The organism is Nocardia sp. CDC159, assembly GCF_023740735.1.
GTDB classification, from domain to species: domain Bacteria; phylum Actinomycetota; class Actinomycetes; order Mycobacteriales; family Mycobacteriaceae; genus Nocardia; species Nocardia pulmonis.
This window is the reverse complement of sequence record NZ_JAMRXH010000003.1, coordinates 1-230,193: the sequence shown is the minus strand read 5'-3', so window position 1 is coordinate 230,193 and position 230,193 is coordinate 1. Positions and strand designations below refer to the sequence as shown.

Genomic DNA, 230,193 nt, shown 5'->3' with positions numbered 1-230,193 from the left:
CGCAAGATCTCGGTCGAGGAGTGGCGCAAGGGCGTGGAGTCGGGACAGATCACCGAGGTCTTCGGCTGCGGCACCGCGGCGGTGATCATCCCGGTCGCCTCGGTCCGCTCGGCCGAGGGCGAATTCACCATCGGAAACGGCGAACCGGGCGAGGTGACGATGGCGCTGCGCGATACGTTGACCGGTATTCAGCGCGGCACCTTCGCCGACATTCACAACTGGATGCGCGAGCTGGCGTGAGTCGTCAGCCTGGCATCAGCATGTGCCACTGTTCGAGGGTCTGCGGGCGCAGTACGTAATTGTTCCCGCGGACCGCGGACAGCGCCGCGCTGGGCTCCTGGGAATACCAGTGGCCCGGATAAACGATCGGATCGCCCGGTAGGTCGGCGAGATAGCGCAGGCTGCGGAACATCTCGTCGGAATCGCCGCCCGGGAAATCGGTGCGGCCACAGCCGTCGATGAACAGTGTGTCCCCGGCCACGAGGCGACCGTCGAACAGGAAGCACTGGCTGCCGGGGGTATGGCCGGGCGTGAGCAGCAATTCGATCTCCAGCCCGCCGACGCTCACCTTGTCGCCGTGCTCGTGCCCGGTCAGCTCGCTGGGCGCGATGCCGGTGACATTGGCGATCCAGGGCAATTCCAGCTGCTGCACATGCACCGGCACCTGGGTCCGGTCCAGCAGTTCACGCACCCCGCGCAGGGTGAAACCGAGCATCGATCCGCCGACGTGGTCGGGGTGGTGGTGGGTGGCCAGCACACCGGCCACCCGCATTCCGTCCGCCGCGGCGAGATCGACCAGATCGCCCGCCGCGTACGCCGGGTCCACGACCACGCAGTCGCCGGTCTCGCGATCACCGATCAGATACGCGAAATTGCGCATCTGGGTCGCGATCGGATCACCGATCGCCCAATCCCGGCCGGACAGCAGCTGACGAAAATACACGCGGTCGGATGACATGCGTTCCACCCTATTGCTCGCTGGCGAATTTCGCGCATCCCGGCGCACTGTGAACCTTCACTGCGCGCGCGGGCATTCCTTCGGACACGGCCGCCGATTTTGCGAATTGCCCAGTTCGACCGTGCTCGGCGCGAATCCACCTGCGGCGCAGTGAATCAGTGCAGCACAGTGCTGATCTCGTCGGCCGCCTCGGGGCCGTAGGCGGCGCGGATACGTTCGAGGGCCGCGTCGCGGTCCAGCGTCCACTCCTGCGGACCGTCGGTCTCCAGCACGAGCACGGCCACCAGCGAACCCAGCTGCGCGGACCGCTCGAGGCTCAGTCCGGCCGTGTGCCCGGTGAGGAATCCGGCCCGGAACGCGTCGCCGATGCCGGTCGGATCGACCTTCGAGGTCTCCGGTACCACCTCGACATTGATCTCGGTGCCGTCCCGGTCGGTGATCTGCACGCCCTTCGGGCCCAGGGTGGTGATCCGGATGCCGACGAGCCCATCGATATCGTCGAGGCTCAGCCCGGCCTTCTGCCGCAGCAGGCCCAGTTCGTACTCGTTGGTGAACAGATACGTCGCACCGTCGATCAGCTGCCGCGCCTGCTCGCCGTCGAGGCGGGCCAGCTGCTGGGAGGGGTCGGCGGCGAACGGGATGCCCAGCTCCCGGCACTCCGCGGTGTGGCGCAGCATCGCGTCCGGATCGTCCGCGCCGATCAGCACCAGTTCCAGCGCACGGCCGCGGGCCACCTCGGCGATGGAGATGTCGCGGGCCTCGCTCATCGCGCCCGGGTAGAAGGCGGCGATCTGGGCCATGTCGTCGTCGGTGGTGCAGATGAACCGGGCGGTGTGCGCCTTCTGCGAGACGTGCACCGCCGAGCAGTCCACGCCGTGCTTCTCCAGCCACTCCCGGTACTCGCCGAAGTCCGGGCCGACCGCGCCCAGCAGCAGCGGGGAGCGGCCGAGCAGGCCCATGGCGTAGGTGATGTTGCCCGCCACGCCGCCGCGGCGGATCGACAGATCGTCGACGAGGAAGCTCAGCGATACGTGCTCGAGCTGGTCCGCCAGCAGTGCCTCGGAGAACTTGCCCGGGAAGTGCATGAGGTTGTCGGTCGCGATGGAACCGGACACGGCGATCGTCACTGGGGGTCCTTTGTGGTGCGCTGGGCGGTCGTCGGTAACGTACACCGTCCAGCGGCGATCTCACCAGACCAAGGTGCTGGGGGTCTCACCCGACGGTTTCCGTTGTGCCGCAGGGAATCTGGGCCCCGGGCAGACGTCAGCGCGGAACCTCGGAGCAGGATCCGCGCTGACGGGTTCGTCCGATATGGGTTAGTTGAAGCTGTCGCCGCAGGCGCAGGAGCCGGTGGCGTTGGGGTTGTCGATGGTGAACCCCTGCTTCTCGATGGTGTCGACGAAGTCGATCGAGGCGCCCTGCACGTAAGGGGCGCTCATCCGGTCGACGGTCAGCGTGACGCCACCGAAATCGGCCGTAAGATCGCCGTCCAGGGTGCGATCGTCGAAGAAGAGCTGGTAGCGCAGACCGGCGCAGCCGCCGGGCTGCACGGCGATCCGCAGCGCCAGATCGTCACGACCCTCCTGATCGAGCAGCGCCTTCGCCTTCGAGGCGGCGGCCTCGGTCAGAGTCACACCGTGGGTGGCGGTCTCGTTCTGCACAGTCATGAACTCTCCTAGGGACCTGTGTTACCCGTGAAACGGCTCGCGCAATGTCAACGCCACTTCGCGGGTGGCTATTTCCAATCTTGCCACTCGAATCGTCCGAGTGGGAGCGTCGACCCCCCTGGAGTGGCCGTCGGGCAGGTCGTGCCGACCGTCCGGGCCGAACCGGATTTCCCGGTTGATCTGCTATCGAATAGCCTGGTCGGCGTGAAGTTCCTCCGCCGCGGCGATGCCAGCACCACTGACGACCTCGCCGACGAGACCTCGGCCGCCACGAGCGACGATTCCGACGGCGGCTCGGCCACCTCCAACCGGTCGGCCGCCACCGCCGGTAAGGGCAGGCCCACCCCCAAGCGGCGCGATGCGCAGGGCCGCAGGCGCGGCCCGGTCGCGCCCGCGCCGATGACGGCCAAGGAGGCCCGGGCGCGCCGCAAGGCCGCGCGCGGCACCCGCGCGGAGCGCAAGGCGGCCGCCGCCGAGCGCCGCCGCGATGCCGCCGACCGCCGCCAGCGCATGCTCGCCGGTGAGGACAAGTACCTGCTGCCGCGCGATCGCGGTCCGGTGCGCGCCTACGTCCGCGACCTGGTGGACGCGCGGCGCAATCTGGTGGGCCTGTTCATGCCGCTGGCGCTGCTGATGATCATGACCATGTTCCTGGCCCCGGTCGTGCAGGGCTACGTCACCCTCGGCATGACGGTGATGTTCGTCTTCATGCTCGGCGAGGGCGTGCTGCTCGGCCGCACCATCAACCGGCGGGTGCGCGAACGCTTCCCGGAGCACACCGACCGGCCGTTCTCGCTGGGGTGGTACGCGTTCGTGCGCGCCTCGCAGATTCGGCGGATGCGGGCGCCGAAGCCGCGCGTCAATCCTGGTGACGCTGTGTAATTGGCCTCCGCTTCGCTCCGGCGTGTTCGCGGCCCTCATGTCTCGTCGCTGCGCGGTCGAGACTCGCGCTTCGCGCATGCGCTGTGTTCGATGGCCGCTCCTTCGTCGCGGCGTGTTCGCGGCCCTCATGTCTCGTCGCTGCGCGGTCGAGACTCGCGCTTCGCGCATGCGCTTCGACCGCGCAGCGACGAGACGGCCGCGAACGGTCGCTCGTAAGACTCGCTCCGGACCGGGTTGGGTGGGGCGGACGTCGACATCGTTTGGTGCTCGGTCAGCCGTGTTCGTGCACGGACTGTTCGCGCATGGAGATGATGGCGCGCAGTTCGGCGTCGACGCGGTCGGCGTCGCGGTCGGTTACGTCGGTCCAGCCGAGCAGGGGCAGGGTGAGGTTGTGGCGGAGGAACAGGGAGGGGGCGGCCAGGGCGGTGATCATGGCCGCCGCGGCGGCGAGGAGAAGTAGCGATGCGATCATGGCAGTAAGTTTTCGCTCATCCAGTTGCTGCCACCAGTGGCGGGAATGTCATTGTTCGTAAAGATTCGGCCAAGTACACTCGGGGCATGCTCTCGAAGGTCGCGGTCGTGCTCAACGAACGGCTCGCCGTGTTCGAATTCGGTGTCGTCTGTGAGGTATTCGGGCTCGACCGCGGTGACGACGGGCTGCCCGTCTTCGATTTCCGGGTCTGCGGGGCCGAGCCCGGCAAGCCGCTGCACTCGTCCTCGCCCGGGGTTTCGGTGACTCCCGAATACGGCCTGGACCAACTGCTCGACGCCGACCTGGTGGCCATTCCCGCCTTTCCGGTCGACGATTCGGAGCGGATCGATCCGCGGGTCGTCGACGCCGTGCGCGAGGCGGCGGCGGCCGGGGCGACCGTGCTGACGGTGTGCTCGGGCGCGTTCCTGGCGGGGGCCGCGGGGCTGCTGGACGGGCGCAAGTGCACCACGCACTGGCGCTATGTGGACAAGCTGGCCGAGATGTATCCGGCCGCGACCGTCGATCCGGACGTGCTGTTCGTCGACGAGGGTTCGCTCATCACCAGCGCGGGCACCGCGGCCGGTATCGATGCCTGCCTGCATCTGGTGCGCCGCGAGCTGGGCAGCGCGGTCGCCAACAAGATCGCTCGGCGGATGGTCGTGCCCCCCCAGCGCGACGGCGGGCAGCGCCAGTTCATCGAACAGCCCGTCCCCGAATGCAATTCCGACAGCCTGCGCAGCACCCTCGAGTGGATGAGCGAACATCTGGACTTCCCGCATTCGGTGGAGGACCTCGCCGCCCGCTCGGCCATGTCCACCCGCACCTTCGCCCGCCGCTTCGTCGCCGAGACCGGCACCACGCCCGTCAAATGGCTCACCAACCAGCGCGTCCTGCTGGCCAAACATCTGCTCGAGGGCACCGCCCTCGACCTGGAAACCATCGCGGGCCGCTGCGGCTTCGGTTCCGGTGCGCTCCTGCGCCACCACTTCCAGCGACTGGTCGGCATCGCGCCGACCGAATACCGCCGCCGCTTCGGTCAGCTCGGTCCGGTACCGGTCGCGCCGTGAGGAGGAAGGGATGCTGGCCTCGGCCACGGGCACGTGTCGCCGACCCCTGGCACGGTGTCCCGATATCCGGGGTGAGGTTGGTACCGTGCTGGCGTGTTGAACGATGCTGCGAGCGGGCGGGCACTGGTACTCGGTGGGATCCGATCGGGAAAGTCGGCCTTCGCCGAGGAGCTGGCCGGGCGAGCGGGGGTCGTGCGGTATATCGCGACGGCCGCGGTGGATCCGAAGGACGCGGATTTCACCGAACGCGTTGCCGCGCATCGGGTTCGGCGCCCCGGGCAGTGGACGGTCGTGGAGGGCGATCCGGTGGCGGCGCTGGCCGAGCCGGTGCGCATGACGCTGGTCGACGACCTCGGAACCTGGCTGACCGGCCGAATCGACGCGCGAGCGGCATGGGAGGCGCCCCGGGGCACGGTCGCCGAGGACATCGATGCGCTGGTGTCCGCCGTCCGCGACTACCCGCGGGGTCTGGTGCTGGTGAGCCCGGAGGTCGGCCTGGGTGTGGTGCCCGCGACGCGGTCGGGACGGCTGTTCGCCGATGAGATCGGCGAGCTGAACCAGCGGCTGGCCGCGGTGTGTGACGAGGTGTACCTCGTGGTGGCGGGGGTGGCGACGCGGATCAAGCCGGGCGTCGAGGCCGGGCGCGGCACGGGTGCGGAAACCGCCGCGGTGCTGGGCGGTGGGGCGGCGCTGGGGGCGTCGGTCGCGGGCGGTGTCGGGGTGGATCCGGCCGTCGGATCGACGCCAGGTGGTGAGAAGGCAACGGCCGCAAGTACTTCCGGTGGGTCGCCGCGCCGTGCGGGTGCCACGGGCGCCGATCCGACGGCCGCGGGCGGCCATGCGGAAGGCGGAGCCGGGGTTGCCGGTGCGGGGGTGTCGGAGACCGGTGCGGCGGTATCGGCGGCCGGGGGCGTGGAAGACGCGACTGCTGGTTCCGGCGCAGGCATACCGCCGGTCGATGGGGCCGAAGGTGTGGTCGGGGGAGCCGCTACGGGCATCTCGGCTGCCGGTGGCGCGGAAAGCGCTGGCGTAGGGGCTGATTCGACGGCCGCGAATGGTGCGTCGTCGTGGATTGCGCGCGGTGGGGGGAGTTTCGATGTGCCGCCGGTTTTCGCGACCGTGCGGGCGCCGGATGCGCTGGTGCGGGCGGAGGCCGAGGCGCGGCAGCTGCGGCTGACCAAGCCGGTGGGGGCGCTGGGACGGCTCGAGGTGCTGGGGAATTGGATCGCGGCCTGTCAGGGGGCGTGTCCGCCCCGGCAATTCGAGCGGGCGCGAGTGGTGGTGTTCGCGGGCGATCATGGCGTTGCGCGACAGGGGGTTTCGGCGTACCCGAGTGAGGTGACGGCGCAGATGGTCGCCAACTTCCGCGCGGGTGGGGCCGCGGTGAATGTGCTGGCGCGGCTGGCTGGGGCCAGTGTGCGGGTGGTGGATATCGCGGTCGACGGTGATACCGATCCGGCGGTGTCCGACTACAAGATTCGGCGCTCGAGCGGTTCGATCGACCGGGAGGACGCGCTCACCGACCAGCAGGTCAACGCGGCGCTGGCCGCGGGGCGGGCGATCGCCGACGAGGAGATCGACGGCGGGGCCGATCTGTTGATCGCGGGCGATATGGGCATCGGGAACACCACGCCCGCAACGGTTCTCATCGCCTCGCTCACCGATACCGAGCCGGTGCTGGCGGTGGGCCGCGGCACCGGCGTCGACGACGCGGGCTGGATGCGCAAGACCGCGGCGGTGCGCGATGCCATGTGGCGGGCCCGGCCGCATCTGAAGGATCCGGTCGCCCTGCTGCGCGTCGCCGCGGGCGCGGACCTGGCCGCCGCCGCGGGCTATCTGGCGCAGGCCGCCGCCCGCCGCACCCCGGTCGTCCTCGACGGCGTGGTGATCACCGCGGCGGCCCTGGTGGCCGAGATGCTCGCCCCCGGCGCCAAGGACTGGTGGATCGCCGGTCATCGCTCCACCGAGCCCGCCCACCAGATGGCCCTCACCAAACTCGGCCTGCAGCCGCTGCTCGACCTCGATATGCGCCTGGGCGAGGGTTCGGGGGCATTGACCGCCCTGCCGATCCTGCGTGCCGCCGTCGAAACATTGAGCGCGATGGCCACCTTCGACGAGGCCGGGGTGAGCACGGCCGAGGCGCCGAGGGCGGTCGCTCCCTGACCGCGCGCACGCGATTCGATCCGGCCGCCGGTCCGGGATGGTGTTGCCGGTGAACGCGGTGCGGCTGGCGTTCTCGTGGTTGACCGTGCTGCCGGTGCGGGGACCCGCCGCGGTCGATCGCGTGGTCGCGGGCCGGGCGATCGCGTTCGCGCCGCTCGTCGGCGTGGCCCTCGGATTGGGCGCGACGGCGTTGATGAGGGTATTCGTCGCGGCCGGAACGAGTTTCGTGCTGGCCGGACTCTTGGTCGTCGGGGCGCTGGCACTGGTGACCCGGGGGATGCATCTGGACGGGCTGGCCGACACCGCCGACGGGCTGGGCTGTTACGGTCCGCCGGAGCGGGCCCGGGAGATCATGAAGAGCGGCGGGGTCGGTCCGTTCGCGGTCGCGGCCCTGGTCTTCGCCATTGGCGTGCAGGCGTTTTCGTACGCGGCGCTGGCCGAGTGCGGCCGGTGGTGGGCGATCGCGCTGGCGGTTGCGGTGGGCCGGGTCGCGGTGGTGCCCGCGTGCCGGGGTGCGGCGGCCGCGCCGGGGGCCGGATTCGGGGCGCTGGTGGCCGATACCCAGGGGCGAGCCACGGCCGCCGCCTGGCCGGTGATCGCCGCGTCGGCGGGACTTTTCGTGGTTCCCGGGCGGTGGTGGCTGGGCGCGGTGGCCGTCGGCGCGGCGCTGGTCGTCGCGAAACTCGTCGTCCGCCATTGTGTTCGCCGGTTCGAGGGCATCAGCGGGGACGTGCTCGGCGCCGCCGTCGAGATCGCGGTCGCGGTGACGGCGGCGGTGTTGTCGCTGCGCTGTTAGTTCCGGTCCGAGCGCGGCCGGGTGAGGGTGAAGCTGTCGACGGCCTTCAGTTCGCTGGTGGGGCCGACCAGGGCGTAATAGGTGACCGCGATGGTGGTATTCCCGCCGGGGTGGCCCGGATCGACATCGAAGGAGCAGAACCCGTAGGGATGTTCGGCATCCTTGACCGCCGACCAGGGGGCCTGCTCGAGGACATAGACGGGAGTCTTCTTCCCCGTCGCGGGGTCGGCGTCGCCGACGGCGGTGATGACGCGGCACTGCTGTCCGGGGAAGAACAGCTGGTTGGACGGAGCCGAGGTCCCGCCCCCGCCGATGACCAGGTGCACCGTCCCCTTGCTGGTATCGATCACATCGGTGCGGGTGTCGACCGGCCTGGGTGTGAGGGTCTCGGTGCCGAGGGTGCCGCGCACGGGATGCGAACGCTCGTAGTGATGTTCGTGCCCGCAGAGCACCAGATCGACCTCGTACCGGTCGAACAGCGGCAGCCACTCCTCGCGGATGGCCCGGTCGGCCCCGTTGAACCGGTCGGCCGAGGAGATGGCGGTCTGATGCATGAACACCACTATCCAGTCGATATCGCGATCGGCCCGCGCGTCGGCCAATTCGGTCTCCAGCCAACGCTTCTGGGCACCGCCGGAGTAGCCGCGCACATAGCTGTCGCCGCCGTCCTGATAGCAGATGTCGTCATTGGCCAGCGCGATCACCCGCATCCCACCGACGGTGAAGGAGTACCACAGCCCGCGTGCCAGCTCCTCGCCGCGATTGTCGGGGACGGTGAAGTACGTCTGGAACGCCTCGTACCCGATCTCGCCGTTCCCCCGTTCGTTCTCGTGATTGCCGGGCACGGGCATCCAGGGGCGATAGCGCGCCGAGCGAGAATTGCTGGCCCACCAGTCGTTCCAGGTGCGCACCCGGTCGGTGGCCAGATTGGCATAGCAGAGGTCGCCGTTGACGAGATTGAACAGCGGATTCAGCCGCTCGACCCCAGCGGTGACGTCACCGGCGAACGGGGAGCCGAGGTTGTCGTTGACGTACCTGCCGTTGTCGAGCCTGCCGAGCGTGGGCGTGCCCTGATCGCCGAAGCTGGTGAACCGGAACGCCGCCCGCCCCTTCGGCGCGGTGCGAAGGGTGCCCAGCTCCGGCGGGGCCCCGTCGTGACCGGCGGAGTAGACGTAGTCGGTATCGGGCGCGAGCCCCGTGAGCCGGGCGTGATGAGCCTGAATCTCCAGGCCCGACTTGGTATCCCGATAGGTCCGGGTGCGCGCCCGCACGACGGTGCCGAAACCGTCCGCGGCCGTCCCGAACCGCACCTTCGGATCGCTCACCGACCCGACCGTATGCCAGGACACCACCGCCTCCCGCGCGGCATCGGCCCCGAACTGCAGATGCAGCCCCGAAACTCGCGGCGCCGCAACCCGATCCGGTCCGACCAGCAATTCCGCCGACCGAGGCCAGTAGTCGATCCCGCCCTCGTCCTCCCGCAGCACCGCACTCGTCCCGGCCCCCACGGCCAGCCCGGCCAGCGCCGCCGCCCCGGATGCCCCGAACAGCCACCGCCTGCTGACGCCCCGCGACGGTTCCGCGTCCCTCTCGGTCCCCTCATGCTCGGTCATGGCCACAGCTAACCCGCAGTCGGTGCTCGAATCGCCACGACACGACCAACGGGAGGTGAACCGGGGAATCGGGAGGGACCGCCGGTGGTCGGTCCCCTACAGGCGCACCGGGTAGGTCGGCTCCTGGATATCGGGCTTGATGCGGTTCTCGACGAAGATGCCGTGCCAGATCATGAAGACCAGCAGGGTCCACAGGCGGCGGCTGTGGTCGAGAATGCCTTCGCGGTGCTGGTCGAGCATCAGCTTGATCGCCGTCTTGTCCAGCAGGTGGTCGGTCTGGGAGTCGGCGATCTGGGCGGCGGCCCAGTCGTAGAGTTCCGGGCCGCGCAGCCAATGCCGCAGCGGGACCGGGAAGCCCAGCTTGGGGCGGTGCAGGACGTGCGGGGGGACGATCGTCTCGAGCGCCTTGCGCAGGGCGTACTTGGTGGTGTCCTTGGTGATCTTCTGGTCGAACGGGATCTGCTCGGCGACGGCGAAGACCTCCGGATCCAGGAACGGCACCCGCAGCTCGAGGGAGTTGGCCATGGTCATCTTGTCGGCCTTGACCAGGATGTCGCCGCGCAACCAGGTGAACAGGTCCAGATGCTGCATGCGCGCGACCGGGTCCCAGCCTCGCGAACGGGCGTAGATCGGGGCGGTGACGTCCTGATGCGTCCACTCCGGCCGGAAATCGCGCAGCACGGCGCGCAACTGGGCGTCGTTGAAGCTGCGGGCGTTGCCGTAGTAGCGCTCCTCGAGCGTCAGCGAACCCCGATGCAGCAGACTCTTGCCCCGCGTGCCCTCCGGAATCCGCTCCGACAGCCGGCCCGCGAGCCTGCGCACCCCGCGCGGCAGGTATTCGAAGGGCTTGAGCGACAACGGCTCCCGATAGATCGTGTACCCGCCGAACAGCTCGTCGGAGCCCTCGCCCGACAGCACCACCTTGACGTGTTTACGGGCCTCCTTGGCCACGAAGTACAGCGGCACCAGCGCCGGGTCGGCCACGGGATCGTCCAGATACCAGACGATCTCGGGAATCGCGTTGGCGAAGTCCTCCGGGCTCACCACCCGGATGTAATGCTTGGCCCCGATCGCCGCGGCGGTCTCGGCGGCCACATCGGCCTCCGAGTAGCCCTCCCGCTCGAAGGCCGAGGTGAAGGTCAGCAGGTTCGGATTGTGCCGAATCGCCAGCGCCGCAATGGCCGTGGAGTCGATGCCGCCGGACAGGAACGAGCCGACGGTCACATCGGCGCGCATATGCTTGGCGACCGAATCCTCGAGCACCTCGGCGATCTCGCGGTACCGCTTGTCCTCGCCACCCGCCGCGAACGGACGCACCCGAAACCGTGGTTCGAAATACCGCTTGGGCCTGGGCTGCTCACCCGGCGACAGCGTCGCATAGCAGCCGGACTCCAGCCGCCGGATGTTCGCGTGCAGCGATTCCGGCTCCGGTACGTACTGCAGCACCGTGTAGTGCTCCAGCGCCCGCACGTCCAGCTCGTCCGAAAGCCCCAGCGCCGGAAGCAGTTCCAGCAGGCTCTTCTTCTCACTCGCATACGCGGTGCCGTTCGGCCCGGTGGCCAGGAACAGCGGTTTGATGCCGAACGGATCGCGGGCGATCACCATCTGCTTGGTCTCGCTGTCCCAGATGGCGAAGGCGAACATGCCGCGCAGCCGGGCGAACGCCTCGGTGCCCCAGAAGTGGTAGGCCGCGACGATCGACTCGCCGTCGCCCTCGGTGTGGAACCGCGCCCTGTGCTCGGCGGTGAGTTGCTCACGCAACTCGAGGTAGTTGTAGATCTCACCGTTGAACGCCAGCGCATAACGCTCGGGATTCTCCGGCGGCCCCCAGAACAGCGGCTGGTGTGAATGCTCGATATCGATGATCGACAGCCGGTTGAAGCCGAGAATGACGTGGTCGTCGTGCCAGGTGCCGCGCTCGTCGGGGCCGCGATGACGGCCACACTGCAGGGCGTCGTAGACCTGTTGTACGACGTCGTCGGTCGCCACATCGGCTGTCAGAAATCCGAGCAGTCCACACACTGCGGAGAGAACCTCGTTTCCGAATCGGGGGAGTCGGGTGAAACCCGGTCTCCGAGTATGCCGTAGGCGCGGGATTCCCGCTGGGCCCGGTGTGTCGAAATCGACCCGGTCACAACACAGCACCCGGTTTGGTCTACGCTGCGTAGTACTCGGGAACTCCCGGGGCGGATCGTGCGTTGCACCCGTCCGCCCGCGAGTGCCCCGAACGTGCTGAATATGCGCCGCCCGCAGGTCGGGCGGCGCCGAGTCGGATAGACGACCAGGAAGGCGTTGAGCGTGGCGCACAAGGCGAGCGAAGCGATAGGGGCACGACCCGGCGGAGGCGCGACCTCCGGCCGGGGCCGCATCCTTCGGCGGGCCGGGCTGGCGGTGTCCATGGGGATCACCGTGCTGCTCGTCTCGGGCTGCTCGATCGACAATCCCGTGCTTCGATTCGGCTGGCCCACGGGTGTGACCCCGCAGGCGACCAAGATGCGGGAACTGTGGACGTGGTCGGTCGTCGCCGCCCTGATCGTGGGCGTGCTGGTGTGGGGCCTGACCTTCTGGACGGTCGCCTTCCACCGCAAGAAGCCCAACTCCCCGGAGTTCCCCCGCCAGACCGGCTACAACGTGCCGCTGGAGCTGACCTACACGGCGATTCCGTTCGTGATCATCGCGGTGCTGTTCTACTTCACCGTGGTCGTGCAGAACTACGTGCACGAGAAGAGCGCCAACCCGGACGTTGTCGTCGACGTGACCGCCTTCCAGTGGAACTGGAAGTTCGGCTACCAGAAGGCCGTGCTGGCCGGTGGCCAGGTCTACGACGGTGTCGACCACACCCGCCAGGGTCTCGACCAGCGGATCATCGAGGAGTACAAGGAGCGCAAGTCGCCCAGCGGCCATCCGCAGCCGGGTCCGGTGCACGGCAAGCCCGCCAACGACATCACCTACCTGAACTACGACAAGGTCGAGACCATCGGCTCCAGCACCGAGATCCCGGTCCTGGTGCTGCCGACCAACAAGGTGATCGAGTTCCAGCTGGCCGCGGCCGATGTGATCCACTCCTTCTGGGTGCCGGAGTTCCTGTTCAAGCGGGACGTCATGCCGAACCCGAAGGAGAACCACTCCGACAACACCTTCCAGATCACCAAGATCGAGCGGGAGGGCGCCTTCGTCGGTCGCTGCGCGGAGATGTGCGGTACCTTCCACTCGATGATGAACTTCGAGGTCCGCGCGGTCACGCCGGAGAAGTTCGAGCGGTACCTGCAGGCCCGCGAGGCCGGGAAGACCAACGCCGAGGCGCTGGCGAGCATCGGCGAGTCCCCGGTGGCGGTCACCACCCACCCGTTCGATACCGAGCGCACCGCCCGCGGCGCGACCGTCGCCGAGAGCAAGTGAGGACTGAACTGACATGAAGGTCGAAGCACGCATCTTCGAGCTGCTCACGGTGTTCTTCATCATCGTGGCGGTCGTCTACGCCTTCTTCACCGCCCAGTCGCGCACCGGCGTCGAATGGGCCGGTACCACCGCGATCGTGCTGACCGCGGGCCTGACCCTGATCGTGGGCACCTACTTCCGCTTCGTGGCGCGCCGCCTCGATCTGCGCCCGGAGGACTACGAGGATGCCGAGATCGTGGACGGTGCCGGTGACCTGGGCTTCTTCTCGCCCGGCAGCTTCTGGCCCATCCTGATCGCCGCGTCCGGTTCGGTCACGGCCATCGGCTTCGCGTTCTTCCAGCTGTGGCTGATCGCGATCGGCGTGATCTGCATCCTGATCACCGTCGGCGGGCTGGTGTTCGAGTACCACCTGGGGCCCGAGAAGCACTGATCCGCTGCGCCGCCACGAATGGCGCATGACGAAGAACGCCCGGTCGTCTCCGACCGGGCGTTCTTCGTCGATTCAGAGGCCGTGCGTGCCGCGCGCGGGCGCCGCGGCCAGGGTCGTCTCGATTCGGTCGAGCTTGGTCTCGATGCGCTCGAGGTCCTCCGCGTCGACTCGGAACAGCCAATGCTTCGCGCCGAGCAGCAGGATCGCCTGGAAGACGAGCTGCAGCCACTCGCTCTGCCAGTTCTCCAATGTGCTGGTCAGGAAATCGGGCCAGTAGCCGGACCACTCGAAGGCCTGCCCGTGCGACTGCTGCGTGTTGCGGTACTCGATCAGCTGGGCGAAGAACTGGCCGATCCACGACCCCACGAACAGAAGGAGCAGCACGTAGACCGCTCCCCATCGCCGAATATGGGACATGCGGCAGCGATACCCCGGCTATCGAGGGCCAATCCGCGCCGGGGACTTCGCTAGTCGGTCGTGTGATACAGCCGGGCCCGTTCGGCGCGACAGATGTCGTCGATGCCGGAGTCGATGTCGCGCAGCAGCTCCGGGCTGCCGGACTTGGCCGAATAGGTGCCGGTGGGTCGGAGGCGGCAGGTGAAGGAGATGAAGCCGTGGTCCTCGCTGGACTGCTCGTGCAGATAGGGGGAGCGCACGCCGTAGGTGAGGGCGGAGATGACCGTGAACGCGCCGTTGCGCTCGCGATGCTCGGTCAGCAGGTCGTGCAGCTGGTGGAAGACCGCGGTGTAGGTCGACAGCGGGGCGAACACCGCGACGCGGTAGGCCGGACCGCGCTCGGAGGAGGTGATCACCGTATCGGCGAGATATTCCGCATCGCGCAGGGTCAGCACCTTCGGTGCGAACATCAGCGCACCGGCGGCGGCGTTGCGGACCGGCATACCGGCCGGGCCCTTGGCCGCGGAGGCGATGGCGCCCAGCGATTTGCGGGCCCGGGCGCCGAGCTCGCGACGGGCGCGCAGCGACGGGGTGGCCGCGGTCGGATGCAGGCTCGACCACTGGCCGAAGCGCACGGTGCCCAGCTGGATATTGCCGGTGCCGACCGGCCGCGAGACCCGCAGCGGCGCGGTGTCGACCCAGCGGCCGACCTGGAGCATGGCGTCGCCGGGCCGCACGATCTCGGCGAGCGAATGTTCGACGAAGGTGTCGAAGTCCAGGAACCGGTGCGCGTCGGAGGTCAGCCAGGTGTGGTCCTTGTCGACCTCGACGGCCTCGAGGGTGAGCGCGGTGATGATGCCCGCGCGGCCGCCGCTGCCGAGGATGCGGCGGAACCGGTCGGCGTGGTGGTTGCGCCCGCAGGTGCCGAATCGGCCCTCGGGGTCCACGTATTCGAGCGAGACGACATTGTCGCTGAACATGCCGTAGCGGTGCGAGGCGCCGCTGAGCCCGCCCACGGCCGCGAAGCCGCCCGCGGTGATCTCGCGGTGGTCGCCCACGATCGGCAGGCCCAGCTTGTGCGCGGCCAGGGTGCGATCGATATCGGACAGGCGGGCGCCCGCCTGCACGCGGACCAGCCGGGCGTCGGCGTCGACGGCCTGCACCCGGTTCATCCGCCGCAGCGACAGCACGACGCGTCGATCGGGCGGACCGAGTTCGTCCTCGGTGGGTTCACCGCCGTAGACGGTCAGTGGTTGCGGCCGTGAATCGCGAACTGTACGAACGACATCCGCGGTGTCGCGGGGTAGATATTCCTCCGGCAGTGCGGCCAGCGTCGTGCTCATGGCCCCACAGCTAACCACACCCGCGGCGCTTCGTCTGCCCCTGGCGTAGCGGCTTGGTGACGGCCGTGGTGAAGGGGCGTCGGTGGCGTGAAAGCGCCACGTTTCGGATCGGTGTGGTCGGTCGCTCAGGCGTGGATATTCGCATGCGACAGCCAGGTTCGGGCCGCGGCCGCCGTGCGGAGCCGGATGATTCGGACGTCGGGGTGATTTCGGGCGAGCTGTTCGGTGCGGGCGCGGCGATAGCCGTGCCGGGCCCAGGCCCAGCGGATCGGATGTTCGGGCGAGAGCCAGTCGCGGAAGGATTCGCGGTTGCCGTTCCACAGTTCCGCGCGGAGCAGGGCGCGGGTGACCGAACGGCGGATCACCCGCTGCATCACCGTGCGCCGCGGCAGATCCAGCCAGACGACGGTGTCGGCGCGGTCCCAGAGCCGATCGCCGAGCAGGGAGTGGTACTGGTCCTCGGTGACCCAGTGCGGACCGGTGCTGAAGCGTTCGACGTCGGATTCGAACTCGGGACGCCTGGTCCAGCCTGGGCCGTGGTGCAGGGCGTCGAGTTCGTGATACGGCAGGCCGAGGCGGCGCGCCAATGCCCTTGCCATGGTGGTCTTTCCGGCACCCGAAATGCCGGATACCAGGATCCGTTGCACCGGGCCGAGCCTAGTGCCCGGGCGGCGCGGTGTGACATGCGGCGGAGTCCTTGTGGTGAGCGCGGCGCGCGGGGTTAGCTGAGGATATGAGCACGGTTCTCGTGACCGGGGGCACCGGAGCCCTCGGCAAGCGGATAGTCGAGCGGCTGCGGGTGCGGGGCCACGAGGTGCGGGTGCTGTCCCGCCGCGAGGGCGCCGGAACGCATGTGGGGGATCTGGCCACCGGTGAGGGGGTGCGGGCGGCCGCGCAGGGCGCGGAGCTGATGGTGCACGCGGCCTCGGACTTCCGGCGCTCCGGCAAACCCGATGTGGCGCAGACCCGCAATCTGCTGACGGTCGCCGGTGACGTGCGGCAACTGCTGTACGTGTCGATCGTGGGCATCGATCGGATTCCGCTGCGGTACTACCGCAACAAGCTCGCCTGCGAGGAGCTGATCTCCGGAAGCCCGGTGCCGCATACCATCCTGCGCGCCACCCAGTTTCACGATCTGGTCGCCACCGCCCTGCGGGCGGCCGAGCGGCTGCCGATCGCGCCGCTGCCGACGGACTTCCGGTTCCAGCCGGTCGCCACCGAGGACGTCGCCCTGCGGGTCGCCGATCTCGTCGAGGACGATCCGCGGGGCCGCGCACCGGATTTCGGCGGCCCCGAGGTCCTGACGCTGGCCGAGCTGGCCGAGACCTGGCGTCGGCATCGCGGCCGCCCCCGCCGCATCGTGCGAATCCCGTTGCCGGGCAAGGTCGCCCACGGCTATCGCACCGGCGCCAACCTCTGTCCCGAGCATCCCGACGGGGTGCAGACCTGGGCCGAATATGTCGCCGGAGATCCGGAGGCCTCCTACCGGCTGCGTGGGTAGCCGTTCAGGTCGCGGTCGCCTCGCTCGGCGCGCCCTGGCCCGTCAGGACGCGGTCGCCTCGATGTCCGCGCCGGGGGTGAGTGCGAGTTTGCCGTGCCGCTCGGGTAGTTCGATATGGACCGCGAGCGGGCCGCGGGCGGGGCGGTCGGATTCGGTCGGGAACCAGATGCGGTCGGTCCGGGCCAGGATCAGCAGGCCGTCGTGGTCGCCGACCGGGGCGAAGTCCGGGAGCTGCGGCGGGAAGGGCGGCAGGTCGAAGGTTTCGGCGAGGGTGCGTACCGCGGCGGGGACGTCGGGCACGCCGATGCCCACCTCGCTGATCGACAGCAGCCGTGGCGTGCTCCCGTCCCCGCCGGTACGGTCCGTATCGGCTTGGCGGGCAATGAGTTCCAGGACGATGCCCTCCGGGCCGTGGAAGTAGAGCGAGCGCGACAGCCACCCCTCGGGACCGTCGATCAGCTCCGATCCGTTCGCCCGGATGAGCTCGACCCGCTCGCGCAGCCAGGCGAGGGCGGTGTCGAGATCGCCCGGGGTGATGCCGAAGGCGAGGTGATGCACCCCGGCGAACGCCTCGTCCCGAGTGATGATCAATCGGCTCGTGCCGATGTCGACGCGCAGCCGGTCGGCCGACTGCTCGGTCGGAAGTCGCAGCACATCGCGGTAGAAGTCGGCCTGTGCCCGCAGGTCCGTCGCGGTGAGGGCTACTTCACGAATTCTCATCGGTTCCTCCATATCGTCGGTCCCGACGGTAGAACCTGAAGTCCACTCGAGGTCAAGTGCGGGTCGTCGTCGATCCGAGATCTTTTTCGTGCCAACGCCTTTCGCTATTGCGCCGCCTGGGGGAGGCGAGGAGGATGGCCGGAAAGATGACCGAGGGGAGCAGTGTCGTGAGGGTCGGGGTCGACAGTGCGTGGAGGGCAATTCCGGGGCCGGAGGGTGGTGGGCCCGCCGATATCGCTGCCGCGGGCGGGCTGCACAACTATCAGCTGACGCTGCACGACGAGTACGGGCCGGTGGTGCGATTCGTCCTGCCCGGTACGGCTCGGGCGGTGTCGATCGCCGATCCGGTGCTGCTCGAGCCGGTCGCCAGGATCGATGCGCGGCCGCAGCGGTTGTTCGAATTCCTTGCCCCACTGCAGGAGTCGGGCAATCTGCAGACCATGACCGCCGCCGAACACGCACCGTGGCGGCGGGTGCTGCTGTCGGTGCTGGCCGGACGGCAGTCGCACGAGGCGCATTTCAAGCAGTTCGTGGCGCTGACCCGGGAGCTGGCCGACCGGTGGGCCGCCGCCGGCGGCCCGATCGGGTTGCAGCACGATCTCAGTGCGCTGTCGCTGCGAATGATCTGCGCCTATGCGCTGGGCTCGGATTGGCGATCGGAGCGGGCGGCGCGGGTGGTGGCGGCGTTCCAGGAGGTGCTGGGGGAGTATCTGGGGCGGCTGTACGAGCCCGACGGTGGTGACGAGGCGCGCGCCGAGGCGGCCCTGGCATATCTGCGGGCGACCGTCGACGAGGTCCTGGCCGCGCACGCGACCGAGGCGCCGGAATCGGTCGACCGCAGCGACCTCATCGCCGCGCTGGCGGCCGCGGGCCAACCGGCCGCGCGGATTCGCGACACGGTGCTGATGACGATGCTCGCCGCCCATCACACCACCGGTGTGGCGGTCTCGTGGACCCTCTATCTGCTCGCCCGCCACCCCGCGATCGCCGACCGGGTCGCCGAGGAGGTGCGCGCGGTGCTCCGGGACCGGGACGCGCCCGCCTACGGCGACCTCAAACGCCTGCGCTATTTGCGGATGGTGCTGCAGGAGACGATGCGGCTGTATCCACCCGGCCCCTACGGCGCCCGGGAGGCGACCGAGGACATGACCATCGGCGGCCATCCGATCCCGGTCGGGACCACCATCTTCCTGCCGTTCCGCGCCGTGCACATGAACCCCGAATACTGGCCCGCCCCCGCCGAATTCGACCCCGAACGCTTCGCCCCGGAACGAATCGCCGAACGCCACCGCTTCGCCTACCTGCCCTTCGGCCTCGGCCCGCGCGGCTGCGAGGGCGCGGCCCTGGCCATGGTCGAGGCGCAGCTGGTGCTGGCGATGCTGATCCGGCGCTTCCGATTCGAACTCGTCGCCGGACACGAGGTCACACCCGTCGAGCGTTTCGTGCTGTGGGCGGCCGAGGACATCCGCGTGCACCTCAGACCGCGCGGTTAGCGACCTCCATCGGCACATTCTGCCGAATTCGCCCGGTTCGTAAGCGCGGGACGCTTAGGGTGGGTGCACTCGTCGCTGGGATTTGCTGTGCTGTTCGTTCTGTCTCGCCTGCTGGGGCGCCTCGAGCCGTTGCTCGGTTGGCTGACTCCGATCGTGGTGATCTCCTTCGTGTTCGCGACCAGCTGGCCGCTGATGGCGCTGGCCGAGCCCGCGGACAGCGAACTGGTGCGACCGGCGAACTACTGGTGGTTCTTCGTGGTCACCGCCGCCACCGTGGGCTACGGCGATTTCTTCCCGAAGACCGGCCTCGGCCACGTCGTCGGCGCGTACGTGATCATCGGCGGCATCGTCGCCCTCACCACCGTATTCACCCGGCTGGTGAGCACACTGTCGGAGGCGAAAGGCCGAATCGTGCAGGGAACCATCACCGTCCGCGCCACCGGGCACACGGTGCTCCTCGGCTATCTCCCCGGCCGCACCGAACGCCTCGTCACCGACCTGTTGGCCGACGGCTGCCCGCGCCTGGTGCTGTGCGCCTGGTCCGACACTCCCACCCACCCGATGCCCGACCGCACCGTCGATTTCGTGCGCGGCGACCTGACCGACGAGGCCACCCTCCGCCGCGCCGGAGTCCATCGCGCGGCCGTCGTCCTGGTCGACGCCCGCGACGACAACGAGGCCCTGGCCCTGGCCACCATCGTCGACCACCTCAACCCCAACGCCCACACCGTGGTCACCCTGCGCGATCTGGACCGCACCACCCTGCTCCACTACGTGGACCCGAAAATCCGCTGCGTCCAATGGCATTCCCCCCGCATGATCACCGAGGAGATGACCTCCCCCGGCATCACCGAGGTCTACACCGACCTCATGACCCACGGCGGCGCGGACACCTATTCGGTGACGATCCCGGACTCGATCGGCCCACTGACGATGGAACAGTGCCAGATCACCCTGGGCCGCCACCACGGCATCACGGTCCTCGCCATCCGCACCGCCGACGGGTTGACCGTAAACCCCGGCTGGGCAACGGAACTCGAGGCGGGGACGGTGCTGTACTACATCGGGCCTCGCCGACTGACATCCGACGAACTGCGTCGGGCGTTCTAGCGGCCTCGGCTTTCGGCCGCTTTGCGGATCAGTTCGCGGGCCCCCGCGCCGGTGACCGATTGTTTGACGAGGATGTCGAAGGCTCGACCGTAAAGGGCGATTTCCCGCGGTTGGGTGATGGTGAGCTCGGCCGTGACGTTCTCGACCATGACCCGCTTGTCGTCGAAGATCATGAAGTTCTGCATCGGCACCCGGTATTGCGCTGTATCCGAGACGATTCCGAGAAGTACTCGCGGCATGCCCACCACAGCATGCAGCCGATCCAGCTGGCCGAGCATCACCTGGTCATTGCCTACCGTCGTCCGCAAGGCCTGCTCGGCTACGACGAAATGAAAACGATGGTTTCGTCGGTAGAGAATCTGCTGTCTTTCCAACCTCTTGGCCACACCCGCGTCCAGATCGTTCGGAACTCCTTGGAACTCGATGACGCTGCGCAGGACACCCTCCGCGTATTCGGCGGTCTGAAGCAGCCCCGGTACCAACGTCGGATGATAGACGCGCAGGTACTCCGTCTCCGATTCCAGCTTGATCGAAGCCTGCTGACGCCTTCTCGTTCCTGTCCCGAGTATCCGCCGCCACTCCAGATAGGCGGCTTCGATATTGCGGGCGGTGGCTATGAGGTCCGGCAGCTGTCGCTCGGCGCCGGTCAGCGAGCACCAGGCCCTGATATCGTCCTCCGTCGGCTTGGTCTTTCCGTATTCGATTTTCGAGACCTTGGTTTGATGCCACCCGGCCCGCCGCGCCAGCTCGGTGCCCGAGAGGCCCGCGTCCAGACGAAGCTCCCGGAGACGCCCTCCGAGAGCCTCCCTCTCCTGGTGAACCGAGCCGGTCACCGCTCGCGGTATTCCGGCAACGGAACTGCGATGGCCCAGACCCGATTCTTCACGGCACGGACGTAGTCGACGATCCTGGGATCGACCGTGACCGCCCCTCCGGTCCAGCGCCCGACCTCTCCCGGTTCGAACAGAGTGAAGGCCACGACCTCGTCGTCGAATATCCACCAATCGTCGACGGTCAGCTCGTCCGGATCGATCAGATGGCGTGCGAGATAACGGATTTCCTCCCCGGCCTCCATGTTCAAGCGGGCAACGTGCTTCGCGTATCGGGTGTAGTCGTTGTGTGGCTCGGTGACCACCCTCGCTCGCTTGACGGCCACGCCCCTGGACGTCGTCTCCCGCACCAGGTTCAACCAGGGCTGGAACCACTCGTAGTCGTCGGGGCTGTTCGCGAGGAAGCGCTGAAGCGGTGGGTAGTCGTCGGGATAGTAGTTATCCCTCACCTCGAGGTGGAAGGCCTCCCTCTTCGCCGCGCGAAATAGATCGTCAAACGAGTTGCCCTGCGCCAGAAGCATGTCCGTGGAAAGTCCTTTCCATCTTGGGGACCTCGACGCACGCCTCGTCCGGATAAATGTCCATCCGATCGAGTGCTTCGAGGTCGGTGACCGGTGTGCCGGACAGGACGAAGGTTCCGCGCCCGCTATCGGCGAGAGGAGCGCCGATGTACGTATCCGGCTGAAGGAAGCCGAGCAGGAGATGCGGTATCTCGATGGATTCCGGTGTGTTCGTCTTCCATCCCTGAACGATGTAGGTGTTTCTGTCGGTGGCATACAGCGAGGGACACCCGCCGCCTTCGGTGCCGCCCTTGCCCAAGAACAGTAACCACATGATCGGAGCCTCCTGTCGAAGGGTTCATGCGCACTCATGCTTGCGCTCATCCGATGGTCTCGCAGTCACATGCCTTCTGTGCACTGATTATGGGAAACAAGCATATTGGAGCATGAGCATGGACTCTCGATGAATCGCTTCGTAGCGTCACATGGCATCAGATCCGCGACGGCAGTGACGGGAGCTGGAGATGTGCAGGTGGGCGAGACTTTTTGTGTTCGACGGCGGTGTGCTGGAGCTCTTCGACTACGGCGATGAACCCGACGAGGACAGCGGTCCTGGAGTCTATCTCGAACTGTTCGTCCCGAGCGGGTCGGTGTCCAGGTGCCTCCCAGTCGGCCCGGAGGAGCAGGACGACGAGGACGAGGTGGCGGCGTCGTGATCGATTTCGACTGGCACACAGGAATTCTCATTGTGCTCTGCCTGTCGCTGTCGATCTTCGTCCTCGCGACATTCCTTCCTCGTCGTCCCTCGAATACGAGAACCGGAACTGCACTCGGCCGCGGCTCACGCCGTGGTGCCGAGCGATTGTGTGATCCGGTCGGCGGTGGCGCGGACCGCGGCGCCCATGGTTTCGAGTTCGGTTGCCGACAGGTGGGTGTCGGGGCAGGCGACGATGGTGGCGGTGACGGTGGTGGGGGTGGTGGTGAAGATGGGGGCGGCGACCGTGACCACCGCGTTGTCGGGGCCGAGTTCGGTGGGGAGGTAGTCGATGGTGATCAGGTCGGCGATGAGGGCGTTGAGGCGGTGGCGGAGGGGGTCGGTGACGGGGGAATCGCGCAGGGACGCCAGGGCTTCGAGCATGGGGGCGGAATCGTCGGCCAGGCGCTCGACCGAGTAGCCGCGGGTGCGGATGGCGTCGAGGACGGTCAGCAGGCGGTCGCGGTGGGTGGGGTCGGCGGTCGCTAGCCAGGCGGCGCGATCGGATTCCGGTGCCCAGGCGATGAACTCGCGGGCGACCGGGGGTGCGAGGGGGAGGCGGCGGCCCGGACGGATCCAGGGGACCGAGGGGGTGCCGAGCACCTCGGTGATGAGGATGGAGTCGGCGTCGCGCTCGGCGAGGAAGACCGGAACCCGCAGGCGGGCGGTGAGTTCGCGCATGGGTTCCTGGGCGAGGCGGCGCAGCGGGAACGCGGCCTCGGCCCGGCGGGCGACCGTGAGCAGGCCTAGGCCCAGGCCGTAGTTGCCGCCCGCGTCCCGGATCGTCCAGCCGTCGGCGCTCAGCTGGGTCAGCACCGCGTGGGCGGTGGCCCGGGACATGCCGGTCTCGCGGACGATCCGCGCGAGGGACAGGTGCTCGGCTGGGCGGCGGGAGAGCAGCTCGATCACCTGCACCACGCGGTGGGTGGGCGGGGATGCGGGGGCGGTGCCGGAACCCATTTCTGAAACAGGTTCTTGACCGGCGCGGCGCGGGCGGCCTATCGTCGGTGTCACAATATCGAACGATAGCGTCGAATATTCGACATTGCAAGCGGGCGGGTGAGTTGTGCGGACGGGATACGAGCTGTCGCATCTGGCGGCCCTGGAGGCCGAGTCGGTGCACATCTTCCGGGAGGTGGCGGCGACCTTCGAACGGCCGGTGCTGCTGTTCTCCGGGGGTAAGGATTCGGCGGTGATGCTGGAGCTGGCGCGCAAGGCGTTCTGGCCCGCGCCGCTGCCGTTCCCGCTGCTGCACATCGACACCGGGCACAACTTCGACGAGGTGATCAAGTTCCGCGATCGCACGGCGGCGCGACTGGGGGCCCGGCTGCTGGTGGGGCGGGTGCAGGACGATATCGACGCCGGACGGGTCGTGGAGCGCGCGGGGGAGGGTCGCAATCGCCTGCAGACCACCACATTGCTGCGCGTGATCGGCGAGCAACGCTTCGACGCCGTATTCGGTGGCGCGCGGCGCGACGAGGAGAAGGCGCGGGCCAAGGAACGGGTGTTCAGCTTCCGCGACGAGTTCGGCGCGTGGGAGCCGCGGGCGCAGCGACCGGAGATCTGGAATCTCTACAACGGCAGACACCGTGCGGGCGAACACATCCGGGTCTTCCCGCTGTCGAACTGGACCGAGCTGGACATCTGGGAGTACATCGATCGCGAGGCCGTGGACCTGCCGTCGCTGTACTACGCGCACCGGCGGCGGGTGGTACGCCGAGACGGAATGCTGTTGGCCGCCAACGGCTTTCTGGAAGCCCGGCCCGATGAGCAGACCTTCGAGACCACGGTGCGCTTCCGCACGGTCGGCGATGCCACCTGCACCGGCTGCATCGAGAGCGAGGCCGCCGATCCGGCCGCCGTCATCGCCGAGACCGCCGTCACCCGGCTGACCGAACGCGGTGCGACCCGCGCCGACGACCGAATATCGGAGTCCGGCATGGAGGACCGCAAGCGAGAGGGCTACTTCTGATGAGCCGCAACCTGTTACGGCTGGCCACGGCGGGCAGCGTCGACGACGGCAAGTCCACCCTGATCGGGCGGATGCTCTACGACTCCAAGAATCTGTTCGCCGATCAGCTGACCGCCATCGAGCGCGCCAGCGTTCGACGCGGCGACGGGGCAACGGACCTGGCGCTGGTGACCGACGGCCTGCGGGCCGAGCGGGAACAGGGCATCACCATCGATGTGGCCTATCGCTACTTCGCCACGCCGCGACGCAAATTCGTCATCGCCGACACCCCCGGGCATGTGCAGTACACCCGCAATATGGTCACCGGTGCCTCGACGGCGGATCTGGCGCTGATCCTCGTCGATGCCCGCAAGGGTGTGATCGAGCAGACCCGCCGCCACGCCTTCCTGGCCACGCTGCTGGGGGTGCCGCATCTGGTGGTGTGCGTGAACAAGATGGACCTGGTCGGCTGGTCGCGGCAGCGCTTCGACGAGATTCGCGCCGAATTCGCGGATTTCGCGGCCAAGTTGACCGTCGGCGATCTGAGCTTCGTCCCGGTGTCGGCGCTGCTCGGCGACAATGTGGTCGAGCACTCGCCGCGGCTGGCGTGGTTCCCGGGACCGCCGCTGCTGCGTCACCTCGAGGATGTGCACATCGCCTCGGACCGCAATCTGATCGATGCCCGCCTGCCGGTGCAGTACGTGATTCGGTCCGACGGCCATCGCGCCTACGCCGGGACCGTCGCGGGCGGCATCTTCAAACCGGGCGACGAGGTGGTGGTGCTGCCCGCGGGCCGCACCAGCCGGGTGCGCCGGGTGTGGGGGCCGGGCGGGACCACGGTGGAGGAGGCGTTCACCGGCATGGCGGTCTCGCTGACCCTCGCCGACGAGATCGATGTGGGGCGCGGAGACATGTTGGCCCGCCCGGGAAATCGGCCGCGTCTGGACCGGGAGCTGGACGCCATGGTGTGCTGGTTCGCCGACGACGCGGTGTTGCACCCGGGCGGGGAGTACACCATTCGCACGGCCGCGCAGGCCACCTCGGTGCGGGTGCTGGGGCTGGACTATCGCCTGGACGTGAACACCCTGCATCGCGAGGTGGGCGCACAAAGCTTGGCGCTCAACGACATTGCCCGAGTGACGTTGCGCAGTCGCAGGCCGCTGATGTTCGACCCGTACCGCGACAACCGGCGCACCGGCAGCTTCATCCTCATCGACGACGTCACCAATCAGACCGTGGCCGCCGGAATGATCCTGGCGCGGGACACCGGCCGCGACCGCGAGGTCGTCTGGCACGGCTCCTCGGTCGGACGGGCCGGGCGCGCGCATAACGGGGCGACGGTGTGGCTGACCGGGCTGTCGGGCTCCGGAAAGTCCACAATCGCAGCGGAATTGGAGCGTCAGCTGGTGGCCGAGGGGCGTCCGGCATATCTGCTCGACGGCGACAATCTGCGACATGGCCTCAATGCCGACCTCGGCTTCGGTGACGACGATCGGCGCGAGAACATCCGGCGGGTGGCCGAGGTGGCGGCCCTGTTCGCCGATGCCGGTGTGGTGGCGATCGTCTCGTTGATCAGCCCGTTCGCGGCGCAGCGCGAGCAGGCGCGCACCATCCACGACGGCCGGGCGCTGCCGTTTCGCGAGGTGTTCGTGGACACCCCGCTCGAGGTGTGCGAACGCCGCGACCCCAAGGGCCTCTACGCCCGCGCCCGGGCCGGAAGATTACCGCAGTTCACCGGCATCGACTCGCCGTACGAGCGGCCCGAGCGGCCGGATCTGGTCGTGACCACCGACGGCGGCACACCCGCCGAGATCGCGGCCCGCATCCGCCGGGAACTCAACCTCTAGACATCTGGGACATTCATGCAGATACCAGCAGCACCGCTGACCGAACCCTTCGTGGCCGCGATCGCCGAGGCCGAGAAGCTCATCGCCACAGCGGATTTCATTACCGACGAGCACGATCTGGCCGAGGGCTACGACTATCTGGCGGGCAGCGTGCAGGCCGTGCTGCACCTGTCGCGAGCGCACGGTACGAGCCACCCGTACTTCGTGACCTCGACCGGCCCGTACACCAAGATGGGCCTGGACAACCCGGACACCCTCTACTACCACGCCAATATCGAGCCGGGCGCGGAGTACCTGGTCACCGGCACGCGCGGCAGTACGGTGGATCTGAGTTTCCAGGTCCTGAAGGGCGATTACACGGCCACCGACGTGCCCAACGGTGACGACGCCTTCGACGATCGGCGGCTGCGCATCGCCGCCGACGGCGGCTATCGGTTGCGCTTCGGTCCACCCAAGGACGATCCCGGCCCAAACTATTTCGTCCTGGGCGAGGGGGCGTCGATGCTCGCGGTGCGCGAGGTTTACGGCGACTGGGCCCGAGAACGCAAGGGCAGCATCCGAATCGAGCGCGTGGACACGATCGGCACCGCGCCCGCCGAACCGGATGTCGAGCAGCTGCGCAAGCGCTACCGCGCGGCCGGGCGGATGCTGGTGCAGCGCATCCACACGTGGTTCAACTTCCCCCGGTGGTTCTACCTGGATCTGCCGGTCAACACCCTGACCGAGCCGCGGCCGACCCCGGGTGGGCTGAGCACGCAGTACTCCTCGGTCGGTCACTTCGATCTGGCGGAGGATCAGGCACTGGTGATCACCGTGCCGAAATCCGATGCGCCGTATCAGGGTTTCCAGCTCGGCAGCCGCTGGTACATCTCGCTGGACTACGTCAACCACCAGACCAGCCTGAACAGCGCCCAGGCGCAGGTGGATCCGGACGGCATGATCCGGATGGTGGTGTCGGCCCGCGATCCGGGCATTGTCAACTGGATCGAGACGACCGGGCGGCGGCGCGGCATCCTCCAGTTCCGTTGGCAGCGCACCGATCGCGCGATGACGGCCGCGGACGGGCCGACCATCGCCGTCGTTGCATTCGACGAGATCGCGGGCCAGCTGCCCCACTACGAGAGCAATCGAATCGATGAAAGCGGGTGGCGGGCAAGGATAGCCGAGCGACAGCGCGCCTTCGCGGAGAGGATGCTGGCATGAGAGAGGACACAGTATGAGTCTGCTCGCGGACAAGGTGGTCGTCGTCAGTGGCGTCGGGCCCGGGCTGGGGCGGTCGATCTGCACGCAGGCGGCGGCCGCGGGGGCGAAGGTGGTGCTGGCCGCGCGCACCGAATCGCGATTGCGCGAGGTGGCCGCCGAAATCGAGGCCGCGGGCGGGCAGACCCTGAGCGTGCCCACCGACATCACCGACGATGCCGCGGTCGAGAACCTGCTCGCGCGTACGGTGGAGACCTTCGGCCGCGTCGACGCCCTGGTGAACAACGCCTTCTCGGTGCCGTCGATGAAGTCGTTGGAGCACACCAACTTCCAGCAGATCCGCGACAGCCTGGACCTGACCGTACTGGGCGGGCTGCGCATGACCAAGGCCTTCACCGATGAGCTCGCCAAGGCCAAAGGCGCGGTGGTGATGATCAATTCGGCCGCCATCCGGCACTCCGAACCCCGTTACGGCAGCTACAAACTGTCCAAGGCCGCCCTGCTGGCCATGTCGCAGACACTGGCGACCGAGCTGGGGAAGAGGGGAATTCGGGTCAACAGCGTCGCCCCCGGCTACATCTGGAGCGATCAGCTGAAGTGGTACTTCGGCAAGGTCGCCGAGAAGTACGGCACCACCGTCGACCAGGTCTATCGACAGACCGCCGCCCGCTCGGACCTCGAGCGTCTGCCCGAACCCGACGAAATCGCCCGCGCCGTGGTGTTTCTGGCCTCCGACTGGGCCAGCGCCGTCACCGGCCAGACCCTCGACGTGAACTGCGGCGAGTACCACGCATAGGAATCAGCAATGACCGTACGCACCGATGTGGGCACCATCGAGGATCTGCACGCCTCGGCGACGAAGGCCTGCGGCCACACCGATTTCGGCCCCGACGACTATCTCGAGGCGCTGGGGGTGCTGCTCGAATCCTATCGACGCGACGCCGATCTGACCGAGCTCGGCTCCAAGATGAACCGCTACTTCCTGCGCGGCGCGCTGGTGGCGCGGGCGCTGAGCGAGGCGTCCTGGCGGGCGCATCCGCAGTACGCGCAAACCCCGGTTGCCCGGCCCATCTTCGTGACCGGCCTGCCGCGCACCGGCACCACCGCCCTGCACCGCCTGCTGGCCGCCGATCCGCGGCACCAGGCCCTCGAGATGTGGCTCACCGAATTCCCGCAGCCCCGTCCGCCGCGCGACACCTGGGCCGACAATCCGATCTATCAGCGCATCGATGCCGGGTTCGCGCAGCACCATATCGAGAATCCGGAGTTCATGGGATTGCATTTCATGAACGCGGCCGAGGTGGAGGAGTGCTGGCAGCTGCTGCGGCAGACGGTGAAATCGGTCTCCTACGAATGCCTTTCGTACCTGCCGACGTATTCGCGGTGGCTGCGGGAACAGGACTGGACCGATGCCTATGCCCGCCACCGCCGGAACCTGCAGCTGATCGGGCTCGGCGACGACCGCCGCTGGATTCTGAAGAACCCCAGCCACCTGTTCGCCCTCGACGCGCTCATGGCCGTTTATCCGGATGCGCTGGTGATCCAGACCCACCGTGATCCGGCGACAGTGCTCGCCTCGGTGTGCAGCCTGTCCGAGCATGCCGCGCGCGGATGGTCGAATACGTTCTCCGGCACGGTGATCGGGCAGACCCAGCTCGAACTGTGGTCGCGGGGGCTGCGCGAATTCACCGCGGCGCGCAGGCGCTACGATCGCGCGCAGTTCCTCGATGTCGACTTCGCGGATCTGCGCGCGGATCCGCTGGGTACCGTCGAGGCCATCTATCGGGCATTCGGAATCGAGTTCACCCCCGAGGCGCGGGCGGCGATGGTCGCACTCGACGAGGAGAGCCGCATGGGGGATCGCAAACCCGTGCACCGGTACGCACTCGACGACTACGGGCTGACCGAAGCACAGGTCGAGGAGTACTTCCGGGCGGTGTGACAGTGCCGCGGAGCCGTGGTGGGTGTCGGCTGGAACGTGGGATGCTCATGCCATGACGCATTTCGCCGACTTCGAGGCGCTGCGGGGCGCGGTGGGGACCGAGATCGGGGTCAGCGGATGGCTGACCGTCGATCAGGACCGAATCGACAGGTTCGCCGATGCCACCGACGACCATCAGTGGATCCATGTCGATTCGGAGCAGGCCGCGCGGGGGCCGTTCGGGTGCACCATCGCGCACGGCTTCCTCACCCTCTCGCTGATGGTGCCGTTGGTGAACGAGGCCACCTCGGTGGGCGGCATTCGGATGGGAATCAACTACGGGTTCAACAAGGTTCGCTTCATCACACCGGTGCCGGCGGGCGGGCGCATCCGCGCCCGCGTCATCCTCGACTCGGTCGACGACATTCCCGGCGGGGCGCAGGCGATCCGCACCGTCACCATCGAGCTGGACGGTGCGGACAAGCCCGCCTGCGTCGCGGAAAGCATTGTGCGGTACCTGATCTAACGCGGACCGAACGGCAGCGCCGATGACGGCGCCTGATCGGGTGTCAGCGTCGCCACCACCCGGATGCCCGCGGCGACGAAATCGCCCTGGGCCCGCTGGATGTGGTCGGACGAGGTGACCAGGACGGCGTTGACCGCGCCGATCGCGCGCATCAGCAGCGCGGAGTACTGCGCGTTCTGCACGGTGGACGCGGCGCGGTCCTCGATGTGCACGCGGGCGGGGGAGATGCCACGGGCGGTGAACCAATCCGCCATGGCCCGCGCCTCGGTGACGCCGTTCTCCGGATTGCCGCCGGTGACGATGATCGGGGTCTCGGGGCACAGCAGCGCCTGCACGTAGCCGGCGTAGAGGCGTTCGAGCAGTTCGGGCCGCATGGTGCCGTCGGATTGCAGGCCGTAGCCCAGCACCACGATGGCGGTGTCGGGGCCCAGGCCCGCGGTCAGCGGCAGACCGGGCAGGGTGAAGCCGGGCGGCAGCAGCGGAGTCTCGGCGCGCGCCGCTGGCGTGGTCATGACGAGTGCACCGGCCGTAAGCGCCAGTGCGGCAGCGGCTTTGCCGAGCAATGCGAGGGGACGGATCTGCTCGAACATCGGACCTCCCGAGGCGGCCGCGCCGGAACCACCGGCGCGGCGGTCAGCACATCGGGATCATGATCGCCGGAACCGGACGGCCCCACCGGGGATTTCGCAACCGACCCCTATGGGTCACGTCGCGGGTATCAGCCGCAGAATCGGGATCTGCCGGTCGGTCTTGTCCGCGTAGCGGCGATAGCGCGGCTGCTCGGCCGTGATCCGCTCCCAGGCCGTCGCGCGCTCGTCCCCCTCGAGCTGTTCGACCCGCACCCGGAACGTCGTCCCCCCGACCTCGGCCCACACCTGATCCGGATGCGCGGCGATATTGTGATACCAGGCCGGATGCTCGCGCGCCCCACCCACCGAGGCCACGATCAACCAGCCCTTCTCCTCCGGGAACCGGGTCAGCGGAACCCGCCGTCGCCGACCGGACTTCGCCCCGACCGTGGTCAGATACAGCAGATCCATCCCCATGAACCGATCCCGGCGCAGCCGGTGATACCGCTCCATGACCCGCGTGACGACCCGGACGACCGCGCTGGGCAACGGCTCACCGCGCCCCCGCGAACCCGCCGGAACCTTGTCGAAGCCCATGGCACCGCTCCTCGCTCGGCCTGCTACCTCGATTCTAGAAACTCGGCGGTGAACGTAGGTGCGAAGCGCGATGTCGATGATTCATGACGGTTCGAGGGCTGATAGCAGTTCGTACATCGACGATGAGGGGTTGTCGTGCGGAATGGTGGAGCCGTTGCGTGTGTGACGTTCCGCGAGCACGGCCGCTCGCCGCGCCGCCACCGCGCGTAACGGCATATAGATGGCTGCCTCGATATGCTTCCCGTCGCGCCCGTCGCGCCTGCGGCTGTCCCTTTCCGCGCTGGCGGTGTCGATAAACGCATTGTGTTCCCGGTGATGCAGGATCAGCCATAGTTCGAAACAGGGGTTCGATACCGCCAAGCCGATGCCGTGCGCACGGGCCAACTGCACCGCATCCCGAAGATGGGGATGGTGTTGGGGCCATTCGACATCGAAGACGCACCAGCACTCGTCGATCTCACTGTCCTGCAGCCGGGTCACCGCGCGCCGGACGAGTGTCAGTGGTGCTCCCTGCTCCGGATCGAGCTCGATCCGGATCGAGGTGTTGGCGCGGACGGCGGGCAAGTTCTTCACCGCCCGCAGATAGTCGTGCTCGGTGTTGATTCCCTCGCAGAAGATGACCATCGTCCGAAGTTCCGCGCGGACCGCTGTCGGTCGTGCAAGGGGACGTGGCTTCCGGCGTCGAGCCGCCATGGGATCAGGCGATGAAGCCGAGAGCCTGCAGCAATTCCGCTCGATCGATGTCGGGTAGCGCACCGAAGCGCCCATGCAGATAGGCGTTTTCGAGATTCTGAGATTTGCGGACGCGCTCGCCCGCGAACTCGGCCAATGCGCCGAGTCTCGTCGCGCCGTTGTCATGCTTCTCGGTGAACCACACCTCATCCCGGTTGAGATGGTTGAGCAGGCTGGTGTCGTGCGTGGTGAAGATCAATTGTGCCCCCCGTGGATTCGTGGTCGGATCGTGAAAGAGATGGAGTAGCTGGGCAGACAGCGTGGGGTGAAGACTTGCGTCGATCTCGTCGAGCAACAGGATCGATCCGGAGTGGCACGTGCCGAGCAAGAGGCCGATGAGCTGGTACCAGTTGCGGGTGCCTGCTGATTCCGCCGCGAAATCCAGGGGGGCGGCTTCAGCGGATGATCGATGAACCAACCGCGGAAGGATCTCGCCCGCCGGGGATTCGCTGTAGTCGACCACGAACTCCACGTCTTCGATCCCGAGATCCGCCAGGCGGAGCAGCGCCAGTGCCTGGTTGCGGGTGCGCTCGAATTCGGCACGCTCGGAGTCGGTCGGGGCGAAACCTTCCGAGTTTCGTTCCAGTTGCAGTACATGGCGACCGAACCAGGAGTCGGTGTCCCAATCCGGCTCCTTCGCGCCGGGGAAGATGCGAGTCACGCCACGGGTACGCAGGTCGAGCAGGGCAGTGGCAAAGTCGGAAACTACGGGTTCCTCGAAGCGCCGTGCAGCAGAGAGGGCGAGGGTTTGATCGGTAAGCAACTGCCTCGTTCCGGACAGGTCGCCGAGCCCACGTTGCAGGACGAGGTGCAGACCCTCGCGCTCGAACAGCCGACGACGCTTCTTCTCCGGATAGTGAAACAACCCTTCGTAGTGAATCCGTGCCGAGTCGAGCTCCACTACATACTCGTATCGCACCCCGGCTATCAGCATCTCGACCGAGAACTGACTCGTGCGGCGTGGCCCGTCGCCGAATGCGAAGCGATCCAAGGCAATCGACTCGCTCCAGAACTGGACGGACGAGCGAACCGCGTCGCTGATCCACCGCAGCGCCGCGAGCACGTTCGACTTGCCGGACGCGTTCGGCCCGTAGATGCCCGCGACAGTCAACAGACTCTCGCCCAGCATCGAAGCCTCTCGCGCCGCGTCGCGATCCCGGTCGATGGCAACCATCGACAGCTCGACCGGTTCCAGGATGGACCGGAAGTTCGAGACCTCGAAGCGGATCAGCACCCGCTCATCTTACGTTCTGGAAGGTCTCATCTCTGCAATCAAAACGCCAACTTTGTCGAAAGATGACAATTTCGGGCCTCTGTTGGCGGTTTGGTTGCTTGTTCGCCCGGCGGTCAGTCCGTGCCGAGCTGATTGCTCACCGTCACCCAGCGATCCAGCAGCGTCGAGGCCGCGCCGCTGTCGACGGCGTGGGCGGCGCGCTCCAGTGCGGCGGCCAGGGCGTCGTGCAGGTCCTGGTCGGCGGTTTCGGGGGTGAGGTCGCAGGCGGCGAGGGCGGCGGCGGAATTGAGCAGGACCGCGTCGCGGACGGGGCCGGGGGCGCCGCCGAGCATATTGCGGGCGATCACGGCGTTGGTCTCGGCCTCGCCGCCGCGCAGGGCCTCGGGCTGGACTCGTTCGATACCCAGGCGGGTGGGGTCGATCGTGGTGTGGGTGAGGTGGCCGCCGGTGACGACCCAGACCTCGGTGGTGTCGGCGGTGGTGATCTCGTCCAGGCCGTCGTTGCCGCGCACCACCAGGGCGTTGGCGCCGCGCTCGGCGAAGGCGCCCGCGATGACGGGCAGCAGATTGGCGAAGGCGCAGCCGATCAGGCCCGCGCGCGGCTGGGCCGGATTGGTCAGCGGGCCCAGCACGTTGAAGACGGTCGGGATGCCGATATCGCGGCGCGCGGCACCGGCGTAGCGCAGCGCCGGGTGGAACAGCGGGGCGAAGCAGAAACCGATCCCCACCTCGGTCACGCACTGGGCGACGGCCTTGGGGCCCAGGGCGATTCGCACGCCCAGCGCCTCCAGCACGTCCGCGCCCCCGCTCTTGGACGACGCGGCGCGGTTGCCGTGTTTGACCACCGGCACACCGGCCGCGGCCACCACGATCGAGGACATGGTCGAGATGTTGACCGTGCCCGAGCGGTCACCGCCGGTGCCGACGATATCGACCGCGGCCACATCCAGCGACACCCGCTTCGCATGCGAGAGCATGCCCTGGGCCAGGCCGGACAGCTCGGTCGCGGTGGGGCCCTTCATCTTCATGGCCACGCCGAAGGCGGCGATCTGGGCGGGGGTGGCGTTGTCGGAGAAGATCTCGTCGATGGCCCAGGCCGCCTCCTCCGTGGTCAGATCGACCCCGTCGGTGAGGGCGCCGAGAATCCCGGGCCAGCTGCGCGCGCTCATGACTGCCATCTCCTGTCACTGTGGATCCGATGTAGCAGCCTAGTGCGGCGGGGCAACTTCTTTGGCCTCCGGCTGCAAAGCGTCCCAGCCGAGGGCGACGCCGTCGTGGCGTTGGGCCAGGCCCGCCATGCGGGAGCGCTCCTGTGCGCAGTGCAGGGCGTCGAGCAGTTGCACTCGGCGCAGGATCAATTCGACGGTCGGGCCGTCGGATTCGGTGGCCGCGGGGGAGTAGCCCTCCTGGGCCGCGAGGGCGATCGCGGATTCCACCCGGTCGGCGGGCAGGCGGAGGTGGTGGCGCAGGACGGCGGGGGCGTCGGGGGTCCATAGCTCGGCGCGGGCCAGGGCGGTGGAGGCGGCCTCGGCGTCGTCGAAGCTGGCGGCGACCACGATCAGGTCCGGACGGTCCGGGTCCAGTTCCGCGGCGTCGCCGCGCCCGATCAGACGCTGCCACACCGACCGCAGTCCCATTCCAACTCCTTCGTCGTCGGGACCCGGTGAGACCGGGTCGTCGGACCCGGCCCGACCGTGTCCGAAAAAATTTTCGCGATCCGGGAACCGGGGGCCCCGAACATCCGACTTCAACAATAGAAACCCCGCCTACACCCGTTCGAACTGCGCGTTCGCGTGACACGCCGGTACCCCGCCCAGACCCGGTCTCGCCGTGCGGATTCCGACACGGAACGTGAAGATTCGCACCCGGGTACGCCTGTCGTACTACGACGAGTCATACTTACCGGCGTGACGACCGCAGTAGGGACCCCAGGATCGGCCATTACTCAGCGTGTGCACTCGCTGAACCGGCCCAACATGGTCAGCGTCGGAACCATCATCTGGCTGTCGAGCGAGCTGATGTTCTTCGCCGGCCTCTTCGCCATGTACTTCGTCGCCCGCGCGCAGGCGCACGGCAACTGGCCGCCGGAGCCGACCGAGCTGAACATGTATCTGGCCGTGCCGGTCACGACGGTGCTCATCCTGAGCTCGTTCACCTGCCAGATGGGCGTGTTCGCGGCGGAGAAGGGCGACGTGTTCGGCCTGCGGCGCTGGTACGTGGTCACCTTCCTGATGGGCCTGTTCTTCGTGCTCGGCCAGGCGTACGAGTACCACAACCTCTACAACGAGGGCACCACGATCTCGAGCAGCATCTACGGCTCGGTGTTCTACATCACCACCGGCTTCCACGGCCTGCACGTCATCGGTGGTCTCATCGCATTCGTCTTCCTGCTGGTCCGCACCACGGTCAGCAAGTTCACCCCGGCGCAGGCCACGGCGGCGATCGTCGTCTCCTACTACTGGCACTTCGTCGACATCGTGTGGATCGGGCTGTTCGCCACGATCTACTTCGTCCGCTGAAAGCAGGACCAGCAGCCCCGGTTCCGTCTACTCCAAAAGGGACACAGATGAGTTCATCTCCCCCGTCAGCGCCGGACCCCACCAGCCCCGGGGTCGCCAGCGCCACGAGCGACCTGGCCACCAAGACCCGCAAGCAGCGCCGGATGCGCCGCAAGCTCGCGGGCGGCCTGGTACTGCTGATGGGCCTCGTGGGAGCCGGCTTCGCGGCCGCGGCACTGACCCCGAACGCGCAGGTCGCCACGGCGAACGAGGACCAGTCCGCGCTGATCCGCGAGGGCAAGCAGCTCTACGACACCTCCTGCATCACCTGTCACGGCGCCAATCTGCAGGGCGTTCAGGACCGCGGACCCAGCCTGATCGGCGTCGGCGAGGCGGCCGTCTACTTCCAGGTCTCCTCCGGCCGCATGCCGGCCGCGGCCAACGGCGCGCAGATCGTGCGCAAGGAGCCGAAGTTCGACGAGCGCATGACCGATGCCCTGGGCGCCTACATCGCGGCGAACGGCGGTGGTCCCACCGTCGTGCGCGACGCCGACGGCAAGATCGCGCAGGAGTCGCTGATCAAGAACGCCGACCTCGGTCGCGGCGGTGAGCTGTTCCGGATGAACTGCGCGTCGTGTCACAACTTCACCGGTCGCGGTGGCGCCCTGTCCTCGGGCAAGTTCGCCCCGCCGCTGACCCCCGCGAGCGAACAGCAGATCTACACCGCGATGCTGACCGGTCCGCAGAACATGCCGAAGTTCTCCGACCGCCAGCTGACGCCGGAGGAGAAGCGCGACATCGTCGCCTACATCAAGGACCGCACCGAGTCCTACCCCGAGGGCGGTTACGGCCTCGGCGGCTTCGGTCCCGCGACCGAGGGCCTGGCCATCTGGGTCGTCGGCATCGTGATCCTGGTCGGCTCGGCGATGTGGATTGGATCTCGCTCATGAGTGGACAGGAGCCAAAGGACATGGGTCGCCCCGTTGACCCCCACGCGAAAGCAAACCCGACCGACGACGAGCTCGATGCGATGTCGCGGGACGAGCTGGTCAAGCTCGGTACCGAACTCGACGGCGTCGACGTCGCCTACCGCGCCCCGCGCTGGCCGGTGCCGGGCACGCGCGCGGAGAAGCGGGCCGAGCGGCAGGTGGCGCTGTGGTTCGTGATCTCCACGCTGTCCGGCCTGGGCCTGATCGGGGTGTTCCTGTTCTGGCCGTGGGAGTACAAGAGCCGCCATGAGGAGGGCGCGGGCCTCTACTCGCTGACCACGCCGCTCTACGGCATCCTGCTCGGCGTCGCGGTGCTGGCCATCGGCATCGCCGCGGTGATCATCCGCAAGAAGTTCATCCCTGCCGAGATCTCCATCCAGGACCGCCACGACGGCAAGTCCGATGAGGTCAACCGGCGCACGCTGGTCGCCGAGCTGTCCGACGCGCTGGACACCTCCACGCTGGGCCGCCGCAAGCTCATCACCCGCACCGCGGGCCTGGGCGCGGGCGTGCTGGGCATCGGCGCGCTGTTCATGTTCGTCGGCGGTCTGGTGAAGAACCCGTGGGCCAAGGGCGACAAGTCCGAGCTGTGGGTCTCGGGCTGGACCCCGGACTACCCGGGCCAGACCATCTACCTGCGCAAGGACACCGGTCGTCCGGAGGACATCGTGCTGGTACGGCCGGAGGATCTGGACGCGGGCGGCATGGAGACGGTCTTCCCGTGGAAGGAAGAGTGGCGCGGCAACGAGCACGAGACGCTCGAGTCGCTGCGCGGTATCCGCAATGCCGTCATGTTGATCCGCCTGCGCACCGAGGACGCGCAGAAGGCGATCAAGCGCAAGGGCCAGGAGAGCTTCAACTACGGCGACTACTTCGCCTACTCGAAGATCTGCACCCATCTGGGCTGCCCGACCTCGCTGTACGAGCAGCAGACCAACCGGATCCTGTGCCCCTGCCACCAGTCGCAGTTCTCGGCGACCGAGTGGGGTAAGCCGGTCTTCGGTCCCGCCGCCCGCGCCCTGCCGCAGCTGCCGATCACCGTCAACACCGAGGGCTACCTGGTCGCCAACGGCGACTTCATCGAGCCGCTCGGCCCGGCTTACTGGGAGCGTCGTTCATGAGTCCTTCGAAAGCGGCCGCACAGGCCAATGAAATGGATGAGCGCTACCACATGGCCGCGTTCGTCAAGCGGTCGATCAACAAGGTCTTCCCGACCCACTGGTCGTTCCTGCTCGGCGAGATCGCGCTGTACGCGTTCATCATCCTGATCCTGTCGGGTATCTACCTGACCCTGTTCTTCGATCCGTCGATGAGCGAGGTCGTCTACAACGGCGCGTATCAGCCGCTGCGCGGTGTGACCATGTCGCGGGCGTACGAGACGGCGCTGAACATCTCCTTCGAGGTGCGTGGCGGTCTGTTCGTGCGCCAGGTGCATCACTGGGCGGCGCTGCTGTTCGCGGCGTCGATCATCGTGCATCTGTTCCGGATCTTCTTCACCGGCGCGTTCCGGCGTCCGCGCGAGGCGAACTGGGTGATCGGTTCGCTGTTGCTGATCCTGGCGATGTTCGAGGGCTTCTTCGGTTACTCGCTGCCCGACGACCTGCTGTCGGGTACGGGTCTGCGCGCCGCGTTCGGCGGTATCACGATGTCGATCCCGCTGATCGGCACCTGGATGCACTGGCTGATCTTCGGCGGCGACTTCCCGGGCACGATCATCATTCCGCGCCTGTTCATCGCGCACGTGCTGCTGTTCCCGGGCATCATGCTGGCGCTGGTGGCGGCGCATGTCGCGCTGGTGTGGTACCAGAAGCACACCCAGTTCCCCGGCCCCGGCCGCAAGGAGACCAACGTCGTCGGTGCGCGCATCGTGCCGGTGTTCGCCGCCGATCAGGGTGCGTTCTTCATGTTCACCCTCGGCGTGGTCGCCATCATGGGTGGTGTGCTGCAGATCAACCCGATCTGGAACCTGGGTCCCTACAACCCCTCTCAGGTGTCGGCGGGTTCGCAGCCGGACTTCTACATGATGTGGACCGACGGCATGGCGCGTCTCATGCCGCCGTGGGAGCTGTACCTCGGTCGCTACACCGTTCCGGCGGTGTTCTGGGTGGCGCTGATCATGGGCCTGGTGTTCACCGTGCTGATCGCCTACCCGTGGATCGAGAAGAAGCTGACCGGCGACGACGCGCACCACAATCTGCTGCAGCGGCCGCGTGACGTGCCGGTGCGCACGGCGATCGGTGCGATGGCCATCGCGTTCTATCTGGTGCTGACGCTGGCGTGTGTCAACGACATCATCGCGCTGAAGTTCGATGTCTCGCTGAACGCGACGACCTGGTTCTTCCGGATCGCGCTGCTGGTCGCCCCGCCGATCGCCTACTTCCTGGCGTACCGGATGTGTCTGGGGCTGCAGCGGTCCGACCGCGCGGTGCTCGAGCACGGCATCGAGACCGGTGTGATCAAGCGTCTGCCGCACGGTGAGTACATCGAGGTGCACCAGCCGCTGGGTCCGGTCGACGAGCACGGTCACCCGATCCCGCTGGAGTACCAGGGCGCCCCGGTGCCGAAGAAGATGAACAAGCTCGGCTGGGCCGGTAAGCCGGGCCTCGGCTCGCTGACCCGCCCGGATCCGGCCGATCAGGCCGAGGCGCTGGTGGCGTACGAGCACGAGCAGGAGCGCAAGCAGCTCGCCGTCCTGGCGGATTACCAGGAGCGCACCAACGGCGACGGCGGCAAGCACGGCCACTGAGCCCCGCTGGCGGCGTCACAACAGAAGCGAAGGCCCCGAGTCGGATTCGACTCGGGGCCTTCGCTTCGCTCAGGCGATTGGGTGGGGGCGCTCAGTCAGTTGGTTTGGGGGGCGCTCAGGCGATGGTTGGGGGGTCGCTTGGTTCCCTGATGGGGATTCGCTCACTCCCCGATGGAGAAACCGGCCTCCAGGTCGGCGCGGGAGTACGACTTGAAGGCGATGTGGGTGTCGGTGCGCAGGACGCCCGGAGTCTTGTTGACGCGGCCGGTGACCACCTCGGCGATCTGTTCGTGGTCTCGCACGCGCACGATGGCGATCAGATCCACGTCGCCCGCGCACGAATACACCTCGGCCACGCCCTCGAGATCGGCCAGCGCCTGTGCGGTCTCGGGGATGCGGGCGGCCTCGGCGTGGATCAAAACGATCGCGGTAATCATGGGGTGAGTCTATTGGGCGGGGTGGTGGTTCGACGCCGAGGATCGGGATCAGGTGCTGGTGAGGCGCTCGTAGTCGAGTCCGCCCGCGCGGGCGGCGGATTCGGCGCGGTCGACCCAGGCCAGCCAGGGGCCCGCGCCGAGGCGGGGCTCGTGGTAGCCGTCGGTGGTGCGGACGATTCGGGTGCCGGGCTGGTCGAGCCAGCGGACGATGACGGCGGTTTCCTCCGGCGGGGCGCCGCGCAGTGGGGGATGGCAGGCGTCGGGGTCCACCAGGGCGTCGGGCTGGTCGTCGCCGTCCAAGCGGGTGGGGATGACGGTTTCGGCGGAGGCGACCAGGGATTCGACGACCGGCATGGGCGCGGTGCCGCGGGTGGCGACGCCCGCGGCGGCCAGGCGGCCGTAGCGCACGACCGCGAATTCCCACCCACCGGCGCCGTCGGGGCGGGCGGCGATCAGTTCGGCGATGCGGGCCAGGGCGGCCAGGCGCTGGGTGCGGCGCAGGGCGCGCACCACCGTGACCGTGCGATCGCGCAGGCGGGCGGCGGCCTCGAAGTTCTCGGCGGCGGCGTAAGTCTCGATGCGGTCGCGCATGGTTCGCAGCGCGGCGTCGGCGCGGCCGGTGAACAGATCGCGCACGGCCCGCGGGGCCGCCGCGTAGTCGTCGATGTCCAGTAGCTCTCCCGCGGCGCTCGCCGGGCAGCCGCCGACGGCCGCGGGCGGGCAGTCCGCGCCGTGGCGGCCGTGTCGGGGAATGCGGGTGGTGCACGTGCGCAGGCCGCAGTATTCGGCGACGACGGCGGCGAGTTCGGTGGCGTCGGCGCGGGAATGGAAGGGGCCCAGGGCATCGCGGGTCGGGGTGCGGCTGACGGCGAAGCGGGGGAACGGTTCGTCGGTGAGGACGAGCCACCAGGCGCGTTTCGGAAATTTCGAGCGGCGGTTGTAGGGCGGGGTGTGCGCGACGAGCAGCCGCAGCTCCCGCACACCCGCCTCCAGACCGTGCGCGCAGGGGACGTGGTCGACCCGCGTCGCCAGCGCCACCATTTCCCGCATCCGGGTGCGGGTTTCGGAGCCGGTGAAGTAGTTGCGCACGCGGCGGCGCAGATTCACGGCCGTCCCTATATATAGGACCTCGTCCGAGGGGCCGCGGAACAGGTACACGCCGGGGCAGGTCGGCAGGTCGGCGGCCAGGAAGCGTTTGGAGCGTTGGCGTCTGCTCACCTCGGGCAGGTAGTCCACGAGTTCGGTGAGACTGTGCACGCCCTGATTGCCGACCCGTTCGATCAGCGCGTGCAGCACGTCGACGGTGGCGCGGGCGTCGTCGAGGGCGCGGTGGGTGGGCATGGTCCGGGCGCCGAGCAGCCGCGCCAGCGCCGACAGGCGTACGGTCGGCGTCTCGTCGCGGGGCAGGATGCGCCGGGCCAGTTGTACGGTGCACAGCACCTGGAATGCGGGCCAGGCGGTTTCGCACTGCGCGGCGGCGGCCTTCAGGAAGCCCATGTCGAAACGGGCGTTGTGGGCGACCAGCACCGTGCCCGAGGCGAATTCGATGAATCCGGGCAACACCGCCTCGATGCGCGGGGCGTCGCGCACCATCGCGGTGGTGATGCCGGTGATCTGCACGACCTGCGGTGGGATGGGACAGCCCGGATCGACCAGCGTGGCGAATTCGCCGAGCACCTCGCCCCCGCGCACCTTGACCGCGCCGATCTCGGTGATGGCGTCCGCATCGGGGCTGGCACCGGTGGTTTCCAGGTCGACGACGACGAAGGTGGTGTCGTACAGCGGGGTGTCGAGCTCGTCGAAGGCCAGCTGGGCCGCCGCGGTTTGGGGCACGGCGTGCAGCGTAGGGCGGGGGTACGACAAGTTACGGCCGTGGCGGTAACGGCTGTGCCGGGCCGGATTACACCCGAATGTGGCTGAGGTCACATTGATTCGGTTTATGAATCAATCAGGGGGATTGCGAGCCCGGCGGCCTGCCGGTGTGGCCGAGGGGCTTGCCGATCCGGGCCCATTCGTTAACCGCAGCGAAACTGATCGGTCGCTTCCGGGGTCGAAGGCTCTCGTCTACGTGCTGATTCCCCATTTAGTCAGAGCTTAAACCGACCGGGTGGAGCTCCGATTGACGTGATCAAGACTAACCGCAAAAGCCCTGGTCGAGCGCCTTCGTTATCTGTTCGTGATTGGTGTGATATATCTCGCACGACACGACGGTTGGAAAAGTTGACCAACCCCCTAACGCATGCTCGCCGCTTTACAACCCACCGTTATGGGTTCGTAATCTTGTCGAGACCTCACGGAGTCCGACGCACCACCGGGTGCGGCGTCGTGGGGCAGATGAGGAGTACCGCATCATGGCGATCAAGCGACAGGTCCTGGGGCTGCATCGCAACGCCCACCGGGCCGTTGCGGCGGGAGCCGTTGGAGCCGCCACCCTCAGCGCTTTGCTGCTGCCCGCCGCGCCCGCTTCGGCGGCGCCGGTCACCGTTCCGGGCGTCGGAAGCTTCGACGTGCCGGATCAGATTCTGGCTCAGATCCCGCCGGGGGCGATCCCGGCCAACATTCTCCCGCCGGGCGTCGAGATTCCGGGCGTGACCTCCGGTCCGGCCGCCCCGCAGCTGGAGACCGTCGGTCAGCGCGCGGTCGACGCCGCGATGAGCAAGCTCGGCGCGCCCTACGTGTACGGCGCCGCGGGCCCGAACGCCTTCGACTGCTCGGGTCTGGTGAAGTGGTCCTACGAGCAGGCCGGGCTGGAGCTGCCGCGCACCAGCTACGAGCAGCTGTCCGCGGGCGCGCCGGTGTCGATCGACGATCTGCAGCCCGGCGATGTCGTGTCGTTCTACGGCGGCAGCCATTCCGGGCTGTACGTGGGCGACGGTAATGTCATCCATGCCTCGACCGCTGGCAAGCCGGTGGCTATCGCGGCCATGTCCTCGATGCCGATCGCGGGAGCCCGCCGCTACTGAAAATTTCGGTCATACGGGACGGCGGTCGTGATCATTTTGTGGCCTGCTGGACACAGACGGTCGCCGTTCCGTAACCTGATCGAGACCTTCAGGAGTACCCAGCTCGGACACCGCGGAAACGGGGCACGGCAGGCAGTGACAGCTCAGCGTCGCATCGACAGAACCAGACGCCTGATCGGCGGATCGTTGGCCGTGGGCGTCCTGATGTTCGGGGGCCCGGTCGGCGGCGTCGGCGCCGAGCCGGTGGCCGTGCCGAACAGCGCGAGCGACGCGGTGCAGAAACTGATCGACCTGTCCCACCAGTCCGAGCAGCTCAATCAGCAGGCCCTCGCCGCGCAGGAAGATCTCGACGCCAAACAGGCCGTGGCCCGCGACGCCGATGCCAAGCTTGCCGCCGCCACCGCGGCCGTCGACGCCGCGCAGGCCGAGATCCGCAAATATCAACCGGCCGTGGACCGTACGGCCGTCGCCGCCTATCAGGGCGCGCGTACCAATCGGTTGTTCTCGGTACTGGTGAGCGATTCCCCGCAGCAGCTGCTGGATCAGATGTCCACCCTGGACGTGCTGGCCACCCAGACCCAGGATCAGCTGGCGCAGTACAAGAAGGCCACCGACGCCGCCACCACGGCGCAGACCTCCGCCCGCACCGCCGACGACGCGGCCCGCGCGGCCTCGCAGAAGGCCGATCAGGTGCGCGCGGAGTTGGAACGCAAGCGCGCCGATCTGCAGGGCTCGATCGCTCAGGTCATCCAGGCGTGGGGCTCGCTGTCGGCGGGCGATAAGGCTTCATTGGCCGGTGCGCTCTTTCCGCCCGGCTTCGATCGCGATACTCTGCTGCGCGGGCTGGTCCCGGGCAGTGGGACCAGTGCACTGGCGGCCGGGCTGACCCGAGTCGGCGATCCCTATGTGTGGGGTGCGACCGGTCCGGATCAGTTCGACTGTTCGGGCTTGGTGCAGTGGGCATTTCGGAAGGTCGGCATCGATCTGCCGCGCACCAGCCAAGCCCAGTCGGCGGTGGGTACACCGGTCGACAAGAACGATTTACAACCCGGAGATGTGGTCTTCTTCTACTCCGACGCTTCGCATGTGGGAATCTATGCGGGCAACGGCCTGATCCTGCACGCCTCGACCTTCGGTATCCCGGTCCAGGTGGCTCCGATGGGCTCGACCCCGTACCACTCGGCGCGTCGCTATTGGATCGGTATGCCGTAACACAACCGAGGTGAGGATGAACGCGCTGGAGCGGGTCCGGACTTGGTTGACGGCACGGCGGCGTTTCGAATTCGTCGCCACCGTCGCCACGGTGATCGCATTGACCGCCATCACCGGTGCATTGGTGTTGCTACCGAAGTCGGCGCTGCCCAAGGTGCGGCCCGAACCGGCGGCCGCGCAGTTCGCGGCGCCGCTGCTACCCGCCGATCCGCAGCTGGCGGAGGTGCGGCGGATCATGGAGTCCTACGGCCCCGTTGTCGCTCAGCAGGTTTCGGGTGAGGAGGGGCAGCTGTCGGTGGTGTTCGGGCATCCGTATCAGCGCGGGGATGTGGATATCCTCGCGCGGGAAATCGGCCCGTCCATCGACTCGGTCACCGCGCTGTGGGGGCGGGACTGGTCGCGGGCGGCCGTGGTCGCGGTGACGTCGTCGGCCGCGGAATTCGCGGCGCTCACCCATGCGACCGGCCCGGTGTCGAGCGAGGTGGCCGCGGCCTCGGTATCGGATCCGTTCCTGCCAGGTTCCCGGCCCACGGGTCAGCGGGTGGTCTTCGCCGCAGACGCGGGCCGCCGTCTGGGCACCGACGGCCTGCGCGATACGTTGCGCCACGAGCTCACCCACATCGCCGCCCGCGCGCGGACCATGGACGGCTCCCCCCAGTGGGTCCTCGAGGGCTTCGCCGAATACTCCGCCCACCGCGGCGAACAGATCGGCTTCGCCCAACTGGCCCCCACCCTCACCGCCCGCGCCCGCGCCGGAGTCCTGCCCACCGACCTCCCCGCCGACGCCGACTTCGCCCCCACCCCCGGCAACAACGCCGCCCTCGCCTACGAACAGGCCTGGTCCGCCAACGCCTTCACCGCCCACCAATTCGGCGAACCCCGCCTGGTTGATCTCTACCACCGCCTCGCCACCGGCCCCCAAGACCAACCAGCCGTAGACGACGCCCTCCAGGACACCCTGGGAATCGGCCACTCCACCTTCATCTCCCGCTGGCGAGACTGGATCAGAGACCGCACCGACTGACCCTTGTCCGGACTCCGTCCGGACAAGGGAATCGAGCTGGGCCACCCCGGGAAGGGATCGAGCGGGGCCGCGCCGGGAAGGGATCCAGCGGGGCCGCGCCGCGCCGCTCCTCGCATTCCTGGCCTCGGCGCGCAGCGCCGAGGCCAGGGCCATCAGGACCTTGGGGCGCAAGCGGTTTCAAGGCGGTGTGGGGCGGGAATGGGGTGCCGGTGGGGCGGCAATAGACTCTGCGCATGGCGCGCACCCTGCTGGTTACCAACGACTTTCCGCCGCGGCCGGGGGGGATTCAGTCGTATCTGCATTCGCTGGCCGTGCGGTTGCCCGCGAATGAGTTGGTGGTGTATGCGCCGCGGTGGCGGGGGGACAGCCATTTGAAATTCGATGCCGAGCAGCCGTTTCAGGTGGTGCGGCATCCGACGACGCTGATGGTGCCGACGCCGCTGGTGTGGCGGCGGGCGGCGAAGTTGTTACGGGACGAGCGGTGCGACACCGTGTGGTTCGGGGCGGCGGCGCCGCTGGCGCTGCTGTCGCCGCTGCTGCGGGGGGCGGGGGCCGAGCGGATCGTGGCGAGTACGCACGGGCACGAGGTCGGCTGGTCGATGCTGCCCGCGGCGCGGCAGGCGCTGCGGGTGATCGGCGATCACACCGATGCGGTCACCTACGTCAGCAAATACACCCGCAGGCGATTCGCGGCCGCCTTCGGACCGCAGGCGGGGCTGGAGTATCTGCCGCCCGGCGTCGATACCGAGGTGTTCCGTCCCGATCCGGCGGCGCGCGCCGAACTGCGCGCCCGCTACGGGCTGGGGGAGCGGCCGACCGTGCTGTGCCTGTCCCGGCTGGTCCCGCGCAAGGGCCAGGACATGCTCATCCTGGCCATGCCCGAGATCCGCAAGCGCGTCCCCGGCGCGGTCCTGGTGATCGCGGGCAGCGGGCCCTACGAGGACAAGCTGCGCGGCCTGGCCGCCGCCCTCGACCTGGCCGACGACGTGATCTTCACCGGCCGCGTCCCCGCCGCCGAACTGGCCGCCCACCACACCATCGCCGATGTCTTCGCCATGCCCTGCCGCACCCGCGGCGCCGGACTGGACGTCGAGGGCCTGGGCATCGTGTTCCTCGAGGCCTCCGCCACCGGCGTCCCGGTGGTCGCGGGCAACTCCGGCGGCGCACCGGAGACCGTGCGGGAGGGCCGCACCGGCACCGTCGTCGACGGCCGCTCCCAGCAGCAGCTCACCGATGCCATCGTCACCCTGCTGTCCGATCCGGACACCGCCGCGGCCATGGGCGCCGCGGGCCGGGACTGGGTGAGCGAGCACTGGCGCTGGGATGTGCTCGCCGCCCGCCTGCGCGAACTGCTCGACGGAACTGTGCGATCGAGCCACGGCGGCGTCTCGAGCTAGGCTCGGGCGCATGAGTTCGATCCAGGTTGCCGACCAGACGTTCGTCGCCGCCCCGGGCAGTGCCGTCGCGGCGGTGCTGGCCGATCGCGACAGCTGGCGGCGCTGGTGGCCGGATCTGGCGCTCGAGGTTCGAGAAGACCGGGCCGAGAAGGGAATTCGCTGGACCGTCGCGGGCCCGCTGACCGGCACCATGGAGGTATGGCTCGAGCCCAGCCTGGACGGGGTGATCCTGCACTACTTCCTGCACGCCGAACCATGGAACGCCGCGCGCCTGACGCCCCGGGCGCTGCTGGCCGCCAATCGGCAGCGGCGGGTGGCCGGTAAGCGGATGTCGTTCGAGGTGAAGGCGCGCCTCGAGGCCGGGCGACCGGCGGGCGTCAGCCCCGTGCCCGTGCCCTAGTTCCGGCACTCGCCGGAAACCGTTGTCTCGCAGCCGGAAAGGAAACGCTTCCCGCCATGGCCGACCGGACCCAGAGGTCGATCATCATCGACGCCCCGTCGGATCGGGTGATGGCCGTCATCGCCGACCTGGAGTCGTACCCGGAGTGGGTGTCGGCCGCGCGCTCGGTGGAGGTGCTCGACAAATTCCCCGACGGCCGGGCCCGCACGGCGCGCTTCATCCTGGACGCCGGGGTGGTCAAGGACACCTACGTGCTGTCCTACACCTGGCGTCCCGACGGCAAGGCCGTCACCTGGCAGCTGGTCAGCGGTGATTTACAGAAGGCGCAGGACGGCACCTACGAGCTGTTCGACCAGCCCGACGGCACCACCCAGGTGAGCTACGAACTGACCGTCGACCTGACGATCCCGATGATCGGCATGTTCAAGCGCAAGGCCGAGAAGGTCATCACCGACACGGCCCTCAAGGAACTCAAGAAACGGGTCGAAGGCTGACGCGTCTGGAGCTGTTCATAGGCAAGGGCGGGGTGGGTAAGACGACCCTGGCCTGCGCCACGGCCATGTCCTACGCCCGCTCCGGACAACGAGTGCTGATCGCCTCGATGGATCAGGCCCACTCCCTCGGCGACGCCCTCGGCTTCCGCTTCCCGCACGATGCGGGCACCGTCCCCGGAATCACCTCGGTGCGGCCGGGACTCGACGTGATCGAGATCGATTCCCTTGCGCTGCTGGAGGATCGCTTCCGCGAGGCCGTGCGGATGTTCGCCGGTGCGGGCCACGAGCACGGGATCGACCTGGCCGCCCTGGACCCGGCCGAGCTGACCGGACTGCCCGGCGTCCAGGAACTGCTGATGCTCACCGAGATCGCCGATTTCGCCGACGAGGACGACTGGGACGTCCTCGTCGTGGACTGCCCGCCCTCGGCGGATATGTTGCGCATCATCACCGCCCCGGACACCCTGCTGGGCTATCTGGACCGGATCTGGCCCGCGCACTCCCGCGCGCTGAGCCTGGCCGGACCGGATCTGCGCCGGGCGGTGCTGGCCACCACCGTCGAACGGATCGCCGCGGCCGTGCGGTCGGTGCGCGACCTGCTCGCCGATCCCGAGCGCACCAGCGCACATCTGATCACCGGACCCGAGCGGGTGGCCGTCGCCGAATCCGCCCGGGTGCGTTCGGCCGCGGCGCTGCTCGGGCTGCGCCTGGCCGATGTGCTGGTGAACAAGGTGCTGCCCCCGGTCCCAGAGGGCGACGGCGCGCACCCCGCGCTGCGCTGGTATCTCGATCGCCGCGCCGAACAGCTCGAGGTCGTCGCCGACCTGCGCCGCCGCCTGCCCGATGTGCCGGTCCTGGTCGCCCCGCACAGCGGCCCGGAGCCGATCGGTCCCGACGCGCTGGATGCCCTGGCGCGCCTGGTGGATTCGCGCGGTAACCGGGTAGTACCCGAGGCAGACCCTATGCTTGGCGACGAAACGAGCGTACGTCTGGAATCGGGCACCGGCCTGCACTCGGTGTTCACCCTGTCGATGCGGCTACCCGTGGTCGACCCGGCGACGCTGCGACTGGGACGAGTGGAGGACGATTTGATCGTGGGAGCGGACGGGGTCCGGCGCCGCCTGCCGCTGGCACCGGTGTTGCGGCGATGCACGGTCGATGGCGCCGAACTCGACGGCGAACGGCTGGTCGTGCGCTTCCGCCCCGATCCGGAGGTGTGGCCGCGATGACCTCCACCGACTCCGACCCGCACGAGGACCACTTCGCCGAATTCGCCGAGGAGCTGCGGCTGCTTGCCGAGGCCGTGCTGGAACGGGTCGAACCGGTGCTGCGCCGGGCGGCCGCCGAGGGCCGCACCGACTGGGAGAGCTGCAGCTGGTGCCCGGTGTGCGCGGCGGCCGCGCTGGTCCGCGGCGAACATCACGACGTGGTGGCCGCGATCGCCGAGAACGGCACCGCCATCGTCACCGTGCTGCGCGAGGCGCTGGCCGGGGTTCCGGTCGATCCGGTGATGCCGCCCGAATTCGATCATGATGCGCCCCAAGACAATTCGCCGGAGACCAGCGGCGACGAGGTGCGCTCGGGTGATGCGGATGATGTGCCCGCCGAGCCCGATGGCACGATGGGCCGAGTGTCCGACGCCTCCGACAACTCCGCCGCCGCGGGCCGCCGCGGCGCATCGAATCGCGCCGGTGGTAAGCCCTCACTCGGTGCGACGCTGCTCGGCGCCCTGGCCGGGCGGGCCGCGACCGCCCCGGCCCGTGATTCCCGGCCGGAACCGAACGGTCAGCGACCGGGCGAGCACATACGTAAGGATCGATCGAGCGGCCGCTCGGGATACGTCCCGATTCCGGTGCAGATCAACCGATGACGACGCGGATCGGGCGGGAGGCCCCGCTGACCGTCGGAATCGATGTGGGCGGCACCAATATTCGCGCGTCGGTGGTCGACGGCGCGGGTGAGGTGCTCGACACCGTGCAGGCGCCCACCCCGCATTCCGAGCAGGCGCTCGAGGACGGTCTCGAGCGCGCGGTGCGTGAGCTGTGCGCCCGCCACGAGATCGGCGCGGTCGGGCTGGCGGTGGCCGGATTCGTCGACGAGACGCGGTCCTCGGTGCGGTTCGCCCCGCACCTGCCGTGGGAGGACACCCCGGTCGCGCTGCGGCTGGGCGAGCGGCTGCGGCTGCCGGTGATCCTGGAACACGACGCCAATGCCGCGATGTGGGCGGAGTACCGCTTCGGCGCGGCGGCCGGTGCGCGCAACGGCGTGCTGGTCGCGATCGGCACCGGCATCGGCGCGGCGCTGCTGGTCGGCGGCGAGCTGTACCGCGGAAGCTACGGTGTGGCGCCCGAACTGGGACATCTGCAGGTGGTGCCGCACGGCCGCGCCTGCCCGTGCGGCAAACGCGGCTGCTGGGAACGCTATTGCAGCGGAACGGCTCTGGTCGACACGGCCATCGAGATGTTGGCCACCGATCCGGTGCGCTCGACCATCCTCGCGCGCGAGGTGTTTCGCGATCCGGGCTCGCTGACCGGTCGGCGGGTGGCCGGGGCGGCCCAGGACGGCGACGAGGTCGCGCTGCGGGTGATGGCCGATTTCGCTCGCTGGCTGGGGCTCGGGTTGGCGTTCGTGAGCGATATCTTCGATCCGGATCTGATCGTGATCGCGGGCGGGGTGAGCTCCTCGGCGGCACTGTTCCTCGACGAGGCGCGCGAGCACTACGCGTCCGCGATCACCGGGGCGCGGCATCGGCCGCTGGCCCGCATCCGCACCACGCAACTGGGCGAGGCGGCCGGGATGATCGGCGCGGCGGAGCTGGCGCGAGCGGCGTTGGCGCCGGAGCGATCCGAGGGCCGACGCGACGGCGAGGCCGCGCCGGGCCGCCGGGCGACGGCGGGGGCGCGGCGTCCGGCGAAGGCCGCGGCGAGCCCGGACGGCAAGGCGGGTGCGCGCCGCTGACGGGTGTGTTCCGTGGCCGGTGTGAAATCCATGTGCGGGATTGGTCACAACTCGGTAGCAGCGGTAAAGTCGGCAACGGACGGTGGTGCCCGCGCAAAGAGGCCGGTCCCGGGAATCTCACAGGGGAAAGGACGCGATGTTCTACTGGCTGCTGAAGTACGTGCTGGTCGGACCCTTCATGCATCTCTACAACCGACCCAAGGTCGAAGGGGTGGAGAACATCCCGGCCGAGGGCGCAGCCATCCTCGCCGGTAACCACCTCTCGTTCACCGACTGGTTGTTCACCCCCCTGATGAGTCCGCGCCGAATCACCTACCTGGCCAAGGCCGAATACTTCACCACCCCGGGCCTCAAGGGTCGGCTGCAGAAGTTCTTCTTCTCCGGCACCGGGCAGTACCCGATCGATCGCAGCGGCGCCTCGGCCGCCGAGGACGCCCTCGAGACCGCGCGCAAGCTGCTGAAGGAGGGCCGCCTGGTCGGGCTGTACCCGGAGGGCACCCGCTCGCCCGACGGCCGGTTGTACAAGGGCAAGACCGGTGTCGCGCGCCTCGCGCTGGAGACCGGGGTTCCGGTGATCCCGGTGGCGCTGATCGGCACCTACGAGGTCTGCCCGCCCGGCCCGTTCCGCTGGCGTCGCCAGCAGGTCACGGTGAAATTCGGTAAGCCCATCGACTTCTCGCGCTACGAGGGCATGGGCGGCAACCGCTTCGTCGAGCGCGCCGTCACCGACGAGATCATGTACGAGCTCATGCGGATGTCGGGCCAGGAGTACGTCGACGTCTACGCCGCGAGCCTGAAGAAGGGCGTCCCCGCCGGCGCCCGCCCCGATGCCGAGCGCATTCCGGAGACGATCGCGAGCTGAGGTTTCCTGGACGCTGTGGCTCCGCCGGTCCGTCTACCGGCCGGCAGAGCCACAGGTTCGCACCTTTTCCAGGCCCTCGCACCCTTTACGGGCGTCCACAAGGGGTGCGAAGACACGGAAAGGGTGCGGCTGTTAGGTGCTCTGCCGGCCGGTAGGTTGGGTCGGTTGGGCTAGGACGCTTGGCGGCGTCGGTATGCTTCGATGGCCTCGAACTTGGCCAGGTTGTGCCGGGCGTCGGCGAGCGCGTCGTGGGCGTCGGCCGGCACGGGGGGAAGTGGTGGGCGGCCGGACATTTCCCAGTACTGACGCAGTTCGTTGGTGTAGCGCGGCATGGCGGTCGGCAGGTCGACCATCGAACCCCACAGCTGGCACAGCGCCACATGGTCGTAAGCGCCCACCCAGGCCCACAGCTCCGGCTCCACGCTCTGCCGCGGCAGGAAGAAGCGATACAGCTCGTCGCGGATCTGGTCGCGGCCGCGCCACAGCGGTGAGGCGGGGGAGGGGAGTTTGGGCAGGACATTGCGCCGCACCCACGGGCCCGCCTTGTCGGCATCGAATTCCGTTGAGACCGCGTAGTATTCTCGCCCGTCCTCGCAGACCACACCGATCGAGACCAGGTCGATGACCGTCCCGTCCTCGATGAATTCGCAGTCGTAAAAATATCGAAGCGCGATCGTTCTACTCCTCGTGTGCGGTCGGTCCGGTGGGCGGCACCGGCAACGGTCGATTCGAGCCTACGGACCACCTGACCTGGCCCGGCGCGCCGCCCCCAGACATCCGGGTACCCCATCCTCGGCTACGGTCATTATTCTGATCTGGTGAACTGGACCGTCGACGTACCGATCGACCGCCTGCCGGAACTGCCTCCGTTGCCCGCCGAGCTGCGTCGGCGCCTCGACGATGCCCTGTCCCGCCCGGCCTTACAGCAGCCGTCCTGGGATCCCGATCTGGCCGCCAAGATGCGCACCGTGCTGGAGAGCGTGCCGCCGATCTGCGTGCCCGCCGAGGTGGAGGAACTGCGCGAGCGCCTCGCCGAGGTGGCTCGGGGCGAGGCCTTCCTCATGCAGGGCGGCGATTGCGCGGAAACCTTCGCCGACAACACCGAACCGCATATCCGCGGCAATATCCGTACCCTGCTGCAGATGGCGGTCGTGCTCACCTACGGCGCCAGCCTGCCGGTGGTGAAGGTGGCCCGCATCGCCGGTCAGTACGCCAAACCGCGCTCGGCCGATACCGATGCCCTCGGCCTGAAGTCCTACCGCGGCGACATGATCAATTCCCTGGTCGCGGATGCCCAAGTGCGCGAACACGATCCATCGCGACTGGTCCGCGCCTACGCCAACGCCAGCGCCGCGATGAATCTGGTGCGCGCGCTGACCGGCGCGGGCATGGCCGACCTGCACAAGGTGCACGACTGGAACCGCGACTTCGTCGCCCGCTCCCCGGCCGGTGCCCGCTACGAGCAGATGGCCGAGGAGATCGACCGCGGCCTGGCGTTCATGAACGCCTGCCGCGTGCAGGACCCCAGCCTGCAGGCCGCCAAGATCTACGCCAGCCACGAGGCGCTGGTCCTCGACTACGAGCGGGCCATGCTGCGGCTGGCCGAGAACGCCGCGGGCGATCCGGTGCTCTACGACCTGTCGGCGCACTTTCTGTGGATCGGCGAGCGCACCCGCCAGCTCGACGGCGCGCACGTCGCCCTCGCCGAGCTGCTGGCCAATCCGATCGGCCTCAAGATCGGCCCGTCCACCACGCCCGAGCTCGCCGTGGAATACGTCGAGCGGCTGGACCCCAACAACGAACCGGGCCGCCTCACGCTGGTGGCGCGCATGGGCAACAACAAGGTTCGCGACGTGCTGCCGCCGATCATCGAGAAGGTCCAGGCCACCGGGCATCAGGTGATCTGGCAGTGCGACCCCATGCACGGCAACACCCACGAGTCCTCCACCGGCTACAAGACCCGCCACTTCGACCGCATCGTCGACGAGGTGCAGGGCTTCTTCGAGGTGCATCACGCGCTGGGCACCCATCCGGGCGGTCTGCACATCGAGCTGACCGGCGAGGATGTCACCGAATGCCTCGGCGGGGCCCAGGACATCTCCGATCTGGACCTCGAGGACCGCTACGAGACGGCCTGCGATCCGCGCCTGAACACCCAGCAGTCGCTGGAGCTGGCGTTCCTGGTCGCCGAGATGCTGCGGTGACGGGCGACGCGTGAACGTCGTCTTTCGCGGAGGCGGAACCCGCCGGGTCGGCCCGGCGGACCGCACGATCCTTCGGTTGCTGCGCGATCGCGACCGCGACGGAATCCCGTCGGAGGTCGTGCTGCGCGACGGCAGCCGCCTGCTGATCTTCAACATCTCCTGGGGCTACGATCCGGCGGCCGTATCGGCGCAGGTCACCACGAATATCAGCCCGGCGGTGGGTGGTGCGCCCGTGGACGTGTTCAGCACGTCCGCGGTGGTGGCGATCAACGATCCGGAGACGGGTGCGCCGCTGCTCGCGGTGGCCTAGCGGCGTATGGGCATAGTAAAAAGTTTGCTGAAGGATTGCTGATTCTGGTCACCTGAACTAGATTCGTTCGTGTCCCGTTCTTTACGCAATGGGCACCATGCGGGACCAGTTCTGGGAGGCCTGATGAAAAGGGTATCGGTAGCCGGGGAATTGCGAGTGGCTCCCGAACGGCGCGCGACGCCGTTGGCGCGACATGAGTTCGAGCAGGACGGCGTGCCGGTGTCGGTGGTGATCGAACGCCCCGAGGTCGACCTGGCCGGTATCGCCTGGCGCTGTCGCGTCAAGGTGCTGCGCGGTCCGGGCCGGCTCGAGCAGTCGCAGGTCGTCGGCGCGAGCGCCAGCGCGGTGCTGCGGCAGGCGCTCGAGCTCTGCTCGTCGCGACTGGGAATCAGCGAGGCCGAATTGCTGGGCGGCGCCAGCGTGGGGCTGGCGGCCGGTTAGAACGGCAGCACCGTCAGCGTGACGGTCGCGCCCGGCTCGACGGACGATCCGGCGAACGGGGTCTGCACCCGGACGGTGCCGTGATCGCCCGCGAAGACGCTGTTCAACACCACCTTCAGCCCCATGCCCTCCAACTGGGCGCGGGCGGAGTCGGCGGTCATGCCGGTGACGTCGGGGATCTTCACGGCATCGGAGACGATCAGCGCGATATTTCCGCCGGACAGCACGCTCTGGCCCGCGGCCGGATCGGTGCCGATCACCTGACCGGTCTTGATCTTCGAATCGAACTCGGTTCTGGTGTCGCCCACGGTGAATCCCGCCTTCTGCAGCGCGGCGGTCGCCTCCTCGACGGTCTTGCCGCGCACATCGGGCACCTTCACCGGCTGAGACCCCTTGCTGCGCACCACCTTCACCGAGGCCCCCGTGGGCAGGACGGTGCCGGGTTTCGGATCCAGTTGCGCCACCGTGCCCTTGGGAGCGGTATTGGCCGTCTCGCCGCCGTCGACCGGGCGCAGACCCGCGTCGCGGATGAGTTGCTCGACGGTCTTCACGTCCTGGCCGGGCTGGAACTGCGGCACCTGCGGTTTGCCGCTGGACACCAGGATCGCCACGGTCGAACCCTTCACGACCCGCGTGCCCGCGGGCGGATCGGTGCCCACCACGCCCCCGACCGGAATGATGTCGGAGGCACGGTTGCGCACCGTGGTGTCGAATCCGGCATTCCGCAGGGCCGTGGTGGCCTGGGGGGCATCCATTCCGGCGATCGGTGGCACCGCCGAATAGCGCGCCACCCCGAGGTACCAGCCGCCGATGCCCAGCAGGAGCGCCAGGGCCACCACGATGCCCGTCCAGATCAGCACGCGACGGCGCGAGCGACCGCGATCGTCACCGGCGTAGGCCGGGCGCTGCGGCGGGGGCGGGGGTTCGGCGATCGCGGTGCGGCCGTTGGACTCCGGGAGATGTTGCGTCGCGGTCAGCACCCGGGTCGGCTGGGGCATGGGCGGGCGCTGTTCGGGTAGTCGCGTGGTCGCGTCGGGCGTGGCGACCGGTGGGGCCGGGCGCGGCGGCGGGGCCGGGGTGGCGGGAACGGCGCGATAGCGGGTCGACAGATGTTCGGCCGATTCCTTCGGCGCGGGCACGCGGTAATCGGGTAGTCGCAGTTCAGCGGCGACGCGGCGCAGTTCGGCGGCCATCTCGTCGGCGTCGGCGAAGCGGTGCGCGGGCTCGCGCGCGGTGGCGCGGGCGACCAGTTCGTCGAATTGCGGCGGCACCCCGGCGATGAGGCGGCCGGGACTGGGCACATCCTTCTCCACCCGCTGATAGGCGATCGACAACGAGTTGTCGCCGGTGAACGGGGTTCGGCCGGTGAGCATTTCGAAGATGAGGATGCCGAAGGAGTAGACGTCGCTGCGCTCATCGGCGGTGCCGTCGGTGACCTGCTCGGGCGAGAGGTAGTGGGCGGTGCCGAGGATGACGCTGGCCGAGGTCATATTCGATCCGGCGACCGCGCGGACCAGGCCGAAGTCGGCGATCTTCACCTCGCCCGAATCGGAGATGAGCACATTCTCCGGCTTGATGTCGCGATGGATCAGCCCCGCGCGATGGGCGACGCCGATCGCGTCGAGCACCGGCTCGGCGACCGCACGGACCGCGTGCGGGGGCATCGGGCCGCGTTCGCGCAGCAGTTCGCGCAGCGTGCCGCCCTCGACCAGTTCCATGATCAGGAACGGGTAGTCGCCGTCGATACCCTGGTCGTAGACCGCGACCAGGGATGGATGCTTGAGCTTGGCCACCGAGCGGGCCTCGAATTCGAACCGCGTCAGGAATTGCGGATCTCCGGCGAACTTCGGATCCATCACCTTGATGGCGACCGGCCGGTCCAGTCTGGTGTCGACCCCCCGAAACACCATCGACATACCGCCCCGCGCGATCGGCGCGTCGATGCGGTAGCGCCCGTCCAGCATCTGGCCGATCAACTGCTGTCCTCCGACTTTCACAAAGCTCTCACCTCTCGCTTCGGGTGCGACAAGCGGATGCCGCCCCCGTGGCGGCTCACCCGATGGTATCGGCCGAATCGGTCAGGGTGTCTCACGACGGGCCCGGCGCGACCTACTACCGTTATGGACGTGAGTGCATTTCCATGCAGCGACGATGTTCTTCCGGAAGCGGTGACCCTGCTCCCGCTCCCGGATGTGGCCGAACAGCTCGGCATCCCCGTGACCAGGGTCCATCAGATGCTGCGCGATCATCAGCTCCTCGCGGTCCGCCGCGATGGCATAGCCGGGGTACCCAAGGATTTCTTCGACTCCACCGGAGCCGTGGTCAAACCCCTCCCCGGCCTGATCACTGTGATGCGCGACGCAAAGTACACCGACGAAGAAATCCTGGAGTGGATCTACACCGAGGACGAAACGCTGCCGGGCCGCCCGGTGGACGCCATCCACGGCCCCCTCGCCAGGGAGGTGCTGCGCAGGGCTGCTGCGGATCCGTTCTAACCCCTCGCTTCGCTCGGGGAATCGGTAAGGAGCCTCGGGGAGTCGGGAAGGAACCGCAGGGGATCGGGCACGGCCGGGGAGTCGGGAAGCAACCGTAGGGGATCGGGCACGGCCGGGGAGTCGGGAAGCAACCGTAGGGGATCGGGCACGGCCGGGGAGTCGGGAATGGCCGCCCTGCGGGGATCCGCCGTTCCCCGGCGCGGGGGCTGGAGTTTCTACTTGTTCCCCGTCGTGACGGCCCCCAGGCCGGAGCGACGGGGACTGCGCGCCCCCGCGAACTCCCTCGCGGCCACCCACAATCGCCGGTGGCCCGGTACCACCGCGCGGCGATCGAACACCGCGTACCCCGAGTGCTCGATCTCGTGCAGGATTTCCCCGTAGAGGAGCGCCGCGGTGCGGATGGCCGGGCGGACCCGGGGGTGCAGGAGGTCGATGCCCGGGACCGCGGTGCGGTAGAGGTCGCGGTTGAGGGCGATCAGGTGAGCCAGGGCGCGGCGGAGGCGGGGATCGGTGTGGGCGGTGCGGTGGCAGTGGTGGAGGAGGGGCTCGTCGACGCCGAAGGCGGTGAGGGCCTCGGTGGGGAGGTAGATGCGGTCGCGGTCGAGGTCTTCGGCGATGTCGCGCAGGAAGTTCGTCAGTTGGAAGGCCTCGCCGAGGGCGGCGGCCGCGGGTTCGGCGGTGGGGATGGGGACCACCGTCCCCAGGACCGGGAGTAGTTGCAGGCCGATGGCGGCGGCGGAGCCTCGCATGTACTCGCGCAGTTCGGACATGGTGGCGTAGCGGTTGCGGAACAGCGGGGAGCCGGGGACGTCCATGCGCATGGCGTCGAGGAAGGTGCGGAAGTGTTCGCGCGCGATCTCGTAGCGCAGGATGGTGTCGCTCACCGCGAACAGCACCGGATCGTCCGGCTCGCCCGGATCTCCGGCGACCAGTCGCTCGTCCAGGTCCTTCTCGATCCGATCCAGTTGCGCCGCAGCGTCTTCGGCCTGCCCGTCCACGATGTCGTCCACCGTGCGGGCGAAGGCGTACAGCGCGTGCATGGCCCGGCGGCGTTCGGGGGAGAGCAGCCGGGCCGCGAGGAAGTAGGTGCGGCCGTGGGCAGCGGCGATTCGTGCGCAGCGCCGATAGGCCGCCGGCTCGCCACCCGCGTCGGCACGATTCATTGCTTGGGTTTGTCGGCGCGTAGCCGCAGCGGATCCACCGTGCGCAGCGAGACCGCCGCCAGCACCGCGACGCAGGTGGCCGCCGCGACATGCCAGAAGTTGTACAACCCGATCGATCCGCCGGGCTGGAACACCAGCATCAACCATGTACACAGCCCCACCAGCACCATGAGCGTGGGCGTCGACAGCGCGAAGCCCGCCGCCAGTGCCAGCGGCCACGAGTAGTACCAGGGCAGCGCGGCCGGGGACAGGATGACGATCGCGACGAAGGCGATCAGGATGCCCAGCACCGCCTCGCGCTCGCTGTGCTTGAACCGCCACCACGTCCACACCAGGATCGCCACCAGCGCCAGCGCGCACAGCGCCCGGGTCACCGGCAGCACCGTCTCGAAGCGCAGCGGCGTCACCCAGGTGACCGCGTAGGCCAGCACGGTCGGCAGCGACAGCCAGTTGATGATCTTCTTCGAGCCCGACAGCGCCGTGAGCCAGCCGATGCCGACCCCCGCGGTCGCCGAGGCGGCGGCGAAGACGGCCGCGAACACGGCCAGCCCCAGCCCGCCGATCTTGAAGAACGTCCACAGCGGATGCGGCAGCGGGCCCTCGTTCTTCGCGGCCCGGCGCTCGCGTTCGTGAATCATCCAGATCCACACCAGGAATGGCAGCGCCACGCCCGCGGTCGCCTTGATGGCCACCCCGATCGCGATCACCACGATCCCGGCCACATGCCGATGCTCGAGTACCAGCGCGATGCCCGCGGCCATGAGCCCGACCATCAGCATCTCGTTGTGCACGCCGCCGATCAGATGGATCAGCACCAGTGGATTGAGGACCGCCAGCCACAGCGCGATCGTCGGCTTACCGCCCAGATGTTTGGTCAGATGCGGAATGGCCCACATCATCAGCGCCAGACCCGGCAGCATGACCAGCCGCATGGCGATCGTCCCGGCCACCACGTTGTCGTGGGTCACGGTGGTGATCACCCGCCCGAGCAGCAGGAAGATCGGCCCGTACGGCGCGGTGGTGTCGAGCCAGACCCGGCTCACATTGTCCAGCAGCACACCCGACTGCAGCCCCTGCACCGGGCTCACCCGGTACGGGTCGAAGCCGTCGCGCAGCAGCGTGCCCTGCGCCAGATAGGAGTAGACGTCCTGGCTGAACATCGGCACCGCGAACAGCAGCGGGAAGATCCAGATGCCCACGATCGCCCGCAGCTCGTTGAGCGTGACGGTGCCCGCGTGCCCGCCGGTCCCGATCGTGATGCGCCCCAACCGGACCCACGCCAGGATCATGGCCAGCACGCCCAGCCAGACGACGATCGTCGCGAGCGCGTACCCGTGGCCGAACCGCAGCCAGGACAGGTGCGCCTGCTCGAGCAGCGGATCGCTGCGGCGCACCGCGCCCGCCCCGAGACCGCCGAAGGTGATCATCAGCGCGCCCCAGAAGCCGAGCAGGGCGGCATGCCCCTCGGGGCTGCGCAGGAAATCGCCGACGCGGGTGCGCCAGCTCTGGGTGTGCGATACCGTCGCGGGGCCCAGGGGCAGCGACTCGGGGGTCACCGTGGGGGCCGCGGTGGCGGTATCCGGTTCGGGGGTCGGCATAGGTCGTCGTTTCCCCCCGGAAAGTCGGTGCGGTCTCCCGACCGCGATTGATAGGTCGCCGGACAGTTTAGTAGTCCGCCGGGAACATTAGCGCGCCGGTTCGTCCGGGGAGCGTTCCGGTGGGCCGCGGGTCGCCGGTGATGCGCTGGGCGGCCAGCTTTCCCGACAGCAGCGTAGTCGGTACGCCGACGCCGGGTGTGGTGCCGCAGCCCGCCAGCACGACATTGGCGGCGGCGAGCGGCAGATTACGGGTGCGGAAGGGACCGGTCTGGCCGAACAGGTGCGCCGCCGAGAACGGTGTGCCCGCCAGCATGCCCCGGTCCCGCCATGTTCGAGGGGTGTCCAGGTGGTCGACGGTGAAACGCGCGGCGATCCCCCGATAACCGCGCGCCTCGAGCACCGCGAGCAGTTCGCGCAGATACGCCGGTCCGAGCCGAACCCAATCCAGCGGCGCCGCATCGAGATTCGGACAGGGGGCCAGCAGCGACAGGGGTTCGTGACGGCCGTCGGCACGGTCGACGAACAGCCCGGGATCGGTGAGCGCCGGGCGGGTGAGCAGTAGCGACGGATCGCTCATCAACCGGCCGCGACGGCCCGCGATCTCGGCGAACGTGCGATCCCAGGCGGCACCGAAGTCGATGGTGTGATGCGCCTGGACCGGCCAGGCGGCGGCCACCTCGGCCGGAATCGTGCCGTGCGCGACGACCGCCGAGGGGGCCGCGCGCAGCCGTCGCGGACGGACGCCGAAGCGCTCCAGCGCGCCGAGGTCGGCGGTGAGGACGACGGCATCGCAGTCGAAGGCCCGCCCGTCGGCGCAGCGCACCCGCCGCGCCCGGCCGCCGGTGTAGTCGATGCCGGTCGCCTCGGTGTTCAGCTCGAGCCGCCCGCCCGCGGCGACGAGGGCGCGGGCGAGGGTCGCGGTGACCTCGCGCATGCCGCCCTCGGGGAAGTACACGCCCAGTGAGGTGTCCATATGCGGAATGGCCCCGTACACCGCCAGCGCCTGTGCGGGGGCCAAACCCGCGAACAGCGCCTGGAAGGAGAACAGCCGCGCGAGCCTCGGCTCGCGCAGGAGGCGGCCCACCTTCGGCCCGAGGCGGCCGAATGCGCCCAGCCGCACCAGATCCGCCAGCGCCGCGCGCTTGGCCGGGATGCGGACCATATCCAGCGGCGAATCGAAGTTGGTGTCCATGAACTCGTCGAAGGCGGCTTCGTAGATGCGCCCCAACCACTTTCGCAGCTCGCGATAGCGCCCCGCCGCGGCGGGACCGCAGGCGCGCTCGACCTCCGCGGCCATTCGCTCGGGATCGGAGAACACCGCGATCGTGGAGCCGTCGGCGAAGCGGGCGCGGTAGCCGGGGTCGAGACGGCGGATGCGCAGGCCCTGGGTCCGCGCGTCGGTGCCGACCGCTCCCAACGCCTCGTCGATCAGATCGGGCACGGTGAGAATCGTCGCGCCGCAGTCGATTTCGTAGTCCGGTCCGCGATACACCCCTACTCGCCCGCCTGGGTGATCCGCGCGCTCGAGCACCGTCACGGCTCGTCCCGCCCCGGTCAGATGCAGTGCCGCCGACAGTCCGGCGAGACCCGCGCCGACCACGATGATGCGATCCGTCGGTCCGGCAACAGTTTTCATGACTCGACGGCTCCTATGCGGTCGGTGCCGAGTGGTTGGCCGGTGAGGTGCCGGCCCGTCCCGACGCGATAACGCGCGTCGGCCGGTGCACAGCGCGCCCGCCCCGGCGATGCGCCGCGCCGCCGCGATGCCGTCTCCCGTGACGCGGGCCCGGCCCGTGACCGGCTCGGGCGTCGTTCATGCGACGCGGGCGGTCGCCGCGACGGCCATGGCGTGCAGTCGACGCTTGGCCGGCTCGGCCGCCGAACTGCCCTCCAGGGCGGCCAGCCCGCGCTCGGTCAGATCGGTGATCCGCCGCTCGACCTCCGCGACCGCGCCCAGTTCGGTGATGACCGCGCGCAGCCCGGCCACCTCGTCCGTGCTGAGGTCGGTGCCGAGGCTGCTGCGAATCAGCTTGGCCGCGGTCGGATCGCTCGCGTCGGCCAGGCGCAGGGCCTCGGCGATCAGCACCGTGCGCTTGCCCTCGCGCAGATCGTCACCGGAGGGCTTGCCGGTGACCGCCGGATCGCCGAAGACGCCGAGCAGATCGTCGCGCAGCTGGAAGGCGATGCCGATGTCGGTGCCGAATTCGCGGTAGGCGGCGATGAGTTCCGCGTCCGCGTCGGCCAGCGCCGCGCCCAGGTGCAGCGGCCGCTCGATGGTGTAGGCGGCGGTCTTGTAGCGGTTGATGCGCAGCGCGGCCTCGACCGAATCGTCCGCGCCCGCCTCGCCGTGGATGTCGAGCAACTGCCCGCCCAGCACCTCGGTCCGCATGGCCGCCCAGACCGGGGCGAATCGGGCATATGCGGCGGGGTTCAGGCCCGCGGCCGCGACCATGTCGTCGGCCCAGGCCAGCGCCAGATCGCCGATCAGGATGGCGACGCTGGTCCCGAAATGCGCCGAATCGCCGCCCCAGCCGCGCTCGCGATGGCGGCGCTCGAAATCGACGTGCACCGTGGGGAATCCGCGCCGGGTGCGGGAGGAGTCGATGATGTCGTCGTGCACCAGCGCGCACGCCTGCACGAGCTCCAGCGCCGAGCACGCCTGCAGCACGGCGACGGCCTCGGGGCCGTCCGGATCGCCGCCCGCGCCCAGCCAGCCGGTCCAGGCGAAGGCCGGGCGGGTGCGCTTGCCGCCGCGCAGCACGAAATCCCGCAGCGCGTCGGCGGCGGTGACGAAGACCGGTCCGAGCTCGTCGACGAGTTCGCGGCGCGTGTCGAAGAATTCGGTCAGCGCGTCCCGCACCGCCGTGACGAGCGTCACGGTGTCCGTCGGTGCCGGACGTGTCGCACTACCCCGGCCTGCGGACAACGCGAACCTCCCAAGGTGACTCGGCCCATCGGGCACGCGAATGTGCCCGCTGAAACGATACTGCCGTAACCGACCGACCGAACCGCCGCCCGCCCGCCGGCAGGCCCGAGGCCGGGGGTCGTGCCGGGCCGCCAATTACACTGAACCGGTGAGTTCTGACAACGTACGGGGCCTGCCGAGCGCCGGTCGCCCCGCCCGGACGCCGCAGGTTTCCGGAACTCCGTCCGTCGTGGACGCGCTGCGCAGGCGCGCGGATGGGACCATCCCGTTCTCGGTGGAGTTCAATCCACCGCGCGATGCCGCGGCCGAGGCCCGATTGTGGCGCGCCGCACGCGAATTCGAGCGCATGCATCCGGCGTTCGTATCGATGACCTACGGCGCGGGCGGCTCCACCCGCGACCGCACGGCGCGGGTGACCGGACAGCTCGCCCGCGAGACCACGCTGCTGACTGTGGCCCACCTCACCGCCGTCGAGCAGAGCGTGGCCGAACTGCGCTCGATCATGGGTACCTACGCCGATTCCGGTATTCGCAACCTGCTGGTGCTGCGCGGCGATCCGCCCGGCGATCCGCTGGGGGAGTGGCGCAAACATCCCGAGGGCCTGGAATACGCCGAGGAACTGGTGCGGATGGTGCGCGGGCTCGGCGATTTCCACGTCGGCGTGGCGTCGTTCCCGCAGGGGCATCACCGCTCGCCCGACCTCGACCACGACACCCGCTATCTGTGCGCGAAACTGCGTGCGGGAGCGGAATATTCGATCACCCAGATGTTCTTCGACGTGGACCACTATCTGCGGTTGCGCGACCGGGTGGTGGCGTGCGATCCGGTCGAGGGCGCCAAGCCGATCATCCCGGAGCTGATGCCGATCACCTCGCTGCGCACGGTGGAGCGGGCCGAGGAGCTGTCGGGGCGGCCGCTGCCCGCGCCGCTGCTGGAGCGGCTGCATCGGGCGGCGGGCAACGATCCGGAGCGCAATCGCGAGGCGGTGCGGGCGGTCGGCATCGAGATCGCCACCGAGATCGGCCAGCGGCTGATCGATGAGGGCGCCCCGTGCCTGCACTTCATCACGCTCAATTTCGCCAAGGCCACCAGCGAGGTGCTGACCAACCTCGGCTATACGGTGTCCGCGGCCCCGGTCAGCGCCTGACTTCGGCGTTTCGTGCCGCGGTAGCGGCTTTTCGACGACCGGCCGGGGTAGCGTCACGTCGTCGCTGACGTCGAATGCCTCCGACGAGGAGAATGCCGATGGCCGTAACGCTTTCGCTCGTTCGTCTCGCCGCGGTCGTGGCCGGTGCGGCCGTGCTCACCGGAGCCTGGACCGGTCCCACCGCGGCCGCCGAACCCGATCCGGCCGCCGCCATCGCCCGGGCCGACCGGGCTTCGGTATCGCCCGACGTCTTCGCCGACTACGACGATTCGATGCAGCGGTTGCAGCGGCTGGGGTTGCAGCCGTTCCTGTGGCCGTCCATCTCGCCGATGTGCAGCGATTTCGATCCCGATTACGGCGGCATAGCGCCAGCCGTGGCGGGGGCGATTCCCGGACCGTGGCCCAAGCACACCATCGCGATTCCGGGGCTGGAGCTGTCGGGGGTCAAGGCCGGGCAGACCCTGTTCGCCTTCGTGCCGTTCGGCCTGTGGCCCGACGGCCCCGACACCTCGGGTATGCAGCTGGCCTGGCTCAACGTCAGTACGGGCAAGAGCGGTTTCGTCCCGATGGGCCCCCTGTCGGACCTGGTCAGAGTTCTGGTTCCACCCGAGGTCCCCGCATCCGCCCGGCCCCTGGCGGAATTGATCGTGCGCAACCTCATCACCCGGATGTTGCCCTTCGGCGGGGTGCGGGTGGCCCCGGTCGACACCGGCTCGGGGACCGTGCTGGCGGTGATGTTCGGCACCGTCCGCAATGGAGTGAAGACCTGTTTCTTCCTGCCGACGGTCGGGATCGTCAGCGTGCCGTGATCAACCCGCGCGTGCGGCGAGGGGGCGGCCCTTCCAGGTGAGTTGGCCCGCGCGGTGCAGGCGGTGGGAGCGGATGGACAGGCGCAGGTAGGCGGCGATCGACAGGGGATGGCCAAGGGCGGCAAGGAGATCGGCGGGAGCGGGCAGGCCGCCGGACTCCAGGGAGCGGGCGAGCAGGCGCGCGGTGACGGCGGCGGCGTAGCCCGCGAGGCCGATTCGGCGCAGGGCGCCGCGGCCGAGGAGTGCGGCCAGGGGCGGGGTCCAGTAGGCGAGGGCGGCGGTCGCGCCGACGGCCGCGCCCGCGGCGGCGGAGCCGTAGGCCGACCACAGCCAGCGGGTGTAGCCCGCGTCGAGATCCGCTGCGCTGCGGTACATCCGGGTACTCGCCACCTTTCCCGCGGCGACCAGTACGCTGCGGCGGCCCGCGCGGCGCAGCGCACGCGCCAGCGCGAGATCCTCGGTGACGTCCTCGGCCACCGCGACGTGGCCGCCCACCGCCCGGTAGGCCGCCGCATCGAAGGCCAGGAACTGCCCGCACGACACCGCCGTCGAGGGCCGCAGGCTGTGGTTGGTCAGGCGCACCGGCAGCGTCGTGGCCCACGACCAGCACAGCAGCGGCTGCACGATCGCCTCGGCCACCGATTCGGCCCGCTGATACGGCCACGGCGTCACCAGCGCCGCACCCGAGCGGCGCAGCTCGTCGACCGCCGCCGCGATCGCGCCCGGACCCAGACGCACATCGGCGTCCAGGAAGATCAACACTCCCCGCGGCGACTCCGAACCCGCTGTGACACCGGCGATCTCGGCCAACCGGGCGCAGGCCGCCGACTTACCGGTCCAGCCCGGCGCGGGTGCGGCCTCGGCGGTGATCACGGTGAACCGATCGTCACCCTCGACCGCCGCCACCGCGGCCTGATGCGTCCCGTCCTCCGATTGATCGTCCAGAATCAGCACCCGCATCCGCGGCACACCGCGCTGCGCCCGCAGATCCCCGATCAACGCGGGCAGCCGTTCGGCTTCGTCGCGCGCGGGCACACACACGGTCACCGGCTCGATCACCGAGGTTGCCACGGCCCCCAACTGCCGCACGGTCAACCGATTGAACGCCGCCACGACACACCCCGCCCCCGACACCACCGCGGCGGCGGCCACCACACCCCGAGCCGTAACCGTATCCATGCGAAGTCCAGCCTCCCACACCCAGTTACCGCCTGTCGCCCCCGACGCTACCGCGCCACCGAAGCCCTCAACACCCACGTTCCATCGCCCGCTCCCCGCCCGGCCACTCTCCCGTACCACTGCCCCAGGCCTGCTTTCGTTCCTTTGCCCGGGCGTGCTCGCGTTTCTGTGCTTCGGGCGCCCTCTAGTTCCCTGACCCCGGTGCCCCTCGTTCCCTTGGCCTAGCGCCCTCTCCCACTGTGCTCCGGGCGAGCTCTTGTTCTCTTGCTCCGGGCGAGCTCATGTTCCCCAGCCACGGGCATTCTCTTGTTCTCTTACTCTGGGTGCGCTCTTTTCTGTTGCCGCGGGCGTGCTCTTGCTCCCTCGGCCCCGGGCGCGCTCTCGTTCCATGCCGCGGGCATCCTCCTGTTCCCTTGCCCCGGCGCGCCAGCGCCGGGGCAAGGGCGAGGGGCCAGCGCCGGGGCAAGCGCGAGGGCGTCAGCCGTGGTCGCGGGTCCAGGGTGGGGCGGGGTTGCGGCTCATGTAGGCCAGCACGGCTACCAGGGCGGCGACCGCCAGCGTGATACCGCCGACGATGCCTGCCCAGCCCGCGAACGAGCGGGTGTTGGGGTCGGCGTAGCTGACCTCGGCGCGGACGGGGGTGACCTCGCCGGGCGGGAGCTTCCAGGAGACGATCGAATCGCCCTCGCGGGTGCCGTTGGTGGTGGATACGCGGGCGGGGAAGGCGACGGTGAACTGCACGTCCGAGCCCTGGGGCGGAACGGTTTTCAGGTCGACGCGACCCTTCAGGGCGACCCGATCACCGGAGCGGGTGAACTGCAGATTGAACATGCCCTGGGTCTGATCCGACAGCCCGCTCAGCTGCTGCACCTCGCCGAAGGTGAGATCGTCGAAGTACACCTGGCTGCCCACGTAACCGTCCTGGGCGTACGGCTCCACGCGCACCTTGGCCACCAGCGACTCCGGCGCCTTCAGCACCGGCCCCTTGTCCTTGTCGTTGGCCGGTACCGCGGCGGCCACGATCCGGCCCGACACGCGATCGTTGGACGACACCCCCATCGACACCTGCACCCGCAGGCACCCGGCCAGCAGCGGCAGCAGCAATGCCGCCAAAAAGGCGATGGACCAGGCGCGATGGCGGTTGCGACGCGGTGCCCTCGAATGGCTCACGTCGGTTGTCGATGGCGTCGGACTCGGCTGCACGGCTCACATCGTGCCATGACACGCCGAGCGAAGCCGCACGCGACGGGCCCGTCGGCCGATCCACGCCAGCGACGGGATACCGAGCACGCCGAGACCGACGAATCCGTAACCCGCGGAGGCGGGCAGGCCGAGGAATACGGCATGGGCGAACGTCGAACCGAGCCAGGTCCACAGGAACACCGCGACCGGTACGACCGGCGACGCGCCGCGGGCGGGCTGGGCATGCTCGAGCAGGTGCAGCAGCACGGCCATCAGCGACGCCACCGCGAGCCAGCCCAGGAAATTGGTATACGGAATCTCCGAGATCCCCGGCAGCCCCGGCAGATCCGAACACCACGACCACTGCCGATCGGCGACCATCTGCGGATCCAGGAACAGATCCCACCCCACCGCGCCCACCGCCGTCATCGCAATCCGCACGTACGCGCGGCGAAACAGCAACCCGGTCACCACCCACACCGGATACAACCCGCCCGCCCACGCCAGCGGGATCACCAGCGGGACCTCCGCCACGGCTGGACCGAGCCGACCCTCGGCGTACACGTAGCAGCCGAACGGAAATCCCGATGCGGTCCCGATCATCTCGGCGGCGAACCCGATTCCGGCCACGATCAGCAGATAGCCCACCGCGTAGCGCGGCCCCCGCTCGGCCAACGCATGCGTCAGCGCGATCGTCACCGAGAGCAACACCACCGCGACCGTCACCCGATCCCGCGCCGCGCCGACGGTCAGCGGGTAGCAGATCTGCGCCACGACCCACGCGAGCGCCGCGGCTGCGGGCAGCGTCGTCCTCGCCGAGCGAACGGCGGTAATCAACGCCACCCCTCCCGTGCGCACCATCCCGTAGTGCGCGCAGTGATGATCGACGCCGTTCGTACGAGTACGGGCCGTCTCCTCCTCACCGCCGCGGTATTGATCGCCCGCCTTTCCGGATCACGGGCCGTTCCGTCATCGCAGCCGTCCCGCAGCGTCAGCGGAATTCGGCATGCTCGTCCGCGGCGCTCGTTCGCCCATCGATTAGCGGCGGGGCGCCCACGCGGCCTCGTCATCGGCGCCCGAATCGCGGCAACCGACCGCGCCGCGAGTCGCGCAGCACCAGCCGCGCCGCCGTCCGCCCGCTCGCGCCCGACACGCCACCGCCGGGATGGGTGGACGCGCCGGTCAGATACAGTCCGGGCGCTCCCGGCACCCGCTGTCCCGACAGCTCCGGCAGCGGCCGCCAGAAGAACATCTGGTCCAGCGACATCTCCACATGCATCACATTGCCGCCCAGCAGGCCCAGTTCGCGCTCCAGATCGACCGGCGTCTGCACCAGTCGCTGCCGCACCGAGCCCGCGAAACCCGGTGCGAGCGCGTCCAATTCGGCGATGATCCGATCACCTTCCCGCTCCGCCTGCCCGGCCCAGTCGCCGTCGGCCAGTCGATAGGGGTGCCACTGCGCCCACAGCGACAGCTGATGCTCCCCGGCCGGAGCGATCGAGGGGTCCAGCGCACTGAAGCTCATGGCCAGCACCACCGGCCGGGGCGGCAGCTGCCCCGCCAGCGCCGCGCCGTGCGCCGACCACAGCTGCCGCCGATCCGATACCAGCAACTGCAGGCCCCTCGCCGAAATATCCTGCGCGGCACCGGGGTAGGCGGGCAGCGCGGTGGTGGCGGCGCGCACCACCATGCCGATACCGGGCCCGACCCGGATGCGTCGCCGCCACTCGTCGAGCAGGCGGGCGTCGAATCCGCCGCGCCGCAACAATTCCAGCGTGGTCAGGACGTGGGTCCCCGCGATCACCGTGTGCGCGAACAGTTCCCGGCCCGACTCGGTGCGCACCCGCCAGCCCGCATCCATGCGGCGCAGCTCGGTCACCGCGTCACCGGCCGAGATCACGCCGCCGTCGGCGCGCAGCCGGGCCGCTAGTGCCGTTGTCAGCGCCCCGCTGCCGCCGACCGCCCGCCCCGGCGGCAGCGTATGCATGAGCGCCGCGAAGCCGACCATCGGCGCGGTGCCGGGTTCGGACATCGGCGGCCCGGACTGCGCGCCGAACCAGGCCAGCGCCGCCTTGAGCCGCTCATCGTCGAAATACCCGTCCAGCAGCGCGTCCCCGGACTGGAGGAACTCCCGCGACAGCACGCTGCCGCCGCCGCGCGCGTCCAGCCCCCAGAACGAGCGCACGAATCGCCCCGGCCCGGGCGCCCCGGAAAACGCCCGCATCACCCGCTGCGCCCGCGGCCCCCACACCCGCACGAACCGCCGATACGCATCGGCATCGCGGGCGCCGCACGCGGCGGCGATCGAGGCGCAGGTGCGATCCAGATCGCGATGGAACACCAGGGGCGCGGCATCGCTGCCCGCCGGGGCGGGGGCGAAAGCCCAGGGATCGCAGTCTATATAGCGCAGCCCGAAGCGCTCCAGGTCGAGCTCCTCCACGATGCCGGTGTGGCGGACCATGATGTGCGCCGAGGAGCCGCGATCGACCCGATGTCCCGGAAAGCGCTCGACGGTCGACACCGCGCCACCGAGCACCTCGTCGCGCTCGAGCACCTCCACCCGCTCGCCCGCCCGCGCCAGATAACAGGCCGCGACCAGCGCGTTGTGGCCGGAACCGAGAATCAGCACGGTCATGATCGCGACGCGTCCAGCGGCAGCCGCCGACCCAGCACGGCGAAGCGGCGGGTGTCACCGGAGAACACGAAATGTCGCACCACATCGGTGAATCCCTGCCGCCGATACAGCCGCCAGGCCCGATTGTCCTCCCGGTCCACCTCGGGGGTGGACAGCAGCGCCGCCCGTTCGGGACGGTTGCGCAGCAGTCGCACCAGCAGCGTCTCGCCGATGCCGCGGCCCTGCGCGCTCGGATGCACGTGCAGTTCGGTGAGTTCGAAATAGTCCGACAGCAGATCCCGGGTCGAGTGCTCGGGCCAGCCGGAGCGGCGCATGCCGCTGTGCACCTGCTGATGCCACCACTGATGCGGCGCGCCGCGATAGCCGTAGGCGACCGCGACCAGCGGTGCGGTGCGCAGATCGAATTCCCCGCTGTCGTCGGGCAGTACGGCCCCGACGGCCTGCCAGCCCGGGCGGGTGGTGTGCTCGGTCCACATGGGGGCGCGGTGATGTTCGGTGCCGCGGGGATAGCCCATGGCCGCGACGTATACCGACAGGGCGTCGTGCAGGCGGGCGCGCAGAGTGGCGGCCGAGAGGTCGACGACGACGGGGGCGGGGGCGTGGTGGGGTCTGACGACGGTCATGTCTCGGCGGCGCGGCTCTCGTTCGACGCGAAAAAGTTGTCGGTGGTCCTCTCTATATTCACACCTGAACGACATTCGAATACCTGTTCGGTATGCGAGGGGTGTGGAGGTAACCGCCATGGCTGATCGGATGAAGCATCCGGGGCGTTCCGGGCGGGCCGGGAATTTGCTCGATCGTGCCGACGGTCTGCTGCTGCAGGCCGCGGCCGAGCCCGATCCGCGCGAACGTTTCCGTACCGCCTATCTGGCGGCGCTGCGGGGTGCGGGGGCTGTGCTGGCGCTCACGGGCGCCGACCGCGCGCCGCGGGCGCGTTCGCGCAACGCCTGGGTGCTGATGCAGCAGGCCGCGCCCGAATTCGTGATGTGGTCGGACTACTTCAGCGCCCACTCCGAGACCCGCGCGGCGCTGGAGGCGGGGCTCGATCGTCCGGTCGACGCCGCGCGGGCCGACGAGTTCGCTTCGCGCGTAGGGGCATTCCTGCACGACGTGGAGGATCTGGTCAGCGCGGCGGCCCGCCTGCGGCCGATCCCCGGGTGGGTTGCCGACGGCACGGCCTGAACATCGTGGAGTAGGTGGTAGCACGCTGATCGAACTCGTATCATTGGTGGCAGGTAGCCGCCAAGGTCGGCTACTAGTCGCCTACCCGGAGGCGACCACCACGACCTAGTGCCGGGGGAGGTACCGTGCCACTCTCCGAGCACGAGCAGCGCATGCTCGAACAGATCGAGAGCGCGCTCTATGCTGAGGACCCCAAATTCGCTTCGACCGTGCGCGGTGGACGGCTACGTTCGGCCAGCGGTAGACGCAGGCTGCAATCCGCGGCCCTGTTCGTCCTCGGCCTCGTACTTCTCGTCGCGGGTATCGCCCTGCCGGTGAAGCCGGGTGGGTTCCCAGTCATCAGCCTGCTCGGGTTCATCGTGATGTTCGGTGCGGGCGTGCTGCTGCTGATGGGTGGTCCGGCCGCGCCGGGGTCGGCCCGTCGCGGCGAGGCGGCCCCGGGCGGCGGCGCGACCGCCAGCCGCGGGAAGCAGCGCAAGTCGGGTGGATTCTCCGCCCGCATGGAGGACCGGTTCCGGCGTCGGTTCGAAGAGGGCGGCTGAACCACGCCCGTCGGCCGGGCGGGCGAACAAGATCGAATTCTAGGCGACACGCCGTGTGATGCACGGCGTGTCGTTCTGTTTTCGGGGCCCTTTCCGCCCCGCCCCAACACACCCCACATCTCCCCACGCGGTTCCCCCACCGGCCCCCACCGCGCACCCTGACCGGTCGTGTCCTGCGGGTTTGCTGGCGGTTGTCGGGTCGATAGCGGTGCCGGGGGTGCGTGTCGGGGGAACTCGGCGAAATCTCCCCACCCTGGTGATAGCTGGTGTGACCTGCGAAATCCGCCACGCGGGGATCGAGATCACCGCGGCTTTCGATTGAAAGTGGGGGAAAGTGGGGTAATGTGGAGCGCGCACTGAGGAGGCCGACCAGACGGGGTGATCGAGCGGGAGGTGTCGAGACGTGTTTCTCGGTACCTACACGCCCCGGCTGGACGACAAGGGGCGACTGACGTTGCCTGCGAAGTTTCGCGACGAGTTGGCGGGAGGGTTGATGGTCACGAAAGGTCAGGACCACAGCCTTTCCGTGTATCCCAAGGAGGAGTTCGCCGCCCTGGCGCGGCGGGCCGCCGCGGCGTCGCGAAGCAATCCGCAGGCAAGGGCTTTCGTCCGGGCCCTGGCCGCCTCCACGGACGAGCAGCGTCCGGACGCGCAGGGCCGGATCACGTTGTCGGCCGAACACCGCCGCTACGCGAACCTGTCGAAGGATTGCGTGGTGATCGGCTCGGTCGACTTCCTCGAGATTTGGGACAAGCAGGCGTGGGAGTCCTACCTCGCCGAACACGAGGAGGATTACTCGCTGGCCAGAGACGAGTCGCTGGGCGGAATCTTCTAGCCCCCGAGCGAGGCGAGTGCCCTGCGGCCTCTGCCCGACGGCGGACCCTGACGTACTTCCCCAACGCCAGGTGCCGTCGCTCGGTCAGAGACCACGGGGCATTCACCACCGACGTGAGAGTCCAATCGCCCAGGATCCGGGAGGTCGAGGTGAACCATGAAGACCCCGGCCCCCGCCATGTGCCAGTTCTGCTCCGGCGAGCCGATGAAATACTCGGCCCCGCACTGACTTCCGGCGGTGTGCTGGTCGATGCGACGCTGGGGCTCGGCGGACATGCCGAACATTTCCTGCGTACCTATCCGGATACCCGGCTGGTCGGTCTGGACCGCGATACCGAGGCGCTGAAACTGGCCGGTGCGCGGCTGGCGCCGTTCGCCGATCGGATCACCCTGGTGCACACCCGCTACGACGGCATCGCCGACGCGCTGCGCGAGGCCGAGCTGTCGCCGACGAATTCGGTGCGCGCGATCCTGATGGATCTAGGGGTGTCGTCGATGCAGTTGGACGAGGCCGAGCGCGGTTTCGCGTATTCGGTGGACGCGCCGCTGGATATGCGGATGGATCCAACGAGCGGCCTGACCGCGGCCGATGTGCTCAACACCTATGCGCACGGCGATCTGGCCCGGATTCTCAAGAACTATGGCGAGGAGCGTTTCGCCGGGCGCATCGCGAGCGCGATCGTCAAGCGCCGCGAGCGTCGACCGTTCACCACCAGCGGCGAATTGGTGGAGCTGCTCTACGACACCATCCCGGCGGCCACCCGGCGCACCGGCGGTCATCCGGCCAAGCGCACGTTCCAGGCGTTGCGCATCGAGGTCAACCGCGAGCTGGAATCGCTCGAGGCCGCGCTGCCCGCGGCGCTGGACGCGCTCGAGGTCGGCGGCAGGATCGTGGTGATGTCGTATCAGTCGCTGGAGGACAAGCTGGTCAAACAGCTGCTCGCGCAGCGGTCGGCCTCCCGGACCCCGGTCGGCCTGCCGGTCGAACTGCCCGGTATGGGCCCAGAATTCAAGATCTTGACCCGTGGCGCGGAAAAGGCGACCGAGGAGGAGATCGCCGAGAATCCGCGCGCCGCGCCCGTGCGCATGCGCGCGGCCGAGCGAATCGAGGCGGGCGAATGAGCGCGCGCGTCGAATCGGGAGTGGACACAGCCGTTTTCGCGGTAATGCCGGGGGCCGAGCGTCAGCGCGGTGGAGGCAGCGCCAGGGAAGCGGGGTCGGTGAGAGTAGGGGAGGCGAGACGATGAGCGTGCGCACACGGGTGGACGCCCCGGATCGGGGTGCGCGGCGGTCCGCGCCACCGGCCAAGGCCGCGCCGCGGCGGGCCGAATCCGCGGATCGGGTGAAATCCGGTGCGGCGCAACGGGCCTACGCCCGTCGGCGCAGCCGGACCCAGACGCGCGGTGAACTCGGGCCGCTGCCCGGCCGGGCCGCGTCGGCCATGGCCGGTCGGCTCCCGTTCGTGGCGGGCATCATCGCGCTGCTCGGTTGTGGTCTGGCCCTGACCCTGCTGCTCACCACCCGCGCCGCCGAGGACAGCTACCAACTCGGCGACGCCCGCCGCCTGAACCGTCAGCTCCTCGACGAGCGCGCCGCCCTGCAGCGCGAGGTCGAGGCCGCCGATTCGGCCCCCGAATTGGCCAATCGCGCACGCGAACTCGGCATGATCCCCGCCAAGGATCCGGTCCGCCTGCTCGTCGCCCCCGACGGCTCGGTCACGGTCATCGGCAAGGAGACCCCCGCCGAGGGCACCCCGGCCCCGCCGCTGAACACCGCCCCGGCATCCCCGGCCGCCCCGCCCCCGAAACTGGTTCAGGCCCAGGGCGAACGCGTGGTCCCGGTTCCGTCGACGACCCCGCCCAACCCCACCCAGAACGTCCCGCAGCCAAGCCTGAACGCCGCGGCCCCACCCGCCCCCGGTCAGGTTCCCGCCGCCGCGGCCCCGCAGCCCGCCGCGGGCCCCGCCCCATCCCCCGAATTATCCACCGGCGCAGCGACTCCCGGCGAAACCGCGGCCCCGCCAAGCCCCGCGTCCGCCCCCACCCCGCTCGACACGGTGACCCCGGCCCCCGGCCAGCCCGTACCCGACGCCGCCGCCGGAGCCGCCCGATGACGGCGAGCCGGTGCGGCATGTCGCAACCGCGACGAAAGGCCACGCCGGTGCCCACGGGCCGGTCCGCGAGCGCCGTCGGCCACGCGCCGGTCCCCGTCGATATTCGCTCGGCGTGGTCCGGCCCCGCGCGGCGGATCACCGGCACACGAAATTCCGAACGCGCGATGACCGGGTCGGCTCGTATCGGGCGGTGCGCGGCGGTGTTGGGTGCGATGGCAAGGAATGCGGCGAGTTTCTGTGCTGAGGAGAGGGATGCAGCCAGGTCCGCTGCCCAGGTGAGGGGTGCGGTGAGTTTCGGTGCCGAGGCGAGGGAGGCAGCGCGGTTCGGTGTCCGGGACAGGGGTGCTGCGAGGTTTGGTGCAGGGGTCACGAGTACAGCCGGGTTCGGTGCCCAGGTGTGGGATGTAGTTGGGGGCGGTTGGTGATGGCGGGGCGTGGTGGGGTGCAACAGCGGGGGCGGCGGGGGGCGACGGCAAGGCGGCCGCGGGTGCGGGGGAGGGCTCGGCGGCGGGGGGCCGAGGGGGTTCTGCGGTTCGGGGTGGGGCGGGTGGTGATGTTGGTGGCGCTGGTGGTGGTGGCGGCGCAGTTGTTGTGGATTCAGACGGTTTCCGCGCCGAGGTTGTCGGCGGAGGCCGCGAATCAGCGGACCGTGCGGCAGGCCGATCATGCGCTGCGGGGGGCGATCACGGATCGCAACGGCAAGCCGTTCGCCTTCAGCATCGCGACGAAGTCGCTGGGATTCCAGCCGGTGATCGTGCGCATACAGCTCGCGGAGGCGCGCGCCAAGAGCGCCAAGGCGCCCGATCCCGACGAGCGGTTACAGGCCATCGCCAAGACGATTCATCAGAAGCTCGGCAAGGACGGGCCGTCGGAGGCCGAGCTGCTGGCCAAGCTGCGCGGAGACGAGGGATTCGTCTATCTGGCGCGCAATGTGGACGCGCGGGTGGCCGGTGAGATTCGCGAGAAGTTCCCGGAGGTCGGCGCGGACGACGAGCCCTCGCGGGTGCATCCGGGCGGATCGCTGGCCGCCAATGTCATCGGGGCCACCGGCTGGGACGGGCACGGGCAGCTCGGGCTGGAGTCCACGCTCGACTCGGTGCTGGCCGGTACCGACGGCTCCCACACCTACGACAAGGGCTCCGACGGTGCGGTCATTCCGGGCAGCGAGCGCGATCGCCAGCCCGCCGTGGACGGCTCCCAGGTGGAACTGACCCTGGACGCCGACCTGCAGTACGAGGTTCAGCAGCAGGTGCAGCAGGCCAAGCAGGCCTCCGGCGCGGAGGACGTGTCGGCGGTGGTGCTCGACGCGCGCACCGCCCAGGTGCTGGCCATGGCCAACGACAACACCTTCAATCCCGATCTGGGACCCAAGCATTGGGATCCGAACCAGATGGGCAACCGCTCGGTCACCGACACCTTCGAACCCGGTTCGGTCAACAAGATCGTGACCGCCGCCGCGGCCCTCGAGTACGGCCTGACCAACCCGAACGAGGTGCTGCAGGTGCCGGGCAGCATTCACATGGGCGGAGTGAACGTCAGCGATGCGTGGCAGCACGGCACGGTGCCGTTCACCACGACCGGCATCTTCGGCCACTCCTCCAACGTCGGCACCCTCATGCTGGCCCAGCGGGTGGGCGAGGACCGCTACGCCGACATGCTGAGGCGATTCGGGCTCGGCCAGCGCACCGGCGTGGGCCTGCCCGGCGAGAGCGCGGGCATCGTGCCGCCCCGGGATCAGTGGTCCGGCTCCACCTTTGCCAATCTGCCCATCGGACAGGGCCTTTCGATGACCCTGCTGCAGATGACCGGTATGTACCAGGCGATCGCCAACGACGGCGTGCGCATTCCGCCGCGCATCGTCAAGGCCACCGTCGCGCCCAAGGACGGCCCGCGCACCGAGGAGCCGCAGCCCGAGGGGGTCCGGGTGGTCGGCCCGCAGACCGCCCGCACGCTGCGCACCATGTTCCAGTCGGTCACCCAGCGCGATCCGATGAATTCCGCCCAGACCGGCACCGGTCCCTCGGCCGCGGTCGAGGGCTACCAGATCGCCGGTAAGACCGGTACCGCCCAGCAGATCGACAAATCATGCCGTTGCTACTCCAACGATCGCTACTGGATCACCTTCGCCGGGATCGCGCCCGCGGACAATCCCCGCTACGTCATCGGCATCATGATGAACGCCCCGATCCGCAGCTCCGACGGCAGCGGCGGGCAGTCGGCCGCGCCGCTGTTCCACAGCATCGCGTCGTGGGCCCTGCAGCGCGATCGGGTGCCGCCCTCGCCGCCCGCTCCGCGCCTGGTGTTGCAGGCCGATTGAACGGGTGCGACCATCAGGCCCGATCGGTGCCGACGCGAATTCTCCGAGCCGCGTTGCCCGGCCGTGATCGGTCGTCGGTAACCTGACTCGTCGATCCGAATCCGATTTTGCCGGAACCGCTGAACCCGGAACCGTCGTCCATCGAAAGGAGCTTCGTGCCCGTGCAGCCCAGCCCGCAGGTGCTGCGTCCGGCCGTGCCGCCGACCACAGCCCTGCGGACCCTCGCCGAGCGCACGGGCATTCGCCCGAGCGCAGGCGAAATCGGCGACCTCGCCGTCACCGGTATCGAGCAGCGTTCCAATGCCGTGCAGCCCGGGGACCTGTTCGCCGGTCTGGCCGGGGCGCACGCGCACGGCGCGCGCTTCGCGCGCGATGCCGTCGAGCGGGGCGCGGTGGCCGTGCTCACCGACCCGGCCGGGGCGGAGCTGATCGGCGAGATCGATGTTCCGGTGCTGGTCCACGACGAACCGCGCGCGGTGCTGGGGGAGATCTCGGCGACCATCTACGGCGATCCGTCCGAGCGGCTGCGAGTGATCGGCATCACCGGTACCTCCGGTAAGACCACCACCTCCTATCTGATCGAGGCGGGCCTGGCGGCGGGCGGGCTGTCGACGGCACTGATCGGCACCATCGAGACCCGCATCGGCGGGCAGCGGGTGCCGAGCGCGCTGACCACGCCCGAGGCGCCGCAGTTGCACGCCATGTTCGCGCTCATGGTCGAGCGGGGCGTGCAGGCGGTGGTGATGGAGGTGTCCAGTCACGCGCTGGCGCTGGGCCGGGTGGACGGGGTGCGGTTCGCGGTCGGCGCGTTCACCAATCTCTCCCAGGACCATCTGGACTTCCACGCCGACTTCGAGGACTACTTCGCGGCCAAGCGGCGGCTGTTCGAACCGGAGTCGCCGGTCGCGGCGAGCACCAGCGTGGTGTGTATCGACAACCCCTGGGGTAAGCGCCTGGTTCGCGAGATCGGCGGGCGGACCTCCGTGATCACCGCGGCGACCAAGCCGAGCCCGACCGGTGAGGCCGAGCCCGACTGGTCGGTCGGCGAGGTCGCCTCGCTGCCGGGCGGCGGCCAGGAGTTCACCGCTACCGGGCCGGATGCGAAAGTCGATGTGCGCCTGCGGCTCCCGGGGGACTACAACGTCGCCAACGGGCTGCTCGCGGTGGCCGTATGCGCGGCGGCGGGGGTATCCGCCGAGACCGCGGCGGCCGCATTGGCCGAGGTCGATGTGCCGGGTCGGATGCAGCGGGTGGATCGCGGTCAGGATTTCCTGGCGGTGGTCGACTACGCGCACAAGCCGGAGGCCGTCGAATCGGTGATCGCCACGTTGCGCGCGCACCTGAAGGAGACGGGCGGTCGCTTGGCCGTGGTGGTGGGCGCCGGCGGTGACCGGGATTCCGGCAAGCGCCCGCTCATGGGTGCGGCCGCCGCGCGCGGCGCGGACCTGCTGATCATTACCGACGACAATCCGCGCAGCGAGGAACCGGCGGCCATCCGGGCGGCGGTGCGCGCGGGTGCGGAGGGCATCGCGGAGGCCGAGCGCGGCGAGGTCACCGAGATCGGCGATCGCGCCGCGGCCATCGCCGCCGCCGTCGACTGGGCCCAGTCCGGCGATGTGGTGCTGGTGGCGGGCAAGGGACACGAGACGGGGCAGGAGATAGCGGGTGTGAAGTATCCGTTCGACGACCGCGAGGTGCTGGCGGAGGCCCTCTCTCGGAAAACGAAGGACCTGACGGTTTCATGATCGAGATGACCCTGCGGGAGATCGCGGACGTCGTCGGCGGGACGCTGCACGATGTGCCCGACCCCGCGGTGACGGTGACCGGCGCGGTCGAATTCGATTCGCGCCGAATCGAACCCGGCGGCCTGTTCCTGGCCCTGCCGGGCGAACGAGTCGACGGCCACGACTTCGCCGCCGCGGCAGTCGCGGCGGGCGCGGTAGCGGTACTGGCCGCGCGGCCGGTGGGCGTGCCCGCGATCGTCGTCGAGCCGCTCCCCGGCGAAAAGCGTGCCGGGGAGTCGAGGGATGCGCGTGCCGGGGAGTCGAGGGATGCGCGTGCCGGGGAGTCGAGGGATGCGCGTGCCGGGGAGTCGAGGGGTGCGCGTGCTGGGGAGTCGAAAGACGCGCCCACCGGCACGGCGTATGCGCTGGCGCACGACGCGGATGGTTCGGGGGCGGCGGTGCTGGCCGCGCTGGGCAGACTGGCTCGGGTGGTGGTGGATCGGCTGGTGGCGGAGAACGGGCTGACCGTTGTCGGGATCACCGGGTCGTCGGGGAAGACCTCGACCAAGGATTTGTTGGCGGGCGTGCTGGCGCCGCTGGGATCGGTTGTGGCGCCGCCCGGTTCGTTCAACAACGAGATCGGGCATCCGTGGACTGCGTTGCGCGCGACCACCGAGACCAAGTTCCTGGTGCTCGAGTTGTCGGCGCGGGGGCACGGACATATCAAGGCGCTGACCGAGATCGCCCCGCCGAGGATCGGGGTGGTGCTCAATGTCGGGACGGCGCATCTGGGCGAGTTCGGCAGCCGAGAGGCGATCGCGCAGGCCAAGGGTGAACTGGTGGAGGCGCTTCCGGCGGATGGCGTCGCGGTGCTCAATGCCGACGACTCGAACGTCGTGGCGATGGCCGCGCGCACCGCGGCCCGGGTGGTGCGCGTCGGGCAGGCCGAGAGCGCCGAGGTACGGGCCACGGACGTCGTCCTCGACGAGGCCGCTCGCGCCCGATTCACCCTGTCGGCCAAGGGTTCCAGCGTCGAGGTGCGATTGGCCGTGCACGGCGAGCACCAGGTCGGCAACGCGTTGTCGGCGGCGGCGGTGGCGCTGGAATGCGGCGCGGATCTCGACACCGTCGCCCGCGCGCTATCCGGCGCGACTGTGGCCTCGGCGCACCGCATGGACGTGCGCACGCGCGCCGATGGCGTCACCGTGATCAACGATTCCTACAACGCCAACCCGGATTCCATGCGGGCCGCACTCAAGGCCCTGGTCACCATGTCCAAGGCGGGCGAGCGACCGCGGCGGAGCTGGGCGGTGCTCGGCGAAATGGCCGAGCTGGGCGAGGAATCGGTGGTCGAGCACGACCGCATCGGCCGACTCGCCGTGCGCCTGGACGTCGATCGGCTGGTCGTGGTCGGCACCGGCCGCCCCTCGCGCGGCATGCATCAGGGCGCGGTCCAGGAGGGCTCGTGGGGTGAGGAGTCGGTGCTCGTGCCCGATATCGAATCCGCGATCGCACTGCTGGACGACGAGCTCGCGGCGGGTGACGTGGTGCTGGTCAAGGCCTCGAACTCCGTCGGTCTGTGGGCGGTCGCGCAGCACCTGACCGAAACGGAGGCGGCCCGATGAGACAGATCCTGTTCGCCGCGGGCATCGCACTGGCGGTGTCGATCCTGTTGACCCCGTTGCTGATCCGCATGTTCGCCCGCCGCGGCTTCGGCCAGGAGATCCGCATCGACGGCCCGGAGAGCCACAAGGCCAAGCGCGGCACTCCGACCATGGGCGGCGTCGCCATCCTGATCGGCATGTGGGCCGGATACTGGGGTTCGCACCTGATCGGCATCGGCTATCGCGCCGAGGGCCCGACGACCTCGGCGCTGCTGGTGCTCGGCCTGGCCACCGCACTGGGCATGGTCGGCTTCGTCGACGACTTCATCAAGATCCGCAAACAGCGCAATCTGGGCCTCACGGCCGCGGGCAAATACATCGGCCAGCTGACCGCGGCGATCGTCTTCGGCGTGCTGGCGCTGCAGTTCCCGGGCGCGAGCGGGCGCACCCCGGCCAGCCGCCACCTGTCCTATGTCCGCGATATCAACACCGTGTCCATGGGCGTGATCATCTTTCTGGCCTTCGTCTGCCTGGTGGTGGTCGCCTGGTCGAACGCGGTGAATCTGACCGACGGACTCGACGGCCTGGCCGCCGGTTCGATGAGCCTGGTGCTGGGCGCCTACGTGATCATCACCTTCTGGCAGTACTACCACGCCTGCGAGGTCAAGGCCGAGGCGGGCTGCTACAACGTGCGCGATCCACTGGATCTGGCGCTGGTCTGCGCGGCGGGCGCGGCCGCGTGCATCGGATTCCTGTGGTGGAACGCGGCTCCCGCGAAGATCTTCATGGGTGACACCGGTTCACTGGCCCTCGGTGGCCTGATCGCCGGACTGTCCATCACCACCCGCACCGAACTGCTGATGGTCGTGATCGGCGCGCTGTTCGTCGCCGAGGCCGCATCGGTGGTGTTGCAGGTGGCGGTCTTCCGGACCACACGCAATCGATTGTTCAAGATGGCGCCCTTCCACCATCATTTCGAACTCAGCAAATGGGCCGAGACCACGGTCATCATTCGGTTCTGGTTGCTGGCCGGTATCGCCTCGGCGGTCGGACTGGGCTTGTTCTACAGCGAATACCTCTCTCAGGTCGGGTAACAGCAGCGATGGTCGAACACAATCCGCGGGCCTTGCGATCTCCGGGGCCCATGCTCGAATTCTTGCGTGGCCGTGACGTTCTCGTCGCGGGATGGGGGGTGTCGGGCCGCTCGCTGGTGGAGCCACTGCGCGACATCGGCGCCCGTCCGGTGGTCACCGACGCCGGTGAGAAGGCGATGGCCGAGGCGGCCGAACTGGGCCTGGCCACCGCCGCCGGTGACGAACTGCTCGAGCCCGGCGCACTGGACCGCTTCGCGCTGGTCATCACCAGTCCGGGCTGGCGGCCGGATTCGCCGGTGCTGGTCTCGGCCGTCACCGAGGGCATTCCGGTCTGGGGCGATGTGGAATTCGCCTGGTGGGTGGATCAGGCGCGGCTGTACGGGCCGGTGCGCAAGTGGCTGGTGATCACCGGCACCAACGGCAAGACCACCACCACCCAGATGACCCACGCCATCCTGCGCGCGGCGGGCATCGCCAGCGTGGCCTGCGGCAATATCGGACTGCCGATTCTGGATGCGCTGCGGCGTAATCCCGGTCCGCAGATTCTGGCCGTGGAGCTGTCGTCGTTCCAGCTGCACTGGGCGCCGTCGGTGCGTCCGGAGGCCGGTGTGGTGCTCAATGTGGCCGAGGATCACCTGGATTGGCACGGCGGGCTGGACGCCTACGCCGCCGCCAAGGCGCGCGCGCTGACCGGCCGGGTCGGCGTGGTCGGCCTGGACGATCCGGTGGCGGCGGCGCTGGCGCGAAAGTCCAAGGCGCGCCGCACGGTCGGCTTCCGGGTCGGTGTGCCCGCCGACGGCGAACTCGGCGTGGTCGACGGCAAACTGCTCGATCGTGCCTTCACCAAGGCCGCCATCCTGGCCGAGGTGGGTGATATCAGCCCGCCCGGCCCGGCCGGTGTCGCCGATGCCCTCGCCGCGGCCGCGCTGACCCGATCCATCGACGTGGCACCGCAATTCGTCAAGGAGGGCCTGCAGGAGCACAAGGTGGGCCCGCATCGCGCCGCGTTCGTGCGCGAACTGGCCGGTGTCGAATTCGTGGACGACTCCAAGGCCACCAACCCGCACGCCACCCGGACCTCGATCCTGGCCCATCAACAGGTGGTCTGGATCGCGGGCGGTCAGCTCAAGGGCGCGCATATCGACGATCTGGTCGAGGAGGTCGCCGACCGGCTCGTGGCCGCCGTGCTGCTGGGCCAGGACGCCCCGATTTTCGCGGCCGCGTTGGCGCGACACGCGCCCGATGTCCCCGTGGTCGAGCTCGCTTCGGGTGACGATGCTGTGATGGGTGCGGAATTCACGTCCGAATTCGACAGTGCGGACGCGGTGATGGCCCGCGCGGTCCGCATCGCCGCCGGATACGCCCGCCGCGGTGACACGGTGCTGCTGGCGCCGTCGGCGGCCTCACTGGACATGTTCGCCGACTACACCCACCGGGGACGCAGTTTCGTCGCGGCGGTGCAGGCGCTCGACGAGGGAGATATCGGGAGCCCGCAGTGACAACAGCGGGTGGGAGTAGGGCGGGATCGGGCACAGCGCGCAAGTCCTCCGGTACCTGGTTCGGTGCCTGGCTGGCGCGCCCGTTCGCGGACTTCCACCTGGTGGTCACCATCGCCACCCTGCTCACCATGCTGGGGCTGGTGATGGTGCTCTCGGCGTCGAGCGTCGAGGCGTATTCGGCCGATGGCTCGGCATATTCGCTGTTCATCCAGCAGGCGGCGTTCGCGGTGCTGGGTGTGGTGGCGTTCTATGTGGCGCTGCGGATTCCGCTGCGCGTGCTGCGGCGGCTGTCGTTCCCGGTGTTCGCGGCCTCGGTGCTGGCGTTGGCGCTGGTGCTGATTCCGGGCATCGGTTCCCGGGTGCAGGGCTCGCGGCGGTGGTTCGATCTGGGATTCGTGTCGGTGCAGCCGTCGGAGATCGTGAAGGTCACCCTGATCGTCTGGGGCGCGCATCTGCTGGCGGCGCGGCGTTCGGAGCGGTCCTCCTACAGGGAGATCCTCATGCCGCTGGTGCCCGCCGGACTGCTGGTGTGCCTGCTGATCGTGTTGGAGCCCAATCTGTCCACCACGATCGCGGTCGGTCTGGTGCTGGCGGCGCTGCTGTGGTTCGGCGGGCTGCCGGTGCGGCTGTTCGTGACGATCGGGGTCTCCGGCGTCGTGGCCGCGGTCATTCTGGCGATGACCGCGGGCTACCGCTCCGACCGCATGCGCGCGTTCCTGAATTCCAGCGAGGATCCGCAGGGCATCGGCTATCAGGCGCGCCAGGCGCTGTTCTCCCTGGCCGACGGCGGCATCTGGGGCCGCGGCCTCGGACAGAGCCGGGCCAAGTGGAGCTATCTGCCCAACGCGCACAACGACTTCATCTTCGCCATCATCGGCGAGGAGCTCGGTTTCCTCGGATGCGCGCTGGTGCTGGGGCTTTTCGCGCTGTTCGTCTATACCGGGCTGCGCATCGCGAGTCGTTCGGTGGATCCGTTCCTGCGCCTGATGTCCGCGACCGCGACGGTGTGGATCACCGGACAGGCGCTGATCAACATGGGCTATGTGGTGGGGTTGCTGCCGGTGACCGGGCTGCAGCTGCCGCTGGTGTCGGCGGGCGGTTCGTCGCTGGCCATCACGCTGTTCATGTTCGGGCTCATCGCCAGCGCCGCGCGGCACGAACCGGAGGCGGTCGCCGCGCTGCACGCGGGCCAGGACGGGCGGTTCAGCCGATTGCTGCGGCTGCCCAAGCCGGAGGTCTACTCGCCGAGCCGGGCCCAGGCCGCGCGCGCCCGCGGCGGCCTGCGCGCCGCGCCCCCGCGGCGGGAACTGCCGCCCGCGCGGCGGCGGGGTGGCGCCGACGCGCCGCCGCGACGGTCGATAGATTCGGATTCGGCGCGGCGGCGCGCCGGTTCGGCCGGGCGCGGCGATCCCGGCCGCGGCGAGAGCCGCAGCACGATGTCGTGGCGCACCACGCGGGCGTGGGAGCCGACGTATCCGATCAACCATGCGAGAGAACGGGGTAATTCGAGGTGACGAGCGGCGGAAGCGGCAGGTCCGGAGGCACGGAACAGGCCGGGGGACGGACGCTTTCGGTGATCGTCGCGGGTGGCGGCACGGCCGGGCACATCGAACCGGCCATGGCGGTCGCCGATGCGCTGCGCCGGCTCGATCCGTCCATTCGGATCACCGCACTGGGTACCCAGCGCGGCCTGGAGACCACGCTGATTCCCGAGCGGGGTTATCCGCTCGAGCTGATCCCGCCGGTGCCGCTGCCCCGCAAGCTCTCCGGCGATCTGCTGCGCCTGCCCGGTCGGGTGCGGGCGTCGGTGGCGAAGGCGCGGGCGGTCATCGATGCGGTCGAGGCCGATGTGATCGTGGGCTTCGGCGGTTATGTCGCGCTGCCCGCCTACCTCGCGGCGGGGGGCGGACTGCGGCGGCGGCGCCGGGTGCCCGTGGTGGTGCACGAGGCGAATGCCAAGGCCGGGATCGCGAACAAGATCGGCGCGCGCCGGGCCGCGCGGGTGCTGGCGGCGGTGCCGGACTCCGGCGTGCACGCGCGCGGGCGCGGCGAGGCCGAGCTCGTGGGAATTCCGGTGCGCGAGGCCATCTCGACGCTGGACCGGGCGGGGCTGCGGGCGCGGGCGCGCGAACACTTCGGCCTGCCCGCGGACGGGCCGGTGCTGCTGGTATTCGGCGGCTCCCAGGGTGCGCGGCGGCTCAACGAGGCGGTGTCGGCGGCCGCGACCCAGCTGACCGCCGCCGGGATATCCGTACTGCACGCGCACGGGCCCAAGAACACCATCGAGATCTCCGGCGTCGATCCGGACGGTCCGGCGAAGTATGTGGCGGTGCCGTATCTGTCGCGCATGGATCTGGCCTATGCCGCCGCCGATGCCGCGGTGTGCCGTTCGGGCGCGATGACCGTGGCCGAGGTGTCCGCGGTCGGCCTGCCCGCCTTCTACGTGCCGCTGCCGCACGGCAACGGCGAGCAGGAGCTCAATGCCCGCCCGATCGTGGCCAAGGGCGGTGGCAGAATCGTGCCGGATGCGGAGTTGACTCCGAAGTATGTGATCGACGAGGTGATTCCGCTGCTCACCGACCCAGCGCGCTTGTCGTCCATGGCGGTGGCGGCGGCGGGTGCGGGGCATCGGGATGCCGCCGACGAGGTGGCGCGGATCGTGGTGGAGGTGGCGGGTCGATGACCGGGACGAACGAGGCTCTGGGATCGTCCGAGCTGCCGCCGCTGCTGCGGCGGGTGCACATGATCGGCATCGGCGGGGCCGGGATGTCGGGTATCGCCCGCATCCTGCTCTCCCGCGGCGGCGCGGTCTCCGGTTCCGATGCCAAGGAGAGCCGCGGGGTGCTGGCGCTGCGGGCGCGCGGGGCCGAGGTGCGCATCGGGCACGACGCCTCCGCGTTGGATCTCCTGCCCGGCGGGCCGACCGCCGTGGTGACCACCTATGCCGCCATTCCCAAGACCAATCCCGAATTGGTGGAGGCCAACCGGCGCGGGGTGCCGGTGCTGCTGCGCCCGGCGGTGCTGGCCGAGCTCATGCGCGGCCATCGCACGCTGCTGGTCTCGGGCACGCACGGCAAGACCTCGACCACCTCGATGCTGGTGGTCTCGCTGCAGCACTGCGGCTTCGATCCGTCGTTCGCGGTGGGCGGTGAGCTGAACGAGGCGGGCACCAACGCCCATCACGGCACCGGCGGCTTCTTCGTCGCCGAGGCCGATGAATCCGACGGCTCGCTGCTGCAATACGAACCGGACGTCGCGGTCGTCACCAATATCGAATCCGATCACCTGGACTTCTACGGTTCCGTGGAGGCCTATGTGCGGGTGTTCGACGATTTCGCCGCGCGGCTGGTGCCGGGTGGGCTGCTGGTGGTGTGCCTGGACGATCCGGGCTCGCTGGCGCTGGCGCAGCGGGTGGCGGATCGAATCGCGACCGGGGAACTGAATATTCGCGTCCTGGGCTACGGCTCGGGCGAACTGGCCGATGCGCCGGTTCCGGTCGGGGTGCGGCTGCTGGCCTGGGAGCCGCGCGATGTCGGCGGCGTGGCCACGCTGCAGCTGAGCGACGAGCCCGCGCCGCGTACGCTGCGGCTGTCGGTGCCGGGCCGGCATATGGCGCTCAACGCGCTGGGCGCGCTGCTGGCTGCGCGCGACACCGGGGCCGATCTGGACGAGATCCTGCAGGGCCTGGAGGGTTTCGGCGGGGTACATCGCCGGTTCCAGTTCGTCGGGCGGGAGAACGGCGTGCGGGTGTTCGACGACTACGCCCACCATCCGACCGAGGTGGCCGCGGTGCTCGGGGCCGCCGCCGAACTGGTCCGCCAGGAGGCGGCCGACGGGGCGCGCTCGCGTCAGGGGCGGGTGATCGTGGTGTTCCAGCCACATCTGTACAGCCGCACAGCCGCTTTCGCGCAGGAGTTCGGCACCTCGCTGTCGCTGGCCGACGAGGTCGTGGTGCTCGACGTCTACGGCGCTCGGGAGAAGCCGCTGCCGGGTGTCAACGGCGCGCTGGTGGCCCAGTCGGTCACCAAACCCGTGCACTACCAACCGGATATGTCCCGGGTCGGCCGCCAGGTCGCGAGCCTGGCCCGGCCGGGGGATGTGGTGATCATCATGGGCGCGGGCGATGTCACGATGCTCGGCGGCCAGATCCTCGACGGCCTGCGGGTGCGTCCGCCGGTCGGGCGGTGACAGGCACCCGATCAGTCGTCGCCTTGACGCCCCATCGAAAACCGACCGCCACGGAAGTGGGGGACCTATGAGAAGTCGTGCGGGACAAGGGTCTCGGGCCGACGAGCCGATCGATGCCGAGATCGACGAATTCGACGATGCCTCCGATCCGGTGCCCGGTGGGGCGCGGGAGCGGTTGCGCCGGGCGCGATTGCGGCGTGCCGGGCGGTCGCTTCCGGAGCTGTCGCGGCGGCGAATCGCGCTGTGGTCGTTGGCCGTTGTGGCGATGCTGGGGGTGCTGGCGGGCGTGGCGTGGTTCACCCCCGCGCTGTCGGTGCGCACGGTCGAGATCCGAGGGCTGAAGTCGGTGCCGGAGGAGCAGGTGCGCGAGGTGCTGCGGATTCCGGAGGGCATCTCGATGCTGCGTATCGATACCGATGCGGTGGCGCGGCGGGTGGCGGCGCTGCCGAAGATGCGCTCGGCGCGGGTGCAGCGGGTGTTCCCGGCGACGGTGCGGGTGACCGTCGACGAGCGGATGCCGGTGCTGTTCTTCGACGGACCCGAGGGCACACACCTGCTCGACGGCGATAGCACGGAATTCGCCATCGAGCCACCGCCACCCGGCGTGCCGAAACTCACCACCGAACATCCGGGCGGTAGCGATCCGGTTACCCGCGCCGCCGTGGCGGTGCTGGACGCCGCGCCGCCGGGCCTGCGAGCCCAGGTGGGAGAGGTTGTGGCGCGGTCTGTTTCGGATATCGCGCTGAATCTGACCGACGGGCGGACCGTGCTGTGGGGCGGTCCGGGCGACTCCGAACGCAAGGCGGCGGTGGTGCTACCGGTGCTGTCGCGCCCCGGAACGGTATTCGACGTTTCGAGTCCCGATCTGGTGACGGTAAAGTAAGTGACACATGTTGTGCCCACGGAGTTTTCGGTGCTCACCGAATCGACGGCGGGTACGAGGAGCGATTCCCCGCACCGGGGACGGCCGTTCGCGATACGATGCGGGGCGGGCTCGGACGAGACGGATCACACCAAGATTCTGTCCCTCGTTTCGGCGCGCCTGCGCGCCTATTGCGGCCGGTGCGAATAGCGTTCCGCAACAGTCGGATACTTGACATAACGCTAACCCTATGGTTGAGGTTTAGGGTTTGTCCGGGCGAAAGCCCGGATTTGCCCCACCCCTGCCAGGCGCTCTGCCGAGAATCCGAAAACGACAGGCTTGGATCGAAGGAAGGCGAGAGCCCATGACGCCCCCGCACAACTACCTTGCAGTGATCAAGGTCGTCGGTATCGGCGGCGGCGGCGTGAACGCCGTCAACCGGATGATCGAACAGGGACTCAAGGGAGTCGAGTTCATCGCGGTCAATACCGACGCGCAGGCGCTGCTGATGAGTGACGCGGACGTCAAGCTCGACGTCGGCCGTGAGCTCACCCGCGGCCTCGGCGCCGGTGCCGACCCCGAGGTGGGTCGCAAGGCCGCCGAGGACCACAAGGACGAGATCGAGGAGGTGCTCAAGGGCGCCGACATGGTCTTCGTGACCGCCGGTGAGGGCGGCGGCACCGGCACCGGTGGCGCGCCCGTGGTCGCCAGCATCGCCCGCAAGCTGGGCGCGCTGACCATCGGCGTGGTGACCCGGCCGTTCTCCTTCGAGGGCAAGCGGCGCTCCAACCAGGCCGAGGCGGGCATCCAGGCGCTGCGCGAATCCTGCGACACCCTCATCGTGATCCCCAACGACCGGCTGCTGCAGCTCGGCGACGCGGCGGTGAGCCTGATGGACGCCTTCCGGTCCGCGGACGAGGTGCTGCTCAACGGTGTCCAGGGCATCACCGACCTGATCACCACCCCCGGTCTGATCAACGTCGACTTCGCCGACGTCAAGAGCGTCATGTCCGGTGCGGGCTCCGCGCTCATGGGCATCGGCTCGGCGCGCGGCGAGGGCCGTTCGGTGAAGGCCGCCGAGGCGGCGATCAACTCGCCGCTGCTCGAGGCGTCCATGGACGGCGCGCACGGGGTGCTGCTGTCCATCGCGGGCGGTTCGGACCTGGGCCTGTTCGAGATCAACGAGGCCGCCTCGCTGGTGCAGGAGGCCGCGCACATCGAGGCCAACATCATCTTCGGCACGGTCATCGACGATTCGCTCGGTGACGAGGTGCGGGTCACGGTGATCGCGGCCGGATTCGACGGCGGCACCCCCGCCCGCCGCATCGAGACCACGGCCCGCCCACACACCATCACCGCCCGCGCGGGCGAACTGAGCCGGGGCGCGACCACTCCGACCGCCGAGCCCCGCACCGCCGACCCGGCCCCCTCCAGCACCCCGTCGAGCTCGATCGAGCGCGGCCCGGCTCCCAACTACGGCCACCCGCGCACCTCCCCCGACCCGACGGTCGCGGGCAACAGCCGCTCCCACATCCAGCCCCCCGACGAGGACTCCGACGACGACGTCGACGTCCCGTCCTTCATGCGCCGCTGACCGACCCCCTCGGCCCCCGCCCCGCCCTCGGCGAGGCGGGGGCTTTGGCGTTTCCCGAACCCTCACACCTTTTCTCGCCGCCCGGAATCCGGCCCGCCGGTTTCCGATCACCCGCGCGGGGTATGACCGCCTGCGGGCCGTCCGAGGGGCCGGAAAGGGTGCGTGGGCAGTGGTCGGGACCGGTCGCGCGGCGAGGGCGGTGGGTCGCCCCATGGTGGCTACTAATCTCGGGGTCATGACGACTACTTCGGTTCGGGTGCGGCGGGTCACGACGACGCGGGCGGGTGGGTTCTCCAAGCCGCCCTACGACTCGTTCAATCTCGGCGATCACGTCGGGGACGATCCGGAGGCCGTGCGGCGCAACAGGGTACGGCTGGCCGAGGGGATCGGGCTGGCGCCGGAGCGGCTGGTGTGGATGGAGCAGGTGCACAGTCGCAATGTGGCCGTCGTGGACGGGCCGCGCGCGGAACCGGTTCCGGTGACCGACGCGCTCGTCACCACCGTGCCGGATCTGGCGCTGGTGGTGCTGACCGCGGACTGTGTGCCGATCCTGCTCTCCGACGACGAGGCGGGCGTGATCGCGGCCGTGCACGCCGGGCGGGTGGGCGCGCGCATCGGCATCGTGCCGCGGGTGCTGGAGGCGATGGTCTCCGTCGGCGCGCGGCCCGAGCGCATCGGCGCCTTCCTGGGACCGGCCGCGAGCGGACGGCGGTACGAGGTGCCCGCGGCCATGCGCGCGGATGTGGAGGAGCACCTGCCGGGCAGCGCGACCACCACCGCCAAGGGCACGCCCGGGCTGGATCTGCGGGCCGGGATCGCGCGTCAGCTCGAGGAGGCCGGGGTGGGTGCGGTGGCCGTGGATCCGCGCTGCACGATCGAGGACGAGACGTTGTTCAGCCATCGGCGGGGCGCGCCGACCGGCCGGCTCGCCGGGGTGATCTGGATGGACACCGCGGGATCGGCCGAGTGAGCGCCACGAATTCCTCGGGCTTGTCCGCCGTCGAGGTTCCGGTTAAGCGCGGGCAATTCGCCGAATCGGCGCATTCAGGTGCATTCGTGATGAGTTTCGCATTTCAGGGAGATCTTCTATGACCGCCGAATCCGGCACCGCCGCCGCGGTATCCACTCGCACCGCGGAACTGTCCAGCGCGCTGACCGGTCTGTTGTCCCGGATCGAGGCCGCCTGCCGGGCCGCCGGACGCGATCCCGCCGACGTACGGTTGCTTCCGGTCACGAAATTTTTTCCCGCGTCGGATATCCAGATTCTCTATGAATTGGGCCGCCGGGAATTCGGCGAATCGCGTGATCAGGAGGCCGCGGGGAAGGTGGCCACTTTGGGACACCTGTCCCACATACGCTGGCACATGATCGGGCGGTTGCAACGCAACAAGGCCAAGTCGGTCGCCCGGTGGGCGCATACCGTCCATTCGGTCGATAGTGAACGTTTGGCAACCGCCCTCGACGCCGGAGTCGGCGCGGCGCGCGCGGCCGGAGAGCGCGACACGCCGTTGCGAATCTTGTTGCAGGTCAGCCTGGATCGCGACCCCGGCCGCGGCGGTGTCGCCCCGGCCGATCTGCCGGGCCTCGCCGAACGGGTCGCCGCCTCGGAGAATCTGCAGCTGGCAGGCCTGATGGCTATCCCGCCGCTGGACGTCGATCCGGAGCCCGAATTCGCGCGCCTGGCCCAGCTGCACGCCCGGCTGCTGGCCGATCATCCGCAGGCGAGGGAGCTTTCGGCCGGTATGTCGGGAGATTTGGAGGCGGCAATTCGACACGGTTCCACCTGCGTGCGTGTCGGTACTGCCTTGATGGGCGCTCGACCGATAACCTCGGGATAGCAAACAAACCTCATCAGTCACATTCGAAACATATGCTTGTGGCGGACGAGGACTGAGCAGGACTTCAACACCCCAGGCCAGCCGGGTGCCGTAGGAAGGTCGACCAGGATGAGCACGCTGCACAGGTTCAAGGCGTACTTCGGCATGGTTCCGCTCGAGGAATACGAAGACGACTACGTCGACGATCGCGGACCGCGGGGTGTGGAGGATCGTTCGCACCGGCCTCGGGACTACGCCGAGCCGCGTTACGAGCCCACCGGTCGGTCCCGTTTCGCCGACGATCGCTACGACGACGAGCCCGGCTATCCCGAGCCCACCTACAAGGCGCCCTATCAGCCCGGTTACACCGTCGCCCGGCGCGAGGACTACGGCGACGAGGCCTACGTCGACGACCGCTACGAGCCCCCGCGCCGCCCCACCCGCATCGAATCGGCCCCCTCGGGCCGCTCGCGCGGGCTGGGCACGCCCCCGATGGTCCGCGGCACCACGCATGGCGCACTGGCGATGGACCCCGAGGTCGAGCGCAGATTGGAAGAACGGCGGGTGGAGGAGCGGGCCCGCTTCGAGCCGGCGCCGCGGCGCGCGCCGGTCTTCGAGGACGGAGGGCCCTTGTCCAAGATCACGACGCTGCGTCCGCGCACCTATGCCGAGGCCGCCATCATCGGCGAGCGCTTCCGCGACGGCACCCCGGTGATCATGGATCTGGTGGAGATGAGCAATGCCGACGCGCGTCGGCTGGTCGACTTCGCCGCGGGCCTGGCGTTCGCGCTGCGCGGCTCGTTCGACAAGGTCGCGACCAAGGTGTTCCTGCTCTCACCGGCGGATGTCGACGTATCGGCGGAGGAACGTCGGCGCATTGCCGAAAACGGTTTCTACAACCAGAAATAGGACGTTTCACCGGGGGTCGCGTGTCTGGTCGTCCGACCGGTCGACACGCCGTGAGCGGGGGGAGTCATGCCGTGCGAGACGGCGCGGGGAGTTTGCAGGACACCGAATCTGAGGCAGAGTGGACCCGTGGCCTTGTTCAAGGTGCTGTATGTGCTCCTATTCCTCTTCTGGCTGTTGCTGATCAGCCGAGTCATCGTCGAGTTCATCCGGAGCTTCGCCCGCGACTGGCATCCGCGGGGCGTCGTCGTCGTGATCCTCGAGGTGATCTTCACGATCACCGACCCTCCGGTGAAACTCCTGAGGCGATTGATACCTCCCGTGAACTTGGGTGGAATTCGCCTCGATCTGTCGATTATGGTGCTGCTTTTCATCGTCTTCATCTTGATGACGATCACGAGCAGGCTCGGGCAGCCGGTAGGCCCGGTGTGACAGAATGGGCCGTGAAGAATAGCTTGCTAGATCTAGTGCTAGATCTCCGTACGAAGCGTGAAGGGATCCTTCCATGCCGCTGACCCCAGCCGATGTGCACAACGTCGCGTTCAGCAAACCGCCGATCGGGAAGCGCGGCTACAACGAGGATGAAGTCGACGCCTTCCTCGACCTGGTCGAGCAGGAACTCTCACGCCTCATCGAGGAGAATGCCGATCTGCGCCAGCGGGTTGCCGAGCTCGACGCCGAACTGGCCGATGCGAAGAAGGCGCGCCCGGCCCCGCAGGCGGTGAAACCGGCTCCACCGCAGCCCGAACCGCCCAAGCCGCAGCCCGTGGCGCCGCCCGCCCCGATGCCCGCCGCCCCGCCCGCGCCCAAGGATCCGGCCGGAGCGGACGCGAACCTACAGGCCGCCAAGGTGCTCAGCCTGGCCCAGGAGATGGCCGACCGGCTCACCAGCGATGCCAAGACCGAGGCCGAGCAGCTGCTCGCCAACGCGCGCGCCAACTCCGAGCGTCTGGTCAGCGACGCCCGCACCCGTTCCGAGGGCATGATCGCCGAGGCCCGGCAGAAGGCCGAGGCCATGCTGTCGGATGCGCAGTCCCGGTCCGACAGCCAGCTGCGTCAGGCCAAGGAGAAGGCCGACGCCCTGCAGGCCGACGCCGAGCGTAAGCACACCGAGATCATGGCGACCATCACCCAGCAGCGCAGCGTGCTGGAGAGCCGGATCGAGCAGCTGAAGACCTTCGAGCGCGAGTACCGGGTGCGGCTCAAGTCCTACCTGGAGTCGCAGCTCGAGGAGCTGGAAAACCGCGGTTCGGCCGTGCCGGTCGACGGTGGCGACGCGTTCGAGGGCGCTGGTGCGGGCCACAACCACGCCCCGGCCTCCTTCGCCAAGGGCGGCAAGTAGTCTCGTAGGCACGTACTCTCGAATATCGGCGCGCCCGCCACGCGATCTCGTGCGGCAGCGCGGATGTGTGGTCGGAAGTCCGTCGAGCCACCTGGCCCGTCTAGGGGGTGACCATGCTCGTCCTGACGCTCGTCCTGGCCGCGATCGGCTTCGCCCTCCTGGTGACCGCGTTGACCACCGGATCGGTGATGTGGGCCTGGGGGTGCATTGTCGTGTGCGTCATCGGTGCGGTGCTGCTGCTGGTGAGCGCGCTGTCGATGCGCGACGCCGAGGACGATACGCAGTCCCGTCCCGCTCGTCACGCCAAACGCGCGGCGCCGCCCGCGCGGCGGGGATATCCGGGCGATTCGGCTCCTCGACACTCGGGCGACACGGCTCCTCGGCACTCGGGCGATTCCGCTCGGTACCCGGCTGATTCATCCCGATACCCAGGCGCTTCGGCCCGATACCCGGATGAAGCTACTCCGTACCCGGACGAAGCCACTCGGTACCCGGACGAAGCAACTGGTTACCCGGACGAAGCCACTCGGTACCCGGGTGAAGCCACTCGGTACCCGGGTAAAGCCACTCGTTATCCAGGCGATTCCTCTCATTTCCCCGGCGAACGCCGGGGCCGAGAATAGGTTTGCCCGGCACGGCTACAATCAAACACGAAGCAACGGCATCGATCCGGCCATCACCGGGGAGCCTTCGGAAGAACGGCGTCGGCCCCGACGCTCAGTAGAACCGAACGGGTGAGCCCGTCACAGCTCACGAACGAGAGGTCCGCATTCGGACAAGCGGGGTGGTACCGCGGTTTCGGCGCACCGGCGCCGAGGTCGTCCCCGTGCCCACCGGGATGCGCCGCAGGCGCACTGGCACGAGGAGACCACTGCCCGACATGGCGGACGAAGCAGCCACCCGCAACTCTGTGCCCACTGAGGCGTCCGCGGCTCCCTCCATGGTTACGCAGGCTCGCGAGTCCCATCGCGTCGCTCCCGCCTACCCACGCGTGGATCTGGGTACCGGCGGCCAGGTGTCGTTTCCGGAGCTGGAGCGGCGTGTCCTGGACTACTGGGCCGCCGACGACACCTTCCGGGCCAGCATCGAGAACCGTTCCGGCGCCGAGGAGTTCGTCTTCTACGACGGTCCCCCCTTCGCCAATGGATTGCCCCATTACGGACACCTGCTCACCGGATACGTCAAGGATTTGATCCCGCGTTTCCAGACGATGCGCGGTAAGAAGGTCGAGCGCCGATTCGGCTGGGACACCCACGGCCTGCCCGCGGAAATCGAAGCGGAGAAGCAGCTCGGTATCACGGACAAATCACAGATCGACGCGATGGGCCTGGCGGAATTCAATGCCAAGTGCAAATCGTCGGTGTTGCGCTACACCAATGAGTGGCGCGCGTATGTGACCCGTCAGGCCCGCTGGGTGGACTTCGACAACGACTACAAGACCCTCGATCCCAGCTTCATGGAATCGGTGATGTGGGCCTTCAAGTCGCTGTACGACAAGGGGCTGATCTATCAGGGCTTCCGGGTGCTGCCCTACAGCTGGTACGAGCAGACGCCGCTGTCCAACCAGGAGGCGCGCCTGGACGACGCCTATCGGATGCGTCAGGACCCGGCGGTCACCGTGGACATGGTGCTCGGAGTGCCCGAGGATCATCCGCTGCGCGAGCTCGACGGCGCGAACGCGCTGATCTGGACCACCACGCCCTGGACCCTGCCGTCCAATCTGGCCATCGCCGTGCATCCGGACATCACCTATGTGCACGTGCGGGGCAAGGACGGCAAGCGCTACCTGCTGGCCGCCGAACGCGTCTCGCATTACGCCCGCGAACTGGGTGACGAGCCGCAGATCCTGTCGGAGCATGTGGGTGCGGCGCTGGTCGGGCTGAGCTACCGCCCGCCGTTCGACTTCTTCCTCGGCCACCCGAACTCGCACCGCGTGCTCGAGGCCGACTACGTGACCACCGACTCCGGCACCGGCGTCGTGCACCTCGCACCGGCGTTCGGTGAGGAGGACATGGACGTCGCCGCGGCCAACGGTATCGAGATCGTGCAGCCGCTGGATCCGGGCGGCAAGTTCACCTCGATGGTGCCGCCGTACGAGGGCCTGATGGTCTTCGATGCCAACCCGGTGATCATCAAGGACCTCAAGGCGGCCGGGAAGCTGCTGCGGCACGAGACCATCGAGCACTCCTATCCGCACAGCTGGCGTTCGGGCCAGCCGCTGATCTACATGGCCGTGCCGTCGTGGTTCGTCGCGGTGACCAAGTTCCGCGACCGGATGGTGGAGCTGAACAAGCAGATCACCTGGGTGCCCGAGCACATCCGCGACGGACAGTTCGGGAAGTGGCTCGAGAACGCGCGCGACTGGAACATCAGCCGTAATCGCTACTGGGGTGCGCCGATCCCGGTGTGGGTGTCGGACAATCCGGAGTACCCGCGCGTCGATGTGTACGGTTCGCTGGATCAGTTGGAGCGCGATTTCGGCGTGCGGCCGAGCGATCTGCACCGCCCGGGGATCGACGAGTTGGTGCGGCCCAATCCCGATGATCCGACCGGCAAGTCGATGATGCGGCGGGTGCCGGAGGTGCTGGACTGCTGGTTCGAGTCCGGGTCGATGCCCTATGCGCAGGTGCATTACCCGTTCGAGAACAAGGAGTGGTTCGAGGGCACGCAGGACGTTGCCGCGCACAGCCCAGGCGATTTCATCGTCGAGTTCAACGGGCAGACGCGCGGCTGGTTCTACAACCTGCATGTGCTCTCGACCGCGCTGTTCGATCGGCCCGCGTTCAAATCCGTGGTCGCGCACGGCATCGTGCTCGGCGACGACGGGCAGAAGATGTCGAAGTCCAAGCGCAACTATCCGGACGTGAACGAGGTCTTCGACCGCGACGGCTCCGATGCCATGCGTTGGTTCCTGATGGCCTCGCCGATCCTGCGCGGCGGCAACCTCATCGTCACCGAGCGCGGCATCCGTGAGGGCGTCGGCCATGCGCTGCGGCCACTGTGGAACGCGTGGACGTTCCTGCAGCTGTACGCGTCGAAACCCGGCGAGTGGCGGACGGATTCGCAGCATGTGCTGGATCGCTACATCCTGGCGAAGCTGGCGGCCACGCGCGACGCGATGACCGAGGCACTCGAGGTCTACGACATCAACGCCGCCTGTGAGCAGCTGCGCACCTTCGCCGACGCGCTCACCAATTGGTATGTACGCCGGTCGCGTTCGCGCTTCTGGGACGAGGACCGCGACGCCATCGACACCCTGCACACGGTGCTCGAGGTGACCACCCGCCTGGCCGCACCGCTGCTGCCGCTGATCACCGAGGTGATCTGGCGCGGTCTGACCGGCGGCCGCTCGGTGCATCTGACCGACTGGCCCGCCGCGAACGAACTGCCGAAGGATCCGGAGCTGGTGTCGGCGATGGACGAGGTGCGCGCGGTCTGCTCGACGGCCTTGAGCCTGCGCAAGGCCCAGAACCTGCGGGTGCGCCTGCCGCTGTCGGAGGTGACCATCGCCGCCCCCGACGCCGACCGGCTGGCCCCCTTCGTGGATCTGGTCGCCGACGAGATCAACGTCAAGAAGGTCGATCTGACCACCGACGTCGCCGCGCACGGCCGCTTCGAGCTGGTCGTGAACGCCCGCGCCGCGGGCCCGCGCCTGGGCAAGGACGTCCAGACGGTGATCAAGGCGGTCAAGGCCGGGGAGTGGACCGAGAGCCCCGAGGGCGTGGTCTCCGCCGCAGGGATCGACCTGCTGCCGGAGGAGTACACCCAGCGCCTGGTGGCCGCCGAACCCGAATCCACCGCGGCCCTGCCCGGCAACGCGGGCCTGGTCGTGCTGAATTCGGAGGTCACCGAGGATCTCGAGGCCGAGGGCTGGGCCCGCGACCTCATCCGCGACCTCCAGGAAACCCGCAAGTCCCTGGGCCTGGACGTCTCCGACCGGATCTCGCTCGTCCTGGAGGTCCCCGCCGACAAGCTCGCCTGGGCCCGAACCCACCGCGACCTGATCGCGGGCGAGGTCCTCGCCACGACCCTCACCTTCGGCGAGGCCACCGCGAACCCGGCCGACCTGGTCGGCGGCGTTCGAGCGTCGATCACGAAGGTCTGACCCACCCCCTGTTGCCCGGCGCTACGCCGGGCAACAGGGACGGGCCGGCCGCTGCGGTCCACCCTGTTTCCCCAGCGGTCCGTCTTGTTTCCCCAGCGGTCCACCGTGTTTCCCCAGCGGTCCACCGTGTTTCCCCGGCGGTCCGCCGTGTTTCCCCGGCGGTCCGCCTTGTGCCCCAGCGTCCGTCTTCTTGTTTCCCCAGCGTCCGTCTTCTTGTTTCCCCGCATCCGGCGCCCCAGCGCCGGATGCGGGGACCAAACGGCCACGTAAATGATTGGCCCCCTATGACTTCGGCGCCTACCGTCATGGCAATGGACGAGCGCTACCTCAACGTAGTCGATGTGGAGGCGACCTGTTGGGAGGGGGCGGTTCCGCCTGGGCAGGTGAGTGAGATCATCGAGATCGGGCTGTGTGTGGTGGACCTGCAGGCGCTCGAGCGGGTGGGCAGGCGCAGTATTGTGGTGCGGCCTGTGCGGTCGGTGGTGAGTGAATTCTGTACGGAGCTTACGACTTTGACGCAGGAGCAGGTGGATTCGGGGGCGGAGTTCGCGGCCGCGTGTGAGTTGTTGCGTAGTGAGCATGGCGCCGCGGCGCGGGCCTGGGCGAGCTGGAGAGATGACGATCGGAGGCAGTTCGAAAGGCAATGTGCGGCAACGGGTGTGCCGTACCCGTTCGGTGTGCGGCATATCAATGCCAAACGAGTGTTTTCCGAATCACTCGGGACCGCAAAGCGTTACGGTATGGCCGAGGCGCTGCGGGTTCGGGAGATGGCGCTCGAGGGGACTCATCATCGCGGGGGAGATGATGCCTGGAATATCGCGAATCTCGTTGTCGACACGATTCGTCGCGGTGCCTGGCCGGATCAGGAGTCGGTGGATTGGCGATGGACCGCGAGCTGAATTTCCAGCAGGAGGCGGTCGGCGGGGTTGTCCATATCGATGCCCATGAGCTGGGTCGCTCGGCGGATACGGTAGCGGAGGGTGTTGGGGTGGATGCGGAGATGGGTTGCGGCGGTGCGGACGTCGCCGCGGTGGGTGAGGTAGGACTCCAGGCTCAGGCGTAGTTCGGCGGAGTATTTCTCGTCGTAGTCGATGAGGGTGTGCAGGCGCGGGTCGCGCAGTTCGGGGTGCTCGCCGACGAGAGTGAGGATCTCGGCGAGCAGGACGGTGGTGCGGGAGCTGGCGAGCGTGGTGACCCGATCGGCGTCGGGCAGGGTGGCGGTGCGGCCGAGTACCCGGTCCACCTCGGCGCGGGCGCGGGCGATATCGGCCAGCCCGTCCACGGGCGCGGCGATGGCGGCGCGCAGGTCCAGTCCGGAGCGGTCGGCGAGCTGGCCGATCACCTGGCGGGTCCACGACGCTACCCGGTCGACCGAATGATGTTCGGGGAACAGCACATACAGCCGATCGCCGATCCGGGTCGTCACACAATCCTGCCGAAACGCGCTGGCGTGCAGGCGAAGTGTGACCGTGCCTCGGCGCAGCGCGTCGTCGTCAGGCTCGCCCGCGGTATGCGGGGCGAAGCCGACCACCGCCGCGCGGCCGTCGGCGGGCACGGCGAAGGTTTCGGCGAAGGTCGGGATGTCCACCTCGCCGCCGTGCGCGCCGAACAACCGCTGAATGAGCAGCGCGTCCGAGGTGGGGGCGTGGCGGGTCCGCCAGATCACCCGTGCGGCAATGGAAGCCGCGCCCCGCAGCACCCGCGCGCTGTCGGCGTCCAGCGGTGCGTCGCCCTCCTGCACCCAGATGGTGCCGAGCCACGTGCGCCCCCGCCCGCCGCGCCGCCCCGGCTCCCGGATGCCGATCGCGATGCGCCGCCGCGTCTCCCACTCCGACTGCGCCGGAACCTCCACCACGTCACCGGTATTGCGCAGCCGATCGAACACCCCCTCGCGCTGCAACCAGTGCAGATACCCGGCCGGACCCTGCCGCCCCAGCACCGACGCCCGTCGCACCACATCGGCCGAGGCCGTGCTGTCCGCCGAATAGGCCAGCAGCCGCGACTGATCGTCCTCGATGCTCACCAGTCCGTGCGTCGACTCCGCCACCGAATGCGCCAACCCGAACAGATCGGTGTCCACCGCGGGCATCGACTCCACCGCCCGCGGCCCCGCCCCGTCGCCGATGATCCGCCCGATCAGCGAATGCACCATCTCCCACCGCGCATGCGGATGCACCGCCACCACCGCGATCCCGGCGTCGAGGGCCGCGGCCCGCAGCCGCGGCGAGGCGCCCTTGGAGAACACCACCCGCGGCCGATGCTCGGGCGGGCACCGCTCACCCAGATCGTGCAGCCACCGGGTGGCGTCGGAGTCGTCAACCCCTACTTGCAGATACACCTCCGGCAGCGCCCGTCCCGGCGGCATATCCATGTTCAGGTCGTCCACATCCATGAACGCGACCGAATCCACGATCACGTCCTCGCCCGCGGGCGCGTCCAGCAGCGTGGCAACGGCGCTGGTCAGGGCGGATAGCAGCTCCGACAGCGGTATGAACCGGTTCACACTCTTCATTCAATCGGACGAAAATCACGGACGCAATTCGTCCTGCCGGACAACGGCCCGGAATGTCCGAATGCTGTTTATTCCTGCCTATGGACGCGATCACCACGGTTCCCGCACCGTCCAACGAACCCGTCAACTCCTACGCACCCGGCACCCCGGAGCGCGCCCGGCTGCAGGCCGCGCTGCGCGAGTTGGCGAGCAATCCCACCGAGCTGCCCCACGTCATCGACGGTGAGCACCGCGCAGGCACCGGCGCCCGCGTCGACGTCGTTCAGCCGCACAACCACGCGGCCGTGCTCGGCACCTTCAGCGTCGCCGAGGCGGGCGATGTGCAGGACGCGGTCGACACCGCCGTGCGGGCCGGAGCCGCTTGGCGCGCACTGCCTTTCGACGAACGCGCCGCGGTCTTCCTGCGCGCCGCCGATCTGCTGGCCGGGCCCTGGCGCGAAACCATCGCGGCGGCAACGATGCTGGGTCAGTCCAAATCGCCGCAGCAGGCCGAGATCGACGCGCCCTGCGAACTGGTCGACTTCTGGCGCTTCAACGTGCATTTCGCCCGCCAGCTGCTGGCCGAGCAGCCGATCTCGAGCGCGGGCGTGTGGAACCGCACCGACTACCGCCCGCTCGAGGGCTTCGTCTACGCGATCACCCCGTTCAACTTCACCGCCATCGCCGGAAATCTGCCCACCGCACCGGCTTTGATGGGCAATACGGTGGTCTGGAAGCCGTCGCCGACCCAGGCCGTCGCCGCGTACCACACCATGCGCCTGCTCGAGGCCGCCGGACTGCCGCCGGGCGTGATCAACCTCGTGCACGGCCACGGCCCCGAGGTCTCCGATGTGCTGCTGGCCGATCCGCGCCTGGCGGGCATCCACTTCACCGGCTCCACCCGCACCTTCCAGCATCTGTGGCGCGAGGTCGGCAATCGCATCGACCGCTACCGCACCTACCCGCGCCTGGTCGGTGAGACCGGCGGCAAGGACTTCGTGCTGGCGCACGCCTCGGCCGATCCCGAGGTGCTGATGACCGCGTTGATCCGCGGCGCCTACGAGTACCAGGGCCAGAAGTGCTCGGCCGCCTCGCGGGCGTTCGTGCCCAAGTCGCTGTGGTCGCGCATCGGCGACGAAGTGATCGGCCGGATCGGCACCCTGACCTACGGCGACGTCACCGATTTCACGAATTTCGGTGGGGCCGTAATCGATCGGCGCGCCTTCGACCGCAATGTGGCCGCCATCGAGCGGGCCAAGGCCACCGACAGCCTGACCGTGGCCGCCGGCGGCACCTACGACGACAGCGTCGGCTGGTTCGTGAATCCAACCCTGCTGGTCGGCGACGACCCGACCGACGAAGCGTTCCGGACCGAATACTTCGGCCCGATCCTGTCGCTGCACGTTTACGACGACGCCCGCCCGCACGCCTTCGAGGATGTGCTGAAGCTGGTGGATTCCGGTGCGGCCTACGGGCTCACCGGCGCGGTCATCGCCAACGATCGTGCGGCCGTCGACAAGGCAAGCGCCGCACTGCGTTTCGCGGCGGGCAACTTCTACGTCAACGACAAGCCCACCGGTGCGGTGGTCGGGCAGCAGCCGTTCGGCGGCTCGCGCGCCTCGGGGACCAACGACAAGGCCGGTTCCGCGCTGAACCTGCTGCGCTGGACCTCCCCGCGGTCGATCAAGGAGACGTTCGTCGCCCCGACGACCCACGAGTACCCACATCAGCTCGAGGAGGCGTAGATGAGCACGGTTCTCACCAACCCCCTGCGGCCCGCGCTGCTGGCCGCCTCCCGCTCACCCCGCGCCGAGCGCAGCCTCACCCGCATGCCGGTCACCAAGCGCATCGTCGACCGCTTCGTGGCGGGGGAGACCCGGGAGGCGGCACTGGGCGCTATCCGAGACCTCCTGGCGCACAACAGGTTCGTCACCATCGACTATCTGGGCGAGGGCACCGTCGATCCGGCGCAGGCCCAGCACGTGGTGGACGAGTACCTCGCGCTGATCGATGCGCTGGCCCAGCTGCCGGTCGGGTTCGAGCCGAAACGGGCGCGGGCGCTGGAGGTTTCGGTCAAACTGTCGGCGTTCGGGCAGGCGCTGCCCGGGGACGGCCACACGGTGGCACTGAACAATGCGCGCAAGGTGGTCGAGGCGGCCGAGAACGCCGGCGTCTGGGTCACTTTCGACGCCGAGGACCACACCACGACCGATTCCACCCTGTCGATCGTGCGCGAGCTACGCCGCGATCATCCGGAGACGGTCGGCACCGTGCTACAGGCGTATCTGCGTCGTACCGAGGACGACTGCCGGGCCTTCGCCGAGGAGGGCGCACGCATCCGGCTGTGCAAGGGCGCCTACAACGAGCCGGAGACGGTGGCGTTCCGGCGCAAGCGCGATGTGGACGCCTCGTATCTGCGCTGCCTGCGAATCCTCATGGGCGGCAAGGGATATCCGATGGTCGCTACGCACGATCCGGCTATGATCGAGGCGGCCGCGCTGCTGGCGACGTCGGTGCCGCGCGGGCGTGAGGACTTCGAATATCAGATGCTCTACGGCATCCGGCCCGCCGAGCAGGATCGGCTGGTGGGCATGGGGCAGCACCTGCGCGTGTATGTGCCCTTCGGCGACGAATGGTATGGCTACTTCGTCCGGAGACTCGCCGAGCGCCCGGCCAACCTCATGTTCTTCCTCCGGTCGGCCGCGCCGGGGAGGTGAGCCGACGCTCGACGGGCGTGCCCCTTTCGTGACGCCACCCGGTCATTCTCGTCGAGCGCGGCAAAATACATCGGACCGTTATCTAACGTGCCGTTGTTCAGCGGCAAATGGTGGTACTGTTACCGCCATGGCAGTGATCGGGCCCACTCCCGCGGCCCGCTCTCGCGAGAGGGGAGCTCGATCACTGTCGCCCACTTCCCGGGGCCATGGTTCCGGGAATGCGAAACCGATGCTCGGCGGGCGCGACGCCCAACAGTGACGCCACCTGGTCGTGTCCGCCGAGCACGGTGAGCCCCCCTTCGTCGGGCCTTCGAAATAGGGCCTGGCCTGGCCTTCGAAATAGGGCTGGCCCGGCCTTCGAACGGGGCTGGTCAGACCTCCGGATGGGCTGGTCGGGCCTTTGATCCTGCGGGTCGCGCCTTGTTGGCCGGGCCTTCGTGGTCTGCCGGGGACGTGACGCTGCCGTACTCCGGCGTTTCAGACTGGTCGGGCGCAAGTTTCCGAATGGCGCATTTTGCCGTACTTCGCTCCGTTCAGGAGTTATGCTCAGCAACTATCACTGTCTAGTTGAGCTTTGTGTTGTACCGATCGACCCAGCTGAGACAACCGCACCACCCGGCAGGGCCCGGAGGTGTTGAGCGTTAGCCGGGCTTGTCCGCGGTGGTGTATGCCGACCGGAGGGCGAGCGAAGAGTGACAACACTGCACGGCGGACATGCCCGGCTCCTACGGGCCGCGCTGACAGGATTTCTGATCGGCTCCATCTGGGCCGCCCCGGCGGCGGCCGATACGCACTTCATCAGCGGTAGCAGCTCCGGCTCCGGAACGGGGTCGGCCTCACTGAGCGCGGACGGCCTGGCGAATCTGCCAGCGGCCAGCCCGCGCGCCCTGGGCGCGCTGCAGGTGGCGCTCTGGCAGATCGGCCGACCCTACGTCTGGGGTGGCACCGACCCGGGGGGTTTCGACTGTTCGGGCCTGGTGCAGTGGTCTTTTCGGCACGTCGGCATCAATGTGCCGCGGACGACCTGGCAGCAGGCCCGGGCGGGTAGTCCGGTGCCGTTCTTCGCGATGATGCCCGGCGACGTGGTCGTGGTGAATCCGGACGGCTCGCATGTGGGCATCTACGCCGGGGGCGGGATGCTGCTCAATGCCCACAGCGACGGGGTGGGCGTGGTGCTCACGCCGCTGAACCAGTTCCACATCTACGCGATCCGCCGGTTCTTCTGAACCGGCGGAACGCGCGAAACCTACACGCCCACGGCCTCCTCCATCTCCTCCTCGGCCGGGCTCGACTCGACCGCGTGCCGACCGTGGGCCGCGGGAACCGCCGCCGCGGCCCGGCGGCGTTCGGCCGCCGCCGCGACGACCACCAGCGCCACCCCGGCCGCGAACCACAGCACCAGACTCACGATTCGGCCGTCGAATCCGGCCGCGCCGTCGAAGTACAGCAGGCTGCGCGCCCCCTCGACGAATCCGGCCCCGTTCCAGAACCCGTGCAGCACCCCGAAGAAGTCGTTCTGCAGCTCCGGCCGGTAGACGCCCCCGGCGCTGGTGAAGTTCAACATCACGAACAGCGCCATCATCGCCAGCGTGGTCCACCGCTGCAGGAAGGTGTGCGCCCCGATGCCGATCAGCAGGATGCCCGCCGAGTACAGCCAGCCCATCGCCCAGATCTGGGCGTAATCGTGGTCGACGACGCCGAATACCGGCCCCGCCATGACGATTCCGATGGTGCCGACCAGCAGCGAGGTCACCAGCCCGCACAGCGCCCGCATCCCCATGCTCAGCCCGGCCCCGGCCGCGCCGATCGCGGCGACGCTGCCGTAGGAGCCGATGCTCAACGCCACCAGCAGGAAGAACAGCCCCTGGCCGGTCGGATCCCCGGCGGGCAGGGTGGTGATGTCGGTGGTCCGCAGCGGTACGTTCTGCGCGGCGGTGACGCGGCCGAACACCGTCTGCACGGCCATCGCCGTGGTATCCGAATTCGCCTTCGCCACAAGCAGTTCCGGCTGCTTCGCGGCGGGCACGTAGGCTCCGGCCAGATCGCGGTCGCGCAGCCCGCGCACCGCGGCCTCGCGGTCGGGCAGGGTGACGACCTCGAGCCGATCGCCCGCGGTGTCCTTCATCGTCTGCGCCAGCACCTTCACCTGCGCGTCCGCACCCACGACCGCCACCTTCAGATGATTGGGCTCCGGCTGATGGAACGCGCCCAGATACGCCAGCGCCATACCGACGCACATCAGCAGCGGGGTCAGCAGATGTCTGGCGACATGCCGAAGCTGGTGGGAGACCATGCAATCCACTCCAAAAGTTGGTAAATACAACTATCGATGGTTGTACTCTACAACTGGATCGTTGTACTATGCAACTATGACCCCCACGGCTCGTGACGCGGCGATCCAGACCATTCAGCGGGAGCTGACGGCCTTCGCCCGGCGCGCGCGGGGTCGCGCCGCCGAGCTGCATCCGGAACTGTCACTGGTCGCGGCGAGCATCCTCGATCTGGTCATCGATCGCGACGGCTGCCTGGCCAGCGGGCTGGCCGAGCATTTCCTGCTCGACAAGTCGACGGTCAGCCGCCAGGTCGCCGCGCTGGAGCGGGACGGCTATCTGACCCGCGAGGTCGATCCCGCCAACCGTCGCAACCACATCCTGCGCGCCACCGCCGCGGGGAAGAAGGTGGCGCGCGCGGCCGAGCGCGCCCGCGGGCGGGCGTTCACCGAGCGATTTCGCGACTGGGACGATCGCGATATCGCCCGGCTCGCCGAATATCTGGTGCGTTACAACGCGCCCGACGACTCCTGACCGGCGACCAGCTGCCGCAGCAACGGGCCGTACTCCGGATGCGCCAGCGCCGTGGCGAACTGGGCCACCAGGTAGTCGCCCGGATTGCCGGTGTCGTACCAGCGGCCACGAATCACCTGTCCGTACACGGCATTCGAGGCGGCGAAGGTGTTGATGGCGTCGGTCAGATACACCTCACCGGTGCGGTGGGTGTACCAGTCGGCCACCTGCTTGCGCAGCTCCTCGATGATGCCCGGGGTGACCACGTAGCCGCCGATAGCGGCGTAGGCCGAGGGCGCGTCCTCCGGCTTCGGCTTCTCGCGCAGGCCGCCGATGCGCAGCAGTCCGTCTTCCAGGGTTTCGCGCACCACCGGCACGCCGTAGCGCTTGGAATCGGCCGGGTCCATCGGCATCAGGGCCAGCACCGGGGCCTTGGTCTTGTTGTAGGCGTCGATGAGCTGCTGGGCGCGCGGGACCTCGGCGACGAAGACGTCGTCGGGCCAGAGCACCAGCATGGGTTCGTCGCCCAGATTGCGGGCGGCATTGAGCACCGGCGTGCCGTTGCCGTAGGGACCGTGCTGGTCCAGATAGGTGATATGGCCCAGGCGGCCCAGTTCACCGACCTCCTCGACCGCGTCGGCGTAGGCGGTCTTGCCGTCGGAGCGCAGCTGCGCCACCAGCGCCGGATTCGGCCGGAAGTGGTCCTGGATCAGGGACTTGCCGGCACTGACCACGATCGTGATGTCGGTGATACCCGAGGCCACCAGCTCGCGGACGGTGTGCTCGATGACCGGCTTGTCGCCGACCGGCAGCATCTCCTTGGGGATGGCCTTGGTCAGCGGCAGCAGGCGAGAACCGATGCCAGCGGCGGGGATCACGGCCTTGCGGATAGTCATGGTCAGATCATCACATACTCGCTCGCCAGGAATTGTCGGTAGGCGGGCGTAGATTGCGGAGCATGAACCGCGATCCCGCCCCGGCTACGCCACGGTTTTGGCCTGGTCAGAGGGCATTCGTGGGGGTAGGGCAGGGTAGCGGCGCATCGGGGCGAGCGGGTTCGGATCGTCAGGAATTCAACAGCTATTCCGTAGCAATTCGTCAGGATCCGGGGGTCGGGGGTAGCGGTCTGGACGTCGCGGCCCGGCGCTGGGTGCTGCACATCGATATGGACGCCTTCTTCGCCTCGGTCGAGCAGCTCACCCGGCCGACGCTGCGTGGGCGTCCGGTGCTGGTCGGCGGCACGGGGGCGCGCGGCGTGGTGGCGGGGGCGAGCTACGAGGCGCGGATGTTCGGCGCGCGCTCGGCCATGCCCATGCATATGGCGCGGCGGCTGGTCGGGGTCACCGCGGTGGTGGTGCCGCCGCGCGGGGTGGTTTACGGCGAGGTCAGCGGGCAGGTGTTCGACACGCTGCGCTCGCGCATTCCGGTGCTGGAGACGCTGTCGTTCGACGAGGCGTTCGGCGAGCCGAACGAGCTGGCCGGGGCCACCGCGCGGCAGGTGCTCCACTTCTGCGAACAGCTGCGGACGCTGGTGCGCGAGCGCACCGGGCTGGTGGCCTCGGTCGGGGCGGGCACCGGCAAACAGCTCGCCAAGATCGCCTCCGGTCTGGCCAAACCCGATGGTGTGCGGGTCGTTTCGCCCGCCGAACAGCAGGAGTTGCTGGCCGCGCTGCCGGTGCGCAAGCTGTGGGGGATCGGGCCGGTGGCCGAGGGGCGGCTGCGGTCGGTGGGCATCGAGACGGTCGGCGCGTTCGCGGCGCTGCCCGAGCAGGAGGCGGTGTCGCTGCTGGGCGGCAGTGTGGGCGCGGCCCTGCACCGGCTGGCCCGCGGCATCGACGACCGGCCGGTCGCCGAGCGTGCCGAGGCCAAGCAGATCAGCGCCGAAACCACCTACGAGCGCGACATTCTCACCCTCGCCCAGCTGCGTTCGGCCATCGAGGAGATGGCCGCGCACGCGCATCGGCGGCTCACCGCCGACGGCCGCGCGGCCCGCACGGTGGTGTTGAAGTTGAAGAAGGCCGATATGGGCATCGTGACGCGTTCGTTCACGCTGCCCTACGCCACCGAGGATCCGGCCACGCTCACCGCGGCGGCGCTGCGCTCGGCCATCGACCCGGGGGAGCTGGGTCCGATTCGTTTGGTGGGGGTGGGTTTCGGCGGATTGTCCACGGTGCGGCAGGAGTCGCTGTTCCCGGAGTTGGACCAGGATCGCGCCGCGCGCCGCCCGCCCGGCCGGGCCGAGGGCGAGCCGGGTGCGCTCGACGCGCTCGGCGAATTCGTCGCGCCGGAGCCGACTCTGGCGATCGCCGAACCCGTCGCCGATCCCACACCGGAGGTGCCGCCCGCCACCCGCTCCTACACCACCGAGTTCTGGTACCCGGGCCGCGATGTGTCCCATCGCGAACACGGCCACGGCTGGGTGCAGGGCAGCGGGCACGGACGCGTCACGATACGGTTCGAGACCCGCTCGACAGGACCGGGTCCGGCGTATACCTTTGCCGCCGACGATGTCGATCTCGCACCGGCCGACCCGCTCCTTAGTCTTCGTTGAATTTCGGCGGGTAGCGTGAGGCCACTCGTGCAGCGCTGCCGGTCGGGTGGTAGCTGTCACGTGCACGGAACCAGACCAACTCGAACGCAAAGGACGAGCATTGAAGCTTCAGATGACTGGACGCATCGCGGTCGCCACCCTGGCCGTCGTGGCGGCGCTCGGGATGTCGGCGTGCGGTAGCGGCGACAAGAAGGGCGACGACAAGAAGCCGGCGGCGACGACCAGCCAGACGGCCGCCGCGTCGCCCAATACGCCGCCGGTGCCCACCGCCGCGGAGCTGAACCAGCAGCTGGCGCAGGTGCTGGATCCGAACGTGCCCGACGCCCAGAAGGTGCAGTACCTCGAGGACGGCGAGCAGGCGCTGCAGAAGGATCCCGACATGATCAAGAAGCTGGTCACCGCGTACCAGCAGAACAACGCCAAGATCGAGGTCATCGACGTCCGCCAGCTGCTGGACCAGCTCACCGCGCAGGTGAACTTCTCGGTCAACGGCGCCGCCCCGACCCCGGCGGACGTGCCGTTCGTCGCCCAGGACGGCAAGTGGAAGCTGCAGAAGAGCTGGGCGTGCGCCGGTCTGCAGAACCTGGGCCAGACCTCGCCCGCCTGCAGCTAGTCACCGCATGCGCGGCGCGGCCGGTATCCGTGGGATCGGATACCGGCCGCCGTCGCTTCCGGTCGGAAAAATAAGCGGACGCTGAGAATCGTCGGGCGGACTTGGCCTGCCGGGAAAGCGTCACGCTAGCATCTGCCTCCGTGACGGACACGATGGAGAAAGCGGACGAAACGTCCGCGGCAGGCGAGCTGTCCCGCGATGCCGGACCGCGGGGTGGCTGGGCCAAGCCGGTCGCGTTCGTCGCCGGTCTGCTCGCCGCGCTCTTCGCGATCGCGGTGCCACTGCTGCCCGTGCGGGTCGACAGGACGACTCTGTCCTGGCCGCAACAGGATTCACCGCGTAGCATCACCGCGCCGCTGATCTCCTACGCGCCGTTGAGCTTCGACGCGACGATTCCGGGCCCGGCCGCGGCGCAGCTGGGCGAGCGCGGCGGCATCGTGACCTCGACCCTGCCCGACGGCGCGCCGGATCTGGAGCATTACGGCTTCGTCGCGCGGGTGCGGCCCGCGCAGGACGACAAGCCCGCGCGGCTGGAGCTGGTGCTGCGCAATCAGGCGCTGCTGAGTATGCCGCTCGAGGCGCTCGGTGGTGGCGCGGTCACCGTGCATTCCGATATCTCGTCCACGACGGTCACCGCTCCCGGGGTGAAACCGGTTGAGCTGCAAGGGGACAACCGCCCGCAGCTGGTGGGGATCTTCAGTGATCTGCCCGCCGCGGACGGGGTGCGGGTCAGCGCGCAGGTGGACAGCCGGTTCTCCGTCACTCCGACACTGCTCAAACGGGCCGCGAGTGTGCTGGCGGTGCTGTTCACGGTGATCGCGCTGGTCGCGTTGCATCGGTTGGACGCGCTGGACGGACGGCGGCTGCGGCGGTGGATGCCGCGGCGGTGGCGGTCGTTCTCGGTAGTCGATGCCGTGGTGGTCGGGACGCTGGTGGTGTGGCATTTCATCGGATCCACGACCTCCGATGACGGATATCAGTTCGGAATGGCGCGGGCCTCGCTGGCGTCCGGCTATATGGCCAACTACTTCCGGTTCTTCGGGGTGCCCGAAAACCCGGTGGGCACACCGCCCTACGATGTGATCGCGCGGATGGCGGAGATCAGCACCGCCAGTCCGTGGGTGCGGCTGCCGACGCTGCTGGCGGGGGTGCTCACCTGGCTGGTGCTCAGTCGGGAGGTGGTGCCGCGGCTGGGTGTGGCCGTGCGGCACAATCGGATCGCGGTGTGGACCGGTGCGCTCGTCTTCCTGGCGGTGTGGCTGCCCTACAACAACGGTCTGCGGCCGGAGCCCGTCATCGCGATCTGTGTGCTGCTCACCTGGGTGTTCGTCGAGCGGTCCATTGCGACGCGGCGGCTGCTGCCGTACGCGATCGCGATTGTGGTCGCGGCCTTCAGCTTCACCGCGGCGCCGTCGGCGTACATCTGCCTCGCACCGCTGATCGCCGGTATGCGCACCGCGGTGCGCACCGGTGCGGCCCGGGCTCGCGAGCTCGCCGAATCCGATGCGGCGCAGCGGGTCTCGTGGTGGTCCTGGGTGCGCGGGTACGGCGCGATGGTGGCCCCGCTGATCGCGTCCGGCACGGTGATGCTGGTGTGCATGTTCGGCGTCCAGCCGCTGTCCGCGACGCTCGAGATGTATCGGGTCCATCAGGCGGTCGGACCGGCCGACCCCTGGTACAACGACTATCTGGCCTACCAGTGGCTGTTCATGCCCACCGCCGACGGCTCGATCGCGCGCCGGTTCGCCATGGTGGCCATGTGGCTCGGGCTGCTGGTCTGTGTGTTCGTGCTGTTGCGCAAGGGCGGGCGGATTCCGTTCACCGCATCCGGACCGGCCAAGCGGCTGCTCGGAATCACCTTCGGCGCAATGCTGTTCATGGCGATCACGCCGACCAAGTTCACCCACCACAACGGCATCTACGCCGGGCTGGCGGGTTCGGTGGCGGTGCTGACCGCGGTCGCGGTCGGGCCGCGGGTGATGCGGTCACCGCGCAATCGCGCCCTGTTCGCGGCCGTGATCTCGCTGGCGCTGGCGCAGATCTTCACCAGCGTCAACGAGTGGTGGTGGATCTCGAGTTTCGGCATTCCCTGGCACGACAAGGCCCCATCCTTCCACGGCTTCGGGTTCTACCTGGTGTTCCTGGCGGCCGCGCTGGGGTTCCTGCTGTTGGCCGGGTGGTGGCATGTGCGCGCGCCGGAACCCGGTACGCCGCACCAGATCTCGCCGCGCGCCTGGCGGCTGGCCACCATTCCGCCGCTGACCGTGGCGGCGGCGCTGCTGGTGCTGTTCGAGGTCGCCTCGTTCGCCAAGGGCGCGGTGTCGCAGTATCCGGCGTTCTCGCTGGCCAAGTCGAATATCAACGCGGTGCTGGGTAAGCCGTGCGGGCTGGCGAACGAGGTGCTGGTCGAGACGGATCCGAACGCCTCGCTGCTGGCGCCGCTGTCCGGGGACGCCTTCGCCACCTTCGGTGCGCAGGCCAACGGTTTCGTGCGCGGCGGCGTCGGCGATCTCACCCCCGACGGCGAGCCGAACAATGGCAGCAGTATCGCCAACGCGTTCGACAACAAGCCCGGCGGCGACAGCGGCACCGAAACCGGCGGCGCGCCACTGCCGTTCGGACTGGATTCGGCGACGACGCCCGAGCTGGGGACGGCCGGACATCCCGGCACGGCCGATCTCACCACCGGCTGGTACCGCCTGCCCGAGGGCGGCAACCGCGACGGAATCGTGGCGATCGCCGCGGCTGGTCGCATTCGCTCGGTCGACGCCGACGGTGTCGTCACACCCGGCCAGTCTGTCGAGATCGAATACGGCACAACCGATTCCGCGACCTCCGCGCAGCCGCTGGGGCGGCTCGCCCCGATCGACATCGGCCCCGCGCCGTCGTGGCGGAATCTGCGGTTCCCCATGGATCGAATTCCCGCGCAGGCCGACGTGATTCGCGTCGTCGCGAGTGCCCGCAGCCTGGATCCCGGCCAGTGGCTCGCGCTGACCCCGCCCCGCGTGCCGCGCACCCAGACCCTCAACGAGCTGGTCGGCTCGCACAGCCCGGTGCTCCTGGACTGGGCCGTGGGCCTGCAGTTCCCGTGTCAGCGCCCCTACGACCACCGGGACGGCATCGCCCAGACCCCGGCCTGGCGCATCCTGCCCGACCGCGGCGGCGCGCACGACACCAATCTGTGGGAGAGTCACGACGGGGGTGGCCCGCTGGGCTGGAGCCAGCAATTGCTGCACTCGCAAACCCTCGCCACCTATCTCAACCACGACTGGCGTTCGGACTGGGGTGAGCTGCAGCGGCTGACTCCCATCGATCGCAATGCGACGCCCGCCATTCCGGTGGTAACGCAGGAGACGCATACGGGGCTCTGGAGTCCGGGGCATATCAACACCAATTGGTAGCGCCGTCGGTGTTTCTGTTGGGCGAGTCCTCATACGTCGGTACTCGCGCGTGCCGTTTCGTACGCCCTGGCACCGGCGACCGCCGCGCCGGTGCCGTGTCGACCCGAGTTACCGTTCTTCCCCGGTGTTCACCGACCCCGCGCGCGATCGGGCAGCCGGTGCAACCGCACCGTCGTGAGCCGCCCCGCCGACACCTCGGCGGTCATATAGGTGCAGTACGGCTGCCGACGCCGATCGGTCGGCGAGCCCGGATTGAGCAGCCGCAGCCGCCCGCCCGCCACGGTGTCCCACGGAATATGGCTGTGCCCGAACACGAGCACATCCAACTCGGGAAACCTTGCGGCACAACGCTCTTCCCGCCCCTTGGCCGCCCCCGTCTCATGCACCACCCCGAACCGAACCCCCGCCAACTCCACATACGCCACCTCGGGCAACCGCCCCCGCAAATCCGCCCCGTCATTGTTCCCGTACACCGCAACCAGCCGCCGCGCCCGCCCCTCGAGCAGATCGAGCGTCTCCGTGTCCACCCAGTCACCGGCATGGAAAACCACATCGGCGCTCCCGACCTGCTCCAACAACTCGCCCGGAAGCCGCTTGGCCCGCACCGGCACATGCGTATCCGACATCAGCAGTAGTCGCACGAGCCGACGGTACCCCTTCCCCCGGGGTCCACCCTCATCCCGTCCAGCTCTCGTAGGCCACGCCGGATCGTTGTCCAAGCGGCAAAACCTGGTTCGGGACTGCTGGCGACAGCCCTTTCCCGCTGGTCTCTGGACAGCGCCAGAGCCCGCGGCCGTACCGCGAAGGAAATCACGATCGGCGGCCTGCGAGCCGTGGAGAGTGCGGGTTCTCGCGACGATCCCGTGTTTGCCGGTGCCTGCTGGATTTACCTCGCGACCGCTGCACCGCCGCCGGAGGCCAGACCCGGCACCGACGAGCAGTCCGACGATCACGGGAAGTCCGAGATCATTGGGATCAGAGCGCACAACGGCTGCGCCGCGGCACGCACCACCGCCGAGGAACTCGCGCGCCTTTACAACCGGCTTCCTCGCTAACCGATACGCCCGCCCCGCCGCTGCGCTGTCCGGCGCCGTTACCGGTCGCAGGTGACCGGTAGGTTTCGCCCAGGGCTGCCATGTCAGCACACCGTGAGCAATGATTGAGGCCGCGATGAGCGAGGGCACTGAGCCATATCGTCGGGCTTATCCCCTCCGATCGGTCGACGTCCCGGCCTCGGCGCGTCGGCGCCGAGGCCAGGGCGGGTCAGCCTCGTCGATAGTTGAGGTACTTGTGTGCCGGGACGGCCGCTCTGCCCTGGGAGGCGAACTTCGTGGTGGGGAAGTTGTTGCCGGGCTGGGGCTGGGTTGTCTTGCGGCGGCGGTCGCGGCGGGACAGTGGGGGATTTTCCGACGGGGTGGGGTCGGGGACGTGGTTGGATGCAGGCATGGGGACCTCCTGAGATGTGGGCCGACGTACCGGGTGGTGGCCGGCCGGGTCGGGATGCCGCGTGGCGGCGGAGAATTCCGCCTCGGGGCGAGCAGGGCTCCGGGCGGGGCGCTAGACGCGCTCAGGAGAACAGTGCGATCCACATGGGACCAGACCGTAGCAGCGGGCGCCGGGGCGGCGCATTCCATTTATTTCGTCAGGGTCCGGCCATGCCCTGCAGGCGCATGACCTGTTTGGCGGTCAGTTCGCGCAGGGCCGCCGGGTCGATGGGTTCGGTTGCGGTGCGGGCGATCTGGACCACGGTGCTGCCGATCACGGCCACCGTGGCGGCCGAGTACAGCGTCAGGCCCTCGCTGGTGGTGTGAACCTGGAAGGCGATGGAGGCGTCGCCTGCCTGCGGCTGGTCCAGGGCGCCGGTTCGGTAGCCGATGGTCGTGCCGTCCGCGTCGGTGCCGGAGTACTCGCGGCACTTGCGAAGTAGGTCCTGGATAGACGAGAACGCCTGCGCGGCAACACCATCGGGATAGCTGGCCGCATCGATATCGATACTGGTGAAATCCGGCGCGGTGAAGTGCGCAGCCGCGCGTCCCGCGGCACCGGGCTGTTGATCGCTCACCGGCGCGAGCACCTTCGCGCAGGACGCGGGATCGGTGCGGGAGCGGTCCACCGGCTGGGTCGGTCCGTTGCCGGGTGTGGCGTCCTCGAGCCGGGTGAAGCCTGGCGGCAGATCGGCCGTGGTCAGCAGGCGGGACTGCAGCGCGACGGAATCGATGACGGGAGCGGCGGCCCGGGGCGCGGTCGCGGCCGATCCGAATTCGGGCAGCGAATCCTGGTCGGAGCCGCATCCGGCGGTGAGGACCGCCGTGGCGGCCAGCAGCCACCCGGCACGCCTCACTCGCCCCATTGCACCTGCGTGCTGATGTTCTGGCGCAGTGCGACCTTGGTGTGCGGATCGCGGTAGGACTGATGTCCGCCGAGCGTCACCGAGCCCGAAACCGGCAGCGGCAGACCGAGATCCACGTCGATGGTCCCGCTGCCGTGCATCAGGTAGTTGAGGATGTCGAGCGAACCGGCATTGTTGGGCAGCTTCCACACCTGCGTCTTCGGGGTCTGCTTCACATCGAGCTGGATGGTCAGCCGCTTGCCCTCGCGCTTGGTCAGGGTCGCCGTCGTGATCTGATCCAGCAGCAGACCGGTCGAGGCGGACACCTGCTGGTGCACCGACCAGACCGCGCCCTCGCCCACCGGCTCCTTGGGCAGCGTGATCGATTGATAGACGGCTTGATAGAAGGCCTGTTCCAGGGCGAGCCGCGCGGTGTCGGGGGTGGCGGGTTTGGGGGCCAGCCGCAGCGCCGTCACCGAACCGAGCTCGCCGAATTGGAATCCCGCGTGCGAGCCGTCGGCGGCGAGCAGCTGCTGCGACAGCGTCGGATCCGGTGAGGTGGCCGCGCCGAGGGTGAGGTCGATGCCGTCCTGGGAGGTCCGAGCGGTCAGCGGGATGGACACCGACGGCGGCGAGAAGTCCCGCATGGGCTGATCGTTGAGCTGCTGTTCGACATGGTGTTCGGTGCTCAGCGTGACCTGCTGCGCCGTGCCCGGCGCGATATCGGGGCGCAGCAACGAGCGCGGCTCGTCGCCGTGGTGCACCACGGTGGTCATGGCCGCGGCGATCGGCATGGTCACCTCGTTGCCGAGTCCGGTCGGCTCCACCTCGGCATCACTGCCGGACTCGGTGCGATCACCGCATCCGACACCCAATGCCGACAACGCGACCGCGAACGCCATCAGCAGCGCGCCCGAGCGGGCGGATCGCGCATGCCCGGCGCGCGCGAGCACCCCGAGTGGCGAGCGGGAGCGGGAAGACAACACCGTCACGCCGAACAGGGTACGACCGGTTCCTGAAAATCAGCTGGGACGCGGCGATCTCCGGCGAGGCGGGGCCGGTGCGAGCGCCGAGCGACGGGGCCGCTATCCCTATAAGGGATGATGTCTGCTGTGAGTAACGACCGGCAGCGTGAGCCGCACCCCGACGACCACGACGAGTCCCCGGCGAAAAGCATGCCGGGGACAACGGAAAAGGGGAGCATGCCGGGGGCGACGGAAAAGGGGAGCATGCCGGGGGCAACGGAAAAGGGGAGCGCGCCGGGGACGATGGGGAAGGGCAGCGTGCCAGGCACGGAGGTCGGCGGCGCGCCGGGGACAATGGAGAACGGCGGCGCGCTGGGAACGGAGAGGGGCGGCGCACTGGGAACGGAAAGGCGCGGCGCGCTGGGAACGGAAAGGGGCGGCGCGCTGGGAACGGAGAACGGCGGCGCGCCGGGAACGGAAAAAGGGAGCGTGTCGGGCGCGGTGAGAAATGGCAGCGCGGCGGGGGTCACCGAGAGCGACAGCGCGCCGGGCATGGCCGAGGCGGGTGGCGCGGCGGGAGTGGCCGAGAGCGGCAGCGCACGGGGGACCGGAGTAGACAGCGCGCCGGGCACGAGTGGGAAGGGCGGCGAGCCAGGTACGACCGCGAACGGGCCCGGCACGACCACCGGGGGCGACGTGCCGGAGGGCGCGGGTGTCGGGGGTGTGTTGCGGCCGCGGCGGCTGCCCGCGTTGTTGCTGGTCGCGGCGGTTGTGTTTGCGCTGGATCTGGGGACGAAGGTGCTGGTGGTGGCGAAAATGAAGCCGGGGGAGCCGATTTCGATCATTGATGATGTGGTGCGGTTGACGTTGGTGCGGAATCCGGGGGCGGCGTTTTCCATGGCTACCGGGATGACCTGGTTGTTGACGCTGATCGCGGTGGCCGTGGTGGTCGGGGTGATTCGGATCGGGCGGTCGCTGCGGTCGGTGGGCTGGGCGGTGGGGCTGGGCCTGGTGCTGGGGGGTGCGGTCGGGAATCTGATCGATCGGCTGTTTCGCGCGCCGGGGCCGCTGCAGGGGCATGTGGTCGACTTCATTGCGGTGACCAAGTGGTGGCCGGTGTTCAACGTGGCCGATTCGTCGATCGTGTGCGGTGCGATTCTGCTGGTGATCCTGACCGTCTTCGGTTTCGAGCCCGACGGCACCCGCTCCGGTGGGGAGGATCACGCGGGGGAGGCGACCGCATGAGCCGGTCGGGCCCCGCAGCAGGCAGCTTGCGTAACCATGTAGGGGCTCCGGCTCATGCGCGAAAGGACACAGCATGAGGGAGACGCGGGCCATGCCGGTGCCCGACGGGCTCGACGGGATGCGGGTCGACGCCGGGCTGTCGCGGCTGCTGGGCCTGTCGCGTACGGCCGTCGCCGCGCTCGCCGAGGAGGGCTCGGTCCAGATCGACGGCGTGGCCGTGGGCAAATCCGACCGGCTCGCCGCGGGCGCGTGGCTCGAGGTCGAGTTCCCGGAGCCCAAGCGCGAACTGACCATCGAGGCAACGCCGGTGGAGGGCATGAAGATCCTCTACGCCGACGACGACATCGTGGCCGTCGACAAGCCGGTCGGCGTGGCCGCGCACACCGGCGTCGGCTGGAGCGGGCCGACGGTGGTCGGCGGCCTGGCGGCCATGGGCTATCGGATCTCGACCTCCGGCGCGCACGAACGGCAGGGCATCGTGCACCGCCTCGACGTCGGCACCTCCGGGGTGATGGTGGTCGCACAGTCCGAGCACGCGTACACGGTGCTCAAGCGCGCGTTCAAGCAGCGCACCGTGGACAAGCGCTATCACGCCCTGGTGCAGGGACATCCGGACCCCTCCAGCGGCACCATCGACGCGCCGATCGGACGCGCCCGCGGCAACGACTGGAAGTTCGCGGTCACCGCCGACGGCCGCCCGAGCGTGACCCACTACGACACCATCGAGGCATTCCAGGCGGCAAGCCTGCTCGACATCCACCTGGAAACCGGTCGCACCCATCAGATTCGGGTGCACTTCTCCGCGATCCGTCACCCCTGCTGCGGCGACCTCACCTACGGCGCCGACCCACGGCTGGCCGAGCGCCTGGGCCTGGAACGCCAGTGGCTGCACGCCCGCACCCTCGGCTTCGCTCATCCGGCCGACGGGCGCTGGGTCGAGATCACCAGCGAGTACCCGGCCGATCTGGAGCAGGCGTTGGACGTGCTGCGACATGCGTGAGCGGCTCTGGGCTGCGGGGATCGCCGGGGCCGTGGTCGTTGTCGTGGTCGTCGTGCTGGCGCTGGGGTGGGCCCGCCCGCCGCGCACCTCGGTGATCTCCACCGACCGGCTCGGCCCGGAGGCGGGCGAGCCGGTCGCGGATTACCTTGCCGCGGCGCGGCGTTCGCTGTCGGGGACCGATTCCGGGGAACATTGGGCACTGGTGTCGTTCACCGCCGCGATCGCACCCGATCGGATACCGGACCACGCCGGCGGCCTGCGCATCGCCCAAGTGCTGCATCATGTTTCGATCGATCGCGTCTACACGCCGACGGTCACCATCCCGGTCCCCGCCGGTGCCGAGGCCGCCGTGGCCTCGGCTCGCGCCGCCGCCGCGCTGCTGACCGCCACGCAACCGCCCGACGAACGCTCGGCTCGCATCGCCGCGGTCTCGGCCGCCCGGTTGCGCGCCGGATGTGCCTGCACGGTCGGGCTGGTGGTGCGCGGGCGGCTTCCCCAGCTGCGAGAGCTGTCCGCCCGCACCGATATTCGCGCCGTCGAGGCCCTGCCCGCGGATGCCGGGGTCTACGCGGTGGTGCCGCTGCTGCCCGAATACACCGAGGTGGCCGCGCCCGGCCCCGACGACGGTGCCGTGCCGCAGAACTGATCAGCCTTCCGCCGCGCTTCGCAGTCGCCCGAGGATGGCGGCCCACCCCTCGTCGAAGGCGCCGCCGGAATATCCGCCGGGCGTCCTGCACGCGGCCGCGAGCTGGGCCTCGCTCAGCCTCTCCCACCCGCGATGCTCGACGGTGACCCGCGTCAGCGCCGGGCCCAGCTCGGCGAAGGCCAACTCGACCTCGGTCTCGACCCCGGTCAGCCGCCAGCTCAGCACGAACCGCCGCGGCGGCTCCCACACCCGCAGCCGCCCCCAGTCGACTTCGGTTCCATCCGACCAGATTTCGTAGACCCGCCCGCCCTCGAACCGTTCGAAGCGCACCTCCCGGACCCGCTCGTGCCCCGCCGAGAACGGCGTGCGCGGCCACCACGCGTCGATGGTGCGCACGAAGACGTCGAAGGTGTGCGCCCGGCCGCTGCGCACCAGCACCGCCTGTCGCACGGGCGGCCGAGGCGTGGCGACGGTCGTGTCCTCGCCGGTCATGCGTCCCTGCCCAGAAAGCGCAGCAGCCGAGTCTGCGGATCGGCGTCCTCGGGGATGGGTAGCGCGGCGGCGAAGGTGACCGGCCCGCGCAGCCCGTCGGCGGTCTGTTCCGCCCATCCCCAGGCGTAGTCCACCAGCTCCGGATCCAACCGGACATCCACGCCGATCGCCGGTCCCAGATCCCAGGCGTGCGTGAGGAAGTCGACCGTCAGCGCCGTCACGATCTCCGCCAATGGCACCGGCCCGCGCAGCCGCACCGGCACCACCCGATCGAGCGCCCCCGGCGTCAGCGCCCGCAGCGTGACCGCCCGCTTGCGATGCCAGTCGGCGAGCGGATCGTCGCCGAGATAATCGCGGGGCCGCGGCGCGCCCGGCGCGCCCACCCGATCATCGAATTCCGCACCCGCGGCCAAGGTTCGAATCATGTCCAACCCCCAGATCACATGCCCGGCGATATCGCGCGCGGTCCAGTCCGCACACGCGGTCGGGTTGGCCCACCGATCCGCGGCGACCTTCTCCAGCACCTGCTGGAACTGCTCCTGCGCTCGCTCGTACCGCTCGATCCGGTTCATCCCGCCTCCTGCCGCGACTGCTCGTGTTCCGCCTCGACGATCCGGCGCGCGGTATCCAGCGACGCCGACCACATCTCGTCGAGGTAGCGCCGAAGCCCGTCCAGCCCTTCGGAATTCGCCCGGTACAGCCGCCGGGTCCCGGCGCGCCGCTCGCTGACGAGTCCGGCGTTCTTGAGCACGGTCAGATGCTGACTGACCGCGGTGCGGGTCACCTCGAAGGCCGCGGCGATCTCGCCCGCCGCCAGTTCGTCGTCGGCCACGAGCCGCAGAATGGCCCGCCGCCGCGGCTCGGCCAGGGCACGCAGGGCCGCATCGGTTCGGGGGTCGTCGGATGTGGTCATCGCCTGCCCCCTTCAGATCGCGTTCGCATGCGCTAACGTTAGCAGTCGCTAACGCTTCGCGGAAGGCTCGGAACTCGGCCGATCACACGCTGCGCTGCATCAGGATCGTGTCCAGCCAGCGATCGTGTTTGTGCCCAACGCGACGAAGCCGCCCGGCCTCGACGAACCCGCGGCTGCGATGCAGGGCGGGCGAGGACGGATCGCCGGAATCGGCGATGACGGCGATGATTTCGCGGATGCCGAGCGCTCGGCATTCGATCAGCAGGGCGTCCAGCAGGATGCCGCCCAGGCCGCGGCCGGTGGCCCAGGGAGCGAGATAGATCGAGTTCTCGACGGTGTTGCGATAGGCCGGGCGCTGCTTCCAGGGCCCGCAGTAGGCGTAGCCCGCGATGCGGCCGTCGAACTCGGCGACCAGGAACGGCAGTCCGGTGGCGGTGATCGAGGCGAAGCGCTGCCGCCATTCGCCCTGGTCCGGAATGTCGAATTCGAAAGTGGAGACCGTCTCGGCGACGTAGTGGGCGTAGATCTCGGCGACCGCGGGAAGGTCCGCCTCGGTGGCGTGCCGGAGCGTCGGTGATTTCTCTATAGAGGAAGCAGTCACTACTATAGTGTAGGTGGATCTGGTCGCGCTGGGCCAGCGCATTCAGCGGTACCGCCGCGAGCGCGGACTCACCCTGCAGGAGCTCGCCGGGCTCTCGGCGGTGAGCGTGAGCATGCTCTCGGCGGTCGAGCACGGCGACAAGGCACCCACCGTCGTCGTGCTGGATCGCGTGGCGCGCGGCCTGGGGGTGCGGCTGTCGGTCCTGGTCGCCGAGTCCGAGGACGAGCGGATGGTGGTGCGCCGCGCCGCCGATCAGGACGTGATCCACGAGCGGGGTTGGCAGCGCACGATCCTCACCCCGGTCGTGCCGGGGGTGAATTTCGAGTGGATCCGCTCCACCCTCCCGCCCGGCTGCGTCCCCGGCGAATATCCCTCGTACGCACCGGGTTCGCACGAGTTCATCTACGTCGAATCCGGCACGGTCACCCTCACCGTCGACCGTGAGCACGTGGTCGAACTGAGTGCGGGCGATTCGATCTACCTGGCCGCCGACGCCACCCTGCACTACGCGAACCATTCCGACGCCCCGTGCTCCTATTACGTCGCCGCGCTGATCATGCGCCCGCGCACCGTTCGCCACCCCCACCAGCTGCGACCCGATCGGACCGAGACGCCGTAGGCTGTCGAGCATGTCGATCACCGAGCAGACCGCGCGCGCTCCGGGGCTCACCGCGGCCGAGGTCGAACAGCGTGTTCACGACGGCCGGACCAACGATGTGCCGGACCGGGCCAGCCGCTCGGTCGCCGACATCATCCGGGCCAACGTCTTCACCCGCATCAACGCCATCCTCGGCGTGCTGTTCGTGCTGGTGCTGGCCACCGGATCGATCATCGACGGCATGTTCGGCCTGCTCATCGTCGCCAACAGCGTCGTCGGCATCGTGCAGGAGCTGCGCGCCAAGCAGACCCTGGACAAGCTCGCCATCGTGGGTCAGGCCAAGCCGGTCGTGCGCCGCGACGGCAGCGCGCACGAGGTCGCGCCCAAGGATGTGGTGCTCGACGATCTCATCGAGCTCGGGCCGGGCGATCAGATCGTGGTCGACGGCGAGGTCGTGGAGTGCGAACTGCTCGAGGTCGACGAGTCGCTGCTCACCGGGGAGGCGGATCCGATCGACAAAGGCGTTGGCGCCCAGGTGATGTCGGGCAGCTACGTGGTCTCCGGATCGGGCTGCTATCGGGCCACCAAGGTCGGCAGGGACGCCTACGCGGCCAAACTCGCCGCGGAGGCCAGCAAGTTCACCCTGGTCAACTCCGAACTGCGCAACGGCATCAACACGATCCTCAAGGTCATCACCTACCTGCTGATTCCGGCCGGTCTGGTGACCATCTACAACCAGCTGTTCTCCAGTCACGAATCCTGGCGCGAGGCCCTCAACGGCATGGTCGCCGCGCTGGTCCCGATGGTCCCCGAGGGCCTGGTGTTGATGACCTCGATCGCCTTCGCGGTCGGCGTGGTGCGGCTGGGTCAGCGCAAATGCCTGGTGCAGGAGCTGCCCGCCATCGAGGGCCTGGCCCGGGTGGATGTGGTGTGCGCCGACAAGACCGGCACGCTGACCGAAAACGGCATGCGGCTGGCCGAAATCCGCACGGTCGACGGCGCGGACGAGGCGACGCTGCGAGAAGTGTTGGCGGCCATGGCATCCGACGATCCGCGGCCCAATGCCAGTGTGCTGGCCATCAAGGAGGCCACCGGCGACGGTCCCGGCTGGCGGCCGACGGGCATCGCGCCGTTCTCCTCGGCCAAGAAGTGGAGCGGATTCTCCTACGGCGAGCATGGCAACTGGCTGCTCGGCGCGCCGGACGTACTGCTGGATTCGGGGTCGGAAATCGCCTCCACCGCACAGGAAATCGGCGCGCAGGGGCTGCGCGTGCTGCTGCTGGCCAGCAGCGACGGTGCGGTCGACGCTCCCGACGCGCCGGGCCGGGTGACGCCGCAGGCGCTGGTGGTGCTCGAGCAGAAGGTGCGCCCCGACGCGCGAGCGACGCTGGAGTACTTCGCCGAACAGGACGTGGCGATCAAGGTGATCTCCGGCGACAATGCCGTCTCGGTCGGCGCGGTGGCCGCCTCGCTCGGCCTGACCGGCGGTGACCATGCCGTCGACGCCCGCACGCTGCCCGAGGACCGCGACGAGCTGGCCGATGTGCTCGAGCACGACACCACCTTCGGCCGAGTGCGTCCCGATCAGAAGCGGGCCATGGTCGGGGCGCTGCAGTCGCGCGGACATACGGTCGCCATGACCGGCGACGGCGTGAACGACGTCCTGGCGCTCAAGGATGCCGACATCGGCGTGGCCATGGGTGCGGGCAGCCCGGCCACCCGGGCGGTCGCGCAGATCGTCCTGTTGGACAACAAGTTCGCGACGCTGCCGTATGTCGTGGGCGAGGGCCGCCGGGTGATCGGCAATATCGAGCGCGTCTCGAATCTGTTCCTCACCAAGACCGTGTACTCGGTGCTGCTGGCATTCCTGGTCGGCGTGGTGGGCGTCGGCTCGGAACTGTTCCACTACGATCCGATGCCCTATCCGTTCCTGCCGCGGCATGTGACGATCGCGGCCTGGTTCACCATCGGCATTCCGGCCTTCATCCTCTCGCTGGCGCCCAACAACGAAAGGGCGCGAACGGGTTTCGTGCGTCGGGTGCTGCGGCTGGCGGTGCCCTCGGGCGTGGTGATCGGCGTGATGACCTTCATCGCCTATCTGATCGCCTACGAGGGGGCGAATCAGACCGAGACGCAGAAGGTGCAGGCGGGCACGACCGCGCTCATCACGCTGCTGATCATCGCGGTGTGGGTGCTGGCGATCGTGGCGCGGCCGTGGAACTGGTGGAAGCTGTTGCTCATCTTCGGTTCGGCGGCGGGCTATCTGATCTTGTTCACCGTGCCGTTCACCAAACACTTCTTCAAGCTCGACCCGTCCAATCTCACGCTGACCGGCACCGCCGCGGCCTGCGGGGTGATCGGCATCGTGCTGGTCGAGGCCGCTTGGTGGCTCAGTGCGCGGCTCACCGGCGAACAGCGCGGACTGCTGCCGGAGGCACCCGGCGAAAAGGGCTGACAACCGCGCGCATTCGGTGTCCGGTGAACTGGACAGATGCCACGGCGCGCCGTGAACTGCGTTGTGACTGCTGTCGATTCGCGGCGGGGGTACCTTCGGCTGTATGGAGGTCCTGCTGCATCAGATCGATGCCTTCGCCGACGCGCCGTTCACCGGCAATCCGGCGGCGGTGATGCCGCTGCTGGACTGGCTGCCCGACGGGTTGCTGCAGCAGCTGGCCGAGGAGAACAATCTCGCCGAAACCGCCTTCTACACTTCGGCTTTGCCGCCGTCGGCCGGGGTGGCCCCGGCCGACGGTCTCGCATTCCACCTGCGCTGGTTCACGCCGGAGGCCGAGATCGATATGTGCGGGCACGCGACCATGGCGACCGCGGCGCAGATTCTGGAGGATCTACAGCCCGGCGCGGACCGGGTGCATTTCTTCACCCGCAGCGGATGGCTGACCGTGGACCGCACCGACGACGACGAGTACGTCCTGGACCTCCCGGCGATGCCGTCGGTGGACGTGGTGCCCGATCCCGATCTGGCGGCGGCCGTGGGGGTGCGGGCGATTCGCGCGCTCACCGGTCAGGACGAGGTGCTGGTGGTGGCCACCGAGGCCGAGGTACGCGCGGCGCGGCCGAATGTCGCGGCCTTTCCGAAACTTTCGCGCGGGGTGATCATCACCGCGCCCGGTGACACCGCGGATTTCGTCTCGCGTTATTTCGCGCCCGGTGCGGTGCCGGAGGATCCGGTCACCGGTTCCGCCCATGCCCAGCTGGTGCCGCTGTGGGCCCGCGATTTCGGCCGCCTGGATCTGACGGCCCGGCAACTGTCCGCCCGCGGCGGGCGGCTGCGCTGCACACTCGCCGCGGACCGGGTGCTGCTGGCGGGCCGCTGCCACCGCTATCTCGATGGCGTGGTGCGACTATCGGACTAACCGGTCGGTTCTGGTGCCGAAGCGCTCGACACCGATACCGGCCGGAACTACCGTCTACTCGGTGCAGTTACGCGGTTCCTCGGTGCAAGCGGATCGGACGGCGCGGCCCCGGCCCGGCGGCGTGGCCTTCGGGGCGGGGGCCTACCTCATCTGGGGCCTGTTCCCGGCGTTCTTCGGCCTGCTGGCGTTCGCGAACCCGGTCGAGATCCTGGTCCAGCGCATTCTGTGGACCCTGGTGGTCGTGCTGGTGCTGCTCCTGGTCGCGGGGCGGCTGCGGGAACTGCGGTCGATCGACGCGGCCACCTGGCGGCTGGCCGCGGTCGCGGCGGTGGCGATCGCGGCCAACTGGGGCGTCTACGTCTACGGCGTGACCTCGGGGCATGTGGTCGAATGCGCGCTGGGCTATTTCATCAATCCGCTGGTGACCGTCCTGTTCGGCGTGGTGATCTTCCGCGAGCGCCTGGCCTGGCCGCAGTGGCTTGCGCTGGGCCTGGGCGCGGTCGCGGTGATCGTGCTGACCGTCGACTACGGCAAGCCGCCGCTGATCGCGCTGATCCTGGCCTGTTCGTTCGCGATCTACGGGTTGGTGAAGAAGGTGATCCGCCTGGATGCGCTGCGCGGCGTCGCCGCCGAGGGGCTGGTGTCGGCGCCGGTCGCGCTGGCGGTCGCGATCGGCCTCGGGGTGAGCGGGCAGGCGAGCTTTGGTCACGGCGCGGGCCGCACCGCGCTGCTGATCGCGACCGGGCCGGTCACCCTGGTGCCGCTGCTGTTGTTCGCGCTCGCGGCGGCGCGGGTGCCGCTGTCGACCATCGGGATCCTCCAATACCTCACTCCCGCACTGCAAATGGCGTGGGGTGTGCTGGTGGGACGCGAGCCCATGCCCGCGTCGCGGTGGGCCGGATTCGGCCTGATCTGGTTGGCGCTGGCGGTCTTCACCGCGCACGCGCTGCGGACCGCGCGACTTCGCAAAGCGGACGACGCGGTGTAAGGTTTTCGGTCGTGGCGATGCTCCTGTCGGCCGACTTGTACCGGTCCAGGGTCGGGATCGTCACGAACACGAGGAGAAATCCAACTGTCTGTTCAGTTCAACCACACCATTGTCGGCTGTCGCGACAATCGGGTCACCGCCGAATTCTGGGCGGAGTTACTGGGTTTGGACGTCGGTAAGGAATGGGGGCCGTTCATTCCGGTCACCGTCGCCAACGGAGTCACCTTCGACTTCGCCCCGGTCCCACCCCATATCACCGAGATTGCGCCGATCCACTACGCATTCCTGGTTTCCGAGGCGGAATTCGACGCGGCCTTCGCCAAAATTCAGCAGTGGAAACTGCGCTTCTGGGCGGATCCGCACGGCAACGTCGAAGGCGAGATCAACCACAACGACGGGGGTCGTGGGGTGTACTTCCAGGATCCCAACGGTCACTTCCTGGAGCTGATCACCGTTCCCTACGGTGGGTGGCCCGAGGAGTGAGCACATCCCCTGTGCCCGGCCCCCGGGCCGGGCACAGGAGACTCACCGTTCACTGGCGGCTGTCGAGGGCCTTGCGCACGAACTCGTTGGTGTAGGTCCGCTCCAGGTCGATGCTGTCCCGCTTGGGCGCGACATTGCGGGAGTACTTGCCCAGGATGTTCAGAACATTCTGGGCCCCTTCGGGTTTCATCAAACCGTCGCCGTTGAACATGCCGATCGAATCGCGAATGGACTTGACGTACAGCTGTGGATCGCCGCCCGCGTACTGCGGGGGCATGGCCGCGGCGATCTCCTCGGGGGAGTGCGCCTCGATCCAGCGCAGAGTCGCCACGAACGCATTCGCCAGCTTCTGCACGATATCGGGATGGGATTCGACCGTCTCGCAGCGCAGGTAGAGCGAGGCCGCCGGATACAGCCCGCCCAGCGCGGCGCGGGTGCCCGCCTCGTTGCGCATGTCCAGCAGGATCTTCGCCTCGCCGGAGGCGACCATCTTGGCGACGGTCGGGTCGGTGGTCATGCCCGCGTCGATGCCGCCGTGGTTCATGCCCGCGATGAACGTCTGTCCCGCACCGACTTTCACCCGCGTGTAATCGGCGGTGCCGAGCCCGGCCTGGCCCGCCAGCGCCTGGGTGAGGAAATCGGTGGAGGAGCCGAGCGAGGTGACGCCCAGCTTGCGGCCCGCGAAATCCTTCGGCGAGGTGATGGCCGCCGCGTCCTCGGCCGACACCAGCTCCACCTCGCCCGGAACGTCGGCGAACTGCACCATCGTCTGGATGCACTGCTCCTTGGCCTGCAGATCCACGGTGTGGTCGTAGAAGCCGACCACCGCCTGGACGTCCCCGGTGAGCAGGGCCGTCTCGGCGCTCGCGCCGGACTGCTCGCCGAGCAACTTCACATCGATGTCGTTGCGCGCGAAGTTGCCCAGTCGCTCGGTGAGCATGGCGGGTAGATAGATCACCTTCTCCAGGCCGCCGACCATGATGGTGATCTGCGGGCGGCCGTCGGCCATGGGTATGCGCCGGGAGTCGCGGCAGCCGGTCACCAGCAGCAGGGCGGCGACGGCCAGTAGCACGATCGCGACGTGCTTGCGGTAGCTCATCTCACACTCCGTGGGCCGAATTAGCTTGCGACGGACGCCATTTCAGCAGGCGGCTCTCCGTCAGGCCGAGCAGCCATTCCGCCAGCAGCGCCACGACGGTGATGATGATCATGCCCGCGTAGATGCCGGCCGCGTCGAACGTGCCCTGCGCATTGCTGATCAGCAGGCCCAATCCCTTGCTCGCGCCGGCATATTCGCCGACCACCGCACCGATGAGCGCGAAGCCGAAGGCGGTGTGCAGGCTGGACAGGATCCAGGTGGTGGCGCTGGGCAGCACGATCGAACCGAGCACCTGCCAGCGGCTCGCCCCCAGGATCCGGGCATTGTTGATCACGTTGCCGTCCACCTCGCGCGCGCCGGTGAAGGCGTTGAAGAACACCGCGAAGAACACCAGCACCACCACGGTGGCGACCTTCGAGCTCAATCCCAGGCCGAACCAGATGATGAACAGCACCGCCAGCACGATTCGCGGAACCGCGTTGAGCGCCTTGATGAACGGGGCCAGCACCTCGGCCCAGTAGCGGCTGCGGCCCAGCAGCACACCCAGCACCACCCCGGCCACGGCGCCGATGACGAAGCCCAGGACCGCCTCCTCGACGGTGGTGAAGATCTGCAACCAGATGGAACCGAATTGCGTCCCCTCGGTGAACCATTCGACGAGCCGATCCCAGATCAGCGACGGCTTGGAGTAGAAGAACGGATCGATCCACATGGTGGCGGCCAGCTCCCATGAGCCCAGCCACAGCACGACCAGCACCGCGCGCAGCCCCCAGGTCTGCAGCTTGGAGCGGCGCACCCGGGTGCGGGCCCGGCTCAGGATCTGCTCCTCGGTCTCGGCCACCACCTCCGGTGCGGCCGTGGCGATCCGCTCGATGGTCTCATGCGACACGACGGGCTCCCTTCGCGCGGGCGGCCTCGACCTGGTCGCGCAGCGTGCCCCAGATCTCGGTGTACAACTGCCGGAATTCGTCGGTGAGGCGGACCTCCTCCACATCGCGCGGGCGGTCCAGGGTGACCCGGAAATCGCCGCACACCGTGGCCGGGCTCGCGGTCATCACGATCACCCGGTCGGCGAGCACGATCGCCTCCTCGAGGTCGTGGGTGACGAATACGACCGCCGCGCCGGTACCAGACCACACCCGCAGCAGTTCGTCCTGCATGAGCTGGCGGGTCTGCACGTCCAGCGCGCTGAACGGCTCGTCCATCAGCAGGATCTCGGGCTCGTTGACCAGTGTCTGGGCCAGCGCCACCCGCTTGCGCATACCGCCGGACAGCTGATGCGGGTAGTACTTCTCGAATCCGGCGAGGCCGACCTTGCCTACCCACTCCGCGGCCCGCTCGCGCGCCCGCGCCTTCGACACGTTCTGAAAGCGCGGGCCGAGCGCGACATTGTCGAGCACCGTGCGCCAGGGCAGCACCGCGTCCTGCTGGAACATGTAGCCGATGCCGGGCGGGATGCCGTCGACATCCTTGCCGCGCACCAGGGTTCGCCCGGCCGAGGTCCGCTCGAGGCCGGACACCAGCGACAGCGTGGTGGACTTGCCGCAGCCGGTGGGGCCGACGACGGCGATGAATTCGCCCGGGGCGACGGTGAAGTGGAGATCCCGCACCGCGGTGTGGATGCCACCGCCGGAGCCGGGGAAGCGCTTGGTGGCGCCCCGCAACTCGATGAGTGGATTGGTCATGACGAGCTCCTGCGACTTCGATGCCGCGCCATGCGATGCGCGGCCTGCGCACCGAACATAAGTGCCGCGGGTCACACCGCACCGCTTGTGCGCACAACCGCCGCTACCCGCAATGTTCGCGTTGTGCGCATTCTGCTCGAGGTCGATGGCACACGCCGCGCAACGCCGATGAGGCGTTGTGATCATTCCGGGCACGGTGATACAAAGTGTCGCGATGAAGGTGTTCGGCCGCGGTGTTCGGCTGCGGACCCAGATCGTGTTGCTGCAGGTCGTGCTGGTCGCGCTGACGCTGGGTATCGCGTTCGGCGTGTTCGCGTACGTCAGTCAGCAGCGGTTGTCCGGGGAGTACGGGCAGCGGGCGCTGGCGATCGCGCGCACCGTCGCGGCCGATCCGGAGGTGCGAGCCGAGGTGACTCGCTATTCGACGGCAATCAGTGTGGGACCCGAGCTGTCCGGTGAGCTGTCCGGGGGCCTGCTCGAGCGGCTGGCGGAGGCGACCCGCATTCGGACCGGCGCGTTGTACGTGGTGATCACCGACGACGCGGGCATTCGCCTGGCGCATCCGGAAATCTCGCGGTTGGGGCAGCCGGTCAGCACCGATCCGTCGGCGGCGCTGGGCGGCGCGGAGGTGGTGATCCAGGAGCGGGGCACCCTCGGCGAATCCGTGCGGGCGAAAGTGCCGGTGCTGCAACCGGACAACGAGCGGGTGGTGGGCGAGGTGAGCGTCGGCATCTCCACCCGGGCGGTGCACGAGCAGCTGCTGCGCGATCTGGCCCGGGCCGCGTGGTTCGCCGCGGTCGCACTGCTGGCCGGGGTGGCCGGATCGCTGCTGCTGGCCCGCCGCTGGCACGGGCTGACCCTCGGGCTCGAACCGGCGGAGCTGGCCGAACTGGTGCGCGAGCAGGACGCGGTGCTGCACGGCATCGGGGAGGGTGTCGTCGCGGTCGACAATCGCTGGCGCACCACCGTTGTCAACGACGAGGCGCGCCGACTGCTCGGCCTTGGCGATGCGGGCGGGCGCCCGGTCGACCAGATCGGCCTCACCCCACGGGTTCTGGAGGTGTTTCGGGCCGCCGACGGGCAGCCGGTGCCCGCCGCGGTCGGCGATCGACTGGTGATCCTCACCGCCCGCACGGTCAGCCGGGACGGGCGGCCGCTGGGTGCGGTGCTGAGCGTGCGCGACCGCACCGACGTGGAATCGCTGACCCGCCAACTCGATGCCGTCCGCTCGCTGAGCACCGTGTTGCGCGCCCAGCGCCACGAATTCGCCAATCGCCTGCACCTGCTCAGCGGCCTGCTGCACGGTGGCCGCCCCGAGGAGGCCTCGCAGTACATCGACGAACTGCTCGGCTCCGGCCCGCTCGGCGCGGCCCTGCCCGGCATGGACGCGATCCGCGATCCGTATCTGCAGGCCTTCCTCGCCGCCAAGGCCGCCCACGCGCGGGAGAGCAATGTCCGGCTGTGCCTGGGGCCGAATACCTGGGTCGACGCCAATCTGGTTGCGCCGGTGGAGGTTACGACCGTACTGGGTAATCTGATCGACAATGCCATCGAGGCCGCGCGTACGGGCTCGGACGCGGCCGGCCGCGGCATCGGCGGGGCCGCCGCCGGCGAGGGCGATGCGGATGCCGAATGGGCGCGCCATCCCGTCATGGGTGGGCCCGCGCCGAGCGGTGACGGAAACGACGGCGCGGTCGAGGGATCGGGAATCGATGCGGCGGGCGACGAGCGGCAGGTGGAGGTCGAGCTGGTGCAGGAGCGGTCGACACTGCATATCGCGGTGGCCGACAGTGGGCCGGGGGTATCGCCGGAGTTGGCGGAATCCGTTTTCACCGAAGGGGTTTCGACGAAGGCGGACAACGAGGTCCCGGGTGGGCGCGGGGTAGGGTTGGCGTTGTCGCGGCAGGTGGCGCGGGCGCTGGGTGGTGATGTGGTGCTGGCGCACCCCGGGGGCCGGGCGACCGTACCGGGCGGTGCGGAGTTCATCGCGCGGTTGCCGGGGGTGCTGGTGGAGGGAGAGACGGTGTGGGCGCAGTCGATTTGACCGTGCTGGTGGTGGACGACGATTTCCGGGTGGCGAATCTGCATGCCGGAATCGTCTCGGCGGTAACGGGTTTCGCGGTGGGCGCGGTGGTGAATTCGCTGTCGGCGGCGCGGTCGGCGATCGCGGGGGCGCGGTTCGATCTGGCGCTGATCGATGTCTATCTGCCCGACGGCTCCGGCATCGATCTGGTGCGCGAGATTCGGTTCGACGCCATGATGCTGACGGCCGCGACCGAGGCCGACACCGTCCGCTCCGCCCTGGCCGCCGGGGCCCTGGCGTATCTGGTGAAACCCTTCGACCACTCGGTGCTGGCCACCCGGCTGGGCGGCTACGCCCGCTACCGCCGCCTGCTCTCGGCCTCGGTGGTGACCGCGCGCGATATCGATGCCGCCGTCGAGGCGCTGCGCCCCTCCGGTGTGCCGGGCACGGCCGTCGCGCCCGCCTCACCCACCAAAGACCTTGTCCGGCAAGCGGTTCTGGCCTCGACGGCCCCGATGTCGGCCGCGGAGGTCTCCGCGGTCACCGGCGTCTCCCGTGCCACGGCCCAGCGCTATCTGGCCAACCTGGTCGCCACCGGCGCGCTGCGCATGCAGCTGCGCTACGGCAGCACCGGCCGCCCGGAACAGGAGTACTCGGCGGTGCCGCCGCGGCCCTGACTCAGGGTGAGACGGCCACGCCGAGCGCCTGCGCGGCAAGGAACTTCGGGGCGGGGGGCTCGTAGAACCGCTCCCACTCCCGGATCTCGAAACCGGCGCTCTCCAGCAGCGCGCGGATGTCGCGGTCGAGGTGGCAGCCGCCGAACAGGGTCTTCTGGACCGGGTCGAGGCGGTGCTGCCACTTCTGGACGTCGGTGTCGGGGGCGAGGCCGTGTTCGACGAAATGCAGTGTGCCGCCCGGGATCAGCACCCGGCGCAGCTCGCGCAGGGCGGCGTCGACGTCCGGAATCGTGCACAGCGTCCAGGTCGACAGGGCGCTGTCGAAGCTGTCGTCCGGGAACGGCAGCGACTGGCCGTCCAGGCCCGCGCGCTCGACCGGGACCGGGGCATGCGCCAGCCGCCGGGCCGCGAGCCGCCAGCCCAGATCGGCCGGTTCGACCGCGCTGACCGACGCCACGGTCGTCGGATAGAACGGCACATTGCGCCCGGATCCGAAACCGATCTCGACGACCCGCCCGCTCAGCCCGGCGCACACCCGCTGCCGCTTGTCGTCGTTCTGCGCGATACCGCACGTCACGTCGACGATCCGCGGAAGCACCTGATCGCTGTAGATACCCACGGCTCCCACTCTGGCACCTCAGGCCACCGCATGCCACCGGGCGTCGGAGCTGCGCGGATCGCGCAGGCTGCACATCCGGTGGCGCAATTCCGCCGCGGCGGCGAGATCGCCGGACTCGGCCCGGCGGATGTAGGAGCTGAGCGTGTGCAGGTCGCGGATCTGGCGCAGCACCTCGAAGCCGTCCCAGTCGCGCACGTCCCAGCCGTAGGCCAGGCCGAACGCGTGCAGTTCGGTCGCGCAGTGCCCGAAGCGGACGCCGCCCTGATAGATATTGACCAGATCCAGCTCGCGCGGCGCGAGGGCGGACTCGTCCCAGTCGCCCAGCAGCGCCCGATCTCGGTCCCACAGGGTGTTGCCCGGATACGCGTCACCGTGCACCATGCCCACGCCCAGATGCGAGTCCAGCTCGTCGTAGCGCTCGACGAGCAGGGCGCGGCGTTCGTCCAGCCAGCGCCGATCGGATTCGGGCAGGCTGCGCGGCCGCGCGTCGAGCGCCTGCGCCAGCCCGGCCAGGGGCCGGTAGGTCGGCAGCTCGAACGGCGGATCGGTCAGCCCGTGCAGATCGCGCAGGATCGCGCCGAGTTCACGCGCGGGCGGCCGGGCCCGGGTGGGCTGGGGATAGTGCCGCCAGAACGTGACGATCGCCCCGTGGGTTTCGATCACGTCGTCGAGCGCCGGTTCGGTGACCGCCAGCCCCTGATCGGCGAGCCAGCGGGTGATCGCGACCGAGGCCCGGGCGCGCAGCCCGTCGTTGCCGGAGTCGCTGATTCGGATCACCACCGCCTCGCGCTCGAGGACGTAGACGATATTGGAGTGCGCGTGTAGCAGCCGGGCGGCGCGGGGGTCGAGACCCACACGACGGCAGGCGGATTCGAGCGTGGGACCGGCGGGCCGGTCGGTCAGTGCATGGTCCATGTCTCGGGAGTTCTGAAGGAGGAGATTTCGTCACGGAGTCGGCGGCCGGTCCCGGACTGGCCGCGCAGGTGGGCGTCCACCTGCCGCAGTCCCTCGACGACCGGATGGATGCGTTGCCCGGGTGGCAACGCCAGCACGGGGTTGAGGACCTCGCTCGCGCCGTCGAGCGAGCCGCGCGCGATTCGGGCGATCGCCACATCGACCCGGGCCAATGCCTCGTCGCCGTAGCTGCGTTCGTGGCTGGGACCGGACTGGTAGGTGGTGATGGCCTGGTCGGCCCACCGCTCGGCCTCGTCGAAGTCGCCGATGAGGCGGAAGGCGCTGCCCGCGTAGTAGGCGGCCTTGGTCATCGAGAAGCGCAGCACCCCACCGAATTCGGTGATGTCGTCGGTATCGCAGGACGGCTCGGCGGCCGCCATGGCCCGGCCCACGGCCGCCCGGGCCTCCTCGGCGCGGCCGAGCCGGGCCGCGCAGCGGGCCTCGAGTGCCGCCAGCCGGACGCGCTGTTCGCCGGGTGGTGCGACGAATGCGCCCTGACGGGCGAATTCGATGGCGCGCGCGGGATTTCCGCTCCACTCGGCGATCAGCGCCTTCGCCCCGGCCGCCCAGGCCAGCAGCGCCGTGTGCTGGGACCGCTCGGCGAGCCGTTCGGCCGCCAGGGCGTGCTGCATCGCCGCCACCGAGTTGCCGAGGTTGTCGGTCACCTGGGCCAGCAACACGATCGCCACGCCACCGAGGAACATCAGCTCCCGCGCGCGGGCGGGAGGCGGGCTGCGCCGCAGCAGTTGCCAGACCTGATCGCGCAGCAACTGCAGGTCGACGAACAGCGGCTGCGGCGGTGCGTGGACGTAGCTGGTGGCGATGCGGGTGAGCTCGTAGTAGAGACTGTCGACCGAAAGTTGATCGGCCGCACCGTCGGTCGCCCAGTCGGCGAACGCCAGGGAGCGCGCGGCCGCCGCGCTGATGCCATCGGCAGCGAACGCGCCGCATTCACCCGCCAGGGCCACCAGCGAGCCGCCCGCGTTCAGTTCGGCGTCGAGATCCTGGGCGATCTTGAGCGGCGGTCTGCGTAGTCCGTTCTCGATCCGCGACAGCGCCCCCGCGTCGTACCTGATGCTCTTGGCCAGGCCGCGCAGTGACCTGTTCTGTTGCAGGCGCAACCGCCGCAACTCGCCCCCGAATGCCTGCCAGTCGTTCATACCGCCAACAATCCGTTTGAGTACAACAACTTTCATCGACTTGTTGCGCAGTCCGGCAACTACTGGCAACAACGCAACGCTACCGCATAACGCACATCTGCAAGAACAATTGCACGTGCATCCGGTGTGAAAAGTTGGTCTCGATTCGTGGCGACCGAGCGGTCGGTGACCGGGATGTACCGAATGCCCAAGATTAGCGGAGGCAAGAGGCGGTTCACGATGGAAACATCGGAAGATACTGGCGCGCAGGGCGTTTCGATCGCTCCCGCGCAGCGTTGCGGGCGACCTCGGCTGGATACGCGGTTACGCCGATTCGTGAAGATCTCCGCCTTCTGCGCGGGGGCCAACCAGGGTCGGCGCGCGGCGCGCCGGTCGCGGGTCCGGCACGTGGAGCGGCCGTGAGCAGGCATATCCGGCGGGCCCGGCCGCTCACGGCGAATGCCGCACATCTGATCTGGCAGGCCCACCGCGGCTGTGATGTGAGCAGTTGCCCGCAGAAGGCCGCGGCGCTGGTGGTGCTGGTGGAGGCGGGGAAGGTGCGGCTGGACAGCTCGCGGCTGTCCTATCTCGAACAGCTCGAGGCGGTTCTCGAGCCCAGACGCGGACAGCGGGGTGCCATGCTGGGACCGTGACCTTGTTCGAGGTATGGGCGCCGCGGGCGCGGCGCGTTCGGGTCGACGTCGACGGCGCCGTGCACGCCCTGGCGGCGGATGCGGGCGGGTGGTGGCGGGCCGAACTTCCCGCCGCCGACGGCGCGCGGTACGGATTCCTGCTCGACGACGATCCGGCCGTGCTGCCCGATCCGCGCTCGCCGCGGCAGCCGGACGGGGTGCACGGCCGTTCGGCGGTGCACGCGCTCGATGTCGGCCGGTGGAGCGATTCCGGTTGGACCGGGCGACCGCTGGCCGGGTCGGTGCTCTACGAACTACACATCGGCACGTTCACGCCGGAGGGCACCTTCGATGCGGCGGTCGGGCGGCTCGACCACCTGGTGGAACTCGGCGTCACCACGGTCGAGGTGATGCCGGTCAACGCGTTCAACGGCGTGCACAACTGGGGTTACGACGGCGTGCTGTGGTACGCGGTGCACGAGCCCTACGGTGGGCCGGACGGATTGCAGCGGTTCGTGGACGCCTGCCATGCGCGCGGATTGGCGGTGGCGCTGGATGTCGTCTACAACCACCTCGGACCGTCCGGCAACTATCTGCCCCGGTTCGGCCCGTATCTGAGCGAGGGCCGGAATACCTGGGGGCAGAGCGTGAATCTGGACGGCCCGGGGTCGGACGAGGTGCGGCGGTTCGTCATCGGCAATGCGCTGCGTTGGTTCGAACAGTTCCACATCGACGCGCTGCGGCTGGACGCGGTGCACGCGCTGGCCGATCAGCGGGCGATCCATCTACTCGAGGAGCTGGCGGTCGCCACCGACAGCCTCGCGGCGCGGCTGCGGCGGCCGCTGACGCTGATCGCGGAGAGCGATCTCAACGATCCGCGGTTGATCACGCCCCGGGCCGCCGGTGGGTACGGGCTGAGCGGGCAGTGGAACGACGATCTGCATCATGCCGTGCACACCGCAGTCTCGGGTGAAAGGCAGGGTTACTACGCGGATTTCGGTTCGATGCACTGTCTGGCGCATACCTTGCGGAGCGGATTCTTCCATGCCGCAACGTATTCCAGCTTTCGCGGGCGGATTCACGGACGGCCCTTGGATACCCGGGTGATTCCGGGTAGCGCCTTGCTCGCCTACACCTGCAATCACGATCAGATCGGTAATCGGGCGCTCGGGGATCGGCCCTCCGCGTATCTGAGCGCGGGGCAGCTGGCGGTGAAGGCGGCGTTGGTGTTGCTGTCGGCGTATACGCCGATGCTGTTCATGGGGGAGGAGTGGGGCGCGCGAACGCCGTTCCAGTTCTTCACCTCCCATCCCGAACCGGAGTTGGCGGCAGCCGTCGCGCAGGGGCGCAGGGAGGAATTCGCCGCGCACGGGTGGCCCGCGGGGGAGGTGCCCGATCCGCAGGATCCGGCGACCTTCGAACGGTCGCGGCTGGATTGGTCGGAGTTGTCGCGGCCCGAACACGCGCGGCTGCTGGGGTGTTATCGGGCGTTGCTGGCGTTGCGACGGGGGCATGCCGATCTCGCCGATCCGTGGCTGGCTCGAGTGGGGGTGGAGTTCGACGAGGCGCAGCGGTGGATCGTCGTACGGCGCAACAGAATTCTTCTGGCCTGCAATCTCTCCGAGACTCCCGTCGTGGTGCCGTGCGCCGGGAAGGTATTGCTGGCGTGGGACGAGGTCGAGCAGAACGTCACGGGCACAACGCTTCCGGGGCATTGCTTCGCGGTATTGGAGACGGTCAGCGAGCCGGCGGGATCCGCGTGGTGAGCCAGGCGGCGACGTAGTCCAGAACCTCGGGGGCGACGGTCGTTTCGATCCTCGGGTACTCGTCCATCAGGCCCGTTCCGGCCGGTTGCATCAGGTGGTTGAGGCCGTCGAAGACGTGGATGTCGGCATCCGGGTTGGCGGCCAGGTATCGGCGGGCCAGGGGTTCGCTCTGGCGGGGCGGGACCTGGAGATCCTTGGACCCGTAGAAGGCGAGTACCGGCATGCGCAGGGCCTGCAGGGCGGGAGCGGGGTCGTGGCCGATGAACGAGGCGAAGTACGGGGAGGTGTAGAAGTCGATCGCTTCGGAGGGGAGCTGTTCCTCGGCCGGTGTGGCGATGTTGTGGTCGACGAGGAATTGCCGGGTCTGATACGCGTCGCCGCCGCGAACCAGCGGGACGAGGGTGCTCACCAGTTCGATCTGTTCGCGCTTCTCCTGCGGGCTCGCGCCGCGCGCGGCCAGGATGCGCCAGTTCTGTTCGATGAGGACATCGCCGCCCGGTGCGGCCGGTCCGGCCATCATGATCACGAATGCCACGCCGCTGTCGGGGCGGGCGGCGGCCAGCGGAGCGAGATAGCCACCCTCGCTGTGGCCGAACAGGCCGATGCGGGCGCGGTCGATGTCCGGGCGGGTGCGCAGGAAATCGATTCCGGCGACGATGTCGTTGGTCAGGTCGAGGTAGCTGGCGTGGTCGAGTTTGCCGCCGGTGCCGCCCACGCCGCGGTCGTCGGTGCGCAGCACGGCGTAGCCCGCCCTGGTGAGGGCGTCGGCGATGAGCAGGAACGGCTTGTGCGCGAACAGTTCCTCGTTGCGGTCCTGGGGGCCGCTGCCGCTGATCAGCACGACCGCGGGGGCTGGGCCGGGGGCGTTCGGGAGGGTCAGCGTGCCCGCGATGGTGAGGTGGCCGCTGCGATAGGTCACCTCCTCGGCGCGATAGGGCCACGGTGGTTTCGGTTCCTGCGGGCGCGGTGGTGCGGTGACCTTGCCGCGGGTCATGGTGAGGGGCCAGTGCTGGCCGGATTGGCGGAATTCGCCGGTGATGGTGTCGGCGGTGCGGTCGTGGCGGCCCTGGAAGGTGGGCAGGCCGGGGATGTCGGGGAGGGTGAAGGTGAGGTTGTCCGGGTCGGTGCTGGTCTGGACGGTGGGCTTGTCGATGATGCCCTGTTCGGGGATCGAGACGGTGATGCGGTCGGCGGCGATGGTCACGCCGAGGGGCAGTTCGCGATTCGGAAGGGGGAGTCGTCCGGTCCAGTCGCCGATCGGGGCCTGATGCGGGGCGGGCGCGGGGATCGCCCGGGGCGGTTCGGCCCGCGAGCAGCCTGCCACCAGGGCCACGAGGAATACGACGATGGCTACCGATCGCAACGATCCCATAACCCAGCCTAGCCGTGGCGGGGCCGTTGCTTCAGGAAAATCACCGGTCGGTCAATATCATTGCCGACCGCTATTGTTCGCCAGTACCGTGGTTTTCGTGAGCAACGAGGCTTTTTCCTCCGGTGGCGCGAAGTTGCCCGCCGGGGTCGGCGGGTATGCGGCCGCCGAATTCGAGCCACTGGTGCGGGCTTTCGCCCGGCTGGTGGGCAATCGGCGCGGGGCCGGTGGGGCGCTGTCGGTGCATCGGCACGGCGAGCCGCTGGTGGAGATCTGGACCGGTCAGGCGGCGCCGGGGGTGCCGTGGACCCGCGATACCGGCAGCATCGTGTTCTCGGCGACGAAAGGCATTGCGGCGACGGTGATTCACCGGCTCGCCGATCGCGGGCTGATCGAGTACGACGCGCCGGTGGCGCACTACTGGCCGGAGTTCGGTGCGGCCGGTAAGGACCGAATCACGGTGCGGCAGTTGCTCACTCACCGTGCCGGACTGTCCGGGCTGGGACCCATCGCGGCCGGGCTGGACGATGTGCTCGACCACCGGCTGATGGAGCAGCGGCTGGCGGCGGCGAAACCCGATCGGCTGCTGGGGGTTCCGACCTATCATGCGCTGACCTTCGGATGGCTGCTGTCCGGGCTGGCGCGCGCGGTCACCGGGCGGGGCATGGGTGAGCTGATCCGCTCCGAGGTTGCCGAGCCGCTGGGGATCGACGGGATGTATCTGGGCCGTCCGCCCGTGGGCGCGCCCACGACGGTCGCCGCGCTGTCGGGTTCGCGGCTGGCCGTGGCCGGTTCGGCGCTCGGGGCGCTGTTCCTCGGTCGGGCCTCCGGCATCCCCGGCGCGGCCGGAGCCGCGACCCGGGCCCTGTTCCTGCCCGGCCTGGAGGCCATGCTCGAGGGCGACGAACCGCCCATCCTGGCCACCGAACTGGCCGCGGGTAACGGCGTCTGCACCGCCCACGCGCTGGCCACCCTGTACGGCGCCCTGGCCACGGGCAGCACCCCCGACGGCCGCCGCTACCTCTCCGCCCGCACCACCCGCGCCCTGCGCAAGGTGGAGAGCTACCACCTCGACCACGCCCTGTTCTATCTCCCGATGCTGTGGCACCTCGGCTACCACTCCCTCCCGGTCCCCGGCGCCCACAACGGCTTCGGTCACATCGGCCTGGGCGGCTCCTTCGGCTGGTCCGACCCCCACACCGCCCTCTCCGTCGGCTACGTCCACAACCGCCTCACCCTCAACAAATTCGCCTGGGACCAACTGGCCGCCAGCTGGGTCCTCCCCTTGGCCGTCCGCAACGCCCACGCCCTCCGCCGCTCCACCCCCGCCCTCGACCGCGCAGCGTAGCCCCGCCCTCGCTTCGCTCGGGCGGGGAATGCGGGGTGCCGGGCGGGTGTCTACTACTGGTCACCCGCCCGATGCGGCCGGGGGTCAGGTCAGATAGCGGTAGGCCGGGGAGTCGGGGTCGAGGCGCTCGCATTGGATCGGGGAATCGTGCATGCGCTTGAGTAGGGGCTCCAGGCCTTCGGGGGCGCCCAGTTCGATGCCGACCAGGGCGGCGCCGGTTTCGCGGTTGTTGCGTTTGACGTATTCGAAGAGGGTGACGTCGTCCTCGGGGCCGAGGACCTCGTCGAGGAAGCGGCGCAGGGCACCGGGTTCCTGTGGGAAGTCGACCAGGAAGTAGTGCTTGAGGCCCTGGTGGACCAGGGAGCGCTCGATGATCTCGCCGTAGCGGGAGACGTCGTTGTTGCCGCCGGAGACCAGACATACCACCGTCGCACCGGGCTCGACGCGGACGTCGCCGAGGGCGGCCACCGCGAGCGCACCGGCGGGTTCGGCGATGATGCCCTCGTTCTGGTAGAGCTCGAGCATCGTCGTGCAGATCGCGCCCTCGTCGACCAGGGCGATGCGGAAAGACCCCGCGCCCCGGGGAGATTCGGTCGCGGTCAGCAGCGGCAGCGAGGCGTGCGAGATCACCCGGCCGCCGAATTTGGCGACCGTCGCGTACGGCAGATCGCCGACCCGACGCACCGCCGCACCGTCCACGAACGGATCGATCTCGGGCAGTGTCACCGGCCCACCGGCCACCAGGGCGGCGGTCATCGAGGCCGCCCCCGAGGGCTCGACGCCGAGAATCGCCGTGCCGGGCGCACGTTCGCGCAGATAGGTCCCGATCCCGGCCAGGCAGCCCCCGCCACCGACCGGCACGATCACCAGATCGGGTGCGGCGCCGAGCTGTTCGAGGATTTCCGCGGCGATGGTGCCCTGCCCGGCGGCGGTGCGTGGATCGTCGAACGGGGGCACCGTCGTCGCACCCGTGCGGGCGACATCGTCGGCGGCCGCGGCGGCCGCGGCGTCGTAGGTGTCGCCGGTCGCGATCAACTGCACGAATTCGCCGCCGTGCGCGCGGATGCGATCGCGCTTCTGCTTCGGGGTGGTGGTCGGAACGTAGATGCGGCCCTTGATGCCCATCGCCCGGCAGGCGAAGGCCACACCCTGGGCGTGGTTGCCCGCGCTGGCGGTCACCACGCCCGCGGCGCGTTCGGCGGGGGTGAGCTGGACGATCAGGTTGTAGGCGCCGCGCAGCTTGTAGGAGCGCACCGAGGTGAGATCCTCGCGCTTGACGTAGACGTTCGCACCGGTCAGCGCCGACAGCCGCTCCACCCGCTGTAGGGGAGTCGGCTGAATGATGTCCGAAATTCGCTCGGCGGCAGCATCGATCTCGTCCGCGCTCAGCTGGGGCAGCGGACCGGATACTTTCTCTGCGACATCAAGCGGGTTGGACATTCAGACATGCTATCCGGGGGCGGCGCGACCCCCTCGTCCCGCTCGGCGAGTTCGCCCGGTGCACCACCCGTGTCGGCACCGGGCGAACCCGCGACCTCAGCGGGGAGTGAGGACGAAGACCGGGATCTGGCGGTCGGTCTTCTTCTGGTACTCGGCGTAATCGGGCCACGCCTCCACGGCCCGCTTCCACCACAGCTCCTTTTCCTCGCCGAACACCTCGCGCGCGTCGTAGTCCTTCACCACGTCGCGATCGCGCAGTTCGACATGCGGGTGCGCCTTGATGTTGTAGTACCAAACCGGGTTCTTCGGCGCGCCGCCCAGCGAGGCGACCACGGCGTATTCGCCGTCGTACTCGACCCGCATCAGCGCGGACTTGCGCAGCTTGCCGGTCTTGGCGCCCTTGGTGGTGAGCAGAACGATCGGCCTGCCCTTGATGGTGCCGGCCTCGGCGCCGTTGCTCGCCTCGTACTTCTCGGCCTGTTCGCGGGCCCAGTCGGATGTGCTGGGTTCGTACTCTCCGGTGAGTGGCATGCTTCGGACAATTCCCAGCAACCCCAGATGTATTCCCGATGCGCTTCACCTCGAAAGTTCGACTCACCGAACTTGACAATCCGAGTACCCTGACAGAATGACAGCGGTCAACCCCACCCCGCGCGCGGCGAGCGTCGACATCGCCGGTTCGGCGTGGCCCGTATACAAGCTCGAGGCGCTGGCCCTCGCGCTGCTGACCTGCCTCGTTCTCGTTCTGGTCACCGGCTCCCCGCAGGTGGCCGTGCTCGCGGCCGCCGCGGTCGCGGCCCTGCGCTGGGTCATAGCCGTCGGGCGAGAAAAGTGGCAGCTGTCACGTTGAAAAATCCGTAGGTCAGCGCCAATCGTAGGGTCGGTCCGAAATAGCTCCGAAACTGCGAGGCGAACACCCATGTCCGATAGCGCGCACGCCCTGTCGTTCCACGAAAGCACCGAGCTCGAGCGGCTCGAGGAACAGGTGTGGCTGCTGGACGTGCAGGATCGTGTGCCGGGCATTCGCCAGCTGCGCGAGTGGTCGCGTACGGCGCTGGCGCTGCGGCCCGGCGAGCGCGTGCTCGACGTGGGCAGCGGCACCGGCACCGAGGTGCTGGCCGCGGCCGAGCAGGTCGGCCCGACCGGCGAATCGGTCGGCGTGGATCCCAATCCCGGCATGATCGAACTCGCGACCGCGCGGGCGGCCGGAACCGCGGGCGTGCGCTTCGTCACCGGCTCGGTGTATCGGCTGCCGTTTCCCGACGCCTCCTTCGACGCCATCCGCTGTGAGCGGGTCTATCAGCACCTCGACGATCCGCGGCTGGCGACGGCCGAGATCGTGCGGGTGCTGCGGCCGGGCGGGCGGGTGGTGCTCATCGACACCGACTGGTACACCGCGATCGTGCACCCGGCCGATCCGGTGATCCTGCGCGCACTGCACGACCACATGCTGGCCGGAATCCCCAACCCCGCCGCGGGGCGGCGACTACGCGGTCAGCTCGCCACCGCGGGTTGTGCCGTCGACCGGACCACGGCCGTGGCCGGTGTCTGGGAACCTCACCAGTTCCGCCCCCCGTACGCCGAACTGGCCCGGCGCGCCGAGGCCGCGGGTGCGATCGGCCCGGCCCAGCGCGAGCAGTTCCTCGCCGATCTGGACGCCGGCGTCGCCGCCGACGACTACCACGTCTCGGTCACCCTCACCGCGGTACTCGCGCACAAGCCGTAAATCCCTGCGGCCCAACGCCCGTCGCGCCGCTTCCGCGCCGATTGCCGTCCAGTTCCAGGACGCTTCGATGCGCCGACGATGACCCCCGATGCCACGGCGGCCATCGCCTCGACGGTCCCGATCCTCGCCCACACCCGGCGGCTGCCATGGTGCGAGCGGCATGTGTGCCGATGCACAAGCCATGTGGTGCCGCGCATTTACCCGCCCCGTCGTGCTGGAAAGCTAACCTGGGAGCCGGATCGGGCGGGCCGGAAGGTGGCATGTGACGGACAGACAGCGGCCAGCGGTGATGACCGACGTCGCCAAGCTGGCGGGGGTTTCGCATCAGACCGTGTCGCGGGTGCTCAACGGTAGCCCGCAGGTGCGGCCGGAGACGCGCGAACGGGTGCTGGCCGCCGTGGCCGAGTTGGGGTATCGGCCGAACGCGATGGCTCGGGGGCTGGTGAGCCGACGGTCCAAGGTGCTGGGCGTGGTCACCTTCGACACCATTCTCTACGGTCCGGCCTGCATGCTGCTGGGGATCGAAAGGGCCGCGCGCGCAGCGGGTTACGGCGTCGGCATCGTCACGCTGGAGCGGGTGGATCGCGACGGGGTGCTGGCGGCGGTGCATACGCTCACCGATCAGGGTGTGGACGGGGTGATCGTGATCGCGCCGCAGGAGGCCGCGGCGACCGCGTTGCACAGCCTGCCGACCCCGCTCCCGGCGGTGGTGGTGGAGGCGGGTCCGGAAGTGGGCCTGCCGTCGGTGTCGGTGGATCAGCTCGAGGGCAGTCGGCTCGCGGTGCGCCATCTGCTCGACCTCGGGCACGAGACCGTTTGGCATCTGGCCGGACCGGACGGATTCTGGGAGGCGCGCGACCGCCGCGCGGGCTGGCGGCGCACGCTCGCCGCAGCGGGTGCGCCCGAGCCGCCCGTGGCCGTCGGGGACTGGAGTGCGCGCTCGGGCTACGAGGCCGGACGCGTCCTGGCCGAGAATCCGGACGTCACGGCCGTTTTCGTCGCCAACGATCAGATGGCGCTCGGGCTGCTGCGGGCCTTCGCCGAACGCGGCATCCGGGTGCCCGAACAGGTGTCGGTGGTGGGCTTCGACGACATTCCCGAGGCCGCCTATCTGACACCCGCGCTGACCACCGTGCGCCAGGACTTCGACGAGGTCGGCAGGCGCAGCATGCGATTGCTGCTGCGCCTGCTCGAATCCGCCGACCCGAATGCGGAGCCAGCGCCGGTGACGCCGACGCTGGTGGTGCGGGAAAGCTCGACAACCCCGCGTTAGACCGCGTGTCCGCCCTGGGGAGATAGCCGTCGGCTACTACAGTTTCGATCATGACGTCCGCTCTGTGGAGGGTCTGTGCGATCGCCGTCGGTGCCGTCGTCTGGTGTGGGCCGACCGCACGGGCGGAGGTCGAGCAACTCACCCCGCATGAGAAGACCATGGGCTCGGCCTTCGGCAGCTTCACCGTCGGCAGCCGGTTCGAGACCATCAACCGGATCCCGCCGCTGAACCTCATGGGCAGCACCCGCGAGGCGCTGCTGAGCGGCATCTCCTACGGCCGCATCGACGGCCAGGCCATCGGCATCCTCAAGACCGGCTACCACGTCGGCTGCGCGGTCAATATCGGCGGCGGCAATATCGGCACCACCCCGCAGATCACCGTCACCAGCCCCGGCAGCCAGAGCGGCCTGCCCCAGGTCCAGGTCCAGGCCCAGCCGATCATCAGCCTGAGCCTGGCCCCCGGCGAGGTCAAAGAGGTCCCCCTCGGCGAGAAGGAAATGGCCCCCGGCCGCACCGTCCAGATCGTGATCCGCGACTTCCACCTCACCGTCAACCAGTGCAGCGGCCCGGTCACCCTGCGCCACTACGCCTACGTCTACACCCGCTCCCAGGACGTGGACGACAGCGGCGCCGTCTTCGGCGACCCGACCTGGCTCTGACCCGCGCCATCCCCGCGCGCCAGCGTCAACCCACGGCATACTGCCGCCCCACCACGAGTTGACCGTACCCCCGTCCTATCCAGCGGGTTTCATTCGAAATGAAACCCTCACTGGATGTTCCGAGCCCCAGAATTGGCTACCTTCAACACAATTCGTAATGGCTGGGATTGGGGTCACGGAAGCGGGAGGGCCGATGGGTGCGCTGTCCGTCGTGATCTCGGTGCTGCTCATCGCCGCCGTGCTGGCGGCATGCTGGTGGCTGGTGCACGACGGTGAATCCGATGGTGTCCCCGCGCCACTATCGTTCGACACCGATCACGACACGGTTCGTGCCGTGCTGGCGCTGCCCTGGAACGGCAGCGCGGTCGAATGGCGTATCGACCGGACCGACTACCCGACAGAGCTTTTCAGCCCGCCAGACACCCCGGACCCAGCAGCGCCTTCAGGTCTCCCATCAGGGCCGACGACGGCGAGACCCGCAGGCTGTCGTCGAGTTTGAGGAGGGTGGTTTTTTCGCGGGCGCCGATGTGGCGGATGTGGACGTCGGCGGGGCCGGGGTGGGAGCGGAGGACGCGTTTGAGGGCGTCGACCTTGTCGGGGGTGCACAGGCGGGTGGGCATGGTGACGGCGAGGGGTTTTTCCATGCCGATGGCGGAGAGGTCGGGGACGACCAGGTCGTTGGCGATCAGCGAGATTCGGTCGTCGCGGGCGGAGACGCGGGCCTTGACCAGGACGACGGCGTCCTCGACCACGTCCATGCCGTAGACAGAGTAGGCCTGCGGGAAGAACAGGACCTCGATGCCACCGGAGAGGTCCTCCAATTGGGCCGACGCCCAGGGCATTCCGTTCTTGTTGATGCGGCGGGTGACCGAGGCGAGGATGCCGCCGACGGTCACCTGGGCGCCGTCCTGCAGGTTGCCTTCGAGGATGTTCGGGATCTGAGTGTCGGCCTGGGCGGCGAGCACGTGGGCGACGCCGTCGAGCGGATGGCCGGAGACGTACAGGCCCAGCATCTCCCGTTCCAGCGCGAGCTTGTGCTTGGTGTCCCATTCCTCGTCGGGCACCTTCACATTGAAGACCGAGGCCATCGACTCGTCGCTGTCGTCGAGCCCGCCGAACAGGTCGAACTGGCCCATCGCCTCGGCCTTCTTGGTGGCCATCACCGCGTCGATCGCATCGGAGTGCACCAGCAGCAGGCCCTTGCGCGGATGGCCGAGCGAATCGAACGCACCGGCCTTGATCAGCGATTCGGTGACCTTCTTGGTGCAGGCGATCGCGTCGATCTTGTTCAGATAGTCGGAGAAGTCGGTGAACTTCGACTTCTCCTTGCGCGCGGCGATGATCGAGGCCACCACGTTCGCGCCGACATTGCGCACCGCGCCCATGCCGAAGCGGATGTCGTTGCCCACGGAGGCGAAGTTGTGCTCGGACTCGTTCACATCCGGCGGCAACACCTGGATGTTGAGGCGGCGGCAATCGGCCAGATACACCGCGGCCTTGTCCTTGTCGTCGCCGACCGAGGTCAGCAGCGCCGCCATGTATTCGGCCTTGTAGTTGGCCTTGAGATAGGCGGTCCAGAACGACACCAGGCCGTAGCCCGCGGCATGCGATTTGTTGAACGCGTATCCGGCGAAGGGGAGAATCGTGTCCCACAGCGCCTTGATAGCGGGCTTGGAGAAGCCGTTCTCCAGCATGCCCTTTTCGAAGCCCTCGAATTCGGCCTCGAGCACCTCGGCCTTCTTCTTACCCATGGCGCGGCGCAGAATGTCTGCTCGGCCGAGCGAGTACCCGGCCACCTTCTGCGCGATCTGCATGATCTGCTCCTGGTACACGATCAACCCGTAGGTATCGGCCAGGATGTCGCGCAGGGGCTCTTCGAGCTCCGGATGGATGGGCTTGACCTCTTGCCGCCCGTTCTTGCGGTCGGCGTAGTCGTTGTGGGCGTTCATGCCCATCGGGCCCGGGCGGTACAGCGCGAGCACCGCGACGATGTCCTCGAAGCCGGTGGGCTGCATGCGTCGCAGCAGATCTCGCATGGCGCCACCGTCGAGCTGGAACACACCGAGGGTGTCGCCGCGCGCGAGCAGCTCGTAGGTCGCCGGATCGTCCAGCGGCAGATTGTCCATGTCGAGATCGATGCCGCGGTTGGCCTTGATGTTCTCCAGGGCGTCACCGATCACGGTGAGGTTGCGCAGCCCCAGGAAGTCCATCTTCAGCAGGCCGATGGCCTCGCAGGACGGATAGTCCCAGCCGGTGATGATCGCGCCGTCCTGCGGCCGCTTCCAGACCGGGATCGCGTCGGTGAGCGGCTCGCTGGACATGATGACCGCGCAGGCGTGCACGCCGGCGTTGCGGATCAGACCCTCGAGACCGCGCGCGGTCTCGTAGATCTTGGCGACGTCCGGGTTGGTGTTGATCAGCTCCCGGACCTCGGCGGCCTCCTTGTACCGCTCGTGCTCGGGATCCATGATGCCCGACAGCGGAATGTCCTTGGCCATGATCGGCGGCGGCAGCGCCTTGGAGATCTGGTCGGCGATGGCGAAACCGGGCTGGCCGAACTGGACGCGGGCCGAATCCTTCAGCGCCGCCTTGGTTTTAATGGTGCCGAAGGTGATCACCTGGGCGACCTTGTCGCTGCCCCACTTCTCGGTGGCGTAGCGCACCATCTCACCGCGGCGGCGATCGTCGAAGTCGATATCGATATCGGGCATCGACACGCGCTCGGGATTGAGGAAGCGCTCGAACAGCAGACCGTGCGGAATCGGGTCGATATTGGTGATGCCCATGGCGTAGGCGACCAGCGAACCGGCCGCCGAACCACGGCCCGGGCCGACATTGATGCCGACCGAGCGGGCGTAGCCGATCAGGTCGCCGACGACGAGGAAGTAGGCCGGGAAGCCCATCTGGATGATGACGTCGAGTTCGTAGTCGGCGCGGCGGGCGTACTCGTCGGGCACGCCGCCCGGGAATCGACGCTCGAGGCCGCGGAAGACCTCCTTGCGTAGCCAGGTCGCCTGGGTCTCGCCCTCGGGCACCGGGAAGACCGGCATCCGGTCGCGGTGCGCCCAGACCTCCTCGTAGGACTGCACCCGCTCGCCGATGAGCACCGTATTGTCGCAGGCCCCAGGGACTTCCGCGTCCCAGATGGCGCGCATCTCCGCCGCCGACTTGAGGTAGTAGCCGGAGCCGTCGAACTTGAACCGGGTCGGATCCGACAGCGTCTTGCCGGTCTGCACGCACAGCAGCGCCTCGTGGTTGGCGGAGTCGGACTCGTGCACATAGTGGCAGTCGTTCGTGGCCAGCGGCGGAATGCCGAGTTTGCGGCCGACCTCGAGCAGGCCCTCGCGCACCCGGCGCTCGATGGACAGTCCGTGGTCCATGATCTCGAGGAAGAAGTTGTCCTTGCCGAAGATCTCCTGCCACTTGGCGGCGGCCTCGAGGGCCTCGCGCTCGTGGCCCAGGCGCAGCCGGGTCTGCACCTCGCCCGAGGGGCAGCCGGTGGTGGCGATGATGCCCTCGGCGTACTCGGCGATGATCTCGGCGTCCATTCGCGCCCACTTACCCAGCTGACCCTCGATGGAGGCCAGCGAGGAGAGCTTGAACAGGTTACGCAGCCCGGTCGCGTTCTCGGCGACCATGGTCATATGGGTGTAGGCACCCGAACCGGAGACGTCGTCGCTCTTCTGCGACGGATCGCCCCACAGCACGCGCTTGGTGTTGAACCGGGACTCCGGCGCGATGTAGGCCTCGATGCCGATGATCGGCTTGATGCCCTGCTTCTTGGCGGAGTTGTAGAACTCCGAGGCGCCGTACATATTGCCGTGGTCGGTCATGCCGACCGCCGTCATCCCCAGCCGTTCCGCCTCCTTGAACAGGGGCGTGATCTTCGCCGCGCCGTCGAGCATCGAATACTCGGTGTGGTTGTGAAGATGGACGAAGGATCCCGAGGCTGACACGCCATCGGATTCTAGAGGCACCCACCGACGAAAACGGTCTTGCCGGGGCGCGACTCGCCGAGGCGGCACATGGTATATGTCACGTGCCTGGTCAGGGGCTCAACAAGATCGGCGTGTCGCGATTCTGCGTGTCCTGGAATCGATCTCACGGCGCCTGCTCCGATTCGGTGCTGGTGATGATCTTGTCCTCCGGTTCGGGCTCGGGCTCCGGGGGCGTGGTGACCACATCGATCTGCTCGCCGATGTAGCGGATGACCACGGCCGCCACCGCTGCGACCGGCACGGCCAGGAACGCGCCGACGATGCCGTAGAGCGAGCCCCCGGCGGTCACCGCCAGCAGGACCACCACCGCGTGCAGCTTCATGCTGCGGCTCTGCAGCACCGGCTGCAGCACATTTCCCTCGAGCTGCTGGACGGCGATGATGATGGCGAGCACGATCAGCGCGGTGGTGAGGCCCTTGCCCACCAAGGCGACCAGCACCGCCAGCGCCCCGGCCACGAACGCGCCGACCATCGGCACGAAACCGCCGATGAAGGTGATCACCGCCAGCACCATCGCCAGCGGGACGCCCAGAATCACCAGGCCCGCGCCGATGAAGACCGCGTCGATCAGGCTCACCACGGCCTGGGTGCGAATGAATCCGCCGAGCGTGGCCCAGACCCGGTTCAGCACCTCCTCGACGTGCTGCGCGCCGCGGCGGCCGAACAGCGCCTGCATCCACGGCACGAAGCGCGGGCCGTCCTTGACGAAGAAGAACGTCAGGATCAGGACCAGGAACAGCGTGACGATCGCGCTGGTCGCCGCGCTCACGCCGGTGAACACGCCGGAGGCGATCCGGGTCGCGCTCGACTGCAGCCGGGACACGATCGCGTCCTTCGCCGAATTCAGTTGCTCGTCACGGATGTTCAGCGGCGGGCCGTGCAGCCAGTCGGTCACCCGGTTGATGCCGTCGGTCGCGCTGTCGGCGAGTTGGGGCACCTGATCCACCACCGAGGGCACGATCACGGCCACGACTCCGGCCAGTACGCCGATGAAGCCCAGCATGGTGAGCCCGGCAGCGGCGGCGGGCGGCAGTCCCCGCCGGGTGAGCCACCGGGTCGGGGGCCACAGCACGGTCGCGATGACGATGGCCAGCAGCACCGGCAGCACCGCGACCCACAGCTTGGCGAGCAGGTTTCCGATGACCCACGCGCCCGCCGCGATGGCGACGATGCACAGCGACCACTTGGCCATCCAGAACAGTCCGTTGCCGATCACCGTCCCGCGATCGGCCGTGCCTGTTTCGCCCGTCTGCCGCTCAGTCACGGCCCCAGTCTGTCAGAGCAGCCAGGGATTGGCCGTGCACACGAGGTTCGGATACCCCGCCGGATCGAGCGCGTGCAGTGCGATGGACACCGCGCGCGGGGAGTAGAGCATCGAATTGTGGTCGGAGGTGTCGAGCGGGCAGCCGTCCTGCAGGGTGGTGTTGTGCACGGTCGCACCCGGTCCCGCGGTGAGGAAGGTGCGAGTCGACGGGGTGGACACCTCGTCGAGGGTGTCGGCGACGATCGTGTAGTCGACGCCGGGCTCGGTGTCACCGCCCGCGTTGAGCCGGGTGAGCACCGGTGAGCCGATCAATTGCTGGATGCCCGCGTGGCCGATGAGGTCCTCGGTCGGCGCGGTGATGTCGGTTCCGGTGCGCGCCTTGATGATTCCGAGCAGATTGCCCAGACCCGACATCGTCGTGCCGTGATTGGTCGCGCCGTAGGTGATCAGATGACGGACCTTGTTGCGAGCCGGATCGGCCGGATTCGCGCCGCCGTCGAATTTCAGATACTGCCGGGCGACGACACCGCCCTGGGAATGGCCGATCAGATCGACCTGGGCGGTGCCGGTGGCCGCCAGCACGCGATTCACGAAGGCCGCCAACTGTTTCGCCGAATCCTCGATATAGCCGGTGGCCCCGATGGTCGGCTGCACGAGTCCGTCACCCGGATTGTCGGCGCGGCCGTAATTGAAGGTGAATACGCAGTATCCGGCCTTGGCCAGCTGCGGTGACATATAGGAATACGCGCCGAACGCGCTGGCCCAGGTGCCGGGTACCAGCACCACGGGGCGTGGATGGGCGGCATCGGGCCTGCAGTGCCAATTGTTGGAACCCTGCGGCGCCACATCGGGATTGGCGAGGCCGTAGCCGAAGGCGACCGCCTCGTCGGTGAATATCGGCCCGTAGCCGATGGTATCGGAGGAATGCGAGCCGGAGGCGGCGAATGCGGTCCCGGTCACCGGGCCGAGGACGACGGCGGCGGCCGCGGCGAGGATCACCGCGGCGCGGGGCCTGCGGCGTACAGCTTTTCTCATGGTGTTGCCTTCGAAAACGTGCGCAGAGCGATTACTTCAAACTGGTCGGCCGTCCAGTTCAAGCGAGATTAGCGTCCGAATGGAAGTAATTTGCCGTGAGTGTGCTCACCGGGTGATTGTCGCTTGAAGCGATGGTCGATGCGCGCGCGTGGTCATGTGGCGGACGGTACTTCTCGGCGCGGCCGTTTCCGCGCGGCAACGCTGTGCGCTGCGCTTGCGCTCCGGTAGCCGGTGCTCCGGATTCATGTCCGCGCCGACGCGGCTGTCGCCCGGTTCACATCCGGTGTCAGGACGCGTCGACGGCCCGGCGTCGCCGGAGTCCACGGCGTGCCGCTGCGTCGAGCAACAGACGCGGCGAAGACGGTCGGAGTGCCACCGCCCGGGGAACATATCCGCGACAATGGCAGTGACTTCGTGAGGAATCGGTGCGTCCATTAACGCTCGGGTACCACCGGCCCGATGATTCGGGTAGTCGGGTACGCAAGCCGCGGGACGCACGGGGCGGGAGGATTTTCCCCATGAAACGACTGGTGGTCTGTTGCGACGGTACGTGGGGCGCCGAGAGCAATCCCACGGTGTCGAACATCGTCAAAATCGCCGAATCGGTCCGGATGCGCCACATCGGGCCGACCGGCAAGGTGGTGGGGCAGCGCGTCTTCTATGTCGACGGTCCCGGTTCCCGCGGCTATCTGGCCGACAAGGTGCTGGGCGGTGCGTTCGGGCTCGGCCTCGACGCCAATCTGTCGACCATGTACTGGCAGCTCGCGCTGAACTGGGAGCCGGGCGACGAGATCTACATCTTCGGCTTCAGCCGCGGCGCCTACACCGCCCGCAGCCTGGCGGGCATGATCAACCGCCTGGGGCTGCTGACCGCCGACGCCATGATCGATCGGAAATATCCGCAGGCACTGCGAATCTATCGGCAGCGCAAGGCGAATCCCGACGCTCCCGATCCGGCCGAGTGGGTGCGTTTCCGTGAGGAGAACTGCCACCATCCGGTGCCGATCAAATTCCTCGGCGTCTTCGACACCGTCGGCGCGATGGGCGTGCCGATCGTGACCTCGTGGCGCTACCGCTTCCACGACGTGCGGCTCTCGCCGCAGGTGGAATGCGCCCGCCAGGCCCTCGCGATCAACGAGCGCCGCCGCATCTTCGCGCCCTGCCTGTGGGAGGTCACCGACGACGAGCAGCGCAATCCCGAGCGGGTCAAGCAGGTGTGGTTCAAGGGTGTGCACACCGATATCGGCGGCGGCTACCCCGACAGCAGGCTGTCGGACATCACGCTGCGCTGGATGGTGGACGAGGCCGAGCGGCAGGGCCTGACCTTCGATCGGCATCGGCTCGAGCAGTTGATCGCCCGCGCTCCCGGCTTCGACAACGCGGTGACACCGCACAATTCACTGACCGTCGCCTACCGGGTGCTGAATACGCTCGGCAAGCTGGTCCGCCCGCGCAACCGCCGGTTCTACGCCGACTCCTGGCGTCGGCTCGGCGATCCCGCGCAGCAGGTGTATCTGTCGCCCACGGCCCAGCCGTGCACGGAATTCTGCCCGCCGAACGTGCTGCGCTGGGAGCGTGAGCTGGCCGGCTCGCTTCCCTACGAGCCGGCCACTCCCGTCGGCAGCACCGAAACCAAACTGCCGCAGGCGATTACGGCCTGAGCCGTCAGCTGGTCCGCACCTTCAAGCCCTGGGCGTCCAGCACGGGCTTGAGGGGCTGGCCGATCAGCAGCGGAATGAAGCCGCAGCCGTCGGACGGCGAGGTGGGATCCATGGCGACGGCGCTGGTGATGCCGACGGCCTTGGTGCCGGAGAAGATCGGGCCGCCGCTGTCACCGTGCTGGCCGCAGACATTGGCGGCGAACATGTGCTCGAGTTTGGTCGGGTTCGGATCCTCGGGGCGCTGTTTGACGTTCAGTTCCAGATCGACGTCGATGACCTGCCCGCAGGTGTAGCCGGTGCGCATGCCCGCCTTACAGACGATGCCCCCGACGACCGGATCCATCGCGCCGTCGATGCGGATGTCCTCCCCGGTCGGGGGCGGTCCGGCCGAACCCTCGGTGCTGCTGGTCGGCAGGTGCAGTCCGAGTCCCGAACCGGTGGACATCGGGCCCGGTACCGTCACGCGCCGGGTGGTGATGAGGTTGTTGCGGAAGCGGGCCGCCGCATCGTCGCTGATGCGGATGACCGCGAAGTCCTGCGGGCCCAGATTCGACGATTCGAAGTAGCCGAGGTCCGCGCCGCGCCGCTTGTCGTGAGCGTCGAAGGGCGTTTCGTAGATGTGCCGCGGCTCCTTCGACCGGCTGGCCGGGTCGAGCAGGTTGTCCGGATTGCAGTGTCCCGCCGAGATGTTCAGGGTGCGACCGGCCTTGTCGGTGGCATTGAATCCGAACGAGCACTTGCCGGTCTTGCCGTCGAATTCGAAGGCGTAGGGCTGACCGCCGACCACCGCCGTGACGGCATCGTCGCCCGTGGCGGGCTGCAGCGGAATCGTCCCGCTGTAGGGCTGGATCACCGGGACCTTGCCGGTGACGGCGCGGATGCGGCCCGCCTCGCTGGGCAGCGTCGTGCCCTCGGCCACCCGCACGGTGAGACTGTTGTGTGCCACGTCGACGCCGTAGCCGACCACCGCATCGGCGATCGAGCGGGGCTGGCGGGCCAGCCACTGTTCGAAGGCGGTGCGCCGACCGCGCAGTGTGGCCTCGCTGTCGGCGACCGTTTCCACCACGAAGCCCGCCGCCGCGGCGGCCTTGCGGGCCGACTCGGCGCTGACCCCCTCGGCCAGGGCGACGATGCCGCGGTCGCCGTCCATGCGGACCCCGGCGAAGGCGTTCGGATGCGCGATGCGTGCGGTGTGGGCGAATTCGGTGAGCCGCTCGGCGGTCCGGATGCGGTCGAGATATTGCTGGGCCCCGATCTTCAGGTCCCGCTGCAGCGCCGCGACCAAATCCGCGGGAAGGTCCGGTACCGGCGGAGCCGTCGAGGCCGGGGCGGCGAGCGACCCGATCACGGTGACTGCGGCGCACCAGCCGAGTGCCATCCGACGTGCGCGGGAACCGAACTCCATCGAGCTGCCTCCTGACGAAACGCGATGATCGTGCGGATGCAGCCGATGATGCTATGTCTCACCAGTCACAAAAGGGACCGTGTGGTCCTACAGCGTGTCGCGTAACCGGGCGTGTCATCGCACCAGCAGCGCGACCGGAAGCCGGGCGAACAACTTCTCCGCCCGCACGGGTCCGGTGCAGGTGTAGCCGGTGAGCCGGTCGGTCCAGGTGCCCGAAGGCAGGTCCAGCGCGGTATCGCCCCAGCCGGTCTCGGCCAGGCCGACGCTGTGGCGGGTGGCGGCGACGATCACCTGCGGCGGTTCACCGGATCGGCCGCGGCCGTAGGCGAGCAGATGTCGCGCTCGCTCGCCGGTGCCGAACAGCGGGTGGTAGGCGCCGCCGACAAAGCAGTCCGGCCGCTCGCGGCGCAGCCACAGCGCGTAGGCGACCACCCACATCTTCACCGCGCCCGAGGCGTCCAGATCCGGTGTGCCGGTGAGCGATTGCAGCATGGCCAGGCGCGCTCCGAAGTCGACCGGGCGGCGGTTGTCCGGATCGACCAGCGCGTCCTCCCACAGCTCGCACCCCTGGTAGAGGTCGGGGATGCCGGGGCCGCACAGTTGCAACAACTTCTGCGCCAACGCATCCGACCAGGCGTGCGGGGCCAGCCGGGTGACCAGCTCGCCCAGCTCCGCGCCCACCGGACCGTCGATCACCGCATCGATCCACCCGTGCAGTTCGGCCTCGAACTCCGCATCGGGCTCCTCCCAGGAGGATCGGGTGCCCGCCTCGCGAACGGCCTTCTCCGCGAACAGGTGCAGGCGCTCGCGCAGCCCGGGCACCGCGGCGGCGTCGCGCCCGTCGGCGGGCCACACCCCGAACATGTTCTGCAGCAGGAACAGTGCGGTCGCGCCGTCCGGCGGCGGGGTGATGTCGTTCCAGGCCGCGACCGCCCGCGACCACGTCTCGGCGACCTGGGACAGTACCCCGATGCGGGCGCGCACATCCTCGCCGCGCTTGGTGTCGTGGGTGGACAGCGTGGTCATCGACGCGGGCCAGCGGCGGGCGCGTTCGGCATTGGCGAGATGGAATTCCAGTGCCGAGCGCCCGAATCGAGCCGGATCGCCGCCGACCTCCTGCAGCGACACCAGCCGGGCGGCCTGATAGAACATGGTGTCCTCGACCGCCTTGGCCGTGATCGCCCCGCAGACCTGGTGGAAGCGCACCGCCGCCTCGCCGGACGCGGCCAGCGCGCGCACCAGCACCGCCAGCGGCGCGGCCAATTCGCCGTTGCGCCTTTCGATCTCGGCCACGACGCCGCTCAGCAGCCCGGCCAGTGGCGCGTAGTCGGTGCGGTAGACCGGCACATGCGACAGCGCCTCGATGGTGGCGTTGGTCAGTGCCATGGTGTCGAAATCCTCGGCCCCGGCGTCGCGCTTGATCGCCGCCACCAGCCGTCGGACCTCGGGGACGAGCAGCTTCTCGGCGACCGCGCGCTTGATGCGGTGCTCGGTGTCGGCGAACCACTCGGCGTCGCTGCCGTGCCCGCACAGCTCGTTCGACAGTTCGGTCAGGGCCTGCTCCCCGGCGGGATCGACCAGCACGCCGCCGAACACGTTCAGCGCGTCGTAGCCGGTGGTGCCGTCGATGGGCAGGGTGGCGTCGAGCGGTTCCCGGTGCGACAGGATCTTCTCCACCAGCAGCAGCCGATTCGGGCCGATCAGGCGGCGCAACTTCGCCAGATAGCCCGCGGGATCGGCCAGGCCGTCGGGATGGTCGATGCGCACGCCGTCGATGAGGTCGTGTTCGCACCACGCGGCCAGCTCGCGGTGGGTCGCCTCGAAGACCGCCGGATCCTCCTGCCGGATCGCGGCCAGGCTCGACACCGCGAAGAAGCGCCGATATGTGCACACCCCGGCTTTCCAGCTGACCAGGCGGTAATGCTGCCTGTCGTGGATGCGCAGCGCGTTCTCGCCGTCGGTGCCGGGCGCGATGGGGAAGCGCAGATCGTGCAGTGCCAGCATCGGCTCGGGGCCGCTGCGGTCCACGGTCAGCGCGGCCGGATCGTTCTCGCTCTGCAGCACCGGCAGCGCCAGCCGCCCGCCCGCGCCGTTGCCCGGACTCCAGTCGATGTCGAAGAAGTGCGCGAACTGCGAGCCCTTGCCGTTGCGCAGCACATCCCACCACCACGGATTCTGGCGCGGATCGGCCACGCCCACGTGATTGGGCACCAGATCCACGATCAACCCCATGCCACGAGCGCGCACCTCGTCCGCGAGCGCCTTCAGCCCGGCCGGGCCGCCCAGCGCCGCCGACACCGTGGTCGGATCGGTCACGTCGTAGCCGTGAGTGGAGCCGTGGGCCGCGGTCAGGATCGGGGACAGATACAGATGCGATATGCCCAGCTGTTGCAGATACTCCGCCAGGGCGCGGGCATCGGCGAAGGTGAGCGCGTCGGGGCGCAGCTGCAACCGGTACATGCTTCGTACCGGGGTCGGGTGGTCGATCGGCCCGGTGACCTCGTCAGGCTGTGGCGTTTCAGTCATCTCGCATCGATCATGCAGTACGGCGGAGAACGAGCAGACAGCGCGCGGTCAGCTCGACCCTCGCCGCGGCCGGATATTCCGCCTCCGACGCCCCGGTCGGGGTCGAGCAGTCCAACGCCACCGACCACTGTTCGCCGAACTCGGCGCCCGGCAGGGTGAACTCGATCGGGGCGTCGTGGGCATTGAAACACAGCAGGAAGGAATCGTCTGTGATGCGTTCCCCCCGCGGCCCCGGCTCCTTGATGGCCGCCCCGTTGAGGAATACCGTCAGCGAGCGGCCGAAGCCGGAGTCCCAGTCGGCGGCGGTCATCTCCTCACCGGCCGGGGTCAGCCAGGCGATGTCACCGGGATGGTCGTGGTCGGGGGTGGGGCGGCCGTCGAAGAACCGGCGGCGGCGGAACACCGGATGCTCGGCGCGCAGCGCGATCGCGGCGCGGGTGAACTCCAGCAGATCCGAATTCTTCTGCGCCAGTGTCCAATCCATCCACGACAGCGGCGAATCCTGGCAGTAGGCATTGTTGTTGCCATGCTGCGTGCGGCCCATCTCGTCGCCGTGCAACAGCATCGGGGTGCCCTGCGACAGGGCCAGTGTGGCGATCAGGTTGCGGCTCTGGCGTTCCCGCAGCGCCGACACCTCCGGATCGTCGGTCGGGCCCTCCACCCCGCAGTTCCAGGAGCGGTTGTGGCTCTCGCCGTCGCGGTTGCCCTCGCCGTTGGCCTCGTTGTGTTTCTCGTTGTAGGACACCAGATCCCGCAGCGTGAAGCCGTCGTGGGCGGTGACGAAGTTGATGCTGGCGCTGGGGCGGCGGCCGGTGGCCTCGTACAGATCCGAGGAGCCGGTGAGTCGGGAGGCGAATTCGCCCAGGGTCGCGGGCTCGCCGCGCCAGTAGTCGCGTACGGTGTCGCGGTACTTGCCGTTCCACTCGGTCCACAGGCCGGGAAAGTTGCCGACCTGATAGCCGCCCTCGCCGACGTCCCACGGCTCGGCGATGAGCTTGACCTGGCTGACCACCGGATCCTGCTGCACCAGGTCGAAGAAGGTGGAAAGCCGGTCCACATCGTGCAATTCGCGCGCCAGGGTGGCCGCCAGATCGAAGCGGAAGCCGTCGACGTGCATGTCCAGGATCCAGTACCGCAGCGAGTCCATGATCAGCTGCAGGGTGTGCGGATGGCGCACGTTGAGACTGTTGCCGGTGCCGGTGTAGTCCATGTAGTGGGAGGGATCGTCCTCCATCAGCCGGTAGTAGGCGGCGTTGTCGATCCCGCGCAGGCCGATGGTGGGGCCCAGGTGATTGCCCTCGCCGGTGTGGTTGTAGACCACGTCGAGGATGACCTCGATACCCTCGGCGTGCAGCGCCCGCACCATGGCCTTGAATTCGGTCACCGCCGCACCGGGACGCTGGTCGGCGGCGTACTCGTGATGCGGGGCCAGATAGCCGACGCTGTTGTAGCCCCAGTAGTTGCGCAACCCCCGGTCCAGCAGCATCCGATCGTGGATGAACTGATGCACCGGCATGAGCTCGATCGCGGTGACGCCCAACGACTTCAGATGGTCGACGACGGCCGGATGGGCGATGCCCGCGTAGGTGCCGCGCAACTGTGCCGGCACCGCCGGGTGGGTCATCGTCATGCCCTTGACGTGGGCCTCGTAGATGACCGTCTCGTGGTAGGGGCGAGTGGGCGCGCGATCGTCGGCCCAGTCGAAGAACGGGTTGATCACCACGCCGGTCATGGTGTGGCCCAGCGAATCCTGGCCGTGGGTGTGCAGCGAGGAGTGGCCGTCGAATTCGCCCGCGAACGCCTTGCCGTACGGATCGAGCAGCAGTTTGCTTGCGTCGCAGCGCAATCCGCGACTCGGATCGAAGGGGCCGTGCACCCGGAAGCCGTAGTGCTGGCCGGGGGCGACGGTCGGCACGTAGGCGTGCCAGACGTAGGTGTCGACCTCCTCCAGCGGAATTCGGGTTTCGCCGCCGCCGTCGTCGATCAGACAGACCTCCACCCGCTCGGCGACCTCGGAGAACACCGAGAAGTTGGTGCCCGCCCCGTCGTAGGTCGCACCCAGAGGGTAGGGCGTTCCCGGCCACACGCCCAGTGGGGCCACGTCATCGGGCTGAACCATGCCACCGACAGTAACCGCAGGCGCCGACGGGTCGATGCGCGTGGTGTGTGAGTGCCGGTGTTACGTGCATTCGCGACGGGTTCGGTGCGCGGGTGCAACAGTGGCCGGACCGGTCACATCCGGGAGCTGGACTTTTGATCATTTCGTAGCGGGCGGGTGATCGGGCCGCGACGGCTCACAGGGTGCGCCGCCAGGTCTGGGCGACCAGATTCCTGCCGAAGCTGTGATGCGGTTCGGAGTCGACGAGTTCGAACCCGGCACGCTCGTAGATCCGCCGTGCCGCGGCGAGCGCATCGTTGGTCCACAACACCATGGCCCGATAGCCCGCGCCGGTCGCGAAGCGCAGGCACTCCTCGACCAGTGCGGTGCCGACGCCCAGGCCGCGCGCGCTCGGTTCCACCAGCAGCAGGCGCAGTCGGGCCGTGGTGTCGTCCTCGCGCATGCAGAACACGCAGCCGACCGGCTGGCCGTCGGCGTCGGCGATCCAGGCCCGTTCGGTCTGGGGCTCATGGGATTCCAGGTAGTCGGCCACGATCCGCGTGACGAGGGCCTCGTAGCCGAGGTCCCAGCCGTATTCGGCGGCGTAGAGCGCGGCGTTGCGCTGCACGACCCAGCCGTAGTCGCCCGGGTGCGGGTCGCGGATGGTGAAGGGGGCGGCGGCGCGGCCGTCGAGAATGCGCTCGATGGTGTGCATGGCATGGATCAGCCGGGTACGCGCGGCGGGGGAGTGGGTGGCGAGCAGGGCGGACACGCCCTCGTTGGAACGCCGGTCGAGATCGGCGAAGACGGTGCGGCCCTGCTCGGTCAGTTCCGCCAGTTGGCGGCGGCCGTCCTGCTCGGAGCGCCGCCGCAGCACGAGTCCGGCCTGTTCGAAGCGGGCCAGGATGCGGCTGAGATAGCCGGGGTCCAGGTCCAGATCCTGACGCAGGCGCACCACCTCGAGCGGCCCGAAGTGGGCCAGTTCGAACAGGATTCGGGCCTCGGTCAGAGAGAAGTCGCTGTCGACGAGGTGTTCCTGCAGCACCCCGATCAGCCGGGTGTAGCGGCGGTTGAATTCGCGGACCGCGGCGATGTGCTCGGCGTCGACGGTGACGGCGGTCATGATCGTCTCCAATCCTTTGACTGTGTCAAAGATTACTCCGCGTTCGGCCGGTGTGGACGTGTTTTTCGCGGTCCGGTGGTAACTTGAACGGCGTTCAAGACCGCTTCGTGGAGGAATTCCGTGACACCCGACGAGATCACCGCACTCGACGCCGCACACGTCTGGCATCCCTACGACCGGCTGCCCCCGGCGACCGAGCCGCTGGTCGTCGCCTCGGCCGAAGGCACCCGCCTCACCCTGGCCGACGGGCGGGAGCTGATCGACGGGATGAGTTCGTGGTGGGCCGCGCTGCACGGCTATCGGCATCCGGTGCTGGACGCCGCGCTGGTGGCGCAGTCGCAACGGATGAGTCACGTCATGTTCGGCGGATTGACCCACGAGCCCGCGGTGCGCCTGGCGCAGCTGCTGGTCGAGCTCACCCCCGCCGGGCTGGACAAGGTCTTCCTCTGCGACTCCGGCTCGGTGTCGGTGGAGGTGGCGGCGAAGATGTGCCTGCAGTACTGGCGCGCGCTGGGCAGGCCGGAGAAGCGGCGGCTGTTCACCTGGCGCGGCGGCTACCACGGCGACACCTTCACCCCGATGAGCGTGTGCGATCCACGCGGCGGCATGCATTCGCTGTGGACCGATGTGCTGGCCGAGCAGGTGTTCGCGCCGATGCCGCCGAAAGACTACGAGCCGGAGTATGTTTCGCGGCTGGAGCGACTGCTCGCCGCGCATGCCCACGAGCTGGCGGCGGTGATCGTCGAGCCGATCGTCCAGGGTGCGGGCGGTATGCGGTTTCATCATCCGCGCTATCTGAACGATCTGCGCCAGTTGTGCGACGAGCACGGGGTGCTGCTGGTCTTCGACGAGATCGCGACCGGGTTCGGCCGCAGCGGAACGTTTTTCGCCGCCGACCGGGCCGGGGTGGCGCCCGATGTGCTGTGTGTCGGCAAGGCGCTCACCGGCGGCTATCTCACCCTCGCCGCCGCCCTGTGCACCGCGCGGATGGCCGAGACCATCTGCACGGGCCACGGCGCGCTCATGCACGGCCCGACCTTCATGGGTAATCCGCTGGCCTGCGCGGTGGCCATCGCCTCGATCGAGCTGCTGCTCGCGCGCGGCTGGCAGGCCGAGGTGAGCGCGATCGAATCGAGCCTCACCGCGGGACTGGCCGCGGCGCAGTCGATTCCGGTGGTGACCGATGTCCGCGTCCTCGGCGCGATCGGCGTGGTGGAACTGGATCATCCGGTGGATATGCGCAAGGCCACGCACGCCGCGGTGGAGGCCGGGGTGTGGCTGCGGCCCTTCCGGAATCTGATCTACACCATGCCGCCGTACATCAGCACGACCGAGGACGTCGACCGCATCGCCGCGGCTGTCGTCGCCGCGGCGGCGGTCTGAGCGCCGGGGGATCACATCAGCGGGCGGGGGCGGCTTCGATGCCCCTGTGCCGCAGCAGTTCCCGACGCTTGTCATCCTTGGCCCACCAGGTGCGCACACCGGGTTTGCGGGCCTCGTAACCCAATTGCCACACGGTGCTGCGGCAGATCATCTCCTTGAGCAGCGCGCCCGGGCGGCCGCCGAGGTGGTAGGGCCTGGCGGTGTCGTGCTTGTCGGAGAACTGGAAGAGGCCGTGGTGGCGGCCCAGGCTGAGGCATTGACCGGCGAAGCCCACGTCGACGAGGGCGGGTTCGGCACCGGCGATTCGGCTGAGCACCGTCTCGGCGGCCTGCGGGCCCGACTGAATCGCGGATTGACAGCCCATCCGGAACGGCAGATCCGACGGGGCCGCCGCATCCCCGGCCGCAATGATGCGTGGATCGTCCAGGCTGGTCAGCGTCTCGTCGGTGAGAAGGCGGCCCAGCGCATCGGTGCGCAGGCCGCTGCGGGACGCCAGATCGGGCACCCCGAAACCGGCGGTCCAGATGGTCACTGCGCTGCGCAGCGTATGACCGCCGCTGAGCCGCACGGCGTCTCGCCGGACTTCGGTCACCTTCGCCTCGCCGCCCTCGAGTACGGTGACCCCGAGCTTGGCCGCCCGCGCGGCCACCGCGCGCCGCCCGCGCGGGTGCAGGTACGGGCCGAGCACCCCACCGCACACCAGCGTCACCCGGCGGCCCTGCTCGGCGAGTTCGGCGGCGGTCTCGATACCGGAGGGCCCCGCGCCGACGACCGTGATCGCGGCGTCGGCGGGTGCGGTGTCGAGCACCGGCTGCAGCCGCCGCGCCTGCTCGAAACTGGCCAGCGGATAGGCGAATTCGGCCGCGCCGGGCACGGCTGGGTCCGCGCTGCCGCTGCCCACGGCGTAGATCAGATAGTCGTAGTCGAGCGTGCCGCCGCTCGCCAGGCTCACACCGCGCTCGGCCGCATCCATGCCGGTCACGGTGTCGACCACCAGCCGAACCCGCTCGGCCAGCACCTTCCGGTACTCGGCGACCGCGTCATGGGATCCGGCCGCCAACTGGTGCAGCCGGATTCGCTCGACGAAGCTCGGCCGCGGATTGACCAGGGTGACGGTCACATCGTCACGCTGGGTCAGGCGATTGGCCGCCATCACGCCCGCGTACCCGCCGCCGATCACGATCACATCGGTACCCATGGTGTCCTCCTTCGGTTCAAGGGTTCGACCACAAGACAGCGCGGGATCGCTCGATGTGACAGGGTGTGTGGCAGCTCACTCGCGCTTACGGGATCCACCGCCCCCCTCGCGGCGGTGGATCCCGATCGAGCTATGGACGCGGGTAGGCCTGGAACAACTGCCACATCCGGTTCAGCATCTCGTCACGTCGCGGGCCTGTCGGCCACGAATGACTGCCGCCGTTGTAGACGCGCCACACCACCTGGGTGCCGGCGTCGCAATCCCAGCGTTTGGAGTCCTTGACGTCGGTGCCGCCGTCCGGTCGCTCGTTCTGGCACGGGCGGTTTTCCCAGCTCCAGTACATGACATGGCTGTAGGCGATGGGTTCCAGGACCGTCCTGTCATCCGCCGATGCGAACACCGCCCAGGAAACCGCGCGCGAGGGGTCGCAGCCCGTGGGCGGGGGCGCGGGCGCGTAGACCGCGCCCGAGGCGAAGATGCCCGGTTCCGTGCACGCGACGCGGGACGCCATCTGACCACCGTTGGAGTGGCCCGACAGATGAATGCGTTTGGGGTTCACGCAGTATTTCGCGCGAACGTCGGCCACCACCTTCTTGATATGGGTGATGTCGTAGGCATTGGCCCCGGCGTCCCAGCCCCACCCCGAATTCTCCGGCTTGCTGCCGCGCGGATAGACCACGATAGCCTTCTTCTGATCGGCGATCGAGTTCCAGCCCGACTGGGATTCGATGCCCTGCGGGGAGCCGTAGCCACCGTGGATGACGACCACGAGTGGTGCGCCGCTGGCGGGTATTCCGGCGGGGACGCGGATGCGGTAGTGCCGACCGTCGAAGTTGTCGATCTGCTTGGTGCCATTGGTCGGTGCCGTCGAACACGCGGCGGCCACACCGTCCGGGTTGTCGAAGGGCTCGTCGTCGGCACGGGCGGGACCCGCCGCGGATATCGCGAGTGAGAACGCCGCGCAGGATGCGCCCAAGAGCGCGGCCAGCCGTTTCGTAAGGGAGGACGCCACAGAAACTCCTTGTGTGCGAACGGAACTGCGTGTCGCACACTACATGAACAACGGTGTTCGTGAAGGAGGATTCTGTGAGTTCTGGCGACTGGGCACAGTTCCTGCGAGGCTCGCCGATCGGGTGCCTCAGGCGAGGAAGGCGCGCAGGAGGGTGTGCACGGCGGTGCGCAGGTCCTTCGTCGTCGGGTCGCCCGCGCCCGCCAGGCGATCGAAGATCAGTCCGTCCAGGCAGGCGACGAAGGTGGGGGCGGTCGCCGCGGGATCCGCGGCGCCCAGGGCGGCCAGTGCCTGCTCGGCGCGGGTGCGCAGGCGGGCGCCGCTGGTGGACAAGGCGTTTCGGAGTTCGGGGCGGCGGGTGGCTTCGAGGGAGAGTTCGTAGCGGGCCAGCATGCGGTGGCGGTCGGTGGTCAACCAGCGGTCCAGGAGGGTGGCCAGCGCCGTGGTCGCGGTGTCCGGGTCGGTGAATGTCGTTTCCGCGGCGCGTATTTCGGCGGTATCCAGTTCGGCGAGGCGGGTCACCGCGGCGACCAACAGGGCCTCGCGGGTGCGAAAGTGGTTCGAACAGGAGCCTTCCGGGAGGTCGGCGGCCTTGTCGACGGCGCGGTGGGTGAGACCGCGCATGCCATGGCGGGCCAGTGTTTCGATGGCGGCGTCGGCGAGGCGGGTGGGGCGATCTGCGGTGTCGGTCACGGTGGCTTCCCATATCTCGCTCGGTGGACTACAACTGTAGTAAGTGTAACTACAGCTGTAGTGGAGGCGGCATGCGGGCGATCGTGGTGGGTGGGGGCATCGGCGGGTTGGCCGCGGCGAGCGGGTTGGCGCGGCTCGGGTGGGAGGTGCGGGTGTTCGAGCGGGCCGGGGTGGTGGGGGAGGTCGGATCGGGATTGAGTCTGTGGCCCAACGGGTTGCGGGCGCTGGACGCGCTCGGGGTGGGGGAGCGGGTGCGGGGGCGCGGGCTGCCGGAGATGGCGGGCGGAATCCGCGATCCCCGGGGGCGGTGGCTGTCGAGGATCGATACGGCCGAGTTCGAGCGGCGCTACGGCTCGCTGGTGATGATTCATCGGGCCGATCTGTTCGACATCCTCGCCGCGGCCTTACCGGCAGGCGCACTGCGGCTGGGCATTACCGTGCGCTCCGTGATCGACGACGAGCGTGGCGCCACCGTCGAGCACAGCGCGGGCGCCGATTCCGCGGATCTGGTGATCGGGGCGGACGGCATTCGCAGCGCCGTGCGCTCGGCGGTCTGGCCGCGGGCTCTCCGGCCGCGCTACTGCGGCTACACGACCTGGCGCGTGGTGACCCGACCGGTCACGGGGATTGCCAGTGGTGGTGAAAGCTGGGGTCGGGGTGAGCGTTTCGGCATCGCCCCGCTGATCGACGGCCGCCTCTACCTGTTCGCGGCGGCGAACGCACCCGCGGGTGGACGGGCGGCGGGCGGCGAATTCGAGGAATTGCGAAGGCGTTTCGGGTCATGGCACGACCCGGTTCCGCGCCTGCTGGACGCGGTGGACCCCGATTCGGTTCTCCGCCACGACATCTACGATCTGCCGGATCTGCCCTCCTTCGTGCGCCGACGCGTTGCGCTGCTCGGCGACGCCGCGCACGCGATGACGCCGAATCTCGGCCAGGGCGCCAATCAGGCGCTGGAGGACGCGGCCACGCTCACGGCCCTGCTGCGCGACCGGCCCGTGGACGCCGGGTTGGCCGCGTACGATCGCCTGCGCCGCCCGCGCGCCCAGGCCATCGCGCGCCGATCGCGTCGCGTCGGAGTCGTCGCCCAGTGGTCCCATCCGTTCGCGACCTTCCTGCGCGACAGCGCCATTCGTCTCGTCCCGCCCGCCCTCGCCCTGCGTGGCGTCGGCCCGACCGCGAGTTGGCGCCCGGAACTCCCCGCCACTTGCCCCTGAACGCCGTTCAAGTATGCTCTCGACCTGTGAGTGATCCGTTGAGCTGGTTGGACGCGCGGGCCGCCGAGCGGGTGCGGGCGGGGCTGCGGCGGGAGCTGCGGGCGCGGGCGCCGGAGACCGGGCTGATCGATCTGGCCTCGAACGACTACCTGGGCCTTTCCCGGCATCCCGAGGTGGCCGAGGGTGCGGTCGAGGCGGTGCGCAAGTGGGGAACCGGATCGACCGGATCGCGGCTGGTGACCGGCACGACCACCGAGCACGAGGAGCTCGAGGCCGAACTCGCGGAGTTCGTGGGTGCGCGGTCGGGGCTGGTATTCGCCTCCGGGTACGCCGCCAATCTGGGAGTGGTGACCGCGTTGTCGGGCCGGGGTGCGCTGGTGGTGTCGGATGCTGGCAGCCACGCCTCGCTGGTCGATGCCTGCCGGCTGTCGCGGGCTCGGGTGGAGATCGCGCCGCACGGCGATGTCGAGGCGGTGGACCGGCTGCTGGCCGGGCGCGCCGAGCAGCGGGCGCTGGTGGTGACCGATTCGGTGTTCAGCGCCGACGGTGATCTCGCGCCGCTGGTGGAGCTGCACCGGGTGGTGCGCGCCCGCGGCGCGGTGCTGATCGTCGACGAGGCACACGGTCTCGGCGTGCGTGGTGCGGGCGGGCGCGGCCTGGTGCACGAGATGGGACTGGCTGGTCAGCCGGATGTGGTGATCACCGCCACGCTGTCGAAAGCCCTTGCGGCGCAGGGTGGTGTGGTGCTGGCCGATGAGCGGGTGCGGGCGCATCTAATCGACGCGGCGCGCACCTTCATCTTCGACACCGGGCTCGCGCCGGCCGCGGTCGGTGCGGCCCGCGCCGCGCTGCGCCTGCTGCGGCGCGAACCCGAGATGGCCACCCGGGTGCTCACCCGCGCCGCCGAGATCGCCCGGATCGCCGCTGTGCCGCGACCGGATTCGGCGGTCGTCTCGGTCGTGCTGGGGCAGGCCCGGCGTGCCTACGCTGCCGCCCAGACCTGCCGGACGCGCGGCCTGAGCGTCGGCTGCTTCCGGCCGCCATCGGTGCCCGAGGGCACCTCGCGGCTGCGCCTGACCGCCCGCGCCGATCTCACCGATGCCGAAATGGACACCATCGCAACGGTTCTCGCCGAAGTGTTGGCGCAGAACCGATACCCGGAGGAGGAGACCCTGTGACCGTACTCATCGTGACCGGCACCTCCACCGATGTCGGCAAGACCGTGACCACCGCGGCACTGGCGGCCGTCGCCCGCGCGTCCGGCCGTTCGGTCGCGGTGTGCAAACCGGCCCAGACCGGCGTCGCCCCGGGCGAACCCGGCGACCTGTCCGAGGTGCGCCGCCTCTCCGGCGTCACCCGCACCGTCGAATTGGCCCGCTACCCCGACCCCCTGGCCCCCGACACGGCCGCCCGCCGCTGCGGCCAGCCGCTCCTGACCCTCGCCGAGACGGTAGCCGCCATCGACGCCCTCTCCGACGCCGACCTCACCCTCGTCGAGGGCGCGGGCGGCCTGCTGGTCCGCATGGGCGAATTCACCCTCCTGGACCTGGCCCAAAAACTCCACGCCCCCGTCCTGGTCGTCACCACCGCCACCCTCGGCACCCTCAACCACACCGAACTGACCACCCGCACCCTCACCACCCACGGCCTGCACTGCGCGGGCCTGATCATCGGCTCCTGGCCCACCACCCCCGACCTCGCCGCCGAATGCAACCGCACCGACCTCCCCGCCGTCACCGGCGTCGACGTGGTCGGAATCGTGCCGGAGGGGGCGGGGCGGAGGACCAGCGAACGCTTCACCACCGAGGCGCGGACCTGGTTCGAGAACGACTGGGCCGCTCGTTATCTCACCTGATCCCTGTCATGCATCGCGCTGCGCCGCATGACAGGGAAAACAAAAAGGCCGCGCCGTTCTGCGGTGTAAGCGAAGGCCGCTCGCTGAGACATCGTGCCGTTTTCCGTTGTGTTCCCGGTCGTGGCGCTGCCCACCTTGTTCCCCGCCGTGCAGCGCAGCGCGATGCACGGCGGGGATTTCTTTCCGCCCCTCGCTGGGCGAACTCGAGTCGGGGGCGGAGGGGATGATCTTCGGGCGTTGGTGCTCTTACAGTGGATGGGGATGCTTTACCAGGACCGGCACCCGTCCACCGTCGCGGATTACGACGATGCGCGGCGGCAGGCGCGCTTGGCCGAGACGCGGCTCGGGCATGATTGGCGGATTCTCCGGCGTACTCGGCTGGTGTTGCTGCGGTCGGCGCTGATTCCGCTGATCGTTGGCACGTTGTTCGCTCAGTACTGGGCGGGGGATGTCGAGCCCGAGCGGGCCCGGCTGGCCCGTACCGAACCGGCCGTACTGCCCATCGCGGCCCCGGCGAGCCCGCAGCTGCGCGATACCGCGGTATTCGATCTGGTCGGGCTCGGTTCGCTCGATGCCTCCGATACCGCCCGCGCGCTGCCGTCGCTGACCCAGTTGGGCTCGGTGTGGGCGGTGCGTTACGACAACACCGGTATCGACACCAAGGTGATCGGTGACCTGATCGTCAAGGTCACCGAGGCCGCCGGGATCGATAACATCGTGCTGGTCGGGCACAGCATGGGTGGGGTGATCGCGCTCGAGATCGGCAAGCATGTGCACACCGGCAGCACCAAGAAACTCTCGGCGGTGCTGCTGGACTGCACGCCGGTGAATCTGGGCGCCGTGCGTCCCGAGAGTCGCGACAAGGGCGAGGAATTGCTGCGGTGGACCGGTTGGATGCCCGGTGTGCGGGAGAGCCGCACGATGCGTCTGCTCGTCGAGACCTATGCCCGCAGGGAGCGATTCGTGGACTACGGCAGCGTGCCGCCGGGTATCCGCGCGGGCCGGTTGTGGCGCACGGTGTCGGATGTGCTGGAGCAGAAGGTCTTCAACTCCGACGTCGCCAGTAACGGCCTGATCGAGGCGCAGTTCAAGGCGATCGTGGCGGGCGGTGCGGTCGACGATCTGCGGGCGCTGGCCAAGCCCGCGGACAGAAAGCCGCGCCCGGCAATCGCGTTCATCCGCCCGCACGACCCCGAGCGCGATTCGATCGTCGACCCCGTCTACACCCATCAGGTGCTGATCGATCGGGTCGGCGGCATCGACGGCACGCTGCTGGTGGTGCTGACCCGCACCACCGGCCACGCCAATCCGAGGCAGCAGCCCGGGGAGTACAACACGGTCATCGCCCAGCAGATCGTGCCGTTCATCCGCCAGGTCGACAGCACCCAGTCCGCCGCCTCCCGCTGAAGTCAGCGCACCGCGTCGTCGGCCCGCGGCCGGATTCCGGACGGCGGCACCAGATTCCACCGCTCCAGCTGGACGCGGATCTGCTCGGCGGCATCGATATTGAGCGGTCCGCTGGTCCACATCGCATACGGCAGATTCAAGAAGCGCTGCTCGGTGACCGCCCGCAGCCGGTTGATCCCCGGCTTGGCCCGCAGCGCCGCCAGCTTCTCGGCATAGCTCTGCGGCGGATAGTCGACGAAGACGATGGCGTCCGGATCGGCGGCGGCCAGCCGCTCCCACGACACCGCCGTCCAGGTGTCGGCCACGTCGTCGAGGGCGTTGCGGGCACCCGCCGCCTCCAGAATCGCCTGCGGCGCACCGAATTTGCCGCTGGAGAACACGGTGTCGGAGGCGCTGTCGAAGACGAACACGGTGGGTCTGCGCTCGGCATGCGGCGCCTGGCTCAGCGCCTCGAGACGCCGGTCCAGATCGGTGACGAGTTCGGTGGCGCGGTCGGTGCGGCCGGTGATCGCGCCGAGATTGGTCAGATCGGTGCGCAGGGCCGACCACGGGTCGACGACGCCGCGCGATTTCTCGCCATCGCGCTGACGGCAGCTCTCGGTGAGCACATATCCGGCGATGCCGTTGGTGCGCAGCGAGTCCGGGGTGAGGTCGCGGGTCTCGTCGTAGCCGTAGCCCCATCCGGCGACCATCACGTCCGGGCGCTGGGCCAGCACGGTTTCGCGCGAGGGATATTCCGGCGCAACCTGTTTCAGCCCATCTACCGCCGGACCGTAGTGCCGCCGCAGCGTATCCGCATCCCGCTGCATGCTCGACACCGCGACCACCGAATCCTGGGCGCCCAGCGCCAGGGCCATCGAGATCAGATTGCCGTCATTGACGAACAGCCGTTTCGCGGGCGCGGGGAAGCGCACCTCCTGCCCGCAGTTCCGCACGGTGAGGTTTCCCGCCGCGGTGGGCGAGCCGCCACATCCGGCGACCGTCAGGACCGCCGCCAGCACGCCGAAGGTCGAAACCCATCGTTTCATCCCGTCTCCTCTCGAAATTCCGTCCGGCCGTCCGGCCGTTCCGCGCCCAGCAGCAGATGGATCTGCCCGGTCCCGGGATGTCGCACCCGCGCGGCCCGCACCTGGAAGACCTCGGCCAGAACCACCGGATCCAGCGCGATCTCCGGCGGCCCCAGCGGACCGGCGGTTCCGTTGTGCACCACCATGACTCGATCGCAGTACCGGTCGGCCAGGGCCAGATCGTGCAGCGCCAGCACGGCTGTGCGGTCCAGCTCCCGCACCAGCTCCAGCAGGGCAAGCCGGTGCGTCACATCCAGGTGATTGGTCGGCTCGTCCAACAGCAGCAGGGGAGTGTCCTGGACCAGCGCCCGCGCCAGCAGCACGCGCTGCCGCTCGCCGCCGGACATCCGATCCACCGGCCGCTCGGCGAAACCATCCAGATCGACCGCGCGCAGGGCGTTTTCGATCGCCTGCCGCTCCCGCGGACTACCGGGCCCCCAGGGCGGCAGATACGGCGTCAGCCCGAGCGCGACCACCTCACCCGCGCGCAGATCCGCGGGCGGCTGCTCGTCCTGGCCCACCAGCGCGACCAGCCGGGCCCGTCGCCGCGGCGAAAGCCCGTGCAGCGCTTGCCCGTTCACCAGGACCCGCCCCGCTCGCGGCCGGGCGAGACCCGCGAGCGTGCGCACCAGGGTGGTCTTCCCGCTGCCATTGGGCCCCACGATGCCGACCGTCTCCCCGGCCCGAATCGCGAACGACACCTCGCGCAACACCGTCCGGCGTCCGCGACCGCAGGCGAGCTCCTCGACCGCGACGGCCGCGGTGCCGGAATGCGTGTCGGGCACCATCATGCCGTCCCGTACCGGTAGCTGCGCCGCCCCAGCATCAGCAGGAACACCGGCGCCCCGATCAATCCGGTGAGCACCCCCACCGGAACCTCGGTGGGCCGCACCAGCACCCGCGCCGCCGCATCGGCCACCACCAGGAACACCGCCCCGCACAGCGCGCACACCGGTAGCAGCACCCGATGCGGTGACCCGACCAGCAACCGGGCCGCATGCGGCACCACCAGCCCGACGAATCCGATCCCGCCCGACACCGCGACCAGCACCCCCACCAGCACCGCCAGCCCCACGTACAGCCCGATCCGCAACGCTCGCACCGGAACTCCCACCGACGCGGCCGTATCCGCGCCCACCTGCAGGGCGTCCAGCCACCCGGACACCGCCCACAGCGCGAGCCCGGCCACCGCGACGACCGTGGCGGGCAGCCCGACCTTCGTCCAATCCGCCCCGGCCAGACCGCCCAGCAACCAGAACAGCACCCGCGTCGCCGCCGTCGGATCGGAGCTGCGGAAGATCAAATAGCTGCTCAGCGCCGAGAACAGCGAACCGAGCACGGTCCCGGTCAGCACCAGCCGCAGCGGTGTGAGCCCGCCCTGCGCCAGCGCGATCACGAAGACCAGCCCGGCCGCCGCGAAGGCTCCGGCCAGCGCCCCGCCCGCCAGCGCCCACACCCCGGCCCCGGCGAGAAATCCCCAGGTGACCACCGATGCCGCGCCGACCCCCGCGCCCGAGGAGACCCCGAGCAGATACGGATCCGCCAGTGGGTTGCGCACCAGGGTCTGCATGGCCGCCCCGGCCAGCGCCAATCCGGCCCCGACCACCGCCGCCAAAATCGTGCGCGGCACTCGCAACTGCCACACGATGGTGTCCATCCCCGGGTCCGCGCTCGACGTTCCGGTCAGATGGTCGCGCAGCACCTCGACCACGGTCGCGGTCGGCAGGGTCTCGGCGCCGAATCCGGTCGCCGCCACCATGGCGCACCCCAGCAACACCCCCAGCAGGGGCAGCACGATCGATGTCCGGACACGGATCATCGCCGAGACTCCACAGGCATTCGCGACCTTCTTCAGAGTGGCGTCCGGCGAGGGAGGTCTGACTTCCGCGGCGCCGCCGCGGTCACAGTGGCGCGACCGTTCCGGAATTGCACCGGATTCCCACACCCGCCGGAATAGGACGAGCGAACTCTACCGCCCGGTTTGTCCGCTCAGCGCACCCGGTCGCCCAGCAGGTGCCGCACGCCGCCCAGGAACAGCTGCAGGCCGAAGTCGAAACGCTCGGTGGCGCTGGTGTTCTCGTACAGCGGCGAGGACTCCTCCGGCAGCGCACCCGCCGAATCCATCTGCATGCGCGACTGCTCGTCCACGGTCTCGCCGAGCACGTAGTACAGCAGCGTGTAGGCGCCCAGGTCGGCCTCCTCGCGGGTCATCCCGCCGCGAATCAGTGCGCTCGCCACCCGCTCCCGGCCCTTGCTGGTGGTCAGGCGGGAGGCGTAGGTCGCCGACACCAGTTCGGCGCCGTCGCGGTAGGCCAGCAGGCACGAGCGCAGCCGATGCATGAGCTCATCGATCTGCGCGGCCCAGTCCTCGGCCTCGACCGGCTCGTCCATTGGGACGAGGATGCGGTCGGCGACCGCGCCGAGCAGCGCCTGCTTATTGGGGAAGTGCCAGTACAGCGCGCCGGGCTGCACGTTCAGCGAGGTCGCGAGCCGACGCATCGTCAGATCCGCCAGCCCGTACTGGTCGAGGATGGCGATGGCCCCGTCGACCACGTCCGCGCGATGCAACTGCACTGTCCGACCTCTTTCGCTTTGACTCGCTTCCGCCCGCTACCCTAGCCTGAACGCCGTTCAAGTTGCACGGCCACCCGGCCGAACGAAGGGATTCGCGCGCATGACTCAGGCACCGGTCCGGACCGAAGTCGACAGCGACATTCTCGCCGTCGCCCGCGAGCAGGTGCTCGAACGGGGCGTCGGGCTCACGCAGGAGCAGACCCTGGCGGTGCTGCGGCTGGGCGACGAGCGGCTCGAGGAACTGCTGGCGCTGGCACACGAGGTGCGCATGCGCTGGTGCGGCCCGGAGGTCGAGGTCGAGGGCATCATCTCGCTGAAAACCGGTGGCTGCCCGGAGGATTGCCACTTCTGCTCGCAGTCGGGCCTGTTCCAGTCGCCGGTGCGCGCGGCCTGGCTCGACATTCCCTCCCTGGTGGAGGCCGCCAAGCAGACCGCCAAGACGGGTGCCACCGAATTCTGCATCGTGGCCGCCGTGCGCGGACCGGACGCGCGGCTGATGGCCCAGGTCGCCGCCGGGGTGGAGGCCATCCGCAACGAGGTCGACATCCAGGTCGCGTGTTCGCTGGGCATGCTCACCCAGGAGCAGGTCGATCAGCTGGCCGCCATGGGCGTGCACCGCTACAACCACAACCTCGAGACCGCCAAATCCCATTTCCCGAATGTCGTCACCACCCACACCTGGGAGGAGCGCTGGGACACCCTGCGCATGGTGCGCGAGGCCGGGATGGAGGTGTGCTGCGGCGGCATCCTCGGCATGGGTGAGTCGCTCGAGCAGCGCGCCGAATTCGCCGCGCAGCTGGCGGAACTGGAGCCCGACGAGGTTCCGCTGAACTTCCTCAACCCGCGTCCGGGCACGCCCTTCGGCGATCTCGAGGTGCTGCCCGCCGCCGACGCCCTGCGCGCCGTCGCCGCCTTCCGCCTCGCGCTGCCGCGCACCATCCTGCGGTTCGCGGGCGGGCGCGAGATCACCCTCGGCGACCTGGGCGCCAAACAGGGCATCCTCGGCGGCATCAACGCCGTCATCGTCGGCAACTACCTGACCACCCTGGGTCGCCCGGCCGAACAGGATCTGGACCTGCTGTCGGATCTGAAGATGCCGATCAAGGCCCTGAACGAGACGCTCTGAGGCACGGGTTCCCGGCGGGGGCGGACGATTCGGGTAGGGTCGTCTTTCGGCCGAAGCCGAGGGCACGCCGGGGACGAGTACTGCATCGAGGTGGTCGTGGACATTCAACAGCGCTACAACCCGTTCACCGGGGAGCCGGTGGTGGCCGGGCGCGCCGATGCCCTGCCGCAGGCGGCCGCGCTGGGGCTCGAGCCGCCGCGGTTCTGCGCCCAGTGCGGGCGGCGGATGATCGTGCAGATCAGTCCAGACGGCTGGTGGGCGAAATGCTCCCGGCACGGAATCATCGATTCCACGAGCCTGGAACATCGCTGATGGCACACCTTTCCACCGCCGAACCGATCCGCGCGCCGCGCGCCGAAGTGCGTGCCGCGTGCTGGTTCGCCCTGGCCGTGCTGGTGGTGAGCGCGCTCGGCGGGGTGGTGTGGGCCCTGCTCGCGCCGACCGAGCGGGTGGTGGTGGTCGAGCCCGGCCGCGGCGCGGCGCTGACGGGAGAGAGTGCGCACCGATTCGACGCACTCGCCATCTTCGTCTGCATCGGCGTGGTGGTCGGCCTGGTCTCGGCGGCGGCGATGTGGCGGCTGCGGCGTTTCCGCGGGCCACTCCTGCAGGGCGCGTTGCTGTTCGGGTCGCTGGTCGGGGCATGGCTGATGTCGCTGTGCGGCGAACTGCTCGCGGGCGCGCTGCACACCCGCCCGGCGAAACCGGCCGTGCACACCATCGTCGAATTCGCCCCGACCGTCGACGGTTGGACGGCGCTGCTGGTCCAGCCGCTGGTGGCCTCGCTGGTGGTGCTGATCCTGTCGGCCCTGTCCACCGCCGAGGACCTGGGCACCGGCCGCGCTGCCCCCGAAACCCCGGGCGGGGCAAGGCCATACGCCTCCGACGTGACCTACGGCCCCTACGGCGCCCCGATCCCGCACGGCTCCGCGCCGACCGTCGGCCGCACCGGCCCCTTCCAGGACGCCGACTTCCGCTGACCGTCCTGGGCCAGATGCGGCCCCGGGCCACCGTCCTCTGCGGGCGCACGAGGCGCTTGCGGACGGGCGTCGTCACGCAAGCCCCCCGTGCCGATCGATCACCCGGCCCGGCGCGCCAGGGCGTGTACGGTGCCGTCGGTGGTGAGGGCGTAGAGCCAATCTCCGCTCACCGACATCGCCGAGGTCACCGCGCCGCCGAGGTCGTACTGGCGCAACAGCTTTCCGGTCTTGCGGTCCAGGGCGACCACGCGGCCGTCCCAGGTGGCGGCGTAGATCACGGTCTCGGTGGCCAGGGCGTGCATGGCAGGGGCGTTCGGTGCGGCCGTGCAGCCCGCCGCGACTCGGGCGGGATCGTCGAGCGGGCCGGTGCCCGGTAGGTAGCCGACCGCGGTCTCCCACAGCGGTTTCGCCGGATCGCTCGCGGCGGTGTCGAACGCGCGGACCCTACCGTCGATCGATGCGACGTAGACCTGCTGCCCGCGGACCGCGGGAGCGGTGATCGGGGGCGGGCCGGGTTCGCATGCGCTGCCGGGGATGTCGGCGTGCCAGAGGGTGCGGCCGTCGCGCGGGTCGTGGCCCGTCACACCACCCGCGGTCATGGTGACCAGTTGCCGCGCCCCCTCGGTGAGCGCGGGGGAGGAGTGGCTGAACAGCCCGCCCTTGGTGTCGACGGAGAATCGCCTGGTGCAGGTGGTCAGATCCATGGCGATGAGCGTCTGACTCGATCCCGAATGCAGGTACGCCGTAGTCGAATCCGCCGCGCGCACGGCCGTGCCGTGGAATTCACCCCATCCGGCGGGCGCGGCGAAACCGCCGCCCAGCTGCTTGCCGTTCGCGGCATCGCGGCAGACGATCCGGTCGTACTGCTGGTAGACCGCCACCGCCCGACGCTGCGCCGGAAGGTCGAATACGCTGACCGGGCCGCCCATTCGGCCGTAGCGGCGCACGGTCTGTCCGGTGCGGTGCTCGTCATCGATCGTCTCCCACACCACCGCACCGGTATCCGCGGCGAGCGCGTACACCCGCCCGACACCGGTGGTCAGATACACCCGGCCACCGTGCACGGTCGGGAACGATTCCGCGTCGCCGTCCAGATAGGTGCGCCACAGCTCGCGGCCGGTCTCGCGGTGGTAGGCCAGCACCTGGTTGTACGGGGAGGCGAAGGCCTGGGAGGCCACGATCACGGCGTCACCGGCCACCGCAGCACCGTTGAGGTGGAAGTGCTCGCCGGTGTTGGCCGACCATCGCTGATCGAGGGTGTCGCCGGGATCCGAGGCGGCGCTGGAACTACCCGCTTCGCCGCCGCCCTGCCGGGGCCAGTCCGCGCCCCGGGCCGGTGCCGAATTCTGCTGCACCACACGGAAATCGCCCTTCATATCGGGCCATTTCTCGCCGATCGCCGATACCTCGACGCGATACGAACCGGGCCGCAGGGTGGGGATGGTGTCGTGCGCGGTCGCCCAATTGGCCCGCGGGGCCGGGCACGGTTCGGCGGTGCCGCCGGGCGGGGTGTAGCAGTTCACCCTGCCGAGCTGGGCCTTGGTGACGCCGAATCGCAGCTCCGCGCTCCACACCTCGCCGCCGCGCTCGTCGCGCACCCGGACCCGGGCGCTGCCGGGTGTGCGGCCGGCGTCCTCGAGGTAGAGATCCACCGGAATCGCGGCGTCGCCGCGATGGACGCTGTCGGGGGCGGGACTCACCAAAGCCGCCCGGTCGCGCACGAAGAACTGCCGATGCGTACCGGTGATGTAACCGGTGTCCTCGTTGGCCGGTGTCACCCGCTCGTCGGTGATGGCGGCGAAGTCCAGCAGTTTGTAACCCGGTCGCGCACCGTCGATTCCATAGGTGACACCCATATTGTTGACCTCCACCGAGCGCGGGAAGACGCCACGGCGGAACTCGCTCTGCTGATTGTGCCCGGCGGCGAACATCCGCACGTCGTAGTTCGCCAGCTCGTCGACGATGGGCGCGATCGCCTGTCCCGGACCCCATTTGGTGAACAGCGAGCGGTGTGCGAAGACGAGCACCTGCCGCTTGGCGGCATGGCGGCGCAGATCCTCACGCAGCCATCGCAATTGGGGAGCGAGGCCGGCGGTGTCGTAGTTGTTCTCCAGCACCACGATATGACGGCCGTTGCGATCGAAGCTGTACCACTCCGGCCCCAGATTGCGGCGATAGATCTCCATACTCGCGGCGTAACCCTGCGTACTCCCGGTGCCACCGGCGTCGTGATTGCCCATCACCGGATAGAACGGACGGCCGAAGCGGCCCTTGGTCAGTCCGGTGCGCAGAATGTCGTAGCTGCCCTGGCGGCGTTCGGCCGCGGTGTAGTCGGTGACGGTGAGGTCACCGGTCGCGATGGCCACGGTGGCCTGCCGGTTGCGCGCCATGGCCTCGACCTGCCCGGTCCACTGGGCGAGGGTGTTCGCGGCGGAGTCGTCGCTGCGATTGTCGGTCTCGCTGTCGGAGAGCATGAGCCACGTCTCGCGCGGATCGGCGGCGTGTTTGTCCGGGACCAGGGCGAAGTCCACCCCGTCCTGCCGGGCCTCCCCTTCCTTCAGGGCGCGGAAGAAGCGCGGCACCGAATCCTCGCGCAGCACCGGCGTATACCCGTCGGGGGATACGACCTGGACCAGGTCGGTCTCCCGGCGTCCCGGATCTACTTCCAGCCGATAGCCGCCGTCCATCCCGGTCGTCGCCCAGACCGCCCCGTCGGTGACCGAGATGTTCGGCAGCCCGATCTCGCCGACATCACGCACCCCGTTGCCGTTGCCGTCGAGGAAGACCGTGCCGCGCACCTCGACCGACGCCTCCGCGGCCCGAGCGGGTGCGGGGGCGATGATCGCCGTCAACGCGACGAACAGACAAACAAGACATTTCCACACAGAACGAAAGCTAGGACACCCGCCTGCGCCTCGTGCGCGTCGATCGCAACATTTCCGCCCCCGTATTCCGGCTGTTCGCGCAGCCCCCGCCTACCGAATCCGCCTGTTCCCCTTGCGTTTCCGGGGCGCACCCCGACCTACATCGGATCGAAGCTGATCGCGATCCCGACGGTTGCGGGCCGATTGCCGGTCACGACGTCGCGGATCAGCCGCCTGGACGGCCGAAAGTACGACGGCCACGGCCAGCGCACGGCCAGCCGCCCCCATATCCCGTACTTGCGCGCCAACATCTTCCGCACCCGATCGGTACCGGCTCGGTCGAGCAGTTCGGCGCGCCCCCGCCGCGCCTGCCCGTAAACCACACCCCGAAACGTACAGGGCCGCACACTCACCGTCGGATCCCGCCGAATCCGCCGCACCTTGAACGAGTCGGTCTCGGTCCACAGCAGCAGCCGCCCCGAATCCTCGACGGCCCACACCGGCGTCCCCACGGGCGTGCCATCCCGCCGATAGGTGGTCAGCAAGACGTAATGCGCCCGTGAGATGTCCTCGGCCACAAATCCTCCTCATCCGCTCGTGGATCTTGTCCGAACGTATCCCGAATTGTGTTCACCCGGAACGTAACCTGAGGTCACAACAGGTTTGGGGGTGTGACGGTGGGCTTTGTCGGGGCCGGGCCGGTGGTCGAGGAGATCGACGCCGTGTGCTGGCGCGTGCGTGAGCCGATCGTCTATCAGGGCAGGCAGCAGCGGTTCGTGATTCCGGCGGGCTTCCTCACCGACTTCGCCTCGGTGCCGCGGGTGCTGGTGTGGTTGATACCCCGCTACGGCGCCTACACCCGCGCGGCGATCCTGCACGACTATCTGTGCCAGTCGGGCGTGGTGAGCCTGCGGGACGCCGATGGTTTGTTCCGGCGGGTACTGCGCGAGGCGGGTGTGTCGCTGCCGCAGCGCTGGATGATGTGGACCGGGGTGCGGGCGGCGTCCCGGCTGGCGGGTGCGCCACCGCTGGACGTGGCGCGATTTCTGCTGGTGCTGGCGCTGTCGGTGCTGTTCCTGGCGGTGCCGGTGGCGGTGGTGCAGCTGTGGCTGCTGCTGTTCTGGCTGGTGGAGTCGGCGTTCTGGCTGGGCGCGCGGATCGCCACGGATGTGTGCGGGCCGCCGCCGAAGCCGAAGACCACCATCACCGAGTGAATTCGGTGGCGGCGCCGACCGCCTCGCGGATACCGTGGCGAACGAACGACGAAAGGAGGTTCGGCGATGACCGAGACGCGACAGCGGCCCACCCGGGAGACGGCGCAACCCGAGCGCGCCGACCTCACGGCCTGGCGCCGCCGCCACGAGCTGCGCAGGTCCGCTGCGGCCCAGCCTGTTCCGAGCAAGCGGACCTACCGGCGCGCGGTCAAGCACCGCAAGCGCGAGCAGTTCTGACCGGCTACTCCGCGATCGCGGTCCGATAGGACCACTGGAATACCGGCAGCCGCCCCTCCTCGGTGTCCGCATGCCGCGGAGTGGCCGTGAAGTGCTCATAGCCGCCGCGGTACTGGATCTTCACCTCGATACCCGGGTGCGTGATGGGGACGATCCGCTCCGGCAGCGCCGCGGGTCCCCCCTCGAGATACGCCTTTGCCGCTGTCATCCCCCGAGTATGCGCGAGACGTCCCGCGCCGCGGCACGGAATCGATTCGCGCGCTGGAGTTCTCGGGGTGTGGTGCGCTCGGGCGTGTCGTTGATCTCCGCGCCGGGCGGGCGAAGGTATAGAACGGAAGGATGACACCCGAGTTGATCGAGCGTGCCCGTGCTCTGCTGCGGACCGCCCCGGTGGTGGACGGCCACAACGACCTGCCATGGGCGATGCGAACCCTGTCCCGCTACGACCTGGACGCCGTCGACCTGGCGGCCGACCAAAGCGACCGACTGCACACCGATCTGGCGCGATTGCGGGCCGGTGGGGTCGGTGCGCAGTTCTGGTCGGTGTTCGTGCCCGCGAGCCTGGCCGGGGATCATGCGGTCAGCGCGACGCTCGAGCAGATCGACTTCGTGCGCATGCTGGTCGATCGCTATCCCGACCGGCTGCGCCTGGCCCTTTCCGCCGCCGATATGGAGGCCGCCCGCGCGGACGGGCGCATCGCCTCGCTGCTCGGCGCGGAGGGCGGGCACAGCATCGACTGTTCGATGGCGACGCTGCGCGCACTGTACGAGCTGGGGGTGCGCTATCTGACGCTGACCCACAACGACAATGTGCCGTGGGCGGATTCGGCGACCGACGAACCCAAGGCCGGTGGGCTGACGGCATTCGGCAGGGAGGTGGTGCGGGAGATGAATCGACTGGGCATGCTGGTCGACCTGTCGCACGTCTCGCCCGACACCATGCGTGCGGCGATCGCCGTTTCCGAAGCGCCGGTGATCTTTTCGCATTCCTCCGCGCGGGCCGTCTGCGACCATCCGCGCAACATCCCCGACGACGTCCTGACCTCGCTGCCCACCAACGGAGGTGTGGCCATGGTGACGTTCGTACCGAAATTCGTACTGCCCGAGGCCATCTCCTGGACGGCCGCGGCCGATGAGCATATGCGCGCGCACGGCTTCGACCCCTTCGACTCCACCCCCGCGGGCCTGGAATGCCGCCGTGCCCACGAGGCCACCCACCCCCGTCCCGAACCCACGGTCGCCACCATCGCCGACCATCTCGATCACATGCGCGAACTCGCCGGTATCGACCACCTCGGCATCGGCGGCGATTTCGACGGCACCCCCTTCGTCACCCGCGGCCTCGACGATGTCTCCGGCTACCCCAACCTCGTCGCCGAACTCCTGCGCCGCGGCTGGTCCGAGCCGGATATCGCGAAACTCACCTGGCACAATGCGGTTCGCGTGCTGCGCGCCGCCGAGGACGTCGCCCGCGACCTGCGCCGCACCCGCCGCCCCTCCCTCGCGACCATCGACCGGCTCGACGGCGACGGCTAGCGGCGCTCTTCGTTCTCGGGCGCGGCCGCACGGGTGTGGCGCGCGATCTCCTCGTCGTCGGCGCGAATCTCGGCGGCCCCCGCCCGAACCTCGTCCATCTGCCGCGCGGAGAATTCCCCCGCCGCCTGCACGGTCTCCTCGGCGATGCCGAAGGCGACCGCCTCCGAGCCCGCCACCAGCTTCTGCGTGACGATCTCCTCCTGCGCCGCGACATCGTCACCGGCCCCGTCCAGCAGCCCGTGCCAATGCCGAACTCGGTTGAGCGCCTCCCGCCCCGATTCGACGTCGAACAGCTCCTCGGTCACCGCGTACCTCCCACTCGGGCCGCTCAGTCGCACAACGGCTTCCAGCTCTGGATCCTCGATACCAGAGCCCCGGGGATCCCGGAGGCGTTGTCGCGAAGTTCCCGGCGGATGTCGCAAACCGTTCGGTTACCGTGGCGTAGCTGTGACTTGAAATCGGGCGAAATACCGACTATGCGCGGTCAGCTCGGCGGGCGCAGGGCGGCGAATTCGTCGGTCACGCGGATGCCGTCGTCGGTGAAGCGGTAGACGGCGGCGGGGCGGCCGCCGGCCCTACCGGGAGCGGCGGTGGCGCCGGTGGGGGTGATGACCTTGCGGCGGGACAGGACTCGTTGCAGGTTGGTGGTGTCGACCTCGTATCCCAGTGCGGCGCAGTAGATTTCGCGCAGAGTCGACATGGTGAAGCGGGCGGGGGCGAGGGCGAAGGCGATATTGGTGTAGGAGAGTTTGGCGGCCAGGCGGGCGCGGGCGTACCGGACCACCGTGCCGTGGTCGAAGGACATGTGCGGCAGCGCGGAGACCGGGTGCCAGCGGGTGTCCGTCGGCAGCCGGGGATCGGCGGTCAGGGGGACCAGGCCCAGGTATGCCGAGGCGATGCGGCGCGGGCCGGGGACGCGGTGCGGATCGCTGAAGACCGACAGCTGTTCGAGGTGCCACAGCTCGCGCACGTCCACCTTCTCCGCGAGCTGGCGCCGCGCCGAGGCGTCGAGATCCTCGTCGTCGCGCAACCGACCGCCCGGTAGCGACCAGGTGCCGGTCTGGGGTTCCATCGCCCGCTCCCACAGCAGCACCGCTAGTTCGGAATGCCAACCGGGCGCCGGGCGAGCGAGTGGGTCGACCGCGGCGCTGACGCCCTGACCTGCGGCGATGTTGTCCGGGAAGCGACGAACCTGGAACACGGCGGTGAGCGATTCGTGAATGGTGCTACTATGGGGCACGTTTTCGATTATAAGTCGAAAACTGGGTGTGTGCGAACGGCACGGGCGCCGAACGCATGAGGAAGGAGCCTGCCATGGCGACGATGATGCTTGCCGGGCACGTAGTGGATGGTCCGTCGGGGTTCACGGGAGTCGAGGCGACCCCGGAGTGGGCGCGCGAGATCAAGCGGTTGGCGCGCGAGCGCAATGCGACGATTCTGGCGCACAACTACCAGCTGCCCGAGATCCAGGACGTCGCCGATCACGTCGGCGACTCGCTGGCGCTGTCCCGGATCGCCGCGCAGGCGTCCGAGGACACGATCGTGTTCTGCGGTGTGCACTTCATGGCCGAGACGGCCAAGATCCTCAGCCCGGACAAGACGGTGCTGATCCCGGACCAGCGCGCGGGGTGCTCGCTGGCCGACTCGATCAGCGCCGAGGAGCTGCGGGCGTGGAAGGCCGAGCATCCCGACGCCGTGGTGGTGTCGTACGTGAACACCACGGCCGCGGTGAAGGCGCTCACCGACATCTGCTGCACCTCGTCGAACGCGGTGGACGTGGTCGCCTCGATCGATCCGGATCGGGAGGTGCTGTTCCTGCCCGATCAGTTCCTGGGCGCGCACGTCAAGCGGGTCACCGGGCGGGAGAATATGCACATCTGGGCCGGGGAATGCCATGTGCACGCGGGGATCAACGGCGACGAGTTGACCGAGCAGGCCCGCAGCCATCCGGACGCGGAGCTGTTCGTGCACCCCGAGTGCGGCTGCGCCACCTCGGCTTTGTATCTCGCGGGCGAGGGCGCGTTCCCGGCCGAGCGGGTGCACATCCTGTCCACCGGCGGGATGATCGACGCGGCCAAGGCCGCCACGTCGAATCAGGTGCTGGTCGCGACCGAGATCGGCATGCTGCACCAGTTGCGCAAGGCCGCGCCGGGCATCGACTTCCAGGCCGTCAACGACCGCGCCTCGTGCAAGTACATGAAGATGATCACCCCCGCGGCGCTGCTGCGCTGCCTGGTCGAGGGCCGCGACGAGGTGCACGTCGATCCGGAAACCGCTGCGGCGGGCCGTAAGTCGGTGCAGCGGATGATCGCCATCGGCAATCCCGGCGGCGGGGAATGACCAGCCTCGGCTGGGAGGCCGAGGCCGATCTGGTGGTGATCGGCGGTGGCGTCGCGGGACTGACCGCGGCGCGCACCGCCTCACTGCGCGGGCTTCGGGTGCTGACGCTGAGCAAGGGCGGGCCGACCGACACCGCCACCCAGTACGCGCAGGGTGGGATTGCCGTCGTTGCGCCGCAAGGAGATTCGGTGGAGTCGCATGTGCGCGACACCGTGGTCGCCGGGGCGGGGCTGTGCGATCCGGAGGCGGTTCGGTCGATCGTCGAGGGCGGCGGGGCCGCGGTGGCGGCGCTGACCGATCTGGGGGCGGTGTTCGATCTCGGCCGGGACGGGCAGATCTCGCGGACCCGGGAGGGCGGGCACAGCACGCGGCGCATCATTCACGCGGGTGGGGACGCGACCGGGGCCGAGGTGCAGCGGGCGCTCAACGCCGCCGGGCTGCCGGTGCTGTTCGGCGCGGCGGCGGTGGACATCGTGACCGGGCCCGAGGGGGTGCGGGGTGTGATCGCGTTGTCGGACAGGGGTTTCGGTGTCGTGCACACCCCGGCCGTGCTGTTGGCCACCGGTGGGCTGGGGCAGCTGTACGCGTGCAGTACCAATCCCGCCGGTGCGACCGCCGACGGGGTGGCGCTGGCGCTGCGGGCCGGTGCGGTCGTGGCGGATCTGGAATTCGTGCAGTTCCATCCGACCGTGCTGTTCACCCCCGGCGGGCTGGGGCGGCGGCCGCTGATCAGTGAGGCCGTGCGCGGCGAGGGCGCGATTCTGGTCGATCACGAGGGCGATTCGGTGACCGCCGGGGTGCATCCGCGCGGTGACCTCGCGCCCCGCGATGTGGTGTCGCGGGCCATCGCGGCCCGCATGCGGGCCACCGGAACCGACCATGTGTACCTCGACGCCCGCGCGATCGACGACTTCGCCCAGCGGTTTCCGACCATCACGGCCTCCTGCCTGGCGGCGGGCATCGACCCGCGGACCGCCCTCATCCCCGTGGCCCCCGCCGCGCACTACCAGTGCGGCGGCGTCGTCACCGACACCTCGGGTCGCACCACGGTCCCCGGCCTGTACGCCGCCGGGGAGGTCGCCCGCACGGGCCTGCACGGCGCCAACCGCCTGGCCTCCAACAGCCTGCTCGAGGGCCTGGTGGTCGGCGAACGAGCGGGCGCGGCCGCCGCCGAACGCACCGGCATCCGCGCCCGCGTCACCGAAGCCACCCCCCTGTCCTTCCCCCGAGTCGACCGAAACGCCCTGCAGGCCTTGATGACCGACCACGCCGCCGTGGTCCGCGACGCCGACGGCCTCCGCTCGGCAGTCCTGCGCCTCCTCCAACTCCTGCGCACCGAGCCCCCCGCCCCCGCCACCCCCACCGCAGCCCTGGAAGACGCGGCCCTGACCCTAACCGCCCGCACCCTCCTCCTAGCCGCCACCGCCCGCACCGAAACCCGAGGCTGCCACACCCGCTCGGACCACCCCACCCCCCGCCCCACCCTCACCCACCCCCTCCCCATCCGCCTGGGCCCCGACGCCCGCCCCCAACTCCTGACCGACCCCACCGCCCTCCCCGTCCCGAGAGCATCGTGAACCCAACCCCCACGCTCCCCGCCGCCCATCGCTCCGCGCTGCGCGGCGGGGAAATAAGAACACCGACCCCTGCGAGAATTGGGGCCGCAGCTCGTATTGGGGGAGTGCGTGTGGCGAGGATTGCGGGGATCGGGGCTGCGGCGGGTGTTTGGGGGTGCGAGTGGTGAAGGCTGCGGGAATTGGGGGAGCAGCGGCCGGCGAGGTGGAGACTGTAGCCCGCATCAGCGGCAGGTGGCCTCCACCAAAGTCGGGCACGACCGCAGGCAGAGGTCGCTCGGTCGGTATGCGACCCCACCCCTTGTTCCCCGCCGCGCAGCGCGGAGCGATGTGTGGCGGGGATCGACTGAGCGCTATGGAACGGTCTTCTCTTTGCGGCCGCGCACAATCGTTGGAATGGCCGTCCCTCCTCTGGGGCGGACCGCCCCTGTTCCCCGCGGCGCAGCGCGGAGCGATGTGTGGCGGGGATGACGGCATTGGTTTCGGAGTGAGCAGGAGTTGAGTATGGCGTTGGATTCGGGGCTTGGGCGGGATGATGTTGTTCGGGTGATTCGGGCGGCGTTGGATGAGGATTTGCGGTATGGGCCCGATGTGACCACCTTGGCTACGGTTTCGGAGGAGGCCGTGGTCAAGGCGGGGATGGTGTCGCGGGAGGAGGGAACCGTGGCCGGAATCGATGTGGGGTTGTTGGTGCTCGATGAGGTGATCGGGGCGGGGAACTATGAGGTGATCGAGCGGGTGGGGGAGGGTGCTCGGGTGCGGGCGGGGGATGTGGTGCTGGGGGTGGTGGCGCCTACTCGGGGGCTGTTGGTGGCCGAGCGGACGATGTTGAATCTGGTGACGCATTTGTCGGGGATCGCCACGGCGACTGCCGCGTGGGTGGATGCGGTTTCGGGGACCAGCTGCAAGATTCGTGACAGCCGTAAGACGCTGCCGGGGCTGCGGGCGTTGCAGAAGTACGCGGTGCGCGTGGGTGGGGGCGTGAATCACCGGATGGGGCTGGGGGATGCGGCGCTGATCAAGGACAATCACGTCGCGGCGGCCGGATCGGTGGTGGCGGCGCTGCGGGCGGTGCGGGAGATGGCGCCGGATATCGCCTGCGAGGTGGAGGTCGACAGCCTCGAGCAGTTGGATGCCGTCCTGGCCGAGGACGTGGAACTGGTGCTGCTGGACAACTTTCCGCTCTGGGCCACCCAGGCCGCGGTGCAGCGCCGCGACGCCCGCTCACCGCGCACGAAACTGGAATCCTCCGGCGGGCTTACGCTCGATGTCGCCACCGACTACGCCCGCACCGGCGTGGACTATCTGGCCGTGGGCGCCCTCACTCACTCGGTGCGCGCCCTCGATCTCGGCCTGGATCTATAGCCCGAATTCGGCCGGGGTCAGGCGCAGCACCCGGCAGCATTCGCGCAGGGCGTCCGCGCCCTGGCCGTCGACATCCCCATCCGCGCCAGCGATTTCCAGACCGATCCGGACGGCGGCGCGGGCCTGGACCGGCCGGTCGGTCGCGCGGGCGACCTGCTGCATCACATAGGCGCGGCCGAAGGCCGGATCGAGGGTCAGCCGGAGCCAGTTGTCCTCGAATAGATTTCGCAATTCACCCTGCGGAAAGTGGTGCAGCACGTCGGCGTTGCCGAGGCGATCGGCGATCCGCGTCCGGCGATCCGGATCGCCGGTCGTCCCGGCGGTGGTGACCAGGGCGCAGACGCCGACGGCGGCATCGCGAAAGGCGCTGTCGCGCAATCCTTCCGGGGCACGGCTGGAGTCAGGGCGGTGGGCAATGGACAAGGTACTACCCCCAACGCGGACAACATTCGGGCCGGCCGCCTACCAACCCGAAACAAAACTTGTGGAATGGGCCGACGCTAACAGAACCCTCATCCGCCGACGCGCGGAAATCGGTCGCAACCGAGACGGTCACCTCAGTCCGCCACGTTCGACACGTCGAGGGCAATGCCGAGGCAACCCGCTTGCCGGTGGAACGACCGCCCACGCGGTAGACCGATGACCAGCCCGCCTACCGGACCCCCGGCGCCCCGCCCGCACGCTCCACACCCTGGCCCGGCGATCTCGGCACACACCGTCCGCGACATCCGCCCCACCCGAATTACATCGATGTGATTTGAGTCACAAATGGCTGTTCAGGAGGACAGTTCCCGCTCGAGCGGCGTCCTAAACCGAGGAATTGCCCGCACCTCCCCGAACCACTCCCGCATCCGCTCCGCCTCGGCCTCGATCGCGGCGACCGCCTCGCTCCCCACGTCCGCCAAAGTCCGCCAAGCGATCTCGCCATCCCGGCGCTGCGCCCACCCGCCAACGATCCGACCGTCCCACCAGACGGTCGGGCCGATGTTGCCATTGCTGTCGAACAGCGCGGGCCCGTGCTCACCGAGGAACCACTCCCGCGACTGCCACCCCATCGGCGTGGGATCCAGCGCGGGCAGCAGCGCCGCCCAGGGCTCGGGCGCGGGCACGGGATCGAGGTCGTCGGCCAGCAGCAACCCGGTCGTGCCGTCCAGATCCACCTCGACGATGTCCAAGGGCGCCAGAGCCTTTCGCGCATCGCCCAGTGACCACCCGGTCCACCACTTGAAATCCGCGATCGGCGCGGGCCCGAAGGTACGCAGCCAGCGGCGCGCCAGCTCCGCACGCGCCTGATCCACCGGCAGTGTGGGAATCCCCGCGGGCAGCCAGGATTCGATCGGCGCCCAGGTGTACTGGCTGCTGGCCCACGTGCCGTTGGGTCGCCCGCGCACGATGCCGCCCTCGCAGCCCAGGGTCACCAGCACCCAGGTGGTGATGTTGGTCGGCTTGGAGTACGGCTTGCCGGGCGCGGTGTCGATCCGGGTCCGCAGTCGCGGCACCGCCGCGCTCAGCTGGGCCCCGGTCGCGCTGCCCCGGGCGAGCAGTTCGCGATGGGTCTCCGCCTCGACTTCGGCCAGCCAGGCCATGACGTCCCCGTCGACGACCTCGGCGAGATAGCGGGCATAGGCGCGCCGCTGCTTGTCGGCCAGCGCATTCGCCACCGACGCCTGCAGCGCGGGCACCAGATCGACCGGAACCACGAACATGGTCCGCCGCATGGCCAGCATGCGCAGCAGTGTCCGGTCCTCGTACAGCGCCTTCTCCACATGCGCCGGTTCCAGCCCGATGCCGCGCGCGGCCACCGACAGGAATACCGTCGCGGGATCGGAGGCATGCAGGGCGACCATCGCATCGGCGATCACGGTCGCGTCCTCGGCGCGGTGGGTCGGGGCGAGCCGGTGCCGCACCGCCACCCGGGCTCGCCGCTCGGCCACATCAATCGAACGCATGCGCGAAAGATTACCTCCCGCCCCGGAACATGTTGGGGTTGCCGATGGTTGACCCGAGCGGATACCGGAGAAAGAAGGAGCCATGAACAAGCCCGCGGACTCGACCTACCACTGGGACGGCGACGCCCTGGACCTCGACGCCTATTTGACCCGCATCGGGTTCGACGGCGAGCGCACCGCGAGCCTGGCGACCCTGCGCGCCCTGCAGTACGCCCACACCACCACGATTCCGTTCGAGAACCTCGAGGCGGTCTTCGCCCGCCCCGTTCCGCTGGACCTGGAATCGTTGCAGGACAAGATTCTTCGGCGGCGCCGCGGCGGCTACTGCTACGAACATGTCGGCCTGTTCGCCGCGGCGCTGGAGCGGCTCGGGTTCGGCGTCACCGGATTGCACGCCCGGGTGAGTATGGGCGCGGCCGGTTCGCTGCGTCCGGCCACGCATGCCGTGCTGCGAGTGACCGCCGCCGACGACGAGCGAATCTGGCTGTGCGACGTTGGTTTCGGCGCGGGACCGCTGGCCCCGCTGGAGTTGAATCCGCGGGCGGGCGAGGTCACCGCGGGCGAATGGCGCTTCCGGCTCGAACGCGGGCACGGCGAGCTGGGCGAACAGCTGTGGACCCTGCACCACTTCGCCCGCGACGGCTGGATCGACCGGCACAGCTTCACGCTGAATCCGCAGTACCGCATCGATTACGCGGTCGGCAACCACTTCGTGTCCACCTCGCCGCGTTCGCCGTTCGTCACCCGTCCCTACGCTCAGCGCTTCCTGCCGGATGTCCACCACATCCTCGACGGGATCACGCTGACCACCGAATATCCCGACGGCACCGGGCATTCGCGGGAACTGGCACCGAGCGAGCTACCCAAGGTCCTGGCCGAGGTGTTCGACATCGAACCGGCCGAGGCCGATGCCGAACGCCTGGCGACGGGCTGGTGGATTCGATGACACGGGACAAAACGTACGTTTCCAGGCGGTAGCTCCGGGTGCCGGTAGGGTCGGGCGGGTGCGCACGAGTACGAGGTTGTTCGCCCTGTTCGCCACCCCGGCCCTAGCCCTGGCCGCCTGTTCCGGTGATAAAGCGACCGACCGGTTGAACAGCACCCTGCACACCTTCGCCGACGCGCTGGGCCGCGAGGATCCGGCCGCCGCGGCCGCGGTCACCAGCGATCCCGCGCAGGCCACCGGCACCCTGGGCAAGCTGTTCGACAGCCTCGGCAAGGATGTGCGCGTGGAGGTCGGCAGCGTCGACAAGAAGGCCGACGACGCCACCTTCACGCTGAAGACCACCTGGAAGCTCGGCAAGGACGGCCGCAACGAGTGGGCCTACACCACCACCGGCACCGCCGCCCGCTCCGGTGACACCTGGAAGATCCACTGGAATCCCGCGACCGTCGCGCCCGGACTGGACTCGGGTCCGCTCGCCTACAGCGCCGTCCATCCGAGCCCGGCCGCGCGGGTGCTCGACCGCACGGGCGCCGAACTGCTCACCCAGCAGGTCGCCACGCTGGTCAATATCGCCCCGGGAGCGGATCTGAACGCGATTGCGGCGCTGCTGAATCCGATCGATCCGAGCATCACCGCCGCCGGTCTGCAATCCGAATTGTCCAGCGCCCAGGGCAAACCCGTCACCGCGATCACGCTGCGCGACGCCGACCTGGCCCCGATCGCCGACCGACTCTCGGCGCTGCCGAATGTCACCCTGGCCCCGCAGAACCGGCTGCTGGTCACCGACAAGGATCTGGCCTCGCCGACGCTGTCCGGGCTGTCGGAACTGTGGCAGCGCGAGGCCGACGACGCGGCGGGCTGGGCGGTGCGGGCGCAGACGGCGAACGGAACCCAGCGCGTCGGCGGCCAGGACGCCAAACCCGTCGCCGACATCGCCAGCACACTCGATATGGGCATGCTGCGGGCGGCCACGGCCGCGCTGGCCCCGATCCCGACGCCCGCGGCCATGGTGGTCATTCAGCCCTCCACGGGAAATCTGCTGGCGCTGGCTCAGAATGGGCCCGCCGACGCGCAGGGACCGATCGCGCTCACCGGCCTGTACCCGCCGGGCTCGACCTTCAAGACCGTCACCGTGTCCGCGGCCCTGCAGGCCGGTCAGGTCACCCCGGACAGCGTGGTCGGCTGCCCCGGCACCGAGAATATCGAGGGGCGGCAGATCCCCAACGACAACAACTTCGACCTGGGCCGGGTGCCCCTGCATACGGCCTTCGCCCGGTCCTGCAACACCACGATGGGCAGGCTGGCGGTGAATCTGCCGCCGGAGGGGCTCACCGCGGCCGCCGCGCAGCTGGGGCTGGGCATCGATTACACCGCGCCCGGCATGACGACCGTCACCGGCAAGGTGCCCGTGGCCGACACTCCGGCGCTGCGCGTGGAGGAGGGAATCGGTCAAGGGAAGGTGACGGCCTCGCCGTTCGGGATGGCTCTGGTCGCGGCGGCGCTCGCGCGCGGCTCGGTGCCCGCCCCGGCGATCGTGAACGGCAAACCCGGTGTGCCCGACCGTAATCCGGAGCCGCTCCCGCCCGCCATCGCCGACCAGGTGAAATCCATGATGCGCGAGACGATTACGAGCGGCACCGCCACCCAGCTGCGCGACATTCCCGGCATGTTGGGCAAGACCGGCACGGCCGAGTACATCGACGACAAGCATGCGCACGGTTGGTTCGTCGGCATCAACGGCGATCTGGCGCTTGCCGTCTTCGTCTCCGACGCGGGCAGCTCCGGCCCGGCCGTGGACGCGGCGGGGCGGTTCTTGCGAGCGGAGAAGTGATGTTGATCACGAAAAGTCTCCCGGGGATCACACAGTGATCTCGCCTTCATCGCACAGGTGTCGGACATATTTCGCTCAGATCTCACTCCGGCGGCGGAGCAGCCGGTCGAGCCAGCTACACTCGTGCGGGGAACACGCGGGCAACCGCACCTCGGTAAGTCACGGATCGCGGAGAAACTCGGAGTAGTGCCATCGAAACCGGCCAAGTGATCGCAGGGCATTACCGCCTGGTCGAACGGATTGGTAGCGGCGGCACAGGCGTCGTTTGGCGTGCCGTCGACGAGCGACTCGAACGATCGGTGGCGATCAAGCAGATCCTCACCCAGCCCAGCCTGCCCCCGGGTGAGAAGGAGATCGTGCGGCAGCGCGCCTCGCGCGAGGCCCGCAACGCCGCCCGCTTCCAGCACCCCAATGCCATCGTGGTCTTCGACATCACCGACCACGAGGGCGATCCGTGCCTGATCATGGAGTACCTGCCCTCGCAGAGCCTCGCGGTGGTGCTGTCCTCGCAGGGCACGCTGCCGCTGCCGCAGGTCGCCCGCATCGGTGAGCAGGTGGCCTCGGCGCTGGTGGCCGCGCATCGGGCGGGCATCGTGCACCGCGACGTCAAGCCGGGCAACGTGCTGCTCGGCGAGAACGGTACGGTCAAGATCACCGACTTCGGCATCTCCAAGGCCAAGGGCGATGTGACGCTGACCGCCACGGGCCTCATCTCCGGCACCGCCGCCTATCTCGCGCCCGAGGTGGCGCGCGGCGCGGAGCCGTCCCCGGCCGCCGACGTCTTCGCCTTGGGCGCAACGCTTTTCCACGCACTCGAGGGTGAGCCGCCCTACGGCACCAACCCCAACCCGCTGGCGTTGCTGTATGCCGCGGCCAACGGCCAGCTCAGCCAGCCCCGCAATGCCGGGCCGCTGACCGATCTGCTGCTGGATCTGCTGAGCTTCGATCCCGAGGATCGCCCGAGCATGCCCGAGGTCCGCGACCAGCTCGCCGATTTCGCCGACTACGGCGCGGATTCCGAGCCGACCCACATGCTCGCCACCCGCCGCCCGACCGCGCACCGCGCGGCCCCGCGCCGCCAGCAGGCCGTCCGCACCCTGGATCGCCGTGCGGCACAGGCGGATATCTCCACCGCGGAGATGATGGCAACCGCCGCACCGATTTCCGAGCCCGAGCTTCCCCCGGTCCGCCCGGCCCCGCCGGGTGCGCACCCGACCCGCTCGCATCCGGTCCAGCATCCCGAGTACGCCCCGGAACCCCCGGCGCGCAACCGCAAGCCGCTGCTGTTCGTCGGTGGGTTCGCGGTGGGCTTGGTGGTCGTGGCCGTCGCGTTGGCGGCGATGTTCAGCGGTGGGGAGCCGAATTCACCCGGTACACAGGGCAATCCGCCGGTGGCCAGCGGCACGCCGAACGGGAGCAGCACCACGCCGACCGCGGCCGGGCTGGGACAGACCAAGAGCAACGGCCAGGCCGATGTCGGCGGTGCGGCCGATATGATCGACCAGTTCTACAGCGCCCTGGTCGATCAGAACACCGGCGCCGCGTGGTCCATGCTGACTCCGGCGGCGCAGCAGGTGTACGGCAGCCAGGCCGAGTTCGCCAACTACTGGACCAAGAATCCGGTGACCCGCTACAGCACCATCGAGGGTGCGCGCGGCAATGCCAGCGCCAATTCCGATGGCTCGGTGGACATGTCGGTGTCCAGCGTGACCGCTGGTGGCCGGACCAAGCGGATGGCGCTGCGGGTGATCATCGGCAGCGGCGGGCGCGCGCTGATCGACAGCGATACCCGCATGTCCCCCGGGGCTTCCTGAGCGACACCCCGCGTCTGCGGGGCCTCCTGAGCGATAACCGCATGCCCTCCGGAGTTCCTGGCGCGTAGGGGCGGTGCGCATCCGGCGCCGCGATGCCCGCGTGGCGCGACGTGCGGTGGGCCATGCTGGGCTGCGACGGTGGCACCCGTCGCCGTCGCGAGCCGGAAGGAGTGGACCCATGAGCCTGTTCGTCATTGCCGAAATGCGTGCTGTTCCCGGGCAGGAGAAGCGGCTGCGGGACGCGGTGGAGGCGATGGTCGAGCCGTCGCTGGCCGAGCCCGGGTGTGTGTCGTATCGGCCGTTCGTGGATACGAGCGATCCGGCGCATGTGGTGATCGTGGAGGAGTGGACCGATGGGGAGGTGCTGGACGAGCATTTCCGCACCCCGCATTTCGAGCAGGTGGCCAAGGTGCTGGATGAGATCCTGGCCGAGCCGTTGGTGATTCGCCGGTTGGTTGCCGAATAGTATTCGCTGCCAAGCGAAATCATCTCTTCCGCGATATGCCTTGGCGTGGTTAGGCTTTCGGTCGTGAGCACCCGGGATTTGCTGAGGGCCGAGCGGGCGGAGCTGATCGCGTTGCTACGCGCGCTGTCCGATGAAGAGTGGCTGACGCCGTCGCTGTGCGCGGGGTGGCGGGTGCGCGATGTGGTCGGGCATCTGCTGTACGACGCCATTCCCGCACCGACCTACGCGGGGGTGTTCCTGCGCTGCGGACTTTCCGCCGATCGGACCAACAATGTGCTGGTCGACAGGTCCCGCGCGCTGCCGACCGCGCGACTGGTGAGCAAGTTGGAGCACTCCGGCGAGCACATCACCCGGCTGGTCCCGCGCGTCGGCCTGGCCGACATGCTGGTCCATCAGCAGGACATCCGCCGCCCGCTCGGCCGGTTCCGCGAAATCCCCGCGGACCGGCTGCGGGCGGTGCTGAGCCACCCCGACCCGTTCGCCCGGCCGGGCCGCTACACCCGTGGGTTGCGATTCGTCGCGACCGATATCGACTGGACCTCCGGCTCCGGTCCGGAGGTGCGCGGGCCGGGCGAGGCCCTGGCGCTGGCCATGGTCGGCCGCCGGGCCGCGCTCGCCGATCTCGACGGCGCGGGCGTGGCGACGCTGCGGCGGCGGATGGGCGCGCCCACCTGACGGCGACGGTCGTGGTGCGCCTCCCGCCACCTCCCGCAGGCGAGCGAGTTCCGCTCGCCGACGGCGGTGAATATCCACTGGCAGGTACCCGATAGTCTGGTAGCTGGCCAGAAGCCATCTGATGACCAGCACAGACGAAGGATCCCGCACCGCCATGACATCCCGCATCGAGCTCGCCCGCGTCGATCTGCGCGGTCGCACTCCCACCGCCGCCGAGCTGCGCTCCGCGCTGCCGCGCGGGGGAGTCGACGTCGACTCGGTGCTGCATCAGGTGCGGCCGGTGGTCGAGGCGATCCGGGATCGCGGCGTGGCCGCGGCGATCGAGTTCAGCGAGAAGTTCGACGGCGTCGCGCCCGCCTCGGTGCGGGTCCCGGCCGCGGCGCTGGACGAGGCGCTGGCCGGACTGGATCCGGCCGTGCGCACGGCTCTCGAGGTCGCCATCGCGCGCACCCGAACGGTGCACGCCGATCAGCGCCGCACCGACACCACCACCGAGGTCGTGCCGGGCGGCACGGTCACCGAGCGCTGGGTTCCGGTCGAGCGCGTCGGCCTGTACGTGCCCGGGGGCAATGCGGTCTACCCGTCCAGCGTCGTGATGAACGTGGTCCCCGCCCAGGCCGCGGGCGTCGAATCGCTGGTGGTGGCCTCCCCGCCGCAGGCGCGCTTCGGCGGCCTGCCGCATCCGACCATCCTGGCCGCGGCGAAGCTGCTCGGCGTCACCGAGGTCTGGGCCGTCGGCGGCGCGCAGGCGGTCGCGCTGCTGTCCTACGGCGGCACCGACACCGACGGCGCGGGACTGGAACCGGTCGACATGATCACCGGCCCGGGCAATATCTATGTCACCGCCGCCAAGCGCCTGTGCCGGGGCCTGGTCGGCATCGATGCCGAGGCCGGTCCCACCGAGATCGCCGTCCTCGCCGACGCCACCGCCGATCCCGCGCACGTCGCCGCCGACCTGATCAGTCAGGCCGAACACGACGTGCTGGCCGCCAGCGTGCTGGTCACCGACAGCGTCGAACTGGCCGATGCCGTCGACGCCGCGATCAACACTCAGATGACGGTCGTGAAACACCACCACCGCGTCGCGGAGGCATTGTCGGGCAAGCAGTCCGGCATCGTGCTGGTCGACGACATCGATCAGGGTCTGCGCGTGGTGAACGCCTACGCCGCCGAACACCTCGAGATCCAGACCGCCGACGCCGCCGCGGTCGCGGCCCGCGTGCGCAGCGCCGGTGCGGTTTTCGTGGGACCGTGGTCGCCGGTCAGCCTCGGCGACTACTGCGCGGGTTCCAATCATGTGTTGCCCACCGCGGGCTGCGCCCGGCACTCCTCGGGCCTGAGTGTGCAGACCTTCCTGCGCGGCATCCACGTCGTGGACTACAGCGAGGCGGCGCTGAAAGACGTGGCCGGACATGTGGTCGCGCTCGCTGACGCCGAGGACCTGCCCGCACACGGCCAGGCCGTGCGGATCCGTTTCGAGGCGCTGTCGTGACGGCCCCCGGTTCGTCGATCACGCTCGACGATTTGCCGCTGCGCGATAATCTGCGCGGCAAGAAGCCTTACGGCGCACCGCAATTGACGGTTCCGGTGCAGCTGAACACCAATGAGAACCCGCATCCGCCGAGCCGGGCGCTGATCGAGGATGTGGCCGAGTCGATTCGCGCGGCCGCCGCCGATCTGCACCGCTATCCCGATCGCGACGCGGTCGCGCTGCGCACCGACCTGGCGGCGTATCTCACCCGCCAGACCGGGGTGGCCCTGGACGTGTCGAATGTGTGGGCCGCCAACGGCTCCAACGAGATTCTGCAGCAGCTGCTGCAGGCCTTCGGCGGGCCGGGGCGCAGCGCCATGGGCTTCGTGCCGTCGTATTCGATGCATCCGATCATCTCCGAGGGCATCGATACCGAATGGATCGAGGCCAAACGCGCCGCGGACTTCTCCCTCGACGTCGACCACGCCCTGGCCTGCATCGGCGAGCGGCGGCCCGATGTGGTGTTCGTGACCAGCCCGAACAACCCGACCGGCCACAGCATTCCGCTCGCCGACCTGGTGCGCATCCTCGACGCCGCGCCCGGTCTGGTGATCGTCGACGAGGCCTACGGCGAATTCTCCGGCGCCCCCAGCGCGATCGAGCTGATCGATCGGTATCCGGCGAAACTCGTTGTGACGCGGACGATGTCGAAGGCGTTCGCCTTCGCGGGCGGGCGGCTGGGTTATCTGGCCGCCGCTCCCGCGGTGATCGACGCGCTGCTGCTGGTCCGGCTGCCCTATCACCTGTCGGTGGTCACCCAGGCGGCCGCGCGGGCGGCGCTGCGTCATGCCGACGAAACCCTGGCCAGCGTGGCCGAATTGGCGGCGCAGCGAGACCGGGTCGCGCGGGCCCTGACCGCGCTGGGCTTCGAGGTCGCGCCCAGCGACGCCAACTTCCTGCTGTTCGGCCGGTTCGCCGACGCGCCCGCGGCCTGGCAGCGCTACCTGGACGAGGGCGTGCTGATCCGCGATGTCGGCATACCCGGCTATCTGCGCGCCACCATCGGCCTGGCCGCCGAGAACGACGAATTCCTCCGCGTCAGTGAGAAATTGGCGAGTACGGAGGTCGTGCGATGACGGAAGTGAGCATGAACCGAACCGCCCGGGTGGAACGCACCACCAAGGAGTCCAGCATCGTCGTCGAGCTGAATCTCGACGGCACCGGCAAGACCGATATCGCCACCGGCGTGCCGTTCTACGACCACATGCTCACCGCGCTGGGCGCGCACGCCAGCTTCGATCTGTCGGTGCGCGCCGAGGGCGATATCGAGATCGAGGCCCACCACACCGTCGAGGACACCGCGATCGTCTTCGGCCAGGCGCTGGCCAAGGCACTCGGCGACAAGCAGGGCATCCGCCGCTTCGGCGACGCCTACATCCCGATGGACGAAACCCTCGCCCACGCCGCGGTCGACGTGTCCGGCCGCCCGTACTGCGTGCACACCGGCGAGCCGGAACACCTGCTGCACACCGTGATTCCCACCAACGGCCCCGGCGCGCCCTATTCGACCGTGCTGAACCGGCACGTCTTCGAGTCCATCGCGCTCAACGCTCGCATCGCGCTGCACGTGCGGGTGCTCTACGGGCGCGACCAGCACCATGTCACCGAGGCCGAATTCAAGGCCGTCGCACGGGCTTTGCGCGCGGCCGTGGAACTCGACCCGCGCGTGGAGGGTGTGCCGTCGACGAAGGGGACGCTGTGACGAAGTCGGTCGCCCTGCTGGACTACGGCTCCGGCAACCTGCACTCGGCCCAGCGCGCGCTGATCCGCGCCGGTGCCGATGTCACCGTCACCGCCGATCCCGAGATCGCCTTGCGCGCCGACGGTTTGGTGGTTCCCGGCGTCGGCGCGTTCGCCGCGTGCATGGCCGGGCTGCGGGCCGTGCGCGGGGAGCGCATCATCGGCAAGCGCCTCGCCGGTGCCCGGCCGGTGCTGGGCATCTGCGTCGGCATGCAGATCTTGTTCGCGCGCGGGGTCGAATTCGGCGTCGAGACCGAGGGCTGCGCCGAATGGCCCGGCACCGTCGAGCGCCTGCCCGCCGCGATCCTGCCGCACATGGGCTGGAATACGGTCTCCGCACCCGCCGACAGCACGCTGTTCGCGGGCATGGACGCCGACACCCGCTTCTACTTCGTGCACTCCTACGCCGCCCAGAAATGGGAGTGGTCCGACGAGGGCCCGCTGGATCCGGCGAAGCTCACCTGGGCCGAGCACGGCGCCCCGTTCCTGGCCGCCGTCGAGAACGGCCCGCTCAGCGCCACCCAATTCCACCCGGAGAAGTCCGGCGACGCCGGCGCCCAGTTGCTGCGCAACTGGGTGAATTCGCTCTAGCGCGGCGGCGGGGCCACCGGCTCCACCCGCCCGGCCAGCCAGCGCCCGCCCACGTTGTCCAGGTTCACCCGCAGCACCGTGCGCGCCTGCTGCGGGATGCCGAAAGTGGCGTCGCTGGCGGTGTTCTGGTCGACGGTGATGACGGCCTGGGCGTGCTGGGGATCGGCGGCGTCGGTGCGGCATTCGACCGCCACCGCCTCGGCGCGGGTATGGGTGATCTGAGCTTGGGCGCGGCGGTCGGGGACGGTGCCCTCGAATTGACCGCGGAATTCGCCGGTCGAGCGGTCGAGTACGCGGCGGGCGTAGTCGTCGTAGTTGGCCCAGTCGTAGGTGGTGAACTGCCAGCCGAAATCGCAGGCCGCCTGGGTCAGCGGGTCCGCCGGTGCGGCAGCGGCGGGCGGGGCCAGCGCGACGGCCGCCCCGAGGGCCGCTGACGGCAGCGCGAACGCCCAGCGCGGCAGCGTGATTCGGGACATGGCTTTCCTCTTGTCGGTCGGCGGCATGGACGAAGGTGCGTGCCCGGTCCCCACCGATGGGTAGCGGCGGCCCCCACGCCGCCGCGCCCACCATGACACGTCCTCTGTTCTCTGTTGCCCGCTGACCGACCGGCCAAACCCCGCCCGGGCCGACCACATGGCGTGACGGGCGTCCCATTCGAGACATCCCGGTTCGGATAGCGTAAAGAATGCCCAGTAAGCTGCGGTCGTGAGCGAGCTTGCGAGCGAACCGGATAACACAGCGTCCCAGACGGGCGGCGCCACCGAGCGCCAGCGAGGCGGCGGCGGTCGTCTTGTCTTGCTACCCGCCGTCGATGTCGCCAATGGGGAGGCCGTGCGCCTGGTTCAGGGGGAGGCCGGGAGCGAAACCAGCTACGGCGCGCCCCGTGACGCCGCGCTCGCCTGGCAGCAGGCGGGTGCCGAATGGGTGCATCTGGTCGATCTGGACGCCGCCTTCGGGCGCGGCTCCAATCGGGAGCTGCTGGCCCAGGTAGTCGGCGAGCTGGACGTGAAGGTCGAGCTGTCCGGCGGCATCCGCGACGACGACTCGCTGAAGGCGGCGCTGGCCACCGGCTGCGCCCGGGTCAACCTCGGTACCGCGGCGCTCGAGAATCCGCAGTGGTGCGCCCGCGCGATCGCCGAATACGGCGACAAGATCGCCGTCGGCCTGGACGTGCGCCTGATCGATGGCGAGTACCGGCTGCGCGGGCGCGGCTGGGTCAGCGACGGCGGCGACCTGTGGGAGGTGCTCGAGCGCCTGGAACGCGACGGCTGCACCCGCTACGTGGTCACCGACGTCACCAAGGACGGCACCCTCACCGGCCCCAACCTGGATCTGCTGCGCGAGGTCGCCAATGCCACCGACGCCCCGGTGATCGCCTCCGGCGGCGTGTCCACCATCGACGATCTGCGGGCCATCGCGGAACTGGTCGACGAGGGTGTGGAGGGCGCGATCGTCGGAAAGGCGCTCTACGCCGGGCGATTCACGCTGCCCGAGGCCCTGGCCGCGGTGCGCTGAGGCGATGGCCGTCCGGGACCCGAAGGCACTGCTCGCCCTCGCGAGCGAGATTTTGGATTCGGCCGCACCGCGTTTCGCGGAGGGCATCGGCGCACCCAGCGCGGTGCAGAAGGGTCGCGGCGACTTCGCCACCGCCCTGGATCTCGAACTCGAGCGCACGCTGACCGAGCAGCTGCGCGAGCGCACCGGAATCCCCGTGCACGGCGAGGAATTCGGCGGCCCCGAACTCACCTCCGGCACGGCGTGGGTGCTCGATCCGATCGATGGCACCTTCAACTACTCGTCCGGACATCCGCTCTCGGGCATGCTGCTGGCGCTGGTCGACGACGGCGAGCCGGTGCTGGGGCTGACCTGGCTGCCGCTGCTGGGCCGCCGCTACGCCGCGGCACTCGGCGGGCCGGTGTATCTGGACGGAAAACCGTTGCCGCCCTTGGCGCCCGGCAGACTCTCCGATGCCATGATCGGCTTCGGCACCTTCAACATCGACAGCCACGGCCGCATCCCGGGGCGGTTCCGCTTCGATCTGCTCGGCGCGCTGAGCCGGTTGTCGGGGCGAGTGCGCATGCACGGTTCGACGGGAATCGACCTGGCCTTCACCGCCTCCGGTGTGCTCGGCGGGGCGGTCGTCTTCGGCAATCACCCGTGGGACAACGCCGCCGGGGCCGCCCTGGTGCGCGCGGCCGGTGGGGTGGTGACCGACCTGCGCGGCGAACCCTGGACGCTGGCGTCGAATTCCGTGCTCGCGGCCGCGCCCGGTGTGCACTCCGAACTGCTGGACTTGATCGATATCGCGGTGGACCGGGAAACCGCCCGCCGCACGACAGGAGACCGAAACCGATGAGCCTGGCCGTACGCGTGATTCCGTGCCTGGACGTCGACGCCGGTCGCGTCGTGAAGGGTGTGAACTTCGAAAACCTGCGCGACGCGGGCGATCCGGTGGAACTGGCGGCCGCCTACGACGCCCAGGGCGCCGACGAGCTGACCTTCCTCGACGTCACCGCCTCCACCGGCGACCGCGCCACCATGATCGATGTGGTGACCCGCACCGCCGAGCAGATCTTCATCCCGCTGACCGTCGGCGGCGGCGTGCGCACGGTCGAGGATGTGGACCGGCTGCTGCGCGCGGGCGCGGACAAGGTCTCGGTGAACACCGCCGCCATCGCCAATCCGGAGATCCTGCGCGAGATGTCGGAGCGGTTCGGCTCGCAGTGCATCGTGCTGTCGGTCGACGCGCGCACGGTCCCCGAGGGCAATGCGCCTACCCCGTCCGGCTGGGAGGTCACCACGCACGGCGGTAAGCGCAGCACCGGCATCGACGCGGTCGAATGGGCCGTGCGCGGCGCGGAATTGGGTGTCGGGGAGATCCTGCTCAATTCGATGGATGCCGACGGCACCAAGGGCGGCTTCGATCTGCCGATGATCGACGCGGTGCGCAAGGCCGTCTCGGTGCCGATCATCGCCAGCGGCGGCGCGGGCGCGGTCGAGCATTTCGCGCCCGCGGTGCGGACCGGGGCCGACGCCGTGCTGGCCGCGAGCGTCTTCCACTTCGGCGATCTGACCATTGCGCAGGTCAAGGACGCCATGCGCGCCGAAGGTATCGTCGTACGGTGAGCTCGAGTTTGGATCCGGGGATCGCGGCCCGGCTGAAGCGCAACGAGGCCGGTCTGGTCGCGGCCATCGCCCAGGAGCGCGCCACCGGCGATGTGCTCATGATGGCGTGGATGGACGACGAGGCGCTGGCCCGCACGCTGGCGACCCGCAAGGCCACCTATTACTCCCGCTCGCGCCAGCGGTACTGGGTCAAGGGCGAGACCTCCGGCCACACCCAGTACGTGCACGAGGTCCGGCTGGACTGCGACGGCGACGCCATCCTGCTGATCGTCGATCAGCAGGGCGCGGCCTGCCACACCGGCACGCACACCTGCTGGGACGGCGACATCCTGCTGGCCGACGGCTAGTCGGTCATCGAATCGGCCGGGGGAGTGGGCCGCCCGCTGGACCGCCCGATGCCGCGTTCGGTCCCGATATCGAGCTGATGCACCAGCGCCTGCCCGAGCTCGAGCAGCTGGCGGGTCTGGTTGGCGTCCAAGCCGTCGAAGACCAGTCCGCGCACGGCATCGAGATAGCCGGGGGTGGCCTCCTCGACCTTGCGGTAGCCCGCGTCGGTGAGCACCGCATGGGCGCCGCGGCGTCCGGGCAGTACCTCGCGATGGGCCCAGCCGAGCCGTTCCAGCTTGGTCACCACATGCGAAAGCCGAGATAGCGATGCATTTGCCTTATAGGCGAGTTCGCTCAACTGCAACCGGTGTCCCGGTTCTTCCGACAGCAAGGCCATGACGAAATATTCGAAATGCGTCACGCCTGACTCGCGTTGCAGCTGGGTGTCCATTGCCGCGGGCAGTCGAGTCGTCAGCGCGACAAGGGTACGCCAAGCTCGCTGTTCGATGGGGTTCAACCACTTCGTCACTTCGCGCCCTCTCTTGCAGCCCAAGTGACGTGATGTCGTTAGCAATCCTAGTGATTATTGAAACTTCAATTCACAGTCACCTGCGGCTTCAAGTTTGCCACGATTTCGCTCGCAGGCAACCCTCGTTTCGAATGACGTGACATCTATCACGCCTGGTCAGTCGACCTGATCGGCCGTTCCCGTGTGGCTCCCCGCCTCCGCGACCGGCTGCTGCCGGGTGGCCGCGCGGTGTTTGCGCAAGCGGCGGCGCGCGACCCCGAAGACGATGAGCAGGAACAGCGCGGCCGCGACGATCGCGCCGATCAGCGACGCACCCCGGAAGCCGGGCGCATCCACGTCCAGAATCCGCTCTCCGGCGTGCGCGGCGTTGTTTCCGCTCCAGATGATCGTCAGCGTCATCAGGTTCGGCACGGCCGCGGCCACGGCGAGCACCGCCGCCGCACCGGCGAGGAACCTGCCCCCGCGCTTGCGCCACATCAGCGCGGCGAACAGCAACAGCAGCAGCGGCACCAGCGTGCACAGGAACCCGATCGACAGCCCGGACCAGATGCCCTTGGCGAAGCTGCCGTGCCCGGACATCTCGGCGATGCGCTGGGCCCACCAGCGCGGGATGAACGCCGCCAGCAGCAGATAGGCGATGACCAGCGCGGCGATCACGAGCACTAAGCCGACTATCCGGTTGCGCCACGTGCGCAGGGTGGGTCCGGTGCCAGGTGATTGCTCCACGCTTCGCGAAGTCATGTCACTAAGGGTATGCGCCCGGCCGCGTGCTGTGTGGTTGTCGCGAGCGGTGTTTCGGATCAGCCGTTTCGTTGGCGAAGGAAGTTCAGGGCGGAATCGGCGTGGTGATTCGCCCGAAGTTCGCTGGAGACGATTTTCAAGACCGTGCGGTCGGTGTCGATCACGAAGGTCTGCCGCTTGACCGGGGCGAGCCTGCCGAGCAGGCCGCGCTTGACGCCGAAGCGTTCGGCCACCGCGCCGTCGCGATCGGACAGCACCGGATAGGACAGTCCCTGCCGGTCGGCGAAGCCGGCCTGGGTGTCGACCGAATCGGTGCTGATACCCGCGCAGGACGCGCCCACGGCCGCGAATTCCGCCGTCAGATCCCGGAAGTGGCAGGCCTCGGCCGTGCAGACCGGGGTGTTGGCGGCGGGGAAGAAGAACAACACCAGCGGCCCGTCCGCCAGCAGCGAATCGAGAGACCGGATGGTGCCCGACTGATCGGGGAGCTCGAACTGGGGAGCGCGCTGGCCTTGCTTCATGAACTGGACAGTACCGGGCGCACGGGGCGCACCCGGTACCGGCGAATCCCGTTCAGACGCCGAGCAGCGCGGCCACTTCCGGATTCTTGATGTCCATGACGTCGAGAATGCCGTGCGCCTTCAGGAACGGCTTGAGCTCCTTGATGCGGTCGGTGTGCTCGGCGTACTCCTGCGGAAAGCTGCTGCGGTCCAGGCTTTCCAGCGCCTTGACGTAGGTGACGAACGACGCCAGCGCGTTGTGCTTGTTCATCCCGCCCGCGGGCTGCTGGTTCATGCTCATCATCCGCGGCGCCTGAGTGGGCATCCCACCCATCGGCTGCGGAGCCGCGTGCCGGGGACCCTCCGGTGATACCGGATTCGAGGGGTACATCGGTATTGAACTCCTCTCTGTGTTGGATTGCCTCCGCTTCGCTGCGGCGGGTTCGCGGCCCTCATGTCTCGTCGTTGCGCGGTCGAGACTCGCGCTTCGCGCATGCGCTTCGACCGCTCAACGACGAGACGGCCGCGAACGACGCTCGTAGGACTCGCGCGTGCGGGTCGTCTCAGCGGGTCGTTCCGATCGGGACTGCTCGTCTACGCCTACTTATTCGAGGCAGAACGGGGCTCGGCTCTGTTCGATCGCCAGCGCGCTCATCAGGTCCGACCGCGGGCCGGGGGATTCGGCGGGGCGCGGCGGTGCTGGTAAGGCTAGACCCCGAGCGGGCGGCCCATACCCGTTTTCGCCGGTCACGGGGTGCGGAAAACCGGCTTGCCCGTGCCTGGAATGATGAAGAAATGCACGGCCCCTCATCCGACCGGCTCAACGATCCCACCACCACGACGCGCGAGCAGTTCCGGGCGCTGGCGGCCGAGCACCGTGTGGTGCCGGTGACGCGAAAGGTGTTGGCGGACTCGGAGACTCCGCTCTCGGCCTATCGCAAGCTGGCCGCCGATCGGGCGGGTACGTTCCTGCTCGAGTCCGCCGAGAACGGGCGGTCCTGGTCGCGCTGGTCGTTCATCGGCGCGGGCAGTCCCACCGCGCTGACCGTGGTGGACGGGCAGGCGGCCTGGCTGGGCGCCACCCCGGCCGACGCGCCCTCCGGCGGGGATCCGCTGGTCGCGCTGCGCGACACCCTGCAGCTGCTGCGCTCGGAGCGGCTGCCCGGCCTGCCGCCGCTGACCGGCGGCCTGGTCGGCTATCTCGCCTACGACATCGTGCGACGGCTCGAGCGGCTGCCCGAACACGCCACCGACGATCTGCACGTGCCGGACATGGTGATGCTGCTGGCCACCGATCTGGCCGCGTTCGACCATCACGAGGGCGCGATCACGCTCATCGCCAACGCGGTCAACTGGAACGGCACCGACGAGCATGTCGACGAGGCCTACGACGACGCGCTCGCCCGGCTCGACCGGATGACCGCGGCGCTGGCCGCGCCCGCGGAGTCGACCGTCTCGATCTTCGACCGGCCCGATCCGGACTTCCGTCGCCAGCGCACCGCCGAGGAGTTCGGCGCGGGCGTGCGGCGGCTGGTCGGGGAGATCGAGGCGGGCGAGGCGTTCCAGGTGGTGCTGTCGCAGCGGTTCGAGATGGACTACGACGGCAGCGCGCTGGATCTGTATCGCATGCTGCGCGCGTCGAATCCGAGCCCGTACATGTATCTGCTGCATGTGCCGGACGGCTCGGGCGGCACGGCCTTCTCGATCGTCGGTTCCAGCCCGGAATCGCTGGTGACGGTGGTCGACGGCGTGGCGACGACGCATCCGATCGCGGGCACCCGCTGGCGCGGCGCGACCGACGAGGACGATCTGCTGCTGGAGAAGGATCTGCTGGCCGACGAGAAGGAGAACGCCGAGCATCTCATGCTCGTCGACCTCGGGCGCAACGATCTGGGCCGGGTGTGCCAGCCGGGTACGGTCCGGGTCACCGACTATCGCCACGTCGAGCGCTACAGCCATGTCATGCATCTGGTCTCGACGGTCTCCGGCCGGCTCGCACCCGGCCGCATCGCCCTCGACGCGGTGCAGGCCTGCTTCCCCGCGGGCACCCTTTCCGGCGCGCCAAAGGTCCGCGCGATGGAGCTGATCGAGGAGCTCGAGCCGACCCGCCGCGGCGTCTACGCGGGTGTGGTCGGCTATCTCGACTTCGCTGGCGACGCCGACACCGCCATCGCCATCCGCACCGCGCTGCTCAAGGACGGCATCGCCTACGTGCAGGCGGGCGCGGGCATCGTCGCCGACTCCAAGGCCGACTACGAGGACACCGAATCGCGCAACAAGGCCATGGCCGTCCTCAAGGCCGTCGCCGCCGCCCAGACCGTGCGCACCTTCGCCCCCGACTCCGACGGCAAGGATCGATGACCGCTCCGGAACCCGAACGCCCGCAGCCGAATTCACCGGACCCGGCCGGTGCCGATCGCGCCGATGCCGACCCGCGGCAGGCCCCCTCGGACGCGGCGGCCAATCCGCGCAGGTATCCGATCGGGCCGGTGCTGCTGCTCGCGGTGGCGGCGGTGGCGCTGTGGGGCTCGTCGCGGCTGACATGGGTGACGCTGACGTCCTCGGACGGGCTCACCGAGCCGCGGACTCGGCATCTGAACGGTGGGTTGTGGTTCGGTGCGCTGACGCCGCTGGCCCTGGTGCTGCTGGCCTCGGTCGCGGCCGTCCTGGCCACCCGCGGGTGGCTGCGGCGGCTGGTCGGGGTGATCGTCGCGGTGGTGGCCGCGGCGGCCGCGGTGCCGGGGGCCGCCATGCTGGCCCATCGCGGCAACGTGACCGAGCGCGCGGCCACGCTGGCCGAATTGCCCGCGCGGGCGCGGGTGGACCAGGTCACCACGGCCACGTTCCCCGCATTACTGAGCGTGCTGGGCGCGCTGGCGGCCTTCGCGGCGGGGGTGTTGCTGGCGCGCATGCCCGAGACCACGGCCCGGCTGTCGGGCAAGTACGACAATCCGGTCTTCCGGCGCGCCGCGGCCGCCGAACAGGTGGCCGAACGGCAGGCGAAAGCCGCGCGGCGGCAATCGGATACCCCGGACCGCCCGGCCGACCAGGCGGCATCGGGCCAGTTGTCCGAGCGCGTGCTGTGGGACGCCCTGGACGCGGGCGCCGATCCGACCGACGACGATCCGGGACGGCGATGATAAGGCCTCGGGTTCGATGCGACGCAGAACACCCCGCCGTCGGTCCGACAAACATAGCCATTTACTCTTTATCAGCATCGGTGAGACAGCGCCTGGGGGGATTCTCAGGCAGTAAGTCCGTCTCCCCAGAAAGGATTCGAGCCAGATGACGGTACTCGACTCGATTCTCGACGGGGTCCGGGCGGATGTGGCCGCTCGGGAAGCCATCCTGGATTTCCAGGCCGTCAAGAAGGCCGCCGCCGCGGCGCCGTCGCCGCGCAACGCACTGGCCGCGCTGCATCAGGACGGCGTGGGAGTGATCGCGGAGGTCAAGCGGGCCAGCCCCTCGAAGGGTTCGCTGGCCGACATCCCGGACCCGGCCCAGCTCGCCAAGGCGTATGAGGACGGCGGCGCGCGCATCATCAGCGTGCTCACCGAACAGCGCCGCTTCCACGGCTCGCTGGCCGACCTGGACGCCGTGCGCGCGGTGGTCGACGTGCCGATCCTGCGTAAGGACTTCGTCGTCGGGCCCTATCAGATCCACGAGGCCCGCGCCCACGGCGCCGACGTCATCCTGCTGATCGTGGCCGCGCTGGAACAGGACGTGCTGGCCTCGCTGATCGACCGCACCGAATCGCTGGGCATGACCGCCCTGGTCGAGGTGCACACCGAAGAGGAAGCCGACCGAGCCCTGGAGGCCGGCGCCTCGGTGATCGGCGTGAACGCCCGCAACCTCAAGACCCTCGAGGTCGATCGCGACGTATTCGCCCGCATCGCCCCCGGCCTGCCCACCGAGATCATCCGCGTCGCCGAGTCCGGTATCAACGGCACCGCCGACCTGCTGGCCTACGCCGGTGCGGGCGCGGATGCCGTGCTCGTCGGCGAGAGCCTGGTGACCAGCGGCGACCCGCGCGCGGCCGTTTCCGAACTGGTCACCGCGGGCACCCACCCGTCGTGCCCGCGCCCGCTGCGCCGGGGTGCCAGCCGATGACCGGTCTGCACGAATACGCCCTGCCGCAGGCCAGCGAGGGCATCACCCAGCGCAGCCACGAGCCCGACGAGGGCGGCCACTTCGGCGTCTACGGCGGCCGCCACGTGCCCGAGGCGCTGATGGCCGTGATCGAGGAGGTCACCGCCGAATACGGCAAGGCCCGCGTCGATCCGCAGTTTCTGCACGAGCTCGATCGGCTGCAGCGCGACTACGCCGGTCGCCCGTCGCCGGTGTTCGAATGTGAGCGCCTGGCCGAGCACGCCGGTGGTGCGCGCATCCTGCTCAAGCGGGAAGACCTGAACCACACCGGATCTCACAAAATCAACAATGTGCTGGGCCAGGCGCTGCTGGCCAAGCGCATGGGCAAGAAGCGGGTCATCGCCGAGACCGGCGCGGGCCAGCACGGCGTGGCCACCGCGACCGCCTGCGCGCTGCTGGGCCAGGAGTGCGTGATCTACATGGGCGCGGTCGACACCGCGCGCCAGGCGCTGAACGTCGCGCGCATGCGGCTGCTCGGCGCGGAGGTGGTGTCGGTGACCACCGGCTCGCAGACCCTCAAGGACGCCATCAACGAGGCGCTGCGCGACTGGGTTTCGCATGCCGACGACACCTACTACTGCTTCGGTACCGCGGCCGGGCCGCATCCGTTCCCGTTGATGGTGCGCGATTTCCAGCGCGTCATCGGGCTCGAGGCGCGGGCGCAGGTGCGGGCGCGGACCGGGCGGCTGCCCGACGCGGTGACCGCGTGCGTGGGCGGCGGCTCCAATGCCATCGGCATCTTCCACGCCTTCATCGACGATCCCGGCGTGCGACTGATCGGCTACGAGGCCGCGGGCGACGGCGTCGAAACCGGAAGGCACGCCGCCACTTTCACCGGCGGTCGCCCGGGCGCGTTCCAGGGCGCGTACTCGTATCTGCTGCAGGACGAGGACGGGCAGACGATCGACTCGCACTCCATCTCGGCGGGTCTGGACTACCCCGGCGTGGGCCCGGAACACGCGCTGCTCAAGGACATCGGCCGCGCCGAGTACCGACCGATCACCGACACCGAGGCGATGGACGCGCTGCTGCTGCTTTCGCGCACCGAGGGCATCATCCCGGCCATCGAATCCGCGCACGCCGTGGCGGGCGCGCTGCAGCTGGGCCGCGAATTGGGCGAGGGCGCAATCATTCTGGTGAACCTGTCCGGCCGCGGCGACAAGGATATGGACACCGCGGCCCGCTGGTTCGGGCTGTTCGACGAGGAGGCCGGGAAGTGAGGGAGCTTGCGACCGAACCATCGGGCACAGCGCCCTCGGCGAACGGCGGCGCCGAGCGCCAGCGAGGCGACGCCGTGAGCCGCCTAGGGGCCACCTTCGCCGCCTGCCGCACCGAGAACCGGGCCGCGCTGATCGGCTACCTGCCCGCGGGATATCCGGATCTGGGCGGTTCCATCGCCGCCTGCACCGCCATGGTCGAATCCGGGTGCGACATCATCGAAGTCGGCGTCGCCTACTCCGATCCGGTGATGGACGGCCCGACCATCCAGGCCGCCACCGAACAGGCGCTGCGTGGCGGGGTGCGGGTGCGCGACGTGTTCGGCGTGGTCGAGGCGATCACGGCCGCGGGCGGCAAGGCCGTCGTGATGACCTACTGGAATCCGGTGCTGCAGTACGGCATCGACCGGTTCGCCCGCGATCTGGCCGCCGCCGGTGGGCTGGGCATGATCACCCCGAATCTGATTCCGGACGAGGCGGACGAGTGGCTGGCCGCCGCGCGGGCACACGATCTGGATCGCATCTTCCTGGTGGCCCCGTCCTCGACCGAGGAGCGGCTGGCCATGACGCTCGAGGCGTCGAGCGGCTTCGTCTACGCCGCCTCGACCATGGGCGTGACCGGCGCCCGCGACACGGTGTCGACGATGGCGCCGGAGCTGTGCGCCCGCATCCGTGCCCATTCCGATATTCCGATCGGTGTGGGCCTGGGCGTGCGCAGCGGCGCGCAGGCCGCCGAGATCGCCGCCTATGCCGACGGTGTCATCGTGGGTTCGGCGCTGGTCTCGGCCGCGGCCGAGAGCCTGGACGCGGTGCGGGCGCTCACCGCCGAACTCGCCGAGGGTGTGCGCTCGGCCGCCGTCGCGTCCTGAACCGTTCACCGGCTTACGTCGTATTTCCCGATAGCGGTCCTTCGCGGGACCGTGAACGGAATGGGGTGCGCCGATGGCCGTTCCCGCCGTACCCGGACGAGTCGCTGGCTTGCTGTGGCCGAATTCGCCACTGTCGCTGGCGTAGTCGCGTCGTTCTCGGATGCGGTGCGGCCGGTCGGACTCGCCGTGTCGATGCTGGGTGCGCCGGTCGGACGGGCGGCGCGCGGTCGAGGGGTCCGGCACCGACCGAGCGAGGCACGCCCGGACCCGCGGGCGCGTCGTCGGCGTATTCCGTTACGGTGGGGCCGTGACTTTTCCAGTCCTGGCAGACAGTGTCGTTGCGTCGTCGGCCGTGCTGGCCTACCTGCCCAGCCCGCCGCGCGGTGTGTGGTATCTCGGGCCGCTGCCGCTGCGGGCGTACGCGTTGTGCATCATCCTGGGCATCATCATCGCCATCTGGTGGGGTGAGAAGCGGTGGCAGCAGCGCGGCGGGCAGCAGGGCGCGGTGCTCGACGTCGCCATGTTCGCGGTGCCGTTCGGATTGATCGGCGGACGGCTGTATCACGTGGCCACCGACTGGCAGAAGTATTTCGGCGCGGACGGCAATCCGATGAACGCGCTGAAGGTGTGGGAGGGCGGCCTCGGCATCTGGGGCGCGGTGCTGCTCGGCGGCGTCGGCGCCTGGATCGGCTGCCGGGTGTATCGAATCCCGTTGCCCGCCTTCGGCGACGCGATCGCGCCGGGCATCCTGCTGGCGCAGGCCATCGGCCGGTTGGGCAACTACTTCAACCAGGAGCTCTACGGCCGCGAGACCGATCTGCCGTGGGGTCTCGAGATCTACGAGCGCTTCGGGTCCGACGGCCGGTTGGACATGATGAACGGGGTCTCCACCGGCGTGGTGCAGAAGGTCGTGCAGCCGACCTTCCTCTACGAACTGCTGTGGAATCTGCTGGGCGTCGCGGTGCTGGTGTGGCTGGACCGGCGCTACCGCATCGGTCACGGCCGGTTGTTCGCGCTGTACGTGGCGATCTACACCTTCGGCAGGTTCTGGGTGGAGCTGCTGCGCGACGACGAGGCCACCCACCTGTTCGGCATCCGCATCAACACCTACACCTCGACGATCGTGTTCCTCGGCGCCATCGCGTATTTCCTGCTCGCCACCCGCGGTCGCGAGACGGCGGAGCTGCTGCGGCCCGGCACCGACCGCCCGTGGCCGTGGCAGCTGGCCGCACTGCGGGCCCGCGGGGCGCAGTCGGAAGCCGAAGCGGCATCGGAGGACTCGGTGGCCGCGAGCGAAAAGCGGGCGGCGAAGGCCGAATCCGAGGCCGCTGAGTCGGAGCCCTCCGCAACGGAGCCGACCGTGGTGACGCCGAAGGCGACCGAGGCCGAGCCGACCGTCTCGGAAACCGAGGCCGCGACGACCGCCCCGGCGAGCGAGGCCGCGACGACCGCTGCCAAGGCCGAGCCGGAGCGGGCCGACGCGGGCAACGAATCCGAGTCGAAGGGCGATAACTCCTCGACCGATTCGGCCGCCACCAAGGCGGCGAAAGCCGCTGAATCCGGCCAGGATTGAGCAGCGGGCCGATCCGCACCGCCGGATCGGTCCGGCATCGAGGAGGACCAGCAGTGACCGATCCCTACCAGCAACAGCCCGGTTACGGCCCGCAGTACGGCCCGCCCGGCACCGGTCCGGGCCAGCCCCAGGACGGGCAGCCCACCTACCCGCAACCCCAGTACGGCCAGCCCTACGGCGCCTACCCGCCCGCCCCGGTCCCGCCCGGCATGGACCCCGCGGCCCCCTACGGCCGCAACATCTACGGCGAGCCGTATTCCGACAAGTCCAAACTCGTCGCGGGCCTGCTGCAGATCTTCCTCGGCTGGGCGGGCGTCGGCCGCTTCTACCTCGGCTACCCGGGCATCGGCGTGGCCCAGCTCGTGGTCAGCGTCGTCACCTGCGGCGTCGGCCACATCTGGGGAATCATCGACGGCATCCTCATCCTCACCGGCAAGGTCCGCGACCGAAACGGCCTGCCGCTGCAGGAGAGCTGATTCCTCGCTTCGCTCGGAAACGGGGAGGCTTGGCCATAGGACCGAAAAACGCCACGATGATCCCAATAGTGGCCCGAGCGCAGCGAGGGCCGTAGGCTGTGGCGGTTCTATGTGTCTCGTGTGCGAGAAATGTCCGCATACTGCCGGAGAGGTACTCCATTGCGTCGCAAGCTGTTCGCCGCCGTAGTCGCCGTCGTCGCCACCACCGGGCTGCTGAGCGCCTGTGGCGGCGGGAGTGACCCCAACGTGCTGAAGGTCGGCACCGAGGGGACCTATGCCCCGTTCAGCTTCCAGGGCGGCGACGGCAAGCTCACCGGCTACGACATCGAGGTCGTGCAGGCCGTGGCCGACAAGCTCGGCAAGAAGGTCGAATTCGTGCAGACCCCGTGGGATGCCATCTTCGCCGGACTGGAGTCCAAGCGCTTCGATCTGGTCGCCAATCAGGTGACGCTCAACGCCGACCGGCAGAACAAGTACAGCCTGTCCCAGCCCTACACCACCTCCGACGGTGTGCTGGTGACCAACGTCAACAACGGCTCGATCACCAACCTGGCCGACCTGCGGGGCAAGACCTGCGCCCAGTCGGCGACCAGCAACTGGGGCAAGGTGGCCGCGGGCGCGGGCTGCAAGGTCGAGGCGGTCGAGGGCTTCGTGCAGGCGGTCCAGCTGCTCAAGCAGGGCCGCGTCGACGCCACCGTCAACGACACCCTGGCCGTCGGCGAGTACACCAAGCAGCACGGCACCAGCGAAATCAAGGTGGTCACCAAGACCGGCGAGACCAGCAAGCAGGTCCTCGCCGCGCGCAAGGACGAGACCAGGCTGATCGAGGACGTCGACAAGGCCCTGGACCAACTGCGCGCCGACGGCACGCTGGCCAAGATCTCCGACAAGTACTTCGGTACGGATGTGAGCAAATAGCCGGGTAACCTAGCCCCCCGGTATGGACTCAGCTACCTGGACGCTCATTCGACACAACCTCTGGCCGATGCTGGAGGCGACGGTCACCAAGACGCTGCCGCTGACCGCGATCAGCTTCGTCATCGGCCTGGTGATCGCGCTGCTGGTCGCGCTGGCGCGCATGTCGACGATCTGGCCCCTGTCGGCGGCGGCCAGGTTCTACATCTCGATCATCCGCGGCACGCCGCTGCTGGTGCAGCTGTTCATCGTGTTCTACGCGCTGCCGCAGCTCGGCATCGTGATCGACCCGTTCCCGGCCGCGATCGTCGCCTTCAGCCTCAATGTCGGCGGTTACGCCGCTGAGGTGGTGCGCGCGTCGATCCTGTCGGTCGCGCACGGCCAGTGGGAGGCCTCGCAGGCGCTGGGCCTGTCGCATGTGCAGACCCTCGGCTCGATCATCCTTCCGCAGGCCGCGCGCATCGCGGTGCCGCCGCTGTCCAACACCCTCATCTCGCTGGTGAAGGACACCTCGCTGGCGTCCACGATCTTGGTGACTGAACTGTTGCGGGTGGCGCAGTTGGCGGCCGCGCCGACGTTCGACTTCTTCGCGCTCTATGGTGTCGCGGCGGTGTACTACTGGATAATTTGTTTGATACTGGGATTTGCGCAAACCCGCCTGGAAACCCGGCTTGCGCGGCATGTGGCCAGGTGACGCGCGTCATGGTTTGTTCGATTGATAGCGAGGGGTATGCCCGCGCGGCAGTCGATCATCGACAGGACTAGGCTCGAGCACGTGATGCGACGGACAAAGATTGTGTGCACCCTCGGGCCGGCAACGGCCTCCGAGGACCGGATCCGCGAACTTGTCGAAAGCGGCATGGACGTGGCCCGGTTGAATTTCAGCCACGGCGAACACTCCGATCACGCCGAGAATTACCACAAGGTTCGCAAGGCGGCGGACCAATTGGGCCGCGCCGTCGGCATTCTCGCCGATCTGCAGGGCCCCAAGATTCGCCTCGGCCGTTTCATCGACGGCCGCACCACCTGGGCCACCGGAGAGGAGGTGCGGATCACCGTCGATGACATCGAGGGCACCCACGACCGCGTCTCCACCACCTACAAGCAACTGGCGCAGGACGCCAAGGCGGGCGACCGCCTGCTCGTCGACGACGGCAAGGTGGGCCTGACGGTCACCCGCGTCGACGGCAACGACGTGGTCTGCCGGGTCACCGAGGGCGGGCCGGTCTCCAACAACAAGGGCGTGTCGCTGCCCGGCATGGACGTGTCGGTGCCCGCCCTGTCCGAGAAGGACATCGAAGACCTGGAATTCGCCCTGAAGCTGGGCGTCGACTTCATCGCGCTGTCGTTCGTGCGCTCGCCGTCGGACGTGGAGCTGGTGCACGACGTGATGGATCGCGTCGGCCGCCGCGTGCCGGTGATCGGCAAGCTGGAGAAGCCCGAGGCCATCGACAACCTCGAGGCGATCGTGCTGGCCTTCGACGCGATCATGGTCGCCCGCGGCGATCTGGGCGTGGAGCTGCCGCTCGAGCAGGTGCCGCTGGTGCAGAAGCGCGCGATCCAGATGGCCCGCGAGAACGCCAAGCCCGTCATCGTGGCCACCCAGATGCTGGAGTCGATGATCGGCAACTCCCGCCCGACCCGCGCGGAGGCCTCCGACGTGGCCAACGCGGTGCTCGACGGCGCCGACGCGGTGATGCTGTCGGGGGAGACCTCGGTCGGCCAGTACCCGATCGAGGCGGTGCGGACCATGGCCCGCATCGTGCACGCGGTGGAGGCCGAATCCTCCACGCGGGTACCGCCTTTGACGCACGTCCCGCGGACCAAGCGCGGCGTGATCTCCTACGCCGCCCGCGATATCGGTGAGCGGCTCAACGCCAAGGCGCTGGTGGCGTTCACCCAGTCCGGTGACACCGTGCGCCGCCTGGCCCGCCTGCACACCCCGCTGCCGCTGCTGGCGTTCACGCCGCTGCCGGAGGTGCGCAGCCAGCTCGCCCTCACGTGGGGCACCGAGACCTTCCTCGTGCCGCCGGTGGGCACCACCGACGAGATGATCGGCCAGGTCGACAAGGAGCTGCTGTCGCTGGGGCGCTACTCCAAGGGCGATCTGGTCGTGATCGTGGCCGGTTCCCCACCGGGCACCATCGGCTCCACCAACCTCATTCACGTGCACCGCATCGGCGAGGAGGACCACTGATTTGAGCGCGTCACTGGGCGAATCGGTTTCCACTGGCAGCGACCTCGAGGTGCTGCTGGGCCTGCTGGATCTGGAACAGATCGGTGACGACAGATTCCTGGGCCATCACCCGGAGAAGGTGTGGAGCCGCACCTTCGGTGGGCAGCTGGTGGCGCAGGCGATCGTCGCGGCGGGTCGCACGGTGGGACCCGAACGCCCGGTGCACGCGGTCAACGCGCATTTCGTGCGTGGCGGCAATGTGAAGAAGCCGATCGAGTACCGGGTGGAACGCCACCGCGACGGCCGCTCGTTCGCCAATCGCACCGTCACCGCCTATCAGGACGATCAGGAGCTGTTCGTCATGCTGGCGGCGTTCCAGGACTGGGCCACGGGCCTCGAGCACGCGGCCCCGCAGCCGCAGGTGCCCGATCCGGAACAGCTGCCGCGCGTGGAGGAGTCCTTCGCGGGTCTCGAGGACCGGCTGAAGATGTTCGTCAACGCGCCGCATCCGATCGATATGCGCTACACCAACGATCCGGCGTGGATTCTCAAGGGCACCGGCGGCACCCTCGACTACAACCGGGTCTGGATGAAGGCCGACGGCCCGCTGCCCGACGATCCGTTGATTCACGTTGCGACGCTGGGCTATTCGTCCGACACCACGGTGCTGGACTCGATCATCACCACCCACGGCCTGTCCTGGGGCTTCGACCGCATCATCGCCGCGACGGTGAACCACTCCATTTGGTTCCACCGCCCGTTCCGCTTCGACGACTGGGCGCTCTACGCCACCCAGTCCCCGGTGGCCGCGGGCTCACGCGGCCTGGCCACGGGCCACTTCTATTCCCGCGCCGGAGAATTGCTGGCCACGGTGGTGCAGGAGGGCGTCATCCGCCACTTCCCGAGCCGCTGATCGGAGAATCTAGATCAATTCCCGATTCTCTTCCAGGTCGAAGCTTTCCCGATGCAGCGCGTGGATGGAGTGCGGGACGGCGTCCTCGGTGGAAATTCCGAGGACCAGTTTCCTTTCCAAGGCGGCCAGATTCGCCTCGGTGAGCAGTTTCTTGTCGCCGACCAGGCTCAGCGCGATCTCGTAGGTGCGCCGCCCCGCGGGATCGGCGCCGGGATGATCCAGCCGCCACTGGGTTTCGAGCACAGTGTGATCCGGTTGATCGGCGTCCACGGGCAGGGTGAAGCGCCAGGCGAAGATGTCCCGGTCGGCCACATGATCATCGACCACGTGACGCACGGTTTCCACGACACGTTCGAGGGTTTCCGGTGTCACATAAACATGGAGCGAAACATCCGAAATGCGTTTCGGCATGTCTGAGTCCTGTTCTTGTGTCGAACCAGCGGCGGGACTGTTCCGCGGGGAGTGTAATCCTTCCAGGGCCGAAATGGGGAGGACATATTTACGCGTGGCGGCCCATCTGCGTCATCATCGTTGTGAAGGGGGGTGGTTCGGCGCGCCCGCCCGGCAGCACCACCAGCCGCGGCCGCCCGCGATCGTCGGTGTCGCGGCCCTCGTGGATGTGCAAGGCCAGCAACAGCGGAACCAGCGCCTCGGCGATGCGGTCACCGACCTCGCAGTACTTCTCCGCCGACAGGCCGACCGGATCGGCGATGTTCTCGCGGCCGACCAGTGCGAGATCGTTTCGGGCCTGGTCGATTTCGGCGATGGTGCGCGCGCCGCTGACCTTCGCGATCCGGTGCGCCTCGAGCAGGGTGAAGGTGCGTGCGGACGCCGCCGGGACCATTTTCATCACGTCGTCGCGGATCTGCTCGGTCATGGCGAGTACGAGATCGGCTCGTTCCACCATCTCGGGTTTGAGTTTACGGGCCTTGAAATTCTCGGCGTCGCCGCCGAGTCCGGTGATGGTCTGGGCCGCAAGGGGTTCCACGCCGAATCCGACCAGGGCGCGGGTGCCCGCGCTTTCCGCGGTGAGATCGGACATTCCGTGTTCGGCGGCCATGGCGCGAGTCAGACGCTCGGCGATCACCGACCTACAAACGTTGCCGGTGCAGACGAACAGGACGTGCATGGCAAAAACGGTAAGCCGTGCCCGTGTCCGATTCGTAACCGAAATGCCTGCCTCGGCCCGATTTTGGTCAGATGTTCACCTACCCGTAGTGCGTCGTGTACCGGTGTTGGCCCGGTAGTGGTCGTACGGGGTAGATCATTATGCGTTTTCAATTGGAATTGTCAGGATAGTAGGTGGATTCCTCGATCACCGGGGCGACCTTGGGATCGGTGTGGTGCACCCGATTGCGAGTGGAGAACAACCTGCCGCGGGAGGGGACCGTGGGCGCGAACCGGGCCAATCCGGTCGGGGCGGTCATATCGTCGTACATGGCGTCGATGCCGCCGCGTGCGAAGTACGCCTCGTGCCAGAAGCCGGTCCCGCCGGAGTCCCGCAGGAAGCGCTGCCACCAGTCCCGGTGCGGGGCCGAGCGGGTCCAGCGCTCCAGGCTGTCCAGATCGCGCCAGTACTGCCGCGCACCCCAGTGCGGCGGGAACAGCGACCAGATCACATCCTCGTGCAGCAGCAGCCCGTCCGGGCGATCGCGATGGGAGCGATAGAGTTTCGGCCCCAGGCCCAGCAGCCGCAGCAGACCCCGCGGCGTGCGCACCCGCATGCCCAGATAGATGACGACCAGATCCGGATATTCCGACAGGTCCGCCGTCAGCCGGTTCACCCGCATGTCCGCGACCTCCGCTCGAGGGCCCCCTGTTCGGAACTACGGCGCCCGCGGGTCGCGGGTTCAGCGCAGCGCGTCGACGACGGCGCGGGTGGCGTCGGCCAGCAGCGCGCTGTCGGCCTGCGCCTCAGGCTCGGACTTCACACTCAGCAGCGCGATGACGACCGGTCGCCCCCGCTCGTCCCAGGCCACCGCCACGTCGTTGGCCGATCCGTAGTCGCCGGTGCCGGTCTTGTCACCCACCAGCCAACCGCCCGGCACGCCCGCCCGAATCCGTTGCGCGCCGGTGGTATTGGCGACCAGCCACGATTTCAGCAGGTCCCGCTCGGCGGCCCCGAGCACATCGCCCACCACCAGCGCGCGGTAATCGGCCGCGATGGCCGCCGGACTGGTGGTATCCCGCTCGTCGCCGGGCAGCGAGGTGTTCAACTCGGTCTCCCACCGATCCGAGCGGGTGACCGTATCCCCGATCGACCGCAGGAATCCGGTCAGCGCCGACGGGCCGCCGAGCAGTTTCAGCAACTGATTCCCCGCCGTGTTGTCGCTCCTGGTGATCCCCGCCGCACACAACTCGGCCACGGTCATCCCCGAGTCCACCCTGGTCTCGGTCACCGGCGAGTACGTGACGAGATCCTCCTTCGACCAATGCACAACCTGCTCGAAGTACCCCGTCGCCAGCGGGTGTTCCCGCAGCAACCCGCCACACACCAGCGTCTTGAACGTCGACTCGAACGCGAACCGCTCATCTTCGCGATAACCGACCCGCTTGCCATCGGGCCCACTCGCGAACACCCCCAACCGCGCCCCGTACTTCCCCTCCAACTCCGCGAACCGCCGCCCGACCTCCGCACCCGGCGAGGCGCTCACCGCCTCGTTCGGCGATCCCCCCGCCGAACACCCGGCCAACACCCCGACCACAACCGCCATCGCCAACCCGACCCACCGACCCAACCGCATCCCGGCCCTCCATCTCATCGCGCCATCACATCAATCCAGCCAAAACCTTCCTACCCGCACCCGCGCCCTCGAATCTGCGCCGGATCCGGACGAGTATCTCCTCGGGAACTGTCGAGATGCCCGCCGGGCCGTGAGCCTGGTCGCGGTAGTGGCGGCTCAGTCGATCGCGTTGTGCCCCATAAACTTTGGTTGCATCGGAGCGGAGCGCGGCGGTTGCTGACTGCGCGCGGCTCGTCGTCCCGGCCGGTATCGGGGTGGTGAACGCCAATGGCGAAGTGGCGCAAGGAATGGCGAGTGTGGAACCGTACGGCCGGTCCGGGGCCATCGACATGGTGCCGAGTGTGGGACTCGAACCCACACGTCCGTGAGGACAACGGTTTTTGAGACCGTCGCGTCTGCCAGTTCCGCCAACTCGGCGCACCGGGGGGAAATGATAGCGGGTGGGGGGCTCGGGGGACGAATCGGTGTGGTGTTGGCGGCTTTGCGCTGGGTAGATGGGTTGTTCGTGGGGTTGAACGGTACGCTTTAGGGCACTCGGGTGCGTCCGGGGCCGGCGTGGGTGGGCGCCCGGTCGCGGTGGGCCGCGAGTGTCGGCATCGGAATCACGAGGGGTCTGTCTATGGGAACGTCAGCAGGGGGCGCGAAGAAGGATGCGGTCGCCGCTGCCAAGCGGGTGGTGGTGGCCGAGGACGAGGCTCTCATCCGGATGGACCTGGTGGAGATGCTCTCCGAAGAGGGGTATCAGGTGGTGGGTGAGGCGGGCGACGGCCAGCAGGCGGTCGACCTGGCCGAGGAGTTGCGTCCGGATCTGGTGATCATGGACGTCAAGATGCCGCGCCGCGACGGCATTGATGCGGCGGCCGAGATCGCCTCCAAACGCGTTGCGCCCGTGGTGATTTTGACCGCGTTCAGCCAGCGCGACCTGGTCGAGCGGGCCCGCGACGCGGGGGCGATGGCGTACCTGGTGAAGCCGTTCACCAAGTCCGACCTGGTCCCGGCCATCGAGCTGGCGGCCAGCCGCTTCCACGAGATCACCGCGCTCGAGGGCGAGGTCGCCAGCCTGGCCGACCGGCTGGAGACGCGCAAGCTGGTCGAGCGGGCCAAGGGGGTGCTCATGCAGACCCAGGGTTTGTCCGAGCCCCAGGCATTCAAGTGGATTCAGCGCACCGCAATGGACCGCCGAACCACCATGAAAGCGGTCGCCGAGGTGGTTTTGGAGAACCTCGCTCCGAAATCGTAGGACGAATTGGTCCCGGTATTTTTCCAGCCGGAAATTATCGGGTCTTGTCCGCCCGGGATCGGCGAGTTCCGCCCGCGTGATTGCCGGAAATCAACACCCCGGCAACACGCTGCGGAAAAAACTCGGGGTCGAAGTCACACGAATGACCTGAATGTGATGCAGATCTAACGCGACGCCGCTAAGTTTTGAGCCGGGCCGACGGAGTCGGCCTCCTCGGTGACCCCGGGGGTTCAGCTGGACATAGAGGTGAATCGTGCTTGGTTCAATAACGCGGACTGCCACGCCCCGTCGGGTGGCCCGCGGCGCGCTGGTGATCGGAGCCGCGGCCGCGCTCGCGGTGGCTGGGTGCAGCAGCAAGTCGACGAACAACGGCTCCGGCGGCGGCGCCGCGGAAGCTTTGAAGATCACGCCGCTGATCCAGGTCGACGCCCAGGGCAACGAGGTCCCCAAGGCTGACACCTCGGCGGCGGCCGATCCCGCGGGCGACGGTAAGGCCAAATGCGCCCCGAACACCGCCATCGCCTACGTCGGCGCTCTGACCGGCCCGAACGCCGCGCTCGGCATCAATATCAACTACGGCGCCAAACTGGCCGTCGACAAGCACAACAAGGCCAACCCGGACTGCCAGGTGGTGCTGAAGAACTTCGACACCGAGGGCGATCCGCAGAAGGCCAGCCAGCTGGTTCCCCAGGTCGTGCAGGACCAGTCGATCGTGGCCATGATCGGCCCGGCGTTCTCCGGCGAGACCAAGGCCACCGGCCCGATCTTCAACAGCGCCGGGCTGCTCGCGCTGACCCCCTCGGCCACCAACCCCGATCTGACCAAGAACGGCTGGCAGACCTTCTTCCGCGGCCTCGGTCACGACGGTCTGCAGGGCCCGGCGGTGGCGAAGTACCTGACCAAGGTCGCCGGTTACAAGAAGATCTGCGTCGTGCAGGACAACTCCGACTACGGCACCGGTCTGGCGCAGGCGGTCATCGCCGGCCTCGGCGCGGCCGCGGACCCGTCGTGCGCGGTGAACATCAAGGCCAACGACCGCGACTTCTCGGCCGCGGTGTCGAAGCTGTCCTCGGCGAAGCCGGACGCGATCTTCTACGGCGGCTACTACGCCGAATCGGCCCCGCTCGTCCAACAGCTGCGCTCGGCGGGGGTGAAGACCCCGTTCGTCTCCGGTGACGGCAGCCGCGATCTGCAGTTCATCAAACAAGCCGGTGACGCCGCCAAGGACGCCCTGCTGTCGTGCCCGTGTGGCCCGGAGCCGGACGATTTCACCAACGACTACAAGGCGCTCAACAAGCAGGATCCGGGCACCTACTCGGTGGAGGGCTACGACCTGTCGACGATCGTGCTCAAGGCCATCGACTCCGGTAAGGTCACCCGCTCCGCGCTGGTCGATCATGTGCGTAACTACGAAGGTCAGGGACTGGCTCGCAAGTACAAGTGGGATGCCACGGGTGAGCTGACGAACGCGCTGATCTGGGTCTACCAGGTCAAGTAAGGCACCACCCGAATTGCCGAAGCAGCGTGCGTCGGTCGGCGTCCACCGCGTCGGGCCCGGTAGCCGCACCCCGTTACCCCGGTAGGTGCATTCCGTCTTCCCGGCGATGCCGGGAACTATCCGGACCCCGGCGCACGCTGTTTCCTCGATGACCGAGAGTTACGAATGTCAACATCCATGACCGATCCGGCGCTACTGGCCGGGTCGATCGAATTCAATGTATTCGGTGTGGCCGACCAGTTTTGGCAGCTCACTGTCGACGGGTTGAGTTACGGCGCGATCTATGCGCTGGTCGCTGTCGGCTACACGCTCGTCTACGGTGTTTTGCGGCTCATCAATTTCGCCCATTCGGAAGTTTTCATGCTGGGCATGTTCGGCCAGTATGTGGGTCTGCAGTTGCTGGGCTTCGCACCCAGTGGCAACGCCTATTCCGAGGGCGTTGTCATGACGGTCGTCTATCTGTTGTTGGCGATGCTTTTCGGCATGGCCGTCTCGGGTGCGGCCGCGGTCGGACTGGAACGGGTGGCCTACAAGCCGCTGCGCCGCCGCGGAGCCAAACCGCTGATCTTCCTGATCACCGCGATCGGCATGTCGTTCGTGCTGCAGGAGTTCGTGCACTATGTGCTGCCGAGATTCGTGAACGGGCTGGGCGGCAGCAATCCACAGCAGCCGATCAAGCTGGCCGAACCGCGGGAGCAGTTCGCCCTCTTCGGCGCCTCGGTGACCAACATCGCGATCGTGATCGTGCTGGCGGCCGTGGTGCTGGCCGCGCTCACCGAAATCCTCATCAACAGAACGAAATTCGGCCGCGCCATCCGCGCGGTGGCGCAGGACCCCGACACCGCGACGCTGATGGGCGTGTCCCGGGAGCGGGTCATCATGCTCACCTTCCTCATCGGCGGCATCCTCGCCGGTGCGGCGGCGCTGCTCTACACCCTGCGCGTGCCGCAGGGCATCGTGTTCAGCGGCGGTTTCATCCTGGGCATCAAGGCGTTCAGCGCGGCAGTGCTGGGCGGCATCGGCAATCTGCGCGGCGCGCTGCTGGGCGGATTGGCCCTGGGCCTGGCCGAGAACTACGGCCAGATCCTGTTCGGCACGCAGTGGCGCGACGTGGTCGCGTTCGTGGTGCTGGTGGCCGTGCTGATGTTCCGGCCGACCGGCATCCTGGGAGAGAGCCTGGGGAAGGCGCGAGTATGACCGTGACGACGAAAACACCGGCCGCGCAGCAGCGGCCCATGCGCGGCGTCGGTGACGCACTGCGCGGATGGTGGGGCGGCCTGTCGCGACCCGCCCAGTGGGCGATCGGGGTTCCCGCGATCATCCTGCTGGCCCTGCTGCCGCTGTTCCCGCCGCCGCTGTTGAATACGCCTGGCACCAGTTTCGGCGGGGTGATGGCCCAGTTCGCGATGATCGCGCTGATCGCCGTCGGTCTCAATGTCGTTGTGGGACAGGCGGGTCTGCTGGATCTGGGCTATGTCGGCTTCTACGCGGTCGGCGCCTATTCGGTAGGTCTGCTGACGAGCCCGAACAGTCCGTGGAATCGGACGGACGGCTTCCTCGACCCGAAGTGGGCGTGGCTGGCGTGCGTGCCGTTGGCGATTCTGCTCACCGCGATCTCGGGCCTGATCCTGGGCACGCCGACGCTGCGGCTGCGCGGCGACTATCTGGCCATCGTCACCCTCGGTTTCGGCGAGATCGTGCGGCTGCTGGCCGACAACCTCGGCGAGATCACCAACGGCAGCCTGGGCCTGTCCGGTATCGCGTTTCCGCGCGTGGGTGAGTCCGCCGAACATGCCGGTGGCTTCTTCTCCGCCGGTAATCTCGGCGACCCCGGCACCTGGAATCCGTTGGACCGCGCCAACTCCGGCACCTGGTGGTTCTGGGTGGGCATGGCCCTGGTGATCGTGGTCCTGCTGCTGGTCGGCAATCTCGAGCGCAGCCGCGTCGGCCGCGCCTGGGTGGCGATCCGCGAGGACGAGGACGTCGCGGAGATGATGGGCGTGCCGACGTTCAAATTCAAGCTGTGGGCCTTCACCATCGGCGCGGCGGTCGGCGGTCTGTCGGGCGCGCTGTACGCGGGTCAGGTGCAGTTCATCAATCCGACCGGCTTCAACGTCATCAACTCGATGCTGTTCCTCTGCGCGGTGGTGCTCGGCGGGCAGGGCAACAAGCTCGGGGTGATCGTGGGCGCGTTCCTCATCGTCTACCTGCCCAACCGGTTCATGTCCGTCGAGGTGGGCGGGCAGTCGCTGGGCGATCTCAAATATCTGTTCTTCGGTGTCACGCTGGTGGTGGTGATGATCTTCCGTCCGCAGGGCCTGTTCCCGGTGCGACAGAAGCTGCTCGCCTACGGCCTGCAGATCTATCGAGCGGTGCGGCGGCCCGCCGTCGCCGGGGCGACGGGAGGGGACCGATGACCGGTCCGAGCGCGGGTGGCGCGCTGTACGACAACGAGGACATGGCCGCGGGCTACGCCGGGGACGCGGCAACCGAACCGGCCGCGGGCACGGTGGATGTCGCCGAGGTGCTGCCGGAACTGGCCGACGCCGAGGCGGTCGCCGAAGTGGTCGCGCCCACAAGGGAATTCGAGACCGCGGTGGGTGCGCCGCTGCTGCGCACCGAGGGTCTGACGGTGAAGTTCGGCGGTCTGACCGCGCTCGACGAGGTGAGCTTCGAGATTCGCCGCGGCGAGATCCTCGGTCTCATCGGTCCCAACGGGGCGGGCAAGACCACCTGCTTCAACGCCATCACCGGCGTCTACCGACCGGCCGCGGGCGCGGTGTATTTCGACGGCGAGCCGCTGACGACGACCAAACGCAACGAGATCACCCGGCTGGGCATCGCCCGGACCTTCCAGAACATCCGGTTGTTCGGAGAGATGACCGCGCTGGAGAACGTGGTCGTGGGCGCCGACGCCCGGCATCGGACCTCGGTGGCGGGCGCGATCCTGCGCACCGCGCGGCATCGGCGCGAGGAGCGTGACGCCATCGAGCGCGGCATGGCGCTGCTGGAGTTCGTGGGCATCGCGCCGCGGGCGGTGGAGAAGGCGCGCAACCTCTCCTACGGCGATCAGCGCCGCCTGGAGATCGCCCGCGCGCTGGCGACCGAGCCCAAGCTGCTGTGCCTGGACGAGCCCGCGGCCGGATTCAACCCGGCCGAGAAGTCGGCGCTGATGGATCTGATCCGCAAGATCCGCGACGACGGCTTCACGGTGCTGCTCATCGAGCACGATATGCGGCTGGTCATGGGCGTGACCGACCGTATCGTGGTGCTCGAGTTCGGCCGCAAGATCGCCGACGGGTTGCCGAGCGAGATCCGCGACGACCCCGCCGTCATCGCTGCCTACCTGGGCGTGGCCGACGAACAGCTCGGTGCCGGGGCCTCGGCCGAGGCGGTCGCGGAGATCGCGGCGGAGGTCTCCGAGCAGGGGGTGGCGGCCGACGAATCCGGCAGCGGCGCAACGGCACCGGGCCGCGAGCCGGTGCCGCTGCACGCGGTGCCCGAATCCGGCGGCGAACCGCTGCTGGTGATCGAGGACATGGTCGTCAACTACGGCAGAATCCAAGCCCTGCACGGCGTTTCGCTGCGGGTCGATCAGGGTGAGCTGGTGACCCTGCTGGGCGCCAACGGCGCGGGCAAGACCACCACCATGCGTGCGCTGTCCGGCCTGCTACCGCTCACCCGCGGCCGAATCCTGTTCGAGGGCAAGGACATCACCCGCGTCAAGGCCCACGAACGGGTGATGGCCGGATTGATCCAGGCGCCGGAGGGGCGCGGGGTGTTTCCCGGGATGACCGTGCAGGAGAACCTCGACATGGGTTGTCACGCCCGGCCGTTCAAGGAGCGCTCGGATTACACCAAGACCCTGGAGTGGGTGTTCGAGCTGTTCCCGCGGCTGGCCGAGCGGCGCAGGCAGGTCGGCGGCACGTTGTCCGGCGGCGAGCAGCAGATGCTGGCCATCGCGCGGGCCCTGATGGCCCGGCCCAAGCTGCTGCTGCTCGACGAGCCGTCGATGGGGCTGGCGCCCATGGTGATCCAGCAGATCTTCCGGATCATCGGCGAGATCAACGCCCGGGGCACCACCGTGCTGCTGGTCGAGCAGAACGCCCAGCAGGCCCTGGTGCGCAGCGACCGCGCCTACATCCTGGAGACCGGTGAGGTCACCAAGACCGGCACGGGTCGCGAACTGCTGACCGATCCGGCGGTGAAGTCGGCCTACCTCGGCGTGGCGTGAGCGCTCGGGCGGGGATTCCGGCGAATAGCCCAATCCGGACTCCCCGCCCGAAATTCCGGTGGTTGTGACGATAAACCCACTGATTATGTGATCAATCCGATAGGAGTGCTGCCGGGTAGCTGTTGCGAGGGTATGACCCCCTTGCGACACTCTTCCGAGTGGAAGCTTCCGTCGCCGAGAAACCCCGGCTCGAACCACCGATCGACCCGAGTCCGTCCTCCTCGACCCCACGGCCCGCACGTCTGGCCCCGCGTGCCGGGCTCGCCGTGCTGCTCGTCGCCACCGCGGCGGCGTATCTGTGGCGGATCACCGACAGCGCGATGGCCAACAACTTCTACGCGGGTGCGGCCTGGTCGGCCACCCGGGACGCGAAGGCGTGGCTGTTCGGCTCGGTCGATCCGGCCAATTTCATCACCGTCGACAAGCCGCCGCTGGCCCTGTGGGTGATGGGCCTGTCCGGGCGGCTGTTCGGCTTCTCCAGCGCGAGCATGCTGGTGCCGCAGGCACTCATGGCCGTGGCCGCGGTCGGGCTGCTGTACGCGGCGGTGACCCGGATCACCCGCAACGACGTCGCGGGCCTGCTGGCCGGTGCGGTGCTGGCGGTCACACCGGTGGTGGCGCTGATGTTCCGGTTCAACAATCCCGACGCCGCGATGGTGCTGCTGATGACCGCGGCCGCCTACTGCGTGATCCGCGCGCTGCCCAGGGCCGACGCGCGCTGGCTGGCCCTCGCGGGCGTTGCCCTCGGCTTCGCCTTCCTGGCCAAGATGCTCGAGGGCCTGCTGGCCCTGCCCGCCCTGGCGCTGGTCTATCTCGTGGCCGCGCCGATCGCGCTGGGCCGCAGGGTGATCCACCTGGCGATCGCCGCGCTCGCCCTGATCGTCTCCTCGGGCTGGTACGTGCTGCTGACGGTGCTGTGGCCCGCCTCCTCGCGACCGTACATCGCCGGGTCCACCGACAACTCGTTCATGGATCTGGTGCTCGGCTACAACGGTTTCGGTCGTTTCCTGGGCAATCAGGAGATCGGCGGGCAGACGCCGCTGCCGCCCGGATATCGGGTGCCGACCCAGCTGCTCAACAGCTTCAACGACTTCGGCTCCGCCGGACCGGCCCGATTGTTCCTGGGGGAGAGCGGATTCCAGATCTCCTGGCTGGTACCGGCCGCGCTGGTGGCCCTGGTGCTGGTGCTGGCGTCCCGGTGGCGCGCGCCGCGCACCGACGAGATCCGCGCCGCCGCACTGCTGTTCGGCGTCTGGCTGATCCTGGTCGGCGCGGCGCTGAGCGCGATGACCTCGGCCGAGCACGCCTACTACTCGCTGGCGATCGCGCCCGCCGTCGCCGGGACGCTGGGCGTCGGCGTGGCCGAGCTGTGGCGGCGGCGCGACGAGGCGTTCGGGCGGCTCGGCGCGGCCGCGGTGGTCCTGGCCGCGGGCGTGTGGAGTTTCGTTGTGCTGCAACGCAATGCGGACTGGCAGCCCGCGGTGCGCTGGCTCGTGCTCGCGGTCACGGCGGGGGCCGCGCTCGGCCTGGTCGTGACCGCGCTGGTCCGCTCCTTCGACCGGGTGCGTGCCGGGGCCGCCGCCGTACTGGTCGTGGTGGGCCTGATCGCCGGGCTCGGCGGCTCGACCGCCTATGCCGCGGCCACCCTGCCGCAGGCGCACACCGGCCGCAGCCCGGTCGTCGGTCCGCCGCCCCCGCCGGAGACCGGCTTCCAGGCCATCGTGAAGGCACAGCTGCGCAATTTCGCCGACGGCACGGCGTTCACCGATCCGCGCATCGTGGACCGGCTGCGCCACAGCGACGCCACCTGGTCGGCGGCCGTGGAGCGGTCCTCGATCGCCGCGGCGATGGAGTTGGCCAGCCACACCGCGGTGCTGGCGGTCGGCGGTTTCGCCGGTGACGATCCGGTGCCCTCGCTCGGCCGTTTCCAGCAGCTGGTGGACGACCATCGCATCGGCTACTACGTCACCCAGGAGATGCGCCTGCCGCCGACCTGGCGCTACGACCCGTCCGCGCCGCTGGTCACCACCCCGTGGGCGCAGGCCACGCATCGCGATATCGCCGACTGGGTGGCCGCGCACTTCCAGGTCACCCGCATCGGTGGCGTCGCGGTCTACGACCTGAACGCGCCGCTTCGATAGCCGCCGCGGTGGTGGCGTCGCGGGTTGTCGGTGCCGGTACATAGACTCTGTGCCGTGACCCCAGCCACCACCGATCAGCGTCAGAGCAGCGTGCCCGCAGCAGCCTCCGGGGAGAGGCCGACCCTTCTGCTGCTGGACGGGCATTCGCTGGCCTATCGCGCGTTCTACGCGCTGCCCGCGGAGAACTTCAAGACCGTCACCGGGCAGACCACGAACGCGGTGTACGGGTTCACCGCGATGCTGATCAATCTGCTGCGCGACGAGAAACCCACGCACGTGGCGGCGGCCTTCGACGTCAACCGCAAGACCTTCCGCACCGAGACCTATCCGGAGTACAAGGCCAACCGGATCACCACGCCCGACGAGTTCCGCGGCCAGGTCGAGATCACCCAGGAGGTGCTGGGTGCGCTCGGCATCCCGACGATGGCGATCGAGGGCTACGAGGCCGACGACATCATCGCCACCCTCACCGCTCAGGCCGTGCCGCAGGGGTTCCGGGTGCTGATCGTCACCGGCGACCGCGACTCGATCCAGCTGGTCAACGACGATGTGACGGTGCTGTATCCGCGCAAGGGCGTATCGGAGCTGACCCGCTTCACCCCCGCCGCGGTGGAGGAGAAGTACGGTCTGACCCCGGCCCAGTATCCGGATTTCGCGGCGCTGCGCGGCGATCCGAGCGACAACCTGCCCGGCATTCCGGGCGTGGGAGAGAAGACGGCCGCCAAGTGGGTGCGCGAATACGGCGATCTGGCCACCCTGGTCGATCGGGTCGACCAGGTGAAGGGCAAGGTCGGTGACGCGTTGCGCGCCAACCTGTCCAGCGTGGTGCTCAATCGCCAGCTCACCGAGATGGTCAAGGACGTCCCGCTGCCCTACACCCCCGACCAGCTGGCCCAGCAGCCGTGGGATCGGGACAAGATCCATCGGCTGTTCGACGATCTGGAATTCCGGGTGCTGCGCGACCGGCTGTTCGAGACCCTTGCCCCGCCGGAGCCCGAGGCCGAGTCCGGCTTCGAGATCTCCGGCGGCGCGGTCGAATCCGGCGCGGCCGCCGACTGGCTGGCCGAACACGCCAAAGCGGGTCAGCGCCACGGCGTTTCGATCGCGGGCACCGGCACCCCCGTGCACGGCGATGTGAAGGCGATCGCGATCGCCGCGGCCGACGGGGAGGGCGGTTACTTCGATGTGGTCGCGCTGACGCCGGAGGACGAGAAGGCGCTGGGCGCCTGGTTGGCCGATGCCTCGATCCCAAAGGCGGTGCACGAGGCCAAATCCGCCATGCACGCGCTGCGCGCACGCGGCTGGAAGCTGGACGGGCTCACCAGCGATACGGCCCTGGCCGCCTATCTGGTCCGCCCGGGGCAGCGCACCTTCAATCTCGACGATCTGTCGCTGCGTTATTTGTCGCGCGAGCTGCGCGTGGAGGCCGCCGAGGACACCCAGCTGTCGCTGCTCGACGATTCCGAGCAGGTCGACGCCGAACTCGCCCAGGCCGAAATCCTGCGCGCGCGAGCGGTTTCCGATCTGGCCGACGCCTTCGACGCGGAACTGCGGGGCATCGAATCCACCACATTGCTCACCGAGATGGAGCTGCCGCTGCTGGGTGTGCTGGCCGAGCTCGAGGAGGCGGGCATCGCCGTCGACGTCGCCGAGCTGGAGCAGCTGCAGTCCGAATTCGCCGGTCGGGTCACCGATGCCGCCAACGCCGCCTACGAGGTGATCGGCAAGCAAATCAATCTCGGCTCGCCCAAACAGCTGCAGGTGGTGCTGTTCGACGAGCTGGACATGCCCAAGACCAAGCGCACCAAGACCGGCTACACCACCGACGCCGACGCGCTGGAATCGCTGTTCGAGAAGACCCAGCATCCGTTCCTGGAACATCTGCTCGCGCACCGGGACGCGACCCGATTGAAGGTGACCGTGGACGGCCTGCTCAAGTCGGTCGCCGACGACGGCCGCATCCACACCACGTTCAACCAGACCATCGCCGCGACCGGTCGGCTGTCCTCGACCGAGCCGAATCTGCAGAACATCCCGATCCGCACCGACACCGGCCGCCGCATCCGCGACACCTTCGTCGTCGGCCCCGGCTTCGAATCGCTGATGACCGCCGACTACAGCCAGATCGAGATGCGCATCATGGCGCATCTGTCCAAGGACGAGGGGCTGATCGAGGCGTTCAACTCCGGTGAGGATCTGCACACCTTCGTGGCGTCCAAGGCCTTCGACATCCCGATCGGCGAGGTGCATCCGGAGATGCGCCGCCGGATCAAGGCGATGTCCTACGGTCTGGCATACGGGCTTTCGGCCTACGGCCTGTCGCAGCAGCTGAAGATCAGCGCCGAGGAGGCGAAGGCCCAGATGGAGGTCTATTTCAACCGCTTCGGCAATATTCGCGACTACCTCCAGGACGCTGTCGTGCAGGCCCGCAAGGTCGGCTACACCGAAACCCTGTTCGGCCGCCGCCGCTATCTGCCCGATCTGGACTCCAGCAACCGCCAGCGCCGCGAGGCCGCCGAGCGGATGGCCCTCAACGCGCCCATCCAGGGCACGGCCGCCGACATCATCAAGGTCGCGATGATCAACGTGCAGAACGCGATGCACGCCTCGGGCCTGAAATCGCGCATGCTGCTGCAGATTCACGACGAACTCGTCTTCGAGGTCGCCGCGGGTGAACGCGAGGCCCTGGAAGCACTGGCCCGCGAACACATGTCGAAGGCCATCGATCTGTCGGTGCCGCTCGAGGTGTCGGTGGGTGTGGGCCGCAGCTGGGACGCCGCGGCCCACTAGCCCGATCAGCCGCCGCAGGCGGGGGCCACGGGACCGTTGCTGCCGGTCTCGAGGAAGCCGTCGGTGACCCAGGCGCCGTTGTCGAGCTTGTTCCACAGCGTGGTCCGGCCCCAGCGGCCGGCGACGGGTCCGCCGGTGGTGGTGCACGCGATGGTCACCACCTCACCGTCGCGCTTGGTACCGACGACCGAGCTCTGCAGGCTCGGTCCGGAACGGAGATTGACCGCGGGCGAGCCCGGGGCGGGGCGGATGGTGCCGCGCGCGGGATTCGGTGCCGGATCGGGTTTCGGTGCCGGATCGGGTTTCGGTGTGGGGTCGGGTTTCGGTGCCGGATCCGGTTTCGGTGTCGGTGCGTTGTCGTCGCAGGCCGGTGCCACCGGACGATTGCTGCCGGTGTCGACGAACCCGTCGCTGATCCACGCGCCGTTGTCGAGCTTGTTCCACAGCGTTGTCGCACCCCATTTGCCGCCGACGCGGTCGCCGGTGGCCGTGCACACGATCGTCACCTGGTCGCCGTTGCGGAGCTTGCCGGTGACGGTGCCGCGCAGGCTCGGCTCGGCGCGCAGATTGACCGCGCGCCAGCGGTCGGGATGCGGGCGGACGGTGCCGCGCGCCGGAGACGGTTTCGGATCCGGCTTGGGTGTGGGCGGTTTCGGGGTCGGCTTGGGCGGTTCGGGCTTCGGATCGGGTGCGGGGGCGTCACCGCCCCCGAAGTTGGTCAGCCTGCCGCCGGGGCCCACCCGCTGGCCGTTGCGTTCGGCGAATCCGCCGTAGGGCCCGCCGCTCTCGTGAAAGGTCCAGCCGCCCAGGGTCATACCGTCGACCGGTACCGGACGACTGCCCTGATACAGCGACATGTGCACGTGCGCGCCGCTCGCGCTGCCGCCGCAGGGCAACTGGACACCGATGTGGCCGAGATAGGTTCCGGCCGCGATCTCGGTGCCGTCCCGGACATCGATGATGTTGGTCATGTGGTAGTAGGAGGTGGTGTAGCCGTTCGGATGGACGATCTTCACCTCCGCACTACCATTGCGCACGCAGGTCTTGTAGACCCGGCCACCGGCCGGGGCCAGGACCCGGCCGTCGCCGCCGTTGAAGTCGATCGAGTTGAACGGGCGGCTGTCACCGCTGTTGCCGTGCGGGCCCCCGCCCATGTACCACGCCTCGCCCTGCCGCCAGGGCAGCGCCAGCCCGGTGCGATTCGGCCGGGCGGGCTGCGCCCCCAAGGCCGCCTTCTCGTCTTTGCTCACCACCGATTCGGGCGCCTGCTGGGCCAATCCGTTGAATTCCTCGGTGCCCTGCAAAGCGACCTGCCATTTGCGATTGCCCTGGTGTTTGGCCACATACAACGTCGATAACGGCGAATCCTTTTCCCCCGGCGGAAGGGTCGCGCCGCCGAATACCCAATCACCCTCGCTGCGCAGGCGATCCACGACGGTGGCCTCCTGCTTCACATTCTCGGTGGCGTCGAGGTCCGGCTCCTCGGCCACGGTGGCCTTCACCGCGTCGTCGAGCCCGTCGCCCGGCGCCGCCTCGCCCGGTCCGACCGCCACCAACCAGCCGAGCCCGGTCACCATACAGGTCATCAGCGCGGCCAGAGACAGCCGCCGTCCGTACATCTGCCTACGCATCGTCATTCTGTTGTCGGTTGTCATTCTGTTGTCACGGAATTCGTTGTCATTCATTCCGGAGGCAAGGGTATGGACGGTGCATACGGCCTACGAGTGACGTAAGAAAGACTTCAGGGAGAGCGGGCGATGATGCAGGGCAGGAGATTTGCCGAAGCGAATCCGCACGCGATCGGGTATGTTAAACGATCATGGAGTGCGGCGTTCGGTCGCAGATCACGGCACTATCTCGGTCGCAACAACTTTCGGTGCCGTACCAGGTGGTAGCCGCTCGACTCGCGGGCCCGGCTCGGTACTGTCGGCTCGGTGTCGCGTTCACGGATCGAGGATGTAGTCGGTGGCCAGCTCGCTTGGACCGAGGTCGACCTACTGAACATCGAGGACGGTTCGGCGCTCTCGGTGCGAGGTGTGCTGGAGGAGTTCGGGGTCCGGGTCAACTACTTCCCGATCGGCCAGCCGCGTCATGTGCTCGCCGCCCTCGGCGGGGCCCGGCCGGTCGCGCCCTATGTGATCATCTGCTGCCACGGGGAGGACGGGCGCATCCTGCTTCCCGAACTCGCCGATTCGATCGCCGCCGAGCAGCCGTTCACCGACCGGATGGGGCCCAAACGTGTTCGCCGGCATCTGCGCGTTCCCGGTAGCGCGGTCATTTCCACCGGCTGCGATACCGGCAAACCCGCACTCGCCCAGGCATTTCTGGACAGCGGCGCCGCCGCCTACTTCGCTCCGACCGGCGCGCCCGGCGGACATACGGCGCTGTTGGCCGTACTCCTGCTGTTCTACGAACTCACCGCCGGACGGCCCCTGCGCGACGCGGCGCACCGCGTCCGCGGGTACAACGACGAGCTGGCCATGTGGAAACTGTGGGAGCGCTGAGGTCGCAGGTCGCCGAGGCGGCGATCACACTCGGCGACAACGACACTCGGCGGCTAGGGCGTGTCCTGTAAGTGGTTGTGCGGGTTTGGGTGAGTCGGTGTCGTGGTTGTGTTAGCTGTATGCGGTGGTTGGTCGAGGTGAGGTAACTGATCGGGCCTGGGCTCGGATCGAGCCCATGCT

215 protein-coding genes, 1 tRNA gene, 2 pseudogenes and 1 riboswitch (1 of these 219 only partly in view) are annotated in these 230,193 nt (G+C 69.0%); of the genes and pseudogenes, 132 read left to right on the top strand and 86 right to left on the bottom strand.

Annotated features, from left to right (window positions below; translation table 11 throughout):
• Positions 1-240 carry the end of a branched-chain amino acid aminotransferase gene (locus NDR87_RS08005; RefSeq protein ID WP_251910489.1) on the top strand. 861 nt of this gene lie to the left of the window's left edge, so 240 of the gene's 1,101 nt are visible here — the last part of the coding sequence; its start codon lies off the left edge, out of view; its stop codon occupies positions 238-240.
• A gap of 4 nt (positions 241-244) precedes the next feature.
• Here NDR87_RS08005 and NDR87_RS08000 read toward each other — a convergent pair whose 3' ends face one another.
• The 3 genes from NDR87_RS08000 to NDR87_RS07990 all read right to left on the bottom strand — a co-directional run bounded on the left by NDR87_RS08000 (position 245) and on the right by NDR87_RS07990 (position 2,625).
• Positions 245-958 carry an MBL fold metallo-hydrolase gene (locus NDR87_RS08000; RefSeq protein WP_251910488.1) on the bottom strand — a complete coding sequence of 238 codons (714 nt, stop codon included), beginning with the start codon at positions 956-958 and terminating at the stop codon, positions 245-247.
• A gap of 155 nt (positions 959-1,113) precedes the next feature.
• A complete protein-coding gene (locus NDR87_RS07995) occupies positions 1,114-2,085 on the bottom strand; it encodes a carbohydrate kinase family protein (protein WP_251910487.1) in 972 nt (323 codons plus the stop codon).
• 189 nt (positions 2,086-2,274) lie between these two features.
• Positions 2,275-2,625, bottom strand: a complete 351-nt coding sequence (locus NDR87_RS07990) for an iron-sulfur cluster assembly accessory protein (protein WP_251910486.1) — start codon at positions 2,623-2,625, stop codon at positions 2,275-2,277.
• Positions 2,626-2,829: 204 nt separating this feature from the next.
• Here NDR87_RS07990 and NDR87_RS07985 point away from each other — a divergent pair, with 204 nt between their 5' ends.
• A complete protein-coding gene (locus NDR87_RS07985) occupies positions 2,830-3,507 on the top strand; it encodes a DUF3043 domain-containing protein (protein WP_251910485.1) in 678 nt (225 codons plus the stop codon).
• A 271-nt stretch (positions 3,508-3,778) separates the two neighbouring features.
• Here NDR87_RS07985 and NDR87_RS07980 read toward each other — a convergent pair whose 3' ends face one another.
• A complete protein-coding gene (locus NDR87_RS07980; protein ID WP_251910484.1) occupies positions 3,779-3,979 on the bottom strand; it encodes a hypothetical protein in 201 nt (66 codons plus the stop codon).
• An 86-nt stretch (positions 3,980-4,065) separates the two neighbouring features.
• Between NDR87_RS07980 and NDR87_RS07975 the strand changes: the two genes are divergently transcribed.
• The 3 genes from NDR87_RS07975 (at position 4,066) to NDR87_RS07965 (ending at position 8,005) form a co-directional block, all read left to right on the top strand.
• A complete protein-coding gene (locus NDR87_RS07975; RefSeq protein WP_251910483.1) occupies positions 4,066-5,046 on the top strand; it encodes a helix-turn-helix domain-containing protein in 981 nt (326 codons plus the stop codon).
• Positions 5,047-5,139: 93 nt separating this feature from the next.
• Entirely contained in the window at positions 5,140-7,209 is a 2,070-nt protein-coding gene (gene cobT, locus NDR87_RS07970; protein ID WP_251910482.1) for a nicotinate-nucleotide--dimethylbenzimidazole phosphoribosyltransferase, read from the top strand.
• Positions 7,210-7,258: 49 nt separating this feature from the next.
• Positions 7,259-8,005 carry an adenosylcobinamide-GDP ribazoletransferase gene (locus tag NDR87_RS07965; protein ID WP_251910481.1) on the top strand — a complete coding sequence of 249 codons (747 nt, stop codon included), beginning with the start codon at positions 7,259-7,261 and terminating at the stop codon, positions 8,003-8,005.
• Here NDR87_RS07965 and NDR87_RS07960 read toward each other — a convergent pair.
• Together NDR87_RS07960 and asnB are read right to left on the bottom strand one after the other, a co-directional pair.
• Positions 8,002-9,618, bottom strand: a complete 1,617-nt coding sequence (locus tag NDR87_RS07960; protein WP_251910480.1) for a metallophosphoesterase family protein — start codon at positions 9,616-9,618, stop codon at positions 8,002-8,004. The genes NDR87_RS07965 and NDR87_RS07960 overlap by 4 nt on opposite strands.
• Before the next feature lie 96 nt (positions 9,619-9,714).
• Entirely contained in the window at positions 9,715-11,640 is a 1,926-nt protein-coding gene (gene asnB, locus NDR87_RS07955; protein WP_251910479.1) for an asparagine synthase (glutamine-hydrolyzing), read from the bottom strand.
• A gap of 375 nt (positions 11,641-12,015) precedes the next feature.
• On the opposite strand from asnB, the gene NDR87_RS07950 reads away from it, so the two are divergent.
• A complete protein-coding gene (locus NDR87_RS07950) occupies positions 12,016-13,017 on the top strand; it encodes a cytochrome c oxidase subunit II (RefSeq protein WP_251910847.1) in 1,002 nt (333 codons plus the stop codon).
• 13 nt (positions 13,018-13,030) lie between these two features.
• Entirely contained in the window at positions 13,031-13,447 is a 417-nt protein-coding gene (locus NDR87_RS07945; protein ID WP_251910478.1) for a cytochrome c oxidase subunit 4, read from the top strand.
• A gap of 72 nt (positions 13,448-13,519) precedes the next feature.
• On the opposite strand, the gene NDR87_RS07940 is transcribed toward NDR87_RS07945, so the two are convergent.
• The 3 genes from NDR87_RS07940 to NDR87_RS07930 all read right to left on the bottom strand — a co-directional run bounded on the left by NDR87_RS07940 (position 13,520) and on the right by NDR87_RS07930 (position 15,833).
• Entirely contained in the window at positions 13,520-13,864 is a 345-nt protein-coding gene (locus NDR87_RS07940; protein WP_286013234.1) for a DUF6766 family protein, read from the bottom strand.
• A 50-nt stretch (positions 13,865-13,914) separates the two neighbouring features.
• On the bottom strand, positions 13,915-15,186 hold the full coding sequence (locus NDR87_RS07935) for an FAD-binding oxidoreductase (protein ID WP_251910476.1): 1,272 nt from the start codon (positions 15,184-15,186) through the stop codon (positions 13,915-13,917).
• Between the two features lie 125 nt (positions 15,187-15,311).
• Complete coding sequence (locus NDR87_RS07930) at positions 15,312-15,833, bottom strand: AAA family ATPase (RefSeq protein WP_251910475.1); 522 nt, start codon at positions 15,831-15,833, stop codon at positions 15,312-15,314.
• An 86-nt stretch (positions 15,834-15,919) separates the two neighbouring features.
• Here NDR87_RS07930 and NDR87_RS07925 point away from each other — a divergent pair, with 86 nt between their 5' ends.
• The gene (locus NDR87_RS07925; protein ID WP_251910474.1) at positions 15,920-16,687 is read left to right on the top strand and encodes an SDR family oxidoreductase; all 768 of its coding nucleotides are present in this window, start codon (positions 15,920-15,922) and stop codon (positions 16,685-16,687) included.
• Between the two features lie 42 nt (positions 16,688-16,729).
• Here NDR87_RS07925 and NDR87_RS07920 read toward each other — a convergent pair whose 3' ends face one another.
• Entirely contained in the window at positions 16,730-17,407 is a 678-nt protein-coding gene (locus NDR87_RS07920; protein WP_251910473.1) for a VOC family protein, read from the bottom strand.
• A gap of 167 nt (positions 17,408-17,574) precedes the next feature.
• On the opposite strand from NDR87_RS07920, the gene NDR87_RS07915 reads away from it, so the two are divergent.
• Entirely contained in the window at positions 17,575-18,900 is a 1,326-nt protein-coding gene (locus NDR87_RS07915; protein WP_251910472.1) for a cytochrome P450, read from the top strand.
• 87 nt (positions 18,901-18,987) lie between these two features.
• A complete protein-coding gene (locus NDR87_RS07910; RefSeq protein WP_251910471.1) occupies positions 18,988-20,010 on the top strand; it encodes an NAD-binding protein in 1,023 nt (340 codons plus the stop codon).
• Here NDR87_RS07910 and NDR87_RS07905 read toward each other — a convergent pair.
• From NDR87_RS07905 to NDR87_RS07895, 3 genes are read right to left on the bottom strand one after another with little or no spacing between them, the layout of a single operon-like run.
• Entirely contained in the window at positions 20,007-20,843 is an 837-nt protein-coding gene (locus NDR87_RS07905; RefSeq protein ID WP_251910470.1) for a helix-turn-helix transcriptional regulator, read from the bottom strand. The two genes, NDR87_RS07910 and NDR87_RS07905, sit on opposite strands and share 4 nt — an antisense overlap.
• Positions 20,840-21,361 carry a DUF6879 family protein gene (locus NDR87_RS07900; RefSeq protein WP_251910469.1) on the bottom strand — a complete coding sequence of 174 codons (522 nt, stop codon included), beginning with the start codon at positions 21,359-21,361 and terminating at the stop codon, positions 20,840-20,842. The genes NDR87_RS07905 and NDR87_RS07900 overlap by 4 nt, the downstream gene beginning before the upstream one ends.
• Complete coding sequence (locus tag NDR87_RS07895; RefSeq protein WP_251910468.1) at positions 21,333-21,674, bottom strand: hypothetical protein; 342 nt, start codon at positions 21,672-21,674, stop codon at positions 21,333-21,335. The genes NDR87_RS07900 and NDR87_RS07895 overlap by 29 nt, the downstream gene beginning before the upstream one ends.
• Before the next feature lie 190 nt (positions 21,675-21,864).
• On the opposite strand from NDR87_RS07895, the gene NDR87_RS07890 reads away from it, so the two are divergent.
• Positions 21,865-22,056, top strand: a complete 192-nt coding sequence (locus NDR87_RS07890) for a hypothetical protein (protein WP_251910466.1) — start codon at positions 21,865-21,867, stop codon at positions 22,054-22,056.
• A 125-nt stretch (positions 22,057-22,181) separates the two neighbouring features.
• Here NDR87_RS07890 and NDR87_RS07885 read toward each other — a convergent pair whose 3' ends face one another.
• Positions 22,182-23,054, bottom strand: coding sequence for a helix-turn-helix domain-containing protein (locus NDR87_RS07885; protein ID WP_251910465.1), 873 nt, complete (start codon positions 23,052-23,054; stop codon positions 22,182-22,184).
• Between the two features lie 106 nt (positions 23,055-23,160).
• On the opposite strand from NDR87_RS07885, the gene cysD reads away from it, so the two are divergent.
• From cysD to NDR87_RS07855, 6 genes are read left to right on the top strand one after another with little or no spacing between them, the layout of a single operon-like run.
• A complete protein-coding gene (gene cysD, locus NDR87_RS07880) occupies positions 23,161-24,066 on the top strand; it encodes a sulfate adenylyltransferase subunit CysD (protein ID WP_251910464.1) in 906 nt (301 codons plus the stop codon).
• On the top strand, positions 24,066-25,892 hold the full coding sequence (cysC, locus tag NDR87_RS07875) for an adenylyl-sulfate kinase (protein WP_251910463.1): 1,827 nt from the start codon (positions 24,066-24,068) through the stop codon (positions 25,890-25,892). Before cysD ends, cysC begins: the two co-directional genes overlap by 1 nt.
• A 15-nt stretch (positions 25,893-25,907) precedes the next feature.
• Positions 25,908-27,095 carry a hypothetical protein gene (locus NDR87_RS07870; protein WP_251910462.1) on the top strand — a complete coding sequence of 396 codons (1,188 nt, stop codon included), beginning with the start codon at positions 25,908-25,910 and terminating at the stop codon, positions 27,093-27,095.
• Positions 27,096-27,108: 13 nt separating this feature from the next.
• On the top strand, positions 27,109-27,888 hold the full coding sequence (locus NDR87_RS07865; protein ID WP_251910460.1) for an SDR family oxidoreductase: 780 nt from the start codon (positions 27,109-27,111) through the stop codon (positions 27,886-27,888).
• Positions 27,889-27,897: 9 nt separating this feature from the next.
• On the top strand, positions 27,898-29,034 hold the full coding sequence (locus NDR87_RS07860; RefSeq protein ID WP_251910459.1) for a sulfotransferase: 1,137 nt from the start codon (positions 27,898-27,900) through the stop codon (positions 29,032-29,034).
• A gap of 52 nt (positions 29,035-29,086) precedes the next feature.
• Entirely contained in the window at positions 29,087-29,539 is a 453-nt protein-coding gene (locus NDR87_RS07855) for a MaoC family dehydratase (protein WP_251910457.1), read from the top strand.
• On the opposite strand, the gene NDR87_RS07850 is transcribed toward NDR87_RS07855, so the two are convergent.
• From NDR87_RS07850 to NDR87_RS07825, 6 genes are all read right to left on the bottom strand, one after another.
• Positions 29,536-30,129: a YdcF family protein gene (locus NDR87_RS07850; protein ID WP_251910456.1), complete on the bottom strand. Its 594-nt coding sequence runs from the start codon at positions 30,127-30,129 to the stop codon at positions 29,536-29,538. The two genes, NDR87_RS07855 and NDR87_RS07850, sit on opposite strands and share 4 nt — an antisense overlap.
• A 114-nt stretch (positions 30,130-30,243) precedes the next feature.
• Entirely contained in the window at positions 30,244-30,705 is a 462-nt protein-coding gene (locus tag NDR87_RS07845) for a nitroreductase/quinone reductase family protein (protein ID WP_251910455.1), read from the bottom strand.
• A gap of 81 nt (positions 30,706-30,786) precedes the next feature.
• Positions 30,787-31,329 carry an RloB family protein gene (locus NDR87_RS07840; protein ID WP_251910453.1) on the bottom strand — a complete coding sequence of 181 codons (543 nt, stop codon included), beginning with the start codon at positions 31,327-31,329 and terminating at the stop codon, positions 30,787-30,789.
• 73 nt (positions 31,330-31,402) lie between these two features.
• On the bottom strand, positions 31,403-32,671 hold the full coding sequence (locus NDR87_RS07835) for an ATP-binding protein (RefSeq protein WP_251910452.1): 1,269 nt from the start codon (positions 32,669-32,671) through the stop codon (positions 31,403-31,405).
• 113 nt (positions 32,672-32,784) lie between these two features.
• The gene (trpD, locus tag NDR87_RS07830) at positions 32,785-33,840 is read right to left on the bottom strand and encodes an anthranilate phosphoribosyltransferase (RefSeq protein ID WP_251910846.1); all 1,056 of its coding nucleotides are present in this window, start codon (positions 33,838-33,840) and stop codon (positions 32,785-32,787) included.
• A gap of 39 nt (positions 33,841-33,879) precedes the next feature.
• On the bottom strand, positions 33,880-34,308 hold the full coding sequence (locus NDR87_RS07825) for a ribonuclease E inhibitor RraB (RefSeq protein WP_251910451.1): 429 nt from the start codon (positions 34,306-34,308) through the stop codon (positions 33,880-33,882).
• A 270-nt stretch (positions 34,309-34,578) separates the two neighbouring features.
• On the opposite strand from NDR87_RS07825, the gene NDR87_RS07820 reads away from it, so the two are divergent.
• From NDR87_RS07820 to NDR87_RS07805, 4 genes are read left to right on the top strand one after another with little or no spacing between them, the layout of a single operon-like run.
• A complete protein-coding gene (locus NDR87_RS07820; protein ID WP_251910450.1) occupies positions 34,579-35,190 on the top strand; it encodes a heme-copper oxidase subunit III in 612 nt (203 codons plus the stop codon).
• A gap of 47 nt (positions 35,191-35,237) precedes the next feature.
• On the top strand, positions 35,238-36,119 hold the full coding sequence (locus NDR87_RS07815) for a c-type cytochrome (protein ID WP_251910449.1): 882 nt from the start codon (positions 35,238-35,240) through the stop codon (positions 36,117-36,119).
• A 20-nt stretch (positions 36,120-36,139) separates the two neighbouring features.
• Positions 36,140-37,279 carry a ubiquinol-cytochrome c reductase iron-sulfur subunit gene (locus NDR87_RS07810; RefSeq protein ID WP_251910447.1) on the top strand — a complete coding sequence of 380 codons (1,140 nt, stop codon included), beginning with the start codon at positions 36,140-36,142 and terminating at the stop codon, positions 37,277-37,279.
• Complete coding sequence (locus tag NDR87_RS07805; protein WP_251910446.1) at positions 37,276-38,904, top strand: cytochrome bc complex cytochrome b subunit; 1,629 nt, start codon at positions 37,276-37,278, stop codon at positions 38,902-38,904. The genes NDR87_RS07810 and NDR87_RS07805 overlap by 4 nt, the downstream gene beginning before the upstream one ends.
• Before the next feature lie 161 nt (positions 38,905-39,065).
• On the opposite strand, the gene NDR87_RS07800 is transcribed toward NDR87_RS07805, so the two are convergent.
• Positions 39,066-39,341: an Lrp/AsnC family transcriptional regulator gene (locus NDR87_RS07800; RefSeq protein ID WP_251910445.1), complete on the bottom strand. Its 276-nt coding sequence runs from the start codon at positions 39,339-39,341 to the stop codon at positions 39,066-39,068.
• Between the two features lie 48 nt (positions 39,342-39,389).
• Positions 39,390-41,174, bottom strand: a complete 1,785-nt coding sequence (locus tag NDR87_RS07795; protein ID WP_251910444.1) for a DEDD exonuclease domain-containing protein — start codon at positions 41,172-41,174, stop codon at positions 39,390-39,392.
• 518 nt (positions 41,175-41,692) lie between these two features.
• On the opposite strand from NDR87_RS07795, the gene NDR87_RS07790 reads away from it, so the two are divergent.
• The 10 genes from NDR87_RS07790 (at position 41,693) to NDR87_RS07745 (ending at position 50,651) form a co-directional block, all read left to right on the top strand.
• Positions 41,693-42,304 carry a C40 family peptidase gene (locus tag NDR87_RS07790; protein ID WP_251910443.1) on the top strand — a complete coding sequence of 204 codons (612 nt, stop codon included), beginning with the start codon at positions 41,693-41,695 and terminating at the stop codon, positions 42,302-42,304.
• 204 nt (positions 42,305-42,508) lie between these two features.
• Positions 42,509-43,516, top strand: a complete 1,008-nt coding sequence (locus NDR87_RS07785) for an NlpC/P60 family protein (protein WP_251910845.1) — start codon at positions 42,509-42,511, stop codon at positions 43,514-43,516.
• A gap of 16 nt (positions 43,517-43,532) precedes the next feature.
• Positions 43,533-44,540, top strand: a complete 1,008-nt coding sequence (locus NDR87_RS07780; RefSeq protein WP_251910441.1) for a hypothetical protein — start codon at positions 43,533-43,535, stop codon at positions 44,538-44,540.
• 233 nt (positions 44,541-44,773) lie between these two features.
• Positions 44,774-45,937 carry a glycosyltransferase family 4 protein gene (locus tag NDR87_RS07775; RefSeq protein WP_251910440.1) on the top strand — a complete coding sequence of 388 codons (1,164 nt, stop codon included), beginning with the start codon at positions 44,774-44,776 and terminating at the stop codon, positions 45,935-45,937.
• A gap of 10 nt (positions 45,938-45,947) precedes the next feature.
• On the top strand, positions 45,948-46,337 hold the full coding sequence (locus NDR87_RS07770; RefSeq protein ID WP_251910439.1) for a polyketide cyclase / dehydrase and lipid transport: 390 nt from the start codon (positions 45,948-45,950) through the stop codon (positions 46,335-46,337).
• A 56-nt stretch (positions 46,338-46,393) separates the two neighbouring features.
• Positions 46,394-46,831, top strand: a complete 438-nt coding sequence (locus NDR87_RS07765) for an SRPBCC family protein (RefSeq protein ID WP_251910438.1) — start codon at positions 46,394-46,396, stop codon at positions 46,829-46,831.
• 32 nt (positions 46,832-46,863) lie between these two features.
• Positions 46,864-48,060 carry an ArsA family ATPase gene (locus NDR87_RS07760; RefSeq protein WP_372494110.1) on the top strand — a complete coding sequence of 399 codons (1,197 nt, stop codon included), beginning with the start codon at positions 46,864-46,866 and terminating at the stop codon, positions 48,058-48,060.
• Entirely contained in the window at positions 48,057-48,701 is a 645-nt protein-coding gene (locus NDR87_RS07755) for a hypothetical protein (RefSeq protein WP_251910437.1), read from the top strand. The genes NDR87_RS07760 and NDR87_RS07755 overlap by 4 nt, the downstream gene beginning before the upstream one ends.
• Complete coding sequence (locus tag NDR87_RS07750; protein ID WP_251910436.1) at positions 48,698-49,789, top strand: ROK family protein; 1,092 nt, start codon at positions 48,698-48,700, stop codon at positions 49,787-49,789. The genes NDR87_RS07755 and NDR87_RS07750 overlap by 4 nt, the downstream gene beginning before the upstream one ends.
• A gap of 136 nt (positions 49,790-49,925) precedes the next feature.
• Positions 49,926-50,651, top strand: a complete 726-nt coding sequence (locus NDR87_RS07745; RefSeq protein WP_251910435.1) for a 1-acyl-sn-glycerol-3-phosphate acyltransferase — start codon at positions 49,926-49,928, stop codon at positions 50,649-50,651.
• Positions 50,652-50,821: 170 nt separating this feature from the next.
• Here the strand turns inward: NDR87_RS07745 and NDR87_RS07740 are convergent, their stop codons facing one another.
• Positions 50,822-51,325 carry a polyadenylate-specific 3'-exoribonuclease AS gene (locus NDR87_RS07740; protein ID WP_251910843.1) on the bottom strand — a complete coding sequence of 168 codons (504 nt, stop codon included), beginning with the start codon at positions 51,323-51,325 and terminating at the stop codon, positions 50,822-50,824.
• A gap of 144 nt (positions 51,326-51,469) precedes the next feature.
• Between NDR87_RS07740 and NDR87_RS07735 the strand changes: the two genes are divergently transcribed.
• The 3 genes from NDR87_RS07735 (at position 51,470) to NDR87_RS07725 (ending at position 53,606) form a co-directional block, all read left to right on the top strand.
• Positions 51,470-52,855 (top strand): class II 3-deoxy-7-phosphoheptulonate synthase, encoded by a 1,386-nt coding sequence (locus NDR87_RS07735; RefSeq protein ID WP_251910432.1) that lies wholly within the window; start codon positions 51,470-51,472, stop codon positions 52,853-52,855.
• A 10-nt stretch (positions 52,856-52,865) separates the two neighbouring features.
• On the top strand, positions 52,866-53,165 hold the full coding sequence (locus NDR87_RS07730) for a hypothetical protein (RefSeq protein ID WP_251910430.1): 300 nt from the start codon (positions 52,866-52,868) through the stop codon (positions 53,163-53,165).
• 123 nt (positions 53,166-53,288) lie between these two features.
• Entirely contained in the window at positions 53,289-53,606 is a 318-nt protein-coding gene (locus NDR87_RS07725; protein WP_251910429.1) for a hypothetical protein, read from the top strand.
• On the opposite strand, the gene pknB is transcribed toward NDR87_RS07725, so the two are convergent.
• Positions 53,603-55,570, bottom strand: coding sequence for a Stk1 family PASTA domain-containing Ser/Thr kinase (gene pknB / locus NDR87_RS07720; protein ID WP_372494123.1), 1,968 nt, complete (start codon positions 55,568-55,570; stop codon positions 53,603-53,605). The genes NDR87_RS07725 and pknB overlap by 4 nt on opposite strands.
• 162 nt (positions 55,571-55,732) lie before the next feature.
• Between pknB and NDR87_RS07715 the strand changes: the two genes are divergently transcribed.
• Positions 55,733-56,101, top strand: coding sequence for an Rv2175c family DNA-binding protein (locus NDR87_RS07715; protein WP_251910427.1), 369 nt, complete (start codon positions 55,733-55,735; stop codon positions 56,099-56,101).
• Between the two features lie 215 nt (positions 56,102-56,316).
• On the opposite strand, the gene NDR87_RS07710 is transcribed toward NDR87_RS07715, so the two are convergent.
• The 4 genes from NDR87_RS07710 to NDR87_RS07695 form a co-directional block, all read right to left on the bottom strand.
• Positions 56,317-57,264 (bottom strand): phytoene/squalene synthase family protein, encoded by a 948-nt coding sequence (locus tag NDR87_RS07710; RefSeq protein ID WP_251910425.1) that lies wholly within the window; start codon positions 57,262-57,264, stop codon positions 56,317-56,319.
• Entirely contained in the window at positions 57,261-58,862 is a 1,602-nt protein-coding gene (locus NDR87_RS07705; RefSeq protein ID WP_251910424.1) for an alpha-(1->6)-mannopyranosyltransferase A, read from the bottom strand. Before NDR87_RS07705 ends, NDR87_RS07710 begins: the two co-directional genes overlap by 4 nt.
• Positions 58,863-58,929: 67 nt before the next feature.
• Positions 58,930-60,498, bottom strand: coding sequence for a phytoene desaturase family protein (gene crtI, locus NDR87_RS07700; RefSeq protein ID WP_251910423.1), 1,569 nt, complete (start codon positions 60,496-60,498; stop codon positions 58,930-58,932).
• Between the two features lie 177 nt (positions 60,499-60,675).
• The gene (locus tag NDR87_RS07695; RefSeq protein ID WP_251910422.1) at positions 60,676-61,740 is read right to left on the bottom strand and encodes a polyprenyl synthetase family protein; all 1,065 of its coding nucleotides are present in this window, start codon (positions 61,738-61,740) and stop codon (positions 60,676-60,678) included.
• Between the two features lie 196 nt (positions 61,741-61,936).
• Between NDR87_RS07695 and NDR87_RS07690 the strand changes: the two genes are divergently transcribed.
• Together NDR87_RS07690 and NDR87_RS07685 are read left to right on the top strand one after the other, a co-directional pair.
• Positions 61,937-62,935: a methylenetetrahydrofolate reductase gene (locus NDR87_RS07690; RefSeq protein ID WP_372494109.1), complete on the top strand. Its 999-nt coding sequence runs from the start codon at positions 61,937-61,939 to the stop codon at positions 62,933-62,935.
• A gap of 98 nt (positions 62,936-63,033) precedes the next feature.
• Positions 63,034-63,744: a hypothetical protein gene (locus tag NDR87_RS07685; RefSeq protein ID WP_251910421.1), complete on the top strand. Its 711-nt coding sequence runs from the start codon at positions 63,034-63,036 to the stop codon at positions 63,742-63,744.
• On the opposite strand, the gene NDR87_RS07680 is transcribed toward NDR87_RS07685, so the two are convergent.
• From NDR87_RS07680 to NDR87_RS07660, 5 genes are all read right to left on the bottom strand, one after another.
• Entirely contained in the window at positions 63,745-64,923 is a 1,179-nt protein-coding gene (locus NDR87_RS07680; protein ID WP_251910420.1) for a glycosyltransferase family 2 protein, read from the bottom strand.
• 477 nt (positions 64,924-65,400) lie between these two features.
• On the bottom strand, positions 65,401-66,093 hold the full coding sequence (locus NDR87_RS07675) for a DUF3153 domain-containing protein (protein ID WP_308212063.1): 693 nt from the start codon (positions 66,091-66,093) through the stop codon (positions 65,401-65,403).
• A 36-nt stretch (positions 66,094-66,129) separates the two neighbouring features.
• The gene (locus NDR87_RS07670; protein ID WP_372494108.1) at positions 66,130-66,948 is read right to left on the bottom strand and encodes a carotenoid biosynthesis protein; all 819 of its coding nucleotides are present in this window, start codon (positions 66,946-66,948) and stop codon (positions 66,130-66,132) included.
• A gap of 223 nt (positions 66,949-67,171) precedes the next feature.
• A complete protein-coding gene (locus tag NDR87_RS07665; protein ID WP_251910418.1) occupies positions 67,172-68,740 on the bottom strand; it encodes an NAD(P)/FAD-dependent oxidoreductase in 1,569 nt (522 codons plus the stop codon).
• Entirely contained in the window at positions 68,737-69,363 is a 627-nt protein-coding gene (locus NDR87_RS07660) for an N-acetyltransferase (RefSeq protein ID WP_251910416.1), read from the bottom strand. The genes NDR87_RS07665 and NDR87_RS07660 overlap by 4 nt, the downstream gene beginning before the upstream one ends.
• 118 nt (positions 69,364-69,481) lie before the next feature.
• On the opposite strand from NDR87_RS07660, the gene NDR87_RS07655 reads away from it, so the two are divergent.
• From NDR87_RS07655 to NDR87_RS07560, 20 genes are all read left to right on the top strand, one after another.
• A complete protein-coding gene (locus tag NDR87_RS07655) occupies positions 69,482-69,922 on the top strand; it encodes an SAV_6107 family HEPN domain-containing protein (RefSeq protein WP_251910415.1) in 441 nt (146 codons plus the stop codon).
• Positions 69,923-70,047: 125 nt separating this feature from the next.
• Positions 70,048-70,464, top strand: coding sequence for a DUF3040 domain-containing protein (locus tag NDR87_RS07650; protein WP_251910413.1), 417 nt, complete (start codon positions 70,048-70,050; stop codon positions 70,462-70,464).
• A 403-nt stretch (positions 70,465-70,867) separates the two neighbouring features.
• A complete protein-coding gene (gene mraZ, locus NDR87_RS07645; RefSeq protein WP_251910412.1) occupies positions 70,868-71,299 on the top strand; it encodes a division/cell wall cluster transcriptional repressor MraZ in 432 nt (143 codons plus the stop codon).
• 134 nt (positions 71,300-71,433) lie between these two features.
• A complete protein-coding gene (gene rsmH / locus NDR87_RS07640) occupies positions 71,434-72,420 on the top strand; it encodes a 16S rRNA (cytosine(1402)-N(4))-methyltransferase RsmH (RefSeq protein WP_308212070.1) in 987 nt (328 codons plus the stop codon).
• A 121-nt stretch (positions 72,421-72,541) separates the two neighbouring features.
• Positions 72,542-73,411, top strand: coding sequence for a hypothetical protein (locus NDR87_RS07635; protein ID WP_251910409.1), 870 nt, complete (start codon positions 72,542-72,544; stop codon positions 73,409-73,411).
• A gap of 424 nt (positions 73,412-73,835) precedes the next feature.
• On the top strand, positions 73,836-75,728 hold the full coding sequence (locus NDR87_RS07630) for a peptidoglycan D,D-transpeptidase FtsI family protein (RefSeq protein ID WP_372494107.1): 1,893 nt from the start codon (positions 73,836-73,838) through the stop codon (positions 75,726-75,728).
• A 155-nt stretch (positions 75,729-75,883) separates the two neighbouring features.
• Complete coding sequence (locus NDR87_RS07625) at positions 75,884-77,473, top strand: UDP-N-acetylmuramoyl-L-alanyl-D-glutamate--2,6-diaminopimelate ligase (protein ID WP_251910408.1); 1,590 nt, start codon at positions 75,884-75,886, stop codon at positions 77,471-77,473.
• Positions 77,470-79,077 carry a UDP-N-acetylmuramoyl-tripeptide--D-alanyl-D-alanine ligase gene (gene murF, locus NDR87_RS07620; RefSeq protein WP_251910407.1) on the top strand — a complete coding sequence of 536 codons (1,608 nt, stop codon included), beginning with the start codon at positions 77,470-77,472 and terminating at the stop codon, positions 79,075-79,077. Before NDR87_RS07625 ends, murF begins: the two co-directional genes overlap by 4 nt.
• Complete coding sequence (gene mraY / locus NDR87_RS07615) at positions 79,074-80,150, top strand: phospho-N-acetylmuramoyl-pentapeptide-transferase (protein ID WP_251910406.1); 1,077 nt, start codon at positions 79,074-79,076, stop codon at positions 80,148-80,150. The genes murF and mraY overlap by 4 nt, the downstream gene beginning before the upstream one ends.
• Before the next feature lie 50 nt (positions 80,151-80,200).
• Positions 80,201-81,649: a UDP-N-acetylmuramoyl-L-alanine--D-glutamate ligase gene (gene murD, locus NDR87_RS07610; protein WP_251910405.1), complete on the top strand. Its 1,449-nt coding sequence runs from the start codon at positions 80,201-80,203 to the stop codon at positions 81,647-81,649.
• Positions 81,646-83,163, top strand: a complete 1,518-nt coding sequence (ftsW, locus tag NDR87_RS07605) for a putative lipid II flippase FtsW (RefSeq protein ID WP_372494106.1) — start codon at positions 81,646-81,648, stop codon at positions 83,161-83,163. Before murD ends, ftsW begins: the two co-directional genes overlap by 4 nt.
• 104 nt (positions 83,164-83,267) lie before the next feature.
• Positions 83,268-84,332, top strand: a complete 1,065-nt coding sequence (gene murG, locus NDR87_RS07600) for an undecaprenyldiphospho-muramoylpentapeptide beta-N-acetylglucosaminyltransferase (RefSeq protein WP_251910837.1) — start codon at positions 83,268-83,270, stop codon at positions 84,330-84,332.
• A complete protein-coding gene (gene murC / locus NDR87_RS07595; RefSeq protein WP_251910404.1) occupies positions 84,329-85,837 on the top strand; it encodes a UDP-N-acetylmuramate--L-alanine ligase in 1,509 nt (502 codons plus the stop codon). The genes murG and murC overlap by 4 nt, the downstream gene beginning before the upstream one ends.
• Before the next feature lie 67 nt (positions 85,838-85,904).
• On the top strand, positions 85,905-86,720 hold the full coding sequence (locus tag NDR87_RS07590) for a cell division protein FtsQ/DivIB (protein ID WP_251910402.1): 816 nt from the start codon (positions 85,905-85,907) through the stop codon (positions 86,718-86,720).
• A 343-nt stretch (positions 86,721-87,063) separates the two neighbouring features.
• Positions 87,064-88,293 carry a cell division protein FtsZ gene (gene ftsZ, locus NDR87_RS07585; protein ID WP_251910401.1) on the top strand — a complete coding sequence of 410 codons (1,230 nt, stop codon included), beginning with the start codon at positions 87,064-87,066 and terminating at the stop codon, positions 88,291-88,293.
• Between the two features lie 235 nt (positions 88,294-88,528).
• The gene (gene pgeF / locus NDR87_RS07580; RefSeq protein ID WP_251910399.1) at positions 88,529-89,263 is read left to right on the top strand and encodes a peptidoglycan editing factor PgeF; all 735 of its coding nucleotides are present in this window, start codon (positions 88,529-88,531) and stop codon (positions 89,261-89,263) included.
• Between the two features lie 118 nt (positions 89,264-89,381).
• Positions 89,382-90,131 carry a YggS family pyridoxal phosphate-dependent enzyme gene (locus NDR87_RS07575; protein WP_251910397.1) on the top strand — a complete coding sequence of 250 codons (750 nt, stop codon included), beginning with the start codon at positions 89,382-89,384 and terminating at the stop codon, positions 90,129-90,131.
• Between the two features lie 108 nt (positions 90,132-90,239).
• Positions 90,240-91,019 carry a cell division protein SepF gene (locus NDR87_RS07570; RefSeq protein ID WP_251910395.1) on the top strand — a complete coding sequence of 260 codons (780 nt, stop codon included), beginning with the start codon at positions 90,240-90,242 and terminating at the stop codon, positions 91,017-91,019.
• Positions 91,020-91,145: 126 nt separating this feature from the next.
• Positions 91,146-91,448, top strand: a complete 303-nt coding sequence (locus NDR87_RS07565; protein WP_062505179.1) for a YggT family protein — start codon at positions 91,146-91,148, stop codon at positions 91,446-91,448.
• A gap of 73 nt (positions 91,449-91,521) precedes the next feature.
• Positions 91,522-92,358 carry a DivIVA domain-containing protein gene (locus NDR87_RS07560; RefSeq protein ID WP_251910393.1) on the top strand — a complete coding sequence of 279 codons (837 nt, stop codon included), beginning with the start codon at positions 91,522-91,524 and terminating at the stop codon, positions 92,356-92,358.
• A gap of 100 nt (positions 92,359-92,458) precedes the next feature.
• Here NDR87_RS07560 and NDR87_RS37210 read toward each other — a convergent pair whose 3' ends face one another.
• Positions 92,459-92,581, bottom strand: coding sequence for a hypothetical protein (locus NDR87_RS37210; RefSeq protein WP_286013354.1), 123 nt, complete (start codon positions 92,579-92,581; stop codon positions 92,459-92,461).
• Between NDR87_RS37210 and NDR87_RS37845 the strand changes: the two are divergent.
• The 3 genes and pseudogenes from NDR87_RS37845 to NDR87_RS07550 form a co-directional block, all read left to right on the top strand.
• Positions 92,529-92,738: pseudogene (locus tag NDR87_RS37845) on the top strand (hypothetical protein); the annotation flags it as partial. The gene NDR87_RS37210 and the pseudogene NDR87_RS37845 overlap by 53 nt on opposite strands.
• 560 nt (positions 92,739-93,298) lie before the next feature.
• Complete coding sequence (gene ileS, locus NDR87_RS07555; RefSeq protein WP_251910391.1) at positions 93,299-96,463, top strand: isoleucine--tRNA ligase; 3,165 nt, start codon at positions 93,299-93,301, stop codon at positions 96,461-96,463.
• Positions 96,464-96,774: 311 nt separating this feature from the next.
• On the top strand, positions 96,775-97,362 hold the full coding sequence (locus tag NDR87_RS07550; protein WP_251910389.1) for a 3'-5' exonuclease: 588 nt from the start codon (positions 96,775-96,777) through the stop codon (positions 97,360-97,362).
• On the opposite strand, the gene NDR87_RS07545 is transcribed toward NDR87_RS07550, so the two are convergent.
• Positions 97,326-98,966, bottom strand: a complete 1,641-nt coding sequence (locus NDR87_RS07545; protein WP_251910388.1) for a helix-turn-helix domain-containing protein — start codon at positions 98,964-98,966, stop codon at positions 97,326-97,328. The two genes, NDR87_RS07550 and NDR87_RS07545, sit on opposite strands and share 37 nt — an antisense overlap.
• Before the next feature lie 89 nt (positions 98,967-99,055).
• On the opposite strand from NDR87_RS07545, the gene pruA reads away from it, so the two are divergent.
• The 3 genes from pruA (at position 99,056) to NDR87_RS37205 (ending at position 102,897) form a co-directional block, all read left to right on the top strand.
• Positions 99,056-100,699 (top strand): L-glutamate gamma-semialdehyde dehydrogenase, encoded by a 1,644-nt coding sequence (gene pruA / locus NDR87_RS07540; RefSeq protein WP_251910386.1) that lies wholly within the window; start codon positions 99,056-99,058, stop codon positions 100,697-100,699.
• Positions 100,700-101,671 carry a proline dehydrogenase family protein gene (locus NDR87_RS07535; RefSeq protein WP_251910383.1) on the top strand — a complete coding sequence of 324 codons (972 nt, stop codon included), beginning with the start codon at positions 100,700-100,702 and terminating at the stop codon, positions 101,669-101,671. It begins immediately after the preceding gene.
• A 692-nt stretch (positions 101,672-102,363) separates the two neighbouring features.
• Complete coding sequence (locus tag NDR87_RS37205; RefSeq protein WP_308212061.1) at positions 102,364-102,897, top strand: NlpC/P60 family protein; 534 nt, start codon at positions 102,364-102,366, stop codon at positions 102,895-102,897.
• A gap of 20 nt (positions 102,898-102,917) precedes the next feature.
• Here the strand turns inward: NDR87_RS37205 and NDR87_RS07525 are convergent, their stop codons facing one another.
• A complete protein-coding gene (locus NDR87_RS07525) occupies positions 102,918-103,964 on the bottom strand; it encodes a hypothetical protein (protein ID WP_251910381.1) in 1,047 nt (348 codons plus the stop codon).
• A 76-nt stretch (positions 103,965-104,040) separates the two neighbouring features.
• Here NDR87_RS07525 and NDR87_RS07520 point away from each other — a divergent pair, with 76 nt between their 5' ends.
• Positions 104,041-104,475: a MarR family winged helix-turn-helix transcriptional regulator gene (locus NDR87_RS07520; protein WP_251910379.1), complete on the top strand. Its 435-nt coding sequence runs from the start codon at positions 104,041-104,043 to the stop codon at positions 104,473-104,475.
• Here NDR87_RS07520 and NDR87_RS07515 read toward each other — a convergent pair.
• Positions 104,451-105,350 carry a UTP--glucose-1-phosphate uridylyltransferase gene (locus NDR87_RS07515; RefSeq protein ID WP_251910377.1) on the bottom strand — a complete coding sequence of 300 codons (900 nt, stop codon included), beginning with the start codon at positions 105,348-105,350 and terminating at the stop codon, positions 104,451-104,453. The genes NDR87_RS07520 and NDR87_RS07515 overlap by 25 nt on opposite strands.
• A 269-nt stretch (positions 105,351-105,619) precedes the next feature.
• On the opposite strand from NDR87_RS07515, the gene NDR87_RS07510 reads away from it, so the two are divergent.
• The 3 genes from NDR87_RS07510 (at position 105,620) to NDR87_RS07500 (ending at position 111,019) form a co-directional block, all read left to right on the top strand.
• Complete coding sequence (locus NDR87_RS07510; RefSeq protein ID WP_251910836.1) at positions 105,620-107,005, top strand: DNA polymerase IV; 1,386 nt, start codon at positions 105,620-105,622, stop codon at positions 107,003-107,005.
• A gap of 112 nt (positions 107,006-107,117) precedes the next feature.
• The gene (locus NDR87_RS07505; RefSeq protein WP_251910376.1) at positions 107,118-107,618 is read left to right on the top strand and encodes a hypothetical protein; all 501 of its coding nucleotides are present in this window, start codon (positions 107,118-107,120) and stop codon (positions 107,616-107,618) included.
• A 152-nt stretch (positions 107,619-107,770) separates the two neighbouring features.
• Positions 107,771-111,019, top strand: a complete 3,249-nt coding sequence (locus NDR87_RS07500) for an arabinosyltransferase domain-containing protein (RefSeq protein WP_286013279.1) — start codon at positions 107,771-107,773, stop codon at positions 111,017-111,019.
• Positions 111,020-111,147: 128 nt separating this feature from the next.
• Here the strand turns inward: NDR87_RS07500 and NDR87_RS07495 are convergent, their stop codons facing one another.
• The 4 genes from NDR87_RS07495 to NDR87_RS07480 form a co-directional block, all read right to left on the bottom strand.
• The gene (locus NDR87_RS07495; protein ID WP_251910372.1) at positions 111,148-111,660 is read right to left on the bottom strand and encodes a metallophosphoesterase; all 513 of its coding nucleotides are present in this window, start codon (positions 111,658-111,660) and stop codon (positions 111,148-111,150) included.
• Between the two features lie 622 nt (positions 111,661-112,282).
• Entirely contained in the window at positions 112,283-112,465 is a 183-nt protein-coding gene (locus NDR87_RS07490) for a hypothetical protein (RefSeq protein WP_251910370.1), read from the bottom strand.
• A 196-nt stretch (positions 112,466-112,661) separates the two neighbouring features.
• Positions 112,662-113,360: a hypothetical protein gene (locus tag NDR87_RS07485; RefSeq protein ID WP_251910369.1), complete on the bottom strand. Its 699-nt coding sequence runs from the start codon at positions 113,358-113,360 to the stop codon at positions 112,662-112,664.
• Positions 113,357-114,340, bottom strand: a complete 984-nt coding sequence (locus tag NDR87_RS07480) for a hypothetical protein (protein ID WP_251910368.1) — start codon at positions 114,338-114,340, stop codon at positions 113,357-113,359. The genes NDR87_RS07485 and NDR87_RS07480 overlap by 4 nt, the downstream gene beginning before the upstream one ends.
• A gap of 525 nt (positions 114,341-114,865) precedes the next feature.
• Here NDR87_RS07480 and lspA point away from each other — a divergent pair.
• The 3 genes from lspA to NDR87_RS07465 all read left to right on the top strand — a co-directional run bounded on the left by lspA (position 114,866) and on the right by NDR87_RS07465 (position 117,204).
• Positions 114,866-115,558: a signal peptidase II gene (gene lspA / locus NDR87_RS07475; protein ID WP_372494122.1), complete on the top strand. Its 693-nt coding sequence runs from the start codon at positions 114,866-114,868 to the stop codon at positions 115,556-115,558.
• A 73-nt stretch (positions 115,559-115,631) separates the two neighbouring features.
• Positions 115,632-116,558, top strand: a complete 927-nt coding sequence (locus tag NDR87_RS07470; RefSeq protein WP_251910366.1) for an RluA family pseudouridine synthase — start codon at positions 115,632-115,634, stop codon at positions 116,556-116,558.
• Positions 116,551-117,204: a hypothetical protein gene (locus tag NDR87_RS07465; RefSeq protein ID WP_251910365.1), complete on the top strand. Its 654-nt coding sequence runs from the start codon at positions 116,551-116,553 to the stop codon at positions 117,202-117,204. Before NDR87_RS07470 ends, NDR87_RS07465 begins: the two co-directional genes overlap by 8 nt.
• On the opposite strand, the gene NDR87_RS07460 is transcribed toward NDR87_RS07465, so the two are convergent.
• The 4 genes from NDR87_RS07460 to NDR87_RS07445 all read right to left on the bottom strand — a co-directional run bounded on the left by NDR87_RS07460 (position 117,205) and on the right by NDR87_RS07445 (position 119,210).
• Entirely contained in the window at positions 117,205-117,696 is a 492-nt protein-coding gene (locus NDR87_RS07460) for an SRPBCC domain-containing protein (RefSeq protein WP_251910364.1), read from the bottom strand.
• Complete coding sequence (locus tag NDR87_RS07455) at positions 117,693-118,268, bottom strand: TIGR03086 family metal-binding protein (protein ID WP_251910363.1); 576 nt, start codon at positions 118,266-118,268, stop codon at positions 117,693-117,695. Before NDR87_RS07455 ends, NDR87_RS07460 begins: the two co-directional genes overlap by 4 nt.
• Positions 118,265-118,609: a helix-turn-helix transcriptional regulator gene (locus tag NDR87_RS07450; RefSeq protein ID WP_251910362.1), complete on the bottom strand. Its 345-nt coding sequence runs from the start codon at positions 118,607-118,609 to the stop codon at positions 118,265-118,267. The genes NDR87_RS07455 and NDR87_RS07450 overlap by 4 nt, the downstream gene beginning before the upstream one ends.
• A gap of 82 nt (positions 118,610-118,691) precedes the next feature.
• The gene (locus NDR87_RS07445) at positions 118,692-119,210 is read right to left on the bottom strand and encodes a GNAT family N-acetyltransferase (protein WP_251910361.1); all 519 of its coding nucleotides are present in this window, start codon (positions 119,208-119,210) and stop codon (positions 118,692-118,694) included.
• A 13-nt stretch (positions 119,211-119,223) separates the two neighbouring features.
• On the opposite strand from NDR87_RS07445, the gene NDR87_RS07440 reads away from it, so the two are divergent.
• The 5 genes from NDR87_RS07440 (at position 119,224) to NDR87_RS07420 (ending at position 124,653) form a co-directional block, all read left to right on the top strand.
• A complete protein-coding gene (locus tag NDR87_RS07440; RefSeq protein WP_251910360.1) occupies positions 119,224-119,829 on the top strand; it encodes an XRE family transcriptional regulator in 606 nt (201 codons plus the stop codon).
• 10 nt (positions 119,830-119,839) lie between these two features.
• On the top strand, positions 119,840-122,263 hold the full coding sequence (locus NDR87_RS07435) for an HAD-IC family P-type ATPase (protein WP_251910358.1): 2,424 nt from the start codon (positions 119,840-119,842) through the stop codon (positions 122,261-122,263).
• A gap of 103 nt (positions 122,264-122,366) precedes the next feature.
• Entirely contained in the window at positions 122,367-123,182 is an 816-nt protein-coding gene (locus NDR87_RS07430; protein ID WP_251910357.1) for a PhzF family phenazine biosynthesis protein, read from the top strand.
• Positions 123,183-123,243: 61 nt separating this feature from the next.
• On the top strand, positions 123,244-124,170 hold the full coding sequence (gene rarD / locus NDR87_RS07425) for an EamA family transporter RarD (protein ID WP_251910356.1): 927 nt from the start codon (positions 123,244-123,246) through the stop codon (positions 124,168-124,170).
• A gap of 84 nt (positions 124,171-124,254) precedes the next feature.
• Complete coding sequence (locus NDR87_RS07420; protein WP_251910834.1) at positions 124,255-124,653, top strand: VOC family protein; 399 nt, start codon at positions 124,255-124,257, stop codon at positions 124,651-124,653.
• A 49-nt stretch (positions 124,654-124,702) separates the two neighbouring features.
• Here the strand turns inward: NDR87_RS07420 and NDR87_RS07415 are convergent, their stop codons facing one another.
• The 3 genes from NDR87_RS07415 to NDR87_RS07405 are packed head-to-tail and all read right to left on the bottom strand — an operon-like array spanning position 124,703 to position 127,437.
• A complete protein-coding gene (locus NDR87_RS07415; protein ID WP_251910354.1) occupies positions 124,703-125,752 on the bottom strand; it encodes an ABC transporter substrate-binding protein in 1,050 nt (349 codons plus the stop codon).
• 1 nt (position 125,753) lies between these two features.
• Positions 125,754-126,641 (bottom strand): ABC transporter permease, encoded by an 888-nt coding sequence (locus NDR87_RS07410; protein ID WP_251910353.1) that lies wholly within the window; start codon positions 126,639-126,641, stop codon positions 125,754-125,756.
• Complete coding sequence (locus NDR87_RS07405) at positions 126,631-127,437, bottom strand: ABC transporter ATP-binding protein (RefSeq protein ID WP_251910351.1); 807 nt, start codon at positions 127,435-127,437, stop codon at positions 126,631-126,633. Before NDR87_RS07405 ends, NDR87_RS07410 begins: the two co-directional genes overlap by 11 nt.
• Before the next feature lie 214 nt (positions 127,438-127,651).
• Here NDR87_RS07405 and NDR87_RS07400 point away from each other — a divergent pair, with 214 nt between their 5' ends.
• Both NDR87_RS07400 and NDR87_RS07395 read left to right on the top strand, forming a co-directional pair.
• A complete protein-coding gene (locus tag NDR87_RS07400) occupies positions 127,652-129,481 on the top strand; it encodes an ATP-binding protein (protein ID WP_251910350.1) in 1,830 nt (609 codons plus the stop codon).
• Entirely contained in the window at positions 129,463-130,137 is a 675-nt protein-coding gene (locus NDR87_RS07395) for a response regulator (protein WP_251910349.1), read from the top strand. Before NDR87_RS07400 ends, NDR87_RS07395 begins: the two co-directional genes overlap by 19 nt.
• Position 130,138: 1 nt before the next feature.
• Here NDR87_RS07395 and NDR87_RS07390 read toward each other — a convergent pair whose 3' ends face one another.
• Genes NDR87_RS07390 through NDR87_RS07380 form a run of 3 tightly spaced genes read right to left on the bottom strand, consistent with a single transcriptional unit; the run spans position 130,139 to position 132,870 of the window.
• Positions 130,139-130,756: a class I SAM-dependent methyltransferase gene (locus tag NDR87_RS07390; protein ID WP_251910348.1), complete on the bottom strand. Its 618-nt coding sequence runs from the start codon at positions 130,754-130,756 to the stop codon at positions 130,139-130,141.
• Positions 130,757-130,774: 18 nt separating this feature from the next.
• A complete protein-coding gene (locus NDR87_RS07385) occupies positions 130,775-131,671 on the bottom strand; it encodes a phosphotransferase (RefSeq protein WP_251910347.1) in 897 nt (298 codons plus the stop codon).
• Positions 131,656-132,870 (bottom strand): helix-turn-helix transcriptional regulator, encoded by a 1,215-nt coding sequence (locus tag NDR87_RS07380; RefSeq protein WP_251910346.1) that lies wholly within the window; start codon positions 132,868-132,870, stop codon positions 131,656-131,658. Before NDR87_RS07380 ends, NDR87_RS07385 begins: the two co-directional genes overlap by 16 nt.
• 398 nt (positions 132,871-133,268) lie before the next feature.
• Here NDR87_RS07380 and NDR87_RS07375 point away from each other — a divergent pair, with 398 nt between their 5' ends.
• On the top strand, positions 133,269-133,502 hold the full coding sequence (locus NDR87_RS07375) for a hypothetical protein (protein ID WP_251910344.1): 234 nt from the start codon (positions 133,269-133,271) through the stop codon (positions 133,500-133,502).
• Entirely contained in the window at positions 133,499-135,247 is a 1,749-nt protein-coding gene (treZ, locus tag NDR87_RS07370; RefSeq protein WP_251910343.1) for a malto-oligosyltrehalose trehalohydrolase, read from the top strand. The genes NDR87_RS07375 and treZ overlap by 4 nt, the downstream gene beginning before the upstream one ends.
• Here treZ and NDR87_RS07365 read toward each other — a convergent pair.
• Positions 135,219-136,619 (bottom strand): S9 family peptidase, encoded by a 1,401-nt coding sequence (locus NDR87_RS07365; RefSeq protein ID WP_251910341.1) that lies wholly within the window; start codon positions 136,617-136,619, stop codon positions 135,219-135,221. The genes treZ and NDR87_RS07365 overlap by 29 nt on opposite strands.
• Positions 136,620-136,716: 97 nt before the next feature.
• Here NDR87_RS07365 and NDR87_RS07360 point away from each other — a divergent pair, with 97 nt between their 5' ends.
• Positions 136,717-137,964 (top strand): serine hydrolase domain-containing protein, encoded by a 1,248-nt coding sequence (locus tag NDR87_RS07360; protein WP_251910340.1) that lies wholly within the window; start codon positions 136,717-136,719, stop codon positions 137,962-137,964.
• Between the two features lie 84 nt (positions 137,965-138,048).
• On the opposite strand, the gene ilvA is transcribed toward NDR87_RS07360, so the two are convergent.
• Together ilvA and NDR87_RS07350 are read right to left on the bottom strand one after the other, a co-directional pair.
• Positions 138,049-139,404 carry a threonine ammonia-lyase IlvA gene (gene ilvA / locus NDR87_RS07355; RefSeq protein ID WP_251910338.1) on the bottom strand — a complete coding sequence of 452 codons (1,356 nt, stop codon included), beginning with the start codon at positions 139,402-139,404 and terminating at the stop codon, positions 138,049-138,051.
• Between the two features lie 96 nt (positions 139,405-139,500).
• Positions 139,501-139,935: a nitroreductase family deazaflavin-dependent oxidoreductase gene (locus NDR87_RS07350; RefSeq protein ID WP_251910336.1), complete on the bottom strand. Its 435-nt coding sequence runs from the start codon at positions 139,933-139,935 to the stop codon at positions 139,501-139,503.
• Positions 139,936-140,032: 97 nt separating this feature from the next.
• On the opposite strand from NDR87_RS07350, the gene NDR87_RS07345 reads away from it, so the two are divergent.
• The 4 genes from NDR87_RS07345 to NDR87_RS07330 all read left to right on the top strand — a co-directional run bounded on the left by NDR87_RS07345 (position 140,033) and on the right by NDR87_RS07330 (position 143,062).
• Complete coding sequence (locus tag NDR87_RS07345; protein ID WP_251910335.1) at positions 140,033-140,254, top strand: hypothetical protein; 222 nt, start codon at positions 140,033-140,035, stop codon at positions 140,252-140,254.
• A 69-nt stretch (positions 140,255-140,323) separates the two neighbouring features.
• A complete protein-coding gene (locus NDR87_RS07340; RefSeq protein WP_251910334.1) occupies positions 140,324-141,130 on the top strand; it encodes a methyltransferase domain-containing protein in 807 nt (268 codons plus the stop codon).
• Positions 141,131-141,392: 262 nt separating this feature from the next.
• Positions 141,393-142,403 carry a LacI family DNA-binding transcriptional regulator gene (locus NDR87_RS07335; RefSeq protein WP_251910333.1) on the top strand — a complete coding sequence of 337 codons (1,011 nt, stop codon included), beginning with the start codon at positions 141,393-141,395 and terminating at the stop codon, positions 142,401-142,403.
• 50 nt (positions 142,404-142,453) lie between these two features.
• Positions 142,454-143,062 carry an MspA family porin gene (locus NDR87_RS07330; RefSeq protein ID WP_251910332.1) on the top strand — a complete coding sequence of 203 codons (609 nt, stop codon included), beginning with the start codon at positions 142,454-142,456 and terminating at the stop codon, positions 143,060-143,062.
• A gap of 407 nt (positions 143,063-143,469) precedes the next feature.
• Here the strand turns inward: NDR87_RS07330 and dnaE are convergent, their stop codons facing one another.
• From dnaE to NDR87_RS07315, 3 genes are all read right to left on the bottom strand, one after another.
• On the bottom strand, positions 143,470-147,018 hold the full coding sequence (gene dnaE, locus NDR87_RS07325; RefSeq protein ID WP_308212060.1) for a DNA polymerase III subunit alpha: 3,549 nt from the start codon (positions 147,016-147,018) through the stop codon (positions 143,470-143,472).
• A gap of 145 nt (positions 147,019-147,163) precedes the next feature.
• Positions 147,164-148,324 carry an AI-2E family transporter gene (locus NDR87_RS07320; protein WP_251910331.1) on the bottom strand — a complete coding sequence of 387 codons (1,161 nt, stop codon included), beginning with the start codon at positions 148,322-148,324 and terminating at the stop codon, positions 147,164-147,166.
• A gap of 12 nt (positions 148,325-148,336) precedes the next feature.
• Positions 148,337-149,359, bottom strand: coding sequence for a triacylglycerol lipase (locus NDR87_RS07315; protein WP_251910329.1), 1,023 nt, complete (start codon positions 149,357-149,359; stop codon positions 148,337-148,339).
• 518 nt (positions 149,360-149,877) lie between these two features.
• Between NDR87_RS07315 and NDR87_RS07310 the strand changes: the two genes are divergently transcribed.
• Positions 149,878-151,020, top strand: a complete 1,143-nt coding sequence (locus tag NDR87_RS07310; protein WP_251910328.1) for a DUF2235 domain-containing protein — start codon at positions 149,878-149,880, stop codon at positions 151,018-151,020.
• Positions 151,021-151,024: 4 nt separating this feature from the next.
• On the opposite strand, the gene NDR87_RS07305 is transcribed toward NDR87_RS07310, so the two are convergent.
• The 4 genes from NDR87_RS07305 to NDR87_RS07290 all read right to left on the bottom strand — a co-directional run bounded on the left by NDR87_RS07305 (position 151,025) and on the right by NDR87_RS07290 (position 158,172).
• Positions 151,025-152,425: a S1 family peptidase gene (locus NDR87_RS07305; protein WP_251910327.1), complete on the bottom strand. Its 1,401-nt coding sequence runs from the start codon at positions 152,423-152,425 to the stop codon at positions 151,025-151,027.
• Between the two features lie 114 nt (positions 152,426-152,539).
• A complete protein-coding gene (treY, locus tag NDR87_RS07300) occupies positions 152,540-154,951 on the bottom strand; it encodes a malto-oligosyltrehalose synthase (protein WP_251910325.1) in 2,412 nt (803 codons plus the stop codon).
• Between the two features lie 10 nt (positions 154,952-154,961).
• On the bottom strand, positions 154,962-157,070 hold the full coding sequence (gene glgX, locus NDR87_RS07295; protein ID WP_251910323.1) for a glycogen debranching protein GlgX: 2,109 nt from the start codon (positions 157,068-157,070) through the stop codon (positions 154,962-154,964).
• 175 nt (positions 157,071-157,245) lie between these two features.
• On the bottom strand, positions 157,246-158,172 hold the full coding sequence (locus NDR87_RS07290; RefSeq protein WP_251910322.1) for a bifunctional helix-turn-helix transcriptional regulator/GNAT family N-acetyltransferase: 927 nt from the start codon (positions 158,170-158,172) through the stop codon (positions 157,246-157,248).
• A 120-nt stretch (positions 158,173-158,292) separates the two neighbouring features.
• Between NDR87_RS07290 and NDR87_RS07285 the strand changes: the two genes are divergently transcribed.
• A complete protein-coding gene (locus tag NDR87_RS07285) occupies positions 158,293-159,555 on the top strand; it encodes an adenosylmethionine--8-amino-7-oxononanoate transaminase (RefSeq protein ID WP_251910321.1) in 1,263 nt (420 codons plus the stop codon).
• A gap of 16 nt (positions 159,556-159,571) precedes the next feature.
• On the opposite strand, the gene NDR87_RS07280 is transcribed toward NDR87_RS07285, so the two are convergent.
• From NDR87_RS07280 to NDR87_RS07270, 3 genes are all read right to left on the bottom strand, one after another.
• Entirely contained in the window at positions 159,572-160,753 is a 1,182-nt protein-coding gene (locus NDR87_RS07280; RefSeq protein WP_251910320.1) for an NAD(P)/FAD-dependent oxidoreductase, read from the bottom strand.
• A 130-nt stretch (positions 160,754-160,883) separates the two neighbouring features.
• Positions 160,884-161,765 (bottom strand): PHB depolymerase family esterase, encoded by an 882-nt coding sequence (locus NDR87_RS07275; RefSeq protein ID WP_251910319.1) that lies wholly within the window; start codon positions 161,763-161,765, stop codon positions 160,884-160,886.
• 126 nt (positions 161,766-161,891) lie between these two features.
• Positions 161,892-162,455 (bottom strand): TetR/AcrR family transcriptional regulator, encoded by a 564-nt coding sequence (locus tag NDR87_RS07270; protein WP_251910318.1) that lies wholly within the window; start codon positions 162,453-162,455, stop codon positions 161,892-161,894.
• A gap of 71 nt (positions 162,456-162,526) precedes the next feature.
• On the opposite strand from NDR87_RS07270, the gene NDR87_RS07265 reads away from it, so the two are divergent.
• From NDR87_RS07265 to NDR87_RS07250, 4 genes are all read left to right on the top strand, one after another.
• Entirely contained in the window at positions 162,527-163,672 is a 1,146-nt protein-coding gene (locus NDR87_RS07265) for an FAD-dependent monooxygenase (protein ID WP_251910317.1), read from the top strand.
• Between the two features lie 26 nt (positions 163,673-163,698).
• A complete protein-coding gene (locus NDR87_RS07260; RefSeq protein ID WP_251910316.1) occupies positions 163,699-164,850 on the top strand; it encodes an 8-amino-7-oxononanoate synthase in 1,152 nt (383 codons plus the stop codon).
• The gene (bioD, locus tag NDR87_RS07255) at positions 164,847-165,527 is read left to right on the top strand and encodes a dethiobiotin synthase (RefSeq protein ID WP_251910315.1); all 681 of its coding nucleotides are present in this window, start codon (positions 164,847-164,849) and stop codon (positions 165,525-165,527) included. The genes NDR87_RS07260 and bioD overlap by 4 nt, the downstream gene beginning before the upstream one ends.
• A 261-nt stretch (positions 165,528-165,788) precedes the next feature.
• Positions 165,789-166,934, top strand: a complete 1,146-nt coding sequence (locus NDR87_RS07250) for an alpha/beta fold hydrolase (protein WP_251910313.1) — start codon at positions 165,789-165,791, stop codon at positions 166,932-166,934.
• A gap of 2 nt (positions 166,935-166,936) precedes the next feature.
• Here NDR87_RS07250 and NDR87_RS07245 read toward each other — a convergent pair whose 3' ends face one another.
• From NDR87_RS07245 to NDR87_RS07230, 4 genes are all read right to left on the bottom strand, one after another.
• Entirely contained in the window at positions 166,937-167,962 is a 1,026-nt protein-coding gene (locus NDR87_RS07245; RefSeq protein WP_251910312.1) for an ABC transporter substrate-binding protein, read from the bottom strand.
• Positions 167,959-168,792, bottom strand: coding sequence for an ABC transporter ATP-binding protein (locus NDR87_RS07240; protein ID WP_251910310.1), 834 nt, complete (start codon positions 168,790-168,792; stop codon positions 167,959-167,961). The genes NDR87_RS07245 and NDR87_RS07240 overlap by 4 nt, the downstream gene beginning before the upstream one ends.
• Positions 168,789-169,820: an iron ABC transporter permease gene (locus NDR87_RS07235; RefSeq protein WP_251910309.1), complete on the bottom strand. Its 1,032-nt coding sequence runs from the start codon at positions 169,818-169,820 to the stop codon at positions 168,789-168,791. Before NDR87_RS07235 ends, NDR87_RS07240 begins: the two co-directional genes overlap by 4 nt.
• 55 nt (positions 169,821-169,875) lie before the next feature.
• Positions 169,876-169,942: riboswitch (cobalamin riboswitch) on the bottom strand.
• Between the two features lie 48 nt (positions 169,943-169,990).
• Positions 169,991-170,575 carry a TetR/AcrR family transcriptional regulator C-terminal domain-containing protein gene (locus NDR87_RS07230; protein WP_251910307.1) on the bottom strand — a complete coding sequence of 195 codons (585 nt, stop codon included), beginning with the start codon at positions 170,573-170,575 and terminating at the stop codon, positions 169,991-169,993.
• A gap of 100 nt (positions 170,576-170,675) precedes the next feature.
• On the opposite strand from NDR87_RS07230, the gene bioB reads away from it, so the two are divergent.
• The 3 genes from bioB (at position 170,676) to NDR87_RS07215 (ending at position 172,678) form a co-directional block, all read left to right on the top strand.
• Positions 170,676-171,701 carry a biotin synthase BioB gene (gene bioB / locus NDR87_RS07225; protein ID WP_251910306.1) on the top strand — a complete coding sequence of 342 codons (1,026 nt, stop codon included), beginning with the start codon at positions 170,676-170,678 and terminating at the stop codon, positions 171,699-171,701.
• Between the two features lie 102 nt (positions 171,702-171,803).
• Positions 171,804-172,013 (top strand): hypothetical protein, encoded by a 210-nt coding sequence (locus NDR87_RS07220; RefSeq protein ID WP_372494120.1) that lies wholly within the window; start codon positions 171,804-171,806, stop codon positions 172,011-172,013.
• A complete protein-coding gene (locus NDR87_RS07215) occupies positions 172,013-172,678 on the top strand; it encodes a DUF2567 domain-containing protein (RefSeq protein ID WP_251910304.1) in 666 nt (221 codons plus the stop codon). Before NDR87_RS07220 ends, NDR87_RS07215 begins: the two co-directional genes overlap by 1 nt.
• A 98-nt stretch (positions 172,679-172,776) precedes the next feature.
• On the opposite strand, the gene NDR87_RS07210 is transcribed toward NDR87_RS07215, so the two are convergent.
• Both NDR87_RS07210 and NDR87_RS07205 read right to left on the bottom strand, forming a co-directional pair.
• Positions 172,777-175,530: a PQQ-binding-like beta-propeller repeat protein gene (locus NDR87_RS07210; protein WP_251910303.1), complete on the bottom strand. Its 2,754-nt coding sequence runs from the start codon at positions 175,528-175,530 to the stop codon at positions 172,777-172,779.
• Positions 175,531-175,700: 170 nt separating this feature from the next.
• Positions 175,701-176,120 (bottom strand): PPOX class F420-dependent oxidoreductase, encoded by a 420-nt coding sequence (locus NDR87_RS07205; protein WP_251910302.1) that lies wholly within the window; start codon positions 176,118-176,120, stop codon positions 175,701-175,703.
• Positions 176,121-176,213: 93 nt separating this feature from the next.
• On the opposite strand from NDR87_RS07205, the gene NDR87_RS07200 reads away from it, so the two are divergent.
• Together NDR87_RS07200 and NDR87_RS07195 are read left to right on the top strand one after the other, a co-directional pair.
• On the top strand, positions 176,214-176,756 hold the full coding sequence (locus NDR87_RS07200; protein WP_251910301.1) for a DUF1353 domain-containing protein: 543 nt from the start codon (positions 176,214-176,216) through the stop codon (positions 176,754-176,756).
• A gap of 66 nt (positions 176,757-176,822) precedes the next feature.
• Positions 176,823-176,993 (top strand): hypothetical protein, encoded by a 171-nt coding sequence (locus NDR87_RS07195; protein WP_251910300.1) that lies wholly within the window; start codon positions 176,823-176,825, stop codon positions 176,991-176,993.
• Positions 176,994-176,997: 4 nt separating this feature from the next.
• Here NDR87_RS07195 and NDR87_RS07190 read toward each other — a convergent pair whose 3' ends face one another.
• A complete protein-coding gene (locus tag NDR87_RS07190; RefSeq protein WP_251910299.1) occupies positions 176,998-177,201 on the bottom strand; it encodes a DUF5988 family protein in 204 nt (67 codons plus the stop codon).
• A gap of 131 nt (positions 177,202-177,332) precedes the next feature.
• Between NDR87_RS07190 and NDR87_RS07185 the strand changes: the two genes are divergently transcribed.
• The gene (locus NDR87_RS07185; RefSeq protein WP_251910298.1) at positions 177,333-178,529 is read left to right on the top strand and encodes a dipeptidase; all 1,197 of its coding nucleotides are present in this window, start codon (positions 177,333-177,335) and stop codon (positions 178,527-178,529) included.
• Here NDR87_RS07185 and NDR87_RS07180 read toward each other — a convergent pair.
• Both NDR87_RS07180 and NDR87_RS07175 read right to left on the bottom strand, forming a co-directional pair.
• Positions 178,526-178,834: a hypothetical protein gene (locus NDR87_RS07180; RefSeq protein ID WP_251910297.1), complete on the bottom strand. Its 309-nt coding sequence runs from the start codon at positions 178,832-178,834 to the stop codon at positions 178,526-178,528. The genes NDR87_RS07185 and NDR87_RS07180 overlap by 4 nt on opposite strands.
• Positions 178,835-179,013: 179 nt before the next feature.
• Positions 179,014-179,769 carry an NUDIX domain-containing protein gene (locus NDR87_RS07175; protein WP_308212059.1) on the bottom strand — a complete coding sequence of 252 codons (756 nt, stop codon included), beginning with the start codon at positions 179,767-179,769 and terminating at the stop codon, positions 179,014-179,016.
• Positions 179,770-179,843: 74 nt separating this feature from the next.
• Between NDR87_RS07175 and nadA the strand changes: the two genes are divergently transcribed.
• From nadA to nadC, 3 genes are all read left to right on the top strand, one after another.
• A complete protein-coding gene (gene nadA / locus NDR87_RS07170) occupies positions 179,844-180,869 on the top strand; it encodes a quinolinate synthase NadA (protein ID WP_251910296.1) in 1,026 nt (341 codons plus the stop codon).
• Positions 180,866-182,446: an L-aspartate oxidase gene (locus tag NDR87_RS07165; protein ID WP_251910295.1), complete on the top strand. Its 1,581-nt coding sequence runs from the start codon at positions 180,866-180,868 to the stop codon at positions 182,444-182,446. Before nadA ends, NDR87_RS07165 begins: the two co-directional genes overlap by 4 nt.
• Before the next feature lie 501 nt (positions 182,447-182,947).
• Entirely contained in the window at positions 182,948-183,808 is an 861-nt protein-coding gene (gene nadC, locus NDR87_RS07160) for a carboxylating nicotinate-nucleotide diphosphorylase (protein WP_251910294.1), read from the top strand.
• Here nadC and NDR87_RS07155 read toward each other — a convergent pair.
• On the bottom strand, positions 183,803-184,231 hold the full coding sequence (locus tag NDR87_RS07155) for a TerB family tellurite resistance protein (protein WP_251910293.1): 429 nt from the start codon (positions 184,229-184,231) through the stop codon (positions 183,803-183,805). The genes nadC and NDR87_RS07155 overlap by 6 nt on opposite strands.
• Positions 184,232-184,584: 353 nt before the next feature.
• Positions 184,585-185,757: a winged helix DNA-binding domain-containing protein gene (locus tag NDR87_RS07150; RefSeq protein ID WP_251910291.1), complete on the bottom strand. Its 1,173-nt coding sequence runs from the start codon at positions 185,755-185,757 to the stop codon at positions 184,585-184,587.
• An 82-nt stretch (positions 185,758-185,839) separates the two neighbouring features.
• Here NDR87_RS07150 and NDR87_RS07145 point away from each other — a divergent pair, with 82 nt between their 5' ends.
• The 9 genes from NDR87_RS07145 (at position 185,840) to hisH (ending at position 195,351) form a co-directional block, all read left to right on the top strand.
• Positions 185,840-186,703 (top strand): arylamine N-acetyltransferase, encoded by an 864-nt coding sequence (locus NDR87_RS07145; protein ID WP_251910289.1) that lies wholly within the window; start codon positions 185,840-185,842, stop codon positions 186,701-186,703.
• A gap of 58 nt (positions 186,704-186,761) precedes the next feature.
• Positions 186,762-188,534: a penicillin-binding transpeptidase domain-containing protein gene (locus NDR87_RS07140; protein WP_372494104.1), complete on the top strand. Its 1,773-nt coding sequence runs from the start codon at positions 186,762-186,764 to the stop codon at positions 188,532-188,534.
• 206 nt (positions 188,535-188,740) lie between these two features.
• Entirely contained in the window at positions 188,741-190,348 is a 1,608-nt protein-coding gene (locus NDR87_RS07135; RefSeq protein ID WP_251910287.1) for a serine/threonine-protein kinase, read from the top strand.
• 178 nt (positions 190,349-190,526) lie between these two features.
• Positions 190,527-190,814 carry a putative quinol monooxygenase gene (locus NDR87_RS07130; protein WP_251910286.1) on the top strand — a complete coding sequence of 96 codons (288 nt, stop codon included), beginning with the start codon at positions 190,527-190,529 and terminating at the stop codon, positions 190,812-190,814.
• Between the two features lie 63 nt (positions 190,815-190,877).
• The gene (locus tag NDR87_RS07125; RefSeq protein ID WP_251910284.1) at positions 190,878-191,489 is read left to right on the top strand and encodes a maleylpyruvate isomerase family mycothiol-dependent enzyme; all 612 of its coding nucleotides are present in this window, start codon (positions 190,878-190,880) and stop codon (positions 191,487-191,489) included.
• 154 nt (positions 191,490-191,643) lie between these two features.
• Positions 191,644-192,981 (top strand): histidinol dehydrogenase, encoded by a 1,338-nt coding sequence (gene hisD, locus NDR87_RS07120; protein WP_251910283.1) that lies wholly within the window; start codon positions 191,644-191,646, stop codon positions 192,979-192,981.
• On the top strand, positions 192,978-194,096 hold the full coding sequence (locus tag NDR87_RS07115) for a histidinol-phosphate transaminase (protein ID WP_251910281.1): 1,119 nt from the start codon (positions 192,978-192,980) through the stop codon (positions 194,094-194,096). The genes hisD and NDR87_RS07115 overlap by 4 nt, the downstream gene beginning before the upstream one ends.
• An 11-nt stretch (positions 194,097-194,107) precedes the next feature.
• The gene (gene hisB, locus NDR87_RS07110; protein WP_372494103.1) at positions 194,108-194,722 is read left to right on the top strand and encodes an imidazoleglycerol-phosphate dehydratase HisB; all 615 of its coding nucleotides are present in this window, start codon (positions 194,108-194,110) and stop codon (positions 194,720-194,722) included.
• Positions 194,719-195,351, top strand: a complete 633-nt coding sequence (hisH, locus tag NDR87_RS07105) for an imidazole glycerol phosphate synthase subunit HisH (protein WP_251910278.1) — start codon at positions 194,719-194,721, stop codon at positions 195,349-195,351. Before hisB ends, hisH begins: the two co-directional genes overlap by 4 nt.
• On the opposite strand, the gene NDR87_RS07100 is transcribed toward hisH, so the two are convergent.
• Complete coding sequence (locus NDR87_RS07100; protein ID WP_251910277.1) at positions 195,348-195,827, bottom strand: hypothetical protein; 480 nt, start codon at positions 195,825-195,827, stop codon at positions 195,348-195,350. The genes hisH and NDR87_RS07100 overlap by 4 nt on opposite strands.
• A gap of 319 nt (positions 195,828-196,146) precedes the next feature.
• Between NDR87_RS07100 and priA the strand changes: the two genes are divergently transcribed.
• From priA to hisI, 4 genes are read left to right on the top strand one after another with little or no spacing between them, the layout of a single operon-like run.
• Positions 196,147-196,866: a bifunctional 1-(5-phosphoribosyl)-5-((5-phosphoribosylamino)methylideneamino)imidazole-4-carboxamide isomerase/phosphoribosylanthranilate isomerase PriA gene (gene priA / locus NDR87_RS07095; RefSeq protein ID WP_251910830.1), complete on the top strand. Its 720-nt coding sequence runs from the start codon at positions 196,147-196,149 to the stop codon at positions 196,864-196,866.
• 4 nt (positions 196,867-196,870) lie between these two features.
• Positions 196,871-197,707, top strand: coding sequence for an inositol monophosphatase (locus tag NDR87_RS07090; protein ID WP_251910275.1), 837 nt, complete (start codon positions 196,871-196,873; stop codon positions 197,705-197,707).
• A complete protein-coding gene (hisF, locus tag NDR87_RS07085) occupies positions 197,704-198,477 on the top strand; it encodes an imidazole glycerol phosphate synthase subunit HisF (RefSeq protein ID WP_251910273.1) in 774 nt (257 codons plus the stop codon). Before NDR87_RS07090 ends, hisF begins: the two co-directional genes overlap by 4 nt.
• Positions 198,474-198,824, top strand: coding sequence for a phosphoribosyl-AMP cyclohydrolase (gene hisI, locus NDR87_RS07080; protein WP_251910271.1), 351 nt, complete (start codon positions 198,474-198,476; stop codon positions 198,822-198,824). Before hisF ends, hisI begins: the two co-directional genes overlap by 4 nt.
• Here hisI and NDR87_RS07075 read toward each other — a convergent pair.
• The 4 genes from NDR87_RS07075 to NDR87_RS07060 all read right to left on the bottom strand — a co-directional run bounded on the left by NDR87_RS07075 (position 198,821) and on the right by NDR87_RS07060 (position 200,878).
• Positions 198,821-199,333 carry a MarR family transcriptional regulator gene (locus tag NDR87_RS07075; RefSeq protein ID WP_251910270.1) on the bottom strand — a complete coding sequence of 171 codons (513 nt, stop codon included), beginning with the start codon at positions 199,331-199,333 and terminating at the stop codon, positions 198,821-198,823. The genes hisI and NDR87_RS07075 overlap by 4 nt on opposite strands.
• A 156-nt stretch (positions 199,334-199,489) precedes the next feature.
• Positions 199,490-200,074, bottom strand: coding sequence for a permease (locus tag NDR87_RS07070; protein WP_251910268.1), 585 nt, complete (start codon positions 200,072-200,074; stop codon positions 199,490-199,492).
• Between the two features lie 59 nt (positions 200,075-200,133).
• A complete protein-coding gene (locus NDR87_RS07065) occupies positions 200,134-200,595 on the bottom strand; it encodes a peroxiredoxin (RefSeq protein ID WP_251910267.1) in 462 nt (153 codons plus the stop codon).
• A 52-nt stretch (positions 200,596-200,647) separates the two neighbouring features.
• Complete coding sequence (locus NDR87_RS07060; RefSeq protein WP_251910265.1) at positions 200,648-200,878, bottom strand: hypothetical protein; 231 nt, start codon at positions 200,876-200,878, stop codon at positions 200,648-200,650.
• A 491-nt stretch (positions 200,879-201,369) separates the two neighbouring features.
• On the opposite strand from NDR87_RS07060, the gene NDR87_RS07055 reads away from it, so the two are divergent.
• From NDR87_RS07055 to NDR87_RS07005, 11 genes are all read left to right on the top strand, one after another.
• Entirely contained in the window at positions 201,370-202,935 is a 1,566-nt protein-coding gene (locus NDR87_RS07055) for an anthranilate synthase component I (RefSeq protein WP_251910264.1), read from the top strand.
• Entirely contained in the window at positions 202,932-203,714 is a 783-nt protein-coding gene (locus NDR87_RS07050; protein ID WP_251910261.1) for a TIGR02234 family membrane protein, read from the top strand. Before NDR87_RS07055 ends, NDR87_RS07050 begins: the two co-directional genes overlap by 4 nt.
• Positions 203,715-203,859: 145 nt before the next feature.
• Positions 203,860-204,684, top strand: a complete 825-nt coding sequence (trpC, locus tag NDR87_RS07045; protein ID WP_251910260.1) for an indole-3-glycerol phosphate synthase TrpC — start codon at positions 203,860-203,862, stop codon at positions 204,682-204,684.
• On the top strand, positions 204,681-205,943 hold the full coding sequence (trpB, locus tag NDR87_RS07040) for a tryptophan synthase subunit beta (RefSeq protein WP_251910259.1): 1,263 nt from the start codon (positions 204,681-204,683) through the stop codon (positions 205,941-205,943). Before trpC ends, trpB begins: the two co-directional genes overlap by 4 nt.
• 74 nt (positions 205,944-206,017) lie before the next feature.
• Positions 206,018-206,809: a tryptophan synthase subunit alpha gene (gene trpA / locus NDR87_RS07035; protein WP_251910829.1), complete on the top strand. Its 792-nt coding sequence runs from the start codon at positions 206,018-206,020 to the stop codon at positions 206,807-206,809.
• Between the two features lie 307 nt (positions 206,810-207,116).
• Positions 207,117-208,382: a prolipoprotein diacylglyceryl transferase gene (gene lgt, locus NDR87_RS07030; protein ID WP_251910258.1), complete on the top strand. Its 1,266-nt coding sequence runs from the start codon at positions 207,117-207,119 to the stop codon at positions 208,380-208,382.
• Between the two features lie 53 nt (positions 208,383-208,435).
• Positions 208,436-208,858 (top strand): TM2 domain-containing protein, encoded by a 423-nt coding sequence (locus NDR87_RS37685; protein ID WP_251910257.1) that lies wholly within the window; start codon positions 208,436-208,438, stop codon positions 208,856-208,858.
• Between the two features lie 159 nt (positions 208,859-209,017).
• A complete protein-coding gene (locus NDR87_RS07020) occupies positions 209,018-209,776 on the top strand; it encodes an amino acid ABC transporter substrate-binding protein (RefSeq protein WP_251910256.1) in 759 nt (252 codons plus the stop codon).
• Between the two features lie 22 nt (positions 209,777-209,798).
• Positions 209,799-210,467, top strand: a complete 669-nt coding sequence (locus NDR87_RS07015) for an amino acid ABC transporter permease (protein ID WP_251910255.1) — start codon at positions 209,799-209,801, stop codon at positions 210,465-210,467.
• Between the two features lie 81 nt (positions 210,468-210,548).
• On the top strand, positions 210,549-211,970 hold the full coding sequence (gene pyk, locus NDR87_RS07010) for a pyruvate kinase (protein WP_251910254.1): 1,422 nt from the start codon (positions 210,549-210,551) through the stop codon (positions 211,968-211,970).
• Between the two features lies 1 nt (position 211,971).
• Entirely contained in the window at positions 211,972-212,862 is an 891-nt protein-coding gene (locus tag NDR87_RS07005; RefSeq protein WP_251910253.1) for an acyl-CoA thioesterase II, read from the top strand.
• A gap of 9 nt (positions 212,863-212,871) precedes the next feature.
• On the opposite strand, the gene NDR87_RS07000 is transcribed toward NDR87_RS07005, so the two are convergent.
• The 5 genes from NDR87_RS07000 to NDR87_RS06980 form a co-directional block, all read right to left on the bottom strand.
• A complete protein-coding gene (locus NDR87_RS07000; protein WP_251910252.1) occupies positions 212,872-213,189 on the bottom strand; it encodes a hypothetical protein in 318 nt (105 codons plus the stop codon).
• 172 nt (positions 213,190-213,361) lie between these two features.
• Positions 213,362-213,991 carry a low molecular weight phosphatase family protein gene (locus NDR87_RS06995; RefSeq protein WP_251910251.1) on the bottom strand — a complete coding sequence of 210 codons (630 nt, stop codon included), beginning with the start codon at positions 213,989-213,991 and terminating at the stop codon, positions 213,362-213,364.
• 148 nt (positions 213,992-214,139) lie between these two features.
• On the bottom strand, positions 214,140-214,652 hold the full coding sequence (locus tag NDR87_RS06990; protein WP_251910250.1) for a monooxygenase family protein: 513 nt from the start codon (positions 214,650-214,652) through the stop codon (positions 214,140-214,142).
• 60 nt (positions 214,653-214,712) lie between these two features.
• Positions 214,713-215,606 carry a class A beta-lactamase gene (gene bla / locus NDR87_RS06985; RefSeq protein ID WP_251910249.1) on the bottom strand — a complete coding sequence of 298 codons (894 nt, stop codon included), beginning with the start codon at positions 215,604-215,606 and terminating at the stop codon, positions 214,713-214,715.
• A gap of 330 nt (positions 215,607-215,936) precedes the next feature.
• Positions 215,937-216,023: transfer RNA gene (locus tag NDR87_RS06980), tRNA-Leu, on the bottom strand.
• A gap of 202 nt (positions 216,024-216,225) precedes the next feature.
• Here NDR87_RS06980 and NDR87_RS06975 point away from each other — a divergent pair.
• The 8 genes and pseudogenes from NDR87_RS06975 (at position 216,226) to polA (ending at position 227,509) form a co-directional block, all read left to right on the top strand.
• Positions 216,226-216,846 carry an ANTAR domain-containing response regulator gene (locus tag NDR87_RS06975; protein WP_251910248.1) on the top strand — a complete coding sequence of 207 codons (621 nt, stop codon included), beginning with the start codon at positions 216,226-216,228 and terminating at the stop codon, positions 216,844-216,846.
• 253 nt (positions 216,847-217,099) lie between these two features.
• The gene (locus tag NDR87_RS06970) at positions 217,100-218,344 is read left to right on the top strand and encodes a branched-chain amino acid ABC transporter substrate-binding protein (protein ID WP_372494102.1); all 1,245 of its coding nucleotides are present in this window, start codon (positions 217,100-217,102) and stop codon (positions 218,342-218,344) included.
• Positions 218,345-218,521: 177 nt separating this feature from the next.
• Entirely contained in the window at positions 218,522-219,541 is a 1,020-nt protein-coding gene (locus NDR87_RS06965; RefSeq protein ID WP_251910247.1) for a branched-chain amino acid ABC transporter permease, read from the top strand.
• The gene (locus NDR87_RS06960) at positions 219,538-220,761 is read left to right on the top strand and encodes a branched-chain amino acid ABC transporter permease (protein WP_251910245.1); all 1,224 of its coding nucleotides are present in this window, start codon (positions 219,538-219,540) and stop codon (positions 220,759-220,761) included. The genes NDR87_RS06965 and NDR87_RS06960 overlap by 4 nt, the downstream gene beginning before the upstream one ends.
• 41 nt (positions 220,762-220,802) lie before the next feature.
• Positions 220,803-221,714: pseudogene (locus NDR87_RS06955) on the top strand (ABC transporter ATP-binding protein); the annotation flags it as partial.
• Positions 221,715-221,882: 168 nt separating this feature from the next.
• Positions 221,883-222,578, top strand: coding sequence for an ABC transporter ATP-binding protein (locus NDR87_RS06950; protein WP_251910827.1), 696 nt, complete (start codon positions 221,883-221,885; stop codon positions 222,576-222,578).
• A 158-nt stretch (positions 222,579-222,736) separates the two neighbouring features.
• Positions 222,737-224,719, top strand: coding sequence for a glycosyltransferase family 39 protein (locus NDR87_RS06945; RefSeq protein WP_251910244.1), 1,983 nt, complete (start codon positions 222,737-222,739; stop codon positions 224,717-224,719).
• A 54-nt stretch (positions 224,720-224,773) separates the two neighbouring features.
• Positions 224,774-227,509: a DNA polymerase I gene (gene polA / locus NDR87_RS06940; protein ID WP_251910242.1), complete on the top strand. Its 2,736-nt coding sequence runs from the start codon at positions 224,774-224,776 to the stop codon at positions 227,507-227,509.
• A gap of 5 nt (positions 227,510-227,514) precedes the next feature.
• Here polA and NDR87_RS06935 read toward each other — a convergent pair whose 3' ends face one another.
• A complete protein-coding gene (locus tag NDR87_RS06935; RefSeq protein WP_251941090.1) occupies positions 227,515-229,146 on the bottom strand; it encodes an SH3 domain-containing protein in 1,632 nt (543 codons plus the stop codon).
• A gap of 297 nt (positions 229,147-229,443) precedes the next feature.
• On the opposite strand from NDR87_RS06935, the gene NDR87_RS06930 reads away from it, so the two are divergent.
• On the top strand, positions 229,444-230,013 hold the full coding sequence (locus tag NDR87_RS06930; RefSeq protein ID WP_251910239.1) for a hypothetical protein: 570 nt from the start codon (positions 229,444-229,446) through the stop codon (positions 230,011-230,013).
• Positions 230,014-230,193: the final 180 nt, after the last annotated feature.

Coding starts and splice junctions, on each gene's coding strand:
- crtI (WP_251910423.1), bottom strand. CDS start 60,498: ATGAAAACTGTTGCCGGACCGACGGATCGCATCATCGTGGTCGGCGCG.
- NDR87_RS06995 (WP_251910251.1), bottom strand. CDS start 213,991: ATGCACGTCCTGTTCGTCTGCACCGGCAACGTTTGTAGGTCGGTGATC.
- NDR87_RS07945 (WP_251910478.1), top strand. CDS start 13,031: ATGAAGGTCGAAGCACGCATCTTCGAGCTGCTCACGGTGTTCTTCATC.
- NDR87_RS07825 (WP_251910451.1), bottom strand. CDS start 34,308: ATGGGACTGCGGTCGGTGTGGCAGCGTCTGATCGGGCGCGGCGACGCC.
- NDR87_RS07775 (WP_251910440.1), top strand. CDS start 44,774: ATGGCGCGCACCCTGCTGGTTACCAACGACTTTCCGCCGCGGCCGGGG.
- NDR87_RS07510 (WP_251910836.1), top strand. CDS start 105,620: ATGGACGCCTTCTTCGCCTCGGTCGAGCAGCTCACCCGGCCGACGCTG.
- NDR87_RS07805 (WP_251910446.1), top strand. CDS start 37,276: ATGAGTCCTTCGAAAGCGGCCGCACAGGCCAATGAAATGGATGAGCGC.
- NDR87_RS07950 (WP_251910847.1), top strand. CDS start 12,016: ATGGGGATCACCGTGCTGCTCGTCTCGGGCTGCTCGATCGACAATCCC.
- NDR87_RS07705 (WP_251910424.1), bottom strand. CDS start 58,862: ATGCCGACCCCCGAACCGGATACCGCCACCGCGGCCCCCACGGTGACC.
- treY (WP_251910325.1), bottom strand. CDS start 154,951: ATGACTGAAACGCCACAGCCTGACGAGGTCACCGGGCCGATCGACCAC.
- NDR87_RS07310 (WP_251910328.1), top strand. CDS start 149,878: ATGAAACGACTGGTGGTCTGTTGCGACGGTACGTGGGGCGCCGAGAGC.
- pruA (WP_251910386.1), top strand. CDS start 99,056: ATGGACGCGATCACCACGGTTCCCGCACCGTCCAACGAACCCGTCAAC.
- NDR87_RS07055 (WP_251910264.1), top strand. CDS start 201,370: ATGCACGGCCCCTCATCCGACCGGCTCAACGATCCCACCACCACGACG.
- hisB (WP_372494103.1), top strand. CDS start 194,108: ATGAACCGAACCGCCCGGGTGGAACGCACCACCAAGGAGTCCAGCATC.
- NDR87_RS07515 (WP_251910377.1), bottom strand. CDS start 105,350: ATGACTATCCGCAAGGCCGTGATCCCCGCCGCTGGCATCGGTTCTCGC.
- NDR87_RS07015 (WP_251910255.1), top strand. CDS start 209,799: ATGGACTCAGCTACCTGGACGCTCATTCGACACAACCTCTGGCCGATG.
- NDR87_RS07460 (WP_251910364.1), bottom strand. CDS start 117,696: ATGACCGGCGAGGACACGACCGTCGCCACGCCTCGGCCGCCCGTGCGA.
- NDR87_RS07710 (WP_251910425.1), bottom strand. CDS start 57,264: ATGAATCGTGCCGACGCGGGTGGCGAGCCGGCGGCCTATCGGCGCTGC.
- NDR87_RS07660 (WP_251910416.1), bottom strand. CDS start 69,363: ATGACCGTCGTCAGACCCCACCACGCCCCCGCCCCCGTCGTCGTCGAC.
- NDR87_RS07525 (WP_251910381.1), bottom strand. CDS start 103,964: ATGGTCTCCCACCAGCTTCGGCATGTCGCCAGACATCTGCTGACCCCG.
- NDR87_RS07860 (WP_251910459.1), top strand. CDS start 27,898: ATGACCGTACGCACCGATGTGGGCACCATCGAGGATCTGCACGCCTCG.
- NDR87_RS07790 (WP_251910443.1), top strand. CDS start 41,693: ATGGCGATCAAGCGACAGGTCCTGGGGCTGCATCGCAACGCCCACCGG.
- bla (WP_251910249.1), bottom strand. CDS start 215,606: ATGCGGTTGGGTCGGTGGGTCGGGTTGGCGATGGCGGTTGTGGTCGGG.
- NDR87_RS07655 (WP_251910415.1), top strand. CDS start 69,482: ATGGCTGATCGGATGAAGCATCCGGGGCGTTCCGGGCGGGCCGGGAAT.
- cysC (WP_251910463.1), top strand. CDS start 24,066: ATGAGCCGCAACCTGTTACGGCTGGCCACGGCGGGCAGCGTCGACGAC.
- NDR87_RS07845 (WP_251910455.1), bottom strand. CDS start 30,705: ATGGGCTTCGACAAGGTTCCGGCGGGTTCGCGGGGGCGCGGTGAGCCG.
- NDR87_RS07450 (WP_251910362.1), bottom strand. CDS start 118,609: ATGACCACATCCGACGACCCCCGAACCGATGCGGCCCTGCGTGCCCTG.
- NDR87_RS08000 (WP_251910488.1), bottom strand. CDS start 958: ATGTCATCCGACCGCGTGTATTTTCGTCAGCTGCTGTCCGGCCGGGAT.
- NDR87_RS07470 (WP_251910366.1), top strand. CDS start 115,632: ATGAGGGAGACGCGGGCCATGCCGGTGCCCGACGGGCTCGACGGGATG.
- lspA (WP_372494122.1), top strand. CDS start 114,866: ATGGCCGAGGCGGGTGGCGCGGCGGGAGTGGCCGAGAGCGGCAGCGCA.
- NDR87_RS07385 (WP_251910347.1), bottom strand. CDS start 131,671: ATGGACCATGCACTGACCGACCGGCCCGCCGGTCCCACGCTCGAATCC.
- NDR87_RS07550 (WP_251910389.1), top strand. CDS start 96,775: ATGGACGAGCGCTACCTCAACGTAGTCGATGTGGAGGCGACCTGTTGG.
- NDR87_RS06950 (WP_251910827.1), top strand. CDS start 221,883: ATGGTCGTCAACTACGGCAGAATCCAAGCCCTGCACGGCGTTTCGCTG.
- trpD (WP_251910846.1), bottom strand. CDS start 33,840: ATGAGCGCGCGCAGCTGGCCCGGGATTCTCGGCGCCCTCACCGACGGG.
- NDR87_RS07150 (WP_251910291.1), bottom strand. CDS start 185,757: ATGCGTTCGATTGATGTGGCCGAGCGGCGAGCCCGGGTGGCGGTGCGG.
- NDR87_RS07870 (WP_251910462.1), top strand. CDS start 25,908: ATGCAGATACCAGCAGCACCGCTGACCGAACCCTTCGTGGCCGCGATC.
- NDR87_RS07685 (WP_251910421.1), top strand. CDS start 63,034: ATGGCCGTAACGCTTTCGCTCGTTCGTCTCGCCGCGGTCGTGGCCGGT.
- NDR87_RS07665 (WP_251910418.1), bottom strand. CDS start 68,740: ATGACCGTGCTGATTCTCGGTTCCGGCCACAACGCGCTGGTCGCGGCC.
- NDR87_RS07765 (WP_251910438.1), top strand. CDS start 46,394: ATGGCCGACCGGACCCAGAGGTCGATCATCATCGACGCCCCGTCGGAT.
- NDR87_RS07245 (WP_251910312.1), bottom strand. CDS start 167,962: ATGAAACGATGGGTTTCGACCTTCGGCGTGCTGGCGGCGGTCCTGACG.
- NDR87_RS07185 (WP_251910298.1), top strand. CDS start 177,333: ATGACACCCGAGTTGATCGAGCGTGCCCGTGCTCTGCTGCGGACCGCC.
- NDR87_RS06960 (WP_251910245.1), top strand. CDS start 219,538: ATGACCGTGACGACGAAAACACCGGCCGCGCAGCAGCGGCCCATGCGC.
- NDR87_RS07900 (WP_251910469.1), bottom strand. CDS start 21,361: ATGCTTCTGGCGCAGGGCAACTCGTTTGACGATCTATTTCGCGCGGCG.
- NDR87_RS07920 (WP_251910473.1), bottom strand. CDS start 17,407: ATGAGAATTCGTGAAGTAGCCCTCACCGCGACGGACCTGCGGGCACAG.
- NDR87_RS07340 (WP_251910334.1), top strand. CDS start 140,324: ATGTCCGATAGCGCGCACGCCCTGTCGTTCCACGAAAGCACCGAGCTC.
- NDR87_RS07250 (WP_251910313.1), top strand. CDS start 165,789: ATGCTTTACCAGGACCGGCACCCGTCCACCGTCGCGGATTACGACGAT.
- NDR87_RS07770 (WP_251910439.1), top strand. CDS start 45,948: ATGAGTTCGATCCAGGTTGCCGACCAGACGTTCGTCGCCGCCCCGGGC.
- NDR87_RS07405 (WP_251910351.1), bottom strand. CDS start 127,437: ATGACCAATCCACTCATCGAGTTGCGGGGCGCCACCAAGCGCTTCCCC.
- NDR87_RS07070 (WP_251910268.1), bottom strand. CDS start 200,074: ATGACTTCGCGAAGCGTGGAGCAATCACCTGGCACCGGACCCACCCTG.
- NDR87_RS07980 (WP_251910484.1), bottom strand. CDS start 3,979: ATGATCGCATCGCTACTTCTCCTCGCCGCCGCGGCGGCCATGATCACC.
- hisF (WP_251910273.1), top strand. CDS start 197,704: ATGAGCCTGGCCGTACGCGTGATTCCGTGCCTGGACGTCGACGCCGGT.
- NDR87_RS07810 (WP_251910447.1), top strand. CDS start 36,140: ATGGGTCGCCCCGTTGACCCCCACGCGAAAGCAAACCCGACCGACGAC.
- NDR87_RS07560 (WP_251910393.1), top strand. CDS start 91,522: ATGCCGCTGACCCCAGCCGATGTGCACAACGTCGCGTTCAGCAAACCG.
- NDR87_RS07090 (WP_251910275.1), top strand. CDS start 196,871: ATGGCCGTCCGGGACCCGAAGGCACTGCTCGCCCTCGCGAGCGAGATT.
- ftsZ (WP_251910401.1), top strand. CDS start 87,064: ATGACGCCCCCGCACAACTACCTTGCAGTGATCAAGGTCGTCGGTATC.
- murD (WP_251910405.1), top strand. CDS start 80,201: ATGCTCGAATTCTTGCGTGGCCGTGACGTTCTCGTCGCGGGATGGGGG.
- NDR87_RS07305 (WP_251910327.1), bottom strand. CDS start 152,425: ATGGAGTTCGGTTCCCGCGCACGTCGGATGGCACTCGGCTGGTGCGCC.
- ileS (WP_251910391.1), top strand. CDS start 93,299: ATGGTTACGCAGGCTCGCGAGTCCCATCGCGTCGCTCCCGCCTACCCA.
- NDR87_RS07890 (WP_251910466.1), top strand. CDS start 21,865: ATGTGCAGGTGGGCGAGACTTTTTGTGTTCGACGGCGGTGTGCTGGAG.
- NDR87_RS07415 (WP_251910354.1), bottom strand. CDS start 125,752: ATGAGCTACCGCAAGCACGTCGCGATCGTGCTACTGGCCGTCGCCGCC.
- NDR87_RS07935 (WP_251910476.1), bottom strand. CDS start 15,186: ATGAGCACGACGCTGGCCGCACTGCCGGAGGAATATCTACCCCGCGAC.
- NDR87_RS07865 (WP_251910460.1), top strand. CDS start 27,109: ATGAGTCTGCTCGCGGACAAGGTGGTCGTCGTCAGTGGCGTCGGGCCC.
- NDR87_RS07745 (WP_251910435.1), top strand. CDS start 49,926: ATGTTCTACTGGCTGCTGAAGTACGTGCTGGTCGGACCCTTCATGCAT.
- murG (WP_251910837.1), top strand. CDS start 83,268: ATGGCGGTCGCCGATGCGCTGCGCCGGCTCGATCCGTCCATTCGGATC.
- NDR87_RS07680 (WP_251910420.1), bottom strand. CDS start 64,923: ATGGATACGGTTACGGCTCGGGGTGTGGTGGCCGCCGCCGCGGTGGTG.
- NDR87_RS07430 (WP_251910357.1), top strand. CDS start 122,367: ATGGAGGTCCTGCTGCATCAGATCGATGCCTTCGCCGACGCGCCGTTC.
- NDR87_RS07100 (WP_251910277.1), bottom strand. CDS start 195,827: ATGTCCCGAATCACGCTGCCGCGCTGGGCGTTCGCGCTGCCGTCAGCG.
- NDR87_RS07785 (WP_251910845.1), top strand. CDS start 42,509: ATGTTCGGGGGCCCGGTCGGCGGCGTCGGCGCCGAGCCGGTGGCCGTG.
- pknB (WP_372494123.1), bottom strand. CDS start 55,570: ATGCTGGACGGGCGCTACCGCATCGACGCGCCGATCGCGCGGGGCGGT.
- NDR87_RS07235 (WP_251910309.1), bottom strand. CDS start 169,820: ATGATCCGTGTCCGGACATCGATCGTGCTGCCCCTGCTGGGGGTGTTG.
- nadA (WP_251910296.1), top strand. CDS start 179,844: ATGGCGACGATGATGCTTGCCGGGCACGTAGTGGATGGTCCGTCGGGG.
- NDR87_RS07455 (WP_251910363.1), bottom strand. CDS start 118,268: ATGAACCGGATCGAGCGGTACGAGCGAGCGCAGGAGCAGTTCCAGCAG.
- NDR87_RS07635 (WP_251910409.1), top strand. CDS start 72,542: ATGAGCGTGCGCACACGGGTGGACGCCCCGGATCGGGGTGCGCGGCGG.
- NDR87_RS07280 (WP_251910320.1), bottom strand. CDS start 160,753: ATGGGTACCGATGTGATCGTGATCGGCGGCGGGTACGCGGGCGTGATG.
- murC (WP_251910404.1), top strand. CDS start 84,329: ATGACCGGGACGAACGAGGCTCTGGGATCGTCCGAGCTGCCGCCGCTG.
- NDR87_RS06965 (WP_251910247.1), top strand. CDS start 218,522: ATGACCGATCCGGCGCTACTGGCCGGGTCGATCGAATTCAATGTATTC.
- bioB (WP_251910306.1), top strand. CDS start 170,676: ATGACTCAGGCACCGGTCCGGACCGAAGTCGACAGCGACATTCTCGCC.
- NDR87_RS07435 (WP_251910358.1), top strand. CDS start 119,840: ATGTCGATCACCGAGCAGACCGCGCGCGCTCCGGGGCTCACCGCGGCC.
- NDR87_RS07520 (WP_251910379.1), top strand. CDS start 104,041: ATGACCCCCACGGCTCGTGACGCGGCGATCCAGACCATTCAGCGGGAG.
- trpB (WP_251910259.1), top strand. CDS start 204,681: ATGACCGGTCTGCACGAATACGCCCTGCCGCAGGCCAGCGAGGGCATC.
- NDR87_RS07535 (WP_251910383.1), top strand. CDS start 100,700: ATGAGCACGGTTCTCACCAACCCCCTGCGGCCCGCGCTGCTGGCCGCC.
- NDR87_RS07215 (WP_251910304.1), top strand. CDS start 172,013: ATGGCACACCTTTCCACCGCCGAACCGATCCGCGCGCCGCGCGCCGAA.
- NDR87_RS07380 (WP_251910346.1), bottom strand. CDS start 132,870: ATGAACGACTGGCAGGCATTCGGGGGCGAGTTGCGGCGGTTGCGCCTG.
- NDR87_RS07960 (WP_251910480.1), bottom strand. CDS start 9,618: ATGACCGAGCATGAGGGGACCGAGAGGGACGCGGAACCGTCGCGGGGC.
- NDR87_RS07500 (WP_286013279.1), top strand. CDS start 107,771: ATGGAGAAAGCGGACGAAACGTCCGCGGCAGGCGAGCTGTCCCGCGAT.
- NDR87_RS06990 (WP_251910250.1), bottom strand. CDS start 214,652: ATGCGGGTGAACCGGCTGACGGCGGACCTGTCGGAATATCCGGATCTG.
- NDR87_RS07130 (WP_251910286.1), top strand. CDS start 190,527: ATGAGCCTGTTCGTCATTGCCGAAATGCGTGCTGTTCCCGGGCAGGAG.
- NDR87_RS06975 (WP_251910248.1), top strand. CDS start 216,226: ATGGGAACGTCAGCAGGGGGCGCGAAGAAGGATGCGGTCGCCGCTGCC.
- hisD (WP_251910283.1), top strand. CDS start 191,644: ATGACATCCCGCATCGAGCTCGCCCGCGTCGATCTGCGCGGTCGCACT.
- NDR87_RS07975 (WP_251910483.1), top strand. CDS start 4,066: ATGCTCTCGAAGGTCGCGGTCGTGCTCAACGAACGGCTCGCCGTGTTC.
- NDR87_RS07290 (WP_251910322.1), bottom strand. CDS start 158,172: ATGACCGCCGTCACCGTCGACGCCGAGCACATCGCCGCGGTCCGCGAA.
- NDR87_RS07065 (WP_251910267.1), bottom strand. CDS start 200,595: ATGAAGCAAGGCCAGCGCGCTCCCCAGTTCGAGCTCCCCGATCAGTCG.
- NDR87_RS07330 (WP_251910332.1), top strand. CDS start 142,454: ATGACGTCCGCTCTGTGGAGGGTCTGTGCGATCGCCGTCGGTGCCGTC.
- NDR87_RS07855 (WP_251910457.1), top strand. CDS start 29,087: ATGACGCATTTCGCCGACTTCGAGGCGCTGCGGGGCGCGGTGGGGACC.
- NDR87_RS07465 (WP_251910365.1), top strand. CDS start 116,551: ATGCGTGAGCGGCTCTGGGCTGCGGGGATCGCCGGGGCCGTGGTCGTT.
- pgeF (WP_251910399.1), top strand. CDS start 88,529: ATGACGACTACTTCGGTTCGGGTGCGGCGGGTCACGACGACGCGGGCG.
- NDR87_RS07060 (WP_251910265.1), bottom strand. CDS start 200,878: ATGATGAGCATGAACCAGCAGCCCGCGGGCGGGATGAACAAGCACAAC.
- NDR87_RS07190 (WP_251910299.1), bottom strand. CDS start 177,201: ATGACAGCGGCAAAGGCGTATCTCGAGGGGGGACCCGCGGCGCTGCCG.
- NDR87_RS07590 (WP_251910402.1), top strand. CDS start 85,905: ATGAGAAGTCGTGCGGGACAAGGGTCTCGGGCCGACGAGCCGATCGAT.
- NDR87_RS07940 (WP_286013234.1), bottom strand. CDS start 13,864: ATGTCCCATATTCGGCGATGGGGAGCGGTCTACGTGCTGCTCCTTCTG.
- NDR87_RS07725 (WP_251910429.1), top strand. CDS start 53,289: ATGAAAAGGGTATCGGTAGCCGGGGAATTGCGAGTGGCTCCCGAACGG.
- NDR87_RS06935 (WP_251941090.1), bottom strand. CDS start 229,146: ATGACGATGCGTAGGCAGATGTACGGACGGCGGCTGTCTCTGGCCGCG.
- nadC (WP_251910294.1), top strand. CDS start 182,948: ATGGCGTTGGATTCGGGGCTTGGGCGGGATGATGTTGTTCGGGTGATT.
- NDR87_RS07885 (WP_251910465.1), bottom strand. CDS start 23,054: ATGGGTTCCGGCACCGCCCCCGCATCCCCGCCCACCCACCGCGTGGTG.
- NDR87_RS07365 (WP_251910341.1), bottom strand. CDS start 136,619: ATGGGATCGTTGCGATCGGTAGCCATCGTCGTATTCCTCGTGGCCCTG.
- NDR87_RS07840 (WP_251910453.1), bottom strand. CDS start 31,329: ATGGTCATCTTCTGCGAGGGAATCAACACCGAGCACGACTATCTGCGG.
- NDR87_RS07755 (WP_251910437.1), top strand. CDS start 48,057: ATGACCTCCACCGACTCCGACCCGCACGAGGACCACTTCGCCGAATTC.
- NDR87_RS07850 (WP_251910456.1), bottom strand. CDS start 30,129: ATGTTCGAGCAGATCCGTCCCCTCGCATTGCTCGGCAAAGCCGCTGCC.
- NDR87_RS07400 (WP_251910350.1), top strand. CDS start 127,652: ATGAAGGTGTTCGGCCGCGGTGTTCGGCTGCGGACCCAGATCGTGTTG.
- NDR87_RS07925 (WP_251910474.1), top strand. CDS start 15,920: ATGAGCACGGTTCTCGTGACCGGGGGCACCGGAGCCCTCGGCAAGCGG.
- glgX (WP_251910323.1), bottom strand. CDS start 157,070: ATGGTTCAGCCCGATGACGTGGCCCCACTGGGCGTGTGGCCGGGAACG.
- NDR87_RS07570 (WP_251910395.1), top strand. CDS start 90,240: ATGAGCACGCTGCACAGGTTCAAGGCGTACTTCGGCATGGTTCCGCTC.
- NDR87_RS07265 (WP_251910317.1), top strand. CDS start 162,527: ATGCGGGCGATCGTGGTGGGTGGGGGCATCGGCGGGTTGGCCGCGGCG.
- mraY (WP_251910406.1), top strand. CDS start 79,074: ATGAGACAGATCCTGTTCGCCGCGGGCATCGCACTGGCGGTGTCGATC.
- NDR87_RS07165 (WP_251910295.1), top strand. CDS start 180,866: ATGACCAGCCTCGGCTGGGAGGCCGAGGCCGATCTGGTGGTGATCGGC.
- NDR87_RS07630 (WP_372494107.1), top strand. CDS start 73,836: ATGGCGGGGCGTGGTGGGGTGCAACAGCGGGGGCGGCGGGGGGCGACG.
- NDR87_RS07800 (WP_251910445.1), bottom strand. CDS start 39,341: ATGATTACCGCGATCGTTTTGATCCACGCCGAGGCCGCCCGCATCCCC.
- NDR87_RS07895 (WP_251910468.1), bottom strand. CDS start 21,674: ATGTGGTTACTGTTCTTGGGCAAGGGCGGCACCGAAGGCGGCGGGTGT.
- NDR87_RS07575 (WP_251910397.1), top strand. CDS start 89,382: ATGACCGCCGAATCCGGCACCGCCGCCGCGGTATCCACTCGCACCGCG.
- NDR87_RS07240 (WP_251910310.1), bottom strand. CDS start 168,792: ATGATGGTGCCCGACACGCATTCCGGCACCGCGGCCGTCGCGGTCGAG.
- NDR87_RS07990 (WP_251910486.1), bottom strand. CDS start 2,625: ATGACTGTGCAGAACGAGACCGCCACCCACGGTGTGACTCTGACCGAG.
- NDR87_RS07815 (WP_251910449.1), top strand. CDS start 35,238: ATGAGTTCATCTCCCCCGTCAGCGCCGGACCCCACCAGCCCCGGGGTC.
- NDR87_RS37210 (WP_286013354.1), bottom strand. CDS start 92,581: ATGACGCACACGACAATGCACCCCCAGGCCCACATCACCGATCCGGTG.
- NDR87_RS07050 (WP_251910261.1), top strand. CDS start 202,932: ATGACCGCTCCGGAACCCGAACGCCCGCAGCCGAATTCACCGGACCCG.
- murF (WP_251910407.1), top strand. CDS start 77,470: ATGATCGAGATGACCCTGCGGGAGATCGCGGACGTCGTCGGCGGGACG.
- NDR87_RS07780 (WP_251910441.1), top strand. CDS start 43,533: ATGAACGCGCTGGAGCGGGTCCGGACTTGGTTGACGGCACGGCGGCGT.
- NDR87_RS07345 (WP_251910335.1), top strand. CDS start 140,033: ATGACAGCGGTCAACCCCACCCCGCGCGCGGCGAGCGTCGACATCGCC.
- NDR87_RS07195 (WP_251910300.1), top strand. CDS start 176,823: ATGACCGAGACGCGACAGCGGCCCACCCGGGAGACGGCGCAACCCGAG.
- trpC (WP_251910260.1), top strand. CDS start 203,860: ATGACGGTACTCGACTCGATTCTCGACGGGGTCCGGGCGGATGTGGCC.
- NDR87_RS07505 (WP_251910376.1), top strand. CDS start 107,118: ATGACTGGACGCATCGCGGTCGCCACCCTGGCCGTCGTGGCGGCGCTC.
- ilvA (WP_251910338.1), bottom strand. CDS start 139,404: ATGTCCAACCCGCTTGATGTCGCAGAGAAAGTATCCGGTCCGCTGCCC.
- NDR87_RS07350 (WP_251910336.1), bottom strand. CDS start 139,935: ATGCCACTCACCGGAGAGTACGAACCCAGCACATCCGACTGGGCCCGC.
- NDR87_RS07315 (WP_251910329.1), bottom strand. CDS start 149,359: ATGAGAAAAGCTGTACGCCGCAGGCCCCGCGCCGCGGTGATCCTCGCC.
- NDR87_RS07145 (WP_251910289.1), top strand. CDS start 185,840: ATGAACAAGCCCGCGGACTCGACCTACCACTGGGACGGCGACGCCCTG.
- NDR87_RS07750 (WP_251910436.1), top strand. CDS start 48,698: ATGACGACGCGGATCGGGCGGGAGGCCCCGCTGACCGTCGGAATCGAT.
- NDR87_RS07490 (WP_251910370.1), bottom strand. CDS start 112,465: ATGCCTGCATCCAACCACGTCCCCGACCCCACCCCGTCGGAAAATCCC.